The sequence below is a fragment of the Porphyrobacter sp. ULC335 genome (assembly GCF_025917005.1).
In the GTDB taxonomy this organism is placed as follows: Bacteria; Pseudomonadota; Alphaproteobacteria; order Sphingomonadales; family Sphingomonadaceae; genus Erythrobacter.
The window spans coordinates 2,030,418-2,257,765 of record NZ_CP078091.1 but is presented as its reverse complement, the minus strand read 5'-3'; the positions used below and the strand labels follow the sequence as shown (position 1 = coordinate 2,257,765).

Sequence of the window (227,348 nt, the reverse complement as noted above, 5' to 3'; positions counted from 1 at the left end):
GCGGGCAGCTCCTGACGCAGGCCCACTTTCCAGACGCTCTCATCCGAGAAACTGGTGTTGAAGTCGTGGCGTCCCGCAATTGAGGCGTTGAACCCTTCGAGGATCGGCAATTTGAGGCGCACATCGCCGTAAACACCGGTCGACCGCAGCGTCAGGTCCTGCACGCCGTAAACGGCGTCGGAGTTGTCCCGATAGCTGGTGTTCTGGACGCCGACCACGGTCTCGAGCCAATCGGCCCAACGGTGCGTGAGACGCCCGTTGACACCGTAATCAACATAGCTGGACGTGAATTGGTCGACGTCCCCGATCCCCTTGACCGGCACCCCGGTACCGAAGTTGGCGACCGACTGGATGACGAAGCCCAGCGGGTTGCCGATCGGGAAGGGGTTGTCGAGCGTGCCGTAGGGACGGCCGTTCGCCGGATTGACGTAGATACCTTCGCGCGCCTGCACGTTGGCGCGGCCGAAGTTGAACTGCGGATTGGTGACGCAGCCAGCGGGCAGACCGTTGGCGGCGGCGAAAGCTTCGTACTGCGTTGCCGTGGTGAAGCCCCCGGCAGGCGCCCGCGGACGGATCGCGGCGGGCAAATCACCGACCCGCGGGATCGAGCAGACCAGCGGATCAAGCTCGGTATTTCGCAGCTTAGGGGCCTGATAATAGCCCTCGACGATCAGGCTGGTGTTTTCATTGAAGCGCTTCTCGAAGCTTGCGTTGAAGATCGGGAATTCGGTCTTGTTGGGTGCATAGGGCTGACTGTCGGGGAAGGTGTCCTCGAAATCCACCGTGGCGAACTGGAAGCCAGCGCGGAACTGCGTGTCTTGATCGATCTCCCAGAAGTATTTCGCACCCAGATTATTGTAGCTGTAGGGATATTCACGAAAACCGCCGAGATCCAGCAACGTGTCGGCAAAGGCATCACGGTTGAACAGGATGTTCGAATCCGTCTCGTAGGAACGACCGAAGACCATGATCGAATGCTCTCCCGGCAACCCAGCGAGCGGTAGCGGGAAGGAAACGTTGCCATAGATTTCGCGCGTTTTGAACGATCCCCCGTAAACGCCGATCTCGCCCGAGAACTTGCCTTCCGGCTGCTTGGAATAGACCGAGACCACACCCAGACCGCCGTTCGATCCGAAGTAGAGGCTGTTTCCCCCGCGGAAAATCTCGATCGAGCGGATCATGCGCGGATCGATTGCGGTAGCGGGCCAGATGTCCTCAAGTGGCGAGGATCGATCGAAATACGGCACGCCATCAACTAGAAGGAGCGTGTCACGGTCTGTGCCGCCGTCGATACGGATGGTGAATTCACCTTCATCGGGTGAATATCCAATGTTGGCACCGCGGATCAGGCCAGCCGCAAGCTCTCCGAAGTTGGTAAAGCCGCCGGTATCGATCTCATCGTCGCTGATTATTTGTACCTGCGTGCCGAAATCAACAAAGGCAGCGGCTAGTTCGGTCTCGGAAACTGCAATTTTTTGGCCTTCTACGACGATAGTATTTTCATCATCTTCAGATTGTGACGCCCCCTGAGTTTCCTGTGACGTTGGCTGGTTACTCTCTGCTTGTGCCGCAAATGGAATTGCAGAACACAAAAGCGCGGCCTTCATCAAAAAAATTGATCGCATCTTCAATACCCCCTGGTTTGTGAGCGCAGGGTATATTGTGAATATATGAATCTGCTGGGAAATGCATGTTTCAGATTCACGAATATTTTAATTCTAAATCATGAATCTCTATTTCACATCGGTTACATGAAGCGAGTTATATTTGTCGTGATTGTCAGTAATTTGAATTATATTTATCGCTTTATTGACATATAGTATTTATTACAATTGCTTGAGCCAATTATATTATATTTTCTCTTCCCGGTAACATGACGAGAGCGCCCGAGGTGCTTGCAAATTCGTTTCGCTTGATCTCGGCGAATCGCAGTACATTTCACCCATTTCTGACTGGCGCTGCCGCATGAGGCTGACCCCGACCAAATGGCTGCTTGAGATCGCGTACAATCGGAGCGCAAGGCCGAGCCACTCATATGGCACCCGTGGCGCGAGCATGAGAGGGGCCCATGACCGCTATGGGGTCGAATGCTGAAGGGCAGTTTTTGGCGCAAACAAGCGGATAGCCGCCATTGCGAACGCCTTGGTAGCGGGCATCCTGTGCTGTATTCCCCGACGCCTGCGGCCATGCCGAGGACGCGGATGCTAGCGCGATGGTCCCTGGAGCTGTCGTTCGAATGTCAGGCCGCGCCACCCTTTTTCGGGCCTTGTCTGCGCTTTAACACGCCATCACGCCGTGCACAGTCCCTGGACATGATCAGTTCTAGACCCCCACCAGCAGCCGGACCCCAACCACCAGCACCAGCAGCGCGGTCAGCCACCTTATCCACTTCGGGGGCAACAACTTCGCCGCCAACAGGCTGCCGATCTGGCCGCCGATCACCACCGCCACCATTAGCGGCAACGCTGCGCCCAGCGCTTGGCCGAACAGGCCGGGGCCGTTTTTGACCAACTGCCCGGCGAGGCCGAACAGCGAATTGACCAGAATGAACAGGCTCGCTGTTGCGGCAATCGCTCGCGCCTCATGCCAGCGGGCAAGGTGCAGCAGCGGCGCAAGGAATATGCCTCCGCCGATCCCCACCAGCCCGGCAAAGTAGCCAAGCGGTGCGGCGGCGAGCGGCATCCATCGGGCAAAACCCGTAGGCCCGCCATCCTCGTTCTCGCGCACCGGGATCAGCATGGTCAGCGCGGTCAGCACGAGGCTGCCCCCGAGAAGCGACAGAAAGGTCGCTTCCTTGATCGGGGTCAGACCGCCCACAAAGCTCGCAGGCGCGCCCAGCGCCACGATCACAAACGCCTTCATCCACGGCGTAAGCCCTGCGCGGGCGAAGCGGATGCTCGATCCGCTCACGACAACGATATTGCACGCCAGCGCCACCAGCGGCAGCAGCCGGTAATCGAGCCCGGACAGCGCCAGAAGCGCCGAATAGGTCGACCCGCCCCCGAAACCAACACTGGCATAGAGCAGCGCCGTCACCAAAAAGGCGAGCGCCAGCAGCGCAGGAACCGCCCCGATCATGCCTCAACTCATAGGGCGATAGCGCGCGGTGACAGGGCGCCATGGCAATGCTTGTACTTCTGCCCGCTGCCGCACGGGCACAGCGCATTGCGGCTGAGTCCGAGATTGGCATAGGGGTCCGTTCCTGCCTCGGCCCCGCCCGCACCGAATTCCGCCGCCGGCGCACCGGCGAGCGAGCCGAACAGTTCGGGGCGCATGTGCGATCCGTCGCCATCGGCTGAGTCGTCAAGGCCGGTCAGCGGATCGATATGGCCGGTCAGGAAATCGGGCAGTTCCGGCAGCCCTTGCGGCTGCGGCGGCTCGATCCTCAGTTCCGCGCGGAACAGGATCTTGGTCACCTCCTCGCGCAGCGTATCGAGCATCGTCTCGAACAGCGCAAAGGCCTCCTGCTTGTACTCGTTGATCGGCTGCTTCTGCGCGATGCCACGCATCCAGATCACCTGCCGCAGCGCATCCAGCGTGGCGAGGTGTTCCTTCCAGTGATGGTCAAGCTGACGCAGCAGCACGTCCTTCTCGACGATCCGCCAGATCGACGGATCGGAATTGGATACCTTGGTGTCCATCATCTCGTCGGTGAGAGCGCGAAGCTTTTCCTCGAGCAGCTCAGGCTCGACCTCGTCCTCGGCGAGCCATTCGTCGAACGGCGGCTGGAAGCCCAGCACCTCTTCGGCGCGCGTCTTCAGACCGGCAATGTCCCACTGCTCCGGATAGGAGCCCGGAGGGCACGCCGCGCCGACGATGGTGTTGATCGTGTCGTGGCGCATATCGACCACCACGTCGTCGACCGCCTCGCTGTCCATGATCTCGGCGCGCTGTTCGTAGACCACCTTGCGCTGGTCGTTCATCACATCATCATACTGCACGACCTGCTTGCGCATGTCGTAGTTGCGCGCTTCGACCTTCTTCTGCGCGGTCTCGATCGCCTTCGATAGCCACTTGGATCCGATCGCTTCGCCATCGGCGAGGTTCGATTTCATCATTTTCGAGAAAAGCGTGTCGGGGCCGAAGATGCGCAGCAGGTCATCCTCAAGGCACAGGTAGAAGCGCGACAGGCCGGGGTCACCCTGACGACCCGAACGGCCGCGCAGCTGGTTGTCGATGCGACGGGATTCGTGGCGTTCGGTGCCGAGCACGAACAGGCCCCCTGCCGACCGCACCTGATCCTTTTCCGCCGCGACTTCTGCGCGGATGCGGGCGACAGCTTCATCGCGCTCGGGGCCTTCAGGCATTTCGCCCAATTCATCGAGGATGCGGTATTCGATATTGCCGCCCAGCTGAATATCGGTCCCTCGCCCGGCCATGTTGGTGGCAATGGTGACCGCACCCAACCGCCCGGCCTGTGCCACGATGCGCGCTTCCTGTTCATGGAAGCGGGCGTTCAGCACCGAGTGCGTCACGCCTTCCTTGTCGAGATACTGGCTGAGCAGTTCGGACTTTTCGATCGAAACCGTGCCGACAAGCACAGGCTGGCCGATTTCCTGCTTTTCCTTGATCGCCTTGGCGATGGCGCCGAACTTGTCGGCGGTGTTCTTGTAGAACTCGTCTTCCTCGTCGATGCGGGCGACCGGCAGGTTAGTCGGGATTTCGACCACGCCGACCTTGTAGATGTCCCAGAATTCCGCGGCTTCGGTGGCCGCGGTGCCGGTCATGCCGGAGAGCTTGGGATACATGCGGAAGTAGTTCTGGAAGGTGATCGAGGCGAGCGTCTGGTTCTCGGGCTCGATCCGCACGCCTTCCTTGGCTTCCACGGCCTGGTGCAGCCCGTTCGACCAGCGACGACCATCCATCATGCGGCCGGTGAACTCATCGATGATGATGACCTTGCCGTCCTTCACGATGTAATCGGTATCGCGCTTGCGGGCGAAGTTGGCGACCAGCGCCTGATCGAGGTGGTGGACGACCTGCGTGTTCTCGACGTCGAAGAGGTTATCGGTGGCAAGCAGACCCTTTTCGATCAGCAGTTGCTCAACCGCTTCCATGCCATCTTCGGTCAGTTGGACGCGCTTCACCTTCTCGTCGATGTCGAGCCATTCGACCGGGATTTCCCGAGCCACCTGATCGAGCGAGACGTAAAGCTCGGACTTGTCCTCGGTCGGGCCGGAGATGATCAGCGGTGTGCGCGCTTCGTCGATCAGGATCGAGTCGACCTCGTCGACGATCGCGAAGTTGAAGGGGCGCTGCGCCATCTGCGCGCGCTCGTGCTTCATGTTGTCGCGCAGGTAATCAAAGCCGAATTCGTTGTTGGTGCCGTAAGTGATGTCGGCGTTGTAGGCGTCGCGCTTGAACTCCTCGGGCATGCCGGGGACGATCACGCCGACGGTCAGGCCGAGCCAGTTGTAAAGCTTGCCCATCTCCGCAGCATCGCGCCGCGCGAGGTAATCATTGACCGTGACCACGTGCACACCCTTGCCCTCAAGCGCGTTGAGGTACACCGCCAGCGTCGCCATCAGGGTCTTGCCTTCGCCGGTGCGCATCTCGGCAATCTCACCGCGGTGCAGCACGAGACCGCCGATCAGCTGCACATCGAAGTGACGCATCCCGAATACGCGGACCGAAGCTTCGCGCACCGTGGCGAAGGCCTCGGGCAGGATCTCGTCGAGGGTTGCACCCTTGTCTACCAGGGCGCGCAGCTTGCCGGTCTGGCCCTGCAACTCCTCGTCGGTGAGCGCCTGAATCTGCGTTTCAAGCCCGTTGACCTGCGAGACGATCTTTTGAGCGGACTTGATGTAACGATCATTGGACGAACCGAAGACCGACTTGATGAGGGAATTGAACATGGAATCAAACCTTTGATGCGCACAGCAACCCGGTGAGCGGGCGTGAAGCGGATTATGGGGGTGGCGCGCAGCCTAAGGGGCTCGGCGCGCTGGAATGCACGGTGAGAACTTGAACGGCGCCTATTCGAAGGCGCGTTCGATCCCCATCAGCACCGGCAGACGCAGCGAGGCCGGAGGTGCCGGGCGCGGTTCGGACGTTTCGAGCTGACGCGTTTCCCTGAGGCTCGTCGGCGCAGCTTGCGCAGCGATGCTCTCGCTGCCCGAAGTCTCATCCCCGGCGGCCGCAGCAATGCTGGCATTGCAGGCCAACGCCTCTGCCAAAGACGCCTGCGCCGGGCCGCCAAAAGCGACAAGGCCTGTAAGCAGGGCCAGAAAGGCAAGGAAACGCCGGGTCATCGTGCACGCTAAATAGGCAATCGCGCGGCATTCGTCCACCAGCTTTGCCGATTTACTGCGCCGCCCTGCGTGCCTAGAGGGCTTTGCCATGCAGATCGACCGTTCGCCCCTCGCCCGCCCGTTCCCAGACATGCCGCCGATTGCGGGGGTAACCCTGCGTGTCGCGCGAGCGCAGTACAAGGCGTGGGACCGCTGCGACCTGACCTTCGCTGAACTTGAGCCCGGCACCAGCGTGGCGGGCGTTTTCACCAAGAGCGCCTGCGCCTCCTCGGAAGTTGAACTTGGGCGCGAGGCGGTAAAGCAGGGCCGCGCGCGGGCGCTGATCGTCAATGCGGGCAATTCCAACGCCTTCACCGGATGGCGCGGCCGCGAGGCGGTCGATGCGATCCGCGCTCAGGTCGGCGCGGCGCTGGACTGCGGGGTGGACGAGGTGTTCGTCTCATCGACCGGAGTGATCGGTGTGCCGCTCTCCATCGACAAGGCCCGCGCCGGAATTGCAGCCGCCCTCGACGCCGAGCCCTGCGGGTGGGAAGATGCCACGAACGCGATCGGCACCACCGATACCTTCGCCAAGGGCGCAGGCGCATCGGCCATGATCGGCGCAACGCGGGTCGAGCTGGCCGGAATCATCAAGGGCAGCGGCATGATCGCGCCCGACATGGCGACAATGCTCGGCTATATCTTCACCGACGCCGATGTTGCCCCCGGCTTCCTTCAGGAAGCGCTCGAACGCGCGAATGCTGCCACTTTTTCGTGCATCACCGTTGATGGGGACACCTCCACGAGCGACACGGTGATGGCGTTTGCGACTGGCAAGGCCGGAAATGCGCAAATCGAGGGCTGGGATAGCCCCGGCGCTGATGCTTTCGCGGCGGCGCTTGCCGATGTGTGCCGCAATCTTGCGCAGCTCGTTGTGCGCGATGGCGAGGGTGCCCAGAAATTCATCACCATCCGCGTGAGCAGCGCGTCGAGCGATGACAGTGCCCGCCGCGTAGGCCTTGCTATCGCCAATTCGCCCTTAGTGAAGACGGCGATTGCAGGCGAGGATGCCAATTGGGGCCGTGTTGTCATGGCCGTGGGCAAGGCCGGCGAACCGGCAGACCGCGACCGGCTTTCGATTGCTTTTGGCGGGGTTTGGGCCGCCCGCAACGGTCTTCCCGTCGAGGACTATGACGAGGCCCCCGTCGCCGCGCATCTGAAGGGCGAGGAAATCGACATCTCGGTCGATCTTGGCCTCGGCGACGGCCGCGCCAGCGTGTGGACCTGCGATCTCACGCACGGCTACATCGCAATCAACGCGGACTACCGCTCGTGAGACTGTCGGCCCTCGACGCCGAGATCCGCGATCTGATGCGCTTCGCTGCGCAGCGTTCGATGCTGCCGCGCTTCCGGAACCTGGCGGCGGGCGAGGTCGAGATGAAGGGGGCGGACGATCCCGTCACCATCGTTGACCGTGAGGTCGAAGCCTTCCTCACCGAAGCGCTGACCAAGCTCGCACCCGGCGTGGCGGTGGTCGGCGAGGAAGCGGTGCACGCCGACAAGTCGGTGCTCGATCACCTTTCGGGCCAGTGCTGGATCATCGATCCGCTCGACGGCACGGCTAACTTCGCGGAAGGCAAGGAGCCGTTCGGGATCATCATTGCTCTGGCCGATGCCGGACGCGCGGTGGCGGGCTGGATCTATGATCCCAACAAGGACCGCTTCTGCCATGCCCGCGCGGGCGAAGGCGCGTTTGTGAGTGGTGAGCGGATCGCCGCGCGCAGCACCGGGCAGCAGCAGCCGGTCACCGCCGTCAGCCGCATCTTCCTCACCCCCGAACAATCGGCGATGGTCGATGCGAAGCTCGCGCCCTACTACACGCTGGTCGACATTCCGCGCTGCGCTGCCGAACAATACCCGCGCCTCGCGCTGGGCGAGAACGACGTTTCAAGCTTCAAACGCACGCTCGCCTGGGATCACGCGGCCGGCGTGTTGTGGCTCAATGAAGCGGGCGGCAAGGCCGCGCGGCTCGATGGCAGCGAATACCGCGTCGACCAGCACGACGCGCCGGGCCTTGTCGGCGCGTCGAGCCCGGCGATCTGGGACGAATTCGTCGCGCGGGTGCTGGCTTAAAGTTCGCTTTCGAGCCACGCCTTAAGCTGGCCCTTGGGCGCAGCGCCAAGCTTGCGGGCGACCGCCTCGCCGTTCTTGAACAGCACCATCAGCGGGATCGACTGCACGCCCATTTGCGCCGCGATATCGGTGTTCTCCATGATATCGATCTTGGCGATCTTCACCTGCCCGGCCAGCTCTTCGCTGATTTCCTCGAGCGCCGGTGCGATCATCTTGCACGGCCCGCACCAGTCTGCCCAGAAATCGACCAGCACAGGCGTATCGCTATCCAGCACGTCGGCCTGGAAGCTGGTATCGGTGACGTTGATGGTAGCCATGATCGCATTCTCCTTTTGCCGGCGACCATAAGAGCGCCGGTCACGTGAATGCAATCTAATGCGCGAGCTTGTTCACTCAATATCCGGCAGGGACAAGGATTGCTGCGGTGCCTGCAACGCCTGCTTGTGCACTCCAAGCAGTCCGGGGTCGATATCGAACAGCACAGGCGCATGGGTGTAGAGCACGCCAGCCCGCACTTCGCGCCCCGGATAGATCGTTTCAAGCGCGGCGACATAGGCGGCCATCTGGCGGAGCGTCGCCGCTGGCATGTCGCCGCTGCTGACGGGTGGTCGGCGGGTGGTCTTGAAGTCGACCACAGTGATGCAGGCTTCCTCGATAAGCAGCCGGTCAGCCGTGCCCGCCACCACCACGCCGCCGACTGTCGCGGCGAGCGGCACTTCGGCGAGCGCTTGCGGAGAGAAGATCGCGGCAAAGCCGGAGTGATCGAGGACGCCCAGCGCCGCCGCCAGCATCTCGCCGCGCATCGCGTCGGGCAGGTCGCCCGCGTGCCTTTCCAGCCAGCGCGCCGCAGCGGCTGCGCGTTCCGTCGCCGGGACATCGGGCAGACGTTCCAGCAGCGTGTGGATCAGGCTGCCGCGACGGGCGGCATTGCGCGCGGCTTCGGGCGGAAGCGGGGGTTCGCTGCCCATGTCCTCGCCCGCTGATGACGGCGCAAGCGGGCGCGGTGGACGCGGTTCGGGGCCAATCGGCGTAATTGCCCAGCGCGGCAGATCGGGGGCGGCATTTCCGCTCGCTTCTGCACCATCTTCCGGCACCAGCGGCTCGGCCCGTTCGCCCCATTCCTTTCGCCAGCCCCAGATCAGGTCATTAAGCTGTTCGCCCTCGAACATTGGGGCAAGCCGCGCATACCAGCTGTCCTCGTGGGGCTCGCGGTTCTTGGCTTCCTTCTTGTTCAGCGACCCGCCGATGAACAGCGCCTCTTCCGCGCGGGTCATGGCCACATAGAGCAGCCGCCAGTGTTCCTGAAGGGCAGCGGTTGCCTTGGCTTCGGCAGACTCGGCGATCCGTCCCCGCTTCTCGTCCTTGCCCAGCGGCGGAAGCGGCACTTCGCGGCGGCGCTCGGGATCAAACCCGTGGGGCTCGTCCTCCAAGGCAAGATCGCCCGGATCGCCGGGCGCACCAGTGGCATCGGCGAGGATCACAATCGGCGCCTGAAGCCCCTTTGATCCGTGCACCGTCATCACCCGCACCTGTCCGCTCGCGCTGTCGGAATCGCGCTTCAGGTCGCCCGTTCCGGCATCGAACCAGGCGATGAAGCCGGCAAGGCTCGGCCAATGGTCGGCCTCATAAGCGAATGCGGTGTTGATGAGTTCATCGAGCGGATCGTTGGCTTCGCTACCAAGTCGTTCCACCAGCCGCGCCCGCCCCTCCCACGGGCCGGTCAGGAGCCAGGCGATCAGCGCCTGCGGGGTCTGATAATCGGCACGGCGCAGCAGGTCGCGCAGTTTGTCCGCTGTCTGGAGCACCGGCACCGGCGCATCTTCGCGCTTCAGATGATCCCAGAGCCGGACCTTGTCGGGCCGCGGGACATGGGCGAGGATATCGTCCTGCGTCCACCCGATCAGCGGCGAGGCGAGCAGGTTTGCAAGGCTGAGATCGTCCTGCGGCTGCGCGGCGAATCGCAGTGCCGCCATCACATCCTTCACCGCCAGCGGCGCGCCAAGGCGCAGCCGATCGACCCCGGCCACCGGAACGCCGCGGGCATAAAGCTTGGCGACGATCTGCGCGGCGAGTTCCTTGCGCTGGCGGACCAGCACCATGATATCGCCAGCCCGCGCATGGCGGCGCGTGCCCTTGGCGAGCACGAAGGGTTCAACATCCGTAACCCAGCGGTGCACCTGTTCGGCGATGTTCTGCGCAAGCAAGGTATCGTGCTTGGGCAACCAATCGCGCTCACTCTCCTCGCTGGCTTTGTCGTCGCTGCCTTCGTCGTCGAACTCAGCGTCGCCTTCCGGATTCTCCGGCATCACGGGCGGCCACAACGTGACCAGCCCCGGCCGTTCTGCGCCCACATGTTCGGCCGGGGGCGTGTCGAGACCGAAGGCGTCGAAGCCGAGCAGGCCGATCACCCGGTTGACGAACCCCAGCACGATGTTCGCGGTGCGGAACGAAAGGCCAAGGTCGAGATCTTGCCAGCCCGGCTCACGGCGATTGACGCGGCTTGTGCGGATGCCATCGCGTGCGGCGAAAATCCGCGCACTGATGCGCTGCTTGGCACGGGCGAAGTTTTCCGGGCTGGTGCCCTGAAAACCGAAGATCGCCTGTTTGTAATCGCCCACGGTGAAGATCGTGCGCAGCTTGTCGCCCCGTGCGCCATCACCCGCGAAGAAATCTTCGATCAGCGCCTCGACAATATCCCACTGGCTGCGGTTGGTGTCTTGCGCTTCGTCGATCAGGATGTGGTCGAAATGCCGGTCGAGCTTGTAGCGGATCCAGTCGGCGGCCTCGGAGTTGCCGAGAAGGCCCGCTGCCTTGCGGATCAGGTCGCCGAAATCAAGCAGCCCTTCGCGTGCTTTGCGCGCTTCCCAGCGGACCGCAAAGGCGCGGCCAATTTCGAGCGCGGAGGTGATGATGTCGGCGGTGGGGAGTAGGGAGCAGCGAGTTTCGTATTCCTGCAAGGCCTCCGCCATGTCCTCCTGATGGCGGAGGAAATCGGGATCGAGCTTGGCCGCGCCATCCATTTTGCGCGGCGTTCCGTCCTTCTTGAGGAGGGTGTCGTAGAAACGGGATACCGCCTGAACACGATCGGCCAGGCCGAGATTGATCCACTCGCGGATAAAGGCGGCTGTCTCAAGCCCGGTCTTCGCCTTCCATCCCTCAAGCGCGGGCAGCAGCGAGATGAGCGTGTCATCGGGAAAGAGATCGGGATGCAGCGGCTCGCTTGCCCATGCCTCGTCAGCATCGGCGGGTATTCCCAATGTCCGGCGCACCCGTGCAGCCATGGGCGATTGCCAGCCGGTGGTGCCCTCCCACAGCTCGTGCGCATCGGCCGCTCGCATCAGCCATTTGTGCAAAGCGGCGGGATCCTTGCGGGTGGTGAATTGCCTGATCGCATCGAGCACGCGCACGTCATTGGTGCGCTCGGCTTCCTCGAACAGGTCGGCCAGAACCTCGCGGGCGAGCAGCTCGCGGCTGCGATCGTCCAACAGCCGCGTGCCGGGAGCGAGGCCTGCCTCCTCGGGGAAGTTGCCGATCAGGAACTGCGCAAAGGCGTGGATCGTGTCGATCCTGAGCCCCCCGCCGGGGCAATCGAGCACGCTCGCAAACAGACTGCGCGCGCGTTCCTGCGTGGCTGGGTCGATATCCGCGCCGAGATAGCGCAGCTCCTTCCCCAGCGTGCCTGCATCAAGCCGAACCCAGCGCGCCAGAACCGCATTGATGCGGTTCGCCATCTCAGCCGCACCCGCCTTGGTGAAGGTCAGGCACAGGATCTGCCCAGGCGACACATCCTCGCGCAGCAGCAACCTGAGCACGCGCGCGGAGAGCACTTGCGTCTTGCCCGTCCCCGCCGAGGCCGACAGCCAGACATTCTCCTCCGGATCAGCTGCGGTCAGCTGGTTGTCCTTCAGGGGAAAGACCAGGCCCCCGCCGCCGTTAGCGCCGCCGCTCACGCCTCGGACTCCTTGTCGGTGAGCCGGACGATCCATTCTTCCAGCCGCATCAGCTGGTCATATTCATTGTAGCCTTTGTAATCAGGGTTCTCGCGCGCCTTGAAGGGATCGGTGCCCTTGATGAAGCGCCGTATGGCTTCGCACAGCTTTTCGGCGTGGTGTGGCAGGAACCGCTCCGGTAACAAGCCGCCCTCGCGCGGCCCAAGCTTCATCGGGCTTTGGCGCTTTCCAAAGCCGCCGTCTTCCTTGCCGAACGACCAGTAATGAAATCCGGTGGCCGCGCTTGCCGGGAGGCCCGCCCGAGCAAAACCCCCAGCCTCCGCAATCAGCCCGAGCAGCCCGAGTTGAAGCGCAAAGCCCTTCTCGACCTGCTGTTTCGATGGCACGGTACCAGTCTTGTAATCGACAATCGCAAGGCTGCCATCAGCAAGCCGGTCGATCCGGTCCGCGCGGCCCATGACTTTGACCCCATCGAAGATCATCTCGCCCGAAATCTCTGTGGCGATCACCTGCCGTCCTTCCGCAGCATCCTCGGCAATCCAAGCCTCAAAGCGCTCCAGCGCATCGATCAGGCGCGGCTGCCACAGCGCGCGGAACAGGGGGTGGACGCGCGCGGACGCGAAATGTGCGGCGGCGAAGGGTGCAAGAGCAAGGCCGGGCTGATCCTCCTTCGCTTTATGCCACTTGTCGAGAATATCGTGCACCAGCGTGCCGCGCAGCGCGGGATCGCTGAAGGGATCGGCGGCGAGCGGCTGAAGCTGCCTCAGGCCAAGGATCGCCTGCGCATAGAACTGGTAGGGATCGCCCAACAGCCGGTCGAGCGCCGTCACCCGGATCGGCACATCGCGTAGCGCAGGCGCGGGATCGGGCGCGGGGCGCTCATAAGGCTCCGCCGCCGGACGCTCACGGTCGAGATGGGGCAGCAGAGCCGGAATGGCACGCTCGCGATGCTCCTTGTCGAGATCATCGCCCAACAGCGCTTCAACCCGCAGCAGAAAGCGCGAGGGCAGCGTCGGCCCTTCGGCATCGCGCAAGGCCCGGCTCAGCACCACTTCGGGCGCGCCCATGGCGCCTGCAAGGTCATGCGCCGCGAGGCCGATGCGGAACTCCGCTCCCGGCACGCCCAGCGCCCGCAGGATCGCTGGCGCAAGCAGCGCATCGGCGCCGGGCGGCTGCGGCCAACTGCCTTCGTTGAGCCCGCCGCAAATCACCAGATCGGCGCGTGCCATGCGCGCTTCAAGCAAGCCGTAGATCGCGACACGCGGATGCCCGCCATATCCGGGGCGCACCGCGACAGCCTCCATCGCGTCGCGCAGCACGCCGCCAAGATCGGCGGTCTCTATCGCCGTGCCGAGCGCCTCTGCCTGCCCGCGCAATTCCTCGATCATCAAGCCCAGCGCGCGGCCATCCTCGCGCTCCCATATGGCGGTGCGGGCAAAGGCTTCCGCCGCGGCGGACAGGCGGGACAGCGCTTCGGCGAGCGGGATGTCGCGCGGCCAATCGGTGAGCGGCGCAATAAGTGCCTCGGCCTCGCCCCACCATTCGGCAACCTCGGCTTTGGCGGCAGCTTCGCGCAAAGGCTCCATACCGGGCGCTGGCGATGGTCCGCGCAACTGACGGTCGAAGGCGCGCAGCCCCACCAGCCAATTGCGCCGCGTCTCCCGGTCCCACCCTTGCACCAATGGATGACCGAAGGCCGCGACCAGATTGGCAGGGTCAGCGCCGTTCGCCGCGATCTCTGCCAGCAGGCCGAACAAACGCCCGGCGGGGGTCAGCGCCAGCGGACGACCAGCGGAATCGTCGGCGGTGATGTTCCAGCGCTCGAGATGCTGTGCGACCCGCCGTGCAAGGCCGCGATCTGCGGAGACCACAGCGATGCGCTTTTCTGGCTGTTCCAGCGCCTCGCGCACCAGCAGGGCAATGGCCTGCGCCTCTTCCTCGATCGAAGCACTCGCGAGCAGCCGCACCCCGTCAAGCCGCCGCTCCCTCGCGTCCAGATTGATCCACGCCCGGCTCGCTTGCGGAGGCAGGAATAGCGAGGAAATCGCGCGGCTGCGTGCAGGCTCTGCCGCGCCGATCCCGCGCCGGTGCCACGGCTGTACCTCGGCGCGGTTCACACCCATGCGATTGAGCAGCAGCTTCAGGTGATATTGCGGATGACTGAGCGCATCGCCCGCTCCAAACACAGGTCCGCCCGGTTCCTCCGACGCGCCGGCAAGGCCCAGTTCTTCCCAGGCAGCATCGTCCATCGCCAGATCGAGATCGGGGAGGACGACAGCACCGTCAGGCAACTCCGCCACCACCCGGAGCATTCGCGCAAGTGCAGGCGAAGCGCTCGTCACCCCCACGGCAACAACAGGATGCGGCGGCGGCGTTTCTCTCCAGCGCCGCGCGGCACGATCGAACAGGAGGTTGCGCCGGGCCGCCGCATCGACTTCGCCGCGCTCCGCCAGTTCGATCTGCCAGCGCACATTGACCCGCGCGAAGAGTCGGATCGACCGTTCCCAATGGCTGGCCAGCCCAGCCACGCTGTCGCGCACCGGCTCGCTCAGCAAGTCTTGAAACGTCTTTTCCTCGACGAGCAGGCGATCCATTGTCCGCGCCATCTCGCGGGCCAGATTGAGCCTCGACCGGCCAGGGAGCGGGTCCATCCCTTCGCCCGAGCGCTCCTCGGCGATCAGACGATCGAGCGTCAACCAGCGGCGTACCGGATCGCAGGCGGGAGGAATATCGCTCGCGCCGAGCGGATCGAGCGCAGCACCCAGCTTCTCGTCGAGGTCGAGATCACCCACTGCGACCATGCGCGGCATCAGCAGGCCGCCCTCACCAGCCTCACCCGCGTGGCGGATGAAGGCTTCAGAGAGCGTGCGCGCCGCGCGGCTCGACGGAACCAGCAGGGTCAGGCGTGCGAGGCCGAAGCCGGGTTCGCGGTAACGCGGCACCAGCCCGGCCACGAGCGCATCGGCAAACCCGCGATGCGCGGCGATCGAATAAACCAGCGGCCCGGGCTTGCGGGGTTCAGCCACCCAGCAGCGCCTCCTCGGTCGGACGGATCGCTTGCGGCGTGCCGACTTCGAACCACAGGCCGGTGAAGCTGATGCCGTAAAGGCGCCCCTCCTCCATCGCACGGTTCCAGAGGATGTTGGTCGAAAACGGTCCCTCGGGCGCATCGCGCAGCAGGTGGTGGCTGACCAACTGGATGCCGGTGTAGATGAAGGGCGCGATCCGCCCGTCACGGCGGCGCGACAGGCGGCCCAGCGGGTCCATGTGAAAATCGCCCGGCCCGTTGAAATTGGCCGCGCGGGCGTGCGGCACAACCAGCAGCAGCGCGTCCATCACCTCCGGGTTCCAGCGCCGCGAGAGGTCATGGAACGCGCTCTTGGGTCCGTCGAGCCAGATATTGTCGGCATTGAGCGCGAAGAAGGGGTCGGGCAGGTGCGGGAGCGCCTTGACCATCCCGCCGCCGGTCTCCAGCAGCAAGGCGCGCTCGTCCGATACAGTCACCTTCGGCGCGCTGCGGGCAAGCGCATGGGCTTCCAGCGCATCGGCGAGGTAGTGAACATTGACGACCGCCTTGGCCACGCCAGACTCGGAAAGACGATCAAGAGCATAATCGATCAGCGGCTTGCCCGCGACCCGCACCAGCGGCTTGGGCTGGCTGGCGGTCAGCGGCCGCATCCGCTTGCCGAGCCCGGCCGCGAGGATCATGGCGGTGTCGGAGGCGAGCGGCGCGGTGCTCATGCCGGGAACGCCCCGTTTGCCGCGCGCAGGTCATCGGGGATGTTGACGTCGAACCAGCGCGCCACCGGCTCCAGCGCAGGGTGTGCCAGATCGCGCTCCAGCGCAGCCCATACACGCGGGATCATGCCGAGATACTTTGGCTTGCCATCACGCCGGTCTAGCCGGGTAAAGATGCCGACAATCTTGGCGTTACGCTGCGCGCCGAGCAGGGCGTAATCGGCGATGAATTCGTCATCCGCCACCCCGGCGTGGTGGGCGTAGTGCACCAGCATCGCGGTTTCGAGATCGACCGGCACATCGCGCCGCGCGTCCTGAAGCAGCGAGACAAGGTCATAGGCCGGATGCCCCACCAGCGCGTCCTGAAAGTCGATCAGCCCCTGCGGCGCGCTCGCCTTGCCACCGAGCAGCATGATGTTCTCGGCATGGTAATCGCGCAGCACGGTGACGCCGGGCGTCTGGCGCGACAGCACAGGCGCGAGCACTTCCTCCCATGCTGCGGCATAGCCAGCGGCATCAACCTCCAGACCCTGTGCCGGGCAATACCATTCGGTCAGTAGCGCCGCCTCACGGGCATAAACCGCCATGTCGTAGGGCGCGAAAGGCCCCGGCGGCAGTCGGTGGAGCGCGGCCAGCGCCTCGACCGCCGCTTCATAAGCCGCACGCTCGTCGGCGGGATGGTCATCCAGCCAATCGCGCATCCGGTCGTTGCCAAAATCCTCGGTCAGCACCCAGCCTTGCGCTGCATCTTCTGCAAGGATCGCAGGCGCGCGCATCCCGTTCTCGTTGAGCCAGTGTGCCACATGGAGGAAAGGCGCAGGGTCTTCGTGCGGCGGCGGCGCGTGCATCAGCATTGCAGTTGCGCCATCCGGCCGCTCCAGCCGGAAGTAACGCCGGAACGAGGCATCACCCGGCAGCGGCTCGACCCGGGCATCGGCCCAACCGGCGCGGGCGGTGAAATCGGCGAGACCTTCAGGCAGTTCGATCATGGCATCCGCCCTAACCAATCCGCAGCCCCGCGGGCAATCGCAATCCTTCCGCCTTCCCCGACTTCTCCGACCGGTTCGAGCGTGATCGACAGGCAGCCCGCCTCATGCCCGAACCCGCCCGCGTGATCAGGCCATTCGGCAAGCAGCACCGCGCCTTCGCGGTAATCGTCGAGGCCGATCTCATCGAGTTCGGAAGGGCTTTCGAGCCGGTAGAAGTCGGCGTGCACCACGGCGATGCGCAGCGGGGGCGAATCGTAGGTCTCGATGATCGTGAAGGTGGGCGAAGGCACCTCGCCGTCATGCCCCAGCGCGGCGAGGATCGCGCGAGCGAGCGTGGTCTTGCCCGCCCCCAGCCCGCCGGTCAGCGCCACGACATCGCCTGCCCGCAACTGTTCAGCGATGCGCGCGCCGAAAGCCGCCATCGCTGCAAGGTCCGGCAAGCTCTCGCGCGTCTCGGTCACGGCAGACGAATCGTGGCGGTGGTGCCGGAGCCCTTGCGGCTGACGATCTCGAGCGTACCGTCATGCGCGGCGATCAGCTGGCGGGCGAGCGGAATGCCGAGCCCGCTGCGCCGTTCGGGCGCGCCCTCGCCTGCGGGCCTGAGCCCTCCTTGCGCGCGCGCCAGTTCCTGCGAGGTCATTCCGCGGCCATTATCGACAATGCTGATTTCGAGCGACCAGCCCGTCCCTTCCGGAGCCTTGCGGATCTCGATAACAATGCGCCCGCCATCAGGCGTCCCGGCAATGGCATTGTCGATGAGGTTGCCGAGCGCACGGCCCATCTGGCGCGGATCTGCTTCGATAACGCGGCCCCGCCGGCCCTTGAGATCGAGGCTCAGGCCCGCGGCGATGATCACCGCCTCGCGCTCGCGCACCTGCGTAGTGAGCAGATCGAGCACGTCGATCCGTTCCTTGCGGATCGGCAGGAGCCCCGCCTCGCTCTGCGACAGGTCGAGTACGTTTTCGACCTGCTCGGTCAGACGCTCAACCGCGGCGAGGATCGCGTCGACATATTCGCCCGCCGCCGCCGGATCGGCCGCTGCCCCGCTCTTCAGCAGTTCGGCATAGCCGCCGATGGTGGTGAGCGGCGTGCGGAATTCGTAGGACATGTTGGCGAGAAACCGCGCCTTCACGCCATCAGCCTCTTCCAAGGCCTCGGCCCGTTCGCGCAGCGCCTGCTCGGCCTTCTGCGAAGCGGTGATGTCGAGCACGGTCAGCAGGCCATTGCCATCGGGCAGCGGGATACCCGCAAACCGCAAGGACCGCCCGTCGGCAAGTTCGACCTGGCCGCCCTTTTCTCTCCGGTCGAGCGTGGCAGCGCGCACCGCCGCGCCAATCAGGCTCGCCTCTTCGGGATTGACGAGATTGCGTCCGATCGCGCTCAGCAATTCATCCGCGCTGGGGTGCTGGTCAAGCAGGTCGGTGGTGAGGCCCCAGGTGCCGGCAAAGCTGCGATTCCACAGCTGCACCGAGCCATCAGGCGCGAAGATTGCCAGCGCCTCGAACAAGCTGTCGAGCGTTGCGGTGCGGGTGCGCAACAGCGTGTCACGCACGGCGGATAGCGCGAGGCTTTCGGTGCGATCCTCGGTGATCAGTACGAGTCCGCCGTCAGGCATCGGCTGGGCGACGACGCGCAGGTGCGTGCCGCCGGGGAGCGGCCAAGCCTCCTCGAGCGAATCTTGCATCCCGAACCATCCGGTGCGCTCACGCCGCCACTCGGGGAAGTCGCGCACTTCGGGTGTGCGCCCACGCTCTCGCGCTTCGGCGAGGAAGCGTTCAAAAGGTGTGTGCGCCTCGATCGCCTCGTCGGTCAGGCTGAACAGGCGCCGAAACGGGCGATTGGCGAAGGTCAGGCGCTCATCGCCGTCAAACAGCGCGACCCCGACAGACAACTGGTCAAGCAGCGCGCGCTGGGCATCGCGGAAAGCGCGGAATTCGCGCGCGACCTGCTGTTGTTCTTCGATGTCGATAGCATATCCCGCGACCCCTTCCTGCCCCAAGGGCAGGTCAGAAACGCGCAGGGTGCGCCTCGCACCATGGATCGTCGCAGCGACGATGCGTTCCGATTTATCCTGCCGTTGCAGCGTGCCCCGCGCAATGTCGGCCGGCGAGCGGCTGTCTTCTGGTTCGAGCAGCTCAATCTGGCCTTGCACCACTTCTGCCGCGCTGGCTGCCCCCACGGCATCGACATAGGCCTGGTTGACGAGCTGAAGCGTGAGGTCCGCGCCGCGGAACCACATCGGCATCGGCGCGGCTTCGATCAGACCGACCAAGGCCGCAAAATCGCCGGTTGCCCGCGCAGCAGCAGACCGGAGGCGGGCCATTTCGGAATGGCTTTCGGTGAAATCAAACACCCATACCAGCGCAGCACCGCCGGGCGAGACCTGCGGATCAGCCAGCGTGCCATAAAGCGCAAGGCTGCGCTGCGAACCCGGCAGGTTGATCGCCATGCGGAACGGCGCGGCGCTTTTCTGGGTGGTCTGGATCTTGGCCCAAAGCTGGTCGATCTGCGCTTGCGCGAGCCCACCTGCCTTGGGATTGGCGGGCGGCGCAGCAAGCTCGGACAGGTATTTGGGGATCGTCGCAAGGCCCAGCATCCGGGCCAGCTTGTCCGAAGCTTCGATCCGGCCATCGACCCGCACCAGCAGAGGCAAAGCAGGCGCGACATCCAGCAGGGTCTGCATGCGCTTCAGGCTGGTGCGCATCGCCTTGGCGCGCTTGACGCTCTGGTTGGCGCGCAGCACGACCACGCCCGCTCCCACCGCCCAAGCGGCGAGCACAAGTGCTATGAGCACCAAGGAGAGGGGCGAGACATCCATTACTCAACCGCTATGCGCGTGCGCGCGGCAGTGCAACGGGGATGAACCCGCCCGCCCCCAACCCCGTGAAAAAACACGGGCGGGGCGGGCGGTTCGCGAGATTAGTAGCGATAGTGGTCCGGCTTGAACGGGCCGGCCTGCGGCACGCCGATGTAGCTGGCCTGCTTGCCCGACAGCTGGGTCAGCTTCACGCCCAGCTTTTCGAGATGCAGTGCAGCGACCTTCTCGTCGAGGTGCTTGGGCAGGACGTAGACGTCGTTCTCGTACTCTTCCGCCTTGGTGAAGAGTTCGATCTGGGCGAGCGTCTGGTTGGTGAAGCTCGCGCTCATCACGAAGCTCGGGTGGCCGGTGGCGCAGCCGAGGTTCACCAGACGGCCCTTGGCGAGGATGATGATCGACTTGCCATCCGGGAAGGTCACGATGTCGGTGCCTTCCTTGATTTCCTTCCAATTGTAGTTGGAAAGCGCGGAAATCTGGATTTCGCTGTCGAAGTGGCCGATGTTGCAGACGATCGCCATCGGCTTCATGTTCATCATGTGATCGGCGGTGATCACGTCTTCGTTGCCGGTGGCGGTGACGAAGATGTCAGCGCGCTTCACGGCGTCTTCCATGGTGACGACTTCAAAGCCGTCCATCGCCGCCTGCAGCGCGCAGATCGGATCGATTTCGGTGACCATCACGCGGGCGCCGCCATCACGCAGCGAGGCGGCCGAGCCCTTGCCGACATCGCCGTAACCGGCAACGCAGGCAACCTTGCCGGCCAGCATCACGTCGGTCGCGCGACGGATCGCGTCGACCAGCGATTCCTTGCAACCGTACAGGTTGTCGAACTTCGACTTGGTCACCGAATCGTTCACGTTGATCGCCGGGAAAGGCAGCTTGCCCTGCTTGGCGATCTGATAGAGCCGCATCACGCCGGTGGTGGTCTCTTCCGAAACGCCCTTGATCGCCTTGACGGTCTTGGTGAGGTAGCCCGGACGCGCCGCAACGAAGGCCTTGAGCGCACGCTGGAACTCGATTTCTTCGGCGTTGGTCGGCTCGCCCATTTCTTCGCCCGCTTCGAGGCGCGCGCCCCACAGTGCGAACATGGTGGCATCGCCGCCATCGTCGAGGATCAGGTTGCAGGTGAGGTCAGGATTTTCATCGGTCGCCCAGTCGAAGATCCGGCCGACGTAATCCCAGTACTCGGCCAAAGTCTCGCCCTTGATGGCGAAGACCGGAATGCCGGCATCCGCGATGGCGGCAGCAGCGTGGTCCTGGGTCGAGAAGATATTGCAGGTCGCCCAGCGGACTTCGGCGCCGAGGGCCACAAGGGTCTCGATCAGCACTGCGGTCTGGATGGTCATGTGCAGCGAGCCGGTGATGCGCGCGCCCTTGAGTGGCTGGGCAGCGCCATATTCTTCGCGCAGCGCCATCAGGCCGGGCATTTCGGTTTCGGCAATCTGGATTTCGTCGCGGCCGAAACGGGCGAGCGCGATGTCCTTGATGACATATTCGTGGGTCGGGGTGGCAGCGAGGGTGGCCATTATCTTATCTCCTAAGCGCAGATCCGACCGCGCGTGGTGCGGTGGTCTGCTTCTTGTCGGTAGCCCCCTAGCCGCAAGGTCGCCGTGAAGCAAATATAAACTTATCTTTATATGTCTATTTGTTGCCCCCTTGCGGCGCGCGCGATAGAGAGCGCCCACACCCCCAGAAGAGGATATACACACATGACGATTTCCGTTGGCGACAAGATCCCCGAAGTCACGCTGGTCAAGGCCACCGCCGAAGGGCCGCAGGCCGTGAAGTCCTCGGACTACTTCGCGGGCAAGCGCGTCGCGCTGTTCTCGGTCCCGGGTGCCTTCACCCCGACCTGTTCGGCCAAGCACCTGCCGGGCTTCGTCGAGAAGGCCGCCGATCTCAAGGCGAAGGGCGTCGATGAAATCGTCGGCACCGCGGTCAATGATGCCTTTGTGATGGGCGCCTGGAACAAGTCGGCGGGCAGCGACGACATCACCATGCTGGCAGACGGCAATGCCGAATTCGTCGAGGCGATCGGCCTCACCATGGACGGCTCGGGCTTCGGCATGGGCACGCGCGGCCAGCGTTTCTCGATGGTCATCAATGATGGCGTGGTCGAACAGCTCAACGTGGAAGAGCCGGGCGACTTCAAGGTTTCGAGCGCCGACCACATGCTCGGCCAGCTGTAAGGCTTATCCGACAAGCCCAAAGGAAAGGGGGCGCCTCCCGCAACGGGGGCACCCCTTTTTCGTTAGAGCCGACAGGGACCGTGAACCCTGTCAGTCGCAATTATACGGCTTCCCGTCGACATACTCGTCACACACGGCAAACAGATACAATTCGCCGGGCGCGCCGATCACGGTTTTGTCCCTGTGCAATGTGTGACTGACCGCCGGCTTGAACGTGCGCCCCCCGTCATAGCGGTTGTCGTACAGCGTGCCGATGGTGAACCGGCCAGTGCCAAGGCCGCCGATGTCCGGAGAGTAAACAACCTCCCGGCCATCGGAGCCGACCCACTTGTATTCATAGATCGTGTAGGCCTCGCCATCTTCAGTGCGACGGTCGGACAGCCGGTAGAAACTGCGGCAAGGTTCGGGTTCTTCGAGGCCGTCAGCGGGGAAAATGCAATTCTGCGGGAAATCTTCCTGCCAAGCCTCGTCATCGGCACCGGCAGGCCCGTTGAGCAAAAAAGCCAGTAGAGACAAAGGTCCAAGCCTCTGTGCCATCAGGGACATGGCCTTGAGCTGCTGCGGCAACGTCCGGTCATGTCAGCGGCGGCGCACCGAACGCCACCCACAGCGCGATTCCCCCTGCGAAGCCGCAGGCGAGCAGCCCCCTCACCCACGGCATCGGCCCGATTCCCGCAACCCCTGCCATCGGCGGACGATCGCCGCCCACCATCGGGCTGAGGAGATCATCGCCCCGCACCGCGTAGAAGGTGATCGCCGTCAGATGCAGCGCCACCAGCCCGGCAACCACCCAGAAGAAGGTCTCGTGCAGTTCGGTCAGCGTGTCAGCCACCGCCACACCCACCAGCGCATTGAGCGGCCCGGTCATCCCGTCATAGGGATCACCCGCAAACAGCCCCATGCTGACCTGCAACAGCATCGCCCCGATCAGCACCAGCGTACTCCAGCCACCCACCGGCGAATGGCCGATGGTGTGCCCGCCCCCGCCGCGCAGATAGGCCATGACCGCGCCCGGCCGCTTGACGAAGCTCGCAAAACGGGCGGTGTCCGGGCCAAGGAAGCCCCACACTACGCGAAACACCAGAACGCCCAGCAACACGAGGCCAAGCCGCTTGTGCAGCGCCCATTTGGAATTCTCCGCTGTCCACCACATCGCCGGGATCAGCAGGGGGAAGCTCCAATGGGTTAGCCGCAGCAGCGGGTCCCACACGCGCACGTCCTGTCCCGATGCACCGGGCGGTCGCAGCGAATCGCTCACCGCGTCACTTCTTGTCGTCGAGCCGGAACTGGTCGTGGCAGCCCTTGCACGCGCCGCCCATCGCCATGGCCTGCGCTCCGGTCGCGGCCTTGTCGCCCCCGCCCGCCACAGTCACCAGCTTGGCGCTTTCGTCGACCAGCTTCTGCGCGGATGCCTTGAACTCTTCAGGCTTCTTCCAGATCGAGGGAAGCGCCTCGGTGTCGTAGCCATCCTCGACACTTGTGCCGGCCGGGAAGTGGTCCGCGATCTTGCCTGCGCGGGTATTGATGTCAGAAGCCTTCGCCGAAATCAGCGTGAAATCCGGCGTGTCCTTTTCAAGCTCGCCGCGAACCGCCTTGAAGGCATCGCCGATCGCTTCGAAGTTGTCGTGCCGCTCCTTCAGCACCGGGGGAACCTCGCCCGCTGGCGCGGCATCGCCACTGGCCGCCGCATCGGATGCGCCTTCGCCCGAGCAGGCGGCGAGAACACCAGCCATGGCAGCGACAAGCACAAAGCGGGAAACAGGTTTACGCAGCATCGGGAAACTCCTTCGAGTGGGCCATCGGGTTGATCCCGCCCGCAGGCTATGCTGCTTCGTCGCTGATCGCAAATACCAAAAACGGGGCAGCTCCGCAAAGGAGTGCCCCGCTTCCGTGCGACCCTGAAAGAGGTTCAGCTACGCGTCTTGCCGACGCTCTCTGCCTCTGCAAGGATCGTTGCGCGATCCTGTTCGACCAGCGCGAGCATCGCGCTCCGCATGCTTTCGCTGCGGGTGCTGACCAGTTTGTCGATCGCCTTTTCGTTGGATTCGCACCAGCCCGGCTTCGAGCCGCTGGCCACATCCTCGCTGCTCAGTGTGCGGCGCGACTGGAGGGTCTCACCCACCTTTGCGACACGCTCGACATTGAGCGTAGCCGTCCAATTGCAGCGAAGCGTGCTGGGCCGGCCTGCAACGCCCGCTGCCCCAACCTGCGTGGTCTCGATCGTGACAGAGCCCTGATAATCAGCAGCAATCGGCCCGGAAACGTGATCGATCACCACTTCATGCTCAAGCGCAAGCGCGGGCGAAGCAACAAGCACCGCCAGCGCCGATCCGATAAGGACACCTTTATTCATGATGGTCTCTCCTGCTGTGACGCGGTCTTTGCGGCCGTCGTCCCAACATGAATAGCAGCGCGGTAAATGCTATCCAAGCACACAAGGTTGCAATTTCGACAATCTCTAGTGACCAGCGTCAATGTGCCGATCTCTGCATATTTGCAGGATCAGTAACCCATCAGGCTCATCACTTCCTTGCGACTGCGATCATCATCAAGGAAACAGCCAAGAATGCGGCTTGTGATCATGGCAACGCCCGGAGTTTTCACACCGCGCCCGGTCATGCATCCATGTTGCGCTTCAATCACCACCGCGACGCCGTGCGGATCGAGATTGTCCCAGATGCACTGCGCGACCTCTGCGGTCAGGCGCTCCTGGATCTGGAGACGCTGGGCATAGCCGTGCAGCACGCGCGCCAGCTTTGAAATGCCGACAACCTTCTTGTTGGGAAGATAGGCGATCGCGGCCTTGCCGATGATCGGTGCCATGTGGTGTTCGCAATGCGACTGGAACGGGATGTCCTTGAGCAGCACGATCTCGTCATAGCCGCCCACTTCCTCGAAGATGCGCGACAGGTGGATCGCGGGATCTTCCTTGTAGCCTTCGCAATATTCCAGCCATGCGCGTCCGACACGCTTCGGCGTGTCGCGCAGGCCTTCGCGCGCGGGATCATCGCCCGCCCATTCGATCAGCGTGCGAATCGCATCCTGCACGTGATCCGGAACCTCGGGCTTGCCGAGCGGGTTCTCCGGATCGAATTCATCATCGTGATCGTGGGCCGAGACATAGTTCATTGGTGTGCGTCTTTCTTCACTCATAGGCTCGTCCGGAGCCCCCTCGCCTGTCGATCCCGAATGGCGTCAACCATCAACCACCCAAGGCGTTCCTTGCAGATACGCTCATTGCGCGGGAAGGTTGCGCTCACCATCTCATACAAATGTAATAGTTCGTCGCCGTAATTCATCCCCCGACCGGCAAGAAAGGACGCAAATGCCCCTTCGCGAACCGAGCACCGCCGAATTTGAAGCCGCTGCGCATGATGTCATTGCGCGCCTGCCCGAAGCGTTTCGCCGCGAGCTTGAAGGCGTGGTGGTGCGCATCGAAGAATTCGCCCGGGCCGAACAGCTCGATTCGCTTGGCATCGAGGATCCGTACGAATTGACCGGCCTTTATGAAGGTGTGGCCCTGACCGAAAGATCGCAGTGGGACAGTGACGGTCTTCCGCCTGTCATTACACTGTTCCGCAAGCCCCTGCTCGCCGAGATGGACGAAACCGGCGTCGGCTTTGCAGCGCTGATCCGTCACGTGGTGATTCACGAAGCGGGTCACCATTTCGGCCTGTCTGACGAGGATATGCACGCGCTGGAGGACAGCGCGGGGGATTGAAACTCGCCCCTGAAACCAACAAAGCCCGCCCCTCTTGCGAGGAGCGGGCTTTGTTGGCGCACCCGGAACGATTCGAACGTCCGACCCCCAGATTCGTAGTCTGGTGCTCTATCCAGCTGAGCTACGGGTGCGCGCTGAGGGGGGCCACATAAGGGGGTCGATCAGGCTTGGCAAGGGAAGTTTGCCGCAAATCAGAGATTTTGAAACAGCTGTCCGGCCAGATGGATGTCCAGCGGCGGCTTGCGCAATTCGAGCGCTTCGGCCGGGGTGAACCACCCGATCGCCCCGCCCTCAAGCGCTTGGGGTTCGCCGTCCCATGCGCTGACAGTGTAAAGCAGAATGACAATGGCTGGCTGTCCGCTGTCCGCCTCGCTCTCGGCAAAGCCGGCCGGGCTACACCCTTCGGAATGGCAGACGATCCCAAGCTCCTCGGTCAGCTCGCGTACAAGAGATTGTACCGGTATTTCATAAGCTTCGACCTTGCCCCCTGGGAACTCCCACAGGCCCCCGTGATGCTTGCCTTCAGGGCGCCGATGCATCAGCCAACGCCCGTCCGCCCGGTGCAAGGCACCAGCAACCACCGCCATAAACGTGCGTGTCATGTCGGGATTCTTTCCATCCGTGTCCCCTATCTCAACCTTTTCTTAACCCGCACCCATGATTCTGGGGGTGTCAGAACGCACGAAGTAGAGGCCATCCCATGTTGTCGACTTTCATAAAAGAACTGAAGGACGACACCTCAGGGGCAACCGCTATCGAATACGGGCTGATCGTTTCACTTATCGTGATTGCGTTGATCGGTGCGCTGCAAGGCGTGGCGACGACCACGACCGAGATGTGGGACAAGATCGAAACCGAAAGCATCGATGCGATGACAAATTAATTCTCGATCAAAGTCGAGATTAGGAATTTCTCAATAAGTATCGATCTAACAAGTCCACAGCCCGCCGCGACACAGGGGGGCACGGGTACCGAAGACCAAACCAGGAGACTACACATGACCTTCTTCAAGAACCTCGTCCGTGACGAACAGGGCGCCACCGCCATCGAATACGGCCTGATCGCTGCTCTGATCGCTGTTGCTGCCATCACCGCCATGAGCAACCTCGGCACGACCCTCGACGCGACCTTCACGAACGTCGACACCGAAATGCAGGCCGGCACCACCACTCCGGGTGCGTAAGGCTTAAGCCTACGGCAAAAAGAAGACGGCGGGGAGCAATCCCCGCCGTTTTTCTTTGTGCGCCAGATCCCTGTGCTGCGCTTGCCGCGCCGACGCAGACTAGATCAGCGCGAACGTACCACCAGCTTGACCTTCTGGCCCGGCGTAACCGCAGCCGTGCCCGACAGCGCATTGAGCACCCGGAAGCGTTCTTCCTGCGCGCTGTCATAGGCCATCCGCCGCGACAGGCTCGCCACGGTGTCACCGCGCGCCACTGTCACCACTTGCAGCTTCTTGGGCACCACCGCGCCAGCCTCGGCCTGGGTGATTCGCCGCATCGACTGGAACATCGGGTTGAACGTCCCCGCGCGTCCCGCAGGCGCGATCACCGCGAAGTGGAAGGCCTGATTGCGGGCGAATTCATAGGCGAAAATCACCACATCGACCTGCGATCCATTATTGTTGACCCGTGCCGTGCCAAAGACTGCGGGCAGACCGTTCACTGTCGTCCGCTCGATCTGCGCGGGTGCCAGCGTGCTTTTCTCTCCGCCCAGCGTGGTGAACTGCTGGCGCACATAGGTGTCGAGGTTGCCGCTATAGGCCGCGGTTGTCATCTGCGCCTGCCCGCCCTGCCCCTGGATACTGACGGCGCGGGTGCCATTGACCATGTAGAACCCTTGCGGCGCAGTGAAGGCCAGCCGCAGCTCGGGATGGATGAAGGTGCTCCCCTCGATCACGCCCTGCGCCGGGTCATCGCCGTAAAGCAGCCCATCGATTCGCGTGAGGAAGGTGTCGCGATTGCTGACACCACCGCCAGCCGTTCCCGCCTTGGCCAGCGCGCTCTTCACCCGGCTTGCCGGATCGGGGTGGGTTGAAGCCCATTCGGGAACGCTGGCATTCTTGCCCGCCAGCCGCGCGTCGAGCGTGTTCTGCGCGGCGAGGCTCGCCAGAACGGTTCCCATCGCCCGCCGGTCATAACCGGCACGGGCCAGATATTGGATGCCGAGATCGTCCGCCTCCAGTTCCTGCTTGCGCGAGAACTTGAGCGTCAGCAGCTGCGAGCCTTGCAGCAACCCGCGCGACAGGGTTTGCCCGACCTGCGAATCGCCGAGCAGGATCCCCGAAAGGATCGCCAGCCCGCCACCGATCAGCGTGTTCTTCGTCGCCGCCTTCTGCCGCCGCTGCGAATGGCGCGCGGCGACATGGCCGACCTCGTGCCCCAGTACCCCGGCAAGCTCCGCCTCGTTGTTCATCAGCGTCACCAGCTGGCGGGTGGTGTAGATGTAACCGCCGGGCACCGCGAAGGCATTGTGCACGGGCGAGTTCAGCAGGCTGACGGTAAAGGATTCCCGCGCATTGCCGAGGCCCGATTGCACCGCGATATTCTTACCCACCTGCTCGACATACTGGGCATGCGTACCGGTCATCGCGCCGCCGAATTCGGCCAGGAATTGCGGGTGATACTGCGCGCCCTGCTGCGCTTCGGCGGGTGTGATCGGGGTTGATGCCGAAGGCACCGCCGCGCCCGCTGCCATGCATCCGGCCAGAGCCAGCGGTGCCGCGCCAAACGCGAGCACCTTGCGTGAAATTCGTGCCATGATGAGTCCCTCTTCCGCGTTACTTATGCTGCCTGCCTATCGGCAAAGCAGCTTGCGGCAAAGTCTTGGCAAACGAAACCTTAACTTGGGCTGGCGCGATTCGGCTTTATCCGCCGATGCCGAGGAACCGTGCTTCGCGCTGGGCCACCAATGCCGGCCGGCTTTGGCCGGAGAGCATATCAATTTCCTCGGTCAGCGCCGTGCCGAGCATCCGCGCCGCCGCCACCGGATCGCGGTGTGCGCCGCCGACCGGCTCCTTGACGATGCGGTCGATGACGTTGGACCGCTTGAGGTCCTGCGCGGTGACTTTCATCGCCTGGGCTGCCTCTGGCGCCTTTTCCGAGGTGCGCCACAGAATCGAGGCGCAGCCCTCGGGCGAGATGACCGAATAGACCGCGTGCTCCATCATCAGCACCCGGTTGGCCGCGGCAAGCGCAACAGCCCCGCCGGAACCGCCCTCGCCGACGATAACGGCAACCATCGGCACTTCGAGCGCAAGGCAGGCTTCTGTCGAGCGGGCAATGGCTTCGGCCTGACCGCGTTCTTCCGCCTCGATCCCCGGAAACGCGCCCGAGGTATCGACCAGCGTCACCACCGGCAGGCCGAATCGGTCCGCCAGTTCCATCAGGCGGATCGCCTTGCGGTAGCCCTCCGGCTTGCCCATGCCGAAATTGTGGCGGATGCGGGTCTGGGTGTCGTGGCCCTTTTCGTGCCCGATCAGCATGACCCGGCGGCCGTTCAGGCGCGCAAAGCCGCCCATGATCGCCTGATCATCGCCGTAAAGCCGGTCCCCGCCCAGCGGCATGAAATCGCTGAAAGCCTGAGCGACGTAATCGCGGAAATGCGGGCGCTGCGGATGCCGGGCAACCTGCGTCTTCTGCCACGGTGTGAGCGAGGCATAGGTGCTCGCAAGCAGTTCGGTGCTTTTGGCCTCGAGCCGACCGATCTCGCCCGCAACATCGACATCATGCAAAGCATTGACACTGCGAAGCTGTGCGATGCGCTCCTCGAGCGCGGCAACCGGCTTCTCGAAATCGAGATAGGAAATCATGGCGCGGGGCTAGTCGGATGTTGTCCGCGTTGCAAGCGGGTGACGGGAATTGACGAGGGCAACCAGCCGCGCGGCATCGACATGGGTGTAGATCTGCGTGGTGGAAATGTCCGCATGGCCGAGCATGGTCTGGAGCACACGCAGGTCCGCGCCGCCTTCCAGAAGGTGCGTGGCAAAGGCGTGGCGCAGAACGTGGGGGCTGATCGCGGCGGGATCGAGCCCGGCGCGCCCGGCGAGGCCTTTCACCAGCTGAAACAATCGCACCCGGCTGAAATGCTGCCCTTTCCCCGAGGGGAAGAGAAACCGCGACGGCGGATCGGCGGGGCGCAGCGCCAGCCATCGGCTGAGAGCCTCAAGCGCCCGTCCGCCCACCGGCACCAGCCGCGTTGCTCCGCCCTTGCCGGTCACCGTCAGGAATGGCGCATCGCGCGGAACGGCGTGGACTGGCAGGGCCACAAGTTCGGTGGCACGCAGGCCTGATCCATAAAGCAGCTCGATCAACGCCAGCAGCCGCACTGCTTTCGGGTCATTGGTGCGGGCTTCCTCCTCGGCGCGGGCAAACAGGGCCGCGATCTGGTCGTGCCCCAGTACCTTGGGCAGCGGGCGGCGGGTGCGCGGGGCAGGCAGCGCGCCGGAAGGATCATCGCTGCGCCAGCCTTCATCAATGGCAAAGCCGAAGAACTGCCGCAGGGCCGAGGCTTTGCGCGCAACGCTGGCCGGAGCAAGGCTCGCCCACTCTCCTGCAAGGCTGGCAACCGCATCACGCGGCGCATCAGCCAGATCGCCGATGGCTTCCTCGGCCTGCGCAAGATCACGGCGGTAGGCGGCGAGGGTGTTGGCAGCAGCACCACGCTCGGCTGCGAGCATGGCGAGAAACCCCTCGGTCGCGGCAGACATCAGAGCACTTCCCGGCTATCCCGGATCAGCCTGATTGCGTCAGGAGGCCCGCTGGACAGGAACAGCGCGCAGCAGGGGCTGGTTGCCCCTGCCAGTGCTGTGACGAAGCCAGCGGGACTCCTGACGCAACCCCGGAGGGGCGGGTCGCTTTTGGCCCACCACGGCGTCACTTGTCGGTCACTATGCAGCAGCATGGCTCCCTCCTCGCTCCTTGTGCTGAGCCAAAATCGGCTCCGTCAGGTTGACCCGGGATAGCCGGGAAGTGCTCTAGCCGCGCGCCACCGCCTCGGCGGCGATCATCCGGGCTTCGGCTTCCATCCCCACGCGGGTCAGCGCGGAAGTGATGTGGTAGAGATGGAGCGGGGTCATCTGCGACCAGCTCGTCCCCTGCATCCCCAGCCCTGCCAGCATCACCACCAGCGCCGGATTGCCGACATCGGCGGCGCGGGAAATGGCGCTGCTCCAGCGGGTCTTGCGGGCCAGATCGAAATCGAGATCGCCCGCAAGCGTGCTGGCATCCCCTTCATCGAGCCGCCCCAGCCCCGCCAGTCCCGCCACCAGGAAGGCTGACTTGCGCGATCCTTCGCTGGCATCGTCGCTGATGAAGCTTTCGACAGCGCCTTGCCCCACGCCGTTGCTGCGCGGCGCGGCCAAAGCCACCAGCGCCCAGCCAAGCGAGCCTTCCTCGACCACATTGGCCCAGCGGATGGCATTGCGATCAAGCCCGGCGGCGAGCATCGCGGCGATCAATTCGCCCGCAGCGGCAGCATGGGCTTCATCGGCGGGAATGCGCGCTGCGGCATAGGCGGTCAGCACGCGGGCACCGTAACCATCCCCGCCGCCCAGTGCAGGACCGGCCGACCAGAGACGCTGCATCGCGGCGATGCGCGCAGAGGGCTCGGTCGCGAGATAGGCTTCGCGCAAGGCGGCGGCATGGGTCTGCGGATCGCCGCTGGCGGCGGGATCGGCGTAAACCTCGGAATAGAGATCGACCATTGCGTCGGCCGACAGAATTCCCTCGCGCGCAGCCCGGCCCGCGAAGGGCGCGCGCCGGGTCGCGGGCAGCATCGGCAGCAGCGCGCCGGCACGGGCGTAATAGGCGCCGTCCTTCGCCTTCATGGCATTATCGAGCAGGCCTTCAGGCAGCGGCTCGCCCAGAGCGGTGGCAAGGCCGAAGCGCCACGGGTTGAGATCGTCGACGCCCTGCCATTCGATCTGCACGGCCCGCTGGCCGCGCCCGGCGGCCCCGGCAAAGCGCCGCGCCAACAGCACATCGATACGCGGAGCCACCCCGCGGAACAGCGCCCGGTCCAGCTGCGAGGCCGCCAGTGCTGCTTCACCCGCATATGCGTTGCAGATCGCCTGCCACATTTGCCACTCGCCATCCTCTCGCGAGGAACCCTGCAAGCGCACCGCCGGGCAGGCCCCGGTGATATCCCCGCTGGCAAGGTAGGCATTCAGCGCCTCCTGCGTCAGCGCGGGCGACCAGCTGGCGCTATCGATATCCTGCGTCACGGCGCGGGCCAGTGAGTATTCGCCCATGCGGTTGAGCACGCCGACGCGCAGCGCGGCAAATTCGATCGGGTCCATGCCCAGCGGCGCGGCAAGGCGGCTCGCCATGGCACGGCGCATGAGGATATGCCCCCAGCGCGAAACCATCGGCCCGGTGGTGCCAGCCAGCACGGCGCGCACCAGCTTGTCCGACTGGTTGGACAGAGCGGCAGGCGGCAATCCGCCTTCGTCCGCCGCCAGCACACCGACGCGGGTCAGCGCGCGCTGTGCGCCCGCCGGAATATCGGACTTGGGCTTCAGACCGAGCAGCCGGTCAAGCTCCTCGGTCGACATGTTTTCCAGCGCTTCGAGGCTCGGCAGCCGGGCGAGATCGTCGCGGGTGATCGAGGGCAGCGGCGGCAGGGCCGCAGGATCGGCCGGCACGCCCGGCTGCGGCGCCGTGCCCGGCTGACCGGCAGGCGGCGGCGGCGCGGTGCCGGGCTGCGGTGCAGGCGCGGAACTGGGGCGCGGGCTCGGCGCAGGGGCGGGATCGTCAAATCCCGGCGGCAGCAGCGATTCGGGCTTGCCCTGCGCGGCGGCGAAACCCGCCAGCCCCGCCCCGCCCAGCGCGCCCGCGAGGCCGAGCGCCAGCATACTCGCAGAGACTCCGAAACGCTTGACCATCATTGTCCTTGCTCCGGCAGCGCGACATCCTCGGCAATCGGATGGAGCGGTTCTTCCCCGCCTTCGAACCACGCCAGCGCCAGCAACAACACCGCCACCACGCCAGCGACCCACGGCCAGCGGCGCGTGCGCGGCGCGGGGGCTTCCTGAAGTCCGGACGGGGAGAGACGTTGACGCCGCAGGTTTGCCATATTGCGCGTGCCCTAGCCCATCTATAGGCCGTGCGGCAATGTCCGGCGCGTCCCCTTCCCCTCACGATCTCGATCTTCCCGCGATCGCCGCGCGCATCACCCGTCCGGTGGTGCTGGTGGGACTGATGGGCGCGGGCAAATCGACCGTTGGCCGCAAACTCGCCAATCTGCTTGGCCGCGACTTCGTGGATGCCGACGAGGCGATTGTCGAAGCCGCCCAGCGCTCGATCCCCGAAATCTTCGAAACCTTTGGCGAGGCCTATTTCCGCGATGGCGAGCGGCGGGTGATTGCCCGGTTGATGGACGAAGAGCACGGCGTCATCGCCACCGGCGGCGGGGCCTTCGTTGATCCCTCCACCCGCGCGCAGATCCTTGATCGCGGCATCGCGGTGTGGATCGATTGCGACATCGACACGCTGGTCGAACGCACTGCGCGGCGCGGCAATCGCCCCCTGCTGCAAAACGGCAACCCGCGCGAAATTCTCACCCGGCTGGCGGCCGAACGCGGACCCTTCTACAGTCAGGCGCACATCCGCGTCGTCAGCGAGAACGGCCCCCATGCCGACACTGCCCGCGCGATTATCGAGGCGATTGATCAATGGCTGTAATTCCCGTCGCGCTCGCCGGGCGCGCCTATGATGTGGTGATCGAGGAGGGCCTGATGGCCCGCCTGAGCGATGCGGCTGCGCCCTACCTGAAGGGTTACGGCACCGCCCGGCCCGTACCCTTTGTCGCCGATACCAACACGCACCGGCTCTACGCTGCCGGGGTCGATGCCAACCTCGCCGCGCAGGGCATGACGGCGCAGTGGTTTGTCGTTGCTCCGGGTGAGGACGCCAAGACCTGGGGCGTGCTGGAAAAGCTCACCGACTGGCTGCTGGCGCTGGGCGTCACCCGCAAGGATCATGTCTTCGCGCTGGGCGGCGGAGTGGTGGGCGATCTGGTCGGCTTTGCCTGCGCAATCACCAAGCGCGGCTGCGGCTTTGTGCAATTGCCGACGACCCTGCTCGCGCAGGTCGATTCGTCGGTCGGCGGGAAGACCGCGATCAATACGGCGGCTGGCAAGAACCTGATCGGGGCCTTCCATCAGCCCTCGCTGGTTTTGATCGACCCGCTGGTGCTCGCCACCCTGCCGGAACGGGAAATGCGCGCCGGTTATGCCGAGGTGCTGAAATACGGCTTGCTTGGCGATGCGGCGTTCTTCGGCTGGCTGGAGGCGAATGGCGACAAGGTGCTGGCGCGCGAACCTGGCGCGCTTGAGCACGCCATCGCCACCAGCATCGCGATGAAAGCGCAGATCGTCGCCGAGGACGAACGCGAGACCGAGGACCGCCGCGCCTTGCTCAATCTCGGCCACACTTTCGGTCATGCGCTGGAGGCGGAGACGGGCTTTTCCGACCGCCTGCTCCACGGCGAGGCGGTCGCCTTGGGCATGGTGCTGGCGGCGCGTTATTCCGCGCGGCGGGGAGAGATTTCGGCAGCGGATGCCGAGCGGGCTGCGGGTGCGATCGGGGCTTCAGGCTTGCCGTCCCGGCTTTCCGCGCTTGGCCTTGACTGCAATGGTGCGGCGCTGGTCGATCACATGCGTCACGACAAGAAGGCCGAAGGCACCACCCTGCCCTTCCTGCTGCTGCGCGGGTTGGGCGAGGCCTGTGTCGCCCGCGATGTGGATCTGGCGGACATTGCAGCATTTCTGGACGGCGAACTGGCCGCATGATCATCGGTCCCGCAGACCTCGCCGACCCCGAGGTGCGGGCGCTGATCGCCTTTCACCAGAAGGCGATGGTCGAAGGTTCGCCGCCGGGACTGAGCTTCGCGCTCGATCTCAGCGGGTTGCAGGCGGAGGGAGTCAGCGTGTGGGCCGCGCATATCGCCGGACGGGTGGCGGCGATCGGGGCGCTCAAGCGACTTGATGCCGAACGCGGCGAAGTGAAGTCGATGCGCACCCATCCCGATTTTCTGCGCCGCGGTATCGCGGCAGCTATGCTGGAAACGATAATCGCCCATGCCCGCGAAACGGGCCTATCGGTGCTGAGCCTCGAGACCGGCAGCGGCCCCGCATTCGAGCCTGCCCTCGCCCTCTACCGGCGGCGCGGTTTTGCCAATGGCGAGGCCTTCGGCGCCTACGTCCTTACCGAATTCAACCAGTGCCTGCACCTCGATCTGGTCAATGCGCCGGACGGTTCGGCAGCTGCGCCACATTGTCCCCCGCTTCGCCCAAACGAGCGGCCCTGATCGCGGTTTCTTCTTCAAGCATCTGATCATGCTCGGCAAACAACTGCTCGATTTCGGTGCGGCGTTCGAGCAGCATATTGGCGATGCCCGGCGCGAGGCTTTCGCCTTCGCCGATCTTGCCGAGCAGTGCGGCAAGATCGCTTACTGTCGCTTCTCGTGCATTCTTGAAGAAATTGCCCTTCCGGTCAAAAAACCCGGTTCCCGTATGTGCCATGACCAATCCTCCAGCTTGAGGCTCAATCTACCGCGCGGCGAATTCCGCGATTCGGCAAAACGAGTTTCTCACACGACGAATTGTAGACCAGACGCCGAAGGAATTTTGTGTCGGAAATCACTAATCTGGCGCAAAGATGCAACAGAATGCGGAACATTCTTCCGGCCTTGCGCATCATTCTTACGCCATGGCGCAAAGTCGGCGTCACACGGTGCCGCAGGCAAGGTGAGTCGAGAGCGTTGTGAGGCGGCACTTGCGACCGCCCCGCGCGTGCCCGCTTATTCGAGTTCGAGGATCACCGCATCCACCGCGAGGCTCTCGCCCTCGGCAGCGTTGATCTTGGCGATCACGCCTTCCTTTTCGGCGCGCAGGATGTTTTCCATCTTCATCGCTTCGACCGTGGCGAGCGGCTGGCCGGGCTGCACCGTCTCGCCCTCGGCGACGTGGAGCTTCACCAGCATCCCCGGCATCGGACAGATCAGGAACCGCGACAAATCCGGCGGCACCTTTTCGAGCATCAGCGATTCGTGACGCGCAAGGCGCAGCGGCAACGCCAGCGCGGTATGCGCCGCGCCGCGGGTCGTGACCTTCCACTGGTTACCGACACGCTCGACGATTAGGCCCAGGCGATGCTCCGCCCCTTCTCCGATCTTGCCGGTCGCCTCGGCCTGCACCATGCCGGGGCGCCAGGTGCAAGTGCCATCGACCCGCACGCCGCCAACCATCGCGTGACCGTCGCCCAGCGTGACTTCAACCCGCTCGTCGCCGATCTTCACCAGCCATTCGCTTGTCACCGGCTGCGGTGTATCGAGCTGCCCGGTGATTTGCCGCGCACGGCTTTGCAGGGTGAACTCGTTGCCCGCACAGACAGCGGCGAGGATGCGCTTCACATCATCGGAGGTCGCCGCGCCGTGGAACCCGTCCGGATATTCCTCGGCGATGAAACCCGTGGTCAGCTCGCCCGAGCGGAAGCGCGGGTGCTGCATGATCGCGGAGAGGAAATCGACGTTGTGGCCGAGCCCCTTGATGCGGAAATTGTCGAGCGCCTCGATCTGCAAGTCCGCCGCTTCATCGCGGGTCGGGGCCCAGGTGATCAGCTTGGCGATCATCGGATCGTAGAAGCGCGAAACTTCGCCGCCTTCATAGACGCCGTCATCGACCCGCACCGAACCAGTTCCGCGCGCGACCCCGCGCCGGGGCTTGCCCGCCACTGTCTCGTCCTCGGTCCAGCCGGGGAGCGGAGGCGAATATTGCACCAGCCGCCCGGTGCTGGGCAGGAACCCGCGATAGGGGTCTTCGGCATAGACGCGGTTTTCGATCGCCCAGCCATCGATGCCGATATCGTCCTGCGTCATCGCCAGCTTCTCGCCAGCGGCGACGCGGATCATCTGCTCGACCAGATCGATGCCGGTGATCGCTTCGGTGACGGGGTGTTCGACCTGCAGGCGGGTGTTCATTTCGAGGAAGTAGAAGCTCTCCCCCGTCGGGTCCGCGCCGCTGACGATCAGTTCGACGGTGCCCGCAGAATAGTAACCGACAGCGCGCGACAGGGCGACGCATTGCTCGCCCATCGCCTTGCGCATCTTGGGCGTGACGAAGGGCGACGGCGCTTCCTCGACCACCTTCTGGTGGCGGCGCTGGATCGAGCATTCGCGCTCGTTGAGGTAGAGGATATTGCCGTGCTGATCGCCGAGGATCTGGATTTCGATGTGGCGCGGGTTGAGGATGAACTTCTCGATGAACACGCGGTCATCGCCGAAGGAGTTGAGCCCCTCGCGCTTGACGCTTTCAAAGCCTTCGCGCACGTCGGCCTCGTTGTAGGCAAGGCGCATCCCCTTGCCCCCGCCCCCCGCGCTGGCCTTCATCATCACCGGATAGCCGATCTCGTTCGAGATACGCACCGCGTGTTCGGTATCCTCGATCTCGCCGACAAAGCCGGGGACGACATTGACGCCCGCTTCCTTGGCGAGCTTCTTGGATTCGATCTTGTCGCCCATCGCGGCGATCGCGTTCACCGGCGGGCCGATGAAGGCGATGTTTTCCTTCGCCAGCGCCTCGGCGAAGGAGGTGCGCTCCGACAGGAAGCCGTAGCCGGGGTGCACGGCCTCCGCGCCGGTCTGCTTGCAGGCGGCGATGATCTTGTCCGCGATCAGATAGCTTTCGGCCGCGGGCGAAGGCCCGATATGCACCGCCTCGTCCGCCATGGCGACAAACGGCGCGCGGGCATCGGCATCGGAATAGACCGCGACGGTCTTGATCCCCATTTTGCGAGCTGTGGTGATGACCCGGCAGGCGATTTCGCCGCGGTTGGCAATCAGGATTTTCGAGAACAAGGGTGAGACCTCTCTCCAGGGGCTTGTTGTGCCGGTGGCTATGCCGAGGGTTTGCGCTGGCTGCAAGCTAGCGGATTTGGGGCGTCATCCGAGGACTTCGGCGAGATCGCGCAATTCCTGCGTGCGTTGGCGGGTGAGCATGGCGAGGCATCCGGCCACGATCATCGGCTGCGCCGACCCGCCCAAGAAACTGTACCCCTCCAGCCGGCACTGCGCATCGCGATAAGTGAGCCATGAACGCTGGGCTTCAAGCAAGGTCTGGAAGTGGCCGGTATAGGCCATCCGCGCCGCTGCATCCTCGCGTGGGGTCACGGGGTTGATCGGGCCGAAATCGGCCTCCATTCCGGTGTCGCGCTCCTTCATGATGGACGCGGTGATCTTCCACTGCGCGTTCAGCTCGGCATCGGCGGCGGCATAGTCCTGCCCGGCGCACCAGTTCATTTCCTGCTGCACCATCGGGTTTGCACAATTCCAGCCCGGCACGGGCGGCTCGGCCGATTGCAGCAGCAGCGGAAGGATGAGCGAGGCGATCATGCGGCGTTCCTTTCAGCAAAGGCGATCAGGCTTTCCGCATAGGCGGGCGCGCCCCTGCGGTCACCCTCGCCGCTGACGAGGGTTTGCACCGCCTTGCCCAGCATGGCGATATTGCAGGGAGAGAGCTTGCCGAGCGGTTCGACATAAATTCCGATGCCGAACAGGATCGCGCCCGTTTGCGGCAAGCGCCGGAGCGTCTGGCGTTCAGAGCGCACGAACAGCGTCGCGCCTGCGTTGTCAGGTGTGACGTGGGCGAAGGCCTCTTGCGGGGGCCGGTCGGGGAGCCAGCGGCGCTCTCCGGTGGCGGCGATGAACCAGTTGCAGCGGGCGTAGATCGGGCCGGGGCGCAGGGTTTCCATAAAGCGGTCGACCCCGGTGGCGAGCTGCTCCTCATAGCCCGCGATGGGCGCATGCAGCGCCCGCAGGGGAAGCCCGATCTTCTCGGCGGGGTGCCAGTCCGAAGGCCATGCGACCGCCGCGCCGATCAGGCGGTAGACGTCCTCGTCCTCGCGTTTCGTGAGCAGGCACAGGTCCTCGTGGGTGGCGAGCGCGGCTTCGGAGAGGGCGCCTTCCACGCCCAGCATCGCGGCAAGTTCGCGCCCGGCAGCGTCCACCTCGGGTGTTAACTGCACGCCTTCAGGCCACTCCGCAAAGCTCTCGGCCCGCTTCGCGCGGTCTGGCGTGGGGTCGAGCCACTCATGCTCCTCCAGCTTCACCAGCCCCATGCGAAGCTGCCCACCCCCGCGCGCCTTGGGGAGCAGGCTGTCGACCGAAAAGCCGAGGGTCACCCCTCCCCTCCCCGTCGTTCGCACCGCAGAACCATGCCGTATTCCTCCAGCCAATCCGCCTCGGTCGGTATCAGATATTGCAGAGCCTCAGGCAGCAACCCGTGCAAGCTCGTAGCGTGGCGCAGCTGCTTGCGGCGGTCGGAGAAACAGAAAGGCTGGTCCTTGGGCAGCACGCCCAGCAGGCGCTCCATGCCCGTCTCGGTCGACCCGCCCTCGTCCGCGAGGCTGAGATAGAGCGGCGGGCGCTTGCCCTCGCCCAGGGCCCGGCGGCTGAGCGCCTCGAAATCCCATTGCATGCTGGGGGAGATCGCCGCGTAGCCGGTGAACAGGCCCGGGGCCTCCGCCCAGGTCTCGACCACGAAATGCCCCGCCGCGCTTTCGCCGACCAGAAACGCGGTGCCATCATGGCGATAGCGCGCTTCGATCAGCGGCTTGACCGTCCCCGCCAGCCACGCCCGGAACGCAGCGCTTTCGCCCGCGGTGGGATACTTCGCGCGTTCTGCCGGATCGCCCGTCGCGGGGAGCAGTTCGCGCTGGCGGTCCTTGGTCTCGATCCCGACAATAATCGCATCCCGGCTCCGCCCCCACAGCGCCCCCCAGCGCATCAGCCCTGCGCCCATCATCAGGTCCTGCGTCACCGCGCCATCAAGCTGGTAGACCACCGGCCAGCGCCTGTCTGGCTCCTTGGCGTAGTCGGGCGGCAGGATGATGTTGACCTCGCGCGCCGCACCGAGTGCTTCAAGGGTCACGGTCTCGCCGATGGTGAGGGGTTGAGGCTGCGGCGCGGGTTCAGCGCTCGCTACAGTCGCGGCCGCGAGAAGCGGAAGAAGGAAAGGGGCGAGCCGCATAACTCTCTTCCGTCACCCCAGCGAAAGCTGGGGCCTAGGGCCGCATGGAGCCGCGCTTGCCGCCCTGGGTCCCAGCTTTCGCTGGGATGACGAGGGGATCGAAACAATCACTCAGCCGCCACCGCAGCCTTGCACGCCCGCGCGGGTTCCTCGCCCTTGAGCGCGGTCAGACCCAGCTTGGCGAACAGCGCGCCGTCCTTGTCGTCGCCCGCATTGGGCGCGGTCAGCAGCTTGTCGCCGGTGAAGATCGAATTCGCGCCCGCGAGGAAGCACAGGGCCTGCGTGGCTTCACTCATCGACTCGCGCCCGGCCGACAGCCGCACCATCGAGCGCGGCATGGTGATGCGGGCGACGGCAACCGTGCGGACGAACTCGATATCGTCGATCTTGGCGAGCGGCGTATCGGCCAGCATGTTGCCCAGCACCGTGCCCTTCACGGGCACCAGCGCGTTGACCGGCACGCTCTCCGGGTGCTGCGGCAGGGTGGCGAGGGTGTGGACGAACCCCACCCGGTCCTCTCGCGTCTCGCCCATGCCGACGATCCCGCCAGAACACACATTGATCCCCGCCTTGCGCACATGGTCCAGCGTATCCAGACGGCACTGGAAATCGCGGGTGGAGATCACCCGCTCGTAATACTCAGGGCTGCTGTCGATATTGTGGTTGTAGTAATCGAGGCCCGCGTCCGCGAGCATCTCCGCCTGATGCGGTTCGAGCATCCCCAGCGTCATGCAGGTTTCCAGCCCCATGTCGCGAACCCCCTTCACGATCTCGACAATCGCGGGCATGTCGCGGTCCTTGGGATTGCGCCACGCCGCGCCCATGCAGAACCGCTGCGAGCCCGCATCCTTGGCCTGCGCCGCACGCTGGAGCACGGCCTGCACGTCCATCAGCTTGGTGGCCTCAACGCCGGAATCCGCTTTCACCGATTGCGAGCAATAGCCGCAATCCTCAGGGCACCCGCCGGTCTTGATGCTGAGCAGGGTGCAGAGCTGGACTTCAGTGGCGGGGTGGTAGGCGCGGTGGACGCTGGCGGCCTGAAACAGCAGCTCGGTGAAGGGCAGGTCGAAAAGGGCCGCGATTTCGGTGCGGGTCCAGTCGGTGCGGGGGACGTGAGACAAACGTAATATCCTACCTGTTTCCATCAATCAGCGCCTCGGCGCCGCGCAATTCGGCTAGCCGCAGGCGCGCAAGGCGCAAGAGGCATTTTTGCCGCAAGGTGTCAGTGCCGCTGCCGCCGCGCGCGGCAGTGGCTTCCAATTCGCACTGCCCTTCGGCATAGCGCAACCAGTTGTCGTGCGACATGGCCAGATGGCGTGCGAGCTGCGTTTTGGCATCCGCCGTCAAGGAGCCCGGCGCATAGCGGCTGTATTCCGCGTCGGCCGCTTGGGCCAGCTTGCGCGCCTTCGTCATCTCCGCCGCAACATCGCCCTGAGCCGCAAGGGCGAGCTGCCCGAAGCACTGGGTGTAGGCGGCGTTGGGCGTAACGTCGGCGCAGTCCTCTGTCTCGCCGGCCAAAGTGGCCGCCGGAGCGGGCGCAACCGTGTCCGCCGCTGCCACGTCAGCGTGTTCAGGCGCGCAGGATGCGACGATCACACCGGCAATGACCACCAGAGCAATGCGAACATACCGGGCACGCGGAAGCAAGTCATTTACGGAGAGGCCGAGGGTCATTCAATCGCGCGGCTCGAAGTGGACGAAAGCAAAATTGTCGATCACCCCGTCCTCAAGATCATCGGGATCAGGGTCTTCGTCTTTCTTGAGGTAGAACGTCCCTCGCCGGCCATCCTGCACATCGTAATTGGGAAAGCCGCAATTGATCTCATCAGGGATAAACAGCTGGTATCTGTGCACGCCTCTGCGCGTTTCCACCTCCACATAACCCACGCGGGCCTGGTAATTTTCTTGCTCGTCGAGGTATTCCCATTCGAGATGAAAGGTTCCGGTAATCCTCTTGTCGCTCTCTTCGGCAAGAAAGCGTGACTTGTACCGCTCGAATTTCCTCAAGCCCTCTGGTGACAGCGTTGCGCAGGCATGAACCGGGGTTTCGAGAGACGTGGTGGCGACGAGTGCGGTCACGAACGCAAGAAGAGCTTTTGCTCTCACTCCGCCGTCCTCCGCGCAGGTGCTCCCCTCAGCAAGCCTTCGGTGCGGCCCCAGTCGGTGCGGGGGTGGGTCATTTATTGCTTTCTCGATTCTTGAGAACGACGCTGGCGGCAATCGCTACAACGCCCAGCGCGAGGGGAATAAATCCGATGGGCGAATGCCATTCCTTGAACGCTGTGCAGGGGCCTTCCAGCAGATCAACCGGCTTCATGCCGCAGCGAAAAACATAGGGCTTTAGCGGTGAGGTCAGGAAGCCCGCGAAGACCAAAACTACGCCGAGAATCTGCAACCTTCGCGGAAATGTCACGGCGCACGCCCCTTCGTCATTGCGAGGAGCCGCAGGCGACGCGGCAATCCAGTTTCTGCCGTGGCCACCTGCGTCTAGGTCAGAAGCTGGATTGCTTCGCCTTCGGCTCGCAATGACGAGGGAGTAGACGCTACTCCGCCGCCTCGTCCAGCCCTTCACCCAGCGGCGGCATGTTGTGGCCGAGCAGCACCAGAATATCCGCCGCGCACTCCACCACGTTGGAGCCGGGGCCGTAGATCCCCTGCACCCCGGCCTCGCGCAGATAGTCGTAGTCCTGCGGCGGAATCACGCCGCCTGCGGTGACCTTGATATCACCGCGCCCGGCTTCGCGCAGGAGGCGGATCAATTCGGGGATCAGGGTCTTGTGGCCCGCAGCGAGGCTCGACGCGCCGACCACGTCAACGTCCTTTGCCAGCGCCATCGCGGCGCTTTCCTCGGGCGTCTGGAACAGCGGGCCGCTGACCACATCGAAGCCCATATCCGAGAACGCCGAAGCGATCACATTCGCGCCGCGGTCGTGGCCGTCCTGGCCCATCTTGGCGATCATGATGCGGGGCGCGCGGCCCAAGCGGCGGCCCACGGCTTCGACGCCGTCGGTCACCTGGGCCCAGCGGCGGTCGAATTCATAGGCGCTGGCATAGACGCCGCTGACCGGAGCGGGGGTCGCATCGTGGCGGCCGAATACCTCTTCCATCGCCGCGGAAATCTCGCCCAAAGTCGCGTCATGGCGCGCAGCCTCTACCGCCAGCGCCAACAGGTTAACCTCGGCCAGCTTCTCCAGCTCGGCGATCTTGGAGGGCGGCAGCGGAATGTCGCGCTCGTCGCGGCCGGTGAGGAGTGCCTGCCGGTGGGTCGCCGGGTTGACCCGCGCCCCCGCCGTCAGCGCCGCCAGAGCCGCGCGGCACGCCGCCTCGTCCCGCCCTTCGCGCACCTTGGCGAGGCGGGCGATCTGGCCGGTGCGGACCATCTGGTTGTCGACCTCGAGGGTATCCATCGGGTCTTCGCTGTCCTTGCGATACTTGTTGACGCCGACGATCACCGTCTCGCCCTTGTCGACCCTGGTCTGCTTTTCGGCCGCCGCGCGCTCGATCGCGGCCTTGGGCGCGCCGGTCGCGACATAGGCGGTCATGCCGCCCGCTGCGTCGACCTCGGCCATCATCGCCTCGGCCTCGTCCACCAAGGTCGCGGTCAGCGCCTCGATATAGTGCGAGCCGCCGAGCGGATCGACAACGGCGGTGATCCCGCTTTCCTCTTGCAGCACCAGCTGCGTGTTGCGGGCAATGCGGGCGCTGAAATCGGTGGGGAGCGCGATGGCTTCATCGAGCGCATTGGTGTGCAGCGATTGCGTGCCGCCCAGCACTGCCGCCATCGCTTCCACCGTGGTACGGATGACGTTGTTGTAGGGGTCCTGCTCCTGCAAGCTCACGCCGCTCGTCTGGCAGTGGGTGCGCAGCATCTTGGAGCGTTCGTCCTTCGCCCCCAGATCGTCCATCACCTTGTACCACAGGGTGCGCGCGGCGCGCAGTTTGGCGATCTCCATGAAGAAGTTCATGCCGATGCCGAAGAAGAAGCTGAGGCGGCCGGCGAAAGCGTCGATATCCAGCCCCGCCGCCATCGCGCGGGCGGCGTATTCCTTGCCGTCAGCGATGGTGAAGGCGAGTTCCTGCACCGCCGTCGCCCCGGCTTCGTGCATGTGGTAGCCGCTGATCGAAATAGAGTTGAATTTCGGCATGTTGGCCGAGGTATATGCGATAATGTCCGAGATGATCCGCATCGAAGGCTCGGGCGGGTAGATATAGGTGTTGCGGACCATGAACTCCTTGAGGATGTCGTTCTGGATCGTCCCTTCCAGCTTGTCCTGCGACACGCCCTGACGTTCCGCCGCAACGATGAAGAAGGCGAGCACCGGGATCACCGCGCCATTCATGGTCATGGAGACGGACATGGTATCGAGCGGGATCTGGTCGAACAGGATCTGCATATCCGCGACCGTATCGATCGCCACGCCCGCCTTGCCGACATCGCCGACAACGCGCGGGTGATCGCTGTCGTATCCCCGGTGCGTGGCGAGGTCGAAGGCCACCGACAGGCCCTTCTGCCCCATTGCCAGATTGCGGCGGTAGAAGGCGTTCGATTCCTCGGCGGTGGAGAAGCCCGCATATTGCCGGATCGTCCACGGACGGCCCGCGTACATGCTCGCCTTCACCCCGCGCGTGAAGGGCGCGAAACCGGGGAGACCGGGGTCGAACCCGGCGTGATCTTCGGCCGTATAGAGCGGCTTGATCGCGAAACCTTCGGGCGTCTGCCAAGTGAGATCGCGGCCCTTCACCTCCTTGGCGGCGAGGGCGTTCCAGTCGGTGAGGGTGGGTTTTTGGGTCATGTCAGATACCATATCCGTTCGTGTCGAGCGAAGTCGAGACACCGCGCGGGGTATCTCGACTGCGCGCTTCGCGCTCCGCTCGATACGAACGGAGTTTTGGGAGCGTTACTCCCCCTTAAACTCGGCTTTCCGCTTCTGGAGGAAGGCCATGCCGCCCTCCATCGCGTCCTTCGTCGCGCCCGCAATCCGCTGGCCCTCGGCCTCGGCGAGCAGCACCATCTGGAGGTTCTGGTCCATCGCGGTGGCGATGTTGCGCTTCATCGTGGCGTAGGCGACCGTCGGCCCGTTCGCCAGCTTCTCGGCCAGCGCGCGGGCTTCGGTCATGAGGTCGGCATCCTCGACGCACTTGTAGATGAGGCCCCATTCCTCGGCCTGCGTGCCGCTGATCTTCTCGCCCAGCATCATCATCCGCGTGGCGCGCGCGCGGCCGATGGCGCGGGCGAGCAGCCAGGTCGATCCCCCATCGGGCACGAGGCCGATGTTCACGAAGGCTTGCAGGAAATAGGCGCTCTTGGCGGCGATGGTGAAATCGGCAGCCAAGGCGAGCGAGCAGCCGACGCCCGCCGCCGGGCCGTTGACCGCGCAGATCACCGGCACGCTCGCGCGGATCAGTTGGCTGACTGCGGGGTTATAGTGATTGATCAGCGCCTCATGGCTGCCGCCCTTGCCGCCCAGCGCCGAGCCGGAGCCGCGCGCCGAAAGGTCCGCGCCTGAGCAAAAGCCCTTGCCCTCCCCCGTGATCAGCACCGCGCGCGCGTCGCCCAGATCGTAGAACGCCTGCCCCAGCTCGTCCGCCATCGCGGGCGGCATGGCATTGAGCCGCTCGGGGCGGTTGAGGGTGATGGTGAGCAGCGGGCCTTCACGGTCGACGCGGATGGTTTCGTAGGACATTGTTTTCTCTCCAATTCTGTCATTCCCGCGAAAGCGGGGCCCCAGGGCCGAGGGCACCGCGTGCCGCTCTGGGTTCCCGCTTTCGCGGGAATGACAAGGGGTTCAATCAGACCAGTGGGTGCCGTCCTTCGGCGTTTCCATGATCTCGGTAAGCATGCCGCCCATGTCCTTGGGATGGACGAAAAAGATAGGGGTCCCGTGCGCGCCGATGCGGGTGAGGCCGAGGATGCGCTTGCCGAGCGCCTCGAACTCGGAGCGCGCCTCGGCGATGTCGGGCACTTCGAAGCACAGGTGATGCTGCCCGCCCAAGGGGTTCTTGGCGAGGAAGCCTGCGAGCGTGGAGTTCTCGCCCAGCGGCTCGATCAGCTCGATTTGCGTTCCGTTCATCGCACCGTCCGCGCCGGGGGTGTCGACGAAGCAGACCTTCACGCCCTGCTCCTCAAGGTCGAACGGCGTGTGGATCTTCGTCGCGCCCATGACGTCGCGGTAGAACGCGATCGAGTCCGCAATGGAGGGCGTGGCGACCCCTATGTGGTTCAGTCTTCCCAGCTTCACTGGCGCATTCCTCTCTCAATTCCCGTCATGCTGAACTTGTTTCAGCATCCAGTCTGCGGCCCGCTCCCGCGGTGCTTGCGGCGGGATGGACCCTGAAACAAGTTCAGGGTGACGAAGGTGGTTATGGCGTGGCGACCCCGATGTGGTTGAGACGGCCGAGTTTCATGAAATCAATACTCCCAAGGAGAAAATCAGATACGCGGCGGCGAGCACCATCAGTACCGAGCCAAACAAACGCCGGAGTCTGTTCGGATTGGCCGGATCAAGCCTGCGGGACAACCTTTCGATAAGGTCGGGCTGCGAGTTCAGGTTGAACCATCCGTCGACCAGATTGAGGAGTATGAACGGCAAGACCAGCCAAAACCACATACCGTGCGCCCCTTACAGCGGAATGTTGTCATGCTTCTTCCAAGGGTTCTCCAGCTGCTTCGTCCGCAACTTCCTTAGCCCCAGCGCAATCCGCCGCCGCGTCGAGTGCGGGTGGATCACCTCGTCGATATAGCCGCGCTGCGCCGCGACGAAGGGGTTGGCGAAGCGGTCTTCGTATTCCTTGGTCTTCTCGGCGATCTTCTCGGGGTTGTCGCGGTCCTGGCGGAAGATGATCTCCACCGCGCCCTTGGCGCCCATCACCGCGATTTCTGCTGTGGGCCAGGCATAGTTCAAGTCACCGCGCAGGTGCTTGGAGGCCATCACGTCATAGGCCCCGCCGTATGCCTTGCGGGTGATGACGGTGATCTTGGGCACGGTCGCTTCGGCATAGGCGAACAGCAGTTTTGCGCCGTGCTTGATGATCCCGCCCAACTCCTGCGCGGTGCCGGGGAGGAAGCCGGGGACGTCGACGAAGGTCAGGATCGGGATTTCAAACGCATCGCAGAACCGCACGAAGCGCGCGGCTTTCTTGGACGAGTTGATGTCGAGCACGCCCGCCAGCACCATCGGCTGGTTGGCCACCACGCCCACGGTGCGCCCTTCCACCCGGCCGAAACCGCACAGGATATTGCCCGCGTGCATCGGCTGGATCTCGAAAAAATCGCCTTCGTCCAGCACCTTGGCGATGACTTCGTGCATGTCATAGGGCTGGTTGGCGTTATCGGGGATCAGCGTGTCGAGGCTGTTGTCGATCCGGTCCCACGGGTCACTGGTGGGCAGTTCGGGCACGCCCTCGCGGTTGGAGAGCGGCAGGAAGTCCACGAAACGACGGGTCGCCAGCAGCGCCTCGACATCGTTCTCGTAGGCGAGGTCGGCAACAGAGGTCTTGGTGGTGTGGGTGATCGCCCCGCCCAGTTCTTCCTGCGTCACGACTTCGTTGGTGACGGTCTTCACCACCTCGGGTCCGGTGACGAACATGTAGCTCGAATCCTTCACCATGAAGATGAAGTCGGTCATGGCGGGCGAATAGACCGCCCCGCCCGCGCACGGCCCCATGATTAGGCTGATCTGCGGCACGACGCCGGATGCGAGCACATTGCGCTGGAACACCTCGGCATAGCCGCCGAGGCTCGCCACGCCCTCCTGAATCCGCGCGCCGCCCGAATCGTTGAGGCCGATGACCGGCGCGCCAACCTTCAGCGCGGTGTCCATCACCTTGCAGATCTTCTCGGCATGGCGCTTCGACAGCGAGCCGCCGAACACGGTGAAATCCTGGCTGAACACATAGACCAACCGCCCGTTGATGGTGCCGCTGCCGGTCACCACCCCGTCGCCGGGGATCTTCTGCGTCTCCATCCCGAAATCGGTGCAGTCATGTTCGACATAGGCGTCGACCTCTTCGAAGCTACCTTCATCGAGCAGCACGTCGAGCCGTTCGCGCGCGGTCAGCTTGCCCTTGGCGTGCTGGGCGTCGATGCGCTTCTGGCCGCCCCCCATCCGGGCAGCTTCGCGGCGGCGTTCCATTTCGGCGATATTGGCGGACAATGGAGTTCCTCTCTCAATAGCTTTGCACGGTGCGTTGCCTTAGCGCGCCGCAAGCGTCAACGTGGCAAAAATGGCGGTGATGCGAGGATGCGAAGATGCGGACGGCGGATGTGCTGGTGGTGGGCGGCGGGATCGCAGGGTTATCGGTCGCGGCACGGCTGGCCGGGCAGGCGCGCGTGGTGGTTGTGGAGGGCGAGAGCGCGCCCGGATACCACGCCTCGGGCCGCTCGGTAGCTTTCGCGCATTACGGGTTGGGCAATGAACCGGTTCGTGCGCTCACCGCGCTGAGCATGGCGGAACTGGCGGAGCACGGCAGCGTGCACCCGGCGCTGCATATCGCCAGCATCGGCGAGATCGCGGCGCTGGATGCGCTGGAGGATGTCCACCGCGAGTACGGCTGCGACTTCGCCCGCATCGGCTGCGATGAGGCGCGCGCGCTGATGCCAGCCTTGCGGCCAGAGGCTTGCGTGGCCGCGCTGGTCGACCACGGTTCGCTGAAGCTCGATACCAACGCGATGCTGCAAGCCCACGCCGCAAGCTTGAAGGCGGCAGGCGGAACGCTGGTGACGGGAGCGCGGGTTCACGCGATTGCGCGGGAGGGTGACGGCTGGCGGGTCGCAACCGCCGCAGGTGACGTCGCCGCCCCGATCCTTGTGAACGCCGCCGGAGCCTGGGCGGATGTCATTGCGCAGATGGCAGGCGTCACCCCCATCGGCCTCCAGCCGCGCCGCCGCACCGTCATCAGCTTCGCCGCGCCCGAGGGCGAGGATGTGCGGACGTGGCCCTTCACCAAGACTGTCGGCGAAGGCTTCTACCTGCTGCCCGAAGGCCGCGGGCAATTGCTGGCATCATCGATGGATCAGACGCCGTCAGAGCCGTGTGATGCGGCGGCCGAGGAACTCGACATCGCTATCGCCGCGGACCGCGTGGAGCAGGCCACCACCCTCCCCATCCGCCGCATCAGCCACAGCTGGGCGGGCCTGCGCAGTTTCGCGCCGGACGAATTGCCGGTGATCGGCGAAGCGGCAGGGGCACCCGGCTTCATCTGGTGCGCCGGGCAAGGCGGCGCTGGCTTCCAGACCGCACCCGCCCTGTCAGCGATAGCGGCGGCGGCCACGCTCGGACTGCCATTCCCCGATGATTGCCTGCGTGCAGGCCTCACGCCGGAGACTTTCGCCCCCGCGCGCCTCGGCGCCTAGAGCCGCCGCATTATCTTGCGCGCCAGCGCGGGGGAGAGCGAATAGACCGCGCGCAGCACCTTCACCATGCCGACATTAGCCTCGTCGTGGCCGTTCTCGAGAGCGGCGATGATCTGGCGGGCACACTCTTCCGGTGGCATCTTGTTCTTGCCGCGGCCCGCAGTCATCTGGGTGTCGACCAGCGGCGGCAGAGCTTCGATCACGTGGATCGGCTCGCCTGCCAGCTGCGCGCGCAGCGCCATGGTGAAGCTGCGCAGCCCCGCCTTGCTCGCACAATAGACCGAACTTGCGGTATTGGGCGCGATGGCAAGACCGCTCGTCACGTTGATGATCGCAGCTTCAGGGCGCGCACGCAGGCGCGGGAGCAACGCGCTGATCAGCCGGACCGGCGCCGAGAGGTTGGCATAGAGGCAACCATCCGCCGCATCCGGATCAGGCATTTCACTGCGGACATCGTGCGGCACGCCCAACCCGGCGTTGTTGATGAGAATGTCGATGGGCCGATCGCCCAGCGCCGCGACCAGCGCATCAACCCCGGCGGCGTTCGAAAGGTCAGCTGCAATCGCCTCGAACCCCTCGGCCCGCATTGTGTCCAGCCGCGAAGGATCGCGTCCGGTGAGGATGACGCTTGCGCCCTTGGCCTTCAACTGCCGCGCAATCTCGCGCCCGATGCCTGCGCTGCCGCCGGTCAGCAGCACTGTCTTGCCGTTTACTTTCATCAGACTTTCACCACTCCATGCGCGATCAGGCTGTTGCCGCAATCTTCGATGGTGTCCTCCACCGACCGCATTGTCCAGCCGAGCCGCTGCTTGGCATGGCTCGCATCGACATGACGGATCTTGCCGATCTCGGTCTTGATCCCGCGCACCTCGGCGTTGAACAGCGCGAGGATGTTCACCACCCAGTCGGGCATCGGCCGGGTCGGCGCTTTGCGTGCCTGATCGCCCAGCCGCGCGCGCAGAACGCCTGCAATCTCGAGCGCGGTGAGGAATTGGCCCGCACCCAGGAAGCGCTCGCCTGCCAGCCCCGGCGTCTCCAGCGCCAGCACGTGCAGCGCGGCAATGTCGCGCACGTCGACAATCGGAAAGCCGAGATTGGGCGCCATTGGCATGGCTCCAGAAAGCAATTGCGAAACGAGCTCGACCGAGGCGGAAAAATCTCCGCTGTCCACCGGGCCAAGCACCATGCCGGGGTTGACCGAGACGAACTCCATATCGTCCCCTTCCCCCGCCACCCATTCGCGCGCGGCGCGTTCGGCAAGTGTCTTGGACTTCACATAGGGATAGGCGTCTGGGTGGTTGATGTCGGTCCAGCGGCTCTCGTCGAAGGTGTAGGTGCCGCGATCCACGCCGTAGATCACTGCGGCGGTCGAGGAGGTCTGGACGAAGCGCGTGACGCCGGCCGCCTTGGCAAAGCGCAAGGCTCGCAATGTGCCTTCGCGCGCGGGGACAATCAGATCGTCCTCATGCTTGGGGGCCTGCGCTGGGATCGGCGAGGCGACGTGGGCGACGTGGGTACAGCCGGCCACCGCCTCGGCCCAGCCCGCATCGCTCATGAGTTCTGCGGCGAAGAGCCGGAAAGTTTTCGGCGCCGGATTGCCGAGCCGGGCACGCAATGCACCCTCGCTCTTGGCGACATTTCGCACTGTGCCGTGGACAATCCAGCCCTTGGCGAGTAATTGCCGGATCAACTCTCCGGCGATGTAACCGGTCGCCCCCGTTACCAGAACCGTGCCTGCCATCGCGCCCTACCCCTTTTGCGTGGTTACCTGGCGCTGGTAGCATATAGGTTTTTTATTGCAACTTATTTGAAGAGCACCAGTTCCTCGGCCATCGTCGGGTGGATTGCCATTGTTGCGTCGAAGTCCGCCTTGGTCAGCCCGGCCTTCACCGCGATGGCGGCGGCCTGCATGATCTCGGGCGCTTCGGGGCCAATCATGTGGATGCCGACGATCCGGTCATTCGCGGCATCGACGATCATCTTGTAAAGACTGCGCTCGTTGCGACCCGCCACCACGTTCTTCATCGGGCGGAAATCCGATTGGAACACCTTGATGTTGCCAAGCTGGTTGCGCGCCTCGCCCTCGGTCATGCCGACAGCGGCGATGGGCGGGTGGCTGAACACGGCGCTCGGCACGCAGGAGTGATCGACCGCATAAGGCTCGCCCGGGCCGAAGGTGCTGTCTGCGAAAGCCTGCCCTTCGCGGATCGCCACCGGGGTCAGCTGCACACGGTCGGTCACATCGCCCACGGCATAGATGTGATCGACATTGGTGCGGCTGAAGGCGTCGACCACAATCTCGCCCTTCTTGCCGAGTTCCACGCCGACCGTCTCCAGTCCCAGCCCTTCGACATTGGGCACGCGGCCCGTGGCGACCATCACCACGTCATATTCGCAAGGCTCCTGCCCGGTCAGCTTGACCAGCAGCGTGCCATCGGCCTGCTTCTCGATATTCTCGAACTCGGCGTGGAACAGGAAGGTGATGCCCTTGACCATCGAGATCTGGAGCAGCCTGTCACGTAGCGCGGAATCGTAACTGCGCAGGATCGTGTCTGAGCGGTTGGCAATCGTCACCTTGCAGCCGAATTCGTTGAAGATGCCCGCGAATTCATTGGCGATATAGCCCCCGCCCGCAATCAGGATGCGGCGCGGCAGGGTTTCGAGATGGAACGCCTCGTTCGAGGTGATGACATGCTCGCTGCCCGGAAACTGCGGCACGTGCGGGCGCGCACCCGTGGCGACGAGGATATATTTGGCGGTGATGACCTTGCCGCTCGCCAGCGTGATCTGGTGATCGCCGGTGATGGTCGCGCGTTCGTTGAAGATCGTGACATGGTGGTTGCCGAGCGTCTGGCCGTAGAGCCCTTCCAGACGGGTGACATCATTCTGCACGTGATCGCGCAAGGTCGCCCAGTCGAAGCTCTTGCCCTCGATGGTCCAGCCGAAATGCTTCGCATCCTCGAGATCCTCGGCGAAGTGCGCGCCGTAGACGAGCATCTTCTTGGGCACGCAGCCGCGGATCACGCACGTGCCGCCAACCCGGTATTCCTCGGCCACCGCCACGCGCGCGCCGTGGGCTGCGGCGACGCGGCTGGCCCGCACCCCGCCCGATCCAGCGCCGATGGTGAAGAGGTCAAAATCGTATTCGTCGGCCATCATGCTGTTCCCATTCTTGCGCGGACGCATATGGCCCCGCGCGGCGCAGGCGGCAACCTTGCGCAGATGAAATGCATGATTTCAGACAAGGAAAAGGGGCGGAAGCTTACCGCCTCCGCCCCTGTTCATGTTCTTATAGCTGCTGGCGATCAGACGCTGGCTGCACGCGGGCGACCACCGCCGCCGCCGCCGGGACGACCGCGACCGCGGTTTCCGCCGCCATTGCCGCCGTTGCCGCCAGCACCCTGCGGACGACCGCCGCCGGGATGGCGCTGACCGCCGCCGTTGCCGCCATTGCCGCCGGGCTTGCCGCCGCCAAAGGCACGGCGATCACCGCCTTGACCTTCGGCCGGACGACGCTCGCCTTGCGGCTTGCGGTCGCCCTGCGGACGGCGATCGCCTTCCGCGCGGCGCTGCTCGCCCTGCTGCGGGCGACGCTCACCGCCGCCGTGGTCAGGACGGCGGTCGCCTTGCGGCTTGCGCTGACCAATCGGGCGCGCTTGCACCCGCTTCATCGGCGTGCGCGCGGCAGGCTTTTCCGGACCTTCGCCTTCGACCACTGCACGGAAATTCTCCGGCAGCGCCAGACGCTCAAGCTCGGCGCCGGTCACCTTGCGGATGTCCTTGAGGTAAGCGCGTTCGTCCTCGGCACAGAAGGCAATCGCGATCCCGCTCTTGCCCGCACGCGCGGTGCGGCCGATGCGGTGCACATATTGCTCAGGCACGTTGGGCAGCTCGTAATTGATCACGTGGCTGACGCCCGGAATGTCGATCCCGCGCGCGGCCACATCGGTCGCGATCAGCACCGGCACGCGGGCCTTGCGGAACTCGTCAAGCGCACGCTGGCGCTGCGGCTGCGACTTGTTGCCGTGGATTGCATTGGCGGGGATGCCCGCTTGCTCCAGCTTCTTCACCACGCGGTCCGCGCCATGCTTGGTACGGGTGAAGATCAGCACGCGTTCGACCGTGCCCGGCACGGTGTGACGGCCCTTGAGGATCATTTCGAGCAAGGCGAGCTTTTCGTCCTGCTGCACCATGAAGAGGTACTGGTCGATGCGTTCTGCCGTGGTGCTTTCCGGCGTGACCGAAACCTGCACCGGATTGTTGCAGAAGCCGCTCACCAGCTCCTTGATCGCCTTGGGCATGGTGGCGCTAAAGAACAGCGTCTGGCGATCCTTGGGCGCCAGCTCGCGGATCTTGCGAAGCGCGTGGATGAAGCCGAGGTCGAGCATCTGGTCAGCCTCGTCGAGCACCAGAATTTCGATGCCGGCAAGGTTGAGCGCCTTCTGGTCGATCAGATCGAGCAGACGGCCCGGCGTTGCCACAAGGATATCGGTGCCGCGATGCAGCTTGTTGCGATCCTTGCCCACGCTGGTGCCGCCGACGATGCATTGCACCTTCAGCCCGGCCAGCGCGCCGTAATCCTTGGCGCTGTCGGCGATCTGCACCGCAAGTTCGCGGGTCGGAGCCAGCACCAGCATACGGCAGGACTTGAACGGGATCTGCTTGTCGGCTTCGCGCAGCCGGTCGATGCTGGGGAGCATGAACGCGGCGGTCTTGCCGGTGCCGGTCTGCGCGATGCCGAGCAGGTCACGGCCCTTGAGGACGGCGGGAATGGCCTGTTCCTGGATCGGGGTCGGCGTATTGTAGCCCTTGAGGTCGAGGGCCTGCAGCACGGGCTGCGACAGCCCGAGGTCAGCAAAAGTTGTCATGTGAATTATACTCGCAAATAGTCTGCGACGCGCGCTGGGCTGCCCGAACGCCAAACGTTTACGGGCACGCCACGCGCGGCGCGGGGGTTGAAACCGCCCGCGTGAAAAGGGAAGTCTTGGGGTAGAACCGAAGTGCGGCCGGGGCGGATGCTTTCAGAATTCCGCCGCTTCACGCATGGCTAGCGCGCTTCGATGCGGCGCAGATGGGCGCTCGAACCGCAAATGTCAAAGGATTATCGGTTGGGCCGGATAATCGACCAGAGCTGCACGACGTCGCTGTACTGGCTGCTGACCGGATTGCCTGCTTCATCGAGAGCAGGGCTGAAGCGGGTGGTCAGCTTCAGATGATCGCACAATTCGGCCGCAACGAACGCCTGCCGGAACTTGCGCGTGAAGGTGCAATCGGTCACTTTCCCGTCAGCGCCAACCGTAACCGTAAAGCCGAGCTTTTGCCGCGGAAGCCCGAGTTCCCAAGCCCGGTTGGCGAACCGCCCGTAATTGAACGACACCAGCTCGGCCGGCCGCACCAGCGCTGCTACGGCCGCGTCGGATTGCGCGACAGCCGTGGTTGCAGCGGCGGAAGTTGCCATCGCCAATCCACTGGCACTCGCCAGCGCTGCCAGAAAATATGGCTTGAGAGAGATTTCCATTGGCCTCAATCCTTCCACGTCTGGGAGCATGATCAGACGCGGAGAGTGTTGGAAATCAGGCGAAAGTCAATCTTTTTCGCGCATTTCCATGAAGTTGAGCCGCCCCTCATAGGTGCTTTCCACGGCCGCGCCGCTGGCGTCATGAGCGGGCTCGAAGCTGTGAGTGCGCAGCAGCACCTCGCACAGCTTGGCGTTGACATAGGTCATCCGGAACCGCTCGGTCAGTTCGCAATCGGTCGGCGTGCCTGCGGCATCGACTTCGAGCCGGTAGCCCACCTCGCCGCGCCACACGCGCAGCCGTTCGGACTCCTTGAGGAACTCGCGGTCGCCGCTGAATTCGATCAGGCGGGCAGGTTTGACCTTGGACCGCGCGGTCCCGTTATCCTGGGCCTGCGCGTTCACGAGCGCGGGCATGCTGATCACAATAAGTGCAGAAAGGAAAAGCGCGGATTTCATGGGCAGGCCTTGCTGGAGGGATCGGTAGCGCCACCGGGCTACCTGTCATCCAGAATAGGAAATCGCCGCCGCTGCGCAATTCGAACGCGACGAGGCGTTCAAATCAGCTGATTCTTGCAGGCGCAGCGGCGAGATTCGATCTTATCTTGCTTGCGCGTGAAATCCTGCAACTTCTGCGAGGAATAAGAATACGCGTCAGCGCAACGCCCATTTGAAACTGTGGCGATTCTGCACCAGCTCGCCCTCAGCCCAGCCCTGCCGCTGCCATCAATGCGGCCGTGCTCGGGTCAAAGGTGCCCTCCCCCGATTCGATCTGCTTGGCGATTGCCTTCCCTAGCTCCACGCCGAACTGGTCGAAGGGGTTGATCCCCATCAGCACGGCGTTGGCAAAGGTGCGATGTTCGTGGAAGGCAATCAGCGCACCAAAAGCCCCGGCATCGCAATCATCGACGAGGTAGGTCGTCGAGGGCCGATCCCCGGCATAGGCGCGCGCCGGATCGTCCGACGGCTTGCCCGCCATCAGCGCCGCGCCTTGTGCAAGGCAGTTCATCAGCAGGATACGGTGATGCGCTGGATCGAGATCGTCGCCCGGTGCGATGCTGGCGATGAAATCGACCGGGATCAGATGCGTGCCCTGATGGAGCAGCTGGAACACCGCGTGCTGCGCATCGGTCCCTACTCCGCCCCACGTGACAGGCGCAGTCGGCCCGTCGACCGGGCGGCCATCGTTCGTAACGCTCTTGCCATTGGACTCCATCTCCAGCTGCTGGAGGTAGTCCGGCAGCAAGGCGAGCCGCTCGTCATAGGCGAAGACCGCGCGGGTCTGGCAGCCCCGCAGCCGCGTGTAATACTGGTCGGCAAAGGCGGCGAGCAGCGCGGCATTGGCGCGGCCTTCGGTCTGGCGGAAGTGATCGTCCACCGCCTTGGCGCCTGCCAGCATGGCGCGGAATTCGTCCATGCCGATTGCCAGAGCAACGGGGAACCCGATCGAGGAAAACAGCGAATAGCGCCCGCCCACGCTTTCAACGAAGGGCAGGATGCGGGTTTCATCCACACCCCACTCCACCGCCTTCTCCGGTGCGGCCGTCAGCGCGACCACGCGGCCATCGGGGTCTTCCACGCCGTTTTCGGCCAGCCACTTCAGCGCGCTGTTCGCGTTGGTCATCGTCTCGATGGTGGTGAAGGTCTTGGACGCGACCGCAATCAGCGTCGTCGCCGGATCGCAGGCGCGGAACGCCTGTTCCAGCGCCAGCCCGTCGATGTTCGAGACCACATGCACATCAACCAGCGCCAGATCGCGGGTCAGCGCGTCAATGGCGAGCGCCGGGCCAAGTGCCGACCCGCCGATGCCGATGGCGATGCAATGCTTTACTTCGCCCAGCGCGCCTTCGTGGATTGCCTCGACCAGCATCCCCATTCTGGCGAGCAGCGCTTCGGCCTCTTCGACCTGCGCGGGCGTGCCGCTGCCGCGCAATGCACCGTGGGTGGCGGCGCGGCCTTCGGTGGGGTTGACGATCCCGCCGCCGAACAGCGCCTCGCGCGCCGCAGCAAAGCCCGCCGCGTCTGCCAACGCCTCGAACGCGGCCAGCGCCTCATCGCTCAGATGAGTCTTGGAAAAGTCGATCAGCATGCCCGCTTCGGCGTCACTGCCGGGCTCGATCGGCCAGGCAATATGCCGGGTCAAAGCCGCCGGACGTTGCGCATCGGCCGCGAAAAGCTGCGCCAGGTTGGGGTGCGAAAGCGCCCGCAGATGCGCCCATGCCGCAGCGACTGCCGCCTCTCCCGTTGTTCCGTTGCTGCCGCCCATCGCCGTTCCCCTTTGCGCAAGTGTGCGGCTGCGAGTAAGGGCTGAGGTGATGGATGTTAAGACCCAATCGCTCGGCTCCCAGCAGCCCGCCGCGCAAGCCGCGCGCCCGGGCGACAGCTGGGGCGGATTTGTCTGGTTTATCATCAAGCTGTTGCTGGTGGTGCTGGCTTTCAGGGTATTCGTATTCTCACCCTTCTCGATCCCTTCGGAAAGCATGCTGCCGCGCCTCATGAACGGCGATTACCTGCTGGCGGCCAAGTGGCCTTATGGCTTTTCGCGCCAGTCGCTGCCCTTCGATCTGGGGCTTCCGGGCGGTCGGTTGCTGCCGCGTACGCCCGAACGCGGCGACATCGTGATCTTCAAGCATCCGGTCGACCGGCGCGATTATATCAAGCGGGTGATCGGCCTGCCGGGTGACCGTGTGGCGGTGATTGGCGGAGAGGTGGTGCTGAACGGTGTTCGCGTGCCGCGCGCACAGATCGCCGACGTGATGGTGCCGATGTCGGCCAACACCGGCTGCGCGTGGGGCGGCGACGTGGAGCGGGCCGCGGACGGCAGCGAGGCGTGCCGCTACAAGGCGTTCCGCGAAACCCTGCCCAGCGGCAAAAGCTACGATGTTCTCGATTTCGGTCTCACACAGGCGGATGGTTTTGCCGAGAAGACAGTGCCTGCCGGATCGCTGTTCGTGATGGGTGACAACCGCGACAGTTCGCTCGACAGCCGCTTCCCCGCTTCGGCGGGCGAAGGCGTGGGCTTCGTCTCGCAAGACCTGCTGGTGGGGCGCGCGGCTGTGATCGTGTGGTCGACCGATGGCGGGGCCGACTGGGTGAAGCCGTGGACGTGGTTCTCTGCCGCGCGCTGGGACCGGATCGGAGACACGCTATGAGCGGCGGGCTCGATCCGGCGGCGCGAGTCTGGCTGGAAGAACAGGGCTTTGCTCCGGCGCGGGAGGCTCTGTGGCTCGAGGCGCTGACCCATGGCAGCTTCAATGGCTCCGGCGCGGATGTCGCCGATTACCAGCGGCTCGAATTCCTCGGTGACCGCGTGCTGGGCCTGTCGGTGGCGAGCTGGCTGTTCCGCGCAGGAGACGCACCCGAAGGCAAGCTTTCGCAAAGACTTAATGCGCTCGTCAGCGGGGCAACCTGCGCGCGGATTGCGCGCAACGTCGGCCTCCCCATCCACATCCGCCTCGGCAAGCAGGCGCGCGACGATGGCGGGGCGGATAGTGACAAGATCCTCGGCGATGTGATGGAGGCGCTGATTGGTGCCTGCTTCATCGAACATGGCTTCGATGCGGCTCAGGCGCTCATCTACCGCCTTTGGGCGCACGAGTTGGAGGGCGACGAGGGCAAGTCCAAGCATCCCAAGAGCGCGTTGCAGGAATGGGCCGCCGGGAACCGCCGTGCCACCCCGCTCTACGAGGTGATCGACCGGAGCGGCCCCGACCATGCGGCGCGCTTCACCGTGCAGGTGAGCGTGCGCAATGTCGGCAGCGCGGAGGCAACCGCCACCAGCAAGGGCGAAGCCGAAAGGCTGGCCGCCAAGGCATTTCTGGAACAGTTCGGCTGAACTTTGTTCTCGTCATGTTTCACGTGGAACATCGCCGCCAAGCCCTGCCCTAACCCGATCTGGACGGGGTCTAGAGGGGGTGTGAACGGGGTCTGGAGGGCATCAAACCGCACCTGCCGCCAGCCAGCCTTCGACAATTCCGCCGCGAAAGGTTATGGGCGGCGCATGACTGACAACACCCCCGAAAACGCCCCCACCTCTGCCACCACATCTCCCGGCACCCGCTGCGGCATGGTCGCCGTGATCGGCGCGCCGAACGCCGGCAAGTCGACCCTTGTGAACCAGCTCGTCGGCCAGAAGGTCGCGATCACATCGGCCAAGGCGCAGACCACCCGTGCGCGGATGCTCGGCATCGCGTTGCATGAGCTGGATGGCGCGGGCGTGCAGATGATCCTCGTCGACACCCCCGGCATCTTCGCGCCCCGCCGCCGCCTTGACCGCGCGATGGTCAGCGCTGCGTGGGAAGGCGCGGAGGCGGCGGACGCCGTGCTGCTGCTGGTCGATCCGATCAAGCAGCGCCGCCACGAGTTGGAGCCTTTGCTGGAGGCTCTGGCGAACCGCCCCGAGCGCAAGATCCTCGTCATCAACAAGGTCGACCGATCCAAGAAGGAACCGATGCTGGCGCTGGCGCAGGATCTGGCGGGCAAGGTCGATTTTGCCGAAATCTACTTCGTCTCGGCCCTGACCGGTGACGGCGTGCCGGAACTGAAGGACGCGCTGGCGGGCATGATGCCCGAAGGCGAATGGATGTACCCCGAAGACCAGGTCTCCGACGCCAGCGAACGCCTGCTCGCCGCCGAAATCACCCGCGAACAGCTCTACCAGCAGCTCCACGAGGAACTGCCCTACGACAGCGCGGTGCGCCCCGAGAAATACGAGGTCCGCAAGGACGGCAGCATCGAAATCCACCAGCAGATCGTGGTCGCCCGCGAAACCCAGCGCGCGATCGTGCTGGGCAAGGGCGGGTCGCGGATCAAGCAGATCGGCGCCGCGGCGCGCAAGGAATTGTCAGAGGTGCTCGGCGTGCCGGTGCATCTTTATCTCCATGTGAAGCAGCTGGAGAACTGGGCCGAGGACAAGGAGATTTTCGAGGAGATGGGGCTGGATTGGGTGCGGTGAAGGATGGGTTGCGGTCTACCCGTGCTTTGAGAGAAATTCGGTTACCTGCGGATTGGTGAATTCGGCCACCGGATCGCTTGATCGGCCAAAATGATCCCATTCGCCAGCGTCGAAGGCCTCGTAAACTTCGTACCACCTCTTGGGGCCGATGTCTGAGACATCTTTCGGCCAAGTGCCGAGCGTGTTCAGTAAGCTTTGGAACCGGTTCGCCAAGCCGTCGGCCGACGAGTAGTCCAACTCGCCACATTGATATTTGCTGGCGAGGATCACAGCCACCTTGTCAAAAACGGCACAGGCAAAGGCATGGCTTCGCAGTAGAGGCTTCTCTCTTCCGACTTGCACACCACCATGCCTCAGCAGGTCGCCCGCGACTTCCTCAAAGAAGCGAGCAGCGGCTTCGGTGGCTTCATCCTCGGTCCATGGGGCGTCCATGCGTGATTGTAACCTACGAAATGCGAACGCAAAAGCCTCGCTTACCCCGTCGCCCCGTGCCTGACACGGGGTTTGGCTTCTTTCGGCGCAGGATTGAGAGAAGATAAGCCTGGCCCCGGATCAAGTCCGGGGTGACGATTGAGGGTGTGGTTGGCCCTGACAACATCCCCCGTCCCGGGCTTGCCGCTTATCTCCGATCAGCCAAGCGTGAGAGAGGCAGCGGGACCCCAGCTCAAGGCCGGGGCGACGATCAAGCGCGGTAATCTCTTTTCTCGTCATCCCAGCGCAAGCTGGGACCCAGGGCGGCTGGGCACCAAGTTCGCAAGCAAAGCGCCATTCCGCTCTAGGCCCCAGCTTCCGCTGGGGTGACGGGGTAGGCTTTGAGACGACCTCCCCGCCCCCTCCCCCAAGCCCAATTCGCACCGCCACGGAACAAGCCCGCCTGTTCTCAGGTAGAACGCCTGCAATCATCGGAGAAATGCAATGAACCTGATAATTCTATTGATCGTCGGCGGCTTGATCGGCTGGGTGGCCAGCATGCTGGTGGGCGGCGGCGGCGGTATCCTGATGAATGTTGTCGTCGGGATTGTCGGCGCGCTGGTGGCCGGTTTTCTGCTCAATCCGCTGATCGGCGGCGGCAATATCATGAGCGGCGATCTCAGCCTCAGCGCGATTGCGGTCTCGCTGCTGGGATCGGTCCTGCTTCTGCTGGTGCTCAATCTGGTGCGTCGCGGCAGGGCCTGACCTGCGGGCGGACTTACCCCCGCCGGCTGCTCCAGCTTCGTTCCCCGCCCGCTATCCCCGCTGAGCCGCGACAGCCAGCCCGCGCGCCAGCAGCGTAAGGCCGCCAAAGTAAGTCAGCCAGGAGAGCCAGCCCCACGATCTCGGACCTGTCGATGTGGTCATGTCCACCACTACGATCGCATCAGACAGGAAGAAGATAGCGTAACCCAGCGCCACTAGCGCCAATGGCAGCGTACTGCGCGCCGCCAGCGCGGTGGCGATGGCCGAGAACAGCGGGAAGATTGCGAACAGCGGCGATCCGCCGAGCTGCCACACTGTCACCAGAGTTGCCAGCGCCAGAGCCAGCACCACACCCGCCAGCGCCAGCGCAGGGCCCTTGGCCTGCTCGCGCGGATCAAGCTGCGCAAAGGTGCTCGCCGCGACCAGATGTGCGGCGGTAAAGACCACGCCCGAGGCAATCGCCTGTCCCACGGCGAGCATCAGATCGGCGAACCAGATCAAGGCGAAGGTCACCGCGAGGCGCTGCAACCGCGTCCCGCGCGTGGCGAGAAAGGTGCTCAACACCAGCGCGCCGGTCGCCGCGCACTTCCAGCTGACGACCAGTGCGCCCGGCAGATCGGCAAGAAACGTGAAGGCGAGCCCTGACCTCGCGGCCGCACCGAACCAATAGCCTGTGCCCAGCACAAGGCCGAGGAGCCACAGATTGCGTGCTGTTGAACTCTGATCCATGCCGCCCCCGACGCTGACGTCCGGGGTAAGCTAGAGCTCGGCGGGAATTATGGCAACGATCAGGCTCTTACCCCCGCCCGAGCTTTTCCAGCTTCGCCTTCAAGGCTGCCTCGTCGAAGGGCTTGACGATGTAATCGTCTGCGCCTGCGGCGATGCCGTCGTGGATGTCCTTGGCCTCGCCGTTCGAGGTGCAGAACACCACCACCGGCTCCTTGGGCGTGGGGATGGCGCGCAGCTTGGTGACGAATTCGATGCCGTCCATTTCGGGCATGTTCCAGTCGGTCAGCACCAGATCGGGCATGGATTGCTTGCAACGGGCGAGCGCTTCGTGGCCGTCCTGCGCTTCGACCGGCACATAGCCGAGGCTGAGCGCGATCTTGCTGGAGACCTTGCGGATCACCCGGCTGTCATCGACGATCAGACAGGTGCGGGTCGTTGCGGCGGGGGCTTCGCGGCCGGCGTAGCGATCGCGCATCGCCTTGGCGGCGGCGACGATTGCGGCGGTCTCATCGGGTTCGACCGAGGCCGGAGCGGCAGCAGGCGCGGCAGCAGGAGCAGCAGGTGCGGCAGGCGCGGCAGCGGCAGGCTTCGGCGCGGCGGCAGCCTCGGCTGCGCGCACGGCGTCTTCCTCGGCAGCTGCGGCCAGCATCGCCTCGTTCTGGGCGAGCTTTTCGGCCAGGGTCTTGCCGTCGCCGGGGGCGTGGCGGTTGGGGCCGGTGTTACGCTTGATAAGGTTCTGCACGGTCAGCGTCCCCCACCCATGGCGGCAAAGCCTGTTTCATAGGCCTGTGCGGCAAAATCGTCCGAATAGGGATCCTCGTCCAGCGTGCCGACGCCCTCACCCGGGGTCATGCGGATGTGCAGGTACGGCATCCAGACATCGCCGAATTCGGCCTTCTGGTACCACACGTCGAGCACGTCATAGCTTGCCCACATCCCGTCCGGTTCGCGCAAGCGGATGCCTTCGCCGATGCGCGGCACCGCAGCAAAGCGGATGCGGCTCTGGGTCTGGTGGGTCTCGTTCTGGATTTCGATTTCTATCACGGCGGGAGCCCTTTTTCGCAGGCCCGTGATAGGCGGGAAATGCTTTATGTTTTGTCAACGTGGCGAAGCAGGGGGCGGCGGCCTGCGCCGCCCCGCACGTCATTTCGTCGCAGAAACAGCCTTCTTGGGCGCGGCCTTCTTCTTGGCGGGTGCCTTTTTGGCCGCAGGCTTCTTGGCCGCCGCCTTCTTGGGAGCGGCCTTTTTCTTGGCCTTGCCCTTGGCCGGGCCCTTGGCGATCCGCGCGTCGATGAGTTCGATGGCAGCGGCCAGCGTTACGTCCTCGGGCTTGGCATCGCGCGGGATCGTGGCGTTGGTGGTACCGTCGGTCACATAGGGGCCATAGCGGCCCGGCATGACCTTGATCTCGCCGCCGCTGACCGGGTGCGCGCCCAGCGTCGCGATGGGTTCGGACGTGCCGCGTGAGGCCCCGCCGCGGTTGGCCGCCTGCGCCAGCAGATCGACCGCCCGGTTCATGCCGACTTCGAACACTTCACGGGTGTTGGTGAGCTTCCCGTACTTGCCATCGTGCCGCAGGTATGGGCCGTAACGCCCGATATTGGCTTCGATCTCCAGCCCCGTATCCGGATGCGCGCCGATGATGCGCGGCAGATCGAGCAGCTTCACCGCCCAGTCCAGATCAAAGTCGTCCAGGTCCTTGGGGATCGAGGCGCGCTTGGCTTCCTTGCCATCGCCCATCTGGACATAGGGGCCAAAGCGGCCGGTCTTGCGGTGGATGTCCTCGCCCGTTTCGGGGTGCTGGCCCATGACGCCGTCATCGGCCCCGCCCTCGCCCTCGCCGCCCGGCTGGGCGAAGCGGCGCGTGTATTTGCACTCGGGATAGTTCACGCAGGCCACGAACGCCCCGAACTTGCCGCCGCGCAGCGCGAGCCGGCCATTGGCGCGGCCCTCACTGGCGCAAAGCGGGCAAGCGCGCGGGTCGCTGCCGTCGTCCTTGGGCGGGAAGAGGAAGTCGGAGAGGTATTCGTCCAGTGCCTCGGTCACTTCCGAAGGCAGCTTCTCCATCACCTCGTCGGCCTTGGGCTTGAAGTCCTTCCAGAAGCGGGCGAGCAGCAGCTTGTAATCCTCGCGCCCGTCGGAAACGACGTCGAGTTCGTCCTCCATCCCCGCGGTGAAATCATAGGCGACATAGGTGGGGAAGAAGCGTTCGAGAAAGGCGGTCAGCAACCGGCCGGATTCCTCCGCGAAGAAGCGGTTCTTCTCCATCCGCACATAGGCGCGGTCACGCAGGGTCTGGATGGTCGAGGCATAGGTGGACGGCCGCCCGATGCCGAGCTCCTCCAACCGCTTGACCAGCGACGCTTCCGAAAAGCGCGGCGGCGGCTGGGTGAAGTGCTGGGTGGCATCCACGGCGCGCTTGGCCGGGCTGTCGCCTGCTTTCATCACCGGCAGCAGGCCGCTTTCATCGTCTTCCGCGTCGTCGAAGCCTTCCTGATACACTGCAAGATAGCCGGGGAAGCGGATCACCTGGCCGGTGGCGCGCAGCTCGTGCTGGCCGGTCGCGTCGCGGAAGGTGACGGTGGTGCGTTCCAGTTGCGCGGTCGCCATCTGGCTGGCCATGGCGCGCTTGAAGATGAGGTCGTAGAGCTTGCCCTCGTCACCCGCCCCGCCGCGTTCGCGGGTGAAATCGGTCGGGCGGATCGCTTCGTGCGCTTCCTGAGCATTCTTCGCCTTGGTGCTGTAAAAGCGGGGCTTTTCCGGAAGGTACGCACTGTCATACCGCGCCGCGATGGCATCGCGCAGCGCCATGATCGCGCCCGGGTCCATCTGCACGCCATCGGTCCGCATATAGGTGATCGCGCCCGCCTCATACAGGCTCTGGGCGAGCCGCATGGTGTGCTGCGCCGAGAAACCGAGCTTGCGCGCGGCCTCCTGTTGCAGGGTCGAGGTGGTGAACGGCGGCGCGGGGTTGCGCTTCAGCGGCTTGGTCTCGACGCCTTCGACCGTGAAGCGCCCGGCCTCCACGGCGGCCTTGGCCTCCATCGCAATCCCTTGCGCGCCGAGGCTCAGCTTCTCCAGCTTCTCGCCGCGGAAGCGCACCAGACGCGCATCGAACTCGGTCCCGTCGTGCTGCATCCGCGCAACGACGCTCCAGTATTCGTCCGCGCGGAAGGCCTCGATCTCGCGCTCACGCTCGACGATCAGGCGCAGCGCCACCGACTGCACGCGCCCGGCGCTCTTGGCACCAGGCAGCTTGCGCCACAGCACCGGCGAGAGCGTGAAGCCGAACAGGTAATCCAATGCGCGGCGCGCCAGATAGGCGTCGATCAGCGGCTGATCGAGCACGCGCGGCTTGGCCATCGCCCCCAGCACGGCGGTCTTGGTGATGGCGTTGAAGGTCACCCGGTCGACCAGCGCGGGCACGCTCTTGCGCTTCTTCAGCAGCTCCAGCACGTGCCAGCTGATCGCCTCGCCCTCGCGGTCAGGGTCGGTCGCCAGCACGAGGCGCGATGCGCCCTTGGCAGCATCGGCGATTTCCTTGAAGCGGCTCTGCTTGTCGCGGTAGAGTTCCCACTCCATTGCAAAGTCAGCATCGGGATCAACGCTGCCATCCTTGGGCGGCAGATCGCGGACATGGCCGTAGGATGCGAGAACCTTGAAGTCCTTGCCGAGATACTTCTCGATGGTTTTGGCCTTGGCGGGGGATTCAACGATGACAAGCTGCATAAGCTGAGAGAGGTGTCCTTACGTGTACGTACGCGCGAGGGTGGGGCGGCGCGGCGGGAAGCGTCAAGGGGATTTCCCTTCTACGTCACCCCGGACTTGATCCGGGGTGATGAAAAAGGTTTCACCCCGCCCTCCGGACTGCGCCGTCCGCCTCGCGCACCAGATCGCCCGCCAGTTCCAGTTCGAGCAGCGCCATGTGCACTTCCGCCGGACTGGCGCCGGATTGGCGGATCAGCTCGTCGATGCCGATGGGCGCGTTGGTGAGCAGGCCCGCGATATCGCCGCTCAAATCAGCCCGCGACTCCCCCCAGTCCAGCCGGGCGAGTTCGGCATAGTCGAACTCCGCCGACCCCTCGCTGACCCGGAAACGTGATCGCGGCGCGCCGGTGAAGCTTTGCAGCAGTTCGATCACTTCGTCCGGCGTCTGCACCAGCACCGCCCCTTCGCGGATCAGCTGGTTGCACCCCAAGGCGCGCGGATCGAGCGGCGAGCCGGGGATCGCCATCACCTCGCGCCCCGCCTCGCCCGCCAGCCTTGCGGTGATGAGGCTGCCTGATTGCGGCGCGGCCTCTACCACGAGCGTGCCGAGCGCCAAACCTGCGATGATCCGGTTGCGCGAGGGGAAATGCCGCCCGCGCGGCTCGGTGCCGGGGGGCTGTTCGGCGATCAGCAGGCCTTCGGTCGCGATGCGCTCCTGCAAGGCGACGTGCTGCGGCGGATAGGTGATGTCGATCCCGCTCGCGATGACGCCGATGGTCTGCGGGAAAGCACCTTCGTGCGCCGCGCCGTCGATACCGCGGGCAAGGCCCGAGACCACCGTGAAGCCCGCCTCGGCCAGCCCTGCGGCAAAGTCGCGTGCCAGCTTGACCGCCGCCGCGCTGGCATTGCGCGCGCCGACCAGCGCAACACAGGGCGCGCTGGCGAGTGCCAGCCTCCCCCGGCAGGTGATGATCGGCGGAGCGGAGTCCAGTTCGGCCAGCAACGCGGGGTAATCCGGCTGATCGTGGAACAGGTAACGCGCGCCTGCGCGGCGAACCTCGCTGACCTCACGCTCGATCATTTCAGCGTTGGCAGGCCGGTATGGCCCCCTCCCCCGGCTGGCGAGATCGGGCAAGGCATCGAGCGCCGCCCCGGCCGTGCCGAACCGCGCGAGGAGCTGCCGATAGCTGACCGGCCCGATGTTGGGCGAGCGCAGCAGGCGAATGCGCGCGAAAGCTTCGGCTTGGGTGAGTGTGAGTGCGACCTCTTCCTTCACTTTCGTCATCCCAGCGAAAGCTGGGACCTAGGGCGGCAAGCGCTGCCCTGTGTGGCCCTAGGCCCCAGCTTTCGCTGGGGTGACAATGAAAGGGATGAAGGGGAAGTCACGATGCCTTGCCTGAGGAACCCACCTTCGGCTCCTCCCCGCGCATCAGCCGGCCGATATTGGCGCGGTGTTGCACCAGCACGATGGCAGCAATCGCGATCAGCGGCGCAATCACACTGGGGTAGCCCAGCCCCCACGCCACGAGCGGCGCGGCGACAATGGTGACCATCGACGATACGGAGGAAATGCGGCTCACAAACAGCGTGATCGCCCAGATCGCGGCACAGGCCAGCATTGCCGGCCAGGCGAGCGCCAGCAGCGCGCCAGCGGCGCTTGCAAAACCCTTGCCGCCCTTGAAGGCGAGCCACGGGGTGAAGCAATGTCCCGCGACTGCCGCAACCGCCGCAATGCCTTCGGTCCCGGGCCAGAACGTTTTGGCGACCAGCACCGGGATCACCGCCTTGGCCGCATCGAGCAACACGGTCGCCGCCGCCAACCCCTTGTTGCCGGTGCGCAGCACATTGGTCGCGCCGATGCTCCCGCTGCCAATATTGCGCACATCGCCAAGGCCGGCGGCGCGGGTAAGGATCAGGCCGAAGGGGATCGAGCCAAGCGCAAAGCCAAGCAGGGCGGCGAAAACGGGTTCCATCGCGCTGTAATAGCCGCGCAAGGCGATTCGTCTAAACCTAAGTGAGGCTTGGATGGCTAAGGTGCCCGATTACGGTCTGACCATACTTTCGTGCCGTCGCGCGTACCGCTACGCTGATCGCCATGGATGCGAATGATGTGACCGATCGGCTGACCGAACGCGAAAAGGAGGTGCTGCGCCTGTGGCTCCAACACCGGACCGCCAAGGAGATCGCAATCGACCTCGGCATTTCGCACCACGCGGTCGAAAAGCGGCTGAAGATGGCGCGCACCAAGCTGGATGCCGGATCATCGCTCGAAGCGGCGCGGATGCTCGCGCAAAACGAGGGGTACGGCCAGGCGGTACCCCGCTTGCCGGACCTCGAAACACCCGCGCAATCCGGGAAACAATGGCGGACCAGACACCTTGTCACAGGAGCCGCAACCATGAGCATTTTGTCCGCCGCAGCAATCATCCTGTTCTCCCATTCAGGCACGGCAGAAATGGCCCTGAAGCCGGGCGACCTGCTGCTCGTCGCGCCCGTCACCTTCGAACAATTGGACACTGATCGTTCGGGCTATCTCGAAGGCAACGAGGCGCCCCCGCTCATCCGGGCAAGCGGCAACCCGACCTACACCCCGAACGGCAATGGTACCGCCGAATTGGCCGGCGACGCGTTTCAGATCGACACGGGCGCGCTGCGTGACGGCTTCTACGCGCAGGCCGACACCGATGGTGATGGCAGGATTTCACCGCGCGAATACGCAACTTGGGCCAAACCCGCACAGCGCGAGATCAAGATCGAGAACAATCTCGAGCCGATTTTCGACAAGCTCGACGCGAACGGCAGCGGGTACCTCGAAAGCCCGGAATCGCCTTTCATCGACCTTGCCCTGCTCGACCCCGCTTTTCCGGTCGAAGCCGGGCAGGACCACAACGGCAATGCCGTGCTCGGCGACGGCACCGACCCGGCGCAGGTCGCCGAATTCTACGCCGCTTCCGATACCGATGACGACGGACGTGTGTCCTTCCGGGAATACTACACGTGGAGCGAGGCCAGGCTGGCCGAACTCGGCGTCGAAGTCAGCAGCGTGCTAAAGGCGTTGCCTGCGCCAAAGAGTTGACCCGAACAGGTAGCTCGGCCATCGCCGCCGCACGATGGCCGATCCCACCTCCCCCATTCTGCTGTTCGATTCCGGCGTCGGCGGGCTGACGGTGTATGACGCGCTGCGCGCCGTGCTGCCGGATGCTCCGGTGATCTACGCCGCCGACCTGGCCGGGCTGCCCTATGGCACCAAGACCGAGACGCAGATTGCCACCCGGGTGGCCGGGCTGCTGGGGCGGATGGCGGAGCGGTATCAGCCGCGCCTCGCCTGTATCGCCTGCAACACCGCCAGCACCATCGCGCTGGGCATGGTGCGCGATGTACTGGAAATCCCGATCGTCGGCACCGTGCCTGCCATCAAGCCCGCCGCATCGATGACGCAGACCGGCACCATCGGTCTGGTCGGCACAGATGCGACCATCCGGCAGCGTTATGTCGACGACCTTGAGGCGCAGTTCGCCAGCGGCAAGCGGTTGCTGCGCGTGGCCGCCCCCGGACTTGTCGCCGCCGCCGAGGCCAAGCTGCGCGGCCAGCCGGTCGATCCGGCGCTGATCGCGGATGTCCACGCGCGGCTGACCGCAATGGTGGACGGCGCACCGATCGACACGCTGGTGCTCGCCTGCACCCACTTCCCCTTGCTGGCCGACGAGCTGGCCGCCGCCTTCGGCCCGCAGGTCCGCCAGATCGACGGCGCACAGGGCATCGCGCGGCGCATCGCCCACCTGCTCGAAGGGCAGAGCTTCGCCGCGCCCCACCCCAACCGCTTCGTCGTCACCGGCCCTGTCACCGGCGCAGACGGCCTTGAATCGGCGCTGGCGGCCCGCGGCTTCGGCGCGGCAGAGGCGTTCTGATTTTCGCATGACCGCTTGCGAAACACTCGCAAAGATCGCTGTGGCAAAAGCTTTTGCCCGCTCCTAAATATCCGCGAAACCAAGCGGCCACTGGCACGTTATGGCGGGATAGAAAAGCAAAGCAGGAACCCAGCGTCCGCTCCGGTGGCCGCTACAGGCAAGAGACGGCTTACGTGAACTACGACCAGATCTTCGATTCCGCGATTGACCGGCTGCATGAGGAAGGCCGCTACCGCGTCTTCATCGATATCCTGCGCAACAAGGGCGCCTATCCCAACGCGCGCTGTTTCCACGGCCACAATGGCCCCAAGCCGATCACGGTGTGGTGCTCGAACGACTATCTGTGCATGGGCCAGCACGACAAGGTGATCGGCGCGATGGAAGCCGCGCTCCACGATGTCGGCGCAGGATCGGGCGGCACGCGCAATATCGGCGGCAACACGCATCTGCACGTGCAGCTGGAGAATGAACTGGCCGACCTGCACGGCAAGGATGCCGCGCTGCTGTTCACCAGCGGGTATGTCTCCAACGACGCGACCCTTTCGACCCTCGCCAAGCTGCTGCCCGGTTGCGTGATTTTCTCCGACGAGCTGAACCACGCCAGCATGATCGCCGGCATCCGCAATTCGGGCTGCGAAAAGCGCGTGTTCCGCCACAATGATGTGGCCCATCTGGAAGAGCTGCTCGCCTCGGTCGATATCGACACGCCCAAGCTGATCGCCTTCGAAAGCGTCTATTCGATGGACGGCGATGTCGCCCCGATCCACGCGATCTGCGACCTGGCCGAGAAGTACAACGCCCTCACCTATATCGACGAAGTCCACGCGGTCGGCATGTACGGCGCGCGCGGCGGCGGCATTTCGGAGCGGGACAATGCCGCGCACCGGATCGACATCATCGAAGGGACGCTGGGCAAGGCGTTCGGCGTGATGGGCGGCTATATCGCGGCGAGCACCAAGGTGGTCGACTGCATCCGTTCCTACGCGCCGGGGTTCATCTTCACGACCTCGCTGTCGCCGGTGCTGGTGGCGGGCGTGCTCGCATCGGTACGGCATCTGAAAGAAAGCAGTGTCGAGCGCAACGCCCAGCAGCGCGCCGCAGCGATGCTCAAGCTGAAGTTTGCGGAGGCTGGCCTGCCGGTGATGGATTCTGTCACCCACATCGTCCCCCTGATGGTCGGCGATCCGATCCGCGCCAAGAAGATCAGCGACATTCTGCTCGCCGAATACGGCGTCTATGTGCAGCCGATCAACTTCCCCACCGTGCCGCGCGGCACCGAGCGCCTGCGCTTCACCCCAGGCCCGCACCACACCGACGCGATGATGGACGAGCTGACCGAAGCGCTGGTGGAAATCTGGGACCGGCTGGAGCTGGAGCTGGCGAAAGCGGCGTAAAAAACGCAACACTCGTGCGGCGATTTTGGCTTGCTTTCGATAGTCTTACGGATAGTTTGGTGCCCACTTGAGTAATTTGGGGGCACATCAATGACAACACGGTTTCTCGCAAGCGCGGCTCTCGCGCTGGCCCTAGCTGCGTGCGGCGGCGGTGATAGCGGTGGTGGATCGCCCCCGCCCACCGGCGGCGGTGGCGGAACGCCCACACCTTCCCCCTCCCCAACGCCCAGCCCGACTCCGACGCCGACCTATCAGACCTTCGCGCAGCTGACAGGCGTGCAGAACTTCAACGCCATCTGCAGCGGGACGCGCACGCGCAGCGCGCAGTTGCTGCCGCAAATTTCTTCAAGCTTCGGACAGGCGATCACGATCCAGTCAGACCGTGCCGCACCCAATTACGTGATCCGGACAGTCAGCCAATCGCCGGATGAGCGGTTTGAACTGAGCTTCGACCAGACCAATCGCGACACGACACCCAATACCGAGCGTTACAGCAAAGCAGGCCTCAACGGCTTTACCGATCGTTTCTCGGTCAACACTCCCCTCGGCAATGGCACGCCTTACGATTACGTGCGGTACGGGCAGGTCTCCACCCTCGTCTCGACCGATCCGAGAACGTTCTTCTGCGCATTTGGCGTGCCGACTGTGGTGACGGATGTCCCCGCCGCCAGCGTCACCTATCGCAACACCGTGATTTTCGGCAGTCTGACCCTGACCGAGAATAACGGCAATGGCGCACGCTCCACCTATGTGATGACACCCTCCGTCCTGACGCTGGTTGCCAATCCGGCGACCGGGCGGGTTACGATCAACCTTGATCTCAAGGGCCGCTTGGTCACCGGGTCGACCGTGTCGACCGAAGACACCAGCTTCGGTGTCTTCACTGGGTCGGCCGATGTCAGCGCGTCCAATGGCGGGTATAATGATCTGCTGCTGGCAACAGGCAATGTCGCCCGAGGCTCGATCGCGGGCGGCTTCTTCGGCCCGCGCGGACGCGAAGGGGTGTTGGCCTTCAATCTGGGCGACACCGACAATTCCAACCGCCAGCTGGTGGTCGCCGCCACCGCTTTCCTGCTGCCACAAAGCTGAACGCACGCGCTTCACACAGCGCCTCCCTTGCGCTAGCCGCTGCGGCGGTAGTGCAAGGGAGAGAGCATAATGGGCGGCACGCCTGACCAGACTTACGCCGAAATCGTCCTCGGGCGGCGGAGCATTCGCGGCTATCTCGACAAGCCTGTGCCGCGTGCGCTGATCGCGGACATCTTGGCGATGGCGATGCGCTCGCCCACGTCGATGAACACCCAGCCCTGGCACTTCCACGTCATCACCGGCGAACCGCTCGACCGCATCCGCAAGGGCAACACCGAGCGGATTCTGGCAGGCGAACCCGACAGCCGCGAATTCCGCCGGGGCGAGGCCTTTGCGGGCGTCCACCGTGACCGGCAGGTCGAGGTCGCCAAGCAATTGTTCGGGGCAATGGGGATCGAGCGTGACGACAAGGACGCGCGGCAGGACTGGGTGCTGCGCGGCTTCCGCCAGTTCGATGCGCCGGTGTGCGTGATCGTCACCTATGACCGCGAGCTTGGCGGCTCGGACGACACCGCCTTCGATTGCGGCGCGGTAACGACGGCGCTGGTCAACGCGGCATGGTCCAAAGGGCTCGGCTGCGTGATAAACTCGCAGGGCATCATGCAAAGCCCGGTGGTGCGCGAGCACGCGGGCATTCCCGAGGATCAGGTGATCATGAAAGCGGTCGCGCTCGGCTGGCCCGATCCGGACTTTCCGGCGAATGCCGTGGTGTCCTTGCGCAAGAGCGTGGACGAGGCGGCGCGGTTTGTGGGGTTTGAATAGGGCTGCGTTGCGGATCGGGCGTTCCGGTGTCTGAAGGCGAACCTCAATAGGTACCACCAGCAATCAGGTGGGAAGTTGCTCCGACACTCAATCTTGAGCGGCTTCATCACCTGCATGTTTCTGGCTGCGCAAAACACACCGCGCTTCAACAAGGGAAAAAACAATTCCGCTCAGAAGGCCACCGATGACGTAAATTGTTGTCGGGACTGTTTCGAACCTGATCCCGTTCAATCCAATGCCGAAGCCCCTCGACCAGTACTCGGGGAGAAAGGCCGCCACAAGCATAATGCTGGCCGCACCGCCAAGCGCGTCGACAAACAATCGACGGTTTGCTCCGGCCATTCGTATCGCGAACATACATCCGCCAAAAAGGATCGCGTAAGCCAGCTTGGCAGCAGGCGAAACTTCGTCAGCGACTTGAAAAGTGTCAACCAAGAGGTTCTCGCCGGCAGCAAGCGGCGAGAGTGACAAAAGCGCAATCGCGAGACTTGGCAGATAGACCGCCGTTGCCCAGCCGAGCACCCAGGCCCAGAACAGACATTTCGGTGTCAAACGCCGTAATGGTTTCATGAGGTTATTGTAGCGGCCATCGTTTCCGGAACAAGCCTCTCGAATGACCGCTACGGGGCGCAAGCCGAACGGCAGCTATTGGCGGGGGAAGATCCGCCAACGGACACGCCCCCCGCTCACCGCGGCAGTTCGCTCACCCCCATCAGCGCTTCGTCCACGGCGCGCGCGGCCTGACGGCCTTCGCGGATCGCCCAGACGACAAGGCTCTGCCCGCGCCGCATGTCGCCGCAGGCGAAGACGCCCGGCTCGCTGGTCGCGTAGCTTTCGGTATCGGCATCGACATTGCCGCGCGGGGACAGAGCCACGCCCGCCTGTTCGAGCAGGCCTGCCTTCTTCGGCCCGACGAAGCCCATCGCCAACAGGATCAGATCGGCCGGGATGGTGAACTCGCTCCCCGCCATTTCCTGCATCTGGCCGCCCACCCACTCGACGCGCACGCATTCGAGGCCGGTGACCTTCTCGCCATCGCCGATCACGCGCTTGGCCAGCACCGCCCAGTCGCGCTCCACGCCTTCCTGGTGGCTGGAGGAGGTGCGCAGCTTCATCGGCCAATCGGGCCAGGTGAGCGCCTTGTCTTCCTTTTCCGGCGGCTTGGGCATGATTTCGAGCTGCGTGACGCTGAGTGCGCCCTGCCGGTTCGAGGTGCCGACACAGTCGCTGCCCGTATCGCCGCCGCCGAGCACAACCACGTGCTTGCCGGTCGCCAGCAGGCTGCCGCGCGGGGCCGCGCGCAACTCGTCATCGCCGGCAACGCGCTTGTTCTGCTGGGTGAGGAACTCCATCGCCAGCCGCACGCCGGGCATCTCCGCGCCGGGGATCGACAGCGGCCGCGCATCTTCAGCGCCGCCCGCCAGCACCACCGCGTCGAAGTTCTCCTGCAAGGACTTGAACGAGATATCGACGCCGACTTCCTTGGAGGTTTTGAACGTCACCCCTTCCGCTTCCATCTGCTGGGCGCGGCGGTTGATGAGGTGCTTTTCCATCTTGAAGTCGGGGATGCCGTAGCGAAGCAGCCCGCCAAGGCGGTCCGACTTCTCGAACACGGTCACGGAATGTCCGGCGCGCGCCAATTGCTGCGCGCAGGCGAGACCCGCCGGGCCCGAGCCGATGACGGCGACCGACTTTCCGGTTTTCTTCGCGGGGATCTGCGGCTTGACCCAGCCTTCCTGCCACCCGCGGTCGATGATGGCGCATTCGATCGACTTGATGGTGACCGGCTGGTCGACGATGTTGAGCGTGCACGCCGCCTCGCAAGGCGCGGGGCAGATGCGGCCAGTGAACTCCGGGAAGTTGTTGGTGGAGTGGAGCATCGCCAGCGCGCGCTTCCAGTCCGCCTCGTAGACGAGATGGTTCCAATCCGGGATCAGGTTGTTCACCGGACAGCCGTTATGGCAGTACGGGATGCCGCAATTCATGCAGCGCGAGGCCTGACCCGCCAGCGTTCCCTCATCCGGCTGGATGACGAATTCGCGGTAGTTCTTCAGCCGTTCCTTGGGATCGAGATAGTCCCGCTCGCGACGGTCCAGCTCGAGAAATCCGGTTTCCTTGCCCATTTTACTGTCTCGTTCCTGAAATCTATTCGGCAGCGACGCTGGCGGCTTCGTGGCGCTCGGCCTCGAGCCGTTTCAACGCTGCGGCATAATCGCGCGGCATGACCTTGACGAAGCGCCCCAGCGCCGCGTCCCAATCGGCCAGCAGATCGCCCGCCAGCTTGCTGCCGGTGTGGAGCTGGTGGCGTTCGATCAGGATGCGCAGCCGCTCGGCATCGTGGCGCAGCATATCGCCCATGCCGAAGTCGTTGACCGAGCGCGGACGCTGGGCCGGACGGCCTGTCCCTTCTTCGGCATCCGGCGCGGCGGCGATGGGTAGCAGATCGACCTGCGCATGGTTGACGAGGTCCTTGAACGCGCCCTCGGGGTCATAGACATAGGCGATGCCCCCGCTCATGCCGGCTGCGAAGTTGCGTCCGGTCTTGCCGAGCACGACCACCACGCCGCCGGTCATGTATTCGCAGCCGTGGTCACCGGTGCCTTCGACCACCGCAATGGCGCCCGAATTGCGCACCGCGAAGCGTTCGCCCGCGACACCGTTGAAGTAGGCCTCGCCCGCAATCGCGCCGTAAAGCACGGTGTTGCCGACGATAATGTTGTCCTGCGCCGCGCGCGGGGCCTCGGCAGGCTGGCGCACGATGATGCGCCCGCCCGACAAGCCCTTGCCGACATAGTCATTGGCATCGCCGACCAGATCGAGCGTCACCCCGTGGGCCAGCCACGCGCCGAAGCTCTGGCCCGCAACGCCGGTGAGGTTGATGCGGATGCTATCGGTCGGCAACCCCTCGTGCCCATGCGCCTTGGCGATCTCGCCCGAGAGCATCGCGCCGACCGTGCGGTTCACATTGCGCACGTCATAGGCAAGCTGCACCGGCTGCTTGGTGTCGATGGCGGCGCGGCAATCGGCGATCAGGCGGTTGTCGAGCGCGCCTTCGAGGCCGTGTTCCTGCACCCCGCGCTGGCGCAGCGATGCGCCGTCCTTGAGCTTCACCTGATGCAGGATACGACCGAGGTCGATCCCCCGCGCCTTCCAGTGGCGCTCCATCCGGCGGGTGTCGAGCAGGTCGACGCGGCCGACCATCTCGGCGACGGTGCGGATGCCCATCTCGGCCATGATCGTGCGCAGTTCCTCGGCGACGAAGAACATGTAGTTGACCACATGCTCCGGCTGGCCGGTGAAGCGCGCGCGCAGCACCGGGTCCTGCGTGGCAACGCCGACGGGGCAGGTGTTGAGGTGACACTTGCGCATCATGATGCAACCGGCCGCGATCAGCGGTGCGGTGGCAAAGCCGAACTCGTCCGCGCCGAGCAGCGCGCCAATGGCAACATCACGCCCGGTGCGCAGCCCGCCATCGACCTGCACCGCAATCCGCTCGCGCAGATCGTTGAGCAGCAGCGTCTGCTGGGTCTCGGCAAGGCCGATCTCCCACGGCGAGCCCGCGTGGGTCAGCGAGGTCAGCGGCGAAGCGCCCGTCCCGCCATCATAGCCCGCAATCGTCACGTGATCCGCGCGCGCCTTGGAAACGCCCGCCGCGACCGTGCCGACGCCCACTTCGGACACCAGCTTCACGGAGATGCGCGCGACGGGATTCACGTTCTTGAGATCGTGGATCAGCTGCGCGAGGTCTTCGATGGAATAGATGTCGTGGTGCGGCGGCGGCGAGATCAGGCCCACCCCCGGCGTCGAGTGACGCACCGCGCCGATGCGCTTGTCGACCTTGTGACCGGGCAGCTGCCCGCCCTCGCCGGGCTTTGCGCCCTGCGCCATCTTGATCTGGATATCGTCCGAATTGACGAGATATTCCGTCGTCACGCCAAACCGGCCGGAAGCCACCTGCTTGATGCGGCTGCGCATCGAATCGCCGTTGGCCATCGGCTTGAAGCGGAACGGTTCCTCCCCGCCCTCGCCCGTGTTCGAGCGTCCGCCGATGCGGTTCATCGCGATTGCCATGGTCGAGTGCGCTTCGTGGCTGATCGAGCCGAGGCTCATCGCGCCGGTCGAGAACCGCTTCACGATTTCCGCAGCCGGTTCGACCTCGCCCAGCGGAATCGGCGTGGCGGCCTTCTTGAATTCGAGCAGACCGCGGATCGTCAGCAGGCGCTCGGACTGCTCGTTGATGCTTGCGGCAAACTCGGCGTAGTTCTTGGGATCATTGCCGCGCACCGCGTGCTGCAACTGGGCAACGTTCTGCGGCGTCCAGGCGTGCTCCTCGCCGCGGAGGCGATACTGGTAGATCCCGCCAACATCGAGCATCCCGTCATACAGCGGATTGTCGCCGTAAGCCTGCCCGTGGCGGCGCAGCGCTTCCTCGGCGACTTCGGCAAGGCCGATGCCTTCGATGGTGGTGGCGGTGCCGGTGAAGTACTTCTCCACGAAGGCGGTCGACAGGCCCACCGCGTCGAAAATCTGCGCGCCGCAATAGGACTGGTAGGTCGAAATGCCCATCTTGGACATGACCTTGCGGATGCCCTTGCCCACGCCCTTGATGAAGTTCTGCTGCACCTTGGTGGCAGGCAAATCGGCGTGGCGCTTCACCCGCAACGCTTCGATGGTTTCGAAGGCGAGATAGGGGTTGATTGCTTCCGCGCCGTAGCCTGCAAGCACGCAGAAGTGATGCACTTCGCGGGCCTCGCCGGTCTCGACCACGAGGCCGGTCTGCATGCGCAGGCCCTGACGGACGAGATGGTGATGGACGGCGGCGGTCGCGAGAAGCGCGGGCATGGGCACGCGGTCTTCGCTCTGCCCGCGATCGGACAGGACGAGGATGTTGTGATCCTGCAGCACCGCCTCGGTCGCGGCCCAGCACATTTCCTTCAACGCCATCTCAAGGCCTTCGGCCCCGCTCTTCGCGTCCCATGTGATGTCGATCGTCGCGCAGCGGAACGCGCCGTCGAGCGCTTCTTCCACCGAACGGATCTTGGCGAGGTCCTCGTTGGTGAGGATCGGCTGATCGACTTCGAGGCGCTTGTGCGTCCCGGCATCGCGGCCCAGCAGGTTCGGGCGCGGGCCGATCATGCTGGTGAGGCTCATCACCAGTTCCTCGCGGATCGGATCGATCGGCGGGTTGGTGACCTGCGCGAAGTTCTGCTTGAAATAGTCGTAGAGCAGCCGTGCACGGTCCGACAGGACGGCAATCGGTGTGTCGGTGCCCATTGACCCGATCGGATCATCGGCATCCACCGCCATCGGTTCGAGGAAGCGGGAGATGTCCTCCTGCGTATAACCGAAGGCCTGCTGGCGCTGGAGCAGCGTGCCTTCTTCCGCCGGGATCGCCGCCAGTTCGGGCACCACATCGGTGATGTCGGCCAGCTTGTACTGCGCCTGATGCAGCCACTCGGCATAAGGCTCGGCATTGGCGAGATCGGCCTTGAGCTCGTCATCTTCGATGATGCGGCCCTGATCGAGGTCGATCAGCAGCATCTTGCCCGGCTGGAGCCGCCACTTGCGCACGATGTCGGCCTCGGCGAACGGCAGGACGCCGCTTTCCGAAGCGAGGCAGACAATGTCATCCTTGGTAACGCAGAAGCGCGCGGGCCGAAGCCCGTTGCGGTCCAGCGTCGCGCCGATCTGGCGGCCATCGGTGAAGCACACCGACGCGGGACCGTCCCACGGTTCCATCAGCGCGGCGTGATATTCGTAGAACGCCCGGCGCTCGGGGCTCATCAGCGCATTGCCGCTCCACGCCTCGGGGATGAGGATCATCATCGCGTGGGCCAGCGAGTATCCGCCCGCAATCAGCAGTTCGAGCGCGTTGTCGAGGCAGGCTGTGTCCGATTGCCCATGCGGGATGATCGGCCACATCTTGTCGAGATCGGGGCCGAGCAGCTCGCTTTCCATGGTGCGGCGGCGCGCGTTCATCCAGTTGACGTTGCCGCGCACCGTGTTGATCTCGCCATTATGGGCGATGAAGCGGAACGGGTGGGCCAGACGCCAGCTCGGGAAAGTGTTGGTGCTGAACCGCTGGTGGACGAGGCCGAGCGCCGACACGCAAGCCGGATCGCGCAGGTCGTCGTAGAAGCTGCCCACCTGCGTCGCCAGCAGTAGGCCCTTGTAGACCAGCGTACGGGTCGAAAAGCTCGGGATATAGGTCTCGGTCACGCCGGGCAGGCCGTGCTTTTCGGCGAGCTGCGCCAGCGGGTTCTGCACCTGCTTGCGGATGGTCAGCAGCTTGCGTTCAAAGGCGTCCTGATCGGCGCAGTTCGCCCCGCGCGCGATCACCGCCATCTGGATCACCGGCATCGAGGCGATCACCGCAGCGCCGAGGCCGTCCTGCGTGGTCGGCACATCGCGCCAGCCGATGAAGCGTTGGCCTTCCTTGGCGGTAAAGGTCTCCATCCGCTCCTTGACGAAGACGCGGGCGGCCTCGTCCTGCGGCAGGAAGCACATGCCGATACCGTATTCACCGGGGGCGGGCAGATCGTGGCCGTTCGCATCAGCCCAGCCGCGAATCAGCGGATCGGGAATCTGAATCAGAATCCCCGCGCCGTCACCCAGCAGCGGGTCGGCACCCACAGCGCCGCGATGATCGAGATTCTCGAGAATTTCGAGCGCGCTGGCGATGATTCCATGGCTTTTCTCGCCCCGGATATGCGCAACCATGCCGACACCGCAGGCGTCGTGTTCGTTGGCGGGGTCGTAAAGACCCTGGGAGGAGGGATATCCCATGGCAAAAGTCCGATCTGTCAGATGCCGACAGGCGCGAACCCGAGGGCATGATCGCTCATGCAGGGAACACGCCTGATGGCAGGTCACTCGGGCGGGCCCAGGCCTTGATCAAGGTCCGCGCTTGCCCGTTTTCGGGCCCCTCATGCCGACAGGAAGCTGGTTTGGCAATGGGTTTGCGCGAAGTATTATTTCTCGCAGACCTATTCAAACTATTCTTAGATTGCGCGCTGTGCAAACCCGGTCAGGGTTGGTTGCAGCTTTTGCGCGCACTGCCCCGATCGGGCTTTCGTTCAGGCCGCACCGCGCCCCATGCTGCGGGGCGTGTTGAGCTGGGCGAGTGCCGCGCGCAGCGGCTCGTCGCGGGCCTTGAGCGCCGCATTGACGGTCGCATCCCCGCTCAGGGCGGCAAGTGCCTTCAGCGCCTCGGCCAGAGAGGCTTCACGGGCGGCGAGATCGGCCCCGCTCAGCGTCCGGCTGGGCGGCGTGGCGCGGTGTTCGTGGAGGGCTCCGGCGAAGCGTTCGACCATTTCGACGAGGCTCAACTCGCTCGGCGGGACGGCGCGCAGACGGGCGAGCGCTGCCGTGCCGGGCTCCGGCGGGGAGACCACCGCGCGCAGGGCGGGCGCACGCGGGGGGCTGACGGGCTCGGCCACAGGTGCGGGTTCTTCAACGGGCGAAGGCTTGGCGACGGGCAGTTCCTCGACCCACACGGCGTTGCGGGTCGGCAGTTCGGCAAATTCGGACAGGTCGAGCGCGACCGGAGCCGGCGGAAGGTCCGACACAGGCGCAGGTGCAGGCTCGGGCGCAGCTTCAGTCTCGGGCGCAGGCTCGGGCTTGGCCGCGGTCGCATCAAGGTCTGCATCGCGCCACGCGGGCGTGGCGAAGGGCATGGTCTCGATCGGGTCATCGAGGCTCTTGCTGCCAAGATCGCGGACCGGATCAATCGGGCGCATCCGGCGCGCGGCAGCCTTGACCAGCGAGGTTCCGGCCGACGCCCGCTGCGCACGGCTGTGCATGTCGGCCGCCACCGCGAACAAGCCAACGCCCAGCAGCAACGCGGCGATCAAAGCCAGCAAGGGCTGCGGAAGAACATCCCAGGTCGAGAGCAGCGTACCGCCCACGGCCTGTTCGACCATCGCACCGGGCAGCACCACCACGACCAAACCACCGAGCAGCCCGCCCCACAACCCCAGCAGGGGCGCAAATGCCTTGTGCGACGCCAGCTTTGCTTTGCTACGGTCCTTCGACACGCTGCGCTTGCGCTGCTTCGACCGACCCTGCTGCCCCAGCTTCATGCAAAATCACCCCGTTATCGCGGCGACGCGCTGTGTGCTGTCGCCTTGGTTCCGAGCTAGCAAGAGATGGTAAACAGAGAGATAATGCCGCGCATTTGCCGCCCAGTCGTGGCGGGTGCGGACATGGGTAACGGCGCGGTCCTTCATTGCGTCCCAGCCCTCGCGCGCATCGAGCAGGCGGGCGAGCGCGGCGGCACAGGCGGCGGGATCATCGGGCGGGAACAGCGTTCCGGTTTCGCCATCGGTGATGAGTTCGCGGTGCCCGCCGACCGATGACGCGGCCACCAGCCGCCGCTGCGCCATGGCTTCGAGCGGCTTGAGCGGCGTGACCAGATCGGTCAGACGCTGGCGCTTGCGCGGATAGGCGAGCACATCGACCAGCGAGTAATAGCGTTCGACGGCGCCGTGCGGCACGCGGCCGGTGAAGATCACCGCTTCCGGCTCTGGCAGCGCAGCCGCCGCCGCGCGCCAAGTGGCGTCCATCGGCCCTGCCCCGACCAGCAGCAGCCGCGCTTGCGGATGCGTTTGCCGGAGCAGCGGCATGGCCGCGATCAGATCGTCGACGCCCTCATAGGCATAGAAGCTGCCAATATAGCCGATCACCGGAGCGCCCGGCGCAATGCCCAGCTCTGCCGCCAGCGTATCATCGCGCGTGGGCGGATCGCCGAACAGGCCCAGGTCGACGCCGTTGGGCATCACATGAATGCGCTCGGCCGGAATGCCGCGCGCGGCCAGATCATCCTTCAACCCGTGGCAAATCGTGAACAGCGCGTCCGCCGCCTTGGCCACCCGCGTTTCGAGCGCGCGGGTCAGGCGGTATTTGAGATTGCCCTCGGTGCCTGAAAGATTGCCGACCGCAGCATCCTCCCAGAAAGCGCGGATTTCGTAGACGAAGGGAAGGCCCAGCGCCCGCGCCGCGCGCTGCGCCGCCGCGCCGCACAGCGCGGGGGAATGGGCGTGGATGATGTCGGGGCGCCACTCCTGCGCAAGCGCGTGGATCGATGAAGCCAGCGCCTCGATCTCGCCCAGCTCGCGCAGCGGCGGCGGGCCTGACGGCGTGCCGGGGGTGCGGTGGAAGATCAGCCCGTCCGCCTCCTCGGGCGAGCCGTTCAGCGCAGCCTCCAGATTGTGCCGCTGTCCGGTGATCCCGCGCACCTCAAGCCCGTGCCCCTCCTGCGCCTTGAGGATAGCGCGGGTGCGGAAGGTGTAACCGCTGTGGAGCGGCAGCGAGTGATCGAGGACGTGGAGAACGCGGGTCATGCCCGGTGCCTATCGCAGGCGTGCTTAACGCCGCGTCAACTGGCTGCGGGTAATGCTGCCCTATCGCCCCGCCCCGGAACCGCCGTCCCATGATTGATTATCTCGCGCTTGCCCTTGGACATGGCCTTATGGCCATCGCCCTGCTGCGGCTGGTGACGCGCGACGGGCTGGACAGTGATCCGCTGATCGGCGAGCTCACCTCCGAAACGACCAGCAACCGCAAGGCCACCAGCGCGGCCGGGCGCAATGCTGCGCGGCGGGGACGCAAGGGCGGCGACGAGAGCGAAGCAGAGAGCGGAACAGGCAGCGACAGGGCCAGCGATGCTTGATCTCGTCTTCCTCGCCTTCATTGGTTACGTGATGGTGCTCGGCCTCAGGCGTCCGTTCCTGTGGGTGCTGCTCTATGTCTATATCGACATCCTTGCCCCGCAGCGGATCGGCTATTCGCTGATCGCCAGCCTGCCGGTTTCGCTGATCGCCTTTACCGCAGCCTTCGGTGGCTGGGTCGCGCTCGACCGCAAGGAGGGCGCGCGCTTTACCCTGAGGCAGGGGCTGATGCTGGCGCTGCTGCTCTATTGCTGGTGGACCACCGGCCACGCCGATTTCCCCGATGATGCGGCGACCAAGTGGGACTGGGTGTGGAAGGCGCTGCTATTCGCGATCTTCCTGCCCCTCACCCTCACCACCCGCGCGCGGATCGAGGGGCTGGCGCTGGTGCTGCTGCTGTCGGTCGCAACCATCGTGATCGCCACCGGCCTCAAGGTCGTCACCGGCGGGGGCGGCTATGGCGAGCTCAATTTCTTCGTCGACGATAACAGCGGAATCTACGAAAGCTCCACCCTCGCCACGGTCGCCATCGGGCTGATCCCGATGCTGTGGTGGTTCGTCCGCCACGGAACGATCTTCCGCCCGCACTGGACGGTGACCGCCTTTGCCGCGGCGCTGACCTTCGCCTGTCTGCTCGTGCCGGTGGGCACCGAAGCGCGCACGGGCCTGCTGTGCATTGCAGCCCTCGCAGTGCTGATGCTGCGCTACACCAAGCGGCGCTTCATGTTCATTGCTGCCGCCGGCCTGCTCGGCCTCGTCGCCCTGCCGTTCCTGCCGCAGTCCTATTACGACCGCATGGCGACCCTTGCTGCGCCAAGCGGCGATGAAAGCGCCTCCACCCGTGTGGCGGTGTGGGAATGGACCATCGACTATGCCGCCGAAAAGCCGCTGGGCGGCGGGTTCGACGCGTTTCGCGGCAACCGCTTCACCTATGTCATGCCGGTCAAGGAGGTCGACGGGAACACCACCAGTGTGACCTATCGCGAGGTCGTGGACGAAGGCCGCGCCTATCACTCCTCGGTCTTCGAGATGCTGGGCGAACAGGGCTGGCCGGGGCTGATCATCTGGCTGTCGCTCCATGCCATCGGCCTGTGGCAGATGGAGCGCATCCAGCGCCGCTGGAAAAACGCCGAGGCCGAGGCGGAACGGTGGATCTCTCCCCTCGCCGCCGCATTGCAGATGGGCGCGCTGATCTATCTTGTCGGCGCGACCTTCCAGGGGATCGCCTATCAGCCGGTGATGCTGATGCTGGTCGGCCTGCAGATCGGGCTCAACACCTATTGTCTCAGAATCGATTCGGCCAAGGGTCTGCTGGAACGCAGCGTCTCGCGGCGGCAGGCAATCGCAGACAAGATGCGCGGTGCCGTAGCGGCACAGGTCTAGGCGTTGCGCTCCCCCTTGTGTTGCGCCATGAAGCGCGGCGCAAACGCATGTGGCGGTTACAGGATCGTGCCGCCCGATAAAGAGGAGGAGCGCCATGAGCCCGCAGGAATTGGCCGCCAAGGTCGGCGAAAACATCGGCACCAGCGAATGGGCCGAAATGAGCCAGGAACGCATCAACCAGTTCGCCGAAGCGACCGGTGATCACCAGTTCATCCACGTCAACGAAGAGATGGCCAAGATGACCCCGTTCGGCGGGACCATCGCGCACGGCTTCCTGACCTTGTCGATGATCCCCTACCTCGGAGCCCAGGGCGGCGCGCCGCGCATCGACGGCGTGAAGATGGGCGTCAACTACGGCGGCAACAAGACCCGCTTCATCGCCCCCGTCCGCGCCGGCAAGCGCATCCGCGGCCACTGGAAGCTGACCGAAATGGTCGAGAAGCGCCCGGGCCAATGGCAGCAGACTTGCGAGATCACCATCGAGATCGAAGGCGAGGACAAGCCCGCCCTGATGGCAGAGTGGATCACGCAGTACTTCGTGTAATTTAGCACCCATCGTCATCCCGGCGAAGGCCGGGACCCAGAGCTGCAAGCTCCGCCCTCACCGTCACTGGGTCCCGGCCTTCGCCGGGATGACGGTTGGGGCTCAGGATAAAGGATACCCCCATCATGGCACGTGACGCCGTTATCGTTTCCACCGCCCGCACCCCCATCGGTCGCGCTTACAAGGGCGCTTTCAACGCCACCCCCGGCGCCACCCTCGGCGCGCTGAGCCTTGCCCCCGCGATCGAACGCGCCGGGATCGAAGCCGGTGCGATTGACGACGTGGTGTGGGGCGCGGTCCTCACGCAAGGCACTCAGGCTGGCAACATCGCCCGCCAGGTCGCGCTGCGCGCCGGCTGCCCGGTAGGCGTCAGCGGCCAGACCATCGACCGCCAGTGCTCCTCGGGCCTGATGGCGATTTCGACCGCGGCGAAGCAGATCATCGTCGACAACATGGATATCGTCGTCGGCGGCGGTCAGGATTCCATCTCGATGGTGCAGACGCCGGAAATGCGCGTCGCCATGGACAAGTCGCTGCTCGCCATGCACGGCAATGTCTACATGCCGATGCTGCAAACCGCCGAGACGGTGGCCAAGCGGTACAACATCAGCCGCGATGCGCAGGACGAATATGCCTACCAGTCGCAGATGCGCACCGCTGCCGCGCAGGCCGCTGGCAAGTTCGATGCGGAAATCGTTCCCGTCACCACCACCATGAATGTGATGGACAAGGAAACGAAGGAAGTCTCGCAGCGCGAATTCACGCTGACCAAGGATGAAGGCAACCGCCCCGAAACCACGCTCGAAGGCCTGCAAAGCCTCCAGCCGGTGATGGGCCCGGGCATGTGCATCACCGCGGGCAACGCTTCGCAGCTTTCGGACGGTTCGTCGGCCAGCGTGCTGATGGAAGCCAAGCTGGCCGAACAGAAGGGCCTCCAGCCGCTCGGCCGCTATGTCGGCATGGCGGTCGCCGGGACCGAGCCTGACGAGATGGGCATCGGCCCGGTCTTCGCCATCCCCAAACTGCTCAAGCAGACCGGCCTCAAGATGGACGACATCGGGCTGTGGGAGCTCAACGAGGCCTTCGCGGTTCAGGTGCTCTACTGCCGCGACACGCTAGGCATTGATAACGACATCCTCAACGTCAACGGCGGGTCGATCTCGATCGGCCACCCCTACGGCATGACCGGCGCGCGCTGCACCGGCCACGCGCTGATCGAAGGCAAGCGCCGCGGCGCGAAGTATGTCGTCGTTACCATGTGCGTTGGTGGCGGCATGGGGGCGGCTGGTCTCTTCGAGGTCTTCTAATACGGAACAATTCCTCCGCGTCGGCGCTAGTCCGATCTCCACTCAAGGAGACACACATGGCGACCGACGCGGAAATCCGTGCCAAGTTCTGGAAAGCGCTGAAAAGCGATATGACGATGTTCCTCGGCATGGCCGAGGGCGAGGACGGCCACGCCCGTCCGATGACAGCACAGCTCGAGGACGAGCTTTACAAGGATGGAGAATACAGCGGCCCGCTGTGGTTCTTCACCTCGGTTGACAGCAGCCTTTACCGGTCGGTCCAGCAGGGCGAACTCGCAGGCGAACAGCCGCGCGCGATGGCGCATTTTGCGTCCAAGGGGCATGACCTGTGGGCAACCGTCCACGGCAACCTGTCGACCACGCGCGACCGCGCGACGACCGACCGGCTGTGGAACCGCTTCGTCGCGGCCTGGTACGAAGGCAAGGACGATCCCAAGATCGCGCTGATCCGCCTCGATGCTGAGGATGCCGAAATCTGGATCGACGCCTCCTCGCTGGTGGCAGGGATCAAGATGCTGGTCGGGATCGATCCGAAGAAGGATTACAAGGACAAGGTGGCCGAGGTGAAGCTTTAGCCACCGGCGCCTAAGCTGACAATGACGGCGCGGGAGGCAACTTCCGCGCCGTTTTTCGTGGGCGAGAGACCGCTAGCCATGATGATGGCCGCCCTCGGGCAGGATCAGGAAATTCTGCATCATGCCCGTGTCTTCATGCGGCAGGATGTGGCAGTGATAGACGGCCTTGCCGGCGAACTCCTTGAATACCGTGCGCACCACTACGGGTTTGCCGGCGGGCAGCCAGACCGTGTCCAGGATCAACCCGGGCGGTTGCGCGACTCCGCCAATCGAGATCACCTCGAAGCCATTCACATGAATGTGGAACGGGTGCCCTTCGCTGCCGCCATTGTCGGGAACGCTCAGATTCCATTCCTCGACATCGCCGATCCGGACGACGGTTGGCACCTCCTGTTCGCCATATTGCATGTTGTTGATCAGGAAATCGCCACCGACATAGGGGTTGAGCACGGCGGGAAAGGCTTCGGTCAGCACGAAATTGCGCCGGCGCTTGACCTGTTCGGGTCTGATCAGCGGATAATAGCGCGAGATGACAGGCAGGTCGGTCGGCAGTTTCATGTCGACGGGCGGCGCGTCCTTGACGACGATTTCGGCAATGACCTTGCCGTCGCTATACAGGAATTGCTCGTTCTGGGGCAGTTGCCGGATCGCGTATTTGCCGGGCTTCCCGGCCTTGATCAGGAACTCGGCACGGTTAGCCGGGGCCAGTGTCACCTGCGACGACGTGCTCTTCGGGATGGTCTGGACCCGAGGGAAATTGCGGCCGTCCATCGCCAGCAGGTGCATGTCATGGCCATCGACAGTGATCGGCATCATGTTGTCGGTACAGCCATTGAGCATGCGGAAGCGCACGACTTGCCCGGGCACCAGTTCATAGCGCTCCACCGGCAACTGCTTGCCAATGGGGCACTGGGCGGGCTGCTTACCCTTGGCAACCGGGGGGCACTTGGAGTTCGCCGGATCGTGGGTTTCGAGGAAGAAGGGCTTACCGTTGAGCAGGAAATATCGCCGCGCATAGTCGCCGGTGGTGAAGCCCTGCCTCAGCTGCGGCTGGGGATTGGGCTTGCCGGTGTAAGGATCGTAGATCGTCACCTCTTCCTGCGCGAAGGTCTGCCACATGGCATTCTGCTGCGGGGCATAGGACCATGAATGCCCGTCATCCGGGAACAGGCCGAGATCCTGCACCACCAGCAGGATCTCCTTGGCCGCCTTGATTTCCGGCACCTCGTCGATCGGCCCCGAGATGATGATCGGCCCGGCCATCCCGGAGGCCGCCTGAACCGCCGTCGCGCCATGCTTGTGCGGATGGTACCAATAGAGGCCGGGCGGATGATCGAGGGGGATTTCAAGCGGGTAATCGAGGGAATCGCCCGGCTTGATCGCAATCATCTTTGCCAGCGGATCCAGCGTGCCCAAGGGTTCGAACAGGTGCGGACGCACGTCGAGCCCATGGAAATGCAGGTTGGTATCGCCCAGGCCGTGCGGCACATTGTGATCGCCGTTCCATCCTTCACTGCTGACCGGGGCGAGGCCGTTCTTGAGGGTAATCGTCATCTTCTCACCGGGCCGAGTCCGGATCGGCGGACCGGGCACCTGGCCATTATAGGCCCTCACCCGGCACGTGATGCCATCGACGACCATGTCCATGTCGCGGGTTTCAAGCACCAGCTTGCGGCCCGCAACCTGTGCGCTTGCCGTTTTGGCCGTACTGGCGAGCACCGGAGCAAGCGCGGCAAGGGTCGCCGTCTTGGTCATGAAGCTACGGCGTGTGGTTGCAGGCATGGATCAGCTCCCCTCAAAGATCGGTTGGACGGTCATTTGCCCGCGGGCGGACAGGCCGGTTTGGCTGGTGGGTTCAACGCGGTCGCATATTCGTTGAAGGCGACCTGAAGCTGCAGCGAGCTATCGAGCGGCAGCGCGCTGTCATATTTGCCGTCAGGATACTTGTCGGGGTACTTGTAGTTCGAGAAATAGGTCTTGTTGCCGGCATCCGCTGCCAGGCAAAGCCCGGGCGATGGCAGGCCAAAGGGGTTCGGGATGTTCTGGCCCGGCTTGCCGACTGTTCCCACGGGCGCCGCATAGGCGGCCATGTGGCAGGACACGCAGCTGGAATTGGCCTGATCGACCGCCCCGGCCAACCGGCCTTCGCAGCCATAATGTTCTGGCACGCCCACGGGTGCGTGGATCGATTGCCAGAGCGGTTTGCTGTCTTCGCGCGCGACCGCCGGATAGGTCTGCGGATCGCTGCCGAATTGCACGCCCAGCGGCACCATCCGCGACCGCACGGTCTTGCCCGGCAGGTTGCCGTCATAGACGAGGGTCGAATAGACCCACCGCGTCGGCGAGCGCGGATCGACCACTGCGATGTCCATCTGCACCAGATGCACCTTGCGCACCTTCCGCTCGCATTGACTATATTTGACGGCGGACTCCTGCACGTGGGCATCGGCGGTCCAGCTGGTCGAGCCCTTGAGGAAGGGCACGGACGAGGCATCGGCAGTGGTGTTGAGTATTTTGATCACCACCGTTCCCGGCGCAAAGGGCATCCCGTTGACAAGATCGCGGTCCGACGCATCCTTGGTCATCTGCGGCACGCCGTTTTTCGCGATGGCCTGACCGATCGACCAGGCGCCGCACGGATTGTACATGCCGACCGACCAGGTCTCGAACAGCGGGTCTACTCCATCCTGCTTGGTTGCCCCCACCAGGGTGTGCTTGCCGCTGCCGCGACCGCCGTTGCGGAAGGTCGATTCCGCCGTCGACAATTCGTTGGTCAGCCCGTGGGCGAACTCCCGTCCCCGTTCGCCATCATAGGCCATCCACGGAACATGGAACCAGCGCGTCTCGCTGCCCACCTTGCTCTGCCAGCCGATCTGGTCGGGCAGGTTGGGATCCTGACCCTTCCAGACATAATCCACGATATCGCCGATATAGTCGCGCCACTGGTTCCAGTCCGCATTGGGATCGGTGAAGGACACGTTGCGTTTAAGCCACGGTGCTTCGCAGTCGGGCTTTTGCGCGGGGTAATCGTGCGAGAGTTCGAAAACCGGCCCGGAGTAACCCGGCGGCGGTGCGGATATCGCGTCGCGGAAGGCAGCGGCGGCCGGATCGAAACCGGCGGCATCCGGCCCGACTTGCTGACAACTCGTCGTGAGGAGGCAAGCGCCCGCCGTCAGGATTGCCATGGCTGACCTTGAAACTGATCGCATTGTCATCGTCCCCTCCATCCCCAAAGTTGCAGTGTGATAATCCCTGTCAGACAAGCAGATCCGCGGCCTCCACCAGACATGCTTCGCGCACGCGCTGGACAGTCAGCGGTCCGTCAGTCCTGAACCATTCCGTGTGGCCGCGATCGGCGCGGGCTGCGGCAATCGCGTTCTTCACGGCGCCGAACACGGTGGCCGCCAGCACCAGCGGCGGCTCGCCCACCTCTTTCGACCCCAGCACCACGTCGATCTGGCGCGGCAGGTTCAGGTCGGCGCGCGGGAAGAACCCGACATTCATTTCCAGCGGGATCGTGGTCGTGGCCGGGATCTTGTAACCCCAGGTGTTGTTGCTGTTGAGCCGCCCGGCGCGCGCCCCGTCAGGCTGGGTCACCAGCTCTTCGGTCAGGACATAGCCAAGCCCCTGCACGAAGGCGCCTTCGACCTGGCCGATATCGACCGCCGGATTGAGACTGTCGCCAATGTCATAGCAAAGGTCGGCGCGCAGCACCGTGGTCTCGCCGGTCAGCACATCGATCTCGACTTCGGCACAGCCCGCCGAGAAGGTATAGCCTGTGAACTGGTCCACCCCCTGCTCGGCTGTATTGTCCGAGGCGAACTGCAGGTTCTTGGCGGGATTTCCGCCGCCCGCGATGGCAACCCGCACCTGCGCCGAAAGATTGAACCGGTCGCCATGGGCCATGCCGACCAGATTGGCCCAGATGGTTGTCTTGCCATCGGGCTTCGCCTGCCAGCCTTCTGCCGGGTAGTTCCAGTAATCGATCTTGTGCTTCTTGCACCACTCGTCGCCGTTCTTTTCGCGCACGTCCTCGGCATAGACTTCCAGCCGCCCCCGCAGGTCGAGGCAGGCGGCGCGCACCGCTTCGGCGTTGAAGCCCGTGCCGGTCGATGCGCCGGTCGAAACCGGATTGGGCACCACACCCAGATCGGTGTCGGCGATGGTCACGAGGCCCAGAGGCACATTGAGCGTCTGCGCCGCGACCTGCGCAATCTTGACTGCCAAACCTTGACCAATCTCCACCCCGCCCTGATGGATCAGGATCGAGGCATCTTCAGCGAACACTTCAACAAGTGCGCCGCCCTGTTCGAGGAAGGTGGCGTTATAGCCCGCGCCGTATTGCACCGGGATCATGGCGATCCCCCGCTTGCGCCAGCGATTGGCGTCGTTGAACGCCTTGACCGCTTTGGCGCGCGCATCGAAATCGGCGTTCTTGCGCAGATATTGCCAGACCTGTTGCATATAGCAGATGTCCAGCACGGTTCCGACCACGGTCTCGTCACCCGGCTTGTAGAGATTGACCTCGCGCAGGTCCTCCGCGAGCATTCCCAGCGAATGGGCGGCGGCGGCGATGGCGTCTTCGAGCACGATCACGCCCTGGATCAACCCCATCGACCGGAACGCCGTGGAGGTCGCCATATTGGTCCGCGCGACATGCCCCTCGGTCCGCCAGTTGGGCACCATATAGGCGCTGTCGATCCGCATCTGGACGCAGTCCGATACGACGAAGGAGCAATCATAGGTTGCCCCGCCATTGGACCAGAATGTGAAATCGGCCCCGAGAATGCGGCCGCGCGGCTCCGAACCCGTTTGGCCCGTCGCGACTGCGAGGCTGTAATTGCCTTCATAGGCATGGCGGCGGCCGAGGGCTTCCATGTCCTCCTCACGGCGCACCGCCAGCCGCACCGCGCGTTTGGTCAGCGCCGCTGCCAGAGCCACAGGCGCGGCAATAAAGGGCGGGCGGGTGGTCTTGCCGCCATAGCCGCCGCCAACCCGCTTCACGAGCACATCGACCTTGCCCATATTGCTGCCGAGCATGCTCGCCGCGAAACTCTGGACCGTGTCGGGGCTCTGGGTCGAGCTGTATATCTGCATCCGCCCCCATTCACCGGGCAAGGCCACAGCCGACTGGGTCTCCATGTAGAAATGGGCCTGGCTGCCAACCGCCTGCTTGCCGTTGACGACCACGCATTCGGCGCCATCAAGCGTTACCGGCCCGCTGGTTCCCTTCCAGCCCAGTTGCGAATTGGGCCGTTCGATTGCCAGAATGTGGTTGTAGCCCCCCACCGTGGTGTCGATGAATTCTTTGCCCTTGTCCCGCGCGGCGGCGATGCTCAGCAGCGGCGCGGTGACATTGGTGTAGGCGACGCAGCGGGTGCGCACGAAATGGGCAGCGTCAATCGCCTGCGTCAGGGTTTCGGCCAGCAGCAAGCCGATCGGCTGTCCGTACCATTCCACGCGGGCTTCGGCGAAGATCGGATCGACCACGCCAGTCTCTTTGACGACCTGCACAGGAACGCGGTCATTCTCCCCGGCCGGAACGTCGGCCGCTGTGACCAGCCTTTCGACCCCCGGCAGGTTCTCCGCCAGCCATTGCGACAGGGCCGCCCCCGTCATCGGCGTGCCCGGCTCGTCAGGGAGATGGAAGAAGAACGCGCCCGTGGCCCGGTCGGACAACACCAGCGCGCTTTCAAGGCCGCGCGGCGGCAAGGGAATGTCCTGAGTATAGACCGCCTCGCCGCTCGCTTGCAGGAACGCATCCTGCTTGACCAACGGTAATCCGACCGGCGGTGGATCAATGCTGGGCGGCACGAATTGCTGCCCGCGGCTCAGCGGGCGGACCGGGCGTTTTCCGGCAGAGGCAATGACCGGCGCAACGGGCAGAGCCTTGGTCGCCTCGGCAACCTCGACGAAGAACTTGTACAGGTAGGATTCGCCAAGGTGGCGGCGATAGATGTCGCTAAACCCTTCATCGGGCAGGGCCGCCATCCGGCCCGCCCATGTGGCCAGTTGCCCGTCAATGTCGGAGCGCAGGCCTGCGAGCGCATTCGCGAGAGTCGCCGTGGTCCAGCGCTGACCGGTCAGTGCTTTTTCGGCCTGCACGGCATGAAAGGCGATCGGGCCGATCCCGCCCAGAACGATCGCACAGTCGGTGACGACGCCCTGTTCGTCGAAGCGCACCCGCATACCGGCATTGACGATCGAATGGGCATTCACTTCACGCAGGGCGACCTTGTAGGTCTGGACATATTCATCCGCGTTGGCGAGCGGCACGTGGTAGGCGAGCAGCACCGCGCGGTGCAGCCCCGCATCGCCCGACCATTGCGCCGCGAAGTCCAGCACCGGCAAACGCCGGGTGCCGCTGCCCGGCACCGCAAATTCCACTTCGGCCCCGGCCGCGCACAGTGCGGTAAACAGGTCGGAAGGAAAGGGCACGCCGTGCGTCACATGACGGGCAACCAGCATCATGTTGCCGGCAAGGCTCGCGACATTGCGGACGATATGACCGGCCGTACGCTCCGCCAGATAACGCAGTGCCGCGACGGTCGGATTGTCGCGCTGGCTCGCCGGAAGCTTGTCCAGGAAGGCCAGCAAATCCGCATAGGTTGCACCGGCGCCCAGCTGCAAGCTGTCCGGCAAGGCCGCGAAATGGCGCAATTCCGCAAGGCGCGAGATGTCGACCAGCTGGCCGGGACGCTCTCCAGAGTAACGGTCGTAGATGCCGATCGAGCTGTTGCCATTGACCAGCATCGTATCGTCGGGATCCAGCTCTAACAGCAGTTCCAGCAACCCCGACAGATCGACCGGGCGATACCAGACGCAGCCATCGCCGACGATCGTCAGCGGCGCCTTGTTGATGGCGGGCGGAGTGGGCGCGGTGATCGTATCGGTCACCGGGGCTTCGGGATCGGCGAGGCACGTCATCGAACCCTGCTCGTCCGCCGGCGTCCAGTCCGCAGCGAAATGGCGCATGGCGTAAAGAATGGGGCGATAGCCGGTGCAGCGGCACAGGTTGCCATCGAACAGTTGCTCGATTTCAAGCTGGCTTGGTTTGCGGTCAGGGTTCGCGGCCAGGTAGGCCGTCATCGTCATCACCCAGCCCGGCGTGCAATACCCGCATTGCGAGCCGTTATCGATGGCGATCCGGTGCTGCACCGGGTTCAGCCCGGTCTCGACTGTTCCGGCACCCTCGGTCGTGGTGATCGCCATGCCGTCGATAGAGCAAAGCGGCCGCAGGCACGAATTGACGGATTCGTGGATCACCTTGCCGGTGCCCGGATCCCAGCGAGAGAGCATTACCGTGCACAGGCCGCAGCCTCCCTGCCCGCAGCCGATCTTGGTCCCCGTCAAGCCGACGGCAGGAGAGCGCAGCCAGTCAACCAGCAGCGCGCGCGGGTCCGGCCGGTCAATCCGCCATTCGCGCCCGTTTACAAAGAAGCGGATACCGCTGGTTGATGGCGCCGTGGACGCTCGATACTCGCGTGACTCAATCGCCGTCCCCATGCCCGCAACCCCCTCAAAAAGCGGCCGAATTAGCGGCCGCCCAAGTGCGGGCAAGACTGCCTTGAGTCACAACAAAGTCAACACTGCTTTTTTCTGAAGTACCGGATTGCAGATTTATTTGTCCGAATCCGAGGTAATTTGCCTCTACTTCGAATAGAGTTAGTCGAGCGCCTAACGGCCTTGCTATCGGGCAGCAAAGGCGGCGAATTGGCCATGCCGGACCGCAGGTCCGCGCTTCATCGTTAGCTGGGTTTAGGCTTGCAGCGAAAAGCTGACCGTCGGCGATCAGGAGGTGCCGCCCGGCAGACGGGAGCGGCAAGCAGACCAAACCCGCCGCCCCGCCCTTTCAGCGGAGCGGCGGCCTTTGGATCAGCGCAGGCTCACCACGTTGTCGGTCGCTTCGCGCACGCGGGTGCCGTTGAACAGGCTCATCATCGGCTCGTCCGACACGGTCACGACCTGGGCATTGCCATAGCCGTTGAAGCCGGTCTTCATCGCTGCGCCGTAAGCGCCGAGCATCCCGATCTCGATATAGTCGCCCGCCTGAATGTCGGCGGGGAGACGGAACGGGCCCTTCATGTAGTCGGCATCGTCGCAAGTCGGGCCGTAGAAGGCGAAGTCTTCCTCGTCCTCGATCAGGTCATCCTCGAGTGCACGCACCGGGAAGCGCCATGCGACGTGGGCCGCATCATACAGCGCGCCGTAAGCGCCGTCGTTGATGTAAAGCTCTTCGCCGCGGCGCTTGTTCACCTGCACGATCATCGAGCTGTACTCGGCCGACAGCGCACGGCCGGGTTCGCACCACAGTTCGGCGTTGTAGGCGATCGGCAGCGCTTCGAAGTGCTTGGCGATGATCGCGAAGTAATCTTCCATCGGCGGCGGTTCGAGGCCCGGATAGGCGCTCGGGAAGCCCCCGCCCACGTCGATCATGTCGATCACCACCGACGCCTCGGCAATCGCCGCACGGGTGCGGTCCAATGCCTGAACGAAGGCGAACGGGGTCATCGCCTGGCTGCCGACGTGGAAGCACACGCCCAGCCAGTCGCAATGCTGGCGGGCTTCCTGAAGCAGCGCAGGCGCTTCGATCAGGTCGCAACCGAACTTCGATGCGAGCGACAGTTCCGAATACTCGCTCGACACGCGCAGCCGCACGCACAGGCGCAGATCGCGCGGTGCCTCACCCGTTTCGGGGTTGCGGCAGGCGTCGATGATCTTCTCCAGCTCCTCGACGGAATCGAGGCTGAAGGTGCGCACGCCGTGCTGGAAATAGGCTTCGCTGATCGCCGCCGGGGTCTTTACCGGGTGCATGAAACACAGCACCGCCTGCGGGAGAATGCCGCGAACCAGCCGCACTTCGGTGATCGAGGCTACGTCGTAATGCGTCACGCCCGCTTCCCACAGCACGCTGATAAGATCGGCAGCCGGATTGGCTTTCACCGCATAGAGCACCTTACCCGGAAACTTCTCGACGAAGTAACGGGCGGCGCGCCGCGCGGCATGCGGGCGGTTGAGGATGACGGGTTCGTCCGGACGAAGGTCGCGGACTACAGCCAGTGCGTCGGGATAAATGTGCAACTCAAGGGACCCCCAAAACGGTTTTTGAAAACCATAAAACGACAAGCTGCCTTGCGGTTTGGAAGTCCCCTTGGGGCAGCGGAAGCGCGCATCTAGGGCTTTGGGGGGGGAATGCAAACGAAAAATGGACCCCGACGCGCCGGAATATTTCTTTTTTGAGACACCCCCACCAACACGACCGGAATGTGACGGAAATTCCCGGTTTTTCTCCGCGTCAGAAGTTGATCCTGGGCACCTGATCGACAGTGCCCTGCTCGCTCGCATCGAGCCGGTGGAAGTCCGCTTCCGTGAATCCGAGCGCATTGGCGAACAGCACCGCAGGGAAGGATTCGCGCGCCGCATTGAAGCGGGCGGCAGCGGCGTTGAGCGCACGGCGTGCCGCGGCCAGCTTGTCCTCCACATCGGCAAGCTCGCTCTGGAGCGACTGGAAGTTCGCGGACGCCTTGAGATCGGGATAGGCTTCGCCCAGCGCCAGCAGGTTATCGAGCGCACCGCGCAACTGCTGCTCGCTACCCGATGACGGCGCGCCGGAGGCTGCGGCCTTGCGTGCGGCGATCACTGCTTCGAGGGTCGCCGATTCGTGCCCGGCATAGCCTTTCACCGTCTCGACCAGATTGGGGATCAGATCATGGCGCTGGCGCAACTGCGCGTCGATATCCGCCACGCCCTGCCGCACACCCTGCCGCAGACCGACCAGTTTGTTGTAGATGCTGATGACCAGCACCAACCCGACAACGACGACAATTGCCATCACAAGAGCCAATTTCATTCTCATCCCCTTTACCTGACGTGCCCAATTGTGCTGACACAGGTTAAAGAATCGCGCGGGAGAGGCAATGCGCAAGCCGATTGAAAGCCTGATGGCAGGTGGGCTGGAGGACTGGCTCGCCGGTCAGGACGAGATGCGCCAGGGCGCAAAGAAGCAGGCTACGTCGCGCTGGGTCTGGGGCGCGGCGATCCTGATGCCACTGCTCGCCTTCATCTGGTTCAGCCCGCTGGCGCAGACTCCCGTCGCCATGATCGTATCCATCGGCGGGATGTTGGGGGCCGGATGGTGGGGATACCAGCCGATTGCTGCCGCCACGCAGGCCATCAAATCCGGGATCAATTCCGCCATCGCGGCCACATATGGCCTGAGCTACATCAGCGAGGTCGAGCCGGGCGGCGAATTTGGCGCCGCGCGCACCTATGGCCTTGTCCCAAGCTTTGACCGGTCCGGTTTCGAGGACCGCTGGTACGGCACGCTCGAAGGGCATGAATTCAATCTCTACGAAGCCCATCTCGAAGAACAGCGCGGGTCGGGCAAGAACCGCCGCTGGGTCACGGTGTTCCGCGGCCCGGTGATCCATATGGGCTTTGGCCGCAGCTTCCACTCCACCACCCTGCTCGAACGCGCTGGCAAGCATCGCAAGTGGATGGGCCTTGGCGGGGCGAGCGACCATGTCAGCTTTGACGGGCACCGGCTTGACCGGGTCGATCAGGTGCACCCTGCCTTTGGCGAGACTTTCGCACTTTACAGCGACGATCAGGTCGAGGCGCGGGTGCTGGTCCACCCTTCCTATGTCGAACACTTGCTGAAGCTGGAAAGCGCCTTCGAAGCGCGGGAACTGCGCGCGCTGTTCACCCGCGGCGAGGTTGTCATCGCGGTCGAGGCCGGCGACCTGTTCGAAAGCGGCGGCATGGATGCGAGCGCCGACCGCGAGAATGTGGAACGCGCCGCCCGTCAGTTCGGCGCGCTGGCGGGGCTCGCGCTGGCGATCAACCAGAACGAGCGCGGGCGGGTGCTGGAAGCCAACCCGGAGCAGGCAGGCGAATTGTAAGCCCTATTGCTCGCCTGCGGCGATCGGGAAGGTCTCTTGAATGAGGCTCAGCAGCACCACCACGTTTTCGCGGATATTGGCCATTGTCACCCCGTGATCGAGCACCTGATAGCGGGTGAATACCAGCGTCTTCGCGTCGAAATCGGCCGAAGTGTTGAACACGGGTTGCAGAAGATTGGCTTTGGACAGGGTTTCAAGGGTGGTCGACGCGGGCAGGTCAAAACGGGCTTGCATCATGATCCCCTGACACCCGGGCACATTGTTCATTTCGCACGCCGAACCCTGCAGGAAATACATGAACCCGGTGTCGGTCTGGGCCAACGCATAGACTTCCGGAGCGGTCCCCCGCTCGATGACCGTGTGTCCGATTGCACCGATGATCGTTTCCAGATCGGCCTGATTGACGGATTTCTTTATCTCGTCGGCCCTGTAGGCCTGGGCCGAGGCTGGCGCGGCAAACCCGGCCAGCGCCAATGCGCCAAGCAGCGCAGCGGATCGCAATGTCATGTCTTTCCCCCTTCCGATCCGCCTCAGCTCAGGCGGTCCCTGAAATCGGCGTAATCGAAGCGTTTGATACAGTCGAGCGCATCGGTTTCGGAATCCCACATCCAGATCGAAGGCAGCGCGACCCCGTTGAAGGTGTTGGTCTTGACCATCGAGTAATGCGCCTGGTCGAGGAATGCGAAACGCGCGCCGGGTTCGGCTGGCACCGGCAAGCGGTAATCGCCGATCACATCACCCGCGAGGCACGAAGGCCCGCCGAGACGGATCGGGATCATGCCCTCGTCCGCGATTTCGCCGAGCATCGCCGGGCGATAGGGCGCCTCCAGCACATCGGGCATGTGGCAGGTCGCGCTGATATCGGTGATGCCGACCGGCACCTCGTTGAACATCGTATCGAGCAGTGTGCCGACGAGAATGCCCGCATCCAGCGCAACCGCCTCACCCGGTTCAAGGATGATCTGGCAGCCGGTATCCTCGGCGGCGTCCTTCAGGAACTCCACCAGTTCCTCGCGCTGGTAATCGGCGCGGGTAATGTGGTGGCCGCCGCCCATGTTGATCCACTTGAGCTGGTCGAAATAGGGCTCGATCACGTCGAACACGCGGTCCCACGTCGCCTTGAGCGGTTCGAAATCCTGTTCGCACAGGTTGTGGAAGTGGATGCCTTCGACGCCCTCCATGTGCTCCTCGGTCAGCTGGTCGAGCGGGAAGCCGAGGCGCGATCCGGGGGCGCTGGGGTCATACTTGGCGACTTCGCCGGTGGGCACTTGAGGATTGATGCGCAGGCCGACGCTAACGGCTGCGCCATTGGCCGCCGCGTGATCGAGGATCAGCCGAGCGCGCTCGTGCTGGAAGGGCGAATTGAAGATCACGTGGTCGGAGAGGCGGCAGATCTCCTCCAGCTCCTCGGGCTTGAAGGCGGCGGAATAGGTCGCGATCTCGCCATCGTAGAACTCGGAGGCGAGGCGCGCTTCCCACAGGCCCGAGGTCGAAACCCCGTCGAGATATTCGCCGATGATCGGCGCGGCCGACCACATGGAAAACGCCTTCAGCGCGGCAAACACCTTGATGTCCGCCCCGTCGGCTGCCGCAGCATCGCGCACGTCCGCCAGCACCCGGCAATTGGCGCGCAGCTTTGCCGCATCGACCACGAAGGCGGGGCTATCGACACGCGACAGATCGAAATGGGCGAAGGCGCCCGGATCACCAGCTTTGGTTTGCATGATTACTTGTCCGATTTCTGCGGGAGCCGGGTGCGGACAACGCGTCCGCCGGCAACGTCGGTGACATAGATATGGCCGTCCGCCCCCAGCGCAAGGTCGTGGCCGAGGCTCGCGTCCTTGCCCGGCAGGCTGATGTCGTAGGAGGCTGCGATGCTGCCGTCAGCGGCATAGACCCGCAGCACCGCGCCCTTCCGGTCGGCCCCGTCACGCCCCTCGACAGCGAGCAGACGCCCGCCGCCCAAGGGCTTGAGGCTGTAGGTGTGATTGCCGGATGGCGATGCGCGGGTCTCGATCAGCTTGGCGTCATGATCGAACACCTGGATCCGCGCGTTCTCGCGGTCGGCGACGTAGATGTGCTTGTCATCCACCGCGACAGCATGGGCGACATCGAAGTCACCCCAATCACGGACAAACCTGCCCTCCGGCGAGAACTCGGCGATGCGCGTGTTGACGTAGCCATCGGCGACCAGCACGCGGTCTCCCAGAAACGCGACGTCAGCAGGGCGGCCGAAATGGCCCGCATCCTGACGGGTCACGCCCCGCTCGCCGATGACCAGCTCTTGCACGCCATCCGGGCTGAAGCGGAACACCTGTTCATGCGCGACGTCGGTGATCCACACCTTGCCGGCTGCGTCGATCGAGAGGCCGTGCGGCATGATAAACAGCCCCGCCCCCCACTTGGCGAGCAAGGTGCCGTCCGGCGCAAACTTGAACACGGTGGGTTCCGCGATCGGCGCGGTGGGGAATGGCTCCTCCCACACCCGCCCGGCGCGGTGGAGCACCCACACGTTGCCTTGGGCATCGACATCAACCGCGCTGACTTCGCCGAACTTGGCGCCCGCCGGAATGGTTGGCCAGCCGGTATCGACGGCCAAAGGCGGCACATCCTCGCGCGGCGGCGGTGCGGTGTCGCAGGCGGAGAGCGACAGCAAGACCCCAGCGGCAAGAACGCGAAATCGCTTCCAACAGGCACAGATCATCGCCGACACTTCCTTGTTTCACGCGAAGACGCGAAGATGTCAGTCACCATATCGGCCGCCGCGGTGGTCGTTGACGACGCGCCTGACCCCGTCCTTGAACAACGCCTGCCCGAAGTTCATCAGAAGGCCAAGCCTGAGGTCGGTGAGGCGCAAATATGTCATGACTTGCTTGCCATGGACCGGTGCGATCTTTTCAACCGACTTGAGTTCGATGATCAGGCTTTCCTCTACCAGCAGATCGATCTTGAAGGCGTTGTCGACGACAACGCCCTTATACACGAGCGGCACAGGCACCTGGCGCTTCACGGCAAGCCCTGACTGTCGCAGTGCTTCGGCCATCAGCGCCTCGTAGGCGGACTCAAGCAAACCCGGACCGATCTGGGTGTGAATCTGGAACCCACAGTCAACGCAGATGCGGGCAAGATCTTCCAGTTCGTCCGGGTACAACATCTTCGCATCTTCGCGTGCTATTCCTCAGAAGCTCACCGGTCCGGCCATTTCCTCCACCGTCCACGGCAACCCGTGCTTGTTCAGCATGTCCATGAAGGGATCGGGATCGAGCTGTTCGATGTTGAACACGCCCTCGCCCTGCCAGTCGCCGCGCACCATCATCGCCGCGCCGATCATCGCGGGCACGCCGGTGGTGTAGCTGACCGCCTGATTGCCGGTCTCCTCGTAAGCCGCTTCGTGCGAGCAGATATTCTTGATGTAGAACGTCTTCTCGCCGCTGCCGTCCAGCGCCTCGCCGGTGGCGATCACGCCGATATTGGTGTTGCCCTTGGTGGTCTCGCCCAGCGTTTCGGGCTTGGGCAGCACCGCCGCGAGGAATTGCAGCGGGATGATGTCCTTGCCCTGATAGCGCACCGGCTCGATGCTGGTCATGCCGACGTTCTGCAGCACGGTGAGGTGGGTGATGTACTGATCGCCGAAGGTCATCCAGAAACGCGCGCGCTCCAGCTCGGGGACGAACTTGGCGAGGCTTTCCAGCTCCTCGTGATACATCAGGTACATGTTCTTCGGGCCCACCGCTTCGAAGTCGAAGGCGACCTTGTTCGACATGGCAGGGGTTTCGACCCAGTCGCCGTTCTCCCAGTGGCGCGCCGGAGCGGTCACTTCGCGGATGTTGATTTCCGGGTTGAAGTTGGTGGCGAAGTGCTGGCCGTGATCGCCGCCGTTGCAATCGAGGATGTCGAGCTGGCGGATGGTCTTCAGCTTGTGCTTCTTGAGCCACATAGTGAAGACGCTGGTCACGCCCGGATCGAAACCCGAACCCAGCAGCGCCATCAGGCCGGCATTCTTGTAGCGGTCCTGATAGGCCCACTGCCAGTGATACTCGAACTTGGCCTCGTCCTTGGGCTCGTAGTTCGCGGTGTCGAGGTAATCGACGCCCGCTTCCAAGCAGGCGTCCATGATCGGCAAATCCTGATAGGGCAGCGCAAGGTTCACGACGAGGCCCGCGCCGGTCTTGCGGATCAGGTTGACCATCGCCGGGACTTCTTCGGCATCGATCTCGTAAGTCGCGATATCGCGACCGCAGCGCTCCTTCACCGACGCGGCAATCGCGTCGCATTTCGACTTGGTGCGGCTGGCGAGGTGGATTTCGGGGAAGATGTCCGGATTGAACGCCATCTTGTGGACGCACACCGAACTGACTCCGCCAGCACCGATGACGAGAACGGTGCTGGATTTGGCTGCCGACATGTTAGGAACCTTTCGTTATGCGAATCTTGCGTGCGCCCTACTCCAATGCGCCAAAGGGGACAAATGATCCAAGCTGATGTCAGAATGCCGACTACTGAAGGCGTGCGCGCTGCGGCGGAGGCCGTGGCGGCGATCCTGCCCTCTACCCCGCTGCTGCCGGTCGAAATCGGCGGCGTGCGGGCGTGGGTGAAGGCGGATAACCTGCAACCCATCGGCTCCTTCAAGATCAGAGGCGCGTGGTGGCGGCTATCATCGCTTACTCCCGAGGAACGCGCGGGCGGCGTGGTTGCGGTGTCATCGGGCAACCATGCGCAAGGCGTTGCTTGGAGCGCGCGGCGGCTTGGCATTCGGGCGACCATCGTAATGCCGCATGATGCGCCGCAGGTGAAGCTGGATAACACCAAGGCGCTGGGCGCAGAGGTTGTGCTGTACCAGCGCCCCGGCGAGGACCGCGATGCCGTCGCCGCGAACCTCATTGCCGAGCGTGGCGGCACGCTGGTCCATGCGTTCGGCGATCCGTGGGTGATCGAAGGACAGGGTAGCGCCGCCATCGAAATCGCCGCGCAGCTGGGCCGCGCGCCTTCGCGCATCATCGCCTGCTGCGGCGGCGGCGGGTTGACCGCAGGCCTCGGCCTCGGCGCGCCGGACAGCGCGGTGCACCCTGTGGAGCCGGTCGGCTGGGACATGGTCGGGCAGGCCATGGCCAAGGGCGAACTCGTCCACGCCGCGCCCGATGCGCCCAAGACCATCTGCGATGCGCTGCAACCCAACGTCACCAAGGCGCTCAACCTCGGCCTGCTGCAAGGCCGCGCCGAGCCGGGCGTGACCGTCACCGATGATGAGGTCCGCGCGGCGCAGCGTTTTGCCTTTACCCAGCTGCGATTGGTGGTCGAACCCGGCGGCGCTGCGGCGCTGGCAGCGGCGCTGGCGGGCAAGGTGCCGGTCGATGCGGACACGGTGATCATGCTCACCGGCGGCAATGCCGACCCCGCCGCCTATGCCGCGACGATCGCGGGCGGCGTCTAGTCTGTGGAAAGCGTCATATAGCCGACACGCTGGCGACATATGGCCGCGCCTGACCTTACGAAAGGACACAGGCAGACCATGGCAACTCAGGCGAAGCGGATCATCGAGGATGCGGTGGTCCGCAAAGACGCAAAGGTCGGCGACAAGCTGCTCGACAAGGCCTTTGCCCTCGCTTTCAAGGGCCTTGTCTATGCGCAGATCTGGGAAGATCCGGACGTCGATATGGAAGGCCTCGACATCCAGCCCGACAGCCGCATCATGTGCATCGCCAGCGGCAGCTGCAACGCGCTGTCCTATCTCACCGCCAATCCCGAAAGCGTGACCGCGGTCGATCTCAACCACGCGCACGTGGCGCTGGGACGCTTGAAGATTGCCGCGATCAAGCACCTGCCCAATTACGAGCGCTTCCACCGCTTCTTCGCGCACGCCGATCACAAGGAAAACGCGGCGGTCTATCACGAGATGATCGCCCCGCATCTCGATCTGGTCAGCCGTGCCTATTGGGAAAAGCGCGACATTCGCGGGCGGCGGCGTATCTCCTACTTCACGCGCGGCATTTACCGGAAGGGATTGCTCGGCAATTTCATCGGCTTGGCGCATATTTTTGCCAGGCTTTACAAGATCGACCTGTCGAAGGTGCTGGAAGCATCCACGCTTGAGGAGCAGCGCGAAGTCTTCGAGCGTGAGCTGGCGCCGGTGTTCGAAAAGAAGTTCATCCGCTGGCTGACCGATCAGCCCGTCTCGCTGTTCGGTCTCGGCATTCCGCCTGCGCAGTTCGAACACCTCGCGGGCGATGAACGCATGGCCGAGGTGCTGCGGCGGCGGCTGGAAAAGCTCGCCTGCGATTTCGCGGTCAAGGACAATTACTTTGCGTGGCAGGCCTTCGGGCGCGGCTATGACCGCTCCGAAAGCGCGCCGCTGCCGCCCTATCTCCAGCGCGCCAATTGGGAAGCGATGAAGGAGCGGGTGGGCCGTTTGGAGGTGACCCGCGCCAATATGGTCGACTGGATCGGCGCACGCGAGGAAGCCAGCATGGACCGCTTCGTGCTGCTCGACGCGCAGGACTGGATGAACAATGCGCAGCTCGATGACCTGTGGAGCAAGATCACCCGCGCCAGCCGCCCCGGCGCGCGGGTGCTGTTCCGCACCGCTGCCGAGCCGAGCCTGCTCACTGGACGGCTGGATGATGCGATCCTGTCAAAGTGGCGCTATCTCGACGCGCTCTCCGCCGATCTGACCCGCCGCGATCGCTCGTCGATCTATGGCGGCGTGCATGTTTACGAGCTGGCGTGATGGCGAGCCGTAGTAGCTTTGGGGCGCCCCCCTCCCACGCCGCGCTGATGGACGAAGTCTATCGCGGTCAGCGCCATATCTATGACTTCACCCGCAAATATTACCTGTTCGGGCGGGACACGCTGATCGCGAGCCTCGCCGCGCAGCCGGGGATGCGGGTGCTGGAAGTTGCCTGCGGGACGGGGCGCAACCTCGCCAAGGTGGCCAAGGCGTGGCCGGGGGTGCGGCTTTACGGCCTCGATATCTCGGCTGAGATGCTCAAAAGCGCGCGCGCCGCGCTGGGGAGTGAGGCTCGGCTGGGCGAAGGCGATGCCTGTGCTTTCGATCCTGCAACGCTGCTCGGCGAACCGGCCTTCGAGCGGATTGTTCTGTCCTACTCGCTGTCGATGATCCCCGATTGGGAAGGCGCGCTCGATCACGCTGCGGGCCAGCTGGCGGCAGGCGGATCGTTGCACGTGGTCGATTTTGGCGACCTTCAAGGGCTGTCAGGCCCCCTCCAGACCCTGCTTAGGGGGTGGTTAGCCAAGTTTCACGTGGAACCAAGGGCCGCCCTGCCCGCCGTCGCGGCGGAAATTGCGGCTGCTCGGGGACTCTATCTGGAAAGCCGGCGCGGACCGCTCGGGTACTACCAGCTTCATGTGCTGAAAGCGCCGTCAGGGGCCTGATTTCCGCGCCCCTCACTTTTGACGCGCCAAATTTGCGGAAAGCGCGTATGGGGCGCGCTCGAATACGCGGGATCGCATCGGCACCGCCCCTCTACACCCCAAGCTTCGCGCCCGATTTTGCGCCTTTTTTGCGCCCCGGCGAGCCGTTCCAGACGAGTCCCTCCCCATGACGAATACCGCATTCCCCGCCCTGCCCGCCACCATCGAAACCGCCCTGACCGAGCGCGGCTACGAAGTCGCCACCCCCGTTCAGGCCGAGGTGCTGCGCCCGGAAGCGGAAGGGCGCGATCTGGTCGTTTCGGCGCAGACGGGCTCGGGCAAGACGGTGGCTTTCGGGCTCGCCATGGTGCCGCAGCTGCTTGATGATGCGGGGAAAATCGGCTTCGTCCAGACCCCGCGCGCGCTGGTCATCACCCCCACGCGCGAACTTGCACTCCAGGTCAGCCGCGAGCTGGAATGGCTCTATGCCCGCACCGGCGCTCGCGTGGCGACCTGCGTGGGCGGCATGAACCCCTCGGCCGAACGCAAGGTTCTCCAGTCCGGCCCGGCGATCGTGGTCGGCACCCCCGGCCGCCTGCGGGACCATTTCGAACGCGGCGCGCTGAACCTATCGCAGCTCGCCGTAGCGGTGCTCGACGAAGCCGACGAGATGCTCGACATGGGCTTCCGCGAGGAGCTTGAGGCGATCCTCGACGGCACCCCGGACGGGCGCCGCACGCTGCTGTTCTCGGCAACCATGCCGCGCCCCATCGAGGCACTGGCCCGCCGCTATCAGCACAATGCCCTGCGCATCGCCACGATCAGCGAAGGCCGCGGCCACGGTGACATCGCCTATCAGGCCGTGACCGTCTCCCCGCCCGAAGTCGAGAACGCGGTGGTCAACCTGCTGCGCTTCCACGAAGCGGAGACCGCCATCCTGTTCTGCGCCACGCGCGAAAAGGTGCGCCATCTCCACGCGACTTTGCAGGAGCGCGGCTTTGCCGTTGTCGCGCTGTCGGGCGAACATTCGCAGCAGGAACGCAATCAGGCCCTGCAAGCCCTGCGTGACGGCCGCGCCCGCGTTTGCGTTGCCACCGATGTCGCCGCGCGCGGGATCGACCTTCCCACCCTCAGCCTCGTCGTCCATGTCGAAATCCCCCGCGATGCCGAGACGCTGCAGCACCGCTCGGGCCGCACGGGCCGTGCCGGGCGCAAGGGCGTTGCCGTGCTGATTGTGCCCTTCTCCGCCCGCCGCCGGGTCGAGGCGATGCTGGGCCGCGCGCAGATCAATGCCGAGTGGCAGGACGTGCCCGACCGCGAAGCCATCGCCATGCGCGACCGCGAGCGCCTGCTCGGCAAGCTGCTCGCCCCGACGGAATTCGACGATGCCGACCGCGAGCTTGCCCAGCGCCTGCTCGCCGAGCGCAGCGCCGAGGATATCGCCGCGATGCTGGTCCACGCGCACCGCTCGCGGATGCCCGAGCCTGAAGACCTTATCGCCAACACCCCCCAAGCCCGCGCCGAGGCCCAGAAGGAGCGCCATCGCCCCGGGTTCGAGGATACGGTGTGGTTCCGCATGGATATCGGCCGCAGCCAGAACGCCGATCCGCGATGGCTGTTGCCGCTGATCTGCCGCCGCGGGCACATCACCCGCAACGAAATCGGCGCGATCCGCATCGGGCAGGCAGAGACCTTCTTCCAGATCCCGCGTACCATCGCCGACAAGTATGCCGCCGCCGCCGCCCGCACGGCCGAAGCCGATGGCCCGGAAGAGGCTTTGCTGATCGAACGTTCGGAAGCCGGCCCGCGTGAAGTGGCCCGCAGCAACCGCCAGCGCCGCCCTTCGCGCAGCTCGGCCGATAATGCCTTCGTGAAAGCCAAGCCGCCGGGCCGCAATTTCGCAGGCAAGCCGCACGCAGCACGCCCCGGCAAGCCCGGCCCCCACAAGCACAAGCGCGGCCCCAAGCAGCCCTGATTTCGGGCGCTGGTACGTTCGGGCTTACGCCGCACATCCTCATCAGGGTGTTGCGGTCGCTTGTCTACACTTGCGCCCCGGATGCCGACTTCGTAATCGGGCCGCTCGATGGAAGTGAGCGCATCACAGTGGTTTCGGCCCGTTCGGGGCAAGGCTTCTAGCATTCCGCAAACGCGGGCGAACATGCCGTGCGCCTGATCACCGAAAGCCCGGCCACGGCGATCCGCGCTTGCGATCTGCGCCATCTGGCCAGGAGCACACACGCATGAACGCCGCCGTTCCTGACCTCGCCACCGCCGCAAACGCGCGCGCCGAACAGGTCGCGTTGCTTACGCAAATCGAACAACGGTTGCGCTGGCTTTCCTCGTGGACGGTCCACAATGCCAACAATCTTCGGGAGAAGCGTGACGGGCTGAAGGTCGGCGGACATCAGGCCAGCTGCGCCTCGATCACGGCGGTGATGACCGCGCTCTATTTCCACGCGCTGCGTCCGCAGGACAAGGTGGCGGTCAAGCCCCATGCCGGGCCAGTGCTGCACGCGATCCATTACCTGCTGGACGAGCAGACCCGTGACAAGCTGGAGCGGTTCCGTGGTCTCGGCGGAGTCCAGTCCTATCCCAGCCGCACCAAGGACACGATCCCGGTCGACTTCTCGACCGGTTCGGTCGGCCTCGGGGTGGCGGTGACAGCGTTCAGCAGCCTGGTGCAGGACTACCTTGTTGCCCACGGCCAGCTTGCCGAAAGTGACGCGGGCCGGATGATCGCGCTGATGGGCGATGCCGAGCTGGACGAGGGCAATATCTACGAATGCCTGATTGAAGGCTACAAGCACGATCTGCGCAACTGCTGGTGGATCGTCGATTACAACCGCCAGTCATTGGACGCGACCACCGCGGACCGGATGTTCCGCCGCTTCGACGATATCTTCGAAACCTGCGGCTGGCGGGTGGTGACGCTGAAGCACGGAAGGCTTCAGCGCGAGGCGTTCAAGCGGCCCGGCGGGCAGGCACTGGAAGACTGGATCGAGAACTGCCCCAATGCCGATTTCGCGGTGCTGACCTACCTTGGCGGCGCTGCATGGCGGGAACGGCTGACCCGCGATTTGGGCGATAAGACGGGCGTGGCCGATCTGCTTGGCCAGCATGATGACGCACAGCTCGCCCGGCTGATGACCAACCTCGGCGGGCATTGCATCGAGAGCCTGCTTGACGCCTTCGATTCCGTGACCGACGACCGCCCCACCCTGTTCATCGCCTACACCGTGAAGGGCTACGGCCTGCCGCTGGCGGGCCACAAGGACAACCATTCGGGAATGATGAACACCGCGCAGATCGAGGGTCTGCGCGCCGAACTCGGCATTGCGCCGGGCGAGGAGTGGGACAAGTGGGCTGGCCTCGGCGACAACCTCGCCGCGCGGCTCGACGCGCTGGTCAAGGACAGCCCGATTGCGCGCAAGGCGCCGGAACACCGCGCGCCTGCGATCCCCGTGCCGGCCCGCCTGCCTGTGCCCGAAGGCGCCGTGCAATCGACGCAGGCCGCTTTCGGGCGCGTGCTGTTCGATCTCGCCAAATCGGACGAGGCGCTTGCCGACCGTCTGGTCACCACCGCGCCCGACGTGACGCAGACCACCAACCTCGGCGCCTTCGTCAACCAGCGCGGGCTGTTCCGGCGGCAGGAGCTGGCCGACGTGTTCCAGAAGGCGCGCATTCCCTCGGCACAGAAATGGACCGCGACCACGGCTGGCCAGCATATCGAACTGGGCATTGCCGAGAACAACTTCTTCCTGCTGCTCGCCTCGCTGGGGCTGGCGGCGCCGCATTTCGGCACGCGGCTGCTGCCGGTGGGGACGGTCTATGATCCCTTCATCGCGCGCGGACTGGATGCCTTGAATTACGGCTGCTATCAGGACGCAAGGTTCCTGCTGGTGGGCACGCCTTCGGGCATCACTCTGGCGGGCGAAGGGGGTGCACACCAGTCGATCAACACCCCGCTGATCGGGATGGGCCAGCCGGGGCTGGAAAGCTTCGAGCCCGCCTTTGCGGATGAGGTCGCGCTGCTGATGCGCTGGGCCTTCGAGCATATGCAGGCCGATGACGGCAGCTCGGTCTATTTGCGGCTTACGACCCGCCAGATCGAACAACAGGTGCGAGCCGACGACGGGTGGGAATCGGGCGCACTCGCCGGGGCCTATTGGCTGCGCGAACCCGCGCCCGGAGCCGGGGCCGCAATCGCGTTCAGCGGCGCGGTCGCTCCTGAGGCCCTTGTTGCTTGGGAGGCATTGCAGGACGACATCCCCGGGCTCGGCCTGCTCGCCGTCACATCGCCGGACCGGTTGCACCGCGATTGGTCCGCGGCCCGTGCCGCGCGCTGGCAGGGCGGCATGCGCACCTCAAGCCATATCGAGACGCTGCTCGGCCAGCTCGCCCCCGGCGCAGGGCTCGTCACCGTGCTCGACGGCTCGCCCGCCGCGCTGTCATGGCTGGGCGGAGTGCGAGGACAGCGGGTCAGCCCGCTCGGCACTGATCGCTTCGGTCAGACCGGCGACCTCATCGATCTCCATCGCACCTACCGGCTCGATGCCGAGGCGATCATCGACGCGATGGCAGAGCTGTTTCTCTGACAGGCCGCCCCGTACCGGCTTCATCGTCACTCAGCCAAGGTCACCTGACCGCATCGCTGATAGCAATGGTGGAGAAGGCCACGCTTGAAAGGGTCGTCAGGAAACGCTGCAGATCGGCGCCCGGCGCGGTGGACACGTAGAGCAGGTCATCGTCGCGGACCGCAAAGCCCTGGGCAGCGAAGAAGCTGGTGGGTTGGCGCAGGTTGAGGCGATAAATCACCGGGATGCGCCCGTCTTCCATGCGCCGCGCACCTTCAAGGTTGGCAGGGTCCAGAGCGGCCGGGTCTTCCAGTCGGAACACAAACACGCCGCCAATATCGGCAAGATCGGCGCGAAGCCCGCCGATCCGGCCAAGCGCCTGCGCGAGCGTAAGCCCCCCACCTTCAAAGGGAACTTCGGCGTTTTGCGCGACAGCGCCCAAGGCGATGAAGCTGTAAGGCTGGAACGTGACCGTCACGACGTCGTCTGGCCGCACGCGGATGTTCTGCGCCGGATCACGAATAATCGCGTCGAGCGACATGGAGGTCGAAACTCCGCTGCGCGAAAGCTGGACTGTCGTCTTCCCCACCGGCTGGCGCGGTCCGCCAGCGGCGGCAAGCACGTCAAGCAGGCGTTCGCCCTGCGCGGTGACCGGAACGCGCCGGCTTGCCCCGACCTCGCCGATGATCGTCACGTTGCGGGCCTGGTTCTGCACGAGCCTGACAATCGCCTGTGGCTGGTGAGCGCGGCCACCAAGGCGCGAAACGATCTCCCGCTCGACTTGTGCGGCAGTCCGCCCGACGACCTCCACCGGTCCCGCAAAGGGAACATTGATGGTGCCTGCGCTATCGACCATCTGCTGCGGGATCGTAACGCCTTGGCCGGGTCCGGCAGAAAGGCTTCCCCGGCCAGTGCCACTGCCGAACAGGATGGCGGGGGGCGCTTCCCAGATGGTGACATCGACAACGTCGCCGTGGCCGATGGTCAGACTTGCCGGCTGGCTATCGCCAAAGACTTCGGCGAGGCTGCGCGAGCGGGAATAATGCGCTGCCCGCTTGACCGCCTGGTCGTCGAGATCGATGAGGATGACCCCGCTATCGGCATAGTCGCTTCCGCCGGCGTCGCGAATGCTGGCGCCGGACGGACCCGAGCCGCCAAGCGATGAACAGGCCGCGAGCGATGCGGCGATCAGCGCCAGGCCGGTCATCCGCAGTCCGCGTGACATGATGTGCCTATTCGACTTCATTCGGAAACTTCCTTCGCAACAATCATTCAGAAGCGCCGGTACAGGGCATCGAGACGCTCGCGATAGGCGGCTGGCGAGAAGCGTTCGGCCTGCGCCAGCCCGCGCAGGCTCATCTCGGCGCGCAGGTCTGCATCGGCATCAACCTGCCGTATTGCGGCCGTCAGGGCGGCCGTATCGTATGGGTCGACCATGATCGCCGCATCACCCGCCACTTCGGGAAGCGACGAGGTGTCCGAACAGATGACCGGCGTCCCGAGCGACATGGCTTCGAGCGCCGGCAATCCGAAGCCTTCGTAAAGCGACGGAAACAGGGCGGCCTTTGCCCCGCGGATCAGACTGACCAGCAACGCAAACGGGGCATAGGGCAGCTGGATGACCTGTCGCCGACCACCTTCGCGCCCGGCCAGGCTCTTGAGCAGTTGCAACTCCCCTTCGGACTTCCACGCCTGGGCACCGACTATCACCAGCGGGGCGTCCACCTTGCTCACCAGATAGGCTTCAATCATCCGGCCGATGTTCTTCTTGGGCTCGATGGAGCCCCAGAAAAGGTAGTATTGCTTGTAGTGGACGGGGAAGAGGCTCTCCACCTCGTCTGCGGTCTGCTCATCGGTCTTGCGGCGCAAGGCTTCGGGGATATCGACCGACTGGTAGGTGTTGGTGATCCGGTCAGGCGCGATGCCGAGCACCTCGATCAGATCCCGCTTCGAATGCTCCGAGACCGTGACGATATGGTCGGCGGTGCGCGCAAGCTTGCGCAGCAGCGCGAGGTACTGCCGCTTCCGGTCCAAGGTGGTGAAAGGAAGCCTGAGCGGGACGATGTCATGAAGCGTGTAAATGTTGGGAACGCCCCTGATCCTGATCGGCAAGGGATATGTCCAATGCGCGAGGTCAACCCGCTGCGGCAGCGCGACATGGTTCAGCTGGCCCCACAATGCGAAGCCGTTTTGTGATCTGCGGAAGACATCGGCGGCGCTGAAGATCTTGTCATGGCGCGGCAGCCGTGCAGCGAACTGGCGCGAGATGACCCGTCCGGTAATCGGCACCTCGACCGCCTTTTGGCCCAGCGGGGCCCGCAAGGCATGCGCGGCTTGACCGATCAGATCGAGCGTGCCGCCCCGCTTCGCGGTCTCCCCATCGAAAAAGGCAATCTCGCTCAGCAGCGGATCGCGCGAGGTGGCAGCGGCGTTGCCATAGAGAACGGACGCTGCATGGCCGAGATTGTGCAGCTCGTAGCTGAGGTTCCGGGCATAGGTGGCCACCCCGGTGCCCTTCTCAAGGCCGAGATTGTACCCGTCTATCAATATTCTCCGCGCAGCACTCATGCGAGCGAACTCGCTGTGCTGACCGATCGCGAGCCATCTGCGGGAAGCATCGGCGCCTGCTCTTGCAAAGCCCTGCTCGACCGGGGCCATTCCGCGAGAGGGCCATGCGCGATCAGGAGACGGATCATCTGCCCCGCGGTGTTGGCTTCACCGGCAGGGCTGTCCGGATCAAGCGCGAGGAAACAGCACAGCCGTGCCCGTAAATCCCGGTCCAGTTTGCTCGCGAGCGCGTCACCGCCTCCGAAGTGGGCTTCAGCAAACCGCTGATCCGCGATCATGGCGGCCAAGAGGTCGTCGCAGGTTGCGTGACTCCGGATCAGACCCAGCACCTCGGCCTCATCAACCTGTTCCACGAGCCACAGCAGTTTCGCGAAGGCATCCACCTCGGGCTTTGCAGGCGGATGGTTGCCGGTCGGCCCGGGACGGAATCCGCGCACCCCGTACCAGCCATCTTCCCCATGCTGCTGCGCAAAAACAAAACGAACGTGTTCCTCGATTTCGTCCTCGGGCACGCCAAGCGCGGCTGCCGTCCGGTACGAAATCTCAGCCCGGGCAAACTTGCCCTGTTCCTTGGTCACATGGCCGTGCTGAATCCAGTAGGTGCGCTGATAGGGGTAGAGCGATAGCGCCGCGGCATATTCCTGCTCGGCTGTTGCCCAGTCCTTGCTGTCGCGCGCCCAGTCGCCCTGTTGCACATGAATGCGGAAGCGGTCGTCTGCCAGAGCGGACCGGTGGGCGGATTCGATCATCATCGCCCGGTTCACATGGCTGACCGAAGGCTTCGCATTGCTCAGCGAGGCACCGATGACTTCCTTGTAATCGGTGTAAGCGGTGTCGAAATCGTCATGCAGTTCGAGCTTGCCATCATGGAGCACCGCCCACCGGTTGCAGTGATCGCGGATATAGCCCGCGTCATGGGAGATGATGACCATCGCCCGGTCTGCCCGCTTTTCGAACAGTTCGTAATTGCATCTGTCGTGAAAGCGCGCGTCGCCGACGGCTCCGATCTCGTCGATCAGGAAGCAATCGAATTCGATGATCATCGAGATTGCGAAAGCCAGCCGGGCGCGCATCCCCGACGAATATGTCCTGACCGGCTCTCTCAGATAGGGGCCGAGCTCCGCGAATTGTTCCACGAACGCGAGATTGCTCTCGAAATCCTGCGAATAGATGCGGCTGATGAAGCGGACGTTGTCGACGCCGGTCAGCATTGGCTGAAACGCCCCGCCGAACGCCAAGGGCCACGACACCGACATGTGGCGTTCGATGGTGCCGGAGGTCGGCCGCTCTGCGCCGCTGACGAGGCGGATCATAGTCGATTTGCCCGCGCCGTTGCGTCCGAGCACGCCAAGCCGCTCGCCCATGCGCAGTTCGAAGCTCACCTTGTCCAGCACCAGCTTCTCGCCGAACCGGGTGCGGTAGAGCTTGCGGAGATTGTGCACCCTGATCATTCAGGCACCACGCGAAGCGCCACCCGGCGCACCAGCAGCAAGGCCACAAAGCTCAGCGCGAGTGCCACCGGAACCAGATAGCCCAGATCGTAGTGCGCCCGTGCCTGCGAGCCGAAATATCCTTCACGCACCAGCTCCACCCCGTGAACCATCGGGATGGTGAGCACGATCTGCTGGGCGAAGGGCGGCAGGGCATCGACCATGAAGGCGGAGCCGGAAAGCGGGAAGATCAGGTAGGACACCGGGTGCCACAGCTTGTCCACCAGGTCGCTCTCATGGGACAAGGCCCCCAGGGCAATCGCCAGCGCCGCACCAAACCAGGCGATGAGCAGCCAGCCGCCCGCCACCTTGAGGAAGTCTTCGGGCGGGGACATCCAGCCGAAGCTGACGAACGCGACGCTCAGCACGGCAAATGAAACTGTCGCTCCGCCAAATTCGAGAAGCAGGCGGGCAACGTAGATATCGAAAACCTTGATGTTGCGGTGATACATCAAGGCGAGGTTGGCCCACAGCGCGCCGATGCAGCGGCCGGGCATATTGCGCCACAAGAGGACACTGGAATAGCCGGTCAACGCGAAGGCGACGATTGGCAGGCTGCTGCCATGAACCGACTTGGTCGCCGTCCACAGGGCCGTGACGCCAAGGGTAAACAGCATCGGTTCAACGAACAGCCACAGGAAGCCGATATTGTGGCGGCCATAGCGGGTGAGCATCTCTCGCACCAGCAGCGCGCCAAGCACACGCCGCTGGATCACGGCGCTCCTGCGCAGGCTTGATTGAGGCAAGGCCGCGCTCATCAGTCGCGATGCTCGCGTATGCCGACGATCAGCATCGACAACACGCCCCATGCCAGAAGGCCCAGAATGAAGGTCGCGATGATGTTCCTGATCCGCCGCGGCTGTGTCGCGTAGTCGGGCAAGCTGGGATCGGCGATACGCTCGACATAGGCTTGCTTTCGCCGCCCTTCCGCCTGCGCTTCCTGCAGCGATGCCAGGGCCGCAGTCAGCTGCTTGCCGGCCGCTTCCGCATTGAACTGCAATTCCTGATACCGCATCGCCGCGGTGGAAAGCGAACGGCTGCCACCGGCAATGCCGCCCCGTTGCTGTTCGATTTCCTTCTGCAGGGATCGAACCTGCGCACGCAGGAAGGGTATCTGCGAAGCCTGCGGCGTGTAGGTTTCGAGTTGAAGTAGCTGGGTTCGGGCCGCGATCAGCTCGTCCTGGAGCTTCGCGATCATCTGCAGATCGCTTGCAGCCTCGAGTTCGGGATCGATGATGCCCTGCTCGTTCCGGAAGCGGGACAGCATCACGGCTGCTTTTCGCGCCGCTTCCTCGGCCTGGGCGACCTCCTGCCGGGCGATCGAAATCGCATCTGCGCGGGCACGTTCGGAAAGCGAATTGACGAGCTTCTCGGCCTGATCGAGCAAGCGCGCGTTGATCTGCTGAGCCTCACCGGGAGCAAAGGCGCTGACGGTCAGATGGATGACCTGGCCATTGGTCCCCTCCGCAACCCCCAGCTTGGTCTGGAAATAGCGATAGAACTCCTCACGGCTGTCACCGAAAATCCCACCGAACCGGTCGAGCCAGAAGATGTCCTCGCCGCCATAGGCACGGCTCACCAACCCGTCCTGATCGACATCGGTCAGCGCGCGGCGCGACTGGAGGTATTCGATGACCGTGACGCTTTCGGCATTGCCGCCGCCTCCCCCGCCAAGCCCCCCGCCGGTGAGAACCAGGCTGAGCGGTGATGCCTCATCCTTGTTGGGGCTGCGCACGACGAAGCGGGCTTCGGACGTGTAGATGTCGTTCGCCAGAAATCCGAAATAGATAAGCCCGATGATCGTCGGAACGATCACCACGGCGATGAACAGCCGGTCAACCGACTTAAGGCGCTCGATCACAGTCATGCCTCGATACTTCTGGAAGGCGGCGGGGTCAGCGTGGGTTTTCTTGTCGCGGCATCACCGGGCATCGCGTCCGCAGCCTCGGGCAGCGTGGCCAGCCAATCCTCGACCACAGCGAAGTGATCCGCCCAAAGCGGAGGTCGGAAGTTTCCCAGCAGGGAGAGCTGCCGCCGCTTATCGCCGCCTGCTCTGGAAAAGCGGCTGATCACCAGCGTCCACGCCACAGTGTCCCTCGGGTCGAGCAGGCACGGGATGCCCTGCCCGTTCTCCCGGAAGCAGGGCAGATCGCTGGCGATGACCGGCGTGCCTATCGTCAGCGCTTCAATCACCGGCAGGCCGAAGCCTTCCGCAAATGACGGCATGACCAGCGCCTCTGCCCCGGCGATCCAGTCACGCGCCTCCTGATCGTCGCAACGCGTGATCAGCGTGACATGCTGATGCAGAGCGGGGTGGCGCCTGAACATGTCGGACACAGCCTCGGCCTTGTCTCCCCACTGACCGATAATCACGAGGCGTGGTACCTTGACGCCGGATTGGAGGATCAGGCGAAGCCAGACTTGCAGCAGCAGGCGATGGTTCTTGCGACCCTCGATCGTGCCAAGACAAACGAAGTAAGGGCGGTTGAACGGCTCCGGTTTCGCAATCCTGCCAGCAGGGCCGACACCAAGAGGCGCCACGGTCAGCGATGGCAAGGCCAGGCCTTGCCCCTCGGCAAAGGCTGTCAGTTCGTCGGCCGTGGATTGCGAGTTCACGACAATCCCGCTTGCACTCGCAAGCGCGTTGAGCACCCGGCCGCGATGACGCGTGACCGCGCGATCCCGGCAGTACTGGGCGTGGGTAATGGGGATCAGGTCATGGATGAAGTAGACAGGCCGCAGTCCGCAGGCACGGACCCAGCGGACGTGCTCCGGCAGGTCAAAATCGGTATGGCTGACGTTGAAATAGACCGCGCCTTTGGCATCGGCGTGTGATCGACCCTGCGCCCATGCCTTGATCGCCAAGCGGGCCAATCGTGCACGGCTCGTGCGCTCGCCGGACATGCACAGGGCGAACAGTTCGTCCGAGTGACGCGGGCGGAGAATCCGGAACATTCCGCGATGCTGGACGACGGCCTGGGCCCGCTCGCCGAAATTGTGCAGATATGCATGGCAGACACGGTCTATCCCTGTCTGGCCTTTCCCGGTCCATAACGCCGCAAACATTCTCGTCACATCGAACAGGAATGGCCGCTCGATCATCCCGCCAGCCTTTCTTCGGATGGCACGGGATCGAGGAGATGCGGCAGATGCATGGCGACCTCGGCTTGCGCCAGCGCGTGCGCGCGTGGATCGTCGACATCGATCCACCAGCTATTGCCGATATCCATGCTGGCGGCGCGGCCTTGATCGGCGAGCCGCTGCATGCCGTCGGACAAGGAGCCGGGGCGACCATCAGCAATAGCCCCGATTATTGCGGCCGAAAGCGCCGGGGTGGCCAGAAAGGCGCCGCAGTCGACGGCGCAGAAGGAGGCAATGTCCTTGCCGATAGTCCTGATCAAACCCTTGTCGTCGAGGTCGACCCATGTCGCATCCTCGGGATCGATCAGTGGGCCATTCGTCCGCCGGTCTGTTGCCAGCGTGACGCCATTCTCGGGCGCACCCTGCGCGACCAGACCGCGGAGGATCGAATCCGAGAAGATGTGATCCGCCATCAGCAGCAGATAGTCACCCTCGATCACCGAGGCGCCTGCCACCACCGAGTAGCCGTTGGGCAGCAGCCAGTTTTCGATCCGCTGCGGGACCACCGGAATACCGACCCTGCGGGCGATCGCAGGCAGTGCAAGCTCGATCGCTTGTGCGCGATAGCCTGTAACCACGACAGCACGGCGCGCACCCGCACGTGCGGCCTGCCTGACGCTGATTTCAATCAGCGGCAGACCGAGCACCGGTGCGAGCGGCTTTGACTCGGAAACAGCCCGAAGCCTGCTGCCCATCCCGGCAGCGATGATCAGTGCGTCCATGGTACGGAACTCGCGCTCTGGGATACGTAAGGAGAGGGGCGAACTGGCGCCTATTCGGCAGCGATCGCGTCCTCGGCGAGGTACGTTTCCAGCAAGTGGTTGGCGACCTGCTCGCTGATCTGCTGCGGAGGGTGTTTGCAGTAATAGGCCGAAGGCACCGTCAGAACGCCGCTCTCGCCGCGGTCCATCGCGGTCTTGCAGAACCGGATTGCATCCATCACGCAGGCCGCTGCATTGGGGCTGTCCTCGACAGAAAGCCGGAGTTCGAGGTTGAGGGGCACATCACCCCATTGCGTTCCCTCGATCCGCAGGAAGCACAGCTTGTTGTCCTTCTGCCAGGGCACGTATTCGGATGGGCCGATCAGAATATTCTCTTCCGCCAGCCGCTGGGCCAGCACGGCCTGCACCGCTTCGGTCTTGGACGTTTTCTTGCTGCTCAGCCGTTGGCGGTCGAGCATGTTCATGAAGTCTGTGTTGCCGCCCGTGTTGAGCTGGTAGGTTCGCTCGATGGTAACGCCGCGATCGGTGAACAGGCTCGACAAGGTGCGGTGTACGATGGTCGCACCCACCTGCGCCTTGATGTCGTCACCGATGATCGGCAGACGGCGCTCGCGGAACCGTGCTTCCCATTCGGGGTTGCTGGCAATGAAAACCGGCATGCAGTTCACGACGCCGACGCCTGCCGCCAGCGCACATTCCATGTAGAATTCGGTCGCCTTCTGCGAACCTACCGGCAGGAAGTTTAGCAGGATCTGCGCGCCCGAGCTGCGCAACGCTTCGACAACGTCATCATGCGTGGCGTCGGGTCCATCGGCGACGACGAAGCCACGTGGCCCCGCACCGATCATGTGCGCGGCCACCCCGTCAAGCACGCGACCGCGCATCACCTTAGCGCCGGTGCGCTTCACATCCCGATGAAACACGGTGGTGTTGTTGGGCTCTGCGAAGATGGCCTCGGCGAGCTCGCGGTCAACCTTGCGTGCGTCGATATCGATGCCCAGCACGAACTCGACGTCCTGGGCTCCATATCCGCCAATAAAGGACCGGATCAGGCCGCGTGTGGAGCCGGAGCTTCCATAATACGACGCTCCTTGCACCAAAGAGCTGGCGCAATTGCCCACCCCGACCACTGCGACTTTGATCGTTTCCATCAGCCATTCCCACTTCTCAAAGGAGCGTTCCGGCAACGTTTCGACATCAGTCGGACAAGACCCATTGCGCCTCGTCCGCATCCACCCGCTGCTGCCGCTTCTTGAGGTGAGACGGAGCCAACACGGCACAGCCTTTGAGCCGCCGCGAAAAAATTTCACGGTTTGTCGGCCACCGCTCCGTCATGACTGCAGCACGACGCTTTTGTCGTCGGCACGACATTGTCGGCAGGCGAGGTTCGCAGTGCAAAGGGATGGCTCGTGATCGAAGGGGGCGGCATGGGAAGGCGTACAATCTGTATCGATTGCCGCTACATCGGCCCGCGCCCCAGCGGCATTGCCGAAACAGTGCGCGCGCTTGTCGACTTCGTGCCGGAACTCGCGCCCGACCTGGACTTCCTGTTGTTGCGATCGCCCGCACATCGCGGCGCGTTAAGCAAAGCGGTGAATGTTCGGGAAGTGGTCGTTCCTTCCGCCGCGAACGGTCCGGCTACCATGTGGTGGCTGCCGCGCGTTGTCGATCTATCGGCTGTGAGCCTGTTCCACGCGACGTTCAACATCATGCCGGCCGGGCTGAAAGCGCCCTGCGTCACCACCATTCACGACCTGATGTGGCTTACGGAACCGCAATTGTGCAGCGCGCGTCTGGCGGGACGGGCGCAGGCGCTGTTCCACGGACACGGCATCAGGCGCGCGCTGCGCAAGTCAGCGGCGATTGTCACGGTGAGTGAAGCCAGCCGGAGAGAGATCATTGCGCATTCTCCGCCCGCGGCCCGCCAGACATTCGTCACGATGTCAGGTGTTTCGCCCGAGTTTCGCCCGGTCCCGCGTAACATTTTGCGCCTTGCCGAACTGGGGGTGAGGCCGGACCGGCGCTTCGTCCTGACCGTTGGCCAATATGCTCCCTACAAGAATCATGAGGGCGCACTGCGCGCCTTCGCCTGTGCCTTTGCCGACAGGCCGGAGATTGATCTCGTTCTCGTCCAGCGGATGGGAGCCAGAGGCGAGCGCCTGTTACGCCTTGCCAAGGAACTCGGGATCCGGGGCCGTGTACGGCTCTTGCAGCCGGTCAGCCGAGCGGACCTCGTACAGCTCTATTCGTCCGCGTCGGCCTTGCTTCACCCGTCGTTCTGCGAAGGCTTCGGCAATCCATTGGCCGAAGCCATGGCCTGCGGATGCCCTGTGGTCACCAGCAACGTTTCTGCCATGCCGGAGGTGACCGGCGGCGCTGCGCTGCTGGCTCCGCCCGACGATTTTCCGAAGCTGGCCGAGGCCCTGCGCAAGGCGGTCGACGACAAGGCGCAGGCAGCAGCCATGCGGGAGGCCGGACTGGCGCGCGCCGCCACGCTGAACTGGCGTTCCTTTGCTGCGGACACGCTTGCGGTCTACCGCGGTGTGCTGGCCTCTTGATGATCGAGCTCTGCGATCAGACGGCATGTCGACCGGTTGGAAATCCGGACCGAACGGATCAGGACGAGGTTGAGCGCCACGGCTTCCCACAGGAAGAAGTAGATCGGCGAACCGGCCAGCATCGAGAAACCGAGTGCCACGGTACGGTAATTGGCACCGAGCAGCGGAAGGCTGTCCAGAATGGGCTCCGCATGCCGCCGGATGGCTGCAAGTGCCTGTTCGGATCGTTCCGGGTTCTCGCGCGCCGCGGCCACGGCCCTGTCAGCGGGGATCGCATGCGGCGCAATCATCTGCGCGAGCTTGAGGTACGCGGTACCAAGCAGCGCGGCCTTGCCCTCGCTGCCCCCCTGCCCGCGCGACGCGCGCAGCCACGGCACGCCATAGACCCACCATTGGTATTGCCGGCGTTGGACTTCGTAGTGATTGGCCTGCACAATCCGGCTCGCCCCTGCTCCGACTGCGAACAGCCAGGCGACCGGTCCGATCATGCTCTGCAACAGGCTGCCCAGAACCAGATAGAGCACGATGTGACCGGCGTAGTCGCAGATGCCGTCGACCAGTTCCCCCTGAGGGCTGCTGCGACCCGTCAATCGCGCCAGATCGCCATCGGCGCCATCGACGACATGCCAGGCGAGATGCAGCGCAAATCCGGCGAGCGCGGGCCATGGCCAGCCTGGCTGGGCATAGGCCAGCGCTGCGAGGACCACGAGCAACCCGCCCGCGACCGAGACCATGTTGGGTGTGACCCGCGTCGCAGTCAGCGCCGTTGCCAATCGCAGGGCGAGCGGGTGGAACAGATGGAAATTCAGCGCATCCTGCAGTTCGCGCGGACGCCGCGCTGCCCCTCCATCGGCGGCATCGGCAGGGACGGGGAATTTCGGTTTGCTGGCCAATGCCGTTCCTCAGACTTTTCGCTGCCTAGCACACATTCCACTGCCCTCTCGTCGGTCCGCTTGTCGGATCTGGTTGACGGCGAAAGCCCGGAGATCCCCGTGCGATGACATGTATCGTGCTCCATTTCACCGATAAAACCACTGCGGGTTACCTGGTCGCCGGCATTCCTGCTGCGGCACGGGCGGTACATCAGGTGGCTTTGGCTGCTCGGGAAGAGGACAGCATCGACTGCTGCATCATCGCCGTTCGCGGAGGATGGCAACCAAGTCAATGGTGCAGGTCGGAACTGGCGCGGCTTGCGCCCGGCCTCGCAATCCGGATCGTCGACGGCGATGCCATGGTGGGTGGCGACAGCCTTGTGCATGTCGCTGGAGAGGAGCTGCTATCTGCGCGCGAGATCCTGAACTATCTGAAAAGCGTGGGACAAAGGAGTGCCGGGTGGGTGTTTCCGGCTCAGGCCGCGATCGCCATGTTGAAGCAAAAAGGCAATGCGATCGTCGCGTCCACCGCCAAGCCGGCTGACGGGATCGTATCGCGTTACATCAACCGCCCGGTCTCACGTCTGCTCAGTCGGCTGGTCCTGCGCCTTCCCGGCATTACGCCAAACCACGCGACTTTCGTCGCCGCGGTGCTGGGCATTGCCATGGCGGGGTTTCTGTTTTTCGGCGGGATTACCGGGATATATGTCGGCGCGGTGCTGTTCCAGATCGCCTCGATCGTGGACGGGGTCGACGGGGAAATCGCGCGTGCGACCTTTCGCGCGTCACGTCTCGGCGCGATGCTCGACAGCCTGACCGATGCAGCGACCAATCTCGCCTTCTTCGCGGGCCTGAGTGTCAATCTCCTGATGCAGGGCGATAAGGTGGGAGCCTCCGCAGGCTTCACCGGTCTCATCATACTATCTCTGGGCATGACCCTGATCGGCCTACGCGCGCGACGATCGGAAGGGCCGTTCACCTTCGACGCAGTGAAGGATCATTTCGGCACCCGTCCTACCCGTTGGAAGCAGTGGCTGACCTGGCTCACCATGCGCGATTTCTATGCGGCGGCGGCGGCGGTCTGCGTTCTCGCCGGAATTGCGACGCCGATGCTTGTGGTGTTTGCGGCAGCCGCATCAATCTGGTTCCTCGTCACTGTGAAAGTGTTGGCCAGCAAGCCTGAAGCGGAGCGCAATCGGGATCGGCTGAATTGAGGCCGATCTCTCGTCCGGCGCTGGATCGTGAAGCGGGCCGAAGGGCCTGCGTTCCAACGCGCCGTGCTCAATATCGAGAACAAATTCAGCACGGCGGGACGGATTTGTCCCAGATTTCGAGCGCTATGCTCTGATCGCTACGAGCCATCTTCAGCGCGGGTTTTTGTTGCCGACCCAAGCATCACTGCTTCACCGACTTTCCCCGACCCAACCAGCTCGTTGAAGACACGCCTTACGTTCAGCATGCGGGAAGCGAATGATGGGCAGCCAAGGTCGCTGCGATAGGTCTTGTGTGTCCGCTTGTTATCCACCCAAGATATCTCGACCAGCGGCTGATCGCTCATGGTTATCTCATCTGTGCACGTTCCCGGTTTTGCTGAGCCGTTCAGATAGGTTTCCAGTTCGCGCAGAACCGCCTGGTGAAATGGGCGATCAAGCTGGAAGTTATAGCGGCCGGCATAGACATAATATGATTGGAAGGGCTTTAAGCCCTGAATGCTGCCATCTTGCAGAAACTCGATCCACCCTTTGCCATTGGCGTCAATTTGCCAACTCGTAACGCTTTGAGTCCAGATCACCTTTTCCGTCATGCTCAGCCTTTTTGGAGCAACCAACTCCGGCTGATCCTTGACGCTAATGGCCGGATGACCTTTCGCGAACATTTGCTCCGCCAGCACATGCCATGACTGCAGCATTTGGGACTTATAGGTCAGGCCGAGCCCATTGAGGCATGCGGTGGGGAGACTTAGGGCCCCCGAACTCCTGCCGCTCCAGGCGAGCTCCAAAGAACTGCCGCCCGGAACCCGCTCGATGGCGCACCGCAGATTCCCGTTCAGAAAAGTCGAGTTCGGATCGCGCTTACCGTCAACGACAAGCGCGAGGAATTCGCGCATCGTGCGATAGCCATCCTCGCCAAGGTCAAAGGAATGGACACCGGGTGCAACCTTGTAAACCGGAGCCGCAATATGCGGGACGGTAGGCTCGTAACCCACCGAATCCGGGGTTGAAATCTCGCCCTTGCCGTCACTGCTTATGCGCCAATGGAGGCTTTGGGAGGTGCGCGATCCCGGAAACGTGAAGCGTAGTTCTTCAAGTATGATTTGATCGGCATTCGGCGTCGAAGCGTCAGCGCCATTGTTTGCTGACGCCGGAGCGATGCCAACAAGTGCGAGAAGGACCGCATATCCAACCGATGTCATGCGCATCATCATTTCGCTCCAGATCGTGACAGCTTTATCATGAGGACTTGGTACAGCGCCGCAGCCGGTGGTTGACTGTCCAGCCATCCGCCAGATCATGAAGGTGCGGCTTGGCTCGAATAGTGAGCCTCCCCCTGACCAACTCCATGGTGAAAGTATCGTCGGCCAATTGCGATGCTTCGGGTGAGGTGTCGATGCCGGTGGCAACGGCAATGCGCCAGCTATTGCTGCCTGACTTTTCAAGCGCCCGCAGCGCGTAGAAATTCCCTTCGCCATATTCAGCATAGTCGTGGATCATCGATTGGCCGATGAGAACACCTCCAACCAGCAATCGGGACACCTCGTCATCATCTGCGCTGGCGGCTTTCTTAAGGGCGCGGCATTGCGCTTTGCCTTCCCTGTTATCGTCGAACCACACACCGTGCAGCGCGACTGGAAAACTCGGGGGCGTGCTATCCGCTAACGCAATAGAAGCTGTGGATGCGGCGGCTGCGATCACCGCGGCAAAACGCAGCAGCTTTGCCTTCGATTTGAACGCATCGAAGTTCATTCAGCGATCCCGCCTGACCGGTGTCGTTGTGCCTCGCGATCGGCTGCTGCGATTAACAGCAGCATGAAGATGAGCGCCACGCTATATTCTGCACCTCCCGTACCATGCTCTCCAACGAACCAACCCAATTTGCGGTGGATCAGCATGATGCCTGTAAAGGCGATCACCAGTAGCGACGCAGCTGCCGGGCGCACGAGACGGTTAGCGATCAAAAGCAACGCCGCCACAATCTCTGTGATAGTGATCGCCCACACCCAAGCGACACCGAACCGGAAGCCGACGGCTTCCATGAAGGTCCCGAATTGAGCAATCGAGCCGTTGGCGATGCGAACAAAAGCATGCGCAGCAAACAAGATCGCTGTTACGGTCCGCAGCAGGAGCAGACCGACGGGCAACGTGATGAATGGAAAATCCTGTAGCTTATGGATCACGCTCATCGGATTTCCCCCCAGCCCAAACAAGCCCTCCAATTCGAGCACGATCATAGGCGGTCGTTGGAGCAGGAAGAATGCGCTTTTCCGTACCGGTGCACTTTTCTGCGTGTAGAAAAAGCTCAACCACGCGCGCTGCGATCCGGGCAAATCGTGCAGACGACGCTGTTTCGATCAGCACAAGGCGGGTTTGTCGAGTTCGGCACGCGAATGTGGAACGTGTCTCTCGCGATGGTCTTTCCCACCTTTGCGCTAATGTGGCTCGGGGTGAGGCGGGTTGATCAAGCCTAGATCGATGGCTCGCTCGGGAATCCGACTACGCGCATCGACATTCAGCAGCAGCATCAGGATAGTGATATGATTGCGAACCGTAAAATGCGAAATGCCGAGTTCGCTCGCGATCATCTTGTTGGATAGCTTCTGATGCAAAAGCGATGCGATTTCGGCCTGCCGCTGCGTCAATGTGGAGCGTCGCATCGAAGGCGCCTTAATTCTGTCCGACCGGCCGAAGCATTTCCCGGACCTTCCCTGTCACAGCTTTCAGCGCATCATCTTGGTAAACCATTGCCATATGGCCGACGTTGGGGAGTAGCGTGACCTTTATCTTCGGATTGGCGCGCCCCAATTCTGACGGGTAGGCTTTTGCAAAAAACAACTCGTCCTTCTCACCGATCAGCACTTGTGTCGGCCTCTGAATTGCGCGGATTGCGGGCTCCCATTCGCGCGGTAGATTTGCCGAAGCCAGCAAGGCATGGCTGTAGCTTCCGGGGCGCCGGTCCTTGGTGCCATCCGGCACGGCCATTTCCAGTACAGTCATGTGATCGAGCGCGGAAATGCCAAACCCGTTCAAGATGCTGAGCACAACGATGCGCGGCACGCTGACCGAGGTCCACCCCCCCTGATTGGGGCGGTCCATTGCCGAGCCAGGGGCAATGAATGGTGACAGCGCAAGATAGGCGTCATAGTTGTCAGCATAGGCCTGAATGCTCGCTGTCCTCAGAATAACCGCTCCTCCAGTCGAGTGGCCCAGCAGCAGTTTATTCTCCGTTGGATGCGCTATCGAGACGAATTTGGCGATGTCGGCGAGGTCATCTTCGTACTGACCGCGATATGCCACATCGCCTAAGCGTCCGTCTGGTCCTTCGCTGTAGCCGTGTCCGCGCAAGTCGATTGAATAAACTGCCGGGCCCTCGGCGGATATTGCTTCTGCGATACCATGCATGGCCACTGTGGTACCGGACGATCCGTGAACGGCGACAACAACGCCCGCGCCGGCTTTTCCGGGATAGAGCCGGTACGACAGCTTGGCGCCATCGCGGGCCGTCATATAACTTGCTGGCGGCTGTGCCTGAGCAAAAGCGCTCATAAAATCACTCGCGCCTTGGATGGCGGCGATTGGTGGCGGTGCCTTTGGAGCGGTCAACATCAGAATGCCGCCCATCGCACCAGCGACAAGGAAGGGTGCGGAAATGGCACCGCGCATCAGATACTTCGAGAGCATTATCAATTCCTGGCAAGGTTCATGGGATGGCCTTGCGTATGCCGCGGCGCAGCTTTAGGTCTTCAGGCATTTCGCGAATGGTCGATTTCTTTCGCCAGTGGAAACTCTACCTTGATGCTCCAGTTCAGGTCGCGATCGGCTCCGCTGCTGCGTTGGCAGGCTCTGCTATCTTTGCCCGTCGCGGGATTTGTCATCGGACTGGCCGGGCCGTTTGCCACATATGTCGATATGGGGTTCTGGCAGAGAATTCTCCATTTCGTGCTGTGCGTAAGCGTGATCGGAACGACCATTCTGGTCGTGAGCTATCTGGTCGCTAGGCACTTCTTTCAGGGATATTGGCCGCTTTGGGCAGCCTTGCTGGTTGACTTGGCGCTGGTCGTTCCGGGCGCAGCCTTCGTTTACGCCAGCCTGAGTTATCTTGCGCCGAATGTTATCGCGCACATCAATCCGGTGCATTTGCTCTGGCAGAATTTGCTGATCGGGCTGATGTTTCGGGCGCTAAGCATGCTGGCGTCGTGGCGGCGTATTGGAGAGGGGCGGCTTGCCGGGAACGAGCCGACAGTTCCGGTGCCTGAAACAAAGTTCAATGAGCGCCTTCCCCTAGCGCTACGATCGGCGCGGGTTCTGGCGCTTTCATCCGAGGATCATTATCTGCGCGTCCACACCGCAATGGGCGAAGCCTTGATCCATATGACTTTGGCTGCGGCAACACAGCTATTGTCCGATGGCTTTCAGATCCACCGTTCGCACTGGGTTGCAAGGCACGGTGTGAAATCGGTTCGCAAAGGTAAAGTCGAACTCGTCACAGGGCTTTGCCTGCCTATCAGTCGCCACCGATCCAAAGAGTTTCAGGATTGGTTCGAAGGGCGGTGAGGCTGTGTCTCACATCGAGCAGTGCGGGCGATCATGACAGCCAAAACGACATCGTGCCACATAGCCCTTAACTGCCGAAATCGTTCCAATCAGCGTGATCAGACGGCCCGGCCGTAGTCGTGAGGCACGCACGCGTTTGGAGTGCGGCGTGAGCCTCTTCCATTGCTCGGGTCTCGATCAATTGCGCCTCATACAGCGCCCGCCCCCAGCGCCATATTCAGGACCGACGGGTAAGAATTTTTTCGACATTTCAATGCGCTCTTTCCGATAGCCGGAACAAGACACCCGAAATGCGCAAGGGCGCCGCGCACGTTGATGGAGGATTGGCAAGCCAAGCAGGACAGCAGGCCATGGCGCGAGTTACTGGAACGAGCAGCGGGACTGGCAGCCGAAAAAAGGTCCCGGTACAATTTAGTCGGCTCACCATCGGGTTCTATTCAGCCAATAGATAGTCAAACGGCGGCATTGCTCCCGTAAGTTTTCGCCATGTGCGTGGCAGCCGTCTAGAGAACAATGCTTTGTGGGGCCAAGAATGACCAAAAATCTGAAAATCATGTGTGGCGCGTTGCTGTTGGGATCAGCCGGCAGCGCATCGGCACAAACGGCGCTGGAGAGGCAGTTGGCGGGTGCCTTGGAGGCGCGCGATGATAAGATCAATCTCGATACGACCCAGCTCAAGTCCGAATGGAAGCTGGCGCACAACGGCCAGGTGGCTGGCAAGGGTTGTTCTATAACCTATTATTCCGGCACCGGTGGGCAAGCGATGGCCTATGTCGGACCGACAGCGGATTGGAACGAGGCATTCTTCCTCGTCAGCGGGGACTCGGTTCCCCAGGTCGACACACCCACACCCAAGAAGGTTACGCTGTCGACCGACGGGGAACCCGATCGAACGGTCACCGCCAACTTGCTGACGATCCAAGGCGAAGAGCCAGGCGAGGCGACAGCGATGGTTCTTTTTTCGCTTCCGAGTGTCGAGGCCGGTCTTGACGTTATGCAGGATACTGAAGGGGTGCGTGTGACCATCGACAAGAAGCACGTTTTCAGTCTTGCGTGGAAAGACGGCCATGCCGCGCGCGATCAGATGCGGGCCTGCCTGGCCGGGAAGGTGGGCTGACATGACGCATGCTCTCAACAAAATCCGGCTGATTTGCAGCGCCTTGGCTGCCGCGGCGGCCCTTCTTATGGCTCCTGCAGTTCAGGCAGAGCCAACACCCTGGTTGCTCATCGCGCAGGAAGGAAAGGCTCCCAATCGCACTGCCCATTATCTGGCCATCGACCTAATGGTTACGCAGACGGATTTGAGCACTTACGACCCCAAGGAGGCGGTCAAGGGCGGCAACGGGCTGCAATATCTCCAAGACCGCCAGTATACCAACGTCTGGGTCGTTCAGGTGCTGGAGAATGCTGGAGAGCCTGACAGCATATTCTATTCGCTCAATGTCCGGTGCCGCCAGAAGGAAGTCCAGTTTGCGCGCGCAACTGCGGTGTATCGCAACGATACCGTGGAAACCGTCAATTCCGATGCGTGGATGCAGATCCCCGATAACTGGCTGGGCCGTGTTTACACCGCCGCATGTGATTTCGACAATGTTGCCAAGGCCATCAAGACTGCTCAAGAAAGCAAGTCGTTTGATAATATCGAAAAAATGAAGCCGCTGACCGACTTGGGCATGATCTTTGCCGGCAAGTTTGAGGCCGTCGAGTACGGCACTGCTTTGCCCAATTTCACATGGCAGAATTTGTGGAAAAGCGGCACGCGTCCTCAGTATACGACCAGCAAAACGCCTGAGGAAATCCAGGCGGAGAAAGCCAAGATGGATGCCGAATTGGCGCTATTGGCCGGCAAAGCTGACGTGTGGCAAACGGACATCGGCAATATGGACGCCGAGCGCGCATTCATCACGGAGGCGAACAAGACGTTCAGGAAGAACGACAGCTGGCATCAAAAGGTGTTTCTGAACATGGTCGGCTGGACCGAGGAGGAAATTGCAGGCTTCTGGGGTCCACCCAGCAGCAGCAGCGATCTCGGCGGAACCCGTGCGCTGAGCTATTTTACCGAGAATGACACTCGGCAAATAAGGGTTTTTGAGGTGCCGGTTCTGGACGCAAACGGCAAGCAGATCGGCGTGGATCAGATGCAAGCCCAAGAAGGCGAACTGAGCGCATGTGCAATGACGCTGTTCCTGAAGCCGGGCGGTAGCAAGCCAGGTTACAGACTGATCGATTACAAAATCCGCAGCGGCACCAACTGCAAACTCACAACGCTGGGACAATCGGTGCGGTAGCCGCGCATCGAGCACGTCAATCACGGTGCAGGTCAGCTTCCCCCGCTGGCATTGCTCGGTTACGGATTGCCGTGCGCGTGCTTCGCTTTGTTCGGCAATCACGGCGTGCTCGGTAACCCTCATAGAGGAGAGGAGCACGCCCTTGCCCGTGTCTCGGTGGCACGTTAATCACTTGCTGCTGCGCCGCCACAGGGACCGGGATGCCGACCGGTAGGATGATGGCAGACAACATCGCCCCTGCCGTGGCGATTTCCTAATGGGGCCGAATGGCGCCTTGGATTATCATGGTTGTTTGAATTCCGGCTGGTGATGTGGTGGTGCGCCGGGTTCGATAGGTATGTCCTTGATCGAGAGATAATCGAGCACGAGCCGCCGCCCTTCGCGTGTGCGTTTGTTCAATAGCCCATCCTCGGTCATGAAGAGATAGCGCTGGAACGTCTGCCCTTGCGCGTTCCGCAGAAACGGATCGGCGGGATCTGCGCGGTTTGTCAGAAGCATATAGACATGCCACGGCTTGTTTATCTGGGCTGCGACATGCAACGGTGTGTTGCCGGTTGCATCGGCAAGATTGGGGTTGGTTCCCGCCTTCAGCAACATTTCAAACTGCTCGTCGCGTTCAGCAATCAAAGCACGTACAAGCGGCGTTGCCCCATTCGCACTATTGCCAACGTTGGGACTTGCGCCGTTTTCCAGCAAAAGCTTCAGCCATTTCGGATTGCGGTGGCCCGCCGCGTCGTGAATGACCGTGTCTCCATCAAGTCCCGGCTGATCGGGCTTCGCGCCCGCGCGAAGTAACAGCCGGAACGCCTTTTCATTATTGTTGGCAAGCGTCCATTGCAGCATGGTCATGCCGGTATCCGCCGTCGACGACAGCAGCTTTGAGCATGGCGGAAGTAGCTTGTTCAGCTCATCCCAATCGCCTGATTCTGCCGCGCGCAACACGGCCAAAGCGTCTTGGTCGAATACCGGATTATTGTGCCGCCTCGCATCGACGGGCGATGCGACCGCGATGGCGGCAAGGACCGCAAAGATTACAGCAAGAGAATGTCGGCCAATCACAACTCTATCCCTTCTTCGGCGAACGTCGAGCAAGGGGCCGCCTGAAGGAACGACCTGAGCCCGCCATTTTTGCAGGCACTGCTGCAACGCTCAGCCTCAAATCTGCTCGAGCAGCCACTCAGAAATACTCCGGTGTTCCGTCATAAACCGCCAGTATCTTGCAGGTGACCCCTACCTCCCGGCATTTTGCCATAAGTCCATCGCGCGCTTCTTCGAGCGTCGCGGCGGTTCTGGTGCGAAGGGATCCATTGCTGTCGCGTCCGATCGCGATCACTGCATTCACAACTGATGTGGCGATTTCACAATTCTCCCAGCCCGCTTTCCTGCATTTCTTCAATGCGGCATCACGTGCGGATTGCTCGTCGATCTGTTTTTCCACCCCGACAAACTGGCTTCCGTCATCGCTATCGGCCCAGGCGACAGCAGCAGCGAAATCAAGCCATTGAGGCCGCAGCTCAGGTGCTGGCGCTGGGGAAGGTGCGGGTGGCGCAGGAAGTTGCGAACAGTAAGGGATGCCATCGCCAAAATCAGGCCCTGATCCCGTGCGGCATTGCGCCTGCGCTGAAGTGCCGAACAGGATAAGCATAAGCAGGAAGACGCAAAGCCGCATGCTCGGCTTGTCCAGAAGTCGGCGGACGGGCGCAATAGCTGCTGGAATACCGGTACAGGTTACCACGCCAGCCGAATCAGGGTGATCCGCTTCCTACTCGATCGCGCGAAAAGCGACTGCGGAATCAGGCGCTGTCTGTTCTCGTGACCGGCCGCAAGCCGCGCAACTGCAATTTGGCAAGGTCCTGCGAAGCTGGAAACGCTGCCAGGCGATGTTGAAGCCGTCTTACCCGGACCTGCGGGTTCCGGCCTTCAATTTACGCGATCTTTATGCGTTCTGGTTAACCCAAGGCGGTGGAACCAGCTTTGTCAGACATTTATGCCGTGGTGGCGGCGATTGCAGTCTTTGCCGCTGTCGTCTGCACGCTATTTGTAAGGTCGAGAGCCGCCCGATCATCGCCGCATCCCGTACAGTCCACGAACGCAACCGATGGCGGCCTTGCCGTCGTCAAGTTTGAGCTGGCAGAAATACAGGCGATCAAGCACTTGCTTGGATCGGAAACAGCAACGGCGCTGCTGGCTACGTTGGCGCGCAAGCTGTCGAAGCTGGGAACGCTTGCCAAGCCTCCCGAGATCGGGAGCAGTTCGATCACGGCGTCATTTGCCGTCGACCAGGCTGCTGGCCTGACTGCGCAGATCAGTGCCGCAAAAGCGGTTCTTGCTGAACCGACGCAGGTTGCGGGCGCGATGTTCAATTGCACGGTTCGCGCTGCGATCCTCGATGGCAGCGGTGATCCCCAGAATGCGGCGCGCCCGGCAATCCAGGGAGAAAGCCGGTCAGAAAGCCCGACTGACAGCCCCTCTGTTCGGCTTGAGCTTTTACGAGGTCTTCAGGCCGGATTGACGAACGGAGAGGTTACGCTCGCCTATCAGCCCAAGCTTGATTTGCGGAGCGGCACGATATGTTCGGCAGAGGCGCTCTTGCGTTGGAATCGTCCGGATGGGCAACAGGTCAACATTGGCGAGCTTATCGGTCTTTGCGAACAAACCGGAACAATCAGAGAGTTGACCCGCTGGACAGCAGCGAAGGCAATTGCTGACAACGAGCAGTTCCTCGCCGTTGGGCACTCCTTGCTGGTCTTTATCAATGTCTCGGGTTCGCTCCTCGCGGATGTCGGCTTCGCTGACGATCTGCTGAAACTGGTGTCACGGACATCAGCGCAAATTGGAATTGAGATTACCGAGACCGCAGTCATCGCCGATCCGGAGATTGCGATCAGCAACCTCGACACATTTGCGAAAGCCGGGATTGCGATTGCCATCGATGATTTCGGCGCCGGTCTCTCCTCGCTCGAATACTTGCAGCGATTGCCCGCCAGCGAACTCAAGATCGACCGGGCGTTCATTGCCGAATTGAGCAGCAGCCACCGCAATCCCCTGATTACCCGCGCGACCATCGACCTTGCTCATGCGCTTGATATGCGAGTGACAGCTGAAGGGGTGGACGACCAGCTGAGCATGGCGCTGCTCAAGATCATGGGCTGCGATATGGCACAAGGCTACCTTGTATCCCACCCGCTCGATCCTTCGAAGTTAATAGATTTTCTGCACAGCTTCGAGGCAGTCGGCGAGCAGGAAAACGTCCTGAATGCAGCGCAATAGATCGTTTTTAACGAAATCTTCATTGCGATGGGCGGGCAAAAGTTAAGCCCGTCTCTTTGCAATGGTTTCATTGCCTGAGTTTTAAAGCCGTAGGCTGAAACCAGGGGCAATTAATGCGCACGCTGAGCCACACGATGATCTTCGGAAGCGCGCTTGCGCTGGCGGCGTCTCTCGCTGTGGCCCAGCCTGCGTTGGCTCAGAATGCATCGCTGCCGTCGGATCAGGCACCAATTCCGGTGGAAGAAAATCCGCTGGATGCCGATGTTTCAGAGGCTGTTTTTGCGGCAGTCGCTGAGGCGCGGCCGATTGTGGCGATGGGCGGTCCTTTGGCATCCTATGGCCAGAATGCGTCGGCAGCGGGCGGGCTCAACCCGCTCAAGGGCCGGATTCGCATCTTCACGGACGACCTTGGCCCGCACATCGGGCACATCGCCAGTCTTGCGGGGCCCATCGACCCTTCAAAGGGCCGTATCCGGATTTTCGAGAACGATATTGACCCTTACAAAGGACGCATCCGGATCTTCTGGGGTGATCTGACCCCGACGACCGGAGAGCTTGACCCTAAAATCACGCAAATCAGCAGTTTTACCGAAAGCTTCCTGCCCGCCAGCGAAGCGATCATCGCCAGCTGGGCGGCAGCAAAGGCAAGCGGCAACTATACCGACGTCACCGCAAAGCTGAACGAGCTTCTCGCGGTATCCAAACAGCAATGGGAAGACGAGGTTACCGCGCAAACGGGCAAAGACTTCACCACGCAGGTCGCCAACCCGTTTCTCGCCAAGTGGAAGGTCAACCTGGCCAATGCCAGTACGCTGGCGGGCCTTGATGCCTTCGACCGCAGTATGTTCCTGCTCGACTGGTACGACACGGTCATGAACTTCTCGGGCATGGACCGATACGATCACTGGATGAACGCGGTGCGCTGGACCCCGTCGCTGACCCAAGTACAGGGCGGTGGCAGCAAGGCGGTTATCGGGCTGATCGATTTCTTTGCCGCCAATGATCCCGACGTGAGATCAAAGGTCATTTACTCGGGCGGTTATCAGAACGTCGATAACGCGCACGGCGCAGCGGTTGGCAGCCTGATCGTGGCATCGCACGACGGGCGCGGCGTCATGGGTATCGCGCCGCGTGCGCAGATTGCCGCGTTCAATCCCTTCGATCACACCTTCACCGCCAGTTGGCGAGATGTGACGCGCGGCATCGCCGAGGTTGGCCAACGCGGCGCGTCGGTCATCAACCTTTCGCTCGGTGTGCCGGGCTTTACGCTTCCGGCCGAATGGCGCGATGTGTTCAGACGGTCCGAGATTGACGGTTTCAAGGACAACACGATCTACGTCATTGCTGCGGGCAACGACGGGTCCACCCAACGCGCCAATATCGAGATGAATGGCGCACTCGACAGCACCTTCCTGATTGTCGGCTCGGTCGATCCGTTCGGCCAGATCTCAGCCTTTTCCAACCGTCCGGGCACCGCTTGCATCACCGATGGCGGGGTCTGCAAGAATACCTCCGCGTGGAATGCGGACGACCCCTATTTCAAGACCGCCGATTACCTCAAGGAAAGCGGTCTGCTTATGAACCGCTTCCTGGTGGCCCCGGGTGAACTGCTGCTGGTGTCTGACGGCAATGGCGGCGTGACCCGGATGTCGGGCACGTCATTTGCCGCACCGCTGGTGTCTGGCGCCATCGCGCTGATCCACGATCGCTGGCCGTGGCTGAAGCAATATCCGCGCGATGTGGCCAAGATCATTCTGGAGAGTGCCCAGGATCTGGGGGCGCCCGGAGTTGATCCGATTTACGGCCATGGGCTGCTTGATATCGCAGCGGCGCAGTCGGCACTCGATTTCAGCCAGCTGAAATATTACCTCGTCGACCAAGGGCAGTTGACCGAAATCAGCGCCACCACGCTGCAATCCAGCGGGATCAACCCGATCTGGTCAAGCCAGAACCTCTATTTCAGCGCGTTTGAAAAGATCGACAGCGCCGAACGCGACTTCCTGATTCCGCTGTCGAGCCGCCTGTTTGGCGGCAGCGTCGATGGGCGGATGTTCCAGAAGCACATGTTCGATCTGTTCATGGCGTGGGCCTCGAACGGGGGGAGCGCAAGCGGCGGAAAGTTCGTCAGCCTGACTGACACCCCGTCTGTGAACATCGGTGGGGTAGGAGGCACCTGGTCGGTTGCCATGCGCGGTGGTTTCCGCACGGTGGACACCCGCTTCGGCTTCAACACCCGGATGAATTCCAGCATCCGCGTTGCCGCCCCCGACGACAAGGTTTCCTTTGCTTTCGGCTTTGGCGAAAGTGCCGTGGCGCTTGCAGGTAATGGCGCGATGCAGCTTGCGTCTGACTTCGATCCGCTGACGGGCGGCAATGATCCGCTGCTCGGCTTTGCCTCCGGCCAATCGCACATGGCGGCGCGGTTCAAGCTGGCTCGAAACCTGACCATCGGCGTTGGTTTTGCTGAAGAATTCCGCGATATTGACGCCGAGTTCGGCTTCATGCGGCAGTCGGCCGAGCTCATCGAACAGCAGCGTATGCTGGGCGATTATGCCGCGTCGGCCACCAATGTGCGGGTTGATTATGCGATGGGCGCCGGGACCAATATCGGCCTCTCGCTGACCCAGCTTGATGAACAGAACGCCCTGCTCGGCGTCCGCTCGCTGGTGCGTGAGGACTTTGGTGGCGGCGGCGTGTCTCGCAGCGCCACCCTGTCGGCTGACACACTGATTGGCGATACCTTCCAGCTGTTCGGTTCAGCGACGGTTGCACGCAGCCAGACTGGCGGAAATGCGAGCTTGCGGTTGGAAAATGTCACCAGCACCGCATGGCAGGCCGGCTTTGCCAAACAGAAGCTGCTAGGTTCACAGGATAATCTGCGGTTCTCGATCGCTCAGCCTTTGCAGGTTGAACGGGGCGTGCTCGAATTCCAGTCGGTCGGCGTTGTGAACCGCGAAACCGGGGAGCGCGGCATCATTACCCAGCGGGCCGACATTGCTCAGCCGGAGACGCGCCGGTTCCGCGCCGAGGCGCATTATGGCGCCCCGATCATGAAGGGCAGCGGCCAGATTGCGATGTTCAGCAGCTATGAGCTGCGCGACGTGCGGCAGGACATTGCGCGCTGGACCTTGGGCGGCCGGGTCAGCCTCGCCTTCTGATCGAGTGAACCGGGCGCGCTGCCGCGGGTAGCCAGTCTGTTTACCAATTCAGGCTAAACTACCCGCATGTTGCGGACTGCTTTTGCCGGATTGGTTGCGCTCGTGCTGGCGGCTGTCATGCCGGTTCCGGCAACCGCCGCCAATGGTGACGCCGCGCGATTCAACCAATCAGTAGAAGCGGCAAAAGCCGCAATGATGAGCGACCCGCAGCAGGCGCTGGCGATCGTTGATCGTGCGCTGGCTCAGGCCGAAAAGCTTCCGGAAGACAAGCGGGGGGTGGCGAAAGCCACAGCGCTCTGGCTGCGGATCGAAGCCAATATCGGATTGAACCGGTTGAGCGATGCTGCCGGGCAGGTTGATGAAGCGCTGGCCCTGGTGACGGTCGCAGCGCCAAGCTCGAAGCTCCATGGCGATCTGGTGCGTTCCAAGGGGGCAATCGCTGCCATTAACGGCAAGGCCTCTGATGCGCTGCGTTTCTATCTGGAAGCACACCAGATCTACAAACAGCTCGGCGATAAGCGTGCTCAGGCGATTGCGCTGCATGATGTCGGCACGATCTACGGCGAGGCAGGCGATTACGAACGCGAAATCGCCTATACTGAAGAAGCTCAGGAAATTTATCAGGATGACCCTGGCTTCAAGCTGGCAACGAATAATAATCGCGGGGAAGCCTATCGCAATCTTGGCCGGGGTGCGGAAGCTGAAAAGGCCTTTGGCGCCGCCTTGATAAATGCCCGCGAACTCGAAAGCCCGCTGCTCGAGATGCGCATCCTCACCAATCTGGCCCTTGTCCAGATCGAGCTCGGCAAACTCGATGAGGCTGCTGATAACGCTCTGAAGGCCGAACGCCTTGGTGCAAAAGGAGAGGCCCGCGACTGGCTTCCCTTCGTTTACGGCGTTCAGGCCGCAATTGCAGCAAAGCGCGGCAATGATCGCCTCGCCATAACGCTCATACAGCGCCTGTTCGAGGATACCGACCTTGATCAGACTGATCTGACTTACCGGGAGTTCCACAAGCTCGCGGCCGATCTCTACGCCCGAAACGAGCAACCGGCCAAGGCCTTGCCGCACATCCTGGCCTTCCAGAGGCTCGATAGCGAAGCACGTGACCTGATTTCGACCGCGAGTTCGCAACTGCTCGGCGCGCAGTTCAATTCGGCCAACCAGAAGGCCCGGATTGCGCAGCTCAAGCAGGGCCAGCTCGAGCGGGATTTCGAAATCGCACAGCAAAAGACCGTTATCGTGCAGGGCCTGTTGGCGGCAGCGCTTATTCTGATCATCGTAGCCGGGGCAGCTTTGGTGTCGATCAGGCGGAGCCGGAACGAAGTTCGGGCTGCCAACACGGTTCTGACCGAGGTCAACAGCAAGCTTGAAATGGCGCTCAAGGCCAAGACCGACTTCCTCGCCATGACCAGCCATGAAATCCGCACCCCCCTGAACGGGATCATGGGCATGACCCAGGTGCTGCTCGCCGATCAGGGGCTTGATGCGCAGACACGCGAACGGGTCAGCTTGGTGTTGGGGGCCGGGCAAACGATGCAATCGCTGGTCGACGACCTGCTCGATGTCGCCAAGATGGAAAACGGCGGGATCACGATTACCACCGGGCCTGCTGATCTGCGATCCATCCTGAAGGACAGCGTCCAGTTCTGGCAGGCAGAGGCGAGTGCGAAGGGCATCGGCATTTCGTTCGTCGAGACCGCACCACTACCGGTCATAACCACAGATGCAGGCCGCATCCGTCAGGTGCTCTTCAACCTGCTTGCCAATGCCATCAAGTTTACCCCAGCAGGCCGCATTACCGTTACCGCCAACCAGAACGATGCGCAGATGATCGAGATCACCGTGGAGGATACCGGCGTCGGTATCCCGAAGGATCAGCTGGAAACCGTGTTTGAAGCCTTTCATCAGGTCGATAACGGAATGTCGCGCGACTTTGGCGGTGCGGGGTTGGGTCTGGCCATTTGCCGCAACATCATGACGGCGCTGGGGGGGCAGATCAGCGTGACGAGCACAGTGGGGCGCGGTTCGGTCTTTCGCCTGACCCTGCCCATTGCGGCTGATCAGGCCGAGGCTGCTTCTTCCGGCATTGAGAAGCCTGCGACATCTCCCGAAGTGGACAATGTGGCCGCCCTGCCCCGCCTGACGGTCATTATCGACAGCAACGAGTTGCGCCTCGCGAAGATCAAGGCCGTTATCCAACCGCATTGCGCCGCCTTGATCGGGACAACCGGGCTGCGGGATGCGGAGCAACTTTTGCGATCGGGGCAAGCGGGCCAACTCGTCGTAGACACGTCGTCATTCGCGGGTGAAGCTGACACGCAGGCGGCCTTTAACGGGTTCATGGGCTTGGCGCGCGAGCATCAGGCGCATGTTATCGTGTTGCTGGGGCCGGACGATGGCTTGCCTCTCTCGGCTGCGCAGGCCGCTGGTCCGGACGTCCTGCTGCAAAAGCCCCTCAAGGCTGCGCATCTTATCGAGGCGATCAAATCTTCGGCGGCGCCGGCGGGGTTTCAATCGCAGGTCGCATGATCTACGAATCTGGCCGATACGTTTGGGGCGATTGATTGATGCGCGTGATATTTGTCGAAGACGATGCGCTCAATCGCAGGGTGGTGCGGGATATGCTCCGGGTCATCGACATTGACATGGCCGAAGCCGAGGACGGTGAGACCGGTCTTGCGATGATCGGGCAATCCGCGTTTGATCTTGTCCTGATGGATTTGCGGATGCCGGGGATCGACGGGTTGACCGCGATCCGCCGCTTGCGAGCAATGGCAGCACCCGTTTGTGATACGCCGGTGATTGTCGTGACAGCGGATATGGCTGCGGACCTCAAAGAGCGGTGCCACGATGCGGGCGCCAATGATGTGCTTCAAAAGCCGGTAGCGCTGAACGCCCTGATTGACGCGATCGGACGGGTAGCAGCGGCGAGTTCCGGCGATGATCTGATGCTAGATTAAGCGGCGTGCGACGCCCCGAAAGGGGGCGCAGCCGCGAATAGCGCGCATGCGGACGCGAATCACCCGCAAACCTCTACTTTTCCAACGATTTTCGGATAAATGCGGAAGCATCTGGAAGCTTCCGGAAAGGCCTTTGGTAGCGGAGGAGGGACTCGAACCCCCGACACGCGGATTATGATTCCGCTGCTCTAACCGGCTGAGCTACTCCGCCCCATGGGCATCCGGCGCGGGTTTCGGGCCGGATTCGCCTGCGGGTGTCGGCCCGGGCGAGGCGCGCATCTAGGGCGGGTCGCGCGCGGGGTCAAGCCCCGTTGCGCGCGGGTGCTAGAGAGGCTCGCGCCCGCGGAAAGCGCAGGTCTTGACCTGCTCCCATGGCCCGCCGCGATAGTGCCACAGCTCCAGCGCGGGGAACACGAAACGCCCCTTTGCCGCCCACACCGCCAGCTGGGGCGCGAGGCTTGCCTGAAGCGCCCTCGCCTCGTCCTTAGTCACCTTGTTCTGGATGGTGATGTGCGGACGCGGTTCGTAAAGGTCCTGCGTGGTCAGGCTGCCGTGGAAATGCTCCGCGATCAGCGCCCTCAGGCTGAGCAGCTGCGGCGCCTCCAGCGCGATGGCCGTCCCCTTGCCCAGATCCATCACCCCCTTCACCGCGCCTTCGGGTGCCGCAAATTCCGCGGCGAGTTTGGGGAGGAAATCGCGCAGCTCCTCCAGCAGCGAAGGGGCGAAGGAATGGAACAGCGTCACGTGGGCGTGAAGGTGGTTCCTCTCTGCCGGGTAATGCGCGCGGCGCAGCCCTTCGGCGAAGCCTGCCAGATCGGGCGGCAGCGCGGCTGTAAGGATGAATGGATCGGCCATGGTGCTGCGCGGCCGCCCTCGCCTACATCTCGCCGCGTTCTTTGCGGATCGCGTACCACTTGGCGACATTGGCATTGTGCTCGGCGAGCGTGTTGGCGAACCAGTGCCCGCCGGTGCCGTCCGCGACCATGAACAGCGCAGCCGTATTCTCGGGGTTCAACACCGCAGCGATGCTGTCGCGGCCCGGGTTGGTGATCGGCCCTTCGGGCAGGCCGACGCGGGTGTAGGTGTTGTAGCCGTTGACCGCGGCAATCTCCGACTGGCGGATGCGGCGGCCCAGTGGCTTACCCTTGGTGATCGGGTAGATGATCGTCGGATCGGCCTGAAGCATCATCCCGGTCTTCACGCGGTTGGAATAGAGCCCGGCCACCATCCGGCGTTCATCGGGTTTGCCGGTTTCCTTCTCGACAATCGAGGCGAGGATCAGCGCGTCGCGCATGGTGTCCACGGCGATACCGGGGCGGCGCTTGGCCCACTCCTCGGCGAGCGCCTTGTCCATAGCTGCCTGCATCTGCTCGACGATGCTCTTGCGCGACTGGCCGCGTTCGAAGGCATAGGTATCGGGCAGGATCGAGCCTTCGGGCGGCACCGCAACCTCGCCGGTCAACAGCTCTTCGCCCATCAGCCGTTCCCACACCAGCACCGAGGGCATGCCTTCGGGGATGGTCACAAAGCGGCGGATCACATCGCCAGACTGGAATGCGGCGAGGATATCGCCCTGGCTCATGTCAGGCTTGAGCAGGAACTCGCCTGCCTGGATCGGGGTGTCTGATCCGAAAATCCGCGCCTGCAGCACGAAGCCTGAGGCGGAGGAGATCAGCCCCTCGGCCTCAAGCTTGTCGGCCACGGATGCGACCGAAGCGCCTGCGGGGATGGTGAAGCTGGTATCCTTCCCGATCGTTGCCGAACCGAGGAAGGTCGATGCCAGCACCAGCCCGGCCACCGCCAGGCCGAGCACAATCAGCACAAGATTGCGCGCGGCCTTCACGGTGTCAGTCGACCTTCTGCATGATGATCGAGGCGTTGGTGCCGCCGAAGCCGAACGAGTTGTTCAGCACGGCGCGCACTTCGCGCTTCTTCGCCACGAGCGGCACGAGGTCGATGCCTTCGGTGCCTTCGTCCGGATCATGCAGGTTCAGCGTCGGCGGAACGATCCCGTCACGCATCGCGAGGATGCAGAAGATCGCTTCGACCGCGCCCGCGCCGCCCAGCAGGTGGCCGATGGCGCTCTTGGTGGAGGACATGGACGCGCCGCCCAGATCATCGCCCAGCACGCGCTTGATCGCGGCGAGTTCGATCGTGTCGGCCATGGTCGAGGTGCCGTGGGCGTTGATGTAGTCGATATCGCCCGGGCCGAGGCCAGCCTTCTTCAGCGCCATCCGCATCGCGAGTTCCGCGCCCTTGCCCTCGGGGTGCGGGGCGGTGACGTGATAGGCATCGCCCGACAGGCCGTAGCCGGTCACTTCGGCATAGATCTTGGCGCCGCGTGCCTTTGCGCGCTCGTATTCTTCGAGCACGATGACGCCCGCGCCTTCGCCCATGACGAAGCCATCGCGGTTCTTGTCATAGGGACGGCTCGCTTCGGTCGGGCGGTCGTTCATGCTCATGTTGAGCGCGCGCGCCTGTGCGAAACCGGCGATGCCGAGCGGGTTGATGGTGCTTTCCGCACCGCCCGCCAGCATGATGTCGGCATCGTCGGCCATGATCATCCGCGCTGCGTCACCGATCGAGTGCGCGCCGGTGGAGCAGGCAGTGACGACCGCATGGTTCGGGCCCATGAAGCCGTACTTGATCTGCACCTGACCGGTGATGAGGTTGATGAGGCGTCCGTGGACGAAGTGCGGCGAGACCCGGCCGGGGCCGCGTTCGTGGAGGTTGACGCTCTCGATCTCGATGCCCGGAAGCCCGCCGATACCCGATCCGATCGAGCAACCGGTGCGCTCCTTCTCGGCCTGGGTCATGTCGGTCAGGCCGGCATCCTCCAGCGCCTGCCCGGCAGCGTCGATGCCGTAGATGATGAAAGGATCGACCTGGCGCTGGACCTTGTGATCCACGCGCTTGTCAGGATCGAAGCCCCAGGGGTGATCCTTGTCCTTCACCTCGCAGGCGATGGTGCACTTCTGGTTCGAGGCATCGAAACGGGTGATCTGCCCCGCCCCGCTTTCGCCTGCGATCAGGTTTGCCCACGTCGTCTCGACATCGGCCCCAAGCGGGGTGACGAGGCCAAGCCCGGTTACAACCACACGGCGCATTCGCGTTCTCCGATAAAGCAACAGGCCCAACCCGTTGAGGGCTGAGCCTGTTTAGGCCCTGGTCCGCGCCCCGGCAATTAACCTGCCAGAGTATTGCCGCACCCTGCCCCGAAAGGGCAGGCAGCTGGCAGTCGCGGACACCGGGGCGTTGCCCGAGGGACTTAGCCCTTGTGTTCTTCGATGTACTTGGTGGCGTCACCGACGGTGGTGATCTTCTCGGCCGCATCGTCAGGGATTTCGACGCCGAATTCCTCTTCGAAGGCCATCACCAGCTCGACGATGTCGAGGCTGTCCGCACCGAGATCATCGATGAAGCTCGCATCCTGAGTGACCTTATCGGCCTCAACGCCGAGGTGCTCGACGACAATCTTGGCCACCCGGTCGGCAGTATCGCTCATGGTATTCCCTCTTGAACTGGGGTTAGGATAACTCGCTCCCGCCCTAATGAACGGCGCGGGGATGTGCAAGTGGGCTTAGTGATCAGGGTCGCCCGGAACCCTCATGCAGGATAAGCTGCTGTTCGGCCCGGAAGCGTGATGCGATCCGGTCCAGCCCTTCGCGCGGTTCGATCTTGCCCCGCTTGATGGCCAGCGCCGCTTCGTACTGCCGTGTCGCTGCCTCAAGCTCGCCCGCGCTTTCGTGGCACAGGCCGATGTTGAACAGGACCGAGAGTGCGCGAGGGTTCGAAGCCTCCAGCGCGGCAAAGGCGCGGCAGGCGCCTTCGATATCGTCCTTGGTCTGGCGGATCGCCGCGCGGAAGGCGGCGTGGTCGGCTTTGGCGATCCCGTCGCGGTTTTCGAGCACACGGATATCCTGCACAAGGAAGACCGGCGCCAGATCACTGCGCACCGCGGCGGCAAAGCCGTTGGCGAGATCCTGCACCATCATGTCGACCGGAGGCGTGCCTTTCTCGTCCTTGCAGAAGCGCCGTTCCGCGACGAGCGTATCGCCCATCGCGTAGAGCAGATCGCCCTCGCGCCCCACCAGCCGGACTTCAGGCCGCAGTTCGACCGTGCGGGTGCGGCAGGGGTAAGGGACCTTGGTCCTCTCGATGCATTTGTCGCGATCATCGCGCTTGGTGCATTCCTCGACTTCCTTGGTGCCGGAATCGACGTCATCCACCTCCACTTCGGCGATACCGCGCATCACCGCGTCGGCCCCGCCTCGCCGCGCAACCGGATCGGCGCCGCGATCATAGCGGTAACTTTCACCGAACTGCGGCTCGCTGAAGGTTACATCGAAATAGGGCCGCCCTTCGATGATGGCGTTGCGCAGCGCGGTATCGATGGCAAAGGCGACGCGTTCGCCTTCGCGCCCGCCAAAGCCTGAAATTGCGATGGATTGTGCGCGGGACGGCGCATCGGTTCCGGCGGCATAGATGCCTTCAACCGGCAGGGTCTCCGCCCGGACGTCCGAGAGCCCGACCCCGCACAGCGCGGCTGAAACGAAACCAACGATCAGCCCAAGCCTCATGCCCCATACCCCCTGATGCCATCCGCGCCGCAGCGGCGGGCCTGCGCTTTTTCGCAGCCTTTGCCTGTCAGCTCAACGGGCAAAGTCGAACCGGTACGAGGTCAGGCGGTGGGCTTAACCGGCGGCTCGACCACGCGCATGTGGAGTTCGCGCAAGGCACGCGGTTCGGCCGGGCTTGGTGCGCCCATCAGCAGGTCCTCGGCGCGCTGGTTCATCGGGAAGAGCGAGATTTCGCGCAGGTTCTTGGCCCCGCACAGCAGCATCACGATCCGGTCGACGCCCGCGGCCATCCCGCCATGCGGCGGCGCGCCGTACTGGAAGGCGCGGTACATCCCGCCGAAGCGTTCTTCCACATCCGCCTTGGAAAGGCCGACCAGTTCGAAGGCCTTCACCATCGTTTCGGGCATATGGTTGCGGATCGAGCCCGAGGCGATTTCGAAGCCGTTGCAGACGAGGTCGTACTGATAGGCCTTGATCGTCAGCGGGTCCTGCCCGTTCAGCGCATCAATCCCGCCCTGCGGCATCGAGAAGGGGTTGTGGCTGAAATCGACCTTCTTCTCGTCTTCGTTCCATTCGTAGAACGGGAAATCGACGATCCAGGCGAGCGCAAAGGCGTTCTCGTCGATCAGGCCCAGTTCCTCGCCCACGCGGGTGCGTGCGGCCCCTGCCAGCTTGGCGGCGTCAGCTTCCTTGCCGGCGGCGAAGAACAACCCGTCATTCTCGCCAAGGCCAAGCTCGGCATAGAGTTCGGCCATGCGTTCCGGCCCGTGGTTCTTGGCGATCGGCCCGCCGAACTCGCCGCCCTTGCGGGTCACGTAGCCGAGGCCCGCATAGCCTTCCTTGCGCGCCCAATCGTTCATGTCGTCGAAGAACTTGCGGCTCTTTTCGTGGGTGGCAGGCGCGGGGATCACGCGCACCACACCGCCGCCGCCGACGATTTTCTCGAAAAGGCCGAAACCGCTTTGCGTGAAGTGCGCCGAGACATCGCTGATGATCAGCGGGTTGCGCAGGTCGGGCTTGTCGCTGCCATACTTGAGGATCGCCTCATCGTAAGGAATGCGCGGGAACTCGCCCGCCGGCGTTACGGCCTTGTCACCCGCAAAGGCGGCGAAGGTGCCCTGGATGACCGGCTCCATCGTCTCCCAGATTTCTTCCTGGGTGACGAAGCTCATTTCGAGATCGAGCTGGTAGAACTCACCCGGCAGACGGTCAGCGCGCGGATCTTCGTCGCGGAAGCAGGGCGCGATCTGGAAATAGCGGTCGAAACCGGCGACCATCAGCAGCTGCTTGTACTGCTGCGGCGCCTGCGGCAGCGCGTAGAACTTGCCCGCATGGATACGGCTCGGCACGAGGAAATCGCGCGCGCCTTCGGGCGAGGACGCCGTGAGGATCGGGGTCGAGAATTCATTGAAGCCCACTGCGCCCATCCGTGCGCGCATATCGGCGATGACCGCCACGCGGGTCATGATGTTCTTGTGCAGCGTTTCGCGGCGCAGATCGAGGAAGCGGTACTTCAGGCGTACGTCCTCGGGGTAAGGCTGCTCGTCGGCGACCGGCAGCGGCAGCTCTTCAGCGGTGCTGAGCACGGTAATGGCCCGCGCAAACACCTCCACCTCGCCTGTGGCAATGCGCGGGTTCACGGTATCGGCAGAGCGCGCCTTGACCTCGCCTTCGATGGTGATGACTGATTCCACCCGCAGCCGGTCCAGCACAGCCAGCGCGGGCGAATCCGCATCGGCGACAATCTGGGTGATCCCATAGTGATCGCGCAGATCGACGAACAGCAAGCCGCCGAAATCGCGCTTGCGGTGAACCCAGCCCGACAGGCGGACGGTCTCGCCCACATTGGCGGAAGAAAGCTGTGCGCAAGTGTGCGTGCGGTAGGGGTGCATCTAAACTCTTGTCCTGTTCGCGGCTATGACGCTAGGGCGCGCACGCGCGGTGTTTGCGGGCTCGCCCGCCGTCGGCGCGCTAACAGGGCAAGCCTTGCACTTTGTCAAGCTACGCTTGGTAAGGCGTCAGGGCAAACTGGGATCAATCCCGAGGGCGGCACTCCGCCCGCTAACCGCGAAAAGATGACATGAAAATCCATCCGCTGATTACCACGACCGAGGCTCTCTCCGACCTCTGCACCCGCCTCGCCAAGTCCGAATTTGTGGCGGTCGATACCGAATTCATGCGCGAGAACACCTATTGGCCGGAACTGTGCCTGGTGCAGATCGCCAATACGGAAGAAGCTGCCGCAATTGATCCGATGGCGCCGGGGATCGACCTCAAGCCGCTGCTCGATCTGATGTGCGACAATGAAGACGTGCTCAAAGTCTTCCATGCTGGCGGGCAGGATGTCGAGATTATCGTCAACCTGACGCAGCGCACCCCGCATCCGATCTTCGACACGCAGATCGCGATGATGGCGATCAGCCAGTCCGAACAGATCGGTTATGCCAATCTGGTCGAAACATGGATGGGCCTGACCATCGACAAGGGCGCGCGCTTCACTGACTGGAGCCGCCGCCCGCTGACCGAGCGGCAGATCGAATATGCGATCGGCGACGTCACCCACCTCGCCACGATCTTCCCGCGCATTCTGAAAAAGTTGATCAAGACCGGGCGCGGCGTGTGGCTGGACGCGGAGATGGAAAAGCTCGCCGATCCATCCAACTATCTCACCGATCCGGGTGTCGCATGGAAGCGCATCCGCCAGCCGGGGCGCAATCCGCAGGTTTTGGGCCGGATGAAGGCGCTCGCCGCGTGGCGCGAGAGCGAGGCGCAGCACAAGAATATCCCGCGCGGCCGGATCATGCGTGACGAAACGCTGGCCGATGTCGCCAGCCACCCGCCCAAAACGCAGGGCGATCTTGCCAAGGTGCGCGGGCTGAGCCCGGCGTGGAAGGACAATGACATCGGCAAGCGGCTGATGAAGGTGCTCGCCGATGCCGAGCCGCTGCCCAAGGACGAGATGCCCGAGAAGATCAAGCAGGGCGCTCCGCTGGGCAAGGAAGGCGCGCTGGTGGCGGACCTGCTCAAACTGCTGCTCAAGATCCGCGCCCGCGAGATCGACGTCGCCCCGCGCCTGCTGACCCGCGCTGACGAGATGGAGGCGCTGGCCGCGGGCGTGCGCGATCTCCCCGTGCTGCAAGGCTGGCGCTACGAAGTGTTCGGCAAGGACGCGCTCGATCTGGTCGAAGGCAAGCTCGCTTTCGCGGTGGAGCGCGGCAAGCTCAAGATGACCCATATCGACGATGTGGTGGTGGTCGAGGCAGCGCTTCAGCCTGAGCCCGAGCCCGAGCCCGACACCGATCCTGACACGCTGGCGGCGGAGTAAGGCGGGCCGGTGTCCACCTACCTCCCCACCATCAAGCAGCTACAATATCTCGTAGCGCTTCACGAACACGGGCATTTCGGCAAGGCGGCCGATGCCAGCTTCGTGTCGCAATCGACCCTGTCGGCCGGCATCCGTGAGCTCGAATCGCTGCTCGGCGTGACGCTGGTCGAACGTTCGCGGCGGGTGGTGCGCTTCACCGCGCTGGGCGAGCAGGTGGTGGCCAAGGCCAACCGGCTGCTGCGCGAGGCGGAAGAACTGGCCGATCTCGTCCAGGCCTCGGGCAAGCCCCTGTCGGGCGAGCTGCGCATGAGCGTGATCCCCACGATTGCGCCGTTCCTCCTGCCCCGCATGCTGCCGCGCCTCAAGCGCGAGCGGCCCGATCTGAAGCTGATGCTGCGCGAGGAAACCAGCCACGACGCGCTCGAATCCCTCTCGCACGGGCGGGTCGATTGCGTGCTGCTGGCCCTGCCTTTCGAGACCGGGGACGCGACGATTGCGCATATCTCGGATGACCGGCTGTTCATCGCCTTCCCCAAGGACGACCCGCGCGATCCGCCCGCCAGCATCAAGCCTGAGATGATCGATCAGGGCCGGTTGCTGCTGCTGGAGGACGGCCACTGCCTGCGCGATCACGCGCTCGCCGCGTGCAACCGCGCCGAACTGCGGGCCAGTGCGGCGATGATCGGCACGTCGCTGCACACGCTGGTGCAGTTGGTCGACAACGACCTCGGCCTGACCATGCTGCCCGAAATGGCGCTCAACGCGGGCATTCTCGCCGGAACGCAGGTCGTCGCCCGCCCGGTCGACAGCCCCACTGCCAAGCGCGAGATCGTGCTGGCGTGGCGCAAGAATTCGCCGAGGGAAGCGGATTTTCTGCTGCTCGCCGAGGAACTGCGGGCCGGCTAGCGGCCGCTCAGCACTCCACCAGCGCAAAACTCATCGCGAGGCTTGCTCCGATCGCGGCCCGAAGCCGGCGCGGGGGTAGCGTCAGCGCGAAACGCCCTTGCTGCGGCTTTCGCGCCGCCGCAGCGTCCTGCGCGGCCATCCCCAGCAGCCGGTCGACCTGACGGTGTTCAATATCGTCGACGAGGCCGTGCACATCCTCGGCCAGCATCTCTGCATCGCCGATCAGCGCGGCGGCGCGTGCATAATCTCCGCGCGCGATTGCCTCTCGTGCCTCGCGCTGGAGGCGCCGTGCGTGATCCGCCAATTGCCCGACATATGCGTCAGGCTGACGCGTTGCATCCGATCCCATGGGAGACAATATAACCAGAAACCCCGGGCCAATTCCAGCCTCAATCCATATGCTTGAGGCCGACCCGCAGATAATCCCATCCGGTGACGCAGGTGAGCACGGCAGCGGTCCACAGACTCACCAGACCGATCAGATGCACCCAGCTCTGCGCGATCGAGCCGCAGCCTTCAAACACCGACTGGCACGGCGGGCCATGCACAGCCCCGCCGAGGATCAGCGCGCCGAGCGAGACAAGCTGGAAGGTCGTCTTCCACTTGGCCAGCGCCGAGACGGGAACCGAGACCTGAATGCCGCCGAGAAACTCGCGCAGGCCCGATACTGCGATCTCGCGCACCAGAATGACCAGCCCTGCAATCACGTGAATGTCGCCCGCGTATGGCCCGCGCAGGTATCCTTGCGCGGTGAGCACAAGGATCACTGCTGCCACCATGATCTTGTCGGCAATCGGATCGAGGAAGATGCCCAGCTTCGATACGGTCCCGTGCGCGCGGGCGAGATAGCCGTCGAAGAAATCGGTGATGGCGATGATGCAATAAAGCACGAAGCCGATCAGGTACCCCGCCCGCCAATCCGGCCACCACAGGAAAAACGCCAGAAGCGGCACCGCGAAAATCCGCGAAAGGGTGAGGAGATTGGGCAAGCTCGACATGGCTGATACCCGCTCTAGCGCGGCAGCCCCCGCTGCAAAACCCCCTTGGGCACACCATGCACACAACACGGGAAAGTGCGCGCGCTCTTGTGAAAGCGCCCCCTGCCGCTATGTCCCGGGTAACTCACAGGGAAGCGCCAGCGAAATCACCGCATGACAACATCGACAGACCTGATGCGCCAGCGGCGGTTTCTGCCGCTGTTCCTGACCCAGCTCCTCAACGCGCTGAACGACAATCTCTACAAGAACGCGATGGTGCTGTTCGTGGTCTACTCGGTCTACGATTCGCCCGAGATGGAGACGCTGATCAGCGGCGTGGCGACCGCGCTGTTCGTGCTGCCCTTCGTGCTCTTCTCGGCAACCGCCGGCCAGCTGGCCGACATGCGCGACAAGACCAAGATCATCCGCTGGATCAAGTTTGCCGAGATCATGATCATGTCGGTCGGCGCGACCGGCCTGCTGCTCGCCTCGCGCGGGTTGCAGGTGGAAGGCCTCGCCATTCCGCTGATGTTCGTCGCCCTGTTCGCGATGGGGGTGCACTCCACCTTCTTCGGCCCGATCAAATACGCGATCCTGCCCCAGCACCTCCACAAGGACGAAGTTCTCGCAGGCACCGGACTGGTGGAAGCGGGGACCTATGTGGCGATCCTCGTCGGCATGATGCTGGGCGGGGCGATGCACATCAATGACAGCATCATCGCCGTCATTGCCATCGCGGTCATCGGCTATCTGGTGTGCCGCTGGGTGCCGCCCGCCCCTGCCCAGACGGAAGAGACGAAGGTCGACTGGAACCCGATCCGCGCCTCGAAAGACCTGATCGCCTTTTCCATGAGCAATCTCGAACTGCGCTATTCGGTTCTGGCGATCAGTTACTTCTGGACGATTGCCGCCATCTTGTCGGTGCAGTTCATTCCGCTCGCCAAGAACGTGCTGCTGGCGGACAAACAGGTCGCCGCGGTGCTGCTGGTGGCGTTTTCGGCCGGGATCGCGATCGGATCCGTATCTATCAACGCGCTGTTGAAAGGCGACATTTCGGCCCGCTATTCGGCGCCATCGGTGCTGGTGCTGGGCGTGCTTCTGATCGTGTTCTACCTGATCTGCCGGATATGGAACATCAGTCCGGCATCGGGCGAATTGTTCACCGTGGGCGAGTTTCTGATGCAGCCATTGGCGCTGGCCTTGCTCGCCAACCTGCTGCTGATCGCGGTGGCGGGCGGCATGTTCGTGGTGCCGCTTTACGCCTTCCTCACCACCCGCGTAGAGAAGTCGGAAGCATCACGGTCGGTCGCGGCGAACAACTTCATCTCGTCGATCTTCATGGTCGTGGGCGCAGGCGTGGCCGGTGCACTCGGCCTGTTCGGCATTCCGCTGCAAGAGCAATTGCTGCTGAGCCTGGTGCTGTGCGTGTTCTCCGCACAGCTTGCCCGCAAGCTTCACCGTGTGGAATCGCTTCAGGAATCGAGCGGAAGCGTCAGATAATAAAGGCGAAGATCGCGAGCGTGGTGGCGACATAGGTGCTCGCCACGCCGCGTACATCTTCCAGCGTCAGCCGCCACAGGCCCTCGGCCGGGATCGGGATCAGATCGCGCTTCACATGCGGCGGCAGGCTCGCGCGGTACCAGTGGCGGGCGGTCTCGTCAGTGAGGACCAGGCTGCGGCGCATCGTAGCGAATCTCCAGCTTCGGGACTCACAGCTTTAAGACTTTCTTAACCATTGGAAATGGTTTGCGGCGGACCTGTCGCAGCATGGGACAGGGCGAGCAGTTGGCCGGAAGGTGCCTTGGGCCCGTCAGGCCGGTTTGCACCCTCCACCGAGCGGCTGTAGAGGCAGCGGCAGACGACGGGAGAGTTTTCGATGCCTGATTCCACCAGCCCGGTTTCCACACAAAGCGCGGCGGCCCTGCTGGTCGATTGCCTTGCCAAACAGGGCTGCGAGCGGATCTTCACCGTGCCGGGGGAGAGCTTCCTCGCGGTGCTCGATGCCCTGCCCGACAGGCCTGAAATCGATGTGGTGACCTGCCGACAGGAAGGCGGCGTGGCCTTCATGGCTTGCGCTGATGGTACCATGACCGGTCGGCCGGGCGTCGCCTTCGTCACCCGCGGTCCGGGCGCGACCAATGCCAGCATCGGCGTGCACGTGGCACATCAGGATTCGCAGCCGATGATCCTGTTCGTGGGCGATGTCGCTAGACCGATGCAGGGACGCGAGGGGTTTCAGGAGGTCGATTTCCCCGCTTTCTTCGGCCCCATTTGCAAGTGGGCTGCGCGGATCGACGATCCGGCGCGCATTCCCGAATACATCGCCCGCGCCTACGCCGTGGCGATCAGCGGGCGGCCCGGTCCGGTGGTGCTCGCCCTGCCTGAAGATATGCTGGTGGAGCAAGTGCCCGCCGCCCTCGCCCCGCGCCCCTTTGCAGTGCGCCCGGCGCAGGCCGTGTGCCCCGATGCCATGCGCGCGCTGTTTGACATGATCGCTGACGCCGCCAGCCCCGTTGCGATTATCGGCGGCGCAGGCTGGAACGCCAAGGCGCGCGAATACTTCCAGCAATTCGCCGAACGGATCGGGCTCCCGGTGGCGACCGCTTTCCGGCGGCAGGACGCGATTGCGCCCGACAGCCCGGTCTATGCCGGGAACCTCGGCTATGGGCCCAATCCCAAGTTGGTCGAGCGGGTGAAAAACGCCGATCTCATCATCGCGGTGGGCGCGCGGCTGGGCGAGGCCACGACCGATGGTTACGAAGTGCCGACGCTGGAGCATCCGGGTCAGACGCTCGTCCACATCCACCCCGATCCGGAAGAGCTGGGCCGCGTCTATCGCACCGATCTGGCGCTATGCTGCGCGGTCGATGAATTCGCCGAATGCGCCGCACTGTGGGACAGCAGTGACATCATCCCCTTCGATGCGGGGGCACAGGCCAACGCCGAGTGGGCGGCGTGGTCGACCCCGCAGCCTTCCGATGCGCAGATTGACCTCGGCCTGTGTGTGAAGGCGATGCGCGAGGCGCTTCCCGCCGATACGATCATCGCCAACGGCGCAGGCAATTTCGCCGGATGGTGGCACCGTTACTGGCGGTACGAGGCCTCTCCAGGCCAGCTTGCCCCGACCTGCGGTGCCATGGGCTACGGCGTGCCAGCCGCCGTCGCGGCAAGCCTGCGCTTCCCTGACCGCACGGTGGTGGCCGTTGCCGGTGACGGGGACTTCCTGATGAACGGGCAGGAACTCGCCACCGCCGCACAATATGGGGCGAACCTGATCGTGGTCGTCATCGACAACGGCGCCTACGGCACGATCCGGATGCATCAGGAGCGTGAGTATCCGGGACGGGTGTCGGCCACCGCGCTCGCCAACCCCGATTTCGCCAAGCTGGGCGAGGCCTACGGCGCGTGGAGCACGCGGGTTGAAACCACAGCGCAATTCGTCGCCGCGCTGCACGAGGCGAAGGGGCGCAGCGGCATCCGCCTGATCCATGCCGTCACCGATCTCGAAAGGATCGCCGCGAGCGGCGCGACCATCAGCGGGCTGCGGGCACGCGCCAAAGCCTGAGACGAAAAAGGCCGCCCCGGACGGAGCGGCCTTTTCGGTTTATCCTGACGTTCCCGTCAGATATGGTCGCCAAGCGCGCCCTTGATGCTGCCCTTGGCCTTGTCGATCTTGCCATCGACCTTGTCGGCGCGGCCTTCGGCGCGGGTCTCGGGATCGCGCGAATGCTGCTTGATTTCGCCCTTGAGCTCCTTGGCAGCACCCTTGGCCTTGTCGGTGAATTCACCCATGATAACCTCCCATGATAAGCCAATGACTTTATTGGCTTTTCAAGAAGATTACGGGCAGAACAGGGCTTCGTTCCATCCTCCGGGGCAAGCGGTGGCCGCAGCAGGACGGAGTGATGATTTCAGGCACCGCCTAGCCCGGTGCCAGAGGGTTCCAGCGCGGTCCAGACCCCGCCTAGACCCCCTCTAGACCCCGTTTAGGCCGATGTTTCGCGTGAAACATCGCGGTTGCGGGTCAGCCCTTGGCCATCTCGCAGATCACCTGCCACTCGTCCGGCGTGACTCCGCACACCGACAGGCGCGACAGGCGGACCAGCTGCATCTCGGCCAGCCGCGGCTCGGCCTTGATCGCGGCGAGCGTGACAGGGTGAGCGAACTTGGTCTTGGGCTTCACCTTCACCGCGGCCCACTTGCCGGTCTCGTCGGTGGGATCGCCGATTCCTGTCACGCTGACCGTGCAAATGCCGACAATCTCCAGACCCTCGCGCGAGTGGTAGAAAAACGCCTCGTCGCCCACCTGCATGGCCTGAAGATTGTTGCGCGCCAGATAGTTACGCACACCGTCCCACGTCCCCTCACCCTCGGCGACGAGGTGGTCCCAGCTGTACTTGAAGGGTTCGGATTTCATCAGCCAGTAGGCCATGTGCGGTGCGCGCTCCCAATCATTGCGCCGCCCCGATAGCCTGCGCAGCCATGCTTCGCCAAGCCCCCGCACCAACACTGCACAGCGCCGCGAGTTAACCCGATCTTTAGCCTGCTCTGCGAAGAATCGCTTTGAGGACGCAAGGGGCAGACAGGTCGAACGACGTGCGCCTATCGGAGGCCATTCGGACAGGGCAACGGTTTTGACGGATCACGACCCAGAAAATCCCCTGCAATCCGCCGAGCGCGATATCATCGCGCTAGGGATTGCTGTGGCCTCGATTATCCTGCTGGTCGGGACCGGAGGCTCCGTGCTTCCGCAGACAGTACAGGCGCTGCTTGGCAACGGCAGCAAGCCCGACGTCATCCTCGTCAACGCCCTGCTGCTCAACATCGCGCTGATCATCTTCGGCTGGCGGCGTTATCGCGAGCTGAGACGCGAAATCGAGGAGCGCCGCCGCGCCGAAGCCCGCGCCCGGCAGCTTGCCGCCATTGATCCGCTCACCCAATGCCTCAACCGCCGCAGCATGATCGATGCGACCGAAGAAATGCGCGCGCACGCTGCGGTCCGCGGCGAGGCGATCGTCTACTGCATGATCGACCTCGATAACTTCAAGCAGGTCAACGACATGCACGGCCACTCGGCTGGCGATGCGGTGCTGGTGATGCTGTGCGAACGGATCCGCGCGCTGCTCCCGCGTGAGGCACGGCTGGCGCGGTTGGGGGGCGACGAATTTGCCTTCGTCATGCCCTACTCCGCCGGTCACCCGGAACGGATCGATGATCTGATCATCCGGCTGTTCGAAAGCCTGGCCGAGCCGTTCCGCATGCCCGAGCTTACCATGGAAATGACCATGTCGATCGGTCTTGCCGCCGACCACGATGCCGACGGCACGATCGGGCTGGTGGTAGATTCCGCAACGCTGATGCACCGCGCGGACATGGCACTTTACCACGCCAAGAAGCAGGGCCGTAACCGCTACTTCTGGTTCGAACCGACCATGGAAAGCGAGCTGCGCTTCCGCAACCAGCTGGAAACCGGCATCCGCCGCGGCATTTCGCGCGGGGAATTCGTGCCCTATTACGAACAGCAGGTCGATCTCGAGAGCGGCGAGCTGGTCGGGTTCGAGATGCTCGCCCGCTGGCGCTCGCCGCAGCTTGGCCTCATCAGCCCCGACATTTTCGTGCCCATCGCCGAAGAAATCGGCGTGATCAATGATATGTCCGAACGGCTGATGGAGCAGGCCTTCGCCGACGCACGCGAATGGGATGACAGCCTGACACTGTCGATCAACATCTCCCCGGTGCAGCTGCGCGATCCGTGGTTTGCCCAGCGGCTTCTGAAAAAGCTCGTCGCCGCCAATTTCCCGCCGCAGCGGCTTGAAATCGAGATCACCGAAAGCTGCCTGCACGAGAATATCGGCATGGTGCGCTCGATGATCATGAGCCTGCGCAATCAGGGCGTGCAGATCAGCCTCGATGATTTCGGCACCGGCTATTCGAGCTTCGAACAGCTGCGCAACCTGCCCTTTGACCGGATCAAGATCGACCGCAGCTTCGTGCAGGAACTGCGCGAGCCGGGCAACCGTTCGCGGATCGTCGAGGCGATCATCTCGCTCGGCCGCGGGCTCGATCTGCCGCTGACCGCCGAAGGGGTCGAGGACGAGGAAATCCTTACCGCGCTCAAGTCGATGGGACGGCTGAAGGCGCAGGGCTATTTCTATGGCCTGCCCGAGGATGCCGATGCAGTCCGCGTGCGGTTGAAGGCAGCTGGCAAGCTGACGGGCAAACCCGGCCAATTCGGCGCGGCTCTACCCACTGTCGCCGAAGACACAGAAGCACGCCACCGCATAGCCCGTCCCTGAACCTGCCAGCACCCTCCTGCCGCGCGCGGGACTGGACGCGCGGGCAACGGGTGCATAGATGCGGGGCCGTGACGCAGACTATCGCCTTCATCAAGATGCACGGGCTCGGCAACGACTTCGTCGTGCTCGACGCGCGCGAGGCTGCGCTGCCTGCGATGACTCCGACCGTGGCGCGCGCGCTTGCCGACCGGCGGACCGGGATCGGCTTCGATCAGTTGGTGCTGCTGGAACCGAGCGCAACACACCAGTTCCGGATGCGGATTTTCAACTCGGACGGCAGCGAGGTCGAGGCCTGCGGCAATGCCGCACGGGCCGTGGCCCTGCTGCATGGCAAGGCGGCGGTGATCGAGACCGGCGGCGGGCCGATCGCGCTGGAGCCGCTGGAAGGTGGCGCGCGGGTCGACATGGGCGTGCCGCGCTTCGAGTGGGACGCAATCCCGCTCGCCTATCCGATGGACACCTTCGCCATGCCGGTGGGTTGGCCGATGGACGAAGGCGCCCTTGAAAATCCGATGGCCGTCAATGTCGGCAATCCACACGTGATCTTCTTTGTCGATGATGCTGACGCGGTGCCGCTTGATATGATTGGCCCGCAAATCGAGCATGATCCGCTGTTCCCCGAGCGCATCAACGTCAATGTCGCGAACCTTGCCGGGCCGGATCATCTGCGCTTGCGCGTGTGGGAGCGGGGCGCCGGACTGACCCGCGCCTGCGGCACCGGCGCCTGTGCCACGGCCGTCGCCGCGATCCGGCGCGGGCTGGTGCAAAGCCCGGTGCGCGTGACCCTGCCCGGCGGCGATCTGGTGATTGCCTGGGAGCCCGGCGGCACGATCCTGATGAGCGGCCCTGCGGCAGAGAGTTTCCGCGGCACTTTCGATTGGGGCGATTACGCGTGAATGCCCCGCATATCGTCACGCTAGGCTGCCGCATGAACATTGCGGAGAGCGAGCGGATGCGCGCCATGCTGGCGGGCGAGACCGATCTGGTGGTGATCAATTCCTGCGCAGTGACGGGCGAGGCGCTGAGCCAGACGCGCAAGGCGATCCGGCGGGCACGGCGCGATCATCCGCAGGCCCGGCTGATGGTCACAGGCTGCGCGGCAGAAATCGACCGGGCGGAAATCGGCGCAATGGACGAGGTCGATGCGCTGGTGGCCAACGCTGCCAAGCTCGACCCGCGCGCGTGGAACATCGCCGCCGAAGCGCCTCCGATTGCGCCGCAACGCACGCGCGCTTTCGTCGCCGTGCAAAATGGCTGCGACCATGCCTGCACCTTCTGCGTCATTCCGCAGGGGCGCGGGGTAAGCCGCTCGATGGCTATCCCGCCCGTGCTGCGCGAGGTCGAGGCGCACTTGGCGGCGGGTGCAAAGGAAGTCGTTCTCACCGGAGTGGATCTCACAAGCTGGGGCCATGACCTGCCCGGCGCGCCGCGGCTCGGGGTGCTGCTCGAGGCGATCCTCGCCGCCTTTCCCGCACTGCCGCGCCTGCGCTTGTCTTCGGTCGACGGCGTGGAGATTGATCCCGCCCTGTTTGAACTGCTGGCGCACGAACAGCGCCTCATGCCGCACCTCCACCTCTCGCTCCAACATGGGGCAGACCTGATCCTCAAGCGCATGAAGCGCCGTCACCTGCGCGACGACGCGCTGGAACTGGTTACGCGGATCAAAACGCTGCGTCCCGAGGTCGCCATCGGCGCGGACCTCATCGCCGGCTTCCCGACCGAGGACGAGGCGCACCACGCGGCCAACCTCGCGATCATCGACGATCTCGACATCGTGCACGCCCATATCTTCCCCTATTCGCCCCGCCCAGGCACGCCCGCCGCGCGGATGCCGCAGGTGGCTCGCGAGGAAGTGAAGGCCCGCGCCGCCGAGTTGCGCGCACGCTCCGCCGCCCGCCGCGCCGCGTGGCTCGAAAGCCTTGTGGGCGAAACGCTCCCCGTCCTCGCCGAACGCGACGGCACGGGCTATGCGCCAAACTACGCCCGCGTCGCGCTCCCCCCGGGGACCGTAGCGGGAGACATCATCGAAGTGACCCCAAGCGCGGTCAGGGAGGGCCTGCTCGCATGAGTGAAACCAGCTGGAGCCAGCGCCTGTTCGGCGGCTTCGCCAAGACGTCCGAGCGGCTGACCGCCAACCTGCCCGGTAGCGGCGGGACGGCGAAGCTGGACGACGCCACGCTCGACGAGGTCGAAGACGCGCTCATCATGTCCGATCTTGGTCCTTCGGCAGCGGCCCGGATCCGCGCCAAGCTGTCCGAGAAGCGCTTCGGGCTGGAGGTCACCACCCGCGAACTGCGCGAGGCGATGGCGGAAGAAATCGCCGCGATCCTTCGCCCCGTTGCCAAACCGCTTGAAATTACTGCCTTCCCGCGCCCGCAGGTGATCCTCGTGATCGGCGTCAACGGCAGCGGCAAGACCACCACCATCGCCAAGCTCGCGCACCTGTTTCAGGAGGATGATTACGGCGTGCTTCTGGCCGCGGGCGACACCTTCCGCGCGGCTGCCATTGGTCAGCTGGCGACCTGGGCGGACCGCATCGGCGTTGATCTGGTGCGCGGGCCGGAAGGCGGCGATCCGGCGGCGATCGTGTTCGACGCGGTCAAGCAGGCGACCGACACCGGGATCGACGCGCTGATCGTCGACACCGCCGGGCGGCTCCAGAACAAGAAAGAGCTGATGGAGGAGCTGGCGAAAATCCGCCGTGTCCTCGGCCGCCTCAATCCCGAAGCGCCGCATGATGTGGTGCTGGTGCTCGATGCCACCAACGGCCAGAATGCGCTCGCGCAGATCGACGTGTTCAAGGAAGTCGCCGGCGTCACCGGGCTGATCATGACCAAGCTGGACGGCACCGCGCGCGGCGGCGTGCTGGTGGCGGCGGCGGAGCAATACGGGCTCCCCATCCACGCCATCGGCGTCGGCGAGAAAATGGAAGACCTGCGCCCCTTCGACCCCGATCTGGTCGCGCGCGTGATTGCCGGAGTGGCGTGATGAGCGAGAGCGAAACCAAGAAAGCTGCTTCCAGCTGGATCAGCGTCGCGGTCGATTACGGCCCGCTGCTGGTGTTCCTCGGCGTCTATCGCTGGCAATCTCCCGCCGATCCCAGCCCGGTGGGCGAGCTGTCCGCGATCATCGCGGGCACCGCCGCCTTCATGGTCGCCGCCATCGCCGCGCTGGTGATCTCGAAATGGCGGCTGGGCAAGGTCTCGCCGATGCTGTGGTTCTCGACCGCGCTGATCGTCGGCTTTGGCAGCCTGACGATCTTCTTCGGCGATCCGACCTTCGTGCAGCTGAAGCCGACGATCATCTACGCCTGCTTCGGCGTGGCGCTGCTCGGCGGGTTCTTCGCGGGCAAGGCGCTGCTGCGCATCCTGCTGGAAGCCGCATTCGAAGGGCTGAACGAAACTGGCTGGCTCAAGCTGTCGCGCAATTGGGGGGTGTTCTTCCTGTTCCTCGCCGGCCTCAACGAGGTACTGCGCGCGCAGATGGACTTCGAAGGCTGGCTCTGGGCCAAGATCTGGGTGTTCCTGCCGCTGACCTTCCTGTTCACCTTCAGCCAGATCCCGATGCTGCTCAAGCACGGCCTGAGCTTCGAGGATCGCGACGAGCCCTTCAAGGACGAGCCGCCTACGGGAAGCTGATCAGGGTTTGACCTGTGACAGGGCGATCCGGTTGCCCTCGCTGTCCTCGATCTCTGCCACAAAGCCTGCCGTGCCGATGTCCTTTTTCGGATAGAGCACGCGCGCACCGCGTGCCGTCGCCCGCGCGATGACAGCATCAATGTCAGGCACGTCGAAATAGACCACCGGCCCGTCATGCGAAGGCCGATAGACGTCCCCCTTCGCCAGAGCCCCGCTCGCACCAGGGCGATCAGCTGCGCGCGGGAAGAACGCCATATCATACCCGTCGACGTCCTCGCGGGTCAGCGGGTAGCCGAACACATCTTCATAGAAAGCGATTGCACGGTCCAAGTCGGTGACCGGAATCTCGAAATGGAAGACCGGGTTGGCCATCGCTGCTTGCTCCTCTTCAGGCGGCTTCGCACCGCCGTCTGCCTCGGGCGTGCACGCAGCTGTCATGATGCCCAGCGGCAGAAGAGCCACAATGATCGCGCGCGACCTCAAATCTCCACTTGGCTCCCAAGCTCCACCACGCGGTTGGTGGGCAGCCTGAAGAACGCCATCGCGCTCGCTGCGTTGCGCAGCATCCACGCGAACAGCTTCTCGCGCCAGATCGCCATGCCGGGCTTGCTAGACGGGAGTAGCGTCTGGCGGGACAGGAAGAAGCTGGTCTGCATCATGTCGAAGGCGCCATCGCACAGGGTTAGCGTGCTCAGCAACTTGGGAACGTCGGTGTCCTCGAGGAAGCCGCAATAGATCGTCACGCGGTAGAAGCCGTTGCCGAGACTCTTGCACTCGTAGCGCTCGGCCTCATCCACGTAGGGCATCCCGCGCACCTGAACGGTGAGGATCAGCACGCGTTCGTGCAGCACCTTGTTGTGCTTGATATTGTGCAGCAGCGCGGACGGCACCCCCGAATTGGTCGAGGCCATAAACACCGAGGTCCCCGGAACGCGCGTGGAACTGCCATGCGCGCTCTTGGCGAATATCTCGATCGGCAGCGAACCTTCCGCCATGCTCGCCCGCATCAGCTCGCGCCCGCGCGACCAGGTGGTAAGCAGCGTGAAGATGACGAAGCCGATCAGCAGCGGAACCCACCCGCCCTGCGGCACCTTGATAAGGTTCGCGCCGAAATAGGCGATGTCGACAATCAGGAAGGCGATCACCAGCGGCAGCGCCTTCCAGACCGGCCAGCGCCACAGCGCGAACAGCACGGCAGCGAGCAACAGCGTGTCGATGAACATCGCCCCCGTCACCGCGATGCCATAAGCGGCCGCAAGCGCGCTGGATGACTGGAAGAACAGGACCAGCAGGATCACCATGATCATCAGCCCCCAGTTGATCGTGGGGATATAGATCTGCCCCGCGGCGGCCGCACTGGTGTGGCGGATCTCCATGCGCGGGATAAAGCCCAGCTGGATCGCCTGCTGGGTGAGGCTGAACGCGCCGGAGATGACCGCCTGGCTGGCAATGATCGTGGCCAGCAGCGCAAGGATAATCACCGGCACACGCACCATGTCAGGAATCATCAGGAAGAAGGGATCCTTGACCAGCGCGGCGGCTGCCTCTGGCGAGGTCTGCGAAAGGATCAGCGCGCCCTGCCCCATGTAATTGAGCATCAACGCGGGGAACACGAAGGTCAGCCACGAAAGCCCGATCGGCTTGCGGCCGAAATGGCCCATGTCGGCATAAAGCGCCTCTGCCCCGGTTACGGCGAGCACAACGCTACCCAGCGCAACGAAGGCCACGAACCCATCGGTCGCAAAGAAACGCATGGCGTTCAGCGGATTGATGGTTTCGAGGATGATCGCCGGGTTGGCGCTCAGGTGCATCACGCCCAGCGTCGCCAGCATGGCGAAGTAGGTCAGCATGATCGGCCCGAACAGCTTGCCCACCCGATCCGTCCCGCGCGACTGGATCGCGAACAGGCCGAACAGGATCGCCACGGCGGTCGGCACGATCCACGGTTTGAAGCCGGGAACGATGTATTGCAGACCCTCGGTCGCCGATAGCACGGAGATGGCAGGCGTGATCATGCTGTCGCCATAGAACAGCGCGGTCGCGAAGACGCCGAGCAGCACCAGCGGCGCAGTCCAGCGTCCCTTTTTCGAGGTCCGCTTGATCAACGCCAGCAGCGCAAGGCTACCGCCTTCACCGCCATTGTCGGCGCGCATGATGGTGAGGACATATTTGACCGTCACCACCATCATCATCGACCAGAACACCAGGCTCAGCACACCGTGGATATGCGCAGCATCAGGCGCAATGCCCGGCGCTCCATGGTGCGAGGCAAAGGTTTCGCGGAAGGCGTAGAGCGGGCTGGTGCCGATATCGCCGAACACCACCCCGACAGCGCCAACGGCGAGGGTCAGGGTGGACGCGCTATGGCCGTGGCCTTGCGCTGCGGGCGTATCGGCGGAAGTTGCTGTGCTGCTCATGATAATCGGATTTCCCGTATCCCCCCGGTACTGCCCACAAGGCCCCACGCATTTAGGCCCAAGAAGGGCGCGCGCCTAGCACTCGTTGTTCGCACCTGCAACACCTCGGCACTGATGACACCCGAAGGTCACGTCGGTCATCACTGCCCCTGGAGCATCGGCGCACGCGCAATCATGTCGTCGAGCCGCGCGACTTCGGCGCTGAGCCCCTCGCGCCACGGCGCATCGGCGGGGGAGCGTTCGACAAGCCCTGCCCACACATTGCGCGCGGCGACGATCTCCCCGCTTTGGAGATAGGCGAAGCCGAGGAAGTATTCCGCGCCCGGGTGGTCCGGATCAATGGCCCTTGCGCGGCCAAACGCCTGCAAAGCCGCTGGCGTGACAAATCCATCGGCATGGCCGACCAGCGCAAGGCCGAGCGCAAGCCAGCTTTCCAGGTCTTGCGGGTTGTCCTGCAACCCCTTCTGAAGCATCGCCGCCGCATCGCCGAACCGGCCCTGCCTCGCAAAGGCATCCGAGGTGACGAGATAGTTGGGCGACGGCAGCGTACGGCTAAACAGGGCGGCGCGTCCCTCGACCATCGCCTCGCCCTGCGTGCCAGCTTCTTCAGCTTTGGCCTTGGGCGCGGAAGGTTGGCCGGGCGAACCTTGCCAGGCATAGCCAGCCAGACCGAACACCAGCGCCGCGCCGAACAAGGTGAACCCGTGGCGTGGAAGCTTCAGGAGCAGCACCGCCGCCGCAAAAGCCGCCAGCGCCAGCGCGCCGATCGCGAGCCATCCACCGATCATGCCGCTTCTCCCCCATCGCCGCGCCGCTTGCCGAGGCGCCGCAACAACACGCCAGCGACGATCAGGATGACCAGCACCGGCACCGCGAACAGCGGCCATGTGGTGGCGCTCACTTCGGGCTCGTAGCTGACATAGTCGCCGTAACGCGCGATCAGCCAGCTGCGGATCTGGTCGGGGCTTTCGCCAGCGAGAATGCGGCTGCGCACCTGATGGCGCATGTCGCCTGCCATCGGTGCATCGCTGTCGGCAATCGACTGTGACTGGCACTTGAGACAGCGCAAGGAGTGCATCAGCTCGGTCGCCTCGGCCTCGAGCCGTGGGTCGTCGAGCTGGTTATAGGCATAGGGCGCGGGCGGCATCGTGTCCTGCGCCAAAACGGGCATGGCCAGAAACGCCAGCAGCAGTGCAAGTGCGGCGCGGATCATCGGGCCTTCTCCAGTTCGGCGAGCAACACGGGCACGTCATCAGCGCGAATGTCGCCGATATGCTGGTAGCGGATCACGCCCTTGGCATCGATCACGAAGGTCTCGGGAACGCCGGACGAGCCGATCGCGAGTTGCACCTCGGAAATCCGGTCGCTGCCGATGCGGGTATAGGGATTGCCGTAACGCGACAGGAAATTGGCGACATCCTCGGGCCGGTCGCGGATCGCGATGCCGATGATCTCCACCCCTTGCGCCTTCAACGCTTCAAGCTGCGGTGCCTCGGCGATGCAGGGCAGGCACCAGCTTGCCCAGATGTTGAGCAGCCTTGGCTTGCCGGTGAAGTCCGCCTTGGAAGCGCCCGGCAATCCGCCGAACGCAGGGTCGAGTGCGAATTGGGGCAAGGGCTGACCGATCATCGTGCTTTCGACGAACTGGTCTTTGTCCTGGGTAAGCATGTAACCCGCCAGCCCCGCGAAGAAAGCGAACAGGGCGAGTGGCACCCACAGGAACAGACGCGAGCGCATAAGCGATTACTCCGCCGGTATCGGCGTGGGCGGCGTGCCCAGCGCTTCGATATCGGCGCGGCGCTGCGCACCCTTTGCGGTTGCGCTGCGACGTTTGACGTCAACCCGCACACGGCCCGCAATTGCCAGCAGCCCGCCCAGCCCGATCAGCAATCCGCCATACCAGATGAAAGTCACAAACGGCTTCCACCAGATGCGGATCTGCCAGCGCCCGTCCTCGGCCTGATTGCCGATCACCGCGTAGAGCTGGCCGTCCCATTTGGTCAGCAGCGCGCTTTCGCTGGTCGACATCGGCGGCGACCAGAAGCTGCGCGCCTGCGGGTTCAAGATCACCGGCTCGCCGCCATCCTCGCTCACGGCAAGGCGCGCTTCGATCGCGGTCCAGTTCGGCCCGGCAACCGGCGTAACGCGTTCCAGCGTGACCGCAAAATCACCGATCTGCTCGGTCCCACCCGGCGCCACGGCGGCGAGGCGTTCTTGCGAGAAGGCGCCTTCACAGGCCATGCCGAACAGCGAGACCGCGACGCCGAAATGGGCGAGCACCATGCCCCAGGTCGCCACCGGCACGCGCTTCAGATTGCGGCCGCGCAAGGGGAGGAATGCCGCCACGGCCAGCGCGGCGGCGAGCCCGAGGCCGAGCAGGGGCAGCAGCGGGAACTGGCCGAAGAAGCTGACCGCCGCGATCACCCCGATCACCAGCGCCGCGATCAGCGCGAGTTCGAACTGCAGCCGCGCAGGCTTGTCGCTCTTCCAGCGCAGCAGCGGGCCGACCGCCATCACAAGGAACATCGGCACCGCAAAGATCGCCGAGGCCGGATTGAAATACGGCGGGCCAACCGACACGCGCACATTGAACGCCTCGGTCAGCAGCGGATAGAGCGTGCCAAGCAGCACGATCGCGAGGATCGCCGAAAGCATCACATTGTTGAACACGAGCGCGCCTTCACGGCTGGCGACGGCAAAGCGCTTGCCCTCGGCTACGGCGCCCGCGCGCAGGGCAAAGATGGTGAAAGCACCGCCGATATAGAGGCCCAGCAACCCGAGGATGAAGGCCCCGCGCTCAGGATCGACCGCAAAGGCGTGGACTGAAGTCAGAACGCCCGAGCGCACCAGGAACGTGCCGAGCATCGACATCGAGAACGCCAGCACGCCGAGCATGATCGTCCACGTCCGCAACGCATCGCGCGCGGCGAGCACGCTCACCGAATGCATCAACGCGGTCGCGGCGAGCCACGGCATCAGCGAGGCGTTTTCGACGGGATCCCAGAACCACCAACCGCCCCAGCCCAGCTCGTAATAGGCCCAGTATGATCCGGCCGTGATCCCCAGCGTCAGCAACACCCACGCGCCCAGCACCCAGGGGCGCATGACGCGGGCGAAGGATGGGTTGACCTCGCGGGTCAGCAGCGCGCCCATGGCAAGGCTGAAGGCGACCGAAAGACCGACATAGCCTGCGTAAAGCGTCGGCGGATGGATCGCGAGGCCGATGTCCTGAAGCAGCGGGTTAAGCCCCGTCCCCTCGGCCGCGGGCACCGGCAGGCGCTCGAACGGATTGGAGGACAGCAGCAGGAAGGCGTAAAAGCCCAGCGCGACAAAGCCCTGCACCGCAAGCGTCGCGCCCATGGTGCGTTCGGGAAGGCGCTTCTCGAAGGCGGCCAACAGCCCGCCCGAAGCCGCCAGCACGCCCACCCACAGCAGCATCGACCCCTCGTGGTTCCCCCATGTGCCGGTCAGCTTGTAAAGCAGCGGTTTCATGGAATGGGAATTGGCCGCCACCAGCTTGATCGAAAGGTCGGTGATCGCAAAGGCGCGCAGCAGCAAAATGAAGGCCAGCACGGCAAGGAAAGCCTGCACCACCGCCGCCGGGCGGGCATAGATCGCCAGCGGATTGACCTCACCCTCGGCAGATTTCAGCGCGAAGGCGCCCGAGACCATCTGGAGCACCGCTAGCGCCGCGGCGAGCCAGAGGGCAGCCAATCCGATTTCGGCAATCATTGCTTGGCCCTCGTCTGTGGCACGATTTTAATTCAGCCCTACGGTCGTTTCGGCGGCCATTTTTGCGGCGTCCTGCGTCCCCATGCCCTCAAGCTCCTTGGGGACATAATTCTCGTCATGCTTGGCGAGCAGGTTGGTCGCGATGAACACGCCATCGGGGCCAAGGCTGCCTTCGGCCACCACGCCCGAATTCTCGACGAACAGATCGGGCAGGATGCCGCTGTAGCGTACCGGAATGGCATCGGCGGTGTTGCCGGTGACCATGAAGTTGACCGTCACGCCGTCAGCCTCGGTCTTGATCGAACCTTTTTGTACCATCCCGCCGAGGCGCACGGCCTGACCGACGTCTGGCGGGGTCGCCGCCATCTGTTCGGGCAGGTAAAAGTAATTGGCCTGATTACGGAGAGACCAAGCCGCCAGCAGCCCCGCGCCGACAATGGCGAGAAGCGCGATAATCACGAGGACCAGACGTTGATGCTTGGCTTTCATCCCATCTCTCCCGTTCAACGCCGCCGTGTGGCGTCACGCCGCGCTTCGGCACGGGCCATGGAACGCCACGCCCAGACAATCAGCAATGCCAGTGCAATCGCGCCCACGCCATAAGCGAGCCAGACGAAATCCCACTGGTTCAATTCTTCGCGCATCACGCCTGCTCCATCACGGGGGCGACGCTGGCGGGTGCATCGTCATCCATCGCGCGGCGGCGCAGGCGGGCTTCGACCTGTTGTTCGGCAATCAGCGCGCGCATCCGCATCAGCACGATCGCGCCAAACAGCAGGGAAAAGCCGACCACCGCAACGAGCAGCGGCACAAGGAACGTCGTCTCGATCGCGCTTTTGCCTGCGGTGATGCTTGGCGGTTGATGGAGCGAATTCCACCACACCACCGAACGGTTGATGATCGGCACATTGACCGCGCCTACCAGGCCGAAGATCGCGGCAATCTTGGTCGAGGAGCCTTCACGCTCAGCCGCTTCGGTCAGCGCGATGTACCCGGCGTATAGGAACAGCAGCACGAGCATCGAGGTGAGCCGTCCGTCCCACTCCCACCAGGTGCCCCAGGTTGGGCGGCCCCAGATCGATCCGGTGGCAAGGCAGATTGCGCAGAACACCATCCCCGGCACGGCAATCGCGCGGGCTGCCAAGGCGGCGAGCGGGTGCTTCCAGATCAAGAGCATGGCGCTGGAAATCGCGATCCCCGCCCATCCCCCCATGCCAAGCCATGCAGCGGGCACGTGGATGAACAGGATGCGCACCGTTTCGCCCATCAACCGGTCGGGCGGAACAACGAACAGGCCCCAGCACACCGCGCCGATCGACAGCACCAGGCCGCTCCAGAACAGGAGCGGCATCAGCCACTTTGCAAGCGACAGAAAACGGGTGGGATTGGCGTAAATGTGCATGATGTTTCGTGTCTGGCCGGGCTTGTAGCCTTACACCCGTTCCCGACAAGAGCGCAAATGGCGGGGCGGCGGAATTGTTCCCGCCCTCCAGGCCCGATCAGCCGCGGCCGATCAGCTTTTGCGCCATCCGGTCGGCCACCACATCCGACGAAATGCCGGTGCTCGCGCTTTCCTGCCAGATCGATTCGAGCCGCCCGGGGATCTGTTCGACCAGCGCATTGACCTCGGCAACGTCGCCTGTGCGTCCGTCACGGCCCGCGAGATATTCGGTCGCGACCGAGATGATGCCGCCCGCGTTGATCACGTAATCAGGCGCATAGAGAATGCCGCGCGCCGCAAGCTTTGCGCCGTGTTCCGGGCGGGCGAGCTGATTGTTCGCCCCGCCCGCGACCACCGCGCAATCAAGCGCGGCGATGCCGGTGTCATCAAGGATCGCGCCCAGCGCATTGGGGCTGAAGACATCGCAAGGCGTGGCCATGATGGCGTCCGAAGCGACCGCCGTGCCGCCAAGCTGCGCTGCAAGCGCCGCCGCGCGGGCTTCGTTGATGTCGGCAAGCGTCAACTTCGCGCCGTCCTTTGCCAGAAGCCGCGCGACGCCGCCGCCGACTGAACCGGTGCCCTGCACCGCGACATGCACGCCCGCAAGGCTGTCCTTGCCCAGCTTGTGCCGCACCGCCGCCTTGATCCCGAGATAGATCCCGTAAGCCGTGAAGGGGCCGGGATCGCCGCCGGCACTGCCCTCACCCGCCACCGGCAGGCCCGAGACATGCGCAGTGCGCTGCGAGACCGCGACCATGTCCGCCTCCGAGATGCCGACATCCTCGGCCGTGACATAGCGTCCGCCAAGACCTTCCACCGCGTCACCGAAAGCGGCGAGCATCTCGGGGGTCTTGATACGCTGCTCGTCCGCAAGGATCACGGCCTTGCCGCCACCCATTGGCAGCCCGGCCATCGCGTTCTTGTAGCTCATCCCGCGCGACAGGCGCAGCGCATCGCGCATCGCGCCGGCGGGATCGTTATAGTGCCAGAAACGGGTGCCGCCCGCAGAGGGGCCGAGATGGGTCGAATGGACCGCAATAATCGCCGTCAGCCCGCTCGCCCGGTCGTGAACCAGCTGCACAAGTTCATGCGCGTCGAAATCGGGCTCGGCCCAGAATGCGGTCATGTCGTGTCCCCTGTGGGGCGCGGTCTTTGACAGCAGCAGGGAGAAATGGGGCGATCAACGGGGTTCGAACCCGCGACCTCCGGTACCACAAACCGGCGCTCTAACCAACTGAGCTATGATCGCCACACGCCCCTGCCCGCAGACACCGTTCCGGTCGCTGCCAAGCCCGTGCGAGATGGGCGGCTTTACGCGAGGCAGAAGCACCGTCAAGTGCACTGGCAAGGGAGGCGCGCCTCTTGCACAAAGCCTGTCTCAAGGGAAGCGAAAACTGCGCGGGAGCGCTTCGCACGCAAGATAATTGCGCGGGCGCAAAAGCGTTGCCTCGCGCCCCGCGGCTTCTATTCTCGTCCGGCAATGACGACGATCAGCGAATCCATCGCCGTGCGCCTCGCCGCGCAGCCCGGTATGCAGCGGGTTCCAAGCCCGAAGGCCGCCGTGTTCCAGCAGAAACGATTCGTATCCGATGATCTCGCCGCCGATCTGATCGCGCTGATTGAGGCTGGCCGCCGCCCCTCCACCATCGCCGACGACAATGGCGATGCCTATTTCCGCACAAGCGAAACCTGCGACCTTGATGCCGCCCTGCCCGCCGTCCAGCAGATCGAGGCGATGCTGACGGAGCTGTCGGGGATCGATCCGGCCTATGGCGAACCCTTGCAGGGACAGCGCTACGCCGAGGGGCAGGAGTTCAAACCGCACACCGATTACTTCGCCCCCGATGGCCGCGACTACCAGCGCTACTGCGCATTGTCGGGCAACCGGACGTGGACCTTCATGGTCTATCTCAACGATGTGGCGGCTGGCGGGGCGACGCGGTTCAAGCTGCTCGACAAAACCTTCCAGCCCGAGGCGGGCAAGTTGCTGTGCTGGAACAACCGCCTGGCTGACGGCGCGGTCAACCCTGCCACGCTCCACCACGGGATGAAGGTGCGCAAGGGCGTCAAATACGTCATCACCAAGTGGTACCGTGAGCGCGAGTGGCAGGGCTGACACCTGCGCCGGAATCGAAAAGGGCGACCCCGTCGGGCCGCCCTTCTCACGCAACCCGAAGGCTGCGAACCGGATGGCGCTGCCACAAAGGGCGCGCCTGATCTCGACTTACTTGTTCTTAAGGCTGAGCCCGCCGAAACGCTTGTTGAACTGCGCCACACGGCCGCCTTCCGACGCCTGCTGACGGCCACCGGTCCAGGCCGGGTGGCTGAGGGGATCGATTTCGAGCGACAAGGTGTCGCCTTCCTTGCCCCAGGTCGAGCGGGTCTGGAACTCGGTACCATCGGTCATCTTGACCGTGATCATGTGATATTGGGGGTGACCTTCGGCCTTCATGACGTGATCCTTTGCAGCGTGGCGCCGGTACCGACCGGCGCTGCTATGAATGGGAAGCGGCGCGCTTAGGCGGGAACACAGCCGATTGCAACCACTCTTGCGAAATCACTCGTCCTTGTCTTCGACCGGGGCCGGAACCAACGCCGCATACTCGGCAAGCTTGCGCTGCTGTGACGCCAGATCGCCCGCGCCGGATGCACGCCGTTGAGCGTCTGACAACAAGGCGCTGTCATAAGGCTCCATTGTCACGCCGCCTTCCGGGGGGAATCTGTATTGCGTGCCGTAGACCTGCGCCTGACCTGAACTCTGAAGATAGCGATCAAGCGTGGCCGCTGCGATCCACTCGGCATCTTTGCGGCCTAGCGCCAACGAGCGCATGGCAAGAACGTGGGCAAACAGGTAGTCGCGCGGCTCGGAGCCATGCTGGAAGATGAAGGCTGCACCGAAGAAATCGGCCGCCGTCGTCAGCTTGCCATCGTCATACAGCGAACGCGTGCGCCGCCGCCGCTCCGCGTCCGCCTGCGCGGCGGCCTCGTAATCTTCGGTGTCGGCGCTTCGTTGCGATTGGTCTGCTGCGAACATCGCAGCTATTTCGGCGTTGTCTTGCGCAGGTTCCTGCGCTGCGGCCATGCTCGCAAGCGACAGCGCTAGGCCAACGACAACCCAACGTGGCAAATAGCTCCGGAAAATCAAAATGAACGTTCCCTGCAGGATCGTGAACCGTCAGCTCGAAGGCGGATCGGTCATCATGGCGGTGAATTCGACCTCGCAGGTGGTCTTCCCCTCAACGCTGGCCACGCCCTTGAACTTGTAGACACGGCTGCGCTTCTGGGTGAATTCCACATGCAGATCGAGCAGGCAGCCGGGCGTCACAGGAGCGCGGAACTTGGCGTTCTCGATCCCCATGAAGATCACCAGCTTGCCGGTGCCCGCCAGTTCCATCGTCTCGATCCCGAGGATGCCGGCGGCCTGCGCCAGTGCCTCGATCTGGAGCACGCCGGGCATGATCGGAGCGCCGGGGAAATGGCCCTGGAAGAACTGCTCGTTCATGCTCACGGCCTTGACCGCGTGGATCCGCTCGCCGAGCGTGATCGACTTCACCCGGTCGACGAGCAGCAGCGGGTAGCGATGCGGCAAGGCCTTGAGGATCTTGACGATGTCATAATCGAGCACTTCGCCCGCTGCGCTACCTGCTTCGCTCATCACTCAGTGTCCGCGCTGAATCAACGACCGTCGGGAGCGACGGGCGCGCCCTGTGCAGCCTGCTGCTGCTGCGCATATTGCGCGGCAATGGCGAGACGCTGCTGGATTTCCTGATAGACCTGCACCCCTTCGCGGGTGGGCTGCCAGCCGGCCGGCGGAACCACGCCAACGGCGGGAACCTTCACATTGAGCGCCGCAGTCACCTGCGCCGAGATATCCGCTTCGGGCGGGGCGAACAGCAGCGTACCCGGATCAAGCACCATCTTGATCTGCTGCGCGGCCACCACTTCCTGCAGGGCTGCGCCGTATTGCCCGATGATCTGTTCCACCGCGAAGATGCGCGCGCCGTCGATCTGGTTGGTGAGGCCCTGGATTTCCTGATCGATCGTCTGGAGCTTGGCGTAGTCGGGCGACTTCTGCATCGCAGCCTGCTCGGCCTCGTCGACCTGCTTGTCCCCGTTCTTGTCGAACTTGGTGAGCATGGTCTGGCGCTCCTGCGCCTTGGTACGGCGCAGTTCGTTCTGCGAGGCGTAGGTGGTGTTGACCTGATCATAAGCGGTCTGGAACGCAGTGGTGCCGATGATCGTGCGCGTGATGTCGACCGTAGCGAGACGGCCATCGACCTGCGCCTGGGCGGGAAGAGCAGCAGTGGCGGCCAGAATCAGGCCGGCCGGAGCAATAAGCTTGGCAAGACGTGTCATCAGAATTGGGTTCCTACGTTAAAGGTAAAGCGCCGCTCGTCATCACCTTCGACCTTCTGGATGGTCTGGGCAAAGTCGATGCGGAAAGGTCCGAAGGGCGAGTTCCAGTTGACCCCGATCCCGGCCGTGATGCGCGGGCTCGGCGAGTTGCCGAGGAACAGTTCGCGGATGTTGGTGCCGCCCTGGATTTCGCGGCAGTTGGGCGAGCCATCGGGCTGGGTCGGGCTGGTTGTCGGGGTGCGGGTCGGCGAACCACAGCTGCCACCGGCCGGCGGCGTGCTGAACAGCGGAAGGCCGGTCGTGGCATCAATAAGCTGCGTACCGCCCGGGCTGTTGGTGAGGACCGGGGTTTCCACGCCCCACAGCGCGCCGATATCAGCCCAGATCGAGGGGCGCAGACCCAGTTCGCGCGCACCGCTGCCCAGCGGAATTTCCAGCTCGGCGCGACCGAGATAGTAATTGCGCCCGCCGATCGCGTCGTCCCGCACATTCTGGCGCTCGGTCACGAATGTCGGATTGCCGTTGGCATCCAGAAGCGGACGATTGAAACCATCGAGGAGCGACTGCTGCGTCAGGATGCGCGGACCCACGCCGCGGATCGCGAAGCCGCGGATCTGCGGCTCGCCAAGGAAGAAGCGGTCGGTGAGCAGGACGTCATCAACGCCAGCGCCGGGACGTTCCTGCAGCGGAATGATCGTGCCGCCTTCGGCCAGAACCGAGAAGATGAAGCCCGAGTTGCCAACGTTCCAGAACTGCTGCCCACGGCCACGGAAGCGCACATAGCGCACGTCCCCGCCCAGACCTGCAAACTCGCTGCTGAGAGAGATGGTCTTGCCGCGCGTCGGACGGATGCGGGAATTCAACGAGTTGTAGTTGAGGCTGAGCCCGACGATCGAGCTGAGGCGCGAACCGATCGAATCGCACAGGAAGCGACCGGCACGCAGCGGGTCACACTCGCGGACGCCGTTGTTGTCGAGATCGGAGAAGAACAGATTCTCGTCGAGCGACACGTCGTCGTAGTTGAGCGTGTAGCTGCCGACCAGCGACATATACTCGGTCAGCGGCACGCCCGCGCGCATCGAGAAGCCGGTGGTGGCCTGCTGGAAGGTCGTGTTGCGGTTGTTGCCGGTGAAGTTGAAGCTGTTGAAATCGCGGCGGTAGATATCGATCCCGCCCGAGATGTTGCGATCGAAGATATAGGGATCGCTGAAGCTCACCTGCGCCGAGCGCGAGAACTGCGAGTAGTTGACCGACAGGCCGATGGTCTGCCCGCGCCCGCGGAAGTTGCGCTGGCGGATCGATCCGGCAAGAATGAACTGCTCGATCGACGAGAAACCGGCCGAGAACTGCAATTCCCCGGTGGGTCGCTCTTCGACATTGGCTTCGAGGATGATCCGGTCAGGCGCGCTGCCTTCGGTCTGGGTGACCTCGAAGTTTTCCTGGAAGTAGCCCAGCGAGTTGATGCGCGCAGTGGTGCGCTGCACGCCCAGCGAGTTGAAGGCATCGCCTTCAGCCAGACGGAACTCGCGGCGCACGACCTTGTCCTGAGTCAGGGTATTGCCGTTGATGTCGACCCGCTCGACATAGACGCGCGGCGCCTCGCGCAGCACGAAAGTCACGTTCATCTTGAGCGTTTCGGGATCGCGCTTGAAGCGCGGCTGCACGTCGGCGAAGGCATAGCCATAACGCCCGGCCAGCTCGGTCAGCTGTTCAACCGTGTCCTCTACCGACTTGGCGTTGTAGAAATCGCCTTCCTTCATCGGCAGCTGGGTGCTCATCACATCGCTGTCGAAGTCGCGCAGCTGGCTGTCGACCTTGACCTCGCCGAAGTTGTAGCGCTCGCCCTCCTCGACCACGTAGGTGATGATGAAGTCGCGCTGATCGGGCGTCAGCTCGGCCACGGCGGAAACGACGCGGAAATCGGCATAGCCGTTGGTCAGGTAGAACTGGCGCAGCTTCTGCTGGTCGAACGCCAGACGGTCGGGGTCATAGCTGGTGTTCGAGCTGAAGAAGCTGGTGAGGCGCGCCTGCTTGGTCACCATCTCGCTGCGCAGTTCGCCATCCGAGAACTTCTCGTTGCCGAGGATGTTGATCTGGCGGACCTTGGACTTGGGGCCTTCGCTGATTTCGAACACGATATCGACGCGGTTCTGCGGAAGCTGCACCAGCTTGGGCTCGACCTTGGCGGCGAACCGGCCCTGGCGCTTGTAGAGCTCGATGATGCGCGCCACGTCGGCGCGGACCTTGGAACGGGTGAAGATCTGGCGCGGCGCGAGCTTGATCTCGGGGACGATCTTGTCGTTCTTCAGCCGCTCGTTGCCTTCCAGCACGATGCGGTTGATCACCGGGTTCTCGGTCACGTTGATGATGACACTGCCGCCATCATTGCGGATGCTGGTATTGGCAAACAGCTCGGTCGCGCCGAGATCCTTGATCGCCTCGTCGGCGGCTGCGGCGGTATATTCCTGACCGACCCGCAGACGGATGTAGCTCAGGATGGTGGTCGGCTCGAGCCGTTCGGCCCCGACCACGGTGATGGAATTGATCACGTTGGCGCGCGGCGTGGCCGCCGGCGCGGGCGTAGGAGTGGCAGGCTGGGCGGCAGGCGCGGGGCTGGCCGGTTGGGCCTGCTGCGCCATGGCGACGGTGGGCACGCCCGCGAGGATCGATCCGCAGCACAGCAGGCTCGCCAGCCGCATGGAGGGGCGCAAGGCAGCAGGGGTGCTATTGACCGGCACTGCGCCCGTCTCGCTCATTCGGTTCATGCAGCTAAAATCCCGTTCTCAACCCTGTGCGCCACGATGCTTGTCACGCACGACAAGCCATTCTGCCAGAAACCACTTGCGCGCCCGCCCCGCGCTATCCCGTCCCGGAGGACGCCTCTGCCCGATGTACCATCCGCAATCAAGCCGCGAGCGCCGAACGCCCCGCGCGTTTCCACCGTGCGGTCAGCTTCCGAAGATCGGAAGCGAGACAATGTCATTCACGGTCACCACCACCATCAGCATGAGCACCAGCGCGATGCCGGTGCGGTAGGCCCACTCGGTCGCCTGCGGCCCCACCGGCTTTCGGCGGATCGCCTCGGCCGCGTAGAACATCAGGTGCCCGCCATCGAGCGCGGGGATTGGCAAGAAGTTGATGAATGCCAAATTAAGCGAGATCAGCGCGGCAAAGTGAATGAACGCCGCGGCGCCCATGCTCATCTGCTCGCCGGAGTATTTGGCGATCTTGAGCGGCCCGCCCAGTTCCTTGACCGAACGCTCACCCATAATGATCTGCTGGATGCCGGTGACCATCAGCCCGGTGAAGTCCCAGCTCTGCTTCGCGCCGAGCGGAATCGCTTCAAGGACGCTCACCTTTTCAAGCTCGTACTTGCCGCCCGCAGGCGCCACGCCGATCAGTCCTTCGGTGCTGACATTCCCGAAATCGTCCTTGCGTTCGATCCGCGCAGTGGTCAGCGGGACATCGATCTGTTCGCCCGCACGTTCGATCGTGAAGACCATTTGCTTGCTCGGATGGAGCGCCACCTTGGTCTTGAGATCGGTGAAATCGCGGATCGGACGGCCATCAATGGCGACCACAATGTCGCCCACCTTCAGCCCCGCTGCCTCGGCAACGCTACCTTCGGAGAAGGCGCCGATGGTGCGCGAATCCTCTTCGCCGACAATCACCGGCTTGCCGATGATCGCGAAGAAGGCGGCAAAGATGCCGATCGCGAGGAGGAGATTGGTGACCGGTCCGGCCGCAACAATCAGCGCGCGTTTCCACAAGGCGGCGCTCTGGAAGCTGCCTTCCTCAGCCGGAGCATCCGGATCGGGGATGCTGGCCGGGTTCATATCGCCCTTGAACTGCACATAACCGCCCAGCGGCAGCAGCGAGAGTTTCCAGCGGGTGCCCTGCTTGTCGGTGAAGCCCGCCAATTCCCTGCCGAAACCGACCGAGAACGCCTCGGCCTTCACGCCGAACAGGCGGCCGACTAGCAGGTGACCGAGTTCATGCAGGGTGACGAGCGGCCCGAGCAGCAGCACGAAGCCGATCACGTACATCCAGAAGGGGGGCGATTCAAACAAGGGCGTTGGTCTCCAGCAGGCTCAATGCCTGCATCCTTGCGGATTGATCGACGGCGAGCACTTCTTCAAGGCTGGCCGGGCGCGGGGCATCATTGCTGCGTGCCAGGGTCTCTTCCACCAGTGCCGCGATCCGGGTGAACCTGATCTGACCGGCCAGAAAAGCAGCAACCGCAACTTCATTCGCCGCGTTGAGGATGGCAGGCGCGCTGCCCCCGGCGCGGATCGCCTCGCGGGCAAGGCGCGTGGCGGGGAAACGCTCTTCGTCAGGCTGGAAAAAGGTCAGTTCGCCAATCGCCGCCAGATCGAGCGGGGCGAGCGGCGTTTCCATCCGCTGCGGCCAGGCGAGGCACGAGGCAATCGGCACGCGCATATCCGAAGGGCCAAGCTGTGCCAGCGTCGACCGGTCGCGGAATTCGACCATCGAATGCACCACGCTCTGCGGGTGGATGACAATCCCGAGCTTGTCTAGCCCGACGGGGAAGAGGTGATAGGCCTCGATATACTCGAGCCCCTTGTTCATCATCGTGGCGCTGTCGACACTGATCTTGGCGCCCATCGACCAGTTGGGATGCGCGACAGCCTCGGCGGGGGTAGCGGCATCAAGCTGCGCCTGCGTCCAGGTGCGAAGCGGGCCGCCGCTCGCGGTAAGGGTGATCTTCGCCACATCCTCGATGCGATTGCCATTGAGGCACTGGAAGATCGCGTTGTGTTCGGAATCGGTGGGCAGCAGCATCGCGCCGTGCCGGGCGACCGCCTGCATCAACACTTCGCCTGCCGAAACCAGCGCTTCCTTGTTGGCCAGCGCGATGGTGCCGCCCCGCTCCACCGCCGCCATCACAGGCGCAAGGCCCGCGCAGCCGACAATTGCGGCGACCGTCATGTCGGCGGGCCGCGTGGCTGCTTCAACTAGCGCCTGTCTCCCGCCTGCCGCTTCGATGCCGCTATTGCCGAGCGCCTCGCGCAGTTCCGGAAGGCAGGCCTCGTCGCCCACCACCGCCAGCTTGGCATCGAATTCGATGGCGAGCGCCGCCAGCTCCGTCGCGCTGCATTGCGCGGTCAGCGCCTCGATCTGCCAGTCATCACGATTGCGCCGCACCAGATCGAGGGTCGAAGCCCCGATCGATCCGGTAGCGCCAAGCAGGGTGAGCGAACGCGTCATCGCTGCATCATCCCAGCAAAGTGGGGATGGTGGCAATCACAAACAGCACGAAGAACACGGCGAGGAAGCCGTCGAGCCGGTCGAACAAGCCACCATGCCCCGGAATGAGATGTCCCGAATCCTTCACTCCCGCCCGCCGCTTCATCCAGCTTTCAAAGAAATCGCCGACCTGCGCGAGCACGGCGATCAACACGCCGGTGACGACCGCCATCCCCACAGCCATGGGACTGGTGCCGGGAAGGGTCGCAGGGCCAAAGTCGGTGAGTTCGACCGCCACGCCCACCAGCGCTGCCAGCGTCGCTCCTCCGCCCAGCCCTGCCCAGGTCTTGGACGGGCTGATCTTCGGCGCGATCTTGGGGCCGCCGATGGCGCGGCCCGCGAAATAGGCGCCGACATCGACCGCTATGATCGGCAGGATGAAGACCACCAGGACTTCCAGCGGGCCATAGCCAGATTGCTGGGGATCGAAGGGCAGCACCTGCCGCCCGTTCCTCACCGCCAGCATCGCAAGGGCAGCGCCGCCGATATAGACAACACCGCCGAAGAACCACAGCGTTTCGTTCCAGCCCTTGCGACCGAAGCGGCCGATCAACCGGTTCCACTCCCACAATGTGCCCAAAGCGAGCAGCATCACGAAGGCCGTCCAGAACCATCCGCCCAGCCACAGTGCCCCGCCTGCCAGCACCAGCATGACAATCGCCGATGCGAAGCGGACCGGCAGGTCGGCCACGCCTCCGCTGCCGGACTTTATCACCTCACCGTCCGCCATAGCGCCGCTCCCTCCGCGCAAAGTCATCAAGCGCCTGGGTCAGATGCTCAGGCTCGAAATCGGGCCACAGCGTATCGACGAACAGCATTTCCGCATAGGCCGCCTGCCACAGCAGGAAGTTCGACAGGCGAATCTCACCGCTGGTGCGGATCAGCAGGTCGAGCGGCGGCAGATCGGCGGTATCAAGATGCGCGGCGATCGTTTCGATGGTGACATCGCCCTCGCCGGCCGCCTTGGCCGCAGCGCGCGCAATCTCGTGCTGACCGCCGTAATTGAGCGCCACGGCGAGCGTCTGCTGGCCATTCGCCGTCTGCGCCAGCGCATCTTCGAGCATGCCGACGATATCGGGCGCGAGCGACTGCCAGTCGCCGATGATCTTCAGCTTCACATTATTGGCAATGAATTCGGGCAGGTCCGATTTGATGAACCGGCGCATCAGGTTCATCAGATCGTCGACTTCATCGTCAGACCGTTTCCAGTTTTCCGAAGAGAAGGCGTACAGCGTGAGACATTCGAGCCCGGTCGGCTCCAGTGCGCGCACCAGCCGCCGCACCGCCTCCACGCCGCGCTGATGCCCGACCGCGCGCGGCAGCGCCCGCTTCTTGGCCCAGCGGCCATTGCCATCCATGATGATGGCGACATGTCTGGCGCGCGACTGGTCCAATACCATCCTCAATACCCGTTCGCCCCGAGCGAAGTCGAGAGGCCTTGGCCCTTCCGATGATGTGTCTCTACTACGCTCGACACGAACGGCGGGCTGGCCCTCTCGGCTATGCTCACTGCGTCAGGATTTCCTGTTCCTTCTTGGCGGCTGCCTCGTCGGTTTCCTTGACGTATTGATCGGTCAGCTTCTGGACCTGCTCCTCGGACCGCTTGCGGTCATCCTCGGAGATTTCCTTCTTCTTCTCGTCGGTCTTGAGGCTTTCCATCGCATCGCGGCGCACGTTGCGGATCGCGATCTTGGCCTTCTCGGCATATTGCCCGGCCAGCTTGGCCAGTTCCTTGCGGCGATCCTGCGTCAGATCGGGGATCGGCAGGCGCAGCGTCTGGCCATCGATAATCGGGTTCAGACCGAGATTGGCGTGGGCAATGCCCTTTTCCACCGCGGTCATGTTCGACCGGTCCCACACCTGCACGCTCAGCATGCGCGGCTCGGGCGCCGAGACGGTGGCGACCTGCGAAAGCGGCATCATCGAGCCGTAGACCTCGACCACGACAGGATCGAGCAAGGTGGTGTTGGCGCGGCCTGTGCGCAAACCCTGAAGGTCGCTCTTGAGCGCTTCCACAGCGCCCTTCATCCGGCGTTCGACATCGGCCTTGTCATATTGCGGCATGGCTGGTGTTCCCTCTGTTCGTCAGCTGTCTTGCACAATGGTTTGCACGCCCTCGCCCGCCAGCACGCGGGCCAGGTTGCCCTTCTCGCGGATCGAGAAGACCACAATCGGAATCTTGTTATCACGGCACAGCGCCACGGCAGAGGCGTCCATCACCTTGAGATTGTCTGCCAGCACCCGGTCGTAAGTGACGGTATCGAAACGCACGGCATCCGGATTGTGCTTGGGATCGCTGTCATAGACCCCGTCGACGCTGGTGCCCTTTAGCAGCGCATCGCACTTCATTTCCGCAGCCCGCAGCGCAGCGCCGCTGTCGGTGGTGAAATAGGGCGCGCCAACACCGGCGGCGAAGATCACAACCCGGCCCTTTTCCAGATGGCGCTCGGCACGGCGGCGGATGACCGGCTCGCACACCTTGTCCATCTCGATCGCGGACTGCACGCGGGTCGGCACGCCGCACTGTTCCAGCGCGTTCTGCATCGCCAGCGCGTTCATCACGGTCGCGAGCATGCCCATATAATCGGCCTGCGCGCGGTCCATGCCCTTGGCCGCGCCCGCCATGCCGCGGAAGATGTTGCCGCCGCCGATCACGAGGCAGATTTCGAGCCCGGTCTCCTTGGCCGCCTTCACTTCCTGGGCAAGCTCGGCGACGAATTCGGGGTCGATCCCGAACTGCTGTCCGCCCATCAGCACCTCGCCCGAAAGCTTCAGGAGGACGCGCTTGATCGTGGGCAAGGACATGAGGCTATCGGCTTTCTGGCGGGAGTAGGCTAGCGGGGCCTTTATCGGGGTGTCACCGTGCTGCCAAGAGGATAGCGGCGAGAATGGGCAAGACAATGGTGCGCAAGCTGGTTCTGGTGTCGCTGGTTCTCGTGCTCGCACTTGCTGCCAGAGCGTGGCGCGATACCATGCGCGCACCGGTGGTCGAGCGGCTGACGGTGGAAAGCGCATCTCTCCCCATCGATGCCAAGCTGGTGCGCATCGCGCTGCTTTCCGACATCCATGTCGCAGGGCCCGACATGCCGCCCGAACGGCTCGCAGCGATTGTCGCTCAGGTGAATGCGCTCAAGCCTGATCTCATCGCAATTGCGGGCGACTTGATCAGCGAAAAGCGCACAGCCACGCGTATCTATTCCCCCGCCGAAGTCATCACCCCGCTCGGCAAACTCGCCGCGCCGCTCGGGGTTATAGTGGTGCCGGGCAATCACGATCACTGGTCGAATTGGCCCGCTCTTTCGGCCCAGCTGGCGCGCTATCCGCACATCACCGTGCTGCGCAATCAGGCTATGCAGGCTGGACCATTGGTGATTGGCGGGGTGGATGACGACTTCACCAAGCGCGCTGATCTTCCTGCAACGGTCGCGGCGATGGCGGGCAAGCGGGGCGCGCGGATCATTCTCACCCATTCGCCCGACATCTTCCCGCAGGTGCCGGTCGATGTCGATCTGGTGCTCGCGGGGCATACCCATTGCGGGCAAATCGCCTGGCCGTGGGGCGGCGCACCGGCGACCATGTCGGAATACGGCGACCTCTACGCCTGCGGCGTTACGCGCCAGCATGGCAAGGTGCTGGTGACCGGCGCAGGGCTCGGAACCAGTCTGCTGCCGCTGCGGCTGTTCACGCACCCGGAAATCTGGCTGATAGAGATACGCCCAGCGCAGAGCAGAGGCGGGTTGCCACGCGCAGCTCATGATGCAATTCTTAAACCCGAACAGTGAAATATGGGTCCGCGATGACAATCACCGAACGTTTGCGGCGGATGCAGGACGAAGACCTCGTCCGGATTGCACGCAGCCGTGAGTCCGACGGTTTCGAGCCGGAGTTCGTGGACGCTGCCAAAGTGGAACTGCGGCGAAGGGGTCTAGAGGGAGAGGCCATTGGAGAGCTTGCGGCGCAGGCCGAACAACTGGCGGCTTACGAAAAAGCGCAGCTGGATGCGCCGCTCAACTGGCCTGCACGGATAGCTTTCCTGCTGTTCGGCTTTACGACCATCGGCATCATTTTCGCCATCGCGCAGCGACATCTCGGCTATCCGCGCAAATCCTTCGAGGCCTTCGTGTGGTCGGCGGCTAGCCTCGGGTTCTGGCTGGTGATTGCGGTGTTCTTGCTGTTAGCCGATGCGACCGCAGGATAGCAAAGGGGACGCACCTTGCGGCGCGTCCCCTAGCGTTGTTCGACTGAAGTCGGTCGAGAAAGAGCCGGATCAGCCCTTAAGCGTCGCTGCCACTTCCGCAGCGAAGTCGACTTCTTCCTTCTCGATGCCTTCGCCCAACTGGTAGCGCACGTAGTCGGTCAGCTTGATCGACTTGCCCGCGTCCTTGGCGGCCTTGGCGATGTACTCTTCAACCGTTGCCTTGCCGTCCTTGACGAAGATCTGGCTGAGGAGCGCGTTTTCCTTGGCGAACTTCTTCACCGCGCCTTCGACCATCTTGGCCTGCACGTCCGCGGGCTTGCCGCTTTCGGCAGCCTTTTCGGCGGCGATCTTGCGCTCGCGCTCGATCACTTCGGCGTCGAGGCCGTCGGCATCCAGCGCCTGCGGGAACATAGCGGCAGCGTGCTGCGCGATGTCCTTGCCGAGCGCGTTGAGCGTGGCGGTATCGGCATCCGATTCCAGCGCGACGAGCACGCCGATCTTGCCGAGGCCGTCAGCTGCCGCGTTGTGGATGTAGGGCACAACCGCGCCCTGCGTCACCGACACGAGCTTGATGCGGCGGATCTGCTGGTTTTCACCGATCGTGGCCACATTCTCGGTCAGCTTGTCGCCAACGGTGCCGCCTTCGGGATAGGCAGCCGCCTTGAGCGCCTCGACGTCCACAATGCCCTGCGCCAGCGCGACAGCGGTCGCATTGCGCACGAAGCTCTGGAACTGGTCGTTCTTGGCGACGAAGTCGGTTTCCGAGTTGATCTCGACGGCAACGCCCTTGGTGCCTTCGACCTGCACGCCGACCAGACCTTCGGCCGCAGTGCGGCTCGACTTCTTCTGGGCGGTTGCGAGGCCCTTGGCACGCAGCGCGTCAACAGCCGCTTCGATGTCGCCGCCCGCTTCGGTCAGCGCCTTCTTGGCGTCCATCATGCCAGCGCCGGTACGCTCGCGCAGCTTCTTCACGTCGGCGACGGAAATATCGGCCATGGAAAATTCCTTTTCGTGTGTTGTTCGGGCGCCCGGCCCTGCCGCTCCGAAAAGAGGGCAATGCCGGGCGCGCTAGAGTGGGATTGTGACGCGGAAGCGACGAGACGTGTCGTCGCTGCCGCGTGAAGAAAATCAGGCTTCGGTTTCTTCCGCAGCCGGTTCTTCGGCGATCACGGCTTCAGCCGGGGGTTCAGCCATTGCGCCGAAATCGCTCGACACGTCGGCCTGGAACTTGCCCTTGCCGGCCAGCGCCGCTTCACCGATCGCCTGGCAGTACAGACGCACCGCGCGGCTTGCATCGTCGTTGCCCGGAACGGGGAAAGCGATGCCCGAAGGATCGACGTTGGTATCGAGGATACCGATCACCGGGATGCCAAGCACGTTGGCTTCCTTGATCGCGAGATCTTCCTTGTTGGCGTCGATCACGAACATCACGTCCGGAATGCCGCCCATGTCGCGGATGCCGCCCAGCGAGGCTTCAAGCTTCTCGCGCTCACGGGTGAGCTGGAGAACTTCCTTCTTGGTGAGACCCGAGGTGTCGCCCGAGAGCAGTTCTTCCAGCGCCTTGAGGCGGCGGATCGAACCCGAGATGGTCTTCCAGTTGGTGAGCATCCCGCCCAGCCAGCGGTGGTTGACGAAGTGCTGGCCCGACATGCGTGCGGCTTCTGCAATCGGCTCCTGCGCCTGGCGCTTGGTGCCGACGAACAGCACCTTGCCGCCCGAACGCACGGTCGATTCGACGAAATCGAGCGCGCGCGCAAAAAGCGGCACGGACTGCGACAGGTCGATGATGTGAACACCGTTGCGCGCGCCGAAAATATACGGCTTCATGCGCGGGTTCCAGCGGTGGGTCTGGTGGCCGAAGTGAGCGCCGGCCTCGATCAATTGCTGCATCGTGACGACAGGTGCCGCCATAGGTAATTCCTTTCCGGTTGTTCCTCTGGAAGGCTGGAACCGTGATGCGGAGTTCCCGCAAACGGCACCGGTATGTGCGCCTTCCATGTGAATTTGCATCGATGGTGGTCGAATACCGTCGTCGATGCGAGCGCGCCCTTAGCGGGGGAGACGCGCGAAATCCAGCCCCTATCGGCCGGTCTCATGAAAATTACCTACGGCCTGAATCACAAAGCCGCTTGACACCATGGAACATGTAGGGAACAAAGCATCAGAACAAAAGATGAACTCCTGACTTCAGAGGAACCATTATGCTCGCCATCGCCATCACCATGCTGTTCACCCTTACCGGCCTGATCGCTTCGGCGGTGGTTGCGGATAGCCTGATCAAGGCGCGGGCCGCCTATGCCCGGCTGATGCTGGAAGGCGAAGTAATGCGCGCCGGATTTGCAGTGCAGGCCGCAGCGATGGAGATGAGCCTGCGTCCGAAGACCATGGCTGCCCCGCGCCGCGTTACTGCGCAGCGGCGTCCGGCAGTGCGGCAGCCAAATCTTCCTGCCTGCGTCGCCGCTTGATCCGGCTGTATTTCACCAGACCATAAGGCATCACCGCAAGGTAACCGATGCAGATCACTGCCAGGGTCCACCACGGCTCCAGCAGCAGCGCGGCAAAGCCGAGGCCGGTAAAGGCGATCAGCGGCAGGCGGATCGACCGGCGCGGTCGCAGTGACGCCCAGCTTAGCGTCGGCATGTTGGAAATCATCAGGATCGCGATGACCGTCAGCCACGCGGCCATCAGCAGCGGATCGCGGAACAGCGCGTAGCCGGTCTCGTTCCACAGATAAAACGGCGTGAAGGCGAGCCCGGCCCCCACCGGTGCGGGCACCCCGGTCAGGAACCCGGCGGACTTGTGCGGCTGATCGTCCATGTCGATCCGCGCATTGAAGCGGGCGAGGCGCAGCGCGCAGCAAATCGCGAAGGCGAGCGCGGCAAACCAGCCGAACCGCTCCCAGTCCTTCAGCGACCACAGAAACAGGATCAGCGCCGGGGCCACCCCGAAAGACAGCGAATCCGCCAAGCTGTCGAGCTCGGCGCCGAACCGCGACTGGGCGTTGAGCAGCCGCGCGATCCGCCCGTCGATCCCGTCAAGTACGCCCGCCAACACCACCAGCGCGATCGCGAAAGCCCATTGCCCGTCAATCGCAAAGCGGATGCCCGTCAGGCCCGAACACAACGCCGCAGCAGTGATTGCATTGGGCAGCATTGCCCGCAGCGTCAGCCCGCCAGCACCCGCTCCGCGTACTGGAACCACCACATCCTCGTCCTCGTCCTCGGCCGCCTTGGGGCCAAGCCGCGCGGTCAGGAACCGCGCACCGGGAAGCTTACGCGCAGCACCCTTGCGCGGCGATCGGGGCGGACGGCTCATTGCGAAATTCCCTCGATCAATCCGCGCTGGCCGATTTCGGCAATGACGGTCTCGCCCGCAATGACGGTCTGGCCGACCATCACTTTGGGATCGGTCCCCGCCGGAAGATAGACATCGACGCGGCTGCCGAAGCGGATCAGGCCAACCCGCTGTCCCTTGGCAAGCATGTCGCCCGGTTTGACGAAGGGCACGATCCGCCGCGCCACCAGCCCGGCAATCTGGGTGAAGCCGACCCGCAAGCCATCGCTGCGTTCGATCAGCATATGCTGGCGCTCGTTCTCTTCGCTCGCCTTATCCAGTTCGGCGCTGATGAAGCGGCCGGGGATATAGACCACCCGCCGCACCGTACCGCCCACCGGCGTGCGGTTGATGTGGACATCGAACACGCTGAGGAAGATCGACACGCGCGTCACCGTACCGGACGGCAGGCCGGGATAACCCGATCCATCGTCGATCTGGAGTTCGAGCGGCGGTTCAACCTCGGTGATCAGCGTCACCATGCCATCGGCAGGCGCGATGATCGCACCATCGCTTTGCGGCACGACGCGCTCGGGATCGCGGAAGAAAGCGAACACACCGAAGCTCAGCAGCAGCAGCGGCCAGCCGATGATTTCCCAGTCGAGAACGAGGAGGAAAAACAGGCTTGCCGCCGCGGCGATCAGCCCGAACTTGCGCCCTTCCGGATGGATCGCGGGCCATTCCCAACCTGCCTCGCCGCGGCCTTTGTTATCGAGGATTTCGCCTGCCATCGGTCAGCTTCTAGGGGCAGGTGCCAGCCCCCGCAAGGACGCTAGGGAGTTCAAGCCACCTTGCGCACAAACACGGTGCCGGCCGAATAGCCCGCCCCGAAGGAGCAGATCAACCCGGTGTCACCCGCCACAAGTTCTTCATTATGCTGGTGAAAAGCAATGATTGACCCCGCACTGGACGTGTTGCCATAGGTATCGAGCACGGTCGGACTTTCATCCTCGTTCGCCTCGTGGCCCAGCACTTTTTGCGCGATCAGCCGGTTCATGCCTGCGTTGGCCTGATGCAGCCACAGGCGGCGCAGAGTGGCCGGATCAATGCCAAGACGCGCGGCTTCATCAAGGATCATCTGCGCCACCATCGGCACCACCTCCTTGAAAACCTTGCGTCCTTCCTGAACGAACAGCTTGTCCGCGCCGCCTGCGCTTTCTGGCGCGGCGCGGTTGAGGAAGCCGAAATTGTTGCGGATGTTGTTGGAGAACACCGTCTTCAGTTTGGTCCCCAGAATTTCCCAGTGCTGCGCGGGCGCAACGGCCGCATCTTCCACCAGCACGGCGGTCGCCACGTCGCCGAAGATGAAGTGGCTATCCCGGTCCCGCCAGTTGAGGTGACCCGAGGTGATTTCGGGGCTCACCACCAGCACGCTTTTGGCGTTCCCGGCGCGCACATAATCTGCGGCAGTCTGGATGCCGAAGGTCGCCGAGGAGCAGGCGACATTCATGTCGAAGCCGAAGCCTTCGATGCCCAGCGCCTGCTGGATCTCGATCGCCATCGCCGGATAGGCGCGCTGCATATTGGAAGCCGCGCAGAGCACCGCATCCACATCTTCCGGCTTGCGGCCCGCGCGCTCCAGCGCCTGCTTTGCCGCAGCAACGCCGATTTCGGCCATGACGGACAGCTCGTCATTGCTCCGCTCGGGCAGGCGCGGACACATGGTGTCGGGATCGAGGATCGGCGCCTTGCTCATCACGTGGCGCGCCTTGATCCCGCTCGCCTTCTCGATGAATTCGACCGAGGAATAGGCCAGCGGCTCGGCGTCGGGGTTCGCTGCGTTGTGGTGGTCGACGAAAGCGTTGAAACTGGCGACCAGTTCTTCGTTCGTGATACTGTCCGCAGGGGTGAACAACCCGGTGGCGGAGATGACGGGGCGGCCGGTCAGGGTTGCAGTCATGGGGAGTTGCGCTTCCTGCATGTGACTCTCTTGCGTGGGACGCGCGCCTTACTGCTCGCCCTCACCCGCCGCAAGCCCCGCTTCCCCGGGCACGAGGTCGAGCACCTCGCGCAGCAGCGGATTGGGGAAGGTGCGCGCGATGGTAACGGCGTAGAACTCTTCCGTCAGGCCAGGCAGCTGCGCCAGTTCGTAAAGCACGCCGGTGGCCAGCTCGTCACGCACAACAATCGGCGGAATCACCGCCACGCCAGCGTCCGAGCGGGCGAGCAAGCGCAGCATCGCCATGTCATCCGCCTCGGCGGCGATACGCGGGACGATGCCCAGGCTTTCGGTCAGTGCGTCGAACCCGGCGCGCAGTGCGGTTTCCGGAGTGGGGAGGATCAGCGGTGCACGGGACAGCAGCACCGGCAGGCCCTGCGCCGCCAGCGCCAGTCGCGTGCGTGCGCCGACCAGACTGACCGGCTGTTCGGCAATACGCCGCACCAGATAGGGGCTCGCCGCGTCGCGCGCAGGCACCTGATTGGTGAGCAGCACGTCGATCCGCAGCGCGTCCAAGGCGCGCAGCAGGCTCGCCTGCGTGCCAGAGCGCAGCACCACCTCGACATCGTCGCGGCCCAGCAGCGGTTCGAGAAAACCCATCTGGAAGTTGCGCGACAGCGTTGCCAATGCGCCGATGCGCAGCACCTTCCTTTGACCCCCGACCGCGCGGAAGGTGGCGGTCAGCTGTTCGGAGGCGCGGAAGATCTGGTCGGCATAGTCGAGCGCGATCCGCCCCGCCTCGGTCAGCACCAGATTGCGACCGCGCCGTTCGAACAGGTCATGGCCAAGATCAGCCTCCAGCGCCTTGATCTGGGTCGAAACTGCGCTCTGCGAGATGTTGAGCGCTTTGGCGGCAGCTGTCAGCGTGCCCTCACGCGCGACAGCACGGAACAGGCGCAGGTGGTGCAGATTGAGGCTCGCCATGGTGCATTCCCGTCTGATCGTTCGTTCTTGGAGAACGATTGACGACAAAATATGTATTTTCTTTAATTTTGTCCATTCCCTATCCGCACCCCGTCGATCCTTTCCCGCTGACGGAGTGCCCGCACCATGCCCGACACCCTCGCCCTGACCATGCTTGCCCCGCTTGCCCTGCTGCCCGGCATTTTCCTTGCGATCATCCGTCCCGGCAAGCGTCCGGGAAGCCTGCCCGTCTGGTCGGAAAGCTCGGCCTTCGCCGCCTTCGCGCTGGCGGTGACGGGGTTGTTGCAGACGGCGCTCGGCACCACCGCAGGCGTTGCCGTGTTTGCAGCGCCCTTCACTCTCGGCCTGCGCGCCGATCTGGTCGCCGCCAGCATCGCCGCGCTGGTCGGCTTCATCGGCTGGATCGTGATGCGCTACAGCCGCACCTATCTCGATGGCGAGGAGCGCGAGGGCGCGTTCCACGGGTTGATGCTGACCACCCTTGCGGCCGTGCTGGTGTTCGCTCAGGCGGGCACGATCCCCACCCTAATCCTTGCGACCATGGCGGTCGGCCTGACCCTCAAGCGCCTGCTGCTGTTCTACCCCGACCGGCCTGAAGCCCAGCGCGCTGCCACCAAGTTTGCCGCCGTATGGCATACCGGTGACGCGATGCTGGTGATCGCCGCAGGACTGCTCTTTGCCCGCTTCGGCACGCTTGATGTGGCCGCGCTGCCCGCCGGTGCCGCCGCGACCGGCCTCGGCCTTGCCGGAACGCTGGGCGTTGCCGCCATCGTGGTCGCCGCCGCTCTCAAGACCGCCGCCTTCCCGCTGCACGGCTGGCTGACCGAAGTGATGGAGGCCCCCACCCCGGTCTCCGCCCTGCTTCACGCCGGGATCATCAATTCGGGCGGCGTGCTGCTGATCACAGCCGCACCGCTGGTACAGCAGAGCACCGGGGCAATGGCCGCGCTGGTGATGATCGGCGGCCTCACCGCGCTATTCGGCGCGGCTGTCATGCTCACCCAGAGTGCGATCAAGACCGCGCTCGCCTGGTCGACCGTCTCGCAGATGGGCTTCATGCTGCTGCAATGCGGCCTCGGCCTGTGGACGCTGGCACTGCTGCACATCATTGCCCACTCGCTCTACAAGGCGCACGCCTTCCTCTCGTCGGGAACCGCCGTGACCGAGGTGTCGAACATCCGCCGCCCCGGCCCTGTCGCGGTGCCAAGCGTGCCCGCAGTGCTCAAAAGCTTCGCGCTGGCGCTCGCCATCTTCGCTGCGATTGCCACGGCTTTCACCTTCGCCTTCGGCCCCAAGACCCCGCAGGCGCTGGCGCTAGGCGCGATCCTGATCTTCGGCGTCGCCTACCTCGTCGCGCAGGGCCTGGCCGACCGCGCACCGGTCGCCCTGACCAAGCGCACCGCTGCTTCGGCGCTGGCCGCTGCAATCGGCTACTTCAGCTTCCAGACTCTCGCGCAGAGCATCTGGGGGCCGCTGCTGCCGGCCGCGCCGCAGCCGACTGATCTGGAATGGGCGATGCTGGTGATCGCTGTCGCCAGCTTTGGCCTCGTCGCCTTCGCACAGGCCCTGTTCCCGCTGTGGGCGCACCATCCCGCCACTGCCGGGCTGCGGGTGCACCTCGCCAACGGCCTCTACCTCAACGCCCTGCTCGATCGCGCGATCGGCGGCTTCCGCACCACCACGCGCTGATCCTCGCACCAAGGAGACCTGCCATGCTGATGAACCATGCTGACATCGCCCCGGCCCGCTTCTCGGCGGTGCTCGAAGCCGCAGAGGGCGCCGGACGCGCCATCCCTCCCGCCTTTCCGCTGGATGCGACGGTGGCGGTGAACCCTTTCCTCGGCCAGACCGACGAAGGCCTCGCCACCGCCGCTGCGCGGCTGGCACGGGTCGCAGGCGTGCGCCTGACGCGGACCGGCGCGGACTATGTGGCCGCCATCACCGACGGCCGCATCAGCGCCGATGACATGGCCGAAGCGCTCGCCGCGTCGCCCTCGCCGCTCAAGCCGGGCAATGTCACCGCGTTGCGCGAAGTGGCGGAATCCCTTGGCGAAGGCCCCGCTCCCCGCGCTCTGCCGACCGTGGCCGACCTTGCGGCCGAAGCCACCGGGATCGACTGGCCCGCGCTGATCGACAAGTGCATCGGATTGTGGGCTGCGGGCCATTTCGACCGCGGTCAGGCGCTGTGGTCGCCCGCGCCCGGTGCCGAGGCCTTCACCGCATGGCGCGGCTGGGCGATGCATGACCTGACCCCGGAAATCGCCGGGCTCGAAGGCTTCTGCGCCCATGTCGCCTGCGCCCCCGATACGACCGAGCGGGCTATCCTCTCGGCTGCTGAAACGCTCGGCATTGTCGATGCCGCCGCGCCGACTGCTTTCCACCGTCTCGCCATGAGCCTCGGCGGCTGGGCGCAGCACGCGCGCTGGCTGCTGTGGCAGGCCGAGCTTGCGGGCGGAACCGACCGCACCCTGATCGACCTTCTGGCGATCCGCCTGATCTGGGACGAGGCGCTGCTGGTGCAGACCCCCGCCATCGCCGACAAGTGGGCCGCCACCGTTGCCGCCCATGCCGCACCGGTCGCCGCCAGCGCCGATGATGTCGCGCTCGCGATCCTTCAGGACGCGGCCGATCGCGGCCATCAGCGCCGCCTCGTCGCCGCACTGGATGGTGCAACACCCGCCGGCGCGCGTCCCTTCCTGCAGGCCGCCTTCTGCATCGACGTGCGGTCCGAAGTGTTCCGCCGCGCGCTCGAAAGCGTCGACAGTTCCGTTGCAACCATCGGATTTGCTGGCTTTTTCGGCCTGCCGCTGGCGCACCACGCGCACGGCTCGGACATCCTCGAAGCGCGCCTGCCGGTGCTGCTCAACCCAGGCGTCCACACCACCAGCGCGGGCGATCCGGCCAAGGATCAGGCCGACCGCATTGCCGCGCGGGGGCTGCGCGCATGGGGCCGCTTCCGGCAGGCTGCGGTTTCGTCCTTTGCCTTTGTCGAGGCGATGGGGCCGGTCTATGCGGTCAAGCTGGTGAAATCGGCGCTGGGCTTTACCCCCGCCGCCAAGCCCGAACCCGCGCCTGAAGTGATCGGCGGCATGAGCGCCGAAGCCAAGGCCGATACCGGCGCGGCGGTGCTCAAGGCGATGAGCCTCACCAAGGGGCACGGCGCAATCGTGCTGCTGCTCGGCCACGGCGGCAACACCACCAACAACCCGCATGAAAGCGCCTATCACTGCGGCGCCTGCGGGGGCTACACCGGCGAGGTTTCGGCCCGTCTGCTCGCAATCCTGCTCAACGATCCCGAGACCCGCGCCGGTCTGGCCGAACGCGGTGTCGAAGTGGCAGACGATACGCTGTTCGTCGCCGGTCTGCACGACACCACCACGGACGACATCACTATCTACGAAGATGGCTTGCCCGCCGCGCGTAGTGCCGATCTCGCCAAGGTGCGCGGGTGGCTGGCGCAGGCGGCCAAAATCGCCCGCGCCGAGCGTGCGGTGCGGCTCCCCGGTGCGCGCTGGAACACCATCGCCGCCCGCGCCCAGAACTGGGCCGAGATCCGCCCCGAATGGGGCCTTGCGGGCTGCGCAGCCTTCATCGCCGCCCCGCGCGAGGCAACCGCGGGCCGCGACCTTGGCGGGCGGGCGTTCCTGCATTCCTATGACTGGCAGGCGGATGAAGGTTTCGGCACGCTCGAACTGATCATCACCGCGCCGGTGGTGGTGGCGAGCTGGATTTCCCTGCAATATTACGGCTCCAGCGTCGCGCCCGAGATGTTCGGCGGCGGCAACAAGCTGATCCACAACGTGGTCGGCGGGATCGGGGTGATCGAAGGCAATGGCGGCAAGCTGCGCCCCGGCCTGCCCTGGCAGGCGGTGCACGATGGCGACGGCCTCCAGCACGAACCGCTGCGCCTGTCAGTGATGATCGAAGCCCCGCGCGAGGAAATGATCCGCATCCTCGAAAAGCACCCGGGCGTGCGCGCGCTGTTCGACAATGTCTGGCTGCATCTCTTTGCGATGAAGAACGGCAAGGTCGACGCGCGCTATCTGCCGGGGCTCAGCTGGGAAGACCAGACGGCCCAATCGCTGGCTGCCTGAGGGGGCGAAACGTCAGCGCCGTCGCTCGTCTGGGGTCGCGACCTGCCGGATCACCGGCGGGGAGAACAGGCGAGCGGCGGCAGCTGCTTCTCCCCCGCCGACAGGGTTCAGTGCCCATGGCCTCGCTGCAGCCGCACCCAATGGGCTGCCATCAGCAGCGCCGCGCCGTTGACGGTCAGCGCCTGCTCACCGGTCTCGCTGCCGATTAACAGGCCGCCGATCAGCGAGGCGAAGGCGGTCAGAACCAGCGCAATCTGCCATTTTGCCGGAGTCCCGCGTAACAGCGCCGGCCCGCTCACCAGCAACACCGGCATGATCAGCGCTGCGTGGAGCCATTCGCTCTCGCGTAGAGCTTCTGGCACGGCGGCAAGCATGACCACCGGCAGGCCAGCCAGCAGCCACGGCAGCGCGAGGCAATGCACCAGGCACAGCGCCGACAGGCCCATGCCGAAACGGTGCCATGGCGCCTCGCTGCGCGCTTGCGATGGTGAAGCTGACATGTGATATCCCTGTTGCGTTATGATACAACATTACGTAATGGCCTGAGGCCTTATTACAAGCCTCAGCCAACAGGATATCCGCATGACCGCCTCCAGCCCCGCACTTGCCGACAACCGCCTCCCGGTTACCGTGCTCTCCGGCTTCCTTGGCGCGGGAAAGACCACGCTGCTCAACCACATCCTCGCCAACCGCGAGGGCAAGCGCGTTGCGGTCATCGTGAACGACATGAGCGAGGTGAATATCGACGCCGATCTGGTGCGCGGAGGCGAGGCGGCGCTCAGCCGGGCGGAGGAAACGCTGGTCGAAATGACCAATGGCTGCATCTGCTGCACCCTGCGCGATGATCTGCTGAAGGAGGTGCGCAAGCTGGCCGAGGAAGGCCGCTTCGATTACCTCGTGATCGAAAGCACCGGCATTTCCGAACCCCTGCCCGTGGCAGCAACTTTCTCGTTCCGCGACGAAGATGACGAATGCCTTGGCGATGTCGCGCGGCTCGATACGATGGTGACGGTTGTCGACGCGCTCAACCTGCTCGCCGATTATTCGAGCACCGACCTGCTCAGCGCGCGCGGCCAAACCGCGGGCGAAGGCGATGATCGCAGCCTTGTCAGCCTGCTGGTCGAACAGATCGAATTCGCCGATGTCGTGATCGTCAACAAGGCGAGCGCCGTGCCGCCGGAACAGCTCGCCACGGTCAAGCAGGTGGTCGCATCGCTGAACGCCGATGCACGGATCATCGAAGCCGACTTCGGCACTGTCGCGCTCGATACGATCCTCGACACCGGGCTCTATGACGAAGAAGCTTCCGAACAGCACCCGCTGTGGATGAAGGAGCTTTACGACTATGCAAGCCACCGCCCGGAAAGCGAGGAGTATGGCGTCGAAAGCTTCGTCTACCGCGCCCGCCGCCCGTTCCATCCGGCATCGTTCTACCGGTTTCTGACCGGCGACTCGCTCGACAAGGTGATCCGCGCCAAGGGCCATTTCTGGCTTGCCACCCGCAGCGAGTTCCTGGGGGAACTGGCGATTGCCGGGCATCAGAAAAGCGTGAGCCGCATGGGCCGGTGGTGGGCCGCCGTGCCCAAGAACCGCTGGCCGGATGACGGCACCTTCGAAGAATTCGTGATCCGCCACTGGGACGCGGTGTGGGGCGACCGGCGGCAGGAACTGGTGTTCATCGGCATCGGGCTGGACAAGGCTGCCATCACCAAGGCGCTCGACGGTTGCCTCCTTCCCGCGAACGAATTCACGCCCGAAAAGTGGGAGCGGCTGAACGACCCCTTCCCCGCCTGGGGCGAGGCCCAGACCGCGCTGGAGCCTGCGGAATGATCGCGGCACGGGAAATGCGCATGGACCGATCGGCGCCGAAGCCCGGCCATTCCTGCACACCGCTGACGAACCGGGCCAGATCAATCTAGGAAGGCTGGAAGATGAGAATGATGGCCCTGGCAACAAGCTTGCTGTGGGCAAGTTCAGTCTCCGCCGAAGACCAGCCGGCCCGGCAAGAACCATCGCGCGAAGACACTGAGGTATCGCCTGAAGAGAAGGCGGAAACACTGCCGGGCGAAGGGCTGGACACGCAAACTGAACCGTCGCAGCGCGGCGGCCTTTCCAACATCGCTCTCGTCAATCGCTCGGAAGAGAACGTCATCACGCAGGCCTCGGACGCCTTTGGTACCAGTGTGGGCGATGAAACAATCGGTCTCTACAGCGGCGGCAATGTGCGCGGCTTTTCCGCCTTTGCCGCGCAGAACGTGCGGATCGAGGGGCTCTATTTCGACAACCAAGGGCCGCTAAGCGATGCGGTGCGCGCCGGATCAACGATCCAGGTCGGCATCTCGGCGCTCGGTTACCCCTTCCCCGCGCCGACCGGGATCGTCGATTTTTCGCTGAGGCGCAGCGCCGACAAACCGGTGGTCAGCGCCCGGACCGGCTTCGGCGATTTCTTCGCACCCTTTGCCACCGTCGATGCTGCGCTGCCGCTGACCGGCAATCTCGATCTCAATGTCGGTGCCGGGATGGAGGAGTTCGTCTATCCCGATGGCGCCGATTTCTGGTTCGTCCGCTATGGCGGTGTGATGCGCTGGCGGCCGGCCGAGGGCGTGGAGCTGACCGGCTTTTTCAGCCGCTATGACTATTTCGACGAGGAAACGATCCCGGTGATCTTCACCGCCGGAGCCTTCCTGCCCAAACGCATCGCCCGCAATCAATTCTTTGGGCAGGACTGGGCCGATTGGGCGGGCCATTCGCAGAACTTCGGCGGCATGGCGAAGGTGACAAGTGGGGCGTGGAGGATCGGGCTCGGGCTATTCTCCTCGCGCTTCACCATCGACCAGTTCGGGGCGAACTTCTTTGCGAACACGCAAGCCGACGGAAGCGCTGACCGGCAGGTGCTGCTTGGCGCGGATCAGGTTTCGCAATCCTACTCGGGCGAATTGCTGGTCGAGCGTGACTTCATCGAAGGCCCGCGCCGCCACCGGCTTCTCGCCTCGGCAAGGTTCCGGCGGGTTGATGACGATCTGGGCGGCTTTGCCTTCCGCGGCCTCGGGCCCGGCATGATCGGCGTCGCCGATCCCGTCGCCGAACCTGGCGTCACCTTCGGCGCACTTACACGTGACCAAATCCGGCAAGAGACCGGCGCATTGGGCTACGAGATGAAGTGGCAAGGACTGGGTGAGATCAATCTCGGGGTGCAAAAGACCGGCTACCGCAAGGAAGTGCGCGCGCCGGGCCTTGCCCCGACCGCTAACGAGGACAGCCCGATCCTGTGGAACGCCTCGGCGGCGATTACAGCGATCGAGGGACTCGCGATCTATGCCGCGACCACACGCGGGCTGGAGGAAAGCGGCACCGCGCCTGCCTTTGCGACGAACGCCAACCTCACCTTGCCCGCGCTGCGCACCCGGCAGGTCGAGGGGGGCGTGCGCTGGACGCTGGCCAAGGACATGAAGCTGATTGCCGGGCTGTTCGATGTGCGCAGGCCCTATTTCGAGCTTGATAGCGACAACACTTTCCGGGTGCTGGGCGACGTCAAACATCAGGGCGCGGAGATTTCGCTGACCGCCAAGCCGGTTCCGGGCCTCAATTTGGTTGCAGGAGCGGTGCTCATGCGTCCCCGCGTCACCGGCGAGGCGGTGGATTTGGGGCGACTGGGCGAAAGGCCGCTCGGCCGGGTGGGCACGACGCTCGACCTGCGGCTCGATTACCAGCCGCCCGCCTTTGATGCCCTGTCGGTCGATCTGGGCATCAACTACACAGGTGGCCGAGCGGCGCGGATCGACAACACGTTGTTCATTCCTGAGCGGGCGATCGTCGATCTGGGAGCGCGATACCGGTTCAAAATGGGCCGCACACCAGCCGTGCTGCGTGTGCAAGTTGCCAACCTGACCAATGTGTTCGGCTGGAACGTTACCGGCGGCGGGGGTTTCCAGTTCATAGCCTCGCGGCGGATCAACATGTCCCTATCGGCAGACTTCTGATCAACGGCGCAGGTTCGGACCTGGCAAAGCCAGATGGCGAACAAGCCATCTGCTTCATCTCCTGCTGAACAGAGACGCGTTTAGACGCCGGTTAGCCCCCTTCTAGACCCCCTCCAGACGCGTTTAAACCCCCGGTTGAACGGGTGTTTCACGTGGAACATCCGGCAAATGAAAAATGGAAGTGGTGGACAGGGCTGGATTGCTAGAATCCCCACCCAAAGCATTGAAAAACAGTTGCTTAGTCACTTCGTCTGCGAGCAGTTGTGTAGCAGTTCTGTGTCGAGGCGCAAGGGTTATAGCCATCGGATCTAACCGTAGAACGCCACCTCTGGCTGTCATCACTCCGCTAGGCGTTCTGCTAGTTCGATGTACCGGTGGTACTCGCGCACGACTGAGTATGGCGGTTTGTCAGACTGGTATGAGTTACCGTGAAGGACCGCTAACTCATTGGCGATCACTTCTCTGACGTACTGCCCGGCCGGGTGGCCGGGCGACTGTTTTTCGACTAGTTGAATCAAGGACGTCGTCCGCAGATCGGAATAGGCACTTAAGAGATCGGCGGTGGATGACGTGATTTCGCGGCGGGGTTCGTTGTAGCCTCCGACGATGTTCCGAAGCAGTACTGATGGGCGCTTGAACACTGATGCCATTGCAAGCGAAGTCGGCTGTCCACTAAGCCACTTGTATTCCTCAATACGATTCGAGTGATAGAGACAAATTAAAGTCAGAGCTAATCCCAACTCAATCGGGATCTTATGATTCCACATCGTCGAGAAAGTCTGGAGCATGTCAAAGCATTGCTCTACGTCTCTCAGAGAAGAACCGAAATCTCTGAATATTATCTCTGCCATTTTCTGAGGACTTAAGCCGCGCGGGCAACCGAGCCGATCCAAAGGTATTGACGATCTATCAAGGAGATAACCCACGAACTCTTCAAGCGATGGCTCTCTGAATCTATAGGTCCTGTCAAAAAACCGCCTAAGGTAGCGGTCGCTTTCGAAGTTGGCTCCGTAGACAGCCTTAATCGACTCAGAGAGTTGCTCAGTGTCTGTTGCTATAATGAAGACCACGCCGTCTGTGTTGAAGAGATGCTTGACCGACTCCAGCAGCCTGATCGCATAAGTTGGCCTGCATCGATCTAATTCATCAACAAGGATGTATATTGGTGTGAAATCGTCGGTACCTTTGTTGATTGCCTCAGCCACTTTGGATAGCTGCGACTTGAAGGTGACGATCGATCGCTCTTGCTTCCTGAACGTTTCTATAAGTCGCGAAAGCGCACTATCAGCAAGCTTATCGATGACTTCCTCAGAGGCACCGCCTAATCCAAGCTTATCCTCATCGGATTTTTTGTCATCTGATGACTTATCGGAATCTTCTCCAAAGGTGGCATCGAACAGTTCGTCCCCGAACTCTCCAACATACCTTGAGGCTAGCTTGGAACTCACGTGCTTCGTGAGTGAAATAGCTAGAGACCCCCCGGACTTTAGCACGTCTCGCCACGCCTCTTTGAGCTTTTTTGACTTGAGGTGAGGCTTTAGTGCTGCGTCAACCGCACTCATGATCGCAGTGAGTGGATCATCGGAAAAGTCAGTCGCCCAAGCATCGATCAGCGTAACTGCCGCGCCTCGCCCAACCAAGTCCTTTCTGATGTTCGACAGAAAATAGGTCTTCCCCTGTCCCCACCCTGAATCCACGTTCACGACGTAGCTTGCCCCGACGCCTCGACCACGTCGCTCTTTCAGGCGCCCATGGAGGAACTGCAGTAAATCATCGGCCTCGGCCTTTCTGTTGAGTTTGTCTCCGACCCAAGCAGTAACGTCGCCCATATCGCTCTTCCAAAACAGAGTTTCCGAAGAAACTAGTCGTAGGTGAGCCGTAGAGTCGACCCTTTTGTCGACAGTTCAGTAGATTACGCCGAAAAAAGCAGGGCTTCAGGCTCCCTTGAGGGCCTCATATACGCTGCTGCGGGCGATCCCCAGCCGCTCCGCAATCGCGCTCGCTCCCAACCCCTCCGCCTTCAAGCGGCGCACCTCCTCCACCGGGACGCTGGGCTTGCGGCCCTTGTACACGCCCTTGGCCTTGGCCTTCGCGATCCCCTCCAGCTGCCGCTCCCGGCGGATGGCGGTTTCGAACTCGGCAAAGACCCCCAGCATCTGCAGGAAGGCGCGGCCCGCCGGGGTGGAGGTGTCGATGGGTTGTTCGGTCGCCTTGAGGTGCGCCCCCTTGGCCCGCAGTTCCCCCACGATCCCCTCAAGGTCCATGAGGGACCGCGCAAGGCGGTCAATGCGGGTGACAAGCAGCGTGTCCCCTTCCCGCAGGAAGTCCAGCACCGTGGCAAGCTCGGTGCGCCCGGTGGTGGTGGTCCCGCTCTTGCGCTCACTGCGGATGATGGTGGCACCGGCGGCCCGCAGGGCTTCCTCTTGGATGCTGCAATCTTGATCCTCGGTGCTCACGCGGGCGTATCCGATGGTCTGGGTCATGACGTGCTCCTGTCCGATTAGGGTGTAGAGCCTCGCCATCTATTGTCCGGAGAATCCTATGTCAACCCTATTCGGACAGAGAAAGTGTCCGGACAGCGTGTCCGCTGCAGGTATACCCCAAGCGGACATAGGGCGGGCAGAGATCCTCGCCCCATAGTGAGGCACCGGAGTGCCCACGCGCTACAAGAGCGAGAAGGCACTCCGCGAGGCACCGACGAGAGGCGTTAGGGACCCCCATGGGGGGAGTGGGGCTTTCGCTTCCGTACGCTAGCCGCTTCAGATTTTTGAGGTGAAAGCGGCCACTTCCTGCCACCGAGGCTCACCGCCGCTCTGCCACCGAAGGATCAGGTTAAAACCAGATGATCGAGCCAAGGCATCGGCTCGGGCGTGATGACCAGAGTATCGCCGTTGTTCTCTTGCTTCCAAACGAAGCCGTAGACGATCTCATTCTCGATGGGGAGGCAGAACACGCACGGGTCACCACGGAAATCGCCTTCCCACCCAACCTCATCGGCGAGTTCTTGCGCCTTAGCGAAATCAGCAAGAAACTTATCAAGACGAGCCTCGCCGTAGGGTTGACGGGCAAGTTTGATTTCGACGTCAAGCTTCGCCATCCGGTTGGCAAACTCATGGACGGAAGGGAGGTACTCCCAACCGAAATCGATCGGTGTGATGTAGTATGCTTTGTTCGGCACGGTGATACTCCAAGCTATCTCTGAAGAGTATAGGTCACGATGGAGCCTCCACAAGAGGCGGGCGTTGCACCCAATTGATTTTCATCAACAAATAGCTCTTCGTGGTCGCGGGAGGCTTTGGACGTGTGCCGTACCGTTTGTTTCATTGCATGCTCCGTACATCGCCACGCGCCAGCGCCTCTTCAAAAAGCCCCGCTCGGTTGACCGCCTGCGCGAAGCGATCGCGCAGTGGCCCCAGTGCGGCCGCCATGCGGGCGAAGGGGAACGGCTGAGGCTCGCCGTGGAGCTTGGGGACGGTCGCGAAGGTCTCCGCGGGCACCCGAATAGGCTCACCGTGGAGGCCACGATAGGTCCGGACAGCGCCGCTCATACCACCGCCTCCCGCATGTGGGCCGGGATGGTCATGGCAGGGCACTGCCGATACTTTGCGCGGAACGCCCGTTCGCGCCGCAGCTTCTCCTTCTCCGCTCGCTGCTCGCGCCGCTCTCTCAGCGCGATGATGGCAGGGGGCAGTGGCATGCTGGTGTAGACCACGGCCTCCGCCTCGGGGCTCAGGGGGAACGCGGGGTTGTGGTGGTGCATCACGATTTCCTTGATGATGCGGGTGGCCGCGCTGGGGCCATTGCGGCGGGCCGCGTTCAGGCAGCCCTTGCAGCGGGTCCGATATCCGGGCTTTCCACCGCCATTGCGATAGAACGCGGAGACCGGCTTGGTCTCCCTGCAGGTGCTACAGGTCTTTGTCTGGGACATGGGGGTGCTCCATTTGGTGGCTATAAAAGCCACCGTCTCAGTGGTTTTCGGGTGGTGGTCGGTGTGGTCGGCTGGGATTGATCCCGGAGCGCGAGCGGCCTTCCGGAAAGCCACCGTCTGGGTGGCCTTCCGGGGGATTATCGACCTAGTTTTCCCGCAGCCTCGGCAGCGGGCGGACAGGGTGAAGCGGGCAGCTGGTGACGCTGCAGGCGGCTACCTGCTGTCTCCAGCGACCCGGCTCGGACTAATCGTAGATGCAAGCCCTGCACTTGGCGTCGATGGCTTCACGTAGCGACAGGCGCTGGTGGTCTTGGCCGGTGCTCATTCGGGCTGGTGCTCGTCTGCGACAATGTCGAACCGCTGTAGGCTCGGGCTCATGCCCGCGACCTCCACGGCAACCTCACGGCACTGCGGGGGCACGTGGGGCGCGGTGCGCCGGGGGCCCTTGCTACCACCCCGCCAGATGCGCGGCGCGTTACGCACGGGGCACCCGCAGGATAGCCCGGACGGGGGCGAGCAAGAGCCCGATCCCCGCCCCGATCATGGCAGCCCCGATGGTGGTCAAAGCGCGTTGTCCTTGAACCGGGACAGGGTCTCGGCCTGCTTGTCGATACGCTTCTGGCGGCTGATTTCCTCGGCCCGCCGCTTGACCTCTTCCCGCTCCGCCAGCCGCTGGCGCTGCTGCTTTTCGAGTTCGATGGTCTGGGCAAGAGCCCGCTGGATACGCCGGTCCCCTTCGACCCCCCGCAGGAGGTCGGCGCGGTACGCGAGTTCATTGACGCGGGCCTCAAGGGCCTTGCGGCGGTCGCCTTGAATGATCTCCACGGCCTTGACCTGCTGTTGCCCGGTGCGAGGGTCGATCACGGGTTCGCCGGTGATCTCATTGTACACCGGCACCCACTTTTGGACCTCGGCAAGCTGGCGCTGGATATCGAGTGCCTCGGTCTCGAGCGCGTCGATATCGCGGGCGACGGCGAACTGCTCACGCTCGAGCGGGCTTGCCCCTTCGCCGGGGCCTGCCTTGATGCGCAGCGCGGTGCTGTTCTGCTTGAGTGCGCCCACGACAAGCTCGTGCTCCCGCTCGGCGCGCAGGTGCGCCGGTACCTGGGCGAGTTGCGCAGCGATGGGGCCCTGCTTGTCCGGGGGCAGGATGGACAGGGTGAAACGCTCGGGGGCCTTGAACGCACCGCCGCCGGTGAGCTTTACGGGGCTCGGGGTGGCGTTGGGGTCCGCGTTGGAGGCCGACAGGAGCTCTTGGGCCCGGGCTTGATCCTCGGGGGCGATGTCATAGCTCGGAACCGTGAAGTCGGAACCGGTGGTGTCCACTGCCAGACGGGCGCTGGCGGGGCTGGTGTCTTCCATGTGGAAGCCTTTCGGTTGCTGGGGCCGATTGCCAGCGGTTGGAAAAGACCCCGCCTCGGCAAGCGGGGGTGCCCGACAGGGCCCGCAGGGGCACCGCCGGTGAATTGAAGGGATGGATGGGGTTCGGTTTCGGGTGTGGAGCCGGTGGCGGCTGGTGAGGTTCTGGACCCTGCCCTGCACCCGATGGCACCGAAAGCAGCCATACAGGGCAGGGTCCACCGTGCGCTCAACCTCCAGAAAGGGAGCGCGACAGAAACTTGGGAACTGGAGGGGCACCGTCGGTGGCGACAGGTGCGAGATATCGACCCCCGCCCCCAGCCCCTACTTACGGGTCACCAGCTGGTACCCGGTGTTGGTGAGAGGAGGGTGTGGAGGGGGTAGAACTGACAGTGCACCAGCAAGGTACCAGCTGTTGGTGGTAGCGTTGGTGTTGAGGGGGTTCCCCTATAGGTACCTAAAGGGCGCGCACGTGTACGCGTACGTGAAAGGGATTGGGGCGGTCGCTATCCAAGGGTGCTGACGAATTGGCCGCTCCGAAGCGACCCGGCGCAAGGCTCCCTCTTCAAGATTGCGGCCTAATTGGCCCACGCCCGATGACGGCCCCGCATCACGCGTCCCGGTTCGTTCTTCAAAAGTGGGCCCTAACTCGACTACAGGCGTAATCGGCGTTCCGCTCTTCAAGGGTGAGGGTTTTTTGCCAGTCCTGAGTTCGCCCGCCCCGGTTCCCGTCTCAAGAGTGGTGGCTATTTGGCCTGCCCTTCTAGCCCCGGGAAGGCCAGCGTTACGGTGGCTTTCCGGCGGGTCGCTCGCATATCCGGGAGGATGACACCCGGGGCACCCGGGGTGCTCCCGAAAGCCACCGGGAAGGCGGTTTTCAGGGCGTTGCCCGGGGCAAGGTTCGCCCTTCAAAAGGGTGTGCTAATCGACCCGCTGTTACCCGGCGGCTGGGTACAGGTGCGACAGGTCCAGACCGGGATAGGCGATCTTCGCCACCGCTTCCGCCTTTTGCCGCGCAGATAGGCCGTCCCCGTAGCTCTTGCTCGACCCAGCCTCCCGCCGCCGCGCCAGCGCCAGTGCGGTACGCTCGGGCAACTCCGCTTCCCTAAGGCGATCCTCAAAGCAGTGGCGGAATGAGTGCATCCCCAGCTTGCGGCCCTCCAGCCCCAGCCGCTTCACGTGCAGGCTGAAACGCTCGCCCAGCTTGGCCCCAACTTGCCCCCGGCTGTTCGCAAGGCCCTCGGGGAATAGCAGCTGCTCCCCAACCTGCTTGCGGCTCTCGACGTACCGCAGGAAGCCCAGCCGGATCATTTCGGGGTGCAGCGCGATTGTGCCCCGGGAGTCCTTCGTCTTGAGCGTCCGGTTGTCGTAGGGCTGCAGCCGGATAACGGGGTGACCGCCCTCCTCTGCAATATCCTCCACGCGCAGGCCCGCAGCTTCCCCGTTCCGCAGGCCGTGGAACAGGCAAAGCAGCGGCACCCAGAAGTCCCCGGCCTTGCCCTTCCCGTCCCGCCATGGGCCCTGCCAGTGCCCCGAGGTGAAAAGGGCTTGCAGCTGGGGGACCGTGAACGGGTCGCGGCGGTCGGCATCGTCCACCGGATCAAACACCGACAGACCCTCAAAGGGATTGGCAGCGACCCACTGTTCCTTGCGGGCCCAGTTGAACAGGGACGCGATGTGCAGGAGGTACCCGTCATTGATGGTCTTGGGCTTGATGGTGGGCAGGCCCAGCTGCGCCCCCTTCTTGATCGCTTCCGGCACCTTGAGGCCCGCAAGCTCGGTGCGCTTGCCCATGCCGAACGGGAGGCCCTGCAGGAGCTTGACCGCCTCCCGCGCCTCTTCCCGCGTTATGGAGCCGACGGCACGGCCCCCGAATACGTCCCGCATGAACCGGAAGACAGGCTTCACCGCCTTCTTGGTGGAGTCGCTCCAGCCGGGGGCCTTGTCGGCCTCATAGGCGTCCAGAAGCGCCTCCACGGTGCGGCTGGGGGCAGTCGCGGCGGGAACTTCCCGGATCACCGGGTCGCTCGGGGTGTACCCGGGGTTGCCCGCAAGGTTCGCGGCGGCGACCTCGTGTAGCTCGACAAAGGCGCGCATCAGCATCCGGTGCAGGAACTCCCACGCCGGGGCATCCTCGGGGAGCGACAGGCCCGCTTGCTGGGTGAGGGTCCGGGCAACGGCGCGCACCGGGGCGAAGTCATTGCGGCCCAGCATAGTGCGGGCGGTCGCAAGGCGCTCTTGGGTGTCCGCTAGGAGCCGCTGGTGGTCGATGGGGTCGATGGGTCTGGTGACGACGTACCGGGGCAGCATATCGCGGTAGAAGCTCGCAGCCATCCGGTGGGCCTCTGCCTCGGAAAGCTCGACCCGGGGGGCCTCTGCCAGCTTGGCCCGGGCTTCCGCCACCTGCCGCTCGTACTCAGCGGCAAGGAAGGGAAGCTGCGCTTGGGCGGCCTTCCGATCTTCCTCACCCGTCGATTTGTTGAACTCGCCCTTGAGAACCGACGCCACGTCACTGGGCCAACGCTTCCGGACCTGCCACTTCGCAGACCCCTTCCGCCGGGACAGCTTGAACATCTCTTGCATGCCTTCCGTGTAGCAACTTTGTGTAGCAGTCGGAAGGAATAAAGCGTGGTTTTTCAGGCTTTTCAGCACCCTAGGAGGGTGTGGTGGACAGGGCTGGATTCGAACCAGCGTACGCTTGCGCGGGCAGATTTACAGTCTGCTGCCTTTAACCACTCGGCCACCTGTCCACACAGTCCCCTGTTGAAAGGGGGGCGTTCCTGAGCTTGTGACGCTCTGAAATTGCACGGTGCCGCGAAGGGCCCCGATGCCGAGAGGCGCCCCTTTGGCGAAGCACTGCTTGCCTGTCAATGCCCCTGCTGGCAGGGGGCACCTTTGGTAAAGCGCCAGTCGGGACAGAACATGATCAAAGGTGAAAAGAAGCGAGCCTTGCGCGGCCGTGCAGGTCGCATGAAGGGCGGACGCGGTTCGGGTCGGGCGGGCAGCGGGGCCGTGCGCCTGTGGGGCCGCCATGCTGTCGAGGCGGCGCTCAAGAACCCCGAGCGCCAGCACCGCAAGCTATGGGCCACGCCGGAAGGCCTCGAAAGCCTGGACGGCGAATTGCCCGCTGGCTTTCCCATCGAACATGCGCAGGCCGCCGATCTGGCCCGCCTTGTTGCCAAGGACGCCCCGCATCAGGGGCTGGTGCTCGAATGCGCGCCGCTGGAGGACGTGTTCCTCGATGAGGTCGCACTGGGCGAGGCTGACCGGCCCATCGTGGTGCTCGATCAGGTCACCGATCCGCATAATGTTGGCGCGATCCTGCGCTCCGCGGCGGCGTTCGGCGCGGCGGCGATCGTCACGCAGGACCGCCACGCCCCGCTCGAAGGCGGCGTGCTGGCCAAGGCCGCTTCGGGCGCGCTGGAAACCGTGCCCTGGGTGCGGGTCGTCAATCTTGCCCGCGCGCTGGAGGAACTGGCCGATGCCGGTTACTGGCGCATCGGGATGGCGGGCGAGGCAGACGCGGTGCTCGCCGATGTCATGCCCACCGGGCCGCTGGTCATCGTGCTCGGTGCAGAGGGCGAAGGGCTGCGCCAGAATATCGCGGCGCATTGCGATGTGCTGGCCAAGCTTCCGATTACCTCGGCGATCGAGAGCCTCAATGTCTCGAACGCCGCAGCAATTGCGCTTTATGCGGTGGCAACGCGCGGCTAGAAGCAGTGCCAGGGACGGGCGCCAAGGCGCCAGCAAAGGGGGTAATGCCATGAAGATGTTCTCGGGCCTTCGTCTGCGCGCCGCTGCGCTGCTGACAGGCTTTGCATTGACGCTGACCGGCTGTTTCATGTCGCCTGGCAAGTTCACGTCCGAACTCGCGATCACCGGGCCGGACAGCTTCACCTTCAGCTATGAAGGCGAGATCTTCTTCCTCGGCCTTTCCAAGCTTGCCCGCTTGGGCGCTGGTGTCGAGGAGACCTTCGCGGCCTATTGTTTCGACGACGAGACTTACGAGAGCCGCGACTGCACCAAGGAAGAAGAGGCCGAACAGCGCACGGAATGGGAAGCCGGCGCTGCCGAACGTGCGGAGAAAGCCAAGAAAGACGCCGAGAACATGAAGGCGATCATGGGCGGCATCGACCCGTCCGATCCCAAGGCGGCCGAAGAACTGGTCAAGCTGCTTGAGCGGCAGAAGGGCTGGGACCGCGTGGTGCACAAGGGCGACGGCCTGTTCGAGGTGAGCTACGCCATCAGCGGCACGCTGGGCCATGACTTCATGTTCCCGCAGATCGAGGGCTTTCCGCCGGTCAATCCCTTCGTCCAGATGTACCTGCGCGACGGCAGTCAGGTGCGCATCAACGCGCCCGCTTTCGTGTTCCAGACCGGTGACAATCCCTTTGGAGCGCTCGGCGGAGGCCTCGGCCCGTTTGCCGGGCTCGCGGCCATGGGTGCAGCGCAAGAGGCCGAGGAAAATGCCGATGGCACCAAGGAAGCTGAAGCGATCCCCGGTGTGCCGACGCTGGAAGGCACCTTCACGATCCGCACGGCGGCCGGAATGCGGATCCTTGCCAACAACACCGATGAAGGGCCTGAAGCCGCGCCCGGCGGCGGCGAGGTGCTGCGTTGGGCCATCACCCCGCGAACTTCGCAGTCACCCACCGCGCTGATCGTCACCGCCCCGCGCTGAGCATCTGCCCCAGCGGCAAAGAAAAACCCCGCCAGCCACAAGGCTCGCGGGGTTTTTTCTCGCCCTCGCCGAAGCGGTCAGGCCGGAAGAGGTGCGATCAGTTGACTGCGTCCTTCAAGCCCTTGCCCGCCTTGAACTTGGGCTGATTGGAAGCCTTGATCTTCATCGGCTCGCCGGTGCGCGGGTTGCGCCCCGTCGATGCCTTGCGCTTGGCCACCGAGAAGGTGCCGAAGCCCACCAGGCGCACTTCGTCCCCCCCCGGACAGTGCTTTGGTGATTGCATCGAACACGCTTTCAACGGCGTTCGCGGAATCGTTCTTGGAAAGGCCGCTGGCATCGGCAACGGCGCTGATAAGGTCGTTCTTGTTCATCGTGGAACCCCCTGGCGTCAGGATATCGTTGATCGCAATGAATCGCGCTTGTCTAAAGCCGACAGACTGAGCCTTTTTTTGATAGGCTGTCAAAGGCAAACAGCCTCCGGGTGAGCCCACTTCTCAAAGCCAAGGCCGTTCCCGCGTCGAACCGGGGTTGGCCACGAGGATCAGTCCGCAAAATGCCGAAGTTTATGACAACGCGACCCTGCCGCGAATCGCGGCAAGAGGCGCCCCTCTAGCGGCTCAATGCGCGGTTGGCACCTCTCCTGACGCGCCTGCTGCGCCCGGCTGGCTGGCGAGGTCTTCCGCCTCGGTCCATTCGATCGGCTCGAGCGGCTGGACAAGCGCATGGGCCAGCACCTCGTCGACGTGACTGACCGGGATGATCTCCAGACCTTCACGCGCGTTGGCGGGGATTTCGGCGAGGTCCTTGACGTTCTCCTCGGGGATCAGGACGATCTTGATCCCGCCACGCAAGGCCGCGAGCAGTTTCTCCTTCAACCCGCCGATCGCCAGCACCCTCCCCCGCAGCGTGACCTCGCCGGTCATCGCCACGTCGGGGCGCACCGCAATGCCGGTGAGGGTCGATACGATCGAGGTGACCATCCCGATCCCGGCACTCGGCCCGTCCTTGGGCACCGCGCCTTCGGGAAGGTGGATGTGCACGTTCTTGCGGCCGATCAGACTCGGCTTGATGCCATAGGCGGGCGCACGCGCCTTCACGAAGCTGAAGGCTGCCGCGATGCTTTCGTTCATCACCTGCCCCAATTTGCCGGTCGTCTTGACCTCGCCCTTGCCCGGGGTGGTGACGCTTTCGATGGTGAGCAGCTCGCCGCCCACCGACGTCCAGGCCAGACCGGTCACCGCGCCGACCTGCGCTTCTTCTTCCGACACGCCGTGCTTGAACTTGCGTACGCCAGAGTAGTCGCCGAGGTTTTCCGGCGTGATGGTGACGCTGTGGGTCTTCTTTTCGAGGATCTGACGCAGGGATTTGCGGCACAGCTTGGCGATCTCGCGCTCCAGCGTCCGCACCCCGGCCTCCCGGGTGTAGTAGCGGATGAGATCGCGCAAAGCCTCTTCCTCGAGCGTGAATTCGCCCTTCTTCAGCCCGTGCGCCTCGACCTGCTTCTCGACGAGGTGACGCTGGGCGATCTCGACCTTCTCGTCCTCGGTGTAACCTTCCAGCCGGATGATCTCCATCCGGTCGAGCAGCGGCTGCGGCAGGTTCAGACTGTTTGCGGTGCACACGAACATGATGTCCGAAAGGTCGAGGTCGAGCTCCAGATAGTGGTCCTGGAACTTGGAATTCTGTTCGGGATCGAGCACTTCAAGCAGCGCCGAAGCCGGATCGCCGCGGAAGTCCTGACCCAGCTTGTCGATCTCGTCGAGCAGGAACAGCGGATTGCTGGTCCCCGCCTTCTTGAGGTTGGCGACAATCTTGCCCGGCATCGAGCCGATATAGGTACGCCGGTGGCCGCGGATTTCCGCCTCGTCACGAACGCCGCCCAGCGACTGGCGCACGAATTCGCGGCCCGTCGCCTTGGCAATCGACTTGCCCAGCGACGTCTTGCCCACCCCCGGAGGGCCGACGAGGCACAGGATCGGCCCCTTCAGCTTGTTGGTGCGCGCCTGCACCGCGAGATACTCGACGATGCGGTCCTTGACCTTCTCCAGCGCATAGTGATCGGCATCGAGCACGGCCTGCGCCTGCGCGATGTCGCGCTTCAGCTTCGACTTCTTGCCCCACGGCAGGCCGAGCAGCACGTCGAGGTAATTGCGGATCACCGTCGCCTCGGCGCTCATCGGCTGCATCGCGCGCAGCTTCTTCAGCTCCGCCAGCGCCTTGGCCTTGGCTTCCTTGGAAAGCTTGGTCTTCTCGATCTTCTCGGTGAGTTCGGCAATCTCGTTGCCCTCGCCGTCATCGCCGCCGCCCAGCTCGCTCTGGATCGCCTTCAACTGCTCGTTGAGGTAATATTCGCGCTGGGTCTTTTCCATCTGGCGCTTCACACGCCCGCGGATGCGGCGTTCGACCTGAAGCACCGACAGCTCGCCTTCCATGAAGGCCATCACCAGTTCGAGCCGCTTCAAGGGATTACCCTCGGTCAGCAGCGCCTGCTTGTCCGAAACCTTGGCGCTGATCGCGGCGGCGATGGTATCGGCAAGCTGGCCGGCATCATCGACCTCGCCAAGATCGACGCCCGTATCTTCGCCCATCTTCTTGTTGAGCTTCACATATTCGCCGAATTGCTCGGTCACCTGCCGCATCAAAGCAGTGACTTCGCTGCCCGCTACGGTCTCGGGTTCGACCACATCGACTTCGGCCAGCAGGTGTGTGCCGACATCCTCCAGCGCAGAAAGCCGGGCGCGGGTCTTGCCCTCGACCAGCACGCGCACCGTGCCATCGGGCAGCTTGAGCAGCTGAAGCACCTGCGCGATCACGCCGACGTCATACAGATCATCGCCCTCGGGATCGTCGCAGCCCGGATCAAGCTGAGCGAGCAGGACGATGTCCTTGGACGCTTCCATCGCCGCTTCGAGCGCCGCCACAGATTTGTCGCGCCCGACGAACAGGGGAACGACCATGCCGGGGAAAACGACAATGTCGCGCAGGGGGAGGAGAGGGAAAGTCTGGGTCATAGCTGTGTCCACGGCGACCGGGGGGCGATCGCCTTTGAGAGGAATATGGGTAGCGGTCTTGCGGGCCGCAATGCCTTTCGCCGGAGAAGCTGTGGAACAAGGAAAGGCGCGCCAAGCGGCGAATAGAATGATGATAGCGGGATCGAACGAGAGGGAAGACAAAGACAGCACGCAGGGTGGGTTTGGCCGGAAGGTTGTCTGGCGCCCCGCGTTGCGTCTTGCGCCTCTGGTGACGATCGCTAACGCGGCTGGACCATGAATTATCGCCATTCCTTCCATGCGGGCAACAGCGCCGATGTGTTGAAGCACAGCCTGCTGATCGCCCTCATCCGGGCCTTGCAGCAAAAAGAGAGCGCGCTGACGCTGATCGACACCCACGCCGGCTGCGGGCTTTACGATCTTCACGGCGAGGAGGCCGGGCGCACAGGCGAGGCGACGCAGGGCGTGTTGCGGGCCTTTGCTGATCCGAACCCCTTGCTGGACGATTATCGCGCTGCCGTCCGAACGGTGAATGAGGGTGCCGAACCGCGCCTTTACCCCGGAAGCCCGCGCATTCTGGCGCAGCTCCTGCGGCCGCAGGATGCCCTGATCCTCAACGAGAAACATCCCGAGGACGCCTATGCCCTGCGCGGCGCGATGCGCGGCACACAAGCTGCTGTGCATGAGCGTGACGCCTACGAGTTCTGGCTGGCGATGCTGCCAACCCGGACACCGCGCGGGGTGGTGGTGGTTGATCCGCCCTACGAGCGGACAGACGAACGCGCCCGCATCACCGCCACCCTTGCTGCTGCGCACCGCAAATGGGCGCATGGCGTGACGGTGATCTGGTATCCGCTCAAGGAACGGCCCATGCATGCTCTGTGGAAGGACAAGTTGCGCAGGCTCGGCATCCCGAAATTCCTGAACGTCGAGCATTGGCTTTATGATGCCGATCAGCCCGGCATCTATAACGGTGCAGGCCTGTTCATCGTCAACCCGCCTTACGCCTTCACGCAAGGACTGCCGCCCCTGCTGGAAGCCCTGCGCGCCGCCCTGGCGCCGGAGGGGCATCGGGGCGAGATTTCGGGCGAGTGGTTGGTCGTCTAGAGGTCACCTTCAGCGCGCGTTCCTGTCGTCACAGGCAACGGACGAACGATTGATCTCAAACGAGAAAAGAAAACGCGTTGCCGAAGTTGTGCAGCAGAACGGGAAGCAGGAGGCTGCCGGTCCGCAGACGGATCCATATCCCGATGAAGGATGGAACAGCGGTCAGAGCCATGGTGACAGGATCAAACGAGAAGGCCCCGTCGGAATAACCGAAGGCGTGCGTCAATCCGAACAGGAAACATGACAGCACCGCCCCCCAGCCCCAGTCAACGCCCAGCACCCGCCTGCGTCCCCGGAACGCCTGGTCGAGCGCGAAGAGCAGGATGCCACGATAGAACAGTTCCTCCTCCAAGCCCGGCATCGTCAGTTGAAATGCGACGTCTTCTGCGCTGGGTCGGTCGGCAGGGAAGAGCATTGCGATGGCGATGAAGAAGGCACAATAGGCCGCAGCAACGGGCCCCGCAGCTTTCAGGCTACCCGGCTCGTGTGACAAGGCAATGCCGACCCGGCGGAACCCAAAGGCCGGGCGAGCCGCGATGGCGATCGTGACGGCCAAGGCCATGAGCTTGCCTTGCCAGTTCCACGCTCCTCCGATCAGATCGGGTACCAATCCGTAGCAACCGGTCAGAAGGACATCGTTGATCGCCACCAGCAGCGCAGCAATGCCAAGCCATCGCACAGAGAAATTGCGCCGATCGGCGAGACCCAGCATTGCACCGAAAAGCAGCAGAAGTGCGAGAGTTCCTGCCAGTCCAATCAGTCCGTTCACGCGCCTGCCTTTCCATTCCGGTAGGCGTTCAGGTTAGCGCGCGATTGCCACTCCCGCTCCTCATAAGGCGGATTTTCGCTCCTCAGAACTCGGCTTTCGCCAGAAGCGGGCCACCTTCGGCAAGCCTGCGCGCCGCAGTCCGATATGCACTCGGATTGCATCCCTCGATGGTCCGGAACGCACGGTTGAAACTGGCGAGCGAGGCAAAGCCGCTGTCGAGCGCAATGGTGATCAGCTTGTCGTTGCGATCACGGTCTTCCAGCAGGCGACGCGCCTCAGCGACCCGGTGGTAATTGAGAAAGGCGCGGAAATGATCGAAGCCCAGTTCCTGGTTGATCAGCGTCCTGACAGCGCGCTCGGGAGCGACCATCAGCTCCACGAAGCGGCCAAAGGTCAATGCGGGATCGAGATGCACGCGTTTTGTCTCTATCAGGTCGGTTAGGCGGCGGTAGAGCGCTTCATCACGGCGATGGCCCGCATCTGCCGCTGGCCTGATCGGAATTTCAACCGCTTCAGAGATGCCAAAGGTCAGAACATCGGCCCGGACAGCCAGAAGCCGACCTGTCAGCCAGATGCCGAAGCCCAGGATCATGGCGTTCTGGATCATGGAGAAAGCGAGTGGCCGCCAGTCGAAGCCGAACAGAGCGTCGGCGGCAAGATCAATGAACAACATTCCGCCAAGCAGCACCGCGACCATAATGCGCGCGTTATGGCGTTGCGCAACGAAGTCGCCCTGCCGTTCGTCCAAGAGGCGCCAGACAAGATGTCCGACGACGGCGAAGCCAAGCACGACAAGCCCCCGCGATAGGCCAATATTGGCGAGCATATCTCCGAACAGGCCGCGATCCGCTGCAGCGATACCAGCCCATGCAAGCCCGACCATCAAAACGCCGCCTTGCAACCTGAAGCGGCTGTCGAAGCAGGAAAGGGCAAACCACCACAGGAAAATGACTGTGAACCCGCTGGCGGCGTTTGCGAGATTGCCTATCAGTTCAGCAGGTCGCAGCGATGCGAGCGGCGTATTGCCGAGAACGAAGCCAGCCAAGCACGCTGCCAGGGGCGCAAACAGCAGAGCAGGGAAACCGACACGCTGTCTTTGGCGGAGCAGGAGCCAAGCAAGCAGAATAAGGATGCTTGCCGATCCGATACGGAGGGCGAGGTCCAGCTGTCCGATGATCATGTCCCGGCAATAGCGCCAAATCCGATTGGGCAATATCGGGAAACCGTTTTTCAGATTCCCACGCAAGCACCGTCATTAACGTTGCAACCAGCCACTGCCGGGACTTGCTGGTCGGCTTTACGCCAGATTCGTCATCCCAGCCCGGGCAGGTTGAACCCCGGTGGCAGGCCCATCGAGGACTGCATTTCCTTCATCTGATCGTTCGACACGCGATCAGCCCGGTCGCGGGCGTCGTTGAAGGCGGCGGCGACGAGGTCTTCGAGGATTTGCTTGTCGTCCACGTTCATCAGGCTGTCGTCGATGGCGACACCAAGGATGCGGCCCTTGGCACTGGCGCGGACCTTCACCAGCCCGCCGCCAGCGGTGCCTTCGACTTCGATCGAGTCGAGCTTCACCTGCATCTCGTTCATCTGCTTCTGGATGGTCTCGGCAGCCTGCTGGGCGGCGGCCATCATTTCTTCCATCGACTTCATCGGGGGTTACTCCATCAATTCCAGGGGGGGCTACCGCTCGCGGCGGCGCGGGGTTCCGTGCCGATCAATTCGGCATCGGGAAAGGCTTCGAACGCGGCCTTGACCAGCGGGTCAGCGCGGATGCGCGCATCCTCGGCCGCGGCGTCTGCTTCTGCGGTCTCGCGCAAGCTGGGCTGCGCTGCGCCCGCGCCGCGCTCAATCAGCCAGCGCTTGCCGGTCACCTTGAACAGCGCTTCGCGGATATCGGGCGCGGGGTCATCAGGGAAGCTGTCAGCCTGCTGATAGACCAGCCGCTCCGGCCCGATTTCGATCACCCGCACGCGGTCCCGCATGATCTGGGCGACGCGCAGCTGGCCCGAGGCATCGACCTGATCCACCAGCGCGGCCCAGGTCTGCACCGGGGAAGCGGCGGCGGGTGCGGCCGGCGCGGGGGCGGTGCCTTGGGCGCCCTCACCGATCGGCGCAGCGGCAAAGCCACTCGCGGCAAGTTCCTCGATGCGTTTCGCCAGCTTGCCGGGATCGGGCATTTGCGCCGCGTGGAGGATGCGCAGCAGCGCCATCTGGAGCGAGACCAGCGGATCGGGCGCGGTGCGCACCTCGTCATGGCCTTTGAGCAGCAATTGCCACAGGCGATGCAACTCTCCTGCCCCCAGCCGCGCGGCAAAATCGGCAAGCGCGGCGCGCTCTTCCTCGGCAGGCGCATCGGGCTCGGAGCCCGAAACCTGCGCGAGCGTGACGCGGTGGGTAAGGTCCATCAGCGCGCGGATCAGAGCCAGCGGCTCGACACCAAGGGCATATTGTTCGTCGACGGCGGCGAGCAACGCCGGTGCGTCGCCTTCGAGCAGGTGGCCGAGCAGGCGGCGCTGCGCGCTCTTGTCGGCCAGACCGAGCATGTCGCGCACACGCGTGGCGGCAACCTTGCCCTCGCCATCGAGGTCGGCATGGGCAATCGCCTGATCAAGGATCGACAGCCCGTCACGCACCGAACCTTCGGCGGCATTGGCGATGATGCTGAGCGCTTCGGCTTCGGCGTCCACCCCTTCGAGACGGCAGACCTTAGCGAAATGATCGGCCAGCATCGGCGCGGGAATGCGGCGCAGGTCGAAGCGCTGGGTGCGGCTCAGCACCGTGACGGGCAGCTTGTCGACCTCGGTGGTGGCGAACAGGAACTTCACATGCGGCGGCGGTTCCTCAAGAGTCTTGAGCAAGGCATTGAAAGCATTGCGGGACAGCATGTGGACTTCATCGATAATGTAGATCTTGTAGCGCGCCGAAACGGCTGCGTAGCGTACCTGTTCGATGATCTCGCGCACATCGTCGACACCGGTGTTGGAGGCGGCGTCCATCTCGATCACGTCGATGTGGCGGCCTTCCGCGATGGCGGTGCATGGCTCACATTGGCCGCAAGGGTCGATCGTCGGACCGCCCTGCCCGTCAGGCCCAATGCAATTGAGCGCCTTGGCAATCAGCCGCGCGGTCGAAGTCTTGCCGACCCCGCGCACGCCGGTCATCAGGAAGGCATGGGCCAGCCGGTCGCGGGCGATGGCATTGGCGAGGGTGCGGACCATCGCCTCCTGCCCGATCAGCTCGGAAAAGGTCTGCGGGCGATATTTGCGGGCTAGGACACGGTAAGGCTGCGTCACGCTGGCCGGGGTCAAGACCGGGTCAGGAGCGGGCAAGACCGGCTCTGGCGCGGGTGGAGCTGGGGCTGGAGCCGCCGGCGCGAGGTCACCAAACAGCGCGTTCTGCCCGGCCGCCTCCAGCTCGGCCGCGGTCGGGCCGGCGTCAGTTTCCTCAGGCAGATCGGGATCGGAATCGGTCATGCCAACAAGCTAGGCGTTCAAACCCGCTTTGTCATGGTGCGCATCAGGGCGAATGCCGTGAAAAAGGAGCCGAGCGACCCGCCGCAATCCACCTGAGCTGCTTCCTTCCGGACCTGACTCGGTGAGCAGACGCAAACGTCCACCCGACTCCCGAGCGCGCATATGGCGGCGAAGATGCAGTTTTGCAAGATGATTGCCGGTAAGCGTAATCAGTCGAGCGCGATCCCCAGCCGCAGCGCTTCTGCCTCCAACGCGGCGTTAGCTGCAGCTATGCGGTCTGCGCGGCGGGTGCTGCGCTGCAAGTCATCCAAAAAGAGGTCCCGTATCGCCACGCAAATGGCAAGGCCATCGCGTGCATCCTCTGCCTCCCCGAGGCGGCTGCCGACTTCAGCCTGCCGTTTGATATCCGCAACTTGTTCGGCAGTTGTCATGCCGGGATAGGCTTCGAGAAGGCTGGCGATTTGCTTTTCCGAAATCCCGTCCTCTTTAAGGAGCCGCTTGATCAGCCAAGCTTTCAGCAGCTCCTGATATTTGGCTTCCGCGGTAAAATCAGGAACTTCGGCTACATGTTCACGCAGAACATCCTCAAGCCCCTTCAGGTTCTCGAGCGCCGCCAAGTCATCGCGAAAGTCTGATTTCGAACAGTCGAAATTGGATAGGAAGGCATCGACCTGCCTCCGCCACAACCCCCCCGGATGGACCGGCTTGGGGTCATTGGCCGCGCCACCCTGGTGAGCAGGATCAACGGCAAGCGCCTTGGCCTCAGGTGCAGGAGCACCAGCCTGCGCGGGCACACAAATCGCAACCAGAACGGCCAAAAGACAGATGCGCACAGTGGAACCCCTCGGCTAGACCGCCCTTACCAAAGCTAAGCTTCGATCATTACGTGCCGATGGCTCCAGCCTCAACTCTCTCAGGTGTAGCAGGACACTTGACAGAAATGCTGGCAACTCATCCGATCAGCGAAAATTATCCGCGTAGGCCTGAAGCTTCAGCCGCTTGGGCGGGGTCGCGTGGACGCGCGCGGGGATGCCGTATTTCGCCGCATAGGCCTTGGCCGCATCCTTCGATGGGAAGGTGAGCCGCACCTGCGATTGCGTGTCGCCGCTGCCGGTCCACCCCATCAGCGGATCGGCAAAGCGCGCCTCCGACTGCTCGAACTCGAGCAGCCATTCATCGGTATGCGCCTTGCCGGACTGCATGGCGTGCTTGGTCTTCTGGTAAATTCTCGCGCTCATGCCCTGCCCCTTAGATCACGAATCGCTGCGGTTGAAGGCGTTTTTGGTCTTCATGCTCGGCTTTTCGAGCCACGGCTGATCCGGCCAGCGATGCTTGGGATAGCGGCCCTTCATGTCCTTGACGACATCGCGCCAGCTGCCACGCCAGAAACCCGGCAGGTCGCGGGTCGACTGGACCGGACGCCCGCCCGGGCTGGTCAGCTTGAGAAGCAGCGGGGTGGTGCCGATCATCGGGTGGGTATCGAGGCCGAACACCCCCTGCACCCGCACTTCGACACTGGGAGCATCATCGCCCGCATAGTCGATGGCGTGGCGGGTGTCGGCGGGCGAGGTGAAGTGCGTGGGCGCGGCGCGGTCAAGCGCCTGCCGCGCATTCCAGTCGAGCAGGCCCAAAGCCGCTTCTGCGAAACGATGCATTGGCAGATCGAGATCGCGCCGTCCGGCCAGAAGCGGCGAAAGCCATTCCCCTGCGCGCTCGGTCAAGTTCTGCGCAGACAGGGCATCCACTCCGGCAAAGCGGGCGCGGGCAAGAAAGCCTGCGGGGAGAATGTCCCCCAGCCGCTCCAGAGCTTTCTCCACAAGGATATCCACAAGCACTGCCGGATCTGGCGAAGGCTCCGGCACACTTGCCAGCACAATCGCGCCAAGCCGCCGTTCGCGCCGGGCTTCGACGCGCTCCTTTTCGCTATTCCAGCGGGTTGTGATGCGTTCCTGAAGTGCCTTTGCAAATAGCGCCGCAATCCTCTCGGAGGCGATCTCTGCTCCCGCCGTGATCCGCGCGCCCTTGGCCTGGCCTTGTGCGTCGCCGATCACGATCCACTCGGCGCGCGCCAGTGGTGAGGCTGCATCGAGCATGTAGCCGCGCCCCCCTGCGCTCAACCAGTGCTCGCCAGAAGGATCGCGCCGCCGGGCCACGAAATCCGGACGCGCAAGCGCCAGCGCTTCGGCGGCGTCTGCCGCAGGGCTTTCACCGATCACATGAGCCAATTTGCGGGCCTGCCCCGCCCAGCCCTGCGCGATCCGCGCCGCCGCCACGCTGCGCGGTGCGCGGTCGCCGCGCCAGCGGGTGAGGCGGTGCAGCAAATCCTCGCCCCGCCCGCCTAGCCCGCGTTCCTGCAACAGCATCACCAGCCGCGCCGCATCTTCCCCGCAGCCCGCCGCCGCGCCGTGGAGCACAGCCGCAGCCTGATCGGGTGCCATGGGGAGCGCACCAATCGCCTCGCCCAGCGGAGTGATCCGCCCGGATGTATCGAGCGCCCCCAAGGCTTCCAGCGCGGTCCGCGCAGCAGCCACAGAAGCCTCGGGCGGCGGATCGAGCCATGGCAAAGCTGCCGGATTGACCGTGCCCCACTTCGCGAGCCTCAGAAGCAGCGGAGCAAGGTCAGCCTGCATAATCTCGGCGGGGGCGAATTCGGGGCGTCCTGCGTGGCCTGCCTCTTCCCACAAGCGGTAAGCGACCCCCGGCCCCTGCCGCGCCGCACGGCCCGCGCGCTGGGCCGCTGACGCCTGGCTGGCGCGCCGGGTCACGAGATGCGTCGTTCCCGCCGCCCGGTCGAACTCGGCAAGGCGTGCAAGTCCACTATCGACCACCACGCCCACCCCGTCCAAAGTCAGCGAGGTTTCGGCAATTGCCGTGGCGAGCACAATCCGGCGGCGGCCTTCTGCATCACGGCGGATCGCAGCGCGCTGAGCGGCGGGCTCTATCTGGCCGTGGAGCGGGTGGATCGGCACATTGGCGAGGCGCGGCTCCAGCCTATCTCGCACGCGTTCAATCTCGCGCACGCCGGGAAGGAAGGCGAGAATATCGCCCGTCTCGTCGCGCCATGCGGTAAGCACGGCGGCGGCCATGCGGTCTTCGATAGCCTGCGCAGAATCGCCGCCAAGCCACTTGATTGTCAGCGGAAAACTGCGCCCTTCGCTTTCGATGATCGGTGCGCCTTCGCCCAGCAACTGGGCAAAGCGTGCACCGTCGATCGTCGCTGACATAACCAGCACCCGCAGGTCTTCGCGCAGCACAGCGCGGGTCTCAAGCGCCAGCGCCAGACCGAGATCACTGTCGAGCGCGCGTTCATGCGCCTCGTCGAACAGCAGTGCGGAAACCCCGGGGAGTTCGGGATCATCCACCAGCCGGTTCACAAGGATTGCCTCGGTGACGACGAGGATACGGGTGCAGGCCGAAACCTTGCTGTCGAGGCGGGTCATGTAGCCAACCGTCTCGCCCGGCTTCTCGCCCAGCATTTCGGCCATGCGCTCTGCCGCAGCGCGGGCGGCGACGCGGCGGGGCGAGGTGAGGATGATCTGCCCGGTGCACCATGCCTCGCCCAGCAGGTCAGGCGCGACCGCCGTGGTCTTGCCCGCTCCCGGCGGCGCAATCAGTACGCCCGCGCCCTCCCCCGCCAACGCGGAACGGATCGCGGGGAGGACGGCTTGAATGGGGAGGTCTGTCATTTTCTCAATCGTCATGCTGAACTTGTTTCAGCATCCATGCCCGCAATCATGCTCGGTGCTTGCGGACAAATAGACCCTGAAACAAGTTCAGGGTGACGGCGAGAGGAATCAATGCCCGCGCGCGACCGCGAATTGCGCCGCTTCGGCCATGGCTGCACGCGCCTTCCCGTCGGGGAAGATAGAAATCGCGTCGATTGCCCGGTGCGCGAAGTGGCGTGCCCGTTCGCGGGTATCCTCAAGCGCGTTGTGCTTGCCGATCAGGGCAATCGCATGGGCAAGGTCTGCATCGGACGAGCGATGGCCGATGATCGCGTCCTTCCAGAACTTGCGCTCTTCCTCGTTCCCGCGGGCATAGGCGAGGATCACCGGCAGGGTCATCTTGCCTTCGCGGAAGTCGTCCCCCTGATCCTTGCCCATTTCGGCGGCGTCGGAATCATAATCGATCGCATCGTCGACCAGCTGGAAGGCCACCCCGAGGTTACGGCCATAGGCTTCGAGCGCGTGCTCCTGCTCTTCAGAGCATTCAGCCACCACCGCCGCGATCTGGCTGGCGGCGGCAAACAGCGCGGCGGTCTTGGCACCGATGATGTGGAGATATTGCTCTTCACTAGTGTTGATCTGGCGCTGGGCCGAAAGCTGCGAGACTTCGCCCTCCGCGATCACCGCGCTGGCGCGGGAGAGGATCGAGAGGACGCGCAGGGAGCCGTCCTCGGTCATCAGTTCGAAAGCGCGGCTGAACAGGAAGTCGCCAACCAGCACGGTCGCCGGATTGCCGAAAATGATATTGGCCGCCGCCTTGCCGCGCCGCAGTTCGCTGCCATCCACAACATCATCATGCAGCAGCGTGGCGGTGTGAATGAACTCGACTGCGGCGGCGAGTTTATGATGGCGGGTGCCCTTGTAGCCGACCAGTTCGGCTCCAGCGAGCGTCAGCATCGGACGCAGCCGCTTGCCCCCGCCCGAGATCAGATGCCCGGCCAGACGCGGGATCAGCGGGATTTCGCTCTGCATCCGGTCAAGGATCACGGCGTTCACAGAATTCATCCCGCCCGCCGTCAGGGACAGCATCGGATCGAGTGTCGGCGCCTTGCGCGGCAGAGGAATGATGTCGGCACTCATACTCCATCGGCTCTACGGCGGCCCCAGCGTGCTTGGCAAGCGCAGAATTGCTGCTAGTTTTGCGCTCTATGCCGCACAATCCGCAAGCCCATCCCGAGCCCGATCCCGTTCTGGCCGCCTTTCGCAAAAGCATCGACAATATTGATGCGGCGCTGATCCATATCCTGGCGGAGCGTTTCCGCATCACCCAGGCGGTGGGTCAGTACAAGGCGAAGGCGACCCTGCCCCCTGCCGACCCTGATCGCGAGGCACGGCAGATCGCGCGGCTGCGCAAACTTTCGGAAGATGCCGATCTCGATCCCGAGTTCTCGGAGAAATTCCTGCGCTTCATCATTGATGAAGTGATCCGCCACCACGAACGCGCGGCCGCGGGATAGTACCCGGAAAAAAGGGGCACGCAGCCGGTTCAGAAGCTGCGTGCCCCCATCATGCGCGCTCCATCGGGATGGCAGGGCTGCGGGGCCGCATCACCTTGCCAGAGCGTCGCAAGTTGACAGATCAGCCGCGCGGGCGGCGGGCGCGGGGCGGGCGCGAGACGCCCTCGGCGCGGGTGCGGGTAACGGTGTTGCTCACCTGCCCATTGGCGCGCGTCGTGGTCCGCTGACGCGAGGCGAGGGTTTCGCCGGCGCTGTTGGTGACGCTCTGGCTGGCCGAGGAGTTGCCCTGCCCGTCGCGGCTGCGGCCACTGGCAAGGCCATAGGTCTCGCCGCGACGGCCGGTGGCAGTCCCGGTGAAGGTCGATCCGTTTTCGGTGCGAACACGCTCGCCCTCGACGCTGCGGGTGCGGCCCTGGGGTCCGGTCTGGGTCAGCGAGACTTCCGCGCCGGTCTCGGTACGCTGGCGCACGGCGCTGCTGGAAGCGGTGTTGCCGGTGTTGAGATTGGTCGCCTCGCGGTCGCGGGTGGCAGTGCCGGTTTCGCGGTCAACCGTGGTCGTCTGGACGGCGCTGACATTGGGGCCTTCAAAAGTCTTCGTGCGGGTCTGCTCCTGCGCTGCGGCCGGGAGAGCGAGCGCAATGGCAGTGAGCGAGGCGAGCATAAGGGGGGTCTTGAGCATGGCAGTTTTCCTCCTTGCAATCAAAAGCTTGCGGGGTCTTTCCGGAGGCGGGGGTCGATGCCGCCGGTGACATGAGGAAAACGTGCGACCGCGCCTGACCCTTCGCGCTGGCTACAAGTTTTTTACTCGGCAGGTGACGGTTCGGGGGCAGACGCGGGACTTATCGCCGGGACTACAATGCTGCGGCGGGCGCGGTATTCGTCGATCAACGCGCGGCGTTGTTCGGGCGGCATTTGGCGCAGCGCCTCACGCCGTTCTTCGGGCGACATGCGACGCAGCTTCTCGATCCGCTCACGCCGCTCAAGCGCCTGCTTGTCTTCACGCAAGGGCCGCAAAATATCTTCGCGGGTGAGTGCTTCGCCCTGATCAACCTTGCGCTGCATCTCCGCACGCCGTTCTTCGATGCGTTGGTCGATAAGCTGCTCGCGCCGGGCCTGCGCCTCGTCGATGCGGGCGCGCAGGCGGGCTTCCTGTTCGGCGTCCGGCACCGGCAGGCCGGCCGCGCGGCGACGCTCGATGGCATTATTGATGCGCTGGTCGGTGATCTGCCGACGCTCCTCGCGCCGCCCTGCCCGCATCGCATCAATGCGGCGGAAGGCTTCGCCCAGTTCCTCGGGCGTGTCGACTGGTCCGACTATTTTGATCGGCGTCGGCGAGACGGCGGGAGCGGGCACGGCGTTATCCGCCAGCGCCTTGGGCGACGATGCCGCCGCAGCGGTTTCGGAACCGGTAATGCTAGCCCAAACCGTCTGAGGTGCAGGAATGGTGATATCGAGCCGTTCGAGCAGCCCTGTCGCCGCGGCTGCGGTGGCCAGAGCGCCAAAGCTGGCAAGGCCGATGGCTATGCGCCGCCCGGTTCGCCAGCCGGGCCGGAGGGCCGGGCGGCGCAATGCCGGCAAGGGCGCAGGGCGCACTTCCGCAGCCGCAAGCACGCGGTCGGCAAACCCGGTGGAAAGGCCAGGGACGGGGTAATCGTCGAGCACCTTGGCCAAGGGACTGCCCGGCATGATCGGCCCGCCCTGTTCCTGTTCATTCACGCTCATCGCGCATCTCCCTGCGCCGCAAAGGCCTGCCGCAGCGCCGATCGGGCGCGATGCAGCAGGGATTCGAAGGCCTTGATGTTCATTTCCATCGCTTCGGCAGCTTCGACATTGGGCAGTTCCTCGTAGTAGGTCAGCACGATTGCGGCGCGCTGCCGCTCTGGGAGCGCCAGCACCAGCGCCCGTGCCATGCCGTCGCGCTCGCCTGCCTCGATCAGGGCATCGGCAAGCGGCTCCGCATCCTCGCGATCCGGTACCTCTCCATCCGAGAGCCGCCGCGTGCGGCGCAGGCGGTCAATCGCAAGGTTGGTGACCACGCGGTTCAGCCACCCGCCAAGCCTGAGCGTCGCCGCAGCCTGGCTTCCCGCCGGATGGCGTGCGGCAATGCCGGGCGCCTGATCCCACAGCCGCAGCATCGCCTCCTGCACGATATCCTCGGCCTCATGCGCATCGCCCGTCATGCGAAAGGCGACGCGGTGAACCTGCCGGCCATGACGCGCAATCATCTCGCGCAGAGCCGCAGGATCGCGCGCCGCCAACTGCGCTGCCCATATCGCATCATCGCCGGGGCCGGCGACTGCCTGTGCAAGTATGGATGGCTCGCCGGTGGCGGTCATATCGTGCAAATGGCCCCGTTTGCGTGTCGTGTTTAGCAGCTACAACGCGGGGCTTGCCAAAACCCTTCGCGGGGGGTGCAGAATCAATCCGCGCGGGGCAGGCGCAGCTCGACCAGCAGCCCGCCCAGATCCTCGCTCTCGCCCAGCGTCACGCTGCCGCCGTAGATTTCCGCCACATCGCGCACGATTGCGAGGCCAAGGCCGGTGCCGGGCTTGTCGGTATCGAGCCTCACGCCGCGATCGAAGATGCGAATGCGTTCAGCCTCGGGAATTCCCGTGCCGTCATCCTCGACCCAGATTAGGCACATCTTCAGATCGGGGGGCGTGTCGGCCTCCTCGGGATCGATGGTCACGAAGACGCTGCCGCCTCCGTATTTCGCGGCGTTCTCGATCAGGTTGCCGAGCAACTCGTCCAGATCCTGACGCTCCAGAGCGACGGTCGCAGCCTTGTCCCCTGCAATGTCGAGGCGTCCTTCGGGGTAGAGCCGCTCGACAGCACGGCGCACGGCTTCTGCACTGGCCATGACATTGGTGCGCGCATGGCCGACAGCGCGGCGGCCGACAGCGCGGGCGCGGGCCAAGTGGTGGTCGACATGGCGCTGCATCGTGCGCGTCTCGCGCATGACCGCTTCGCCAAGATCGGGGGCGCGCGCGGTGGCGGCGTTGGTGAGGACGGTGAGCGGGGTCTTCAAGGCGTGCGCCAGATTGCCTGCATGCCGCCGCGCTTCTTCGGCCTGCCGCTCGGAATGTTCGAGCAGTCCGTTCAATTCCTCGACCAGCGGCTGCACTTCAAGCGGCAGCGGCTCGGTAATGCGGCCCGCCCCGGTGGTGCGCAGGTTCGAGATAGCGGCGCGCACCCGCCGTAGCGGTGACAGGCCGTAGCGGATCTGGAGCAGCGCCATCAGCAGCAACCCGAGGCCCAACACGGCAAAGCTCCAGATCAGGATCAGCCGCACCCGCCCGATCTGTGCATCCATCTGCTCGGTCGCGCTGGCAACCGCGAAGGTCCAGCGTGTCTCGCTGCCGGGCAGGATCACGGTGCGCTCGGCCAGCCGCAGCGGCTCGCCCGAAAACTGGTCGGAATTGTAGAAATGGACTTCGCTGTCGAACTGGTCGCCCTTGGTCTCGGCGCCGTGCAGCTTCAGCGTGCGGTCCCACAGACTGCGCGATGGCCAGGGCTCGTAATTGCCCCCGCTGATTTGCCAGTAGAGCCCACTGCCCGGCTCAAGGAACCGCTGGTCGCCAAGCGTGCGGTAGAAATAGACCTCGCCGCTCGCGTCGATCTCGGCCGAGGCGATCATTGCGGTCAGGATGTAATCGAGCTGTTCGTCGAAATTGGCTTCGACCTGCGTGGTCAGCGTGCGCTCCAGCGCGACGCCGCCACCGAGCAGGAGCACGAAGATCCAGCCCGCCGCAATCAACCCCATACGCCGGGCAAGGCTCGCCCGCGGCTTCGCCAAGGGAGCGCTGCTCACGTCCTCCGGCACGCCAGCCCCCTCGCCAGCAGGCAAGGTTGCGCGGGCGTCGCCGCCAGACGCAGCCGCCTCAGGCGCGCGGCTGGTCGGCGGGGTCGTCGAGGCTGTAACCGAGGCCACGGATGGTCGTTATCACGTCTGCGCCAAGCTTCTTGCGAATGCGGGTGACGAAGACTTCGATGGTGTTGGAATCCCGGTCGAAATCCTGATCGTAGATATGCTCGATCAACTCGGTGCGGCTCACCACCTTGCCCTTGTGGTGCATGAGGTAGCTGAGCAGCTTGTATTCCTGCGCCGTCAGCTTCACCGGCTCGCCTGCCAGCGTGACCCGGCCCGAGCGGGTGTCCAGCCGCACGTCGCCCGCGGTCAGTTCCGACGAGGTATTGCCCGAAGCACGGCGAATCAGCGCGCGCAGACGGGCGATCAGTTCTTCGGTCTGGAACGGCTTGGCGAGATAATCGTCAGCGCCGGCATCAAGGCCAGCAACCTTGTCGCTCCAGCTGTCCCGCGCGGTCAGCACCAGCACCGGGAAGGTGCGCCCCTCACGCCGCCACATGCCAAGGACGGTCAGCCCGTCAATCTCGGGCAGGCCGAGATCGAGAACCACCGCGTCATAATCCTCGGTCGAGCCCATGAAGTGCCCGTCCTCGCCATCGGTGGACAGGTCCACGGCATAGCCTTGCCCTTCCAACGTCGATTTGAGCTGTGCGCCAAGGGTCGGTTCGTCTTCGACGATCAGAATGCGCATGATCCACCATTTTCCTGCCTAGCGATGCGCCGGGTCGTGCGCTTTTGGCGCGAGTGCGTCAAGCGAGCGCCATGCGCCAACCCTGCGGCTTTCCCCCGCGAAACATGCATGTCAGCGCACTATCAACGTGAGCGGCCAATGATCCGCCCGGTCCGGGCATCAACATCGACATAGGTCACGCGGCCGTCCTTGATGAACTTGAGGCGATAGGCGCGAGCGGTCGAATCATAGGCAAAGCCGAGATATTCGGCATCCCGCATCGTCGGCAGGATCCGCGCCTCGATTTCGCCCGAACGCATGATGTTGCCCGCCTGCGCCTCGCGCCGCGCCTCGCCCTGATCGCCGCGCGGCTGGTCCTGCGCACACGCAGGTGCACTGACCAGCGCGAAGGCGCCAAGGGAAGCAAGGAAGATGGCAGGAAAGACTTTCATGACAGGATCATGCCTAGCGTATGTCCATTGAACAAGCCGTGAATGGCTTACTTGGCTGCGGCGGCGGCCTTGCCGACCAGTTCATAGGTGATGGTGACGTTCACACCGGTGGAAATCTGTCCGGGTTGCACCGGCGTTGCCGCCGCCGCATCGGCAGCCCTTGCAACCGCCATTTTCGCTTCGATGATCTGGAAACTGTTGCTGACGGTCTCCGAAACGGCAAGCACCTTCACGCCCTCGTACCCGAGCATCTTTGCGTAGGCCTTGGCCTGCGCCTCGCCCCGCGCGACCGCGCGGCTGCGGGCCTGCTCTTTGGCGGCTGTGTCATTTTCGATGCTGAAGGCAGGGCCTGAGAGATCGTTGGCGCCGGACTCGACCAGTGCATCAAGCACGCGGCCCGTATCGTCGATCTTGCGCAGGATCACGCTCACGCGGTTGCCTGCCTGATAGGAACGGAACACCGGCCCAGCATCAGTATAGTCGTACTGCGCGCCCAGGTTGATCCCGCTCGTCTGGATGTCCTTTTCGGCAATGCCGAGCGCTTTGAGACGCGCGATCACCTTCGTCATTTCGGCAGCGTTCTGGCGCATCGCTTCTGTCGCGGTGGGTGCATTGGTCACGACGCCTGCGCCGATGGTGGCAAGATCGGGTGCACTCTCGACACTCTCGTAGACGGTGAGTTCGACCACGGGGCCGGTGGCGGCGATGTCGACCTGCGGGGCGGCGATGGCGGCGGCGGGCAAGGTCAGCGCCGTGGCGGCAAAAAGGGCGAGAGCGGGTTTAATCATGGGTCATTTCCTCCGGTTGGTCGTGCCTTTGGCGCGCTTCGCCTTTCGCGCGACTGAACCGCGTGCCGAACGCGGGCTTGTCGCTTGCCTGCCCAACCCCTAGGTGGCGCGGGTCATGGCACAGCCCCCCATCTTTTCGTTCGAAGGCCTCGCTCTCCAGCAGGGGGGGCGCTGGCTGTTCGGCGGTCCGACGCCGACGACGGGCGCGGCGCCGATCGATCTCCATGTGCTGCCGGGTGACAGGCTGGCGCTGATCGGCCGCAATGGCGCGGGGAAGACCACCCTGCTGCGGCTGGTTGCCGGACAGATCGATGCCGATCGCGGCCAGCGCCGGATCAAGCCCGGAACGCGGATCGTGTTTCTTGAGCAGGACCCGGATTTCACGCAGGCCGAAACACTGATGGACTTCGCGCTGAGCGGCGATGATGCCCCCGCTATGCACGATGTCGATGCGATTGCCGGGCAGCTCGGCATCGACATGAGCCGCCCCGCCGCCACCGCCAGTGGCGGCGAAAGGCGCCGCGCCGCCATTGCCCGCGCGCTAGCGCAGGAACCCGATCTGATCCTGCTCGACGAGCCGACCAACCACCTCGATCTTGCCGCGATCGATTGGCTGGAGGACTGGCTCTCGCGTTATCGCGGGGCGTTCATCACGATCAGCCACGACCGGACCTTCCTGACCCGCCTGACCCGTGCGACGCTGTGGCTCGACCGTGGCACCCTGCGGCGCAAGGAAGTGGGCTTCGGCGGCTACGAGGCGTGGGAAGAGACCGTCTATGCCGAAGAGGCCCGCAACGCGGATCGCCTAGATGCCAAACTGAAATTGGAGGCCCACTGGCTTGAGCGCGGGGTGACGGCTCGGCGCAAGCGCAATCAGGGGCGGCTTGAGAAGCTCTACCAGATGCGAGCGACGCGGGCGGCGATGATTTCGGGCGCGGGGACGGCGAAGCTGAAGCTTGCCAGCGATGCCGACTTCAAGTCGAAGTCGGTGATTGTCGCGGAAAACATTTCAAAGACTTACGGCGATCGTCCGATCATCAAACCGTTCACCCTGCGCATCCAGAATGGCGACCGCATCGGGATCGTCGGTTCGAACGGCGCGGGCAAGACTACCCTGCTGAGATTGCTCACGAAAGAGCTTGAGCCCGACACCGGCACCATCACCCATGCCCGCACCCTTTCAGGCGTGATGATCGACCAGCAGAGGAAACTGCTAGAACCGGGCGCGACAGTCCGCCAGATCCTTGCCGAGGGCGGGGACTGGATCGATGTCCGGGGGGTGCGCAAGCATGTGATCGCCTATCTCAAGGACTTCCTGTTCGATCCCGGTCTGGTCGACACCAAGATCGGCATTCTGTCGGGCGGAGAGCGATCGCGGCTGCTGCTCGCACGCGAATTTGCGCGGACCGCGAACCTGCTTGTGCTGGACGAGCCGACCAATGATCTCGACCTCGAAACGCTTGATCTTCTTCAGGAAGTCATCGCCGATTTCGATGGCACGGTGCTGATCGTCAGCCATGATCGCGACTTCCTTGACCGCACGGTGACCATCACCCTTGGGCTCGACGGGTCGGGCAAGGTGGATATTGTGGCGGGCGGATATGCCGACTGGGAAGCGAAGCGCAAAGCGCCTCTAGCAGGGGTCAAGACGGGGTCTAGCGGGGGTCAAAGCCGGTCTAACCCTGCGCAAAACGCCCCTGAAAAAACGCCCGCTCCAGCGGCCAAACTCTCCTACAAGGACCAGCGCGATTACGAGATCCTGCCCGCCCGGATCACGGAACTCGAAGCCGCAATCGCCAAGGGCGAGGCGTTGCTGAACGATCCCGAGCTCTATGCCAAGGACCCGCAAAGGTTCGCGACCATCAGCCAGGGCATCGCCAACGCCCGGTCTGAAAAGGACGCGGCAGAGGAACGCTGGCTGATGCTGGCCGAGCTGGTCGAGGGGTGAGCGCCCCCGCACCGGGGGACAGCATCGAGACATTGCGCGCACGGATCGCCGCCTGCACCCTGTGTGCAGCGCACCTCCCGCGCGGCCCGCGCCCGATTGCGCAGTTCTCCGCCACCAGCCGCTTGCTCATCATCGGACAGGCCCCCGGGACCAAGGTCCATGCCAGCGGTGTCCCGTGGGACGACGATAGCGGTGACCGGCTGCGCGATTGGATGGGCCTCGACAAACCCACCTTCTACGATCCCGCTCAGGTCGCGCAGATGCCGATGGGGTTCTGCTACCCCGGCAAAACGAGCGGTGGCGACGCCCCGCCCCGCAAGGAATGCGCCCCGCAGTGGCATGACGCGATCCTCGATCTGCTGCCGCCCGGGCGCCTGACGCTGCTCGTCGGCATCCATGCCCAGGCGCGCTATCTGCCGCATCTGAAGCGCCTCAGCCTTGCCGAGCGGGTGAGCCGGTTCGGGGAGGACCTGCCCTTCATCGCCCTCCCCCACCCCGCCTGGCGATCGCGCCTATTCATGGCGAAACATCCGTGGTTCGAGGCCGAGGTGCTGCCGCAATTGCGCGCAAATGTCCGCACGGCACTGGATCAGGTGATCCGGTAGAATTCCGCCACCCGCTCCAAAGCGATACGCAGCACCAGCTTGCCACTGCGTGCGGGCCAGCCGAGGGTCTTTTCCGCTTCGGGCAGCGGCTCGCCGGCGCAGACCACGCGCCACAGGATATCCTCCAACCCCTTGCCTGCCGCACGGATCGCGCCATCGAAGCGCTGGCGGGCGGCAATCTGGCGCTCGTTGGGCGCAAGGCCCCGCTCGCCGGTCGATTTCACCCGCACCGGATCCCAACGCATGGTGATGCTCGCCGAAAGCTGCGCGCGCTCGTAATCGCTGCGCAGCGCCTCGCCTGCATCAAACAGCCGGTGACAGAGATGGCCGCGCGCGTGGAGCCAGGCCAGCGGGCTTTCCGCAAGATTGACCGTGACCGAACGCGAGGATCGCAGCCCGCCGGGGCCAGCAGGCCGGCGGCGCGGCCCTTCCGGGGTGAGTTCACGTTCGACCAACTCGCGCTTCATGGCATTTCCTCCGTGTGTTGAACACGGCGGGACTTGCCAACACGGCGCAACTGTAGGAAAGAAGAAACCAATCCGGTTAATTGAGGCGTATGATGAGCAACCGTATCCGCGATATCCGCAAGGCCAAGGGGCTGACACTGGCCGATCTCGCCGCCGCCTGCGATCCGCCAACCACCGCGCAGACCATCGGTCGGCTTGAAACAGGGATGCGGCAATTGTCGCTCACCTGGATGAACCGCATTGCCGCCGCCCTGCAAATCGATCCAGCCAGCCTGATGCGCGCCGATGCCGCCGCCACGGCGCAGATCGTCGCGGAACTCGGTGCGGGCGGGCCGGATGCGCTTACCGCCCCGCGCGAAGCGCTGCTGCCGAGCGATCTGGCCAGCGAGGATGGCCCTGCCCCGCTGGTCCTCGCCGTAACCGAGAGTGTCGGCGAATATCGCCCCGGTGATCTGCTGTGGCTCCGCCCGCTCGATCCCGATCACGCCCAAAGCGCGATCAACCGCGATTGCCTGCTGCCCCGCCCCGGCGGGCGCTTCGCCTTCGGGCGGCTGATCGACCGGCGCGGCACGCTGGTCGGCCTGCTGCCGCCGGGTGCTGGGCAGAAGCAGGTGGTGGTCGACAATCCGGCATGGATCGCGGTCGCCTTCATGCTGGTCAGGCCGCTTTAAGTGTTTCGGCGTTAGACCTCCGCACCGTGAGACATGCCCTCGTCCTCTCGACGCTCTACCCCAACCCGGTCAATCCGCGGTTCGGTACCTTTGTGGCGCGTTCGATCGAGGCGCTGGCGAAGCGCGGCGACTGGCGGGTGACACTGGTCAATCCCATCGGCCTGCCGCCGCTGGCGCTGGGCCGCTACCGCCCGCTTGCCGATCTGCCGGAGGTGAGCGTGGAAGGTGCCATCACCGTCCACCGCCCGCGCTTCACCCTGATCCCGCGCATCGGCGCGCGGCGCAACGCAGCCGCCATCGCCCGCGCAGTGCTACCGCTGGCGCGCCGCATCCACGCCGAAACGCCGATCGACCTGATTGACGCGCAGTTCTTCTTCCCCGATGGCCCCGCCGCTGCCGAGATTGCCGACGCAATGCAGCTGCCGCTTTCGATCAAGGCACGCGGGAGCGACATCACGTTCTGGGGCGCGCAGGATTTCGCCCGCAGGCAGATACTGGACGCTGCCCGCGCGGCCACAGGGCTGCTGGCCGTCAGCCACGATCTCGCCGCGCAGATGGCGGCGATGGGTATGGATGCGGGCAAGATCACGGTGCATTACACCGGGCTCGACCGTGACCGTTTCCGGCCCTTCGATCATCCGCAACTGCGCCGCCAGCTGAGCGAGGAGCTGGGCTTTGCGCTGCCTGACAATGCCCCGCTGCTCGCCTGCGTCGGCGCGCTGATCGAGCGCAAGGGACAAGGCATCGCGATTGCCGCGCTGCGCGACATTCCGGGCGCGCGGTTGGTGCTGGTCGGCAAGGGCGAGGACGAGGCGCGGCTGCGCGCGCAGGCGGCGAGCGAGGGGGTGGCCGAGCGGGTGCACTTCGCGGGATCGATCGATCACGACATCATGCCGCTGATCCTGTCCGCCGCCGATGTGATGGTGCTGCCCACAGCCAACGAAGGGTTGGCCAATGCCTGGGTCGAGGCGCTTGCCTGCGGGACGCCGGTGGTGACCTGCGATGTCGGCGGTGCGCGTGAGCTGATCACGAGCGATACCGCAGGGCGGCTGGTCGAGCGCAACCCCGCTGCTGTGGCGGCAGGGGTCAACGCCGTCCTCAACAACCCGCCCCCGCGCGAGGCGGTGGCCGCGCTGACGGAAGCATTCAGCTGGGAGGCCAACGCCGCTGCGCTGGCTGCGCATTATGAAAGTCTGGTCGGCGAGGCCTGAGCCCCGCCTTCCCGCTTACACTTCCCCGCGCGCGATCTTTTCCTGACGGTCGACCGCGCTCTCGGTCGGCACGAAGCTGTTTGAGGTCACCCCCATCCAGATCAGCAGCGGACCGGCCATGTAGACCGACGAATAGGTGCCGATGAACAGGCCGACGGTGATCGCCGCGACCATGCCGAACAGGCTCGGCGGGCCAAAGATCAGCAGCGGGATCAGCGCGATGAACAGCGTCAGCGAGGTCATCACCGTGCGCGCCAGCGTCTCGTTGACCGA

Annotated in this window: 209 protein-coding genes, 4 tRNA genes, 1 other RNA gene and 2 pseudogenes (2 of these 216 cut by a window edge); 65 read left to right on the top strand and 151 right to left on the bottom strand. The window is 64.0% G+C overall.

Annotated elements, in window-relative coordinates:
* The 4 genes from KVF90_RS10730 to KVF90_RS10715 form a co-directional block, all read right to left on the bottom strand.
* Nucleotides 1–1,625: the 5' portion of a TonB-dependent receptor plug domain-containing protein gene (locus KVF90_RS10730; protein ID WP_264391573.1), read on the bottom strand. The gene continues 1,015 nt to the left of window position 1, outside the view; the window shows 1,625 of its 2,640 coding nt (coding positions 1–1,625); the start codon lies at nt 1,623–1,625; its stop codon lies off the left edge, out of view.
* Between the two features lie 697 nt (nt 1,626–2,322).
* On the bottom strand, nt 2,323–3,078 hold the full coding sequence (locus KVF90_RS10725) for a sulfite exporter TauE/SafE family protein (RefSeq protein ID WP_264391572.1): 756 nt from the start codon (nt 3,076–3,078) through the stop codon (nt 2,323–2,325).
* Nucleotides 3,079–3,086: 8 nt separating this feature from the next.
* Nucleotides 3,087–5,855, bottom strand: coding sequence for a preprotein translocase subunit SecA (gene secA / locus KVF90_RS10720; RefSeq protein ID WP_264391571.1), 2,769 nt, complete (start codon nt 5,853–5,855; stop codon nt 3,087–3,089).
* 120 nt (nt 5,856–5,975) lie between these two features.
* On the bottom strand, nt 5,976–6,251 hold the full coding sequence (locus KVF90_RS10715; RefSeq protein ID WP_264391570.1) for a hypothetical protein: 276 nt from the start codon (nt 6,249–6,251) through the stop codon (nt 5,976–5,978).
* 88 nt (nt 6,252–6,339) lie between these two features.
* Between KVF90_RS10715 and argJ the strand changes: the two genes are divergently transcribed.
* Together argJ and KVF90_RS10705 are read left to right on the top strand one after the other, a co-directional pair.
* Entirely contained in the window at nt 6,340–7,566 is a 1,227-nt protein-coding gene (argJ, locus tag KVF90_RS10710; protein ID WP_264391569.1) for a bifunctional glutamate N-acetyltransferase/amino-acid acetyltransferase ArgJ, read from the top strand.
* Nucleotides 7,567–7,568: 2 nt separating this feature from the next.
* On the top strand, nt 7,569–8,363 hold the full coding sequence (locus KVF90_RS10705) for an inositol monophosphatase family protein (protein WP_264394483.1): 795 nt from the start codon (nt 7,569–7,571) through the stop codon (nt 8,361–8,363).
* On the opposite strand, the gene trxA is transcribed toward KVF90_RS10705, so the two are convergent.
* From trxA to ahcY, 8 genes are all read right to left on the bottom strand, one after another.
* Complete coding sequence (trxA, locus tag KVF90_RS10700; protein WP_264391568.1) at nt 8,360–8,734, bottom strand: thioredoxin; 375 nt, start codon at nt 8,732–8,734, stop codon at nt 8,360–8,362. The two genes, KVF90_RS10705 and trxA, sit on opposite strands and share 4 nt — an antisense overlap.
* A gap of 18 nt (nt 8,735–8,752) precedes the next feature.
* Nucleotides 8,753–12,313: a double-strand break repair helicase AddA gene (addA, locus tag KVF90_RS10695; RefSeq protein WP_264391567.1), complete on the bottom strand. Its 3,561-nt coding sequence runs from the start codon at nt 12,311–12,313 to the stop codon at nt 8,753–8,755.
* Nucleotides 12,310–15,339 (bottom strand): double-strand break repair protein AddB, encoded by a 3,030-nt coding sequence (gene addB / locus KVF90_RS10690; RefSeq protein WP_264391566.1) that lies wholly within the window; start codon nt 15,337–15,339, stop codon nt 12,310–12,312. The genes addA and addB overlap by 4 nt, the downstream gene beginning before the upstream one ends.
* Nucleotides 15,332–16,054: a nucleotidyltransferase family protein gene (locus KVF90_RS10685; RefSeq protein WP_264391565.1), complete on the bottom strand. Its 723-nt coding sequence runs from the start codon at nt 16,052–16,054 to the stop codon at nt 15,332–15,334. Before KVF90_RS10685 ends, addB begins: the two co-directional genes overlap by 8 nt.
* Complete coding sequence (locus KVF90_RS10680; protein ID WP_264391564.1) at nt 16,051–17,040, bottom strand: aminoglycoside phosphotransferase family protein; 990 nt, start codon at nt 17,038–17,040, stop codon at nt 16,051–16,053. The genes KVF90_RS10685 and KVF90_RS10680 overlap by 4 nt, the downstream gene beginning before the upstream one ends.
* The gene (gene tsaE, locus KVF90_RS10675) at nt 17,037–17,501 is read right to left on the bottom strand and encodes a tRNA (adenosine(37)-N6)-threonylcarbamoyltransferase complex ATPase subunit type 1 TsaE (protein ID WP_264391563.1); all 465 of its coding nucleotides are present in this window, start codon (nt 17,499–17,501) and stop codon (nt 17,037–17,039) included. The genes KVF90_RS10680 and tsaE overlap by 4 nt, the downstream gene beginning before the upstream one ends.
* Nucleotides 17,498–19,858 (bottom strand): PAS domain-containing sensor histidine kinase, encoded by a 2,361-nt coding sequence (locus tag KVF90_RS10670; RefSeq protein ID WP_264391562.1) that lies wholly within the window; start codon nt 19,856–19,858, stop codon nt 17,498–17,500. Before KVF90_RS10670 ends, tsaE begins: the two co-directional genes overlap by 4 nt.
* A 101-nt stretch (nt 19,859–19,959) precedes the next feature.
* Nucleotides 19,960–21,384, bottom strand: a complete 1,425-nt coding sequence (gene ahcY, locus KVF90_RS10665; RefSeq protein WP_264391561.1) for an adenosylhomocysteinase — start codon at nt 21,382–21,384, stop codon at nt 19,960–19,962.
* Nucleotides 21,385–21,567: 183 nt separating this feature from the next.
* On the opposite strand from ahcY, the gene KVF90_RS10660 reads away from it, so the two are divergent.
* On the top strand, nt 21,568–22,047 hold the full coding sequence (locus KVF90_RS10660; RefSeq protein WP_264391560.1) for a peroxiredoxin: 480 nt from the start codon (nt 21,568–21,570) through the stop codon (nt 22,045–22,047).
* 90 nt (nt 22,048–22,137) lie between these two features.
* On the opposite strand, the gene KVF90_RS10655 is transcribed toward KVF90_RS10660, so the two are convergent.
* From KVF90_RS10655 to folE, 5 genes are all read right to left on the bottom strand, one after another.
* The gene (locus KVF90_RS10655; protein WP_264391559.1) at nt 22,138–22,563 is read right to left on the bottom strand and encodes a hypothetical protein; all 426 of its coding nucleotides are present in this window, start codon (nt 22,561–22,563) and stop codon (nt 22,138–22,140) included.
* A gap of 58 nt (nt 22,564–22,621) precedes the next feature.
* On the bottom strand, nt 22,622–23,305 hold the full coding sequence (locus tag KVF90_RS10650) for a cytochrome b/b6 domain-containing protein (RefSeq protein WP_264391558.1): 684 nt from the start codon (nt 23,303–23,305) through the stop codon (nt 22,622–22,624).
* A gap of 4 nt (nt 23,306–23,309) precedes the next feature.
* Nucleotides 23,310–23,822: a c-type cytochrome gene (locus tag KVF90_RS10645; protein ID WP_264391557.1), complete on the bottom strand. Its 513-nt coding sequence runs from the start codon at nt 23,820–23,822 to the stop codon at nt 23,310–23,312.
* Nucleotides 23,823–23,956: 134 nt separating this feature from the next.
* Complete coding sequence (locus KVF90_RS10640) at nt 23,957–24,400, bottom strand: hypothetical protein (protein ID WP_264391556.1); 444 nt, start codon at nt 24,398–24,400, stop codon at nt 23,957–23,959.
* A 149-nt stretch (nt 24,401–24,549) separates the two neighbouring features.
* On the bottom strand, nt 24,550–25,176 hold the full coding sequence (folE, locus tag KVF90_RS10635) for a GTP cyclohydrolase I FolE (RefSeq protein ID WP_264394481.1): 627 nt from the start codon (nt 25,174–25,176) through the stop codon (nt 24,550–24,552).
* Between the two features lie 196 nt (nt 25,177–25,372).
* Between folE and KVF90_RS10630 the strand changes: the two genes are divergently transcribed.
* On the top strand, nt 25,373–25,768 hold the full coding sequence (locus KVF90_RS10630) for a metallopeptidase family protein (RefSeq protein WP_264391555.1): 396 nt from the start codon (nt 25,373–25,375) through the stop codon (nt 25,766–25,768).
* A gap of 54 nt (nt 25,769–25,822) precedes the next feature.
* Here KVF90_RS10630 and KVF90_RS10625 read toward each other — a convergent pair.
* Nucleotides 25,823–25,899 (bottom strand) — tRNA-Arg (locus KVF90_RS10625).
* Nucleotides 25,900–25,959: 60 nt separating this feature from the next.
* Entirely contained in the window at nt 25,960–26,370 is a 411-nt protein-coding gene (locus KVF90_RS10620; RefSeq protein ID WP_264391554.1) for a (deoxy)nucleoside triphosphate pyrophosphohydrolase, read from the bottom strand.
* A gap of 98 nt (nt 26,371–26,468) precedes the next feature.
* Here KVF90_RS10620 and KVF90_RS10615 point away from each other — a divergent pair, with 98 nt between their 5' ends.
* Together KVF90_RS10615 and KVF90_RS10610 are read left to right on the top strand one after the other, a co-directional pair.
* Nucleotides 26,469–26,651: a Flp family type IVb pilin gene (locus tag KVF90_RS10615; RefSeq protein ID WP_264391553.1), complete on the top strand. Its 183-nt coding sequence runs from the start codon at nt 26,469–26,471 to the stop codon at nt 26,649–26,651.
* Between the two features lie 114 nt (nt 26,652–26,765).
* A complete protein-coding gene (locus KVF90_RS10610) occupies nt 26,766–26,951 on the top strand; it encodes a Flp family type IVb pilin (RefSeq protein ID WP_264391552.1) in 186 nt (61 codons plus the stop codon).
* A gap of 104 nt (nt 26,952–27,055) precedes the next feature.
* Here KVF90_RS10610 and KVF90_RS10605 read toward each other — a convergent pair whose 3' ends face one another.
* From KVF90_RS10605 to KVF90_RS10585, 5 genes are all read right to left on the bottom strand, one after another.
* Entirely contained in the window at nt 27,056–28,528 is a 1,473-nt protein-coding gene (locus KVF90_RS10605) for a M48 family metalloprotease (protein ID WP_264391551.1), read from the bottom strand.
* 106 nt (nt 28,529–28,634) lie between these two features.
* Nucleotides 28,635–29,579, bottom strand: a complete 945-nt coding sequence (locus tag KVF90_RS10600) for an acetyl-CoA carboxylase carboxyltransferase subunit alpha (RefSeq protein WP_264391550.1) — start codon at nt 29,577–29,579, stop codon at nt 28,635–28,637.
* A 9-nt stretch (nt 29,580–29,588) separates the two neighbouring features.
* Nucleotides 29,589–30,476 (bottom strand): tyrosine recombinase, encoded by an 888-nt coding sequence (locus KVF90_RS10595; protein ID WP_264391549.1) that lies wholly within the window; start codon nt 30,474–30,476, stop codon nt 29,589–29,591.
* Nucleotides 30,477–30,743: 267 nt separating this feature from the next.
* Nucleotides 30,744–32,654 (bottom strand): hypothetical protein, encoded by a 1,911-nt coding sequence (locus KVF90_RS10590; RefSeq protein ID WP_264391548.1) that lies wholly within the window; start codon nt 32,652–32,654, stop codon nt 30,744–30,746.
* Complete coding sequence (locus KVF90_RS10585; RefSeq protein WP_264391547.1) at nt 32,651–32,842, bottom strand: hypothetical protein; 192 nt, start codon at nt 32,840–32,842, stop codon at nt 32,651–32,653. Before KVF90_RS10585 ends, KVF90_RS10590 begins: the two co-directional genes overlap by 4 nt.
* Nucleotides 32,843–32,880: 38 nt before the next feature.
* Here KVF90_RS10585 and KVF90_RS10580 point away from each other — a divergent pair, with 38 nt between their 5' ends.
* From KVF90_RS10580 to KVF90_RS10570, 3 genes are read left to right on the top strand one after another with little or no spacing between them, the layout of a single operon-like run.
* A complete protein-coding gene (locus KVF90_RS10580; RefSeq protein WP_264391546.1) occupies nt 32,881–33,450 on the top strand; it encodes a shikimate kinase in 570 nt (189 codons plus the stop codon).
* The gene (gene aroB, locus KVF90_RS10575; RefSeq protein ID WP_264391545.1) at nt 33,441–34,559 is read left to right on the top strand and encodes a 3-dehydroquinate synthase; all 1,119 of its coding nucleotides are present in this window, start codon (nt 33,441–33,443) and stop codon (nt 34,557–34,559) included. Before KVF90_RS10580 ends, aroB begins: the two co-directional genes overlap by 10 nt.
* On the top strand, nt 34,556–35,077 hold the full coding sequence (locus KVF90_RS10570) for a GNAT family N-acetyltransferase (RefSeq protein WP_264391544.1): 522 nt from the start codon (nt 34,556–34,558) through the stop codon (nt 35,075–35,077). Before aroB ends, KVF90_RS10570 begins: the two co-directional genes overlap by 4 nt.
* On the opposite strand, the gene KVF90_RS10565 is transcribed toward KVF90_RS10570, so the two are convergent.
* From KVF90_RS10565 to KVF90_RS10500, 14 genes are all read right to left on the bottom strand, one after another.
* Nucleotides 35,010–35,291: a hypothetical protein gene (locus KVF90_RS10565; RefSeq protein WP_264391543.1), complete on the bottom strand. Its 282-nt coding sequence runs from the start codon at nt 35,289–35,291 to the stop codon at nt 35,010–35,012. The genes KVF90_RS10570 and KVF90_RS10565 overlap by 68 nt on opposite strands.
* 278 nt (nt 35,292–35,569) lie before the next feature.
* Nucleotides 35,570–37,624, bottom strand: coding sequence for an acetyl/propionyl/methylcrotonyl-CoA carboxylase subunit alpha (locus KVF90_RS10560; RefSeq protein ID WP_264391542.1), 2,055 nt, complete (start codon nt 37,622–37,624; stop codon nt 35,570–35,572).
* Nucleotides 37,625–37,708: 84 nt separating this feature from the next.
* Nucleotides 37,709–38,158, bottom strand: coding sequence for a lysozyme inhibitor LprI family protein (locus KVF90_RS10555; protein ID WP_264391541.1), 450 nt, complete (start codon nt 38,156–38,158; stop codon nt 37,709–37,711).
* Complete coding sequence (locus tag KVF90_RS10550; protein ID WP_264391540.1) at nt 38,155–38,946, bottom strand: heme-dependent oxidative N-demethylase family protein; 792 nt, start codon at nt 38,944–38,946, stop codon at nt 38,155–38,157. The genes KVF90_RS10555 and KVF90_RS10550 overlap by 4 nt, the downstream gene beginning before the upstream one ends.
* Nucleotides 38,943–39,695, bottom strand: coding sequence for an alpha/beta hydrolase (locus KVF90_RS10545; protein WP_264391539.1), 753 nt, complete (start codon nt 39,693–39,695; stop codon nt 38,943–38,945). The genes KVF90_RS10550 and KVF90_RS10545 overlap by 4 nt, the downstream gene beginning before the upstream one ends.
* Nucleotides 39,696–39,901: 206 nt before the next feature.
* The gene (gene bioB, locus KVF90_RS10540) at nt 39,902–40,939 is read right to left on the bottom strand and encodes a biotin synthase BioB (RefSeq protein ID WP_264391538.1); all 1,038 of its coding nucleotides are present in this window, start codon (nt 40,937–40,939) and stop codon (nt 39,902–39,904) included.
* A complete protein-coding gene (locus KVF90_RS10535; RefSeq protein WP_264391537.1) occupies nt 40,926–41,468 on the bottom strand; it encodes a lysozyme inhibitor LprI family protein in 543 nt (180 codons plus the stop codon). The genes bioB and KVF90_RS10535 overlap by 14 nt, the downstream gene beginning before the upstream one ends.
* Nucleotides 41,469–41,873 (bottom strand): hypothetical protein, encoded by a 405-nt coding sequence (locus KVF90_RS10530; RefSeq protein ID WP_264391536.1) that lies wholly within the window; start codon nt 41,871–41,873, stop codon nt 41,469–41,471.
* Between the two features lie 97 nt (nt 41,874–41,970).
* Nucleotides 41,971–42,207: a hypothetical protein gene (locus KVF90_RS10525; RefSeq protein WP_264391535.1), complete on the bottom strand. Its 237-nt coding sequence runs from the start codon at nt 42,205–42,207 to the stop codon at nt 41,971–41,973.
* A gap of 130 nt (nt 42,208–42,337) precedes the next feature.
* On the bottom strand, nt 42,338–44,587 hold the full coding sequence (gene scpA, locus KVF90_RS10520; protein WP_264391534.1) for a methylmalonyl-CoA mutase: 2,250 nt from the start codon (nt 44,585–44,587) through the stop codon (nt 42,338–42,340).
* A 105-nt stretch (nt 44,588–44,692) separates the two neighbouring features.
* The gene (locus KVF90_RS10515; protein WP_264391533.1) at nt 44,693–45,478 is read right to left on the bottom strand and encodes an enoyl-CoA hydratase-related protein; all 786 of its coding nucleotides are present in this window, start codon (nt 45,476–45,478) and stop codon (nt 44,693–44,695) included.
* A 102-nt stretch (nt 45,479–45,580) separates the two neighbouring features.
* Nucleotides 45,581–46,033, bottom strand: coding sequence for a methylmalonyl-CoA epimerase (mce, locus tag KVF90_RS10510; protein ID WP_264391532.1), 453 nt, complete (start codon nt 46,031–46,033; stop codon nt 45,581–45,583).
* Nucleotides 46,034–46,195: 162 nt separating this feature from the next.
* The gene (locus KVF90_RS10505) at nt 46,196–46,402 is read right to left on the bottom strand and encodes a hypothetical protein (RefSeq protein WP_264391531.1); all 207 of its coding nucleotides are present in this window, start codon (nt 46,400–46,402) and stop codon (nt 46,196–46,198) included.
* A gap of 12 nt (nt 46,403–46,414) precedes the next feature.
* The gene (locus KVF90_RS10500; protein ID WP_264391530.1) at nt 46,415–47,947 is read right to left on the bottom strand and encodes an acyl-CoA carboxylase subunit beta; all 1,533 of its coding nucleotides are present in this window, start codon (nt 47,945–47,947) and stop codon (nt 46,415–46,417) included.
* Nucleotides 47,948–48,042: 95 nt separating this feature from the next.
* Here KVF90_RS10500 and KVF90_RS10495 point away from each other — a divergent pair, with 95 nt between their 5' ends.
* A complete protein-coding gene (locus KVF90_RS10495) occupies nt 48,043–49,146 on the top strand; it encodes an NAD(P)/FAD-dependent oxidoreductase (protein ID WP_264391529.1) in 1,104 nt (367 codons plus the stop codon).
* Here the strand turns inward: KVF90_RS10495 and KVF90_RS10490 are convergent.
* The 7 genes from KVF90_RS10490 to pgi all read right to left on the bottom strand — a co-directional run bounded on the left by KVF90_RS10490 (nt 49,143) and on the right by pgi (nt 56,927).
* Nucleotides 49,143–49,865 carry an SDR family oxidoreductase gene (locus KVF90_RS10490; protein ID WP_264391528.1) on the bottom strand — a complete coding sequence of 241 codons (723 nt, stop codon included), beginning with the start codon at nt 49,863–49,865 and terminating at the stop codon, nt 49,143–49,145. The two genes, KVF90_RS10495 and KVF90_RS10490, sit on opposite strands and share 4 nt — an antisense overlap.
* A complete protein-coding gene (locus KVF90_RS10485) occupies nt 49,865–50,887 on the bottom strand; it encodes an NAD-dependent epimerase/dehydratase family protein (RefSeq protein ID WP_264391527.1) in 1,023 nt (340 codons plus the stop codon). Before KVF90_RS10485 ends, KVF90_RS10490 begins: the two co-directional genes overlap by 1 nt.
* Before the next feature lie 62 nt (nt 50,888–50,949).
* A complete protein-coding gene (gene gorA / locus KVF90_RS10480) occupies nt 50,950–52,302 on the bottom strand; it encodes a glutathione-disulfide reductase (RefSeq protein WP_264394480.1) in 1,353 nt (450 codons plus the stop codon).
* Nucleotides 52,303–52,451: 149 nt separating this feature from the next.
* Nucleotides 52,452–54,014 (bottom strand): DEAD/DEAH box helicase, encoded by a 1,563-nt coding sequence (locus tag KVF90_RS10475; protein ID WP_264391526.1) that lies wholly within the window; start codon nt 54,012–54,014, stop codon nt 52,452–52,454.
* A 233-nt stretch (nt 54,015–54,247) separates the two neighbouring features.
* Entirely contained in the window at nt 54,248–54,664 is a 417-nt protein-coding gene (locus KVF90_RS10470) for a hypothetical protein (RefSeq protein WP_264391525.1), read from the bottom strand.
* A gap of 66 nt (nt 54,665–54,730) precedes the next feature.
* Nucleotides 54,731–55,120 carry a hypothetical protein gene (locus KVF90_RS10465; RefSeq protein ID WP_264391524.1) on the bottom strand — a complete coding sequence of 130 codons (390 nt, stop codon included), beginning with the start codon at nt 55,118–55,120 and terminating at the stop codon, nt 54,731–54,733.
* A gap of 244 nt (nt 55,121–55,364) precedes the next feature.
* Nucleotides 55,365–56,927 carry a glucose-6-phosphate isomerase gene (gene pgi / locus KVF90_RS10460; protein ID WP_264391523.1) on the bottom strand — a complete coding sequence of 521 codons (1,563 nt, stop codon included), beginning with the start codon at nt 56,925–56,927 and terminating at the stop codon, nt 55,365–55,367.
* A 49-nt stretch (nt 56,928–56,976) separates the two neighbouring features.
* On the opposite strand from pgi, the gene lepB reads away from it, so the two are divergent.
* The 3 genes from lepB to era all read left to right on the top strand — a co-directional run bounded on the left by lepB (nt 56,977) and on the right by era (nt 59,615).
* Complete coding sequence (gene lepB, locus KVF90_RS10455) at nt 56,977–57,813, top strand: signal peptidase I (RefSeq protein WP_264391522.1); 837 nt, start codon at nt 56,977–56,979, stop codon at nt 57,811–57,813.
* A complete protein-coding gene (rnc, locus tag KVF90_RS10450; RefSeq protein ID WP_264391521.1) occupies nt 57,810–58,496 on the top strand; it encodes a ribonuclease III in 687 nt (228 codons plus the stop codon). The genes lepB and rnc overlap by 4 nt, the downstream gene beginning before the upstream one ends.
* 165 nt (nt 58,497–58,661) lie before the next feature.
* Nucleotides 58,662–59,615 carry a GTPase Era gene (era, locus tag KVF90_RS10445; protein ID WP_264391520.1) on the top strand — a complete coding sequence of 318 codons (954 nt, stop codon included), beginning with the start codon at nt 58,662–58,664 and terminating at the stop codon, nt 59,613–59,615.
* 15 nt (nt 59,616–59,630) lie between these two features.
* On the opposite strand, the gene KVF90_RS10440 is transcribed toward era, so the two are convergent.
* Nucleotides 59,631–60,047 (bottom strand): hypothetical protein, encoded by a 417-nt coding sequence (locus tag KVF90_RS10440; RefSeq protein ID WP_264391519.1) that lies wholly within the window; start codon nt 60,045–60,047, stop codon nt 59,631–59,633.
* A gap of 483 nt (nt 60,048–60,530) precedes the next feature.
* Between KVF90_RS10440 and KVF90_RS10435 the strand changes: the two genes are divergently transcribed.
* The gene (locus tag KVF90_RS10435; protein ID WP_264391518.1) at nt 60,531–60,791 is read left to right on the top strand and encodes a GlsB/YeaQ/YmgE family stress response membrane protein; all 261 of its coding nucleotides are present in this window, start codon (nt 60,531–60,533) and stop codon (nt 60,789–60,791) included.
* Nucleotides 60,792–60,842: 51 nt separating this feature from the next.
* On the opposite strand, the gene KVF90_RS10430 is transcribed toward KVF90_RS10435, so the two are convergent.
* The 6 genes from KVF90_RS10430 to plsY form a co-directional block, all read right to left on the bottom strand.
* Nucleotides 60,843–61,520: a lysoplasmalogenase family protein gene (locus KVF90_RS10430; protein ID WP_264391517.1), complete on the bottom strand. Its 678-nt coding sequence runs from the start codon at nt 61,518–61,520 to the stop codon at nt 60,843–60,845.
* 67 nt (nt 61,521–61,587) lie between these two features.
* Complete coding sequence (locus KVF90_RS17395) at nt 61,588–62,262, bottom strand: response regulator (protein WP_319641018.1); 675 nt, start codon at nt 62,260–62,262, stop codon at nt 61,588–61,590.
* A 2-nt stretch (nt 62,263–62,264) separates the two neighbouring features.
* A complete protein-coding gene (locus tag KVF90_RS10420) occupies nt 62,265–62,564 on the bottom strand; it encodes a hypothetical protein (RefSeq protein ID WP_264391516.1) in 300 nt (99 codons plus the stop codon).
* A 99-nt stretch (nt 62,565–62,663) separates the two neighbouring features.
* Nucleotides 62,664–65,249, bottom strand: a complete 2,586-nt coding sequence (gene topA / locus KVF90_RS10415) for a type I DNA topoisomerase (RefSeq protein WP_264391515.1) — start codon at nt 65,247–65,249, stop codon at nt 62,664–62,666.
* A gap of 121 nt (nt 65,250–65,370) precedes the next feature.
* Nucleotides 65,371–66,513 (bottom strand): DNA-processing protein DprA, encoded by a 1,143-nt coding sequence (gene dprA / locus KVF90_RS10410; protein ID WP_264391514.1) that lies wholly within the window; start codon nt 66,511–66,513, stop codon nt 65,371–65,373.
* A 97-nt stretch (nt 66,514–66,610) separates the two neighbouring features.
* Complete coding sequence (gene plsY / locus KVF90_RS10405) at nt 66,611–67,201, bottom strand: glycerol-3-phosphate 1-O-acyltransferase PlsY (protein ID WP_264394476.1); 591 nt, start codon at nt 67,199–67,201, stop codon at nt 66,611–66,613.
* 122 nt (nt 67,202–67,323) lie between these two features.
* On the opposite strand from plsY, the gene KVF90_RS10400 reads away from it, so the two are divergent.
* From KVF90_RS10400 to KVF90_RS10380, 5 genes are all read left to right on the top strand, one after another.
* On the top strand, nt 67,324–68,304 hold the full coding sequence (locus tag KVF90_RS10400; RefSeq protein WP_264391513.1) for a LuxR C-terminal-related transcriptional regulator: 981 nt from the start codon (nt 67,324–67,326) through the stop codon (nt 68,302–68,304).
* A gap of 34 nt (nt 68,305–68,338) precedes the next feature.
* The gene (murI, locus tag KVF90_RS10395) at nt 68,339–69,136 is read left to right on the top strand and encodes a glutamate racemase (protein WP_264391512.1); all 798 of its coding nucleotides are present in this window, start codon (nt 68,339–68,341) and stop codon (nt 69,134–69,136) included.
* 173 nt (nt 69,137–69,309) lie between these two features.
* A complete protein-coding gene (hemA, locus tag KVF90_RS10390; protein WP_264391511.1) occupies nt 69,310–70,530 on the top strand; it encodes a 5-aminolevulinate synthase in 1,221 nt (406 codons plus the stop codon).
* A 90-nt stretch (nt 70,531–70,620) separates the two neighbouring features.
* Nucleotides 70,621–71,619: a hypothetical protein gene (locus KVF90_RS10385; protein WP_264391510.1), complete on the top strand. Its 999-nt coding sequence runs from the start codon at nt 70,621–70,623 to the stop codon at nt 71,617–71,619.
* Between the two features lie 69 nt (nt 71,620–71,688).
* Nucleotides 71,689–72,381 carry a nitroreductase gene (locus KVF90_RS10380; protein ID WP_264391509.1) on the top strand — a complete coding sequence of 231 codons (693 nt, stop codon included), beginning with the start codon at nt 71,689–71,691 and terminating at the stop codon, nt 72,379–72,381.
* Nucleotides 72,382–72,468: 87 nt separating this feature from the next.
* Here the strand turns inward: KVF90_RS10380 and KVF90_RS10375 are convergent, their stop codons facing one another.
* The 5 genes from KVF90_RS10375 to KVF90_RS10355 form a co-directional block, all read right to left on the bottom strand.
* Nucleotides 72,469–72,951, bottom strand: a complete 483-nt coding sequence (locus KVF90_RS10375; RefSeq protein WP_264391508.1) for a hypothetical protein — start codon at nt 72,949–72,951, stop codon at nt 72,469–72,471.
* 116 nt (nt 72,952–73,067) lie between these two features.
* Entirely contained in the window at nt 73,068–74,504 is a 1,437-nt protein-coding gene (locus KVF90_RS10370; protein WP_264391507.1) for a glutamate synthase subunit beta, read from the bottom strand.
* A 22-nt stretch (nt 74,505–74,526) separates the two neighbouring features.
* On the bottom strand, nt 74,527–79,167 hold the full coding sequence (gene gltB / locus KVF90_RS10365; RefSeq protein ID WP_264391506.1) for a glutamate synthase large subunit: 4,641 nt from the start codon (nt 79,165–79,167) through the stop codon (nt 74,527–74,529).
* 290 nt (nt 79,168–79,457) lie between these two features.
* Nucleotides 79,458–80,462, bottom strand: coding sequence for a hypothetical protein (locus KVF90_RS10360; RefSeq protein WP_264391505.1), 1,005 nt, complete (start codon nt 80,460–80,462; stop codon nt 79,458–79,460).
* 6 nt (nt 80,463–80,468) lie between these two features.
* Nucleotides 80,469–81,722 (bottom strand): TIGR04063 family PEP-CTERM/XrtA system glycosyltransferase, encoded by a 1,254-nt coding sequence (locus KVF90_RS10355; protein ID WP_264391504.1) that lies wholly within the window; start codon nt 81,720–81,722, stop codon nt 80,469–80,471.
* 89 nt (nt 81,723–81,811) lie between these two features.
* Between KVF90_RS10355 and KVF90_RS10350 the strand changes: the two genes are divergently transcribed.
* The 5 genes from KVF90_RS10350 (at nt 81,812) to KVF90_RS10330 (ending at nt 85,858) form a co-directional block, all read left to right on the top strand.
* Entirely contained in the window at nt 81,812–82,051 is a 240-nt protein-coding gene (locus KVF90_RS10350; protein ID WP_264391503.1) for a hypothetical protein, read from the top strand.
* On the top strand, nt 82,044–83,432 hold the full coding sequence (locus KVF90_RS10345) for a DUF5935 domain-containing protein (protein WP_264391502.1): 1,389 nt from the start codon (nt 82,044–82,046) through the stop codon (nt 83,430–83,432). The genes KVF90_RS10350 and KVF90_RS10345 overlap by 8 nt, the downstream gene beginning before the upstream one ends.
* Nucleotides 83,433–83,526: 94 nt before the next feature.
* On the top strand, nt 83,527–83,976 hold the full coding sequence (locus KVF90_RS10340) for a MaoC family dehydratase (protein WP_264391501.1): 450 nt from the start codon (nt 83,527–83,529) through the stop codon (nt 83,974–83,976).
* 125 nt (nt 83,977–84,101) lie between these two features.
* The gene (locus KVF90_RS10335) at nt 84,102–85,283 is read left to right on the top strand and encodes an acetyl-CoA C-acyltransferase (RefSeq protein ID WP_264391500.1); all 1,182 of its coding nucleotides are present in this window, start codon (nt 84,102–84,104) and stop codon (nt 85,281–85,283) included.
* Between the two features lie 56 nt (nt 85,284–85,339).
* Nucleotides 85,340–85,858: a pyridoxamine 5'-phosphate oxidase family protein gene (locus KVF90_RS10330; RefSeq protein WP_264391499.1), complete on the top strand. Its 519-nt coding sequence runs from the start codon at nt 85,340–85,342 to the stop codon at nt 85,856–85,858.
* Between the two features lie 72 nt (nt 85,859–85,930).
* Here KVF90_RS10330 and KVF90_RS10325 read toward each other — a convergent pair whose 3' ends face one another.
* The 5 genes from KVF90_RS10325 to KVF90_RS10305 form a co-directional block, all read right to left on the bottom strand.
* On the bottom strand, nt 85,931–87,640 hold the full coding sequence (locus KVF90_RS10325) for a multicopper oxidase family protein (protein WP_264391498.1): 1,710 nt from the start codon (nt 87,638–87,640) through the stop codon (nt 85,931–85,933).
* Between the two features lie 32 nt (nt 87,641–87,672).
* Entirely contained in the window at nt 87,673–89,043 is a 1,371-nt protein-coding gene (locus KVF90_RS10320; RefSeq protein ID WP_264391497.1) for a hypothetical protein, read from the bottom strand.
* A 70-nt stretch (nt 89,044–89,113) separates the two neighbouring features.
* A complete protein-coding gene (locus tag KVF90_RS10315; RefSeq protein ID WP_264391496.1) occupies nt 89,114–93,364 on the bottom strand; it encodes a molybdopterin cofactor-binding domain-containing protein in 4,251 nt (1,416 codons plus the stop codon).
* A gap of 369 nt (nt 93,365–93,733) precedes the next feature.
* Nucleotides 93,734–94,939, bottom strand: a complete 1,206-nt coding sequence (locus KVF90_RS10310) for a type III PLP-dependent enzyme (protein WP_264391495.1) — start codon at nt 94,937–94,939, stop codon at nt 93,734–93,736.
* Between the two features lie 214 nt (nt 94,940–95,153).
* Nucleotides 95,154–95,708, bottom strand: coding sequence for a LemA family protein (locus KVF90_RS10305; protein WP_264391494.1), 555 nt, complete (start codon nt 95,706–95,708; stop codon nt 95,154–95,156).
* A 67-nt stretch (nt 95,709–95,775) separates the two neighbouring features.
* On the opposite strand from KVF90_RS10305, the gene KVF90_RS10300 reads away from it, so the two are divergent.
* On the top strand, nt 95,776–96,759 hold the full coding sequence (locus KVF90_RS10300; RefSeq protein ID WP_264391493.1) for a DUF3137 domain-containing protein: 984 nt from the start codon (nt 95,776–95,778) through the stop codon (nt 96,757–96,759).
* A gap of 3 nt (nt 96,760–96,762) precedes the next feature.
* On the opposite strand, the gene KVF90_RS10295 is transcribed toward KVF90_RS10300, so the two are convergent.
* The 5 genes from KVF90_RS10295 to KVF90_RS10275 form a co-directional block, all read right to left on the bottom strand.
* Entirely contained in the window at nt 96,763–97,266 is a 504-nt protein-coding gene (locus KVF90_RS10295) for a YbjN domain-containing protein (protein WP_264391492.1), read from the bottom strand.
* A gap of 23 nt (nt 97,267–97,289) precedes the next feature.
* Nucleotides 97,290–98,483, bottom strand: coding sequence for a carboxynorspermidine decarboxylase (locus KVF90_RS10290; RefSeq protein WP_264391491.1), 1,194 nt, complete (start codon nt 98,481–98,483; stop codon nt 97,290–97,292).
* Between the two features lie 2 nt (nt 98,484–98,485).
* Complete coding sequence (locus tag KVF90_RS10285) at nt 98,486–99,415, bottom strand: peptidyl-alpha-hydroxyglycine alpha-amidating lyase family protein (protein ID WP_264391490.1); 930 nt, start codon at nt 99,413–99,415, stop codon at nt 98,486–98,488.
* An 87-nt stretch (nt 99,416–99,502) separates the two neighbouring features.
* Nucleotides 99,503–99,913, bottom strand: coding sequence for a GxxExxY protein (locus KVF90_RS10280; RefSeq protein ID WP_264391489.1), 411 nt, complete (start codon nt 99,911–99,913; stop codon nt 99,503–99,505).
* A gap of 24 nt (nt 99,914–99,937) precedes the next feature.
* Nucleotides 99,938–101,164: a saccharopine dehydrogenase family protein gene (locus tag KVF90_RS10275; protein WP_264391488.1), complete on the bottom strand. Its 1,227-nt coding sequence runs from the start codon at nt 101,162–101,164 to the stop codon at nt 99,938–99,940.
* A gap of 63 nt (nt 101,165–101,227) precedes the next feature.
* Between KVF90_RS10275 and KVF90_RS10270 the strand changes: the two genes are divergently transcribed.
* The 5 genes from KVF90_RS10270 to KVF90_RS10250 all read left to right on the top strand — a co-directional run bounded on the left by KVF90_RS10270 (nt 101,228) and on the right by KVF90_RS10250 (nt 108,722).
* Nucleotides 101,228–102,190 (top strand): threonine/serine dehydratase, encoded by a 963-nt coding sequence (locus KVF90_RS10270; protein ID WP_264391487.1) that lies wholly within the window; start codon nt 101,228–101,230, stop codon nt 102,188–102,190.
* 78 nt (nt 102,191–102,268) lie between these two features.
* The gene (locus KVF90_RS10265) at nt 102,269–103,483 is read left to right on the top strand and encodes a DUF3419 family protein (RefSeq protein WP_264391486.1); all 1,215 of its coding nucleotides are present in this window, start codon (nt 102,269–102,271) and stop codon (nt 103,481–103,483) included.
* Nucleotides 103,483–104,148: a class I SAM-dependent methyltransferase gene (locus KVF90_RS10260; protein ID WP_264391485.1), complete on the top strand. Its 666-nt coding sequence runs from the start codon at nt 103,483–103,485 to the stop codon at nt 104,146–104,148. The genes KVF90_RS10265 and KVF90_RS10260 overlap by 1 nt, the downstream gene beginning before the upstream one ends.
* Before the next feature lie 166 nt (nt 104,149–104,314).
* Nucleotides 104,315–106,102 carry a DEAD/DEAH box helicase gene (locus tag KVF90_RS10255; RefSeq protein ID WP_264391484.1) on the top strand — a complete coding sequence of 596 codons (1,788 nt, stop codon included), beginning with the start codon at nt 104,315–104,317 and terminating at the stop codon, nt 106,100–106,102.
* 265 nt (nt 106,103–106,367) lie between these two features.
* On the top strand, nt 106,368–108,722 hold the full coding sequence (locus KVF90_RS10250; RefSeq protein ID WP_264391483.1) for a transketolase: 2,355 nt from the start codon (nt 106,368–106,370) through the stop codon (nt 108,720–108,722).
* Nucleotides 108,723–108,762: 40 nt separating this feature from the next.
* Here the strand turns inward: KVF90_RS10250 and KVF90_RS10245 are convergent, their stop codons facing one another.
* From KVF90_RS10245 to KVF90_RS10210, 8 genes are read right to left on the bottom strand one after another with little or no spacing between them, the layout of a single operon-like run.
* A complete protein-coding gene (locus KVF90_RS10245) occupies nt 108,763–109,947 on the bottom strand; it encodes a polysaccharide biosynthesis/export family protein (protein ID WP_264391482.1) in 1,185 nt (394 codons plus the stop codon).
* Nucleotides 109,948–109,973: 26 nt separating this feature from the next.
* Entirely contained in the window at nt 109,974–111,269 is a 1,296-nt protein-coding gene (locus KVF90_RS10240; protein ID WP_264391481.1) for a glycosyltransferase family 4 protein, read from the bottom strand.
* The gene (locus KVF90_RS17390; protein WP_319641017.1) at nt 111,266–112,720 is read right to left on the bottom strand and encodes an ABC transporter ATP-binding protein; all 1,455 of its coding nucleotides are present in this window, start codon (nt 112,718–112,720) and stop codon (nt 111,266–111,268) included. The genes KVF90_RS10240 and KVF90_RS17390 overlap by 4 nt, the downstream gene beginning before the upstream one ends.
* A complete protein-coding gene (locus KVF90_RS10230) occupies nt 112,717–113,517 on the bottom strand; it encodes an ABC transporter permease (RefSeq protein WP_264391480.1) in 801 nt (266 codons plus the stop codon). The genes KVF90_RS17390 and KVF90_RS10230 overlap by 4 nt, the downstream gene beginning before the upstream one ends.
* Nucleotides 113,517–114,626 (bottom strand): Wzz/FepE/Etk N-terminal domain-containing protein, encoded by a 1,110-nt coding sequence (locus KVF90_RS10225; RefSeq protein ID WP_264391479.1) that lies wholly within the window; start codon nt 114,624–114,626, stop codon nt 113,517–113,519. Before KVF90_RS10225 ends, KVF90_RS10230 begins: the two co-directional genes overlap by 1 nt.
* Nucleotides 114,623–115,861 carry a glycosyltransferase family 4 protein gene (locus KVF90_RS10220; RefSeq protein WP_264391478.1) on the bottom strand — a complete coding sequence of 413 codons (1,239 nt, stop codon included), beginning with the start codon at nt 115,859–115,861 and terminating at the stop codon, nt 114,623–114,625. The genes KVF90_RS10225 and KVF90_RS10220 overlap by 4 nt, the downstream gene beginning before the upstream one ends.
* Nucleotides 115,858–116,622, bottom strand: a complete 765-nt coding sequence (locus KVF90_RS10215; RefSeq protein ID WP_264391477.1) for an NTP transferase domain-containing protein — start codon at nt 116,620–116,622, stop codon at nt 115,858–115,860. The genes KVF90_RS10220 and KVF90_RS10215 overlap by 4 nt, the downstream gene beginning before the upstream one ends.
* 50 nt (nt 116,623–116,672) lie before the next feature.
* The gene (locus tag KVF90_RS10210) at nt 116,673–117,773 is read right to left on the bottom strand and encodes an inositol-3-phosphate synthase (protein ID WP_264391476.1); all 1,101 of its coding nucleotides are present in this window, start codon (nt 117,771–117,773) and stop codon (nt 116,673–116,675) included.
* Between the two features lie 258 nt (nt 117,774–118,031).
* Between KVF90_RS10210 and KVF90_RS10205 the strand changes: the two genes are divergently transcribed.
* On the top strand, nt 118,032–119,180 hold the full coding sequence (locus KVF90_RS10205) for a glycosyltransferase family 4 protein (RefSeq protein WP_264391475.1): 1,149 nt from the start codon (nt 118,032–118,034) through the stop codon (nt 119,178–119,180).
* Here the strand turns inward: KVF90_RS10205 and KVF90_RS10200 are convergent.
* A complete protein-coding gene (locus KVF90_RS10200) occupies nt 119,156–120,073 on the bottom strand; it encodes a CDP-alcohol phosphatidyltransferase family protein (RefSeq protein WP_264391474.1) in 918 nt (305 codons plus the stop codon). The two genes, KVF90_RS10205 and KVF90_RS10200, sit on opposite strands and share 25 nt — an antisense overlap.
* Before the next feature lie 116 nt (nt 120,074–120,189).
* On the opposite strand from KVF90_RS10200, the gene KVF90_RS10195 reads away from it, so the two are divergent.
* Nucleotides 120,190–121,266, top strand: a complete 1,077-nt coding sequence (locus tag KVF90_RS10195; protein ID WP_264391473.1) for a CDP-alcohol phosphatidyltransferase family protein — start codon at nt 120,190–120,192, stop codon at nt 121,264–121,266.
* A 137-nt stretch (nt 121,267–121,403) separates the two neighbouring features.
* Here the strand turns inward: KVF90_RS10195 and KVF90_RS10190 are convergent, their stop codons facing one another.
* The 5 genes from KVF90_RS10190 to KVF90_RS10170 form a co-directional block, all read right to left on the bottom strand.
* On the bottom strand, nt 121,404–122,564 hold the full coding sequence (locus KVF90_RS10190) for a hypothetical protein (RefSeq protein ID WP_264391472.1): 1,161 nt from the start codon (nt 122,562–122,564) through the stop codon (nt 121,404–121,406).
* A complete protein-coding gene (locus KVF90_RS10185) occupies nt 122,503–123,015 on the bottom strand; it encodes a hypothetical protein (RefSeq protein WP_264391471.1) in 513 nt (170 codons plus the stop codon). Before KVF90_RS10185 ends, KVF90_RS10190 begins: the two co-directional genes overlap by 62 nt.
* Nucleotides 123,012–123,500, bottom strand: a complete 489-nt coding sequence (locus KVF90_RS10180; protein ID WP_264391470.1) for a DoxX family protein — start codon at nt 123,498–123,500, stop codon at nt 123,012–123,014. Before KVF90_RS10180 ends, KVF90_RS10185 begins: the two co-directional genes overlap by 4 nt.
* Nucleotides 123,501–123,698: 198 nt before the next feature.
* On the bottom strand, nt 123,699–123,923 hold the full coding sequence (locus KVF90_RS10175; RefSeq protein WP_264391469.1) for a LuxR C-terminal-related transcriptional regulator: 225 nt from the start codon (nt 123,921–123,923) through the stop codon (nt 123,699–123,701).
* Nucleotides 123,924–123,933: 10 nt separating this feature from the next.
* The gene (locus KVF90_RS10170; protein WP_264391468.1) at nt 123,934–124,947 is read right to left on the bottom strand and encodes an alpha/beta hydrolase; all 1,014 of its coding nucleotides are present in this window, start codon (nt 124,945–124,947) and stop codon (nt 123,934–123,936) included.
* A 114-nt stretch (nt 124,948–125,061) separates the two neighbouring features.
* Between KVF90_RS10170 and KVF90_RS10165 the strand changes: the two genes are divergently transcribed.
* From KVF90_RS10165 to KVF90_RS10155, 3 genes are all read left to right on the top strand, one after another.
* Complete coding sequence (locus KVF90_RS10165) at nt 125,062–125,820, top strand: LytTR family DNA-binding domain-containing protein (protein WP_264394474.1); 759 nt, start codon at nt 125,062–125,064, stop codon at nt 125,818–125,820.
* Nucleotides 125,821–126,352: 532 nt separating this feature from the next.
* Nucleotides 126,353–126,937, top strand: coding sequence for a hypothetical protein (locus tag KVF90_RS10160; RefSeq protein WP_264391467.1), 585 nt, complete (start codon nt 126,353–126,355; stop codon nt 126,935–126,937).
* Nucleotide 126,938: 1 nt separating this feature from the next.
* A complete protein-coding gene (locus tag KVF90_RS10155; RefSeq protein ID WP_264391466.1) occupies nt 126,939–128,108 on the top strand; it encodes a hypothetical protein in 1,170 nt (389 codons plus the stop codon).
* A gap of 282 nt (nt 128,109–128,390) precedes the next feature.
* Here KVF90_RS10155 and KVF90_RS10150 read toward each other — a convergent pair whose 3' ends face one another.
* Both KVF90_RS10150 and KVF90_RS10145 read right to left on the bottom strand, forming a co-directional pair.
* Complete coding sequence (locus tag KVF90_RS10150) at nt 128,391–129,167, bottom strand: ankyrin repeat domain-containing protein (RefSeq protein WP_264391465.1); 777 nt, start codon at nt 129,165–129,167, stop codon at nt 128,391–128,393.
* 118 nt (nt 129,168–129,285) lie between these two features.
* Nucleotides 129,286–129,753 carry a DUF4189 domain-containing protein gene (locus tag KVF90_RS10145; protein WP_264391464.1) on the bottom strand — a complete coding sequence of 156 codons (468 nt, stop codon included), beginning with the start codon at nt 129,751–129,753 and terminating at the stop codon, nt 129,286–129,288.
* Nucleotides 129,754–130,082: 329 nt separating this feature from the next.
* Here KVF90_RS10145 and KVF90_RS10140 point away from each other — a divergent pair, with 329 nt between their 5' ends.
* From KVF90_RS10140 to KVF90_RS10120, 5 genes and pseudogenes are all read left to right on the top strand, one after another.
* The gene (locus tag KVF90_RS10140; protein ID WP_264391463.1) at nt 130,083–131,378 is read left to right on the top strand and encodes an EAL domain-containing protein; all 1,296 of its coding nucleotides are present in this window, start codon (nt 130,083–130,085) and stop codon (nt 131,376–131,378) included.
* Nucleotides 131,379–131,491: 113 nt separating this feature from the next.
* Entirely contained in the window at nt 131,492–134,536 is a 3,045-nt protein-coding gene (locus tag KVF90_RS10135; protein WP_264391462.1) for a S8 family peptidase, read from the top strand.
* A 66-nt stretch (nt 134,537–134,602) separates the two neighbouring features.
* Nucleotides 134,603–135,100 (top strand): annotated as a pseudogene (locus KVF90_RS17430) (hypothetical protein); the annotation flags it as partial.
* Between the two features lie 810 nt (nt 135,101–135,910).
* Nucleotides 135,911–137,068 carry a sensor histidine kinase gene (locus KVF90_RS10125; protein ID WP_264391460.1) on the top strand — a complete coding sequence of 386 codons (1,158 nt, stop codon included), beginning with the start codon at nt 135,911–135,913 and terminating at the stop codon, nt 137,066–137,068.
* Between the two features lie 38 nt (nt 137,069–137,106).
* Entirely contained in the window at nt 137,107–137,499 is a 393-nt protein-coding gene (locus tag KVF90_RS10120; RefSeq protein ID WP_264391459.1) for a response regulator, read from the top strand.
* Between the two features lie 134 nt (nt 137,500–137,633).
* Here KVF90_RS10120 and KVF90_RS10115 read toward each other — a convergent pair.
* The 7 genes from KVF90_RS10115 to aspS all read right to left on the bottom strand — a co-directional run bounded on the left by KVF90_RS10115 (nt 137,634) and on the right by aspS (nt 143,971).
* Nucleotides 137,634–137,710: transfer RNA gene (locus tag KVF90_RS10115), tRNA-Met, on the bottom strand.
* 113 nt (nt 137,711–137,823) lie between these two features.
* Nucleotides 137,824–138,354 (bottom strand): 2'-5' RNA ligase family protein, encoded by a 531-nt coding sequence (locus tag KVF90_RS10110; RefSeq protein WP_264391458.1) that lies wholly within the window; start codon nt 138,352–138,354, stop codon nt 137,824–137,826.
* Nucleotides 138,355–138,376: 22 nt separating this feature from the next.
* Nucleotides 138,377–139,342: an endolytic transglycosylase MltG gene (gene mltG / locus KVF90_RS10105; protein ID WP_264391457.1), complete on the bottom strand. Its 966-nt coding sequence runs from the start codon at nt 139,340–139,342 to the stop codon at nt 138,377–138,379.
* Between the two features lie 4 nt (nt 139,343–139,346).
* The gene (gene fabF / locus KVF90_RS10100; RefSeq protein ID WP_264391456.1) at nt 139,347–140,606 is read right to left on the bottom strand and encodes a beta-ketoacyl-ACP synthase II; all 1,260 of its coding nucleotides are present in this window, start codon (nt 140,604–140,606) and stop codon (nt 139,347–139,349) included.
* Nucleotides 140,607–140,767: 161 nt separating this feature from the next.
* Entirely contained in the window at nt 140,768–141,004 is a 237-nt protein-coding gene (locus KVF90_RS10095; RefSeq protein WP_017666217.1) for an acyl carrier protein, read from the bottom strand.
* An 82-nt stretch (nt 141,005–141,086) separates the two neighbouring features.
* Nucleotides 141,087–142,079 (bottom strand): tetratricopeptide repeat protein, encoded by a 993-nt coding sequence (locus KVF90_RS10090; RefSeq protein ID WP_264391455.1) that lies wholly within the window; start codon nt 142,077–142,079, stop codon nt 141,087–141,089.
* 101 nt (nt 142,080–142,180) lie between these two features.
* Nucleotides 142,181–143,971 (bottom strand): aspartate--tRNA ligase, encoded by a 1,791-nt coding sequence (aspS, locus tag KVF90_RS10085; protein ID WP_264391454.1) that lies wholly within the window; start codon nt 143,969–143,971, stop codon nt 142,181–142,183.
* 188 nt (nt 143,972–144,159) lie between these two features.
* Between aspS and rnd the strand changes: the two genes are divergently transcribed.
* A complete protein-coding gene (gene rnd / locus KVF90_RS10080; protein ID WP_264391453.1) occupies nt 144,160–145,404 on the top strand; it encodes a ribonuclease D in 1,245 nt (414 codons plus the stop codon).
* A 9-nt stretch (nt 145,405–145,413) separates the two neighbouring features.
* On the top strand, nt 145,414–146,310 hold the full coding sequence (locus KVF90_RS10075; protein ID WP_264391452.1) for a LysR substrate-binding domain-containing protein: 897 nt from the start codon (nt 145,414–145,416) through the stop codon (nt 146,308–146,310).
* A gap of 7 nt (nt 146,311–146,317) precedes the next feature.
* Here the strand turns inward: KVF90_RS10075 and KVF90_RS10070 are convergent, their stop codons facing one another.
* Together KVF90_RS10070 and pgsA are read right to left on the bottom strand one after the other, a co-directional pair.
* Nucleotides 146,318–146,659: a hypothetical protein gene (locus KVF90_RS10070; protein WP_264391451.1), complete on the bottom strand. Its 342-nt coding sequence runs from the start codon at nt 146,657–146,659 to the stop codon at nt 146,318–146,320.
* Nucleotides 146,660–146,699: 40 nt separating this feature from the next.
* Nucleotides 146,700–147,308 (bottom strand): CDP-diacylglycerol--glycerol-3-phosphate 3-phosphatidyltransferase, encoded by a 609-nt coding sequence (gene pgsA / locus KVF90_RS10065; RefSeq protein ID WP_264391450.1) that lies wholly within the window; start codon nt 147,306–147,308, stop codon nt 146,700–146,702.
* 153 nt (nt 147,309–147,461) lie between these two features.
* Here pgsA and KVF90_RS10060 point away from each other — a divergent pair, with 153 nt between their 5' ends.
* The gene (locus KVF90_RS10060; RefSeq protein ID WP_264391449.1) at nt 147,462–148,787 is read left to right on the top strand and encodes an MFS transporter; all 1,326 of its coding nucleotides are present in this window, start codon (nt 147,462–147,464) and stop codon (nt 148,785–148,787) included.
* Here KVF90_RS10060 and KVF90_RS10055 read toward each other — a convergent pair.
* A complete protein-coding gene (locus KVF90_RS10055; RefSeq protein WP_264391448.1) occupies nt 148,780–148,971 on the bottom strand; it encodes a hypothetical protein in 192 nt (63 codons plus the stop codon). The genes KVF90_RS10060 and KVF90_RS10055 overlap by 8 nt on opposite strands.
* Nucleotides 148,972–149,163: 192 nt before the next feature.
* On the opposite strand from KVF90_RS10055, the gene KVF90_RS10050 reads away from it, so the two are divergent.
* Complete coding sequence (locus KVF90_RS10050; RefSeq protein ID WP_264391447.1) at nt 149,164–150,852, top strand: thiamine pyrophosphate-binding protein; 1,689 nt, start codon at nt 149,164–149,166, stop codon at nt 150,850–150,852.
* A gap of 56 nt (nt 150,853–150,908) precedes the next feature.
* On the opposite strand, the gene KVF90_RS10045 is transcribed toward KVF90_RS10050, so the two are convergent.
* The gene (locus KVF90_RS10045) at nt 150,909–151,079 is read right to left on the bottom strand and encodes a CsbD family protein (RefSeq protein ID WP_264391446.1); all 171 of its coding nucleotides are present in this window, start codon (nt 151,077–151,079) and stop codon (nt 150,909–150,911) included.
* Between the two features lie 232 nt (nt 151,080–151,311).
* Nucleotides 151,312–151,719, bottom strand: coding sequence for an EVE domain-containing protein (locus tag KVF90_RS10040; protein WP_264391445.1), 408 nt, complete (start codon nt 151,717–151,719; stop codon nt 151,312–151,314).
* A 271-nt stretch (nt 151,720–151,990) separates the two neighbouring features.
* On the opposite strand from KVF90_RS10040, the gene KVF90_RS10035 reads away from it, so the two are divergent.
* The 5 genes from KVF90_RS10035 to KVF90_RS10015 all read left to right on the top strand — a co-directional run bounded on the left by KVF90_RS10035 (nt 151,991) and on the right by KVF90_RS10015 (nt 157,221).
* A complete protein-coding gene (locus KVF90_RS10035) occupies nt 151,991–153,583 on the top strand; it encodes a putative bifunctional diguanylate cyclase/phosphodiesterase (RefSeq protein WP_264391444.1) in 1,593 nt (530 codons plus the stop codon).
* 95 nt (nt 153,584–153,678) lie between these two features.
* Nucleotides 153,679–154,479 (top strand): diaminopimelate epimerase, encoded by an 801-nt coding sequence (gene dapF / locus KVF90_RS10030; RefSeq protein ID WP_413677029.1) that lies wholly within the window; start codon nt 153,679–153,681, stop codon nt 154,477–154,479.
* Entirely contained in the window at nt 154,476–155,651 is a 1,176-nt protein-coding gene (locus KVF90_RS10025) for a MiaB/RimO family radical SAM methylthiotransferase (RefSeq protein WP_264391442.1), read from the top strand. The genes dapF and KVF90_RS10025 overlap by 4 nt, the downstream gene beginning before the upstream one ends.
* A complete protein-coding gene (ftsY, locus tag KVF90_RS10020) occupies nt 155,648–156,571 on the top strand; it encodes a signal recognition particle-docking protein FtsY (RefSeq protein WP_264391441.1) in 924 nt (307 codons plus the stop codon). Before KVF90_RS10025 ends, ftsY begins: the two co-directional genes overlap by 4 nt.
* Entirely contained in the window at nt 156,571–157,221 is a 651-nt protein-coding gene (locus KVF90_RS10015) for an inner membrane-spanning protein YciB (protein WP_264391440.1), read from the top strand. The genes ftsY and KVF90_RS10015 overlap by 1 nt, the downstream gene beginning before the upstream one ends.
* On the opposite strand, the gene KVF90_RS10010 is transcribed toward KVF90_RS10015, so the two are convergent.
* The 11 genes from KVF90_RS10010 to KVF90_RS09960 all read right to left on the bottom strand — a co-directional run bounded on the left by KVF90_RS10010 (nt 157,222) and on the right by KVF90_RS09960 (nt 166,060).
* Nucleotides 157,222–157,593, bottom strand: coding sequence for a VOC family protein (locus KVF90_RS10010; RefSeq protein ID WP_264391439.1), 372 nt, complete (start codon nt 157,591–157,593; stop codon nt 157,222–157,224).
* A gap of 107 nt (nt 157,594–157,700) precedes the next feature.
* A complete protein-coding gene (locus KVF90_RS10005; protein WP_264391438.1) occupies nt 157,701–159,638 on the bottom strand; it encodes a potassium transporter Kup in 1,938 nt (645 codons plus the stop codon).
* A gap of 140 nt (nt 159,639–159,778) precedes the next feature.
* Nucleotides 159,779–160,426, bottom strand: a complete 648-nt coding sequence (locus tag KVF90_RS10000) for a tetratricopeptide repeat protein (protein WP_264391437.1) — start codon at nt 160,424–160,426, stop codon at nt 159,779–159,781.
* Nucleotides 160,423–160,851, bottom strand: a complete 429-nt coding sequence (locus tag KVF90_RS09995) for a cytochrome c-type biogenesis protein (protein WP_264391436.1) — start codon at nt 160,849–160,851, stop codon at nt 160,423–160,425. Before KVF90_RS09995 ends, KVF90_RS10000 begins: the two co-directional genes overlap by 4 nt.
* Entirely contained in the window at nt 160,848–161,375 is a 528-nt protein-coding gene (locus tag KVF90_RS09990) for a DsbE family thiol:disulfide interchange protein (protein ID WP_264391435.1), read from the bottom strand. The genes KVF90_RS09995 and KVF90_RS09990 overlap by 4 nt, the downstream gene beginning before the upstream one ends.
* A 6-nt stretch (nt 161,376–161,381) precedes the next feature.
* Nucleotides 161,382–163,370 carry a heme lyase CcmF/NrfE family subunit gene (locus tag KVF90_RS09985; protein ID WP_264391434.1) on the bottom strand — a complete coding sequence of 663 codons (1,989 nt, stop codon included), beginning with the start codon at nt 163,368–163,370 and terminating at the stop codon, nt 161,382–161,384.
* 27 nt (nt 163,371–163,397) lie between these two features.
* Entirely contained in the window at nt 163,398–163,859 is a 462-nt protein-coding gene (gene ccmE / locus KVF90_RS09980) for a cytochrome c maturation protein CcmE (RefSeq protein ID WP_264391433.1), read from the bottom strand.
* 14 nt (nt 163,860–163,873) lie between these two features.
* Nucleotides 163,874–164,014: a heme exporter protein CcmD gene (locus tag KVF90_RS09975; protein WP_264391432.1), complete on the bottom strand. Its 141-nt coding sequence runs from the start codon at nt 164,012–164,014 to the stop codon at nt 163,874–163,876.
* The gene (gene ccmC / locus KVF90_RS09970) at nt 164,014–164,772 is read right to left on the bottom strand and encodes a heme ABC transporter permease CcmC (protein ID WP_264391431.1); all 759 of its coding nucleotides are present in this window, start codon (nt 164,770–164,772) and stop codon (nt 164,014–164,016) included. The genes KVF90_RS09975 and ccmC overlap by 1 nt, the downstream gene beginning before the upstream one ends.
* Nucleotides 164,773–164,869: 97 nt before the next feature.
* Nucleotides 164,870–165,937 carry a Leu/Phe/Val dehydrogenase gene (locus KVF90_RS09965; protein ID WP_264391430.1) on the bottom strand — a complete coding sequence of 356 codons (1,068 nt, stop codon included), beginning with the start codon at nt 165,935–165,937 and terminating at the stop codon, nt 164,870–164,872.
* Between the two features lie 46 nt (nt 165,938–165,983).
* Nucleotides 165,984–166,060: transfer RNA gene (locus KVF90_RS09960), tRNA-His, on the bottom strand.
* Between the two features lie 231 nt (nt 166,061–166,291).
* Here KVF90_RS09960 and KVF90_RS09955 point away from each other — a divergent pair.
* Entirely contained in the window at nt 166,292–166,927 is a 636-nt protein-coding gene (locus KVF90_RS09955; RefSeq protein ID WP_264391429.1) for a prolyl hydroxylase family protein, read from the top strand.
* A gap of 108 nt (nt 166,928–167,035) precedes the next feature.
* Here the strand turns inward: KVF90_RS09955 and rpmE are convergent, their stop codons facing one another.
* The 11 genes from rpmE to pyrH all read right to left on the bottom strand — a co-directional run bounded on the left by rpmE (nt 167,036) and on the right by pyrH (nt 177,240).
* Nucleotides 167,036–167,263, bottom strand: a complete 228-nt coding sequence (rpmE, locus tag KVF90_RS09950) for a 50S ribosomal protein L31 (protein ID WP_264391428.1) — start codon at nt 167,261–167,263, stop codon at nt 167,036–167,038.
* Nucleotides 167,264–167,368: 105 nt separating this feature from the next.
* On the bottom strand, nt 167,369–167,845 hold the full coding sequence (locus KVF90_RS09945; protein WP_264391427.1) for a hypothetical protein: 477 nt from the start codon (nt 167,843–167,845) through the stop codon (nt 167,369–167,371).
* A 141-nt stretch (nt 167,846–167,986) separates the two neighbouring features.
* Entirely contained in the window at nt 167,987–168,466 is a 480-nt protein-coding gene (fabZ, locus tag KVF90_RS09940) for a 3-hydroxyacyl-ACP dehydratase FabZ (RefSeq protein WP_264391426.1), read from the bottom strand.
* 20 nt (nt 168,467–168,486) lie between these two features.
* Nucleotides 168,487–169,167 (bottom strand): OmpH family outer membrane protein, encoded by a 681-nt coding sequence (locus KVF90_RS09935; RefSeq protein ID WP_264391425.1) that lies wholly within the window; start codon nt 169,165–169,167, stop codon nt 168,487–168,489.
* On the bottom strand, nt 169,167–171,923 hold the full coding sequence (bamA, locus tag KVF90_RS09930; protein ID WP_413677028.1) for an outer membrane protein assembly factor BamA: 2,757 nt from the start codon (nt 171,921–171,923) through the stop codon (nt 169,167–169,169). The genes KVF90_RS09935 and bamA overlap by 1 nt, the downstream gene beginning before the upstream one ends.
* A gap of 192 nt (nt 171,924–172,115) precedes the next feature.
* Nucleotides 172,116–173,213 carry an RIP metalloprotease RseP gene (gene rseP, locus KVF90_RS09925; protein ID WP_264394473.1) on the bottom strand — a complete coding sequence of 366 codons (1,098 nt, stop codon included), beginning with the start codon at nt 173,211–173,213 and terminating at the stop codon, nt 172,116–172,118.
* A 16-nt stretch (nt 173,214–173,229) separates the two neighbouring features.
* Entirely contained in the window at nt 173,230–174,396 is a 1,167-nt protein-coding gene (gene dxr / locus KVF90_RS09920; protein ID WP_264391423.1) for a 1-deoxy-D-xylulose-5-phosphate reductoisomerase, read from the bottom strand.
* A gap of 7 nt (nt 174,397–174,403) precedes the next feature.
* Nucleotides 174,404–175,165, bottom strand: coding sequence for a phosphatidate cytidylyltransferase (locus KVF90_RS09915; RefSeq protein WP_264391422.1), 762 nt, complete (start codon nt 175,163–175,165; stop codon nt 174,404–174,406).
* Nucleotides 175,152–175,835: a polyprenyl diphosphate synthase gene (uppS, locus tag KVF90_RS09910; protein WP_264391421.1), complete on the bottom strand. Its 684-nt coding sequence runs from the start codon at nt 175,833–175,835 to the stop codon at nt 175,152–175,154. Before uppS ends, KVF90_RS09915 begins: the two co-directional genes overlap by 14 nt.
* Before the next feature lie 106 nt (nt 175,836–175,941).
* A complete protein-coding gene (frr, locus tag KVF90_RS09905) occupies nt 175,942–176,499 on the bottom strand; it encodes a ribosome recycling factor (protein WP_264391420.1) in 558 nt (185 codons plus the stop codon).
* A 21-nt stretch (nt 176,500–176,520) separates the two neighbouring features.
* Nucleotides 176,521–177,240 (bottom strand): UMP kinase, encoded by a 720-nt coding sequence (pyrH, locus tag KVF90_RS09900; protein ID WP_264391419.1) that lies wholly within the window; start codon nt 177,238–177,240, stop codon nt 176,521–176,523.
* An 83-nt stretch (nt 177,241–177,323) separates the two neighbouring features.
* Between pyrH and KVF90_RS09895 the strand changes: the two genes are divergently transcribed.
* Both KVF90_RS09895 and KVF90_RS09890 read left to right on the top strand, forming a co-directional pair.
* Nucleotides 177,324–178,217 (top strand): metallophosphoesterase, encoded by an 894-nt coding sequence (locus tag KVF90_RS09895; protein WP_264391418.1) that lies wholly within the window; start codon nt 177,324–177,326, stop codon nt 178,215–178,217.
* Nucleotides 178,218–178,231: 14 nt separating this feature from the next.
* Complete coding sequence (locus KVF90_RS09890) at nt 178,232–178,633, top strand: hypothetical protein (protein WP_264391417.1); 402 nt, start codon at nt 178,232–178,234, stop codon at nt 178,631–178,633.
* 69 nt (nt 178,634–178,702) lie between these two features.
* Here KVF90_RS09890 and tsf read toward each other — a convergent pair whose 3' ends face one another.
* Together tsf and rpsB are read right to left on the bottom strand one after the other, a co-directional pair.
* Nucleotides 178,703–179,629, bottom strand: a complete 927-nt coding sequence (gene tsf / locus KVF90_RS09885; RefSeq protein WP_264391416.1) for a translation elongation factor Ts — start codon at nt 179,627–179,629, stop codon at nt 178,703–178,705.
* A 132-nt stretch (nt 179,630–179,761) separates the two neighbouring features.
* Complete coding sequence (gene rpsB / locus KVF90_RS09880; RefSeq protein WP_264391415.1) at nt 179,762–180,544, bottom strand: 30S ribosomal protein S2; 783 nt, start codon at nt 180,542–180,544, stop codon at nt 179,762–179,764.
* Nucleotides 180,545–180,834: 290 nt separating this feature from the next.
* Here rpsB and KVF90_RS09875 point away from each other — a divergent pair, with 290 nt between their 5' ends.
* Complete coding sequence (locus KVF90_RS09875) at nt 180,835–181,098, top strand: hypothetical protein (protein WP_264391414.1); 264 nt, start codon at nt 180,835–180,837, stop codon at nt 181,096–181,098.
* Here KVF90_RS09875 and pssA read toward each other — a convergent pair.
* Genes pssA through KVF90_RS09855 form a run of 4 tightly spaced genes read right to left on the bottom strand, consistent with a single transcriptional unit; the run spans nt 181,037 to nt 184,829 of the window.
* Nucleotides 181,037–181,948, bottom strand: coding sequence for a CDP-diacylglycerol--serine O-phosphatidyltransferase (gene pssA, locus KVF90_RS09870; protein ID WP_264391413.1), 912 nt, complete (start codon nt 181,946–181,948; stop codon nt 181,037–181,039). The two genes, KVF90_RS09875 and pssA, sit on opposite strands and share 62 nt — an antisense overlap.
* The gene (locus tag KVF90_RS09865) at nt 181,945–182,697 is read right to left on the bottom strand and encodes a phosphatidylserine decarboxylase (RefSeq protein WP_264391412.1); all 753 of its coding nucleotides are present in this window, start codon (nt 182,695–182,697) and stop codon (nt 181,945–181,947) included. The genes pssA and KVF90_RS09865 overlap by 4 nt, the downstream gene beginning before the upstream one ends.
* A gap of 50 nt (nt 182,698–182,747) precedes the next feature.
* Complete coding sequence (locus KVF90_RS09860) at nt 182,748–183,866, bottom strand: beta-ketoacyl-ACP synthase III (protein WP_264391411.1); 1,119 nt, start codon at nt 183,864–183,866, stop codon at nt 182,748–182,750.
* Nucleotides 183,867–183,914: 48 nt separating this feature from the next.
* Entirely contained in the window at nt 183,915–184,829 is a 915-nt protein-coding gene (locus tag KVF90_RS09855) for a LysR family transcriptional regulator (protein ID WP_264391410.1), read from the bottom strand.
* A gap of 126 nt (nt 184,830–184,955) precedes the next feature.
* On the opposite strand from KVF90_RS09855, the gene KVF90_RS09850 reads away from it, so the two are divergent.
* Nucleotides 184,956–186,518, top strand: a complete 1,563-nt coding sequence (locus KVF90_RS09850) for a proton-conducting transporter membrane subunit (protein WP_264391409.1) — start codon at nt 184,956–184,958, stop codon at nt 186,516–186,518.
* Between the two features lie 23 nt (nt 186,519–186,541).
* Entirely contained in the window at nt 186,542–188,923 is a 2,382-nt protein-coding gene (locus KVF90_RS09845; protein WP_264391408.1) for a YbcC family protein, read from the top strand.
* 107 nt (nt 188,924–189,030) lie between these two features.
* Here the strand turns inward: KVF90_RS09845 and KVF90_RS09840 are convergent, their stop codons facing one another.
* Nucleotides 189,031–189,423 carry a MerC domain-containing protein gene (locus tag KVF90_RS09840; RefSeq protein WP_264391407.1) on the bottom strand — a complete coding sequence of 131 codons (393 nt, stop codon included), beginning with the start codon at nt 189,421–189,423 and terminating at the stop codon, nt 189,031–189,033.
* A gap of 82 nt (nt 189,424–189,505) precedes the next feature.
* Here KVF90_RS09840 and KVF90_RS09835 point away from each other — a divergent pair, with 82 nt between their 5' ends.
* Both KVF90_RS09835 and KVF90_RS09830 read left to right on the top strand, forming a co-directional pair.
* Nucleotides 189,506–190,753, top strand: a complete 1,248-nt coding sequence (locus KVF90_RS09835) for a GTP-binding protein (protein WP_264391406.1) — start codon at nt 189,506–189,508, stop codon at nt 190,751–190,753.
* Between the two features lie 107 nt (nt 190,754–190,860).
* Complete coding sequence (locus KVF90_RS09830) at nt 190,861–192,903, top strand: TonB-dependent receptor (protein WP_264391405.1); 2,043 nt, start codon at nt 190,861–190,863, stop codon at nt 192,901–192,903.
* A gap of 338 nt (nt 192,904–193,241) precedes the next feature.
* On the opposite strand, the gene KVF90_RS09825 is transcribed toward KVF90_RS09830, so the two are convergent.
* The 7 genes from KVF90_RS09825 to KVF90_RS09795 form a co-directional block, all read right to left on the bottom strand.
* A complete protein-coding gene (locus KVF90_RS09825; RefSeq protein WP_264391404.1) occupies nt 193,242–194,732 on the bottom strand; it encodes a KAP family NTPase in 1,491 nt (496 codons plus the stop codon).
* 105 nt (nt 194,733–194,837) lie between these two features.
* The gene (locus KVF90_RS09820; protein WP_264391403.1) at nt 194,838–195,386 is read right to left on the bottom strand and encodes a recombinase family protein; all 549 of its coding nucleotides are present in this window, start codon (nt 195,384–195,386) and stop codon (nt 194,838–194,840) included.
* Between the two features lie 344 nt (nt 195,387–195,730).
* Entirely contained in the window at nt 195,731–196,081 is a 351-nt protein-coding gene (locus tag KVF90_RS09815) for a hypothetical protein (RefSeq protein WP_264391402.1), read from the bottom strand.
* A 366-nt stretch (nt 196,082–196,447) separates the two neighbouring features.
* Nucleotides 196,448–196,831, bottom strand: a complete 384-nt coding sequence (locus tag KVF90_RS09810; RefSeq protein WP_264391401.1) for a hypothetical protein — start codon at nt 196,829–196,831, stop codon at nt 196,448–196,450.
* A 561-nt stretch (nt 196,832–197,392) separates the two neighbouring features.
* Nucleotides 197,393–198,193 (bottom strand): hypothetical protein, encoded by an 801-nt coding sequence (locus KVF90_RS09805; RefSeq protein ID WP_264391400.1) that lies wholly within the window; start codon nt 198,191–198,193, stop codon nt 197,393–197,395.
* A 933-nt stretch (nt 198,194–199,126) separates the two neighbouring features.
* Nucleotides 199,127–200,698: a site-specific integrase gene (locus KVF90_RS09800; RefSeq protein ID WP_264391399.1), complete on the bottom strand. Its 1,572-nt coding sequence runs from the start codon at nt 200,696–200,698 to the stop codon at nt 199,127–199,129.
* Between the two features lie 156 nt (nt 200,699–200,854).
* Nucleotides 200,855–200,940 (bottom strand) — tRNA-Tyr (locus KVF90_RS09795).
* 172 nt (nt 200,941–201,112) lie between these two features.
* On the opposite strand from KVF90_RS09795, the gene rlmB reads away from it, so the two are divergent.
* Complete coding sequence (gene rlmB, locus KVF90_RS09790; RefSeq protein ID WP_264391398.1) at nt 201,113–201,904, top strand: 23S rRNA (guanosine(2251)-2'-O)-methyltransferase RlmB; 792 nt, start codon at nt 201,113–201,115, stop codon at nt 201,902–201,904.
* Between the two features lie 49 nt (nt 201,905–201,953).
* Nucleotides 201,954–202,871, top strand: coding sequence for a hypothetical protein (locus tag KVF90_RS09785; RefSeq protein WP_264391397.1), 918 nt, complete (start codon nt 201,954–201,956; stop codon nt 202,869–202,871).
* Nucleotides 202,872–202,968: 97 nt separating this feature from the next.
* Here KVF90_RS09785 and KVF90_RS09780 read toward each other — a convergent pair.
* Nucleotides 202,969–203,242 (bottom strand): annotated as a pseudogene (locus KVF90_RS09780) (HU family DNA-binding protein).
* A 246-nt stretch (nt 203,243–203,488) separates the two neighbouring features.
* Nucleotides 203,489–205,882 carry an endopeptidase La gene (gene lon, locus KVF90_RS09775; protein WP_264391396.1) on the bottom strand — a complete coding sequence of 798 codons (2,394 nt, stop codon included), beginning with the start codon at nt 205,880–205,882 and terminating at the stop codon, nt 203,489–203,491.
* Between the two features lie 255 nt (nt 205,883–206,137).
* Between lon and KVF90_RS09770 the strand changes: the two genes are divergently transcribed.
* A complete protein-coding gene (locus KVF90_RS09770; RefSeq protein ID WP_264391395.1) occupies nt 206,138–206,968 on the top strand; it encodes a 23S rRNA (adenine(2030)-N(6))-methyltransferase RlmJ in 831 nt (276 codons plus the stop codon).
* A 55-nt stretch (nt 206,969–207,023) separates the two neighbouring features.
* On the opposite strand, the gene KVF90_RS09765 is transcribed toward KVF90_RS09770, so the two are convergent.
* From KVF90_RS09765 to KVF90_RS09725, 9 genes are all read right to left on the bottom strand, one after another.
* A complete protein-coding gene (locus KVF90_RS09765; RefSeq protein ID WP_264391394.1) occupies nt 207,024–207,737 on the bottom strand; it encodes a CPBP family intramembrane glutamic endopeptidase, BDIM_20840 family in 714 nt (237 codons plus the stop codon).
* Between the two features lie 82 nt (nt 207,738–207,819).
* Nucleotides 207,820–208,917 carry an AraC family transcriptional regulator gene (locus KVF90_RS09760; RefSeq protein ID WP_264391393.1) on the bottom strand — a complete coding sequence of 366 codons (1,098 nt, stop codon included), beginning with the start codon at nt 208,915–208,917 and terminating at the stop codon, nt 207,820–207,822.
* A gap of 131 nt (nt 208,918–209,048) precedes the next feature.
* Nucleotides 209,049–209,390, bottom strand: coding sequence for a YbaB/EbfC family nucleoid-associated protein (locus tag KVF90_RS09755; protein WP_264391392.1), 342 nt, complete (start codon nt 209,388–209,390; stop codon nt 209,049–209,051).
* Between the two features lie 14 nt (nt 209,391–209,404).
* Nucleotides 209,405–211,213: a DNA polymerase III subunit gamma/tau gene (locus KVF90_RS09750; protein WP_264391391.1), complete on the bottom strand. Its 1,809-nt coding sequence runs from the start codon at nt 211,211–211,213 to the stop codon at nt 209,405–209,407.
* A 59-nt stretch (nt 211,214–211,272) separates the two neighbouring features.
* Nucleotides 211,273–211,367, bottom strand: an RNA gene (ffs, locus tag KVF90_RS09745) — signal recognition particle sRNA small type.
* 55 nt (nt 211,368–211,422) lie between these two features.
* Nucleotides 211,423–212,046, bottom strand: coding sequence for a hypothetical protein (locus tag KVF90_RS09740; RefSeq protein WP_264391390.1), 624 nt, complete (start codon nt 212,044–212,046; stop codon nt 211,423–211,425).
* A gap of 126 nt (nt 212,047–212,172) precedes the next feature.
* Nucleotides 212,173–212,451, bottom strand: a complete 279-nt coding sequence (locus KVF90_RS09735) for an ETC complex I subunit (RefSeq protein ID WP_264391389.1) — start codon at nt 212,449–212,451, stop codon at nt 212,173–212,175.
* Between the two features lie 15 nt (nt 212,452–212,466).
* Nucleotides 212,467–214,914 carry an ATP-dependent helicase HrpB gene (gene hrpB / locus KVF90_RS09730; RefSeq protein WP_264391388.1) on the bottom strand — a complete coding sequence of 816 codons (2,448 nt, stop codon included), beginning with the start codon at nt 214,912–214,914 and terminating at the stop codon, nt 212,467–212,469.
* A gap of 93 nt (nt 214,915–215,007) precedes the next feature.
* Nucleotides 215,008–216,018, bottom strand: coding sequence for a polyprenyl synthetase family protein (locus KVF90_RS09725; protein WP_264391387.1), 1,011 nt, complete (start codon nt 216,016–216,018; stop codon nt 215,008–215,010).
* Nucleotides 216,019–216,086: 68 nt separating this feature from the next.
* On the opposite strand from KVF90_RS09725, the gene KVF90_RS09720 reads away from it, so the two are divergent.
* A complete protein-coding gene (locus tag KVF90_RS09720) occupies nt 216,087–216,395 on the top strand; it encodes a chorismate mutase (protein ID WP_264391386.1) in 309 nt (102 codons plus the stop codon).
* Between the two features lie 121 nt (nt 216,396–216,516).
* On the opposite strand, the gene KVF90_RS09715 is transcribed toward KVF90_RS09720, so the two are convergent.
* The 7 genes from KVF90_RS09715 to KVF90_RS09685 all read right to left on the bottom strand — a co-directional run bounded on the left by KVF90_RS09715 (nt 216,517) and on the right by KVF90_RS09685 (nt 222,173).
* Nucleotides 216,517–217,074 carry a hypothetical protein gene (locus tag KVF90_RS09715; RefSeq protein ID WP_264391385.1) on the bottom strand — a complete coding sequence of 186 codons (558 nt, stop codon included), beginning with the start codon at nt 217,072–217,074 and terminating at the stop codon, nt 216,517–216,519.
* Between the two features lie 122 nt (nt 217,075–217,196).
* A complete protein-coding gene (locus tag KVF90_RS09710) occupies nt 217,197–218,117 on the bottom strand; it encodes a hypothetical protein (protein ID WP_264391384.1) in 921 nt (306 codons plus the stop codon).
* Complete coding sequence (locus KVF90_RS09705; RefSeq protein ID WP_264394471.1) at nt 218,114–218,731, bottom strand: sigma-70 family RNA polymerase sigma factor; 618 nt, start codon at nt 218,729–218,731, stop codon at nt 218,114–218,116. Before KVF90_RS09705 ends, KVF90_RS09710 begins: the two co-directional genes overlap by 4 nt.
* 83 nt (nt 218,732–218,814) lie before the next feature.
* Nucleotides 218,815–220,326: a sensor histidine kinase gene (locus KVF90_RS09700; RefSeq protein WP_264391383.1), complete on the bottom strand. Its 1,512-nt coding sequence runs from the start codon at nt 220,324–220,326 to the stop codon at nt 218,815–218,817.
* Complete coding sequence (locus tag KVF90_RS09695; RefSeq protein WP_086740283.1) at nt 220,277–220,954, bottom strand: response regulator transcription factor; 678 nt, start codon at nt 220,952–220,954, stop codon at nt 220,277–220,279. The genes KVF90_RS09700 and KVF90_RS09695 overlap by 50 nt, the downstream gene beginning before the upstream one ends.
* Before the next feature lie 122 nt (nt 220,955–221,076).
* A complete protein-coding gene (locus KVF90_RS09690) occupies nt 221,077–221,385 on the bottom strand; it encodes a PepSY domain-containing protein (protein WP_264391382.1) in 309 nt (102 codons plus the stop codon).
* Between the two features lie 47 nt (nt 221,386–221,432).
* Nucleotides 221,433–222,173 carry an SIMPL domain-containing protein gene (locus KVF90_RS09685; RefSeq protein ID WP_264391381.1) on the bottom strand — a complete coding sequence of 247 codons (741 nt, stop codon included), beginning with the start codon at nt 222,171–222,173 and terminating at the stop codon, nt 221,433–221,435.
* A gap of 115 nt (nt 222,174–222,288) precedes the next feature.
* On the opposite strand from KVF90_RS09685, the gene KVF90_RS09680 reads away from it, so the two are divergent.
* Both KVF90_RS09680 and KVF90_RS09675 read left to right on the top strand, forming a co-directional pair.
* A complete protein-coding gene (locus tag KVF90_RS09680) occupies nt 222,289–224,121 on the top strand; it encodes an ABC-F family ATP-binding cassette domain-containing protein (protein ID WP_264391380.1) in 1,833 nt (610 codons plus the stop codon).
* Nucleotides 224,118–224,726: a uracil-DNA glycosylase family protein gene (locus KVF90_RS09675; protein ID WP_264391379.1), complete on the top strand. Its 609-nt coding sequence runs from the start codon at nt 224,118–224,120 to the stop codon at nt 224,724–224,726. Before KVF90_RS09680 ends, KVF90_RS09675 begins: the two co-directional genes overlap by 4 nt.
* Here KVF90_RS09675 and KVF90_RS09670 read toward each other — a convergent pair.
* On the bottom strand, nt 224,711–225,193 hold the full coding sequence (locus tag KVF90_RS09670; protein ID WP_264391378.1) for a DUF6456 domain-containing protein: 483 nt from the start codon (nt 225,191–225,193) through the stop codon (nt 224,711–224,713). The genes KVF90_RS09675 and KVF90_RS09670 overlap by 16 nt on opposite strands.
* 92 nt (nt 225,194–225,285) lie before the next feature.
* On the opposite strand from KVF90_RS09670, the gene KVF90_RS09665 reads away from it, so the two are divergent.
* Nucleotides 225,286–225,864, top strand: coding sequence for a helix-turn-helix domain-containing protein (locus tag KVF90_RS09665; protein ID WP_264394469.1), 579 nt, complete (start codon nt 225,286–225,288; stop codon nt 225,862–225,864).
* Between the two features lie 26 nt (nt 225,865–225,890).
* Complete coding sequence (locus KVF90_RS09660) at nt 225,891–227,075, top strand: glycosyltransferase (RefSeq protein WP_264391377.1); 1,185 nt, start codon at nt 225,891–225,893, stop codon at nt 227,073–227,075.
* A gap of 15 nt (nt 227,076–227,090) precedes the next feature.
* On the opposite strand, the gene secF is transcribed toward KVF90_RS09660, so the two are convergent.
* A protein-coding gene (gene secF, locus KVF90_RS09655) for a protein translocase subunit SecF (protein WP_264391376.1) crosses the window boundary here: on the bottom strand, nt 227,091–227,348 show its 3' portion. 720 nt of this gene lie beyond the right edge of the window; only the last 258 of its 978 coding nucleotides appear in the window; its start codon lies off the right edge, out of view; the stop codon is at nt 227,091–227,093.

Coding starts and splice junctions, on each gene's coding strand:
- KVF90_RS10725 (WP_264391572.1), bottom strand. CDS start 3,078: ATGATCGGGGCGGTTCCTGCGCTGCTGGCGCTCGCCTTTTTGGTGACG.
- secA (WP_264391571.1), bottom strand. CDS start 5,855: ATGTTCAATTCCCTCATCAAGTCGGTCTTCGGTTCGTCCAATGATCGT.
- KVF90_RS10715 (WP_264391570.1), bottom strand. CDS start 6,251: ATGACCCGGCGTTTCCTTGCCTTTCTGGCCCTGCTTACAGGCCTTGTC.
- argJ (WP_264391569.1), top strand. CDS start 6,340: ATGCAGATCGACCGTTCGCCCCTCGCCCGCCCGTTCCCAGACATGCCG.
- KVF90_RS10685 (WP_264391565.1), bottom strand. CDS start 16,054: ATGAGCACCGCGCCGCTCGCCTCCGACACCGCCATGATCCTCGCGGCC.
- KVF90_RS10680 (WP_264391564.1), bottom strand. CDS start 17,040: ATGATCGAACTGCCTGAAGGTCTCGCCGATTTCACCGCCCGCGCCGGT.
- KVF90_RS10670 (WP_264391562.1), bottom strand. CDS start 19,858: ATGGATGTCTCGCCCCTCTCCTTGGTGCTCATAGCACTTGTGCTCGCC.
- ahcY (WP_264391561.1), bottom strand. CDS start 21,384: ATGGCCACCCTCGCTGCCACCCCGACCCACGAATATGTCATCAAGGAC.
- KVF90_RS10660 (WP_264391560.1), top strand. CDS start 21,568: ATGACGATTTCCGTTGGCGACAAGATCCCCGAAGTCACGCTGGTCAAG.
- KVF90_RS10645 (WP_264391557.1), bottom strand. CDS start 23,822: ATGCTGCGTAAACCTGTTTCCCGCTTTGTGCTTGTCGCTGCCATGGCT.
- KVF90_RS10640 (WP_264391556.1), bottom strand. CDS start 24,400: ATGAATAAAGGTGTCCTTATCGGATCGGCGCTGGCGGTGCTTGTTGCT.
- folE (WP_264394481.1), bottom strand. CDS start 25,176: ATGAACTATGTCTCGGCCCACGATCACGATGATGAATTCGATCCGGAG.
- KVF90_RS10630 (WP_264391555.1), top strand. CDS start 25,373: ATGCCCCTTCGCGAACCGAGCACCGCCGAATTTGAAGCCGCTGCGCAT.
- KVF90_RS10620 (WP_264391554.1), bottom strand. CDS start 26,370: ATGACACGCACGTTTATGGCGGTGGTTGCTGGTGCCTTGCACCGGGCG.
- KVF90_RS10615 (WP_264391553.1), top strand. CDS start 26,469: ATGTTGTCGACTTTCATAAAAGAACTGAAGGACGACACCTCAGGGGCA.
- KVF90_RS10610 (WP_264391552.1), top strand. CDS start 26,766: ATGACCTTCTTCAAGAACCTCGTCCGTGACGAACAGGGCGCCACCGCC.
- KVF90_RS10605 (WP_264391551.1), bottom strand. CDS start 28,528: ATGGCACGAATTTCACGCAAGGTGCTCGCGTTTGGCGCGGCACCGCTG.
- KVF90_RS10600 (WP_264391550.1), bottom strand. CDS start 29,579: ATGATTTCCTATCTCGATTTCGAGAAGCCGGTTGCCGCGCTCGAGGAG.
- KVF90_RS10595 (WP_264391549.1), bottom strand. CDS start 30,476: ATGTCTGCCGCGACCGAGGGGTTTCTCGCCATGCTCGCAGCCGAGCGT.
- KVF90_RS10590 (WP_264391548.1), bottom strand. CDS start 32,654: ATGATGGTCAAGCGTTTCGGAGTCTCTGCGAGTATGCTGGCGCTCGGC.
- KVF90_RS10585 (WP_264391547.1), bottom strand. CDS start 32,842: ATGGCAAACCTGCGGCGTCAACGTCTCTCCCCGTCCGGACTTCAGGAA.
- KVF90_RS10580 (WP_264391546.1), top strand. CDS start 32,881: ATGTCCGGCGCGTCCCCTTCCCCTCACGATCTCGATCTTCCCGCGATC.
- aroB (WP_264391545.1), top strand. CDS start 33,441: ATGGCTGTAATTCCCGTCGCGCTCGCCGGGCGCGCCTATGATGTGGTG.
- KVF90_RS10570 (WP_264391544.1), top strand. CDS start 34,556: ATGATCATCGGTCCCGCAGACCTCGCCGACCCCGAGGTGCGGGCGCTG.
- KVF90_RS10565 (WP_264391543.1), bottom strand. CDS start 35,291: ATGGCACATACGGGAACCGGGTTTTTTGACCGGAAGGGCAATTTCTTC.
- KVF90_RS10555 (WP_264391541.1), bottom strand. CDS start 38,158: ATGATCGCCTCGCTCATCCTTCCGCTGCTGCTGCAATCGGCCGAGCCG.
- bioB (WP_264391538.1), bottom strand. CDS start 40,939: ATGGAAACAGGTAGGATATTACGTTTGTCTCACGTCCCCCGCACCGAC.
- KVF90_RS10535 (WP_264391537.1), bottom strand. CDS start 41,468: ATGACCCTCGGCCTCTCCGTAAATGACTTGCTTCCGCGTGCCCGGTAT.
- scpA (WP_264391534.1), bottom strand. CDS start 44,587: ATGACCCAAAAACCCACCCTCACCGACTGGAACGCCCTCGCCGCCAAG.
- KVF90_RS10515 (WP_264391533.1), bottom strand. CDS start 45,478: ATGTCCTACGAAACCATCCGCGTCGACCGTGAAGGCCCGCTGCTCACC.
- KVF90_RS10505 (WP_264391531.1), bottom strand. CDS start 46,402: ATGTGGTTTTGGCTGGTCTTGCCGTTCATACTCCTCAATCTGGTCGAC.
- KVF90_RS10495 (WP_264391529.1), top strand. CDS start 48,043: ATGCGGACGGCGGATGTGCTGGTGGTGGGCGGCGGGATCGCAGGGTTA.
- KVF90_RS10490 (WP_264391528.1), bottom strand. CDS start 49,865: ATGAAAGTAAACGGCAAGACAGTGCTGCTGACCGGCGGCAGCGCAGGC.
- KVF90_RS10485 (WP_264391527.1), bottom strand. CDS start 50,887: ATGGCAGGCACGGTTCTGGTAACGGGGGCGACCGGTTACATCGCCGGA.
- gorA (WP_264394480.1), bottom strand. CDS start 52,302: ATGGCCGACGAATACGATTTTGACCTCTTCACCATCGGCGCTGGATCG.
- KVF90_RS10475 (WP_264391526.1), bottom strand. CDS start 54,014: ATGACAACTTTTGCTGACCTCGGGCTGTCGCAGCCCGTGCTGCAGGCC.
- KVF90_RS10470 (WP_264391525.1), bottom strand. CDS start 54,664: ATGGAAATCTCTCTCAAGCCATATTTTCTGGCAGCGCTGGCGAGTGCC.
- KVF90_RS10465 (WP_264391524.1), bottom strand. CDS start 55,120: ATGAAATCCGCGCTTTTCCTTTCTGCACTTATTGTGATCAGCATGCCC.
- pgi (WP_264391523.1), bottom strand. CDS start 56,927: ATGGGCGGCAGCAACGGAACAACGGGAGAGGCGGCAGTCGCTGCGGCA.
- lepB (WP_264391522.1), top strand. CDS start 56,977: ATGGATGTTAAGACCCAATCGCTCGGCTCCCAGCAGCCCGCCGCGCAA.
- rnc (WP_264391521.1), top strand. CDS start 57,810: ATGAGCGGCGGGCTCGATCCGGCGGCGCGAGTCTGGCTGGAAGAACAG.
- era (WP_264391520.1), top strand. CDS start 58,662: ATGACTGACAACACCCCCGAAAACGCCCCCACCTCTGCCACCACATCT.
- KVF90_RS10440 (WP_264391519.1), bottom strand. CDS start 60,047: ATGGACGCCCCATGGACCGAGGATGAAGCCACCGAAGCCGCTGCTCGC.
- KVF90_RS10435 (WP_264391518.1), top strand. CDS start 60,531: ATGAACCTGATAATTCTATTGATCGTCGGCGGCTTGATCGGCTGGGTG.
- KVF90_RS10430 (WP_264391517.1), bottom strand. CDS start 61,520: ATGGATCAGAGTTCAACAGCACGCAATCTGTGGCTCCTCGGCCTTGTG.
- topA (WP_264391515.1), bottom strand. CDS start 65,249: ATGCAGCTTGTCATCGTTGAATCCCCCGCCAAGGCCAAAACCATCGAG.
- dprA (WP_264391514.1), bottom strand. CDS start 66,513: ATGACGAAAGTGAAGGAAGAGGTCGCACTCACACTCACCCAAGCCGAA.
- plsY (WP_264394476.1), bottom strand. CDS start 67,201: ATGGAACCCGTTTTCGCCGCCCTGCTTGGCTTTGCGCTTGGCTCGATC.
- KVF90_RS10400 (WP_264391513.1), top strand. CDS start 67,324: ATGGATGCGAATGATGTGACCGATCGGCTGACCGAACGCGAAAAGGAG.
- murI (WP_264391512.1), top strand. CDS start 68,339: ATGGCCGATCCCACCTCCCCCATTCTGCTGTTCGATTCCGGCGTCGGC.
- KVF90_RS10385 (WP_264391510.1), top strand. CDS start 70,621: ATGACAACACGGTTTCTCGCAAGCGCGGCTCTCGCGCTGGCCCTAGCT.
- KVF90_RS10380 (WP_264391509.1), top strand. CDS start 71,689: ATGGGCGGCACGCCTGACCAGACTTACGCCGAAATCGTCCTCGGGCGG.
- KVF90_RS10375 (WP_264391508.1), bottom strand. CDS start 72,951: ATGAAACCATTACGGCGTTTGACACCGAAATGTCTGTTCTGGGCCTGG.
- KVF90_RS10370 (WP_264391507.1), bottom strand. CDS start 74,504: ATGGGCAAGGAAACCGGATTTCTCGAGCTGGACCGTCGCGAGCGGGAC.
- gltB (WP_264391506.1), bottom strand. CDS start 79,167: ATGGGATATCCCTCCTCCCAGGGTCTTTACGACCCCGCCAACGAACAC.
- KVF90_RS10360 (WP_264391505.1), bottom strand. CDS start 80,462: ATGAAGCTGGGGCAGCAGGGTCGGTCGAAGCAGCGCAAGCGCAGCGTG.
- KVF90_RS10355 (WP_264391504.1), bottom strand. CDS start 81,722: ATGACCCGCGTTCTCCACGTCCTCGATCACTCGCTGCCGCTCCACAGC.
- KVF90_RS10350 (WP_264391503.1), top strand. CDS start 81,812: ATGATTGATTATCTCGCGCTTGCCCTTGGACATGGCCTTATGGCCATC.
- KVF90_RS10345 (WP_264391502.1), top strand. CDS start 82,044: ATGCTTGATCTCGTCTTCCTCGCCTTCATTGGTTACGTGATGGTGCTC.
- KVF90_RS10340 (WP_264391501.1), top strand. CDS start 83,527: ATGAGCCCGCAGGAATTGGCCGCCAAGGTCGGCGAAAACATCGGCACC.
- KVF90_RS10335 (WP_264391500.1), top strand. CDS start 84,102: ATGGCACGTGACGCCGTTATCGTTTCCACCGCCCGCACCCCCATCGGT.
- KVF90_RS10330 (WP_264391499.1), top strand. CDS start 85,340: ATGGCGACCGACGCGGAAATCCGTGCCAAGTTCTGGAAAGCGCTGAAA.
- KVF90_RS10325 (WP_264391498.1), bottom strand. CDS start 87,640: ATGCCTGCAACCACACGCCGTAGCTTCATGACCAAGACGGCGACCCTT.
- KVF90_RS10320 (WP_264391497.1), bottom strand. CDS start 89,043: ATGGCAATCCTGACGGCGGGCGCTTGCCTCCTCACGACGAGTTGTCAG.
- KVF90_RS10315 (WP_264391496.1), bottom strand. CDS start 93,364: ATGGGGACGGCGATTGAGTCACGCGAGTATCGAGCGTCCACGGCGCCA.
- KVF90_RS10305 (WP_264391494.1), bottom strand. CDS start 95,708: ATGAAATTGGCTCTTGTGATGGCAATTGTCGTCGTTGTCGGGTTGGTG.
- KVF90_RS10300 (WP_264391493.1), top strand. CDS start 95,776: ATGCGCAAGCCGATTGAAAGCCTGATGGCAGGTGGGCTGGAGGACTGG.
- KVF90_RS10295 (WP_264391492.1), bottom strand. CDS start 97,266: ATGACATTGCGATCCGCTGCGCTGCTTGGCGCATTGGCGCTGGCCGGG.
- KVF90_RS10290 (WP_264391491.1), bottom strand. CDS start 98,483: ATGCAAACCAAAGCTGGTGATCCGGGCGCCTTCGCCCATTTCGATCTG.
- KVF90_RS10280 (WP_264391489.1), bottom strand. CDS start 99,913: ATGTTGTACCCGGACGAACTGGAAGATCTTGCCCGCATCTGCGTTGAC.
- KVF90_RS10275 (WP_264391488.1), bottom strand. CDS start 101,164: ATGTCGGCAGCCAAATCCAGCACCGTTCTCGTCATCGGTGCTGGCGGA.
- KVF90_RS10270 (WP_264391487.1), top strand. CDS start 101,228: ATGATCCAAGCTGATGTCAGAATGCCGACTACTGAAGGCGTGCGCGCT.
- KVF90_RS10265 (WP_264391486.1), top strand. CDS start 102,269: ATGGCAACTCAGGCGAAGCGGATCATCGAGGATGCGGTGGTCCGCAAA.
- KVF90_RS10260 (WP_264391485.1), top strand. CDS start 103,483: ATGGCGAGCCGTAGTAGCTTTGGGGCGCCCCCCTCCCACGCCGCGCTG.
- KVF90_RS10255 (WP_264391484.1), top strand. CDS start 104,315: ATGACGAATACCGCATTCCCCGCCCTGCCCGCCACCATCGAAACCGCC.
- KVF90_RS10250 (WP_264391483.1), top strand. CDS start 106,368: ATGAACGCCGCCGTTCCTGACCTCGCCACCGCCGCAAACGCGCGCGCC.
- KVF90_RS10245 (WP_264391482.1), bottom strand. CDS start 109,947: ATGAAGTCGAATAGGCACATCATGTCACGCGGACTGCGGATGACCGGC.
- KVF90_RS10240 (WP_264391481.1), bottom strand. CDS start 111,269: ATGAGTGCTGCGCGGAGAATATTGATAGACGGGTACAATCTCGGCCTT.
- KVF90_RS17390 (WP_319641017.1), bottom strand. CDS start 112,720: ATGATCAGGGTGCACAATCTCCGCAAGCTCTACCGCACCCGGTTCGGC.
- KVF90_RS10230 (WP_264391480.1), bottom strand. CDS start 113,517: ATGAGCGCGGCCTTGCCTCAATCAAGCCTGCGCAGGAGCGCCGTGATC.
- KVF90_RS10225 (WP_264391479.1), bottom strand. CDS start 114,626: ATGACTGTGATCGAGCGCCTTAAGTCGGTTGACCGGCTGTTCATCGCC.
- KVF90_RS10220 (WP_264391478.1), bottom strand. CDS start 115,861: ATGATCGAGCGGCCATTCCTGTTCGATGTGACGAGAATGTTTGCGGCG.
- KVF90_RS10215 (WP_264391477.1), bottom strand. CDS start 116,622: ATGGACGCACTGATCATCGCTGCCGGGATGGGCAGCAGGCTTCGGGCT.
- KVF90_RS10210 (WP_264391476.1), bottom strand. CDS start 117,773: ATGGAAACGATCAAAGTCGCAGTGGTCGGGGTGGGCAATTGCGCCAGC.
- KVF90_RS10190 (WP_264391472.1), bottom strand. CDS start 122,564: ATGATCTGGCGGATGGCTGGACAGTCAACCACCGGCTGCGGCGCTGTA.
- KVF90_RS10185 (WP_264391471.1), bottom strand. CDS start 123,015: ATGAACTTCGATGCGTTCAAATCGAAGGCAAAGCTGCTGCGTTTTGCC.
- KVF90_RS10180 (WP_264391470.1), bottom strand. CDS start 123,500: ATGATCGTGCTCGAATTGGAGGGCTTGTTTGGGCTGGGGGGAAATCCG.
- KVF90_RS10175 (WP_264391469.1), bottom strand. CDS start 123,923: ATGCGACGCTCCACATTGACGCAGCGGCAGGCCGAAATCGCATCGCTT.
- KVF90_RS10170 (WP_264391468.1), bottom strand. CDS start 124,947: ATGCTCTCGAAGTATCTGATGCGCGGTGCCATTTCCGCACCCTTCCTT.
- KVF90_RS10165 (WP_264394474.1), top strand. CDS start 125,062: ATGCTCCAGTTCAGGTCGCGATCGGCTCCGCTGCTGCGTTGGCAGGCT.
- KVF90_RS10160 (WP_264391467.1), top strand. CDS start 126,353: ATGACCAAAAATCTGAAAATCATGTGTGGCGCGTTGCTGTTGGGATCA.
- KVF90_RS10155 (WP_264391466.1), top strand. CDS start 126,939: ATGACGCATGCTCTCAACAAAATCCGGCTGATTTGCAGCGCCTTGGCT.
- KVF90_RS10145 (WP_264391464.1), bottom strand. CDS start 129,753: ATGCTTATCCTGTTCGGCACTTCAGCGCAGGCGCAATGCCGCACGGGA.
- KVF90_RS10135 (WP_264391462.1), top strand. CDS start 131,492: ATGCGCACGCTGAGCCACACGATGATCTTCGGAAGCGCGCTTGCGCTG.
- KVF90_RS10125 (WP_264391460.1), top strand. CDS start 135,911: ATGGCGCTCAAGGCCAAGACCGACTTCCTCGCCATGACCAGCCATGAA.
- KVF90_RS10120 (WP_264391459.1), top strand. CDS start 137,107: ATGCGCGTGATATTTGTCGAAGACGATGCGCTCAATCGCAGGGTGGTG.
- KVF90_RS10110 (WP_264391458.1), bottom strand. CDS start 138,354: ATGGCCGATCCATTCATCCTTACAGCCGCGCTGCCGCCCGATCTGGCA.
- fabF (WP_264391456.1), bottom strand. CDS start 140,606: ATGCGCCGTGTGGTTGTAACCGGGCTTGGCCTCGTCACCCCGCTTGGG.
- KVF90_RS10095 (WP_017666217.1), bottom strand. CDS start 141,004: ATGAGCGATACTGCCGACCGGGTGGCCAAGATTGTCGTCGAGCACCTC.
- KVF90_RS10090 (WP_264391455.1), bottom strand. CDS start 142,079: ATGAGGCTTGGGCTGATCGTTGGTTTCGTTTCAGCCGCGCTGTGCGGG.
- aspS (WP_264391454.1), bottom strand. CDS start 143,971: ATGCACCCCTACCGCACGCACACTTGCGCACAGCTTTCTTCCGCCAAT.
- rnd (WP_264391453.1), top strand. CDS start 144,160: ATGAAAATCCATCCGCTGATTACCACGACCGAGGCTCTCTCCGACCTC.
- KVF90_RS10070 (WP_264391451.1), bottom strand. CDS start 146,659: ATGGGATCGGATGCAACGCGTCAGCCTGACGCATATGTCGGGCAATTG.
- pgsA (WP_264391450.1), bottom strand. CDS start 147,308: ATGTCGAGCTTGCCCAATCTCCTCACCCTTTCGCGGATTTTCGCGGTG.
- KVF90_RS10060 (WP_264391449.1), top strand. CDS start 147,462: ATGACAACATCGACAGACCTGATGCGCCAGCGGCGGTTTCTGCCGCTG.
- KVF90_RS10055 (WP_264391448.1), bottom strand. CDS start 148,971: ATGCGCCGCAGCCTGGTCCTCACTGACGAGACCGCCCGCCACTGGTAC.
- KVF90_RS10050 (WP_264391447.1), top strand. CDS start 149,164: ATGCCTGATTCCACCAGCCCGGTTTCCACACAAAGCGCGGCGGCCCTG.
- KVF90_RS10045 (WP_264391446.1), bottom strand. CDS start 151,079: ATGGGTGAATTCACCGACAAGGCCAAGGGTGCTGCCAAGGAGCTCAAG.
- KVF90_RS10040 (WP_264391445.1), bottom strand. CDS start 151,719: ATGGCCTACTGGCTGATGAAATCCGAACCCTTCAAGTACAGCTGGGAC.
- dapF (WP_413677029.1), top strand. CDS start 153,679: ATGCACGGGCTCGGCAACGACTTCGTCGTGCTCGACGCGCGCGAGGCT.
- ftsY (WP_264391441.1), top strand. CDS start 155,648: ATGAGTGAAACCAGCTGGAGCCAGCGCCTGTTCGGCGGCTTCGCCAAG.
- KVF90_RS10015 (WP_264391440.1), top strand. CDS start 156,571: ATGAGCGAGAGCGAAACCAAGAAAGCTGCTTCCAGCTGGATCAGCGTC.
- KVF90_RS10010 (WP_264391439.1), bottom strand. CDS start 157,593: ATGGCCAACCCGGTCTTCCATTTCGAGATTCCGGTCACCGACTTGGAC.
- KVF90_RS10005 (WP_264391438.1), bottom strand. CDS start 159,638: ATGAGCAGCACAGCAACTTCCGCCGATACGCCCGCAGCGCAAGGCCAC.
- KVF90_RS10000 (WP_264391437.1), bottom strand. CDS start 160,426: ATGATCGGTGGATGGCTCGCGATCGGCGCGCTGGCGCTGGCGGCTTTT.
- KVF90_RS09995 (WP_264391436.1), bottom strand. CDS start 160,851: ATGATCCGCGCCGCACTTGCACTGCTGCTGGCGTTTCTGGCCATGCCC.
- KVF90_RS09990 (WP_264391435.1), bottom strand. CDS start 161,375: ATGCGCTCGCGTCTGTTCCTGTGGGTGCCACTCGCCCTGTTCGCTTTC.
- KVF90_RS09985 (WP_264391434.1), bottom strand. CDS start 163,370: ATGATTGCCGAAATCGGATTGGCTGCCCTCTGGCTCGCCGCGGCGCTA.
- ccmE (WP_264391433.1), bottom strand. CDS start 163,859: ATGAAAGCCAAGCATCAACGTCTGGTCCTCGTGATTATCGCGCTTCTC.
- KVF90_RS09975 (WP_264391432.1), bottom strand. CDS start 164,014: ATGCGCGAAGAATTGAACCAGTGGGATTTCGTCTGGCTCGCTTATGGC.
- ccmC (WP_264391431.1), bottom strand. CDS start 164,772: ATGCACATTTACGCCAATCCCACCCGTTTTCTGTCGCTTGCAAAGTGG.
- KVF90_RS09965 (WP_264391430.1), bottom strand. CDS start 165,937: ATGACCGCATTCTGGGCCGAGCCCGATTTCGACGCGCATGAACTTGTG.
- KVF90_RS09955 (WP_264391429.1), top strand. CDS start 166,292: ATGACGACGATCAGCGAATCCATCGCCGTGCGCCTCGCCGCGCAGCCC.
- rpmE (WP_264391428.1), bottom strand. CDS start 167,263: ATGAAGGCCGAAGGTCACCCCCAATATCACATGATCACGGTCAAGATG.
- KVF90_RS09945 (WP_264391427.1), bottom strand. CDS start 167,845: ATGTTCGCAGCAGACCAATCGCAACGAAGCGCCGACACCGAAGATTAC.
- fabZ (WP_264391426.1), bottom strand. CDS start 168,466: ATGAGCGAAGCAGGTAGCGCAGCGGGCGAAGTGCTCGATTATGACATC.
- KVF90_RS09935 (WP_264391425.1), bottom strand. CDS start 169,167: ATGACACGTCTTGCCAAGCTTATTGCTCCGGCCGGCCTGATTCTGGCC.
- bamA (WP_413677028.1), bottom strand. CDS start 171,923: ATGAGCGAGACGGGCGCAGTGCCGGTCAATAGCACCCCTGCTGCCTTG.
- rseP (WP_264394473.1), bottom strand. CDS start 173,213: ATGTACGTGATCGGCTTCGTGCTGCTGCTCGGGCCGCTCGTCACCCTG.
- dxr (WP_264391423.1), bottom strand. CDS start 174,396: ATGACGCGTTCGCTCACCCTGCTTGGCGCTACCGGATCGATCGGGGCT.
- KVF90_RS09915 (WP_264391422.1), bottom strand. CDS start 175,165: ATGGCGGACGGTGAGGTGATAAAGTCCGGCAGCGGAGGCGTGGCCGAC.
- uppS (WP_264391421.1), bottom strand. CDS start 175,835: ATGGTATTGGACCAGTCGCGCGCCAGACATGTCGCCATCATCATGGAT.
- frr (WP_264391420.1), bottom strand. CDS start 176,499: ATGCCGCAATATGACAAGGCCGATGTCGAACGCCGGATGAAGGGCGCT.
- pyrH (WP_264391419.1), bottom strand. CDS start 177,240: ATGTCCTTGCCCACGATCAAGCGCGTCCTCCTGAAGCTTTCGGGCGAG.
- KVF90_RS09895 (WP_264391418.1), top strand. CDS start 177,324: ATGGGCAAGACAATGGTGCGCAAGCTGGTTCTGGTGTCGCTGGTTCTC.
- KVF90_RS09890 (WP_264391417.1), top strand. CDS start 178,232: ATGACAATCACCGAACGTTTGCGGCGGATGCAGGACGAAGACCTCGTC.
- tsf (WP_264391416.1), bottom strand. CDS start 179,629: ATGGCCGATATTTCCGTCGCCGACGTGAAGAAGCTGCGCGAGCGTACC.
- rpsB (WP_264391415.1), bottom strand. CDS start 180,544: ATGGCGGCACCTGTCGTCACGATGCAGCAATTGATCGAGGCCGGCGCT.
- KVF90_RS09875 (WP_264391414.1), top strand. CDS start 180,835: ATGCTCGCCATCGCCATCACCATGCTGTTCACCCTTACCGGCCTGATC.
- pssA (WP_264391413.1), bottom strand. CDS start 181,948: ATGAGCCGTCCGCCCCGATCGCCGCGCAAGGGTGCTGCGCGTAAGCTT.
- KVF90_RS09865 (WP_264391412.1), bottom strand. CDS start 182,697: ATGGCAGGCGAAATCCTCGATAACAAAGGCCGCGGCGAGGCAGGTTGG.
- KVF90_RS09860 (WP_264391411.1), bottom strand. CDS start 183,866: ATGACTGCAACCCTGACCGGCCGCCCCGTCATCTCCGCCACCGGGTTG.
- KVF90_RS09855 (WP_264391410.1), bottom strand. CDS start 184,829: ATGGCGAGCCTCAATCTGCACCACCTGCGCCTGTTCCGTGCTGTCGCG.
- KVF90_RS09850 (WP_264391409.1), top strand. CDS start 184,956: ATGCCCGACACCCTCGCCCTGACCATGCTTGCCCCGCTTGCCCTGCTG.
- KVF90_RS09845 (WP_264391408.1), top strand. CDS start 186,542: ATGCTGATGAACCATGCTGACATCGCCCCGGCCCGCTTCTCGGCGGTG.
- KVF90_RS09840 (WP_264391407.1), bottom strand. CDS start 189,423: ATGTCAGCTTCACCATCGCAAGCGCGCAGCGAGGCGCCATGGCACCGT.
- KVF90_RS09835 (WP_264391406.1), top strand. CDS start 189,506: ATGACCGCCTCCAGCCCCGCACTTGCCGACAACCGCCTCCCGGTTACC.
- KVF90_RS09830 (WP_264391405.1), top strand. CDS start 190,861: ATGATGGCCCTGGCAACAAGCTTGCTGTGGGCAAGTTCAGTCTCCGCC.
- KVF90_RS09825 (WP_264391404.1), bottom strand. CDS start 194,732: ATGGGCGACGTTACTGCTTGGGTCGGAGACAAACTCAACAGAAAGGCC.
- KVF90_RS09820 (WP_264391403.1), bottom strand. CDS start 195,386: ATGACCCAGACCATCGGATACGCCCGCGTGAGCACCGAGGATCAAGAT.
- KVF90_RS09810 (WP_264391401.1), bottom strand. CDS start 196,831: ATGTCCCAGACAAAGACCTGTAGCACCTGCAGGGAGACCAAGCCGGTC.
- KVF90_RS09805 (WP_264391400.1), bottom strand. CDS start 198,193: ATGGAAGACACCAGCCCCGCCAGCGCCCGTCTGGCAGTGGACACCACC.
- rlmB (WP_264391398.1), top strand. CDS start 201,113: ATGATCAAAGGTGAAAAGAAGCGAGCCTTGCGCGGCCGTGCAGGTCGC.
- KVF90_RS09785 (WP_264391397.1), top strand. CDS start 201,954: ATGAAGATGTTCTCGGGCCTTCGTCTGCGCGCCGCTGCGCTGCTGACA.
- lon (WP_264391396.1), bottom strand. CDS start 205,882: ATGACCCAGACTTTCCCTCTCCTCCCCCTGCGCGACATTGTCGTTTTC.
- KVF90_RS09770 (WP_264391395.1), top strand. CDS start 206,138: ATGAATTATCGCCATTCCTTCCATGCGGGCAACAGCGCCGATGTGTTG.
- KVF90_RS09760 (WP_264391393.1), bottom strand. CDS start 208,917: ATGATCATCGGACAGCTGGACCTCGCCCTCCGTATCGGATCGGCAAGC.
- KVF90_RS09755 (WP_264391392.1), bottom strand. CDS start 209,390: ATGAAGTCGATGGAAGAAATGATGGCCGCCGCCCAGCAGGCTGCCGAG.
- KVF90_RS09750 (WP_264391391.1), bottom strand. CDS start 211,213: ATGACCGATTCCGATCCCGATCTGCCTGAGGAAACTGACGCCGGCCCG.
- KVF90_RS09735 (WP_264391389.1), bottom strand. CDS start 212,451: ATGAGCGCGAGAATTTACCAGAAGACCAAGCACGCCATGCAGTCCGGC.
- hrpB (WP_264391388.1), bottom strand. CDS start 214,914: ATGACGATTGAGAAAATGACAGACCTCCCCATTCAAGCCGTCCTCCCC.
- KVF90_RS09725 (WP_264391387.1), bottom strand. CDS start 216,018: ATGAGTGCCGACATCATTCCTCTGCCGCGCAAGGCGCCGACACTCGAT.
- KVF90_RS09720 (WP_264391386.1), top strand. CDS start 216,087: ATGCCGCACAATCCGCAAGCCCATCCCGAGCCCGATCCCGTTCTGGCC.
- KVF90_RS09715 (WP_264391385.1), bottom strand. CDS start 217,074: ATGCTCAAGACCCCCCTTATGCTCGCCTCGCTCACTGCCATTGCGCTC.
- KVF90_RS09710 (WP_264391384.1), bottom strand. CDS start 218,117: ATGAGCGTGAATGAACAGGAACAGGGCGGGCCGATCATGCCGGGCAGT.
- KVF90_RS09705 (WP_264394471.1), bottom strand. CDS start 218,731: ATGACCGCCACCGGCGAGCCATCCATACTTGCACAGGCAGTCGCCGGC.
- KVF90_RS09695 (WP_086740283.1), bottom strand. CDS start 220,954: ATGCGCATTCTGATCGTCGAAGACGAACCGACCCTTGGCGCACAGCTC.
- KVF90_RS09690 (WP_264391382.1), bottom strand. CDS start 221,385: ATGAAAGTCTTTCCTGCCATCTTCCTTGCTTCCCTTGGCGCCTTCGCG.
- KVF90_RS09685 (WP_264391381.1), bottom strand. CDS start 222,173: ATGATTAAACCCGCTCTCGCCCTTTTTGCCGCCACGGCGCTGACCTTG.
- KVF90_RS09680 (WP_264391380.1), top strand. CDS start 222,289: ATGGCACAGCCCCCCATCTTTTCGTTCGAAGGCCTCGCTCTCCAGCAG.
- KVF90_RS09670 (WP_264391378.1), bottom strand. CDS start 225,193: ATGAAGCGCGAGTTGGTCGAACGTGAACTCACCCCGGAAGGGCCGCGC.
- KVF90_RS09665 (WP_264394469.1), top strand. CDS start 225,286: ATGAGCAACCGTATCCGCGATATCCGCAAGGCCAAGGGGCTGACACTG.